The sequence below is a fragment of the Bradyrhizobium sp. SZCCHNPS1003 genome, assembly GCF_032381555.1.
Classification (GTDB): Bacteria; Pseudomonadota; Alphaproteobacteria; order Rhizobiales; family Xanthobacteraceae; genus Bradyrhizobium.
This window is the reverse complement of the sequence record NZ_JAUHIU010000007.1, coordinates 57672-288357: the sequence shown is the minus strand read 5'-3', so window position 1 is coordinate 288357 and position 230686 is coordinate 57672. Positions and strand designations below refer to the sequence as shown.

The window sequence follows — 230686 nt, the reverse complement described above, 5'->3', positions numbered from 1 at the left end:
AGAACTTGCGGTCGCCCGGGAGCACCTCGGTGCCGCCGTCGAGGAACGAGCGGCGGGTGATGTAGATGCGGGTGCGCGGGCCGGACTGGTAGGAATAGTTCGGATTGCCGTTGTTGGTGACGGCAACGGCACGGCGCTTGGTGGTGGCGGCATCCGCCGAGGTGGCGGCAAGAGACGTGACGGCAAGGCCCGTCGCGGCGATCACCGCCAAGGCCATGACCCGGGTCGCAGCAGGAAATTCGATCATCACGTCCTCTTCCTCGCGCCAAAAGGGGCGGGCGCTCGCCATGCGCATGATTTGGCCCGCACAATATCTGGGTCGGCTGTGGCATCACAAGGTCATTCCCGCGGCGACGGGCAAGATAAATCCCTGCTGTGGCGGGAAAGTTGCATCAATATCCGTCACTTGCCCGTGGGTTTGACGGGTCGAATAGGATGCGGTCACGCCCAGCAACATCCGGACGCAGGCAGACATTCACAAGGCGCCGCGCAGCCTCGGATTGGCGGTCGAAGTCACCCAATCGCCGCTGCCGCTGGCGACGGCGGGTTCGTCGCAGCCGCCGCGCCGCTGATCGGTCCCCATGAAAAGCTGGCTCAGGGCCCGGTTCTGGTCGGGCGCCAGCAGGGTCAGCCGGTTGAGCATGCAGCCGACCATGGCGCGGCGCGCCGGCATCGTCACGCCCTGGCACGACCAGCCGGATATCCGCAAGCTCGGCTCGGCGATGGTCTTGAGAAAGCCGAGGCAGGCTCCGGCACCCTCGGGAGCCCCAGCCCGGCGAACCAGACTGACGGGGCCGAACCGGCTGTCGATCACGCCGGCGGTCTCGAGCTCGGAGGCGGAGTTGCGCCCCATCCGGACTGCGAGATCGGCCCGGGGATCACGCCTTGCATCGCGCTCCGGTCCGAACCGGTAGACCTCGAGCTCGGCAGCGGGGCGATCGGCGGGTTCGCCCCAGCGCAACACGTCCTTGCGGCCGCCTTCGGGATGGATGAGCACGGTGTAGGTGGCGGTCCTGTCGGGCTGGTCGGCGAGACGGAGCGAGAACGCCGGCACTGCGCCGTCGGCCAAGGTCCAGCCGGCGCGGCCGGGCGACGTGTCATCGCCGCCGTCGAGATGGTTCCAGCCGGCCGCGCCGAGCATGGCGATCAGCGCCAGAGCCCCCACATAGGCGAACAAGCGCGCAAATGTGCCGCAGACCTCGTCCGCGAAGCTCTGGAGCCCCTGCAGGACGGACGCGGATCGGGGCGCTGCGGCTGTTCTGGCCGAATCGGACTGCATCGAATGCGAGACATCGTGGTAACGTTGTGTCAGGGACGTTTCTCGCATAGAAGCGCTGCCGCTTCCGTTTCCGCCTGGTTGCGCGATCGGCCATATTTCTTCGGAGAGTGAATGATGGGTTACAAAGTCGCAGTGGTCGGCGCGACCGGCAATGTCGGACGGGAAATGCTCAATATTCTCGATGAGCGCCAGTTTCCGGCGGACGAGGTCGTGGCGCTGGCGTCACGCCGCAGCGTCGGCGTCGAGGTGTCCTATGGCGACCGCACCCTGAAGGTCAAAGCGCTCGAGCACTACGATTTTGCCGATGTCGACATCTGCCTGATGTCGGCCGGTGGTTCGGTGTCGAAGGAGTGGTCGCCCAAGATCGGCGCCGCCGGCGCGGTCGTGATCGACAACTCGTCGGCCTGGCGCATGGATCCCGACGTGCCGCTGATCGTGCCGGAGGTGAATGCCGACGCCGCCGCCGGCTTCAACAAGAAGAACATCATCGCCAACCCGAACTGCTCGACGGCGCAGCTCGTCGTCGCGCTGAAGCCGCTGCACGACAAGGCGAAGATCACGCGCGTCGTGGTGTCGACCTATCAGTCGGTGTCCGGTGCCGGCAAGGATGCGATGGACGAATTGTTCTCGCAGACCAAGGCCGTCTACACCAATGACGAGCTGGTCAATAAGAAGTTCCCCAAGCGCATCGCCTTCAACGTCATTCCACAGATCGACGTCTTCATGGAAGACGGCTTCACCAAGGAAGAGTGGAAGATGATGATGGAGACCAAGAAGATCTTGGATCCGAAGATCAAGCTGACCGCGACCTGCGTTCGCGTGCCGGTGTTCGTCGGCCACTCCGAAGCCGTCAATGTCGAGTTCGAGAATCCGATCACGGCGGATGAGGCCCGCAACATCCTGCGCAACGCGCCGGGCTGCCTCGTCATCGACAAGCACGAGCCGGGCGGCTACGTGACGCCCTACGAGGCGGCCGGCGAGGACGCGACCTATATCAGCCGCATCCGCGAGGACGGCACGGTCGAGAACGGTCTCGCCTTCTGGTGCGTGTCCGACAACCTGCGCAAGGGCGCGGCGCTGAACGCGATCCAGATCGCCGAGGTGCTGATCAACCGCAAGCTGATCACCGCGAAGAAGAAGGCGGCGTAACGGACTCGGTCAACACGCAACGTCTTCGGGGCGGGGGCGCGGGACACGATGAGCGAGAAGACCACGCCGGAAGCCGCCAAGCACGTCCCGGGTCCGGTCGAGCGCGGCCTCGAAGGCTTCCTGTTCAAGAGCCGCTGGCTGATGGCGCCGTTCTATGTCGGCCTCGTCATCAGCCTCGCGGTGCTCTTGTTCAAGTTCGTGTTGCTGCTGTGGGAGAGCGTCATTCATCTGCCTACCGCCAAGGAAAGCGACATCATCCTCGGCGTGCTCAGCCTGATCGACGTCTGCCTGACCGGCAATCTCGTGCTGATCGTGGTGTTCTCGGGCTACGAGAACTTCGTCTCGCGCATCGATCCCGGCGGCCATCCGGACTGGCCGGAATGGATGACAAAGGTCGACTTCGCCGGGCTGAAGCAGAAGCTGCTCGCCTCGATCGTCGCGATCTCGGCGATCCAGCTGTTGAAGGCGTTCATGAATCTCGACGCCGGCTACGACTCGACCAAGCTCGCCTGGCTGGTCGGCGTGCACATGACCTTCGTGGTGTCGACGGTGATGCTCGCGCTGTCGGACCGCTGGTCGGGTGATCATTGAACAGGGACGAATGGCGAGGAGCGAATGGCGAATAGGGCCGATGAACTCCTCGCTACTTCCCATTCGCTATTCGCCAGCGCGCGCGCTCTTGAATTCCTTGGCCGCCTTGTCGAGCACGAACAGCGAGCCCTCGGCGACGCCGAAATAGGCCCCATGGAGCTGCAGGTCGCCGGCCTCGACCCGGCTGCGGACGAAGGGGAACGTCATCAGGTTCTCGAGGCTACGGAACACCGCGGCCTTCTCGATCCGGGTGACGAAGTCCTGGAAACTCTCATGCGTGCGCTGTTCGACGACCTCGCCGGGCTTGATGAACATCGACATCCAGCGGCCGATGAAATCGCCGGGCGACAGGGGCGCCGCCTTGTCGACGAAGGCGCGGATGCCGCCGCATTGGGCGTGGCCCAGGATGACGATGTGCTTCACCTTCAGCACGGTGACGGCATATTCCAGCGCCGCCGACACGCCGTGCGCGTTGGCGTCCGGCTGATAGATCGGCACCAGGTTGGCGATGTTGCGCAGCACGAACAATTCGCCGGGACCGACGTCGAAGATCACCTCGGGCGAGACACGCGAGTCGCAGCAGCCGATCACCATGACTTCGGGCGACTGGCCGCGCTCCGAGAGCTCGAGGTAACGGCTCTGTTCGGTCGGCAGGCGCTGGGTGCTGAAGGCGCGATAGCCTTCGAGCAGGCGTTGCGGAAACGAGATCATGGACCTTGCCTAAACACATGCGCCTTCCGGGAACAAGCCTTTCGGCCTGGCTCCCGAAATGGTATCGCGGGCCGCGTCGATAAACCAAGGGAAACGCCGAAATGATCCGCCCGCGCCGCAGTCTCCTGTTCATGCCCGGCTCCAATGCGCGTGCGTTGGAGAAGGGGCGGAACCTGCCGGCCGACGGGCTGATCCTCGATCTCGAGGATTCGGTGGCGCCGGATGCCAAGGCCGCCGCCCGCGACCAGATCGCCAAGGCGGTGGCGGCCGATGGCTACGGCAAGCGGGAACTGCTGATCCGTATCAACAGCCTGGATACGGCGTGGTGGAGCGACGACGTCGCCATGGCCGGACAAGCGGCGACCGACGGCATCCTCGTTCCCAAGGTGTCGACCGTCGAGGACCTTCGTCTGGTCACGGATCGTCTGGCCGAGGTCGGGGCAGATCCGGCGCTGAAGGTCTGGGCCATGATCGAGACGGCGCGCGCCGTGCTCGATGCCGATCTGCTCGCGGCCACGGTGCACGAGCCGGGCTCGCGGCTCGCCGGCTTCGTGTTCGGTCCCAATGACATCTCGCGCGAGACCCGCATCCGCATGCTGCCGGGCCGCTCCACGATGCTGCCGATGATCAGCCACTGCATCCTGGCGACGCGGGCCCATGGGCTGGAGATTCTGGACGGGCCTTACAGCGACTTCGCCAACACCGACGGCTTCGCGCAAGAATGCATCCAGGCCCGCGATCTCGGCTTCGACGGCAAGACGCTGATCCATCCCGGCCAGATCGATGCCTGCAACGCGATCTTCACGCCGCCGGCCGACGAGGTCGCTGCGGCACGCAAGATCATCGCTGCGTTCGAGCTGCCGGAGAATGCCTCGCGCGGCGCGATCCAGATCGACGGCCGCATGGTCGAGCGGCTGCATGCCGAGATGGCGCGGCGCACGATCGCGATCGCCGATGCGATCGCGGCTGTGGCGAAGTGAGGCGTCAGATGCGGCGGAGACTGAGGATGTAGTTGACCAAGTCGCCGCGCTGCTCGGCGGTCAGGATGACGTTGGGCATCGTCGGGTGGCTGCTCTGCAGGAACACCTTGAGCGACAGCTCGGTGGTCGAGGGCATGTTGGCGACGGCCACGAAGTCGGGGGCGGTCGTGGTCTGGCTTCGCGCGCCGCTCGTGTCGATGGCGTGGCAGGTGCTGCACCAGGCCTCCGCCAGCTTGCGGCCGGCCTGCACGCTGTCGGCCGCGGGCGTCACGCCGCCGGCATTGTGCAGCCGGATCAGCAGCATCGCGCCGAGCGCGAGCAGGATCGCGACGCCGACATGGAGCCAGGTGTTGCGGTACAGTTTGGGCAGGCTCATCGCGTTGCTTCGCTCAGTGGGAGGGAGACGGCGATCAGTGCTTGACCGCGGCGGTGCCCAGGCGGTCGATGGTCGGGGCGTTGAGGCAGTACTCCTCATAGTGCTCGGCGCTCGTGCCGGCGGCAAGATCGCGATGGCAGCGCGGCTTGTCCTTGCACATGGCGCAGACGCGCTCCATGTCGCGCAGCACCAGCGGCTCGGCGCGCCCCAGCGAGGCTTCGTCGATGCCGAGCGCCTTCAGCATCCGGGGCAGCTCGTCGGCGGCGTGCTCGCCGTGACGGACCAGCTCATCGAGATCCGCCGGTGTGACCTGCAGGTCCATCGCGATGCGCTCGAAATCGTCGCGGTCCAGCTGCCGGATCTCGCTCAGCTCACGCCGGTGCCGGAGCCATTGCGCGAACGTATCGATCAGGAACTGAACCCGCGGATAGGGCTTGGCGTCTACGGTCATGACACGTCTCCGATGATTGTTCGCAATCAATCACCGGGTGGACGCGCGGACGTTGCGGTAGATCAAGCAGCGAATCGGTCCTGCGCAGGCCGCAAAGCTGCGCGGCGATGGTCAGCGCGGGGCAAATCGCTCGGCCGCCCACGCATAGAGGCTGCCAGGGATCGGCGCCTCGCCGCCGCGGCCCTTCGGCGAGATGTGCAGGCCAATGATCGCGGGATCGCCGATCAGGCCGGAGAAGTCGGAGGGATCGAAGAACGCCTTCGGCTCGGCATGGACAGCGTAGAAGCTGCGCTTCGGCAGCGCGTGGCGCAGCGAGCCGTGGCGGCGGGCCAGCGCCGTCAGCGCGGCAGGGCCGAAGATGGCGACGCGGATGTCCGAGAGGCGGTCGGAGCCGCCGCGCAGGCGGCGCATCGCATAGGTGAGGCGATGACGCAGCGACAGCCAGTTCGGCGTCAGCTCGTCCTGCGCCATCAGCGCAGCGAACTCGGCGACGATCGGATCGTCCGGCGGCAGGTAGAGCACGGAGTTGCCGAGCTGCCGCGGACGCTCCCAGGCGAAGTAGGGCAGAGCCGGATCGATCTCGACCGGCCTGAGCAGCAGCACGTCGGCATCGAGCCAGAGGCCGGCGCGCTGTGCCATCAGCCGCATCCGGAAGAAGTCGCTGAACTGCAAGGTGGTCCAATCGCGCCAGCTGCCGTCGGGCTGCGGCGGCCTGAGACGTTCGGAGAATGCGTAAGGAAGGACCGCCTCGGCCTCGGCATTGCCGACGCCGTCGGGCAGGCCGGGCAGCGGATCGAAGCTGTAGACGGTGACCTTGTGGCCGGCGGCGAGCTGCGAGCGCAGGCAGGTCTGGCGCAGCCGGTCGAGCGGCCCGCGCCAGAAGGTGACGACCTCGGGCAATACACGCGTCAACGGCGGACCTGCTGGGCTGCTCTCGAAACAAGGCCCCGGACGAGGTCCGGGGCCCGCGAACTCTCTGCCTTCAAGCGGGGCTCAGGCCCAGGCGCGCTCGGCCAGCTTGGCCTCGTAGCTGTCGATCGAGGCCTTCTTCTCCAGCGTCAGCCCGATGTCGTCGAGCCCATTGAGCAGGCAGTGCTTGCGGAACGGATCGATGTCGAACTTGACGGTGCCGCCGTCGGGGCCGCGGATCTCCTGGTTGGCGAGATCAACCGTCAAGGTCGCGTTGGCACCGCGCTCGGCGTCGTCGAACAGCTTGTCGAGATCGGCCTGCGACACGCGGATCGGCAGAATGCCGTTCTTGAAGCAGTTATTGTAGAAGATGTCGCCGAACGAGGTCGAGATCACGCAGCGGATGCCGAAGTCGAGCAGCGCCCAGGGCGCGTGCTCACGGCTCGAGCCGCAGCCGAAATTGTCGCCGGCGACGAGGATCTTGGCGTTGCGATAGGCCGGCTGGTTGAGCACGAAATCCGGGTTCTCGCTGCCGTCGTCCTTGTAGCGCTGCTCCGAGAACAGGCCCTTGCCGAGGCCGGTGCGCTTGATGGTCTTCAGGTACTGCTTGGGGATGATCATGTCGGTGTCGACATTGATGATCTTCAGCGGCGCGGCGACGCCTTCCAGCGTGGTGAACTTGTCCATCGGGGCACCTTCGAGAATACGGGCAGGCCGCTGTTTAGCCCGAACGGCAGGGCGGATAAAGTCAAAATCCCGGTGCTATCGCCGGGTTGTCAGTCGACGGACGCCTCGATCGCCTCCATGTCGTCGTCGGACATTCCGAAATGATGGCCGATCTCGTGGATCAGGACGTGGCGGACGATGTGCCCAAGACTCTCGTCGTGCTCGGCCCAGTAATCCAGGATCGGACGGCGGTAGAGCCAGATCATGTTGGGCAGCCGGGGCAGGTCGTCATTGCTGCGAAACGGCAGTCCCGTGCCCTGGAACAGGCCGAGCAGGTCGAACTCGCTTTCGGCCTGCATCTCGTCGAGCACCTCCTCGGTCGGAAAGTCGTCGACCCGGATGATGACGCCCTCGCAAAGCCTGCGAAAATGCTCGGGCAGACGCTCGAACATCTCGTGCGCCATGACTTCCATGTCGGCGAGCGATGGGGCTTTCAGATCCGTCCACATTGCCGCCTTCTAGCCCGGCTTTGATCATCTTGCATCTTGGTTCTATGACATGTGGGGCGGCGCCGGTTGACGCAGGGGATGAAAACGGCGACCGTCTTGGCGCGCGAATTGGGGGTTGGGGACAGATGAGACAGATGTCGATGGTGCTGGCCGGGACGGCGCTGGCCGCGGCGGTCGTGATCTCGATCTCGGCGGGAGCGCAAGCGGAGCAGGCCGCGGGCGTACGCGGCGCCGTCCAGAGCGAGATGAGCACGGATCTCTCCGCGCAGCGTCGGCAACGACGGATCCAGATCTATCCGCGCTACGAGGGCCATTGGCAGCCCGATGTGGTGCCGCGCTTCAATCCGGGTCCGAACGCGGTTCGTGTATGCGATGCCACCTATGTTCCAGAGCATCGGCCGAGCGGCACCGTGATCGTCCCGCATATGAGTTGCGTCTGGCGGCGCGGCTGACCGCTGGTCCCGCGCACTGCGCTGCTTGGCGGCGCGGCGAGGCGCGGATCGAGCGCGGCGACGTCACCGTCCGGACACAGTGCCGATATGTCGCGCACTGCGGTGGAACCATGTGCGACATATCGGCATTCTGCTCTTGCGCAGGTCTTCATGTCCCATTCACGTCGCTCGTTCGAGACTGGTCTGCGTCGCGCTGCTGCGGCCGCCCTTCAGGCAACTGACAAGGCGGAATGTACGGTGCCGGACGTGATGTCAGGCGATCGAGGGAGAAGTTCATGACTGTGATGAAGCTGTTGGGCATCGCGGCGGTTGGCGCCGTTCTCGCGATGGCTGCCCCCGCCGAACGCGCGCAGGCGCTGTCGCTGATCAATCCGGGCGCCGCGACCGCGGTGCAGCAGGGCACGGTGCAGGAGACCACGCAGGTGCATTGGCACGGCCGCCACCATTGGCATCCCCGGCGCCACTACTATCCTCGGCATTACTATCATCCGCGGCATCACTGGCGGCCGCATCACTACGGATATCGCCATCACGGCCGCTGGTAAGCCGCGCTTTCCGGCCGATCGAGACAATGACCGAAATCAAACAGGCCCGCTTTGCGGGCCTGTACGTTGATGGGGGCTGGCAACGAGGTTCGCCATGAAACCATCAGTCAACAGAACCTGGCTCGGGATCGGCATCGTCACGGTGGCGATGCTGCTCGCGAGTTCCGCTGCCACCTCTCCTGTCGCCGCAGGCCCCGCCGTCACGCAGGCGCGTCAGATCGCAACGGATCCTGGCCCGCGCCGGGAGGGTCGCAGAGTGAAGCCCGTGGTGTCGACCGCGGAGGTGCCCCACTATCTTGACCGTCCCACGGACTACGCGCCGGCCTATCCGCCGGGCCCCTTGGTTCTATTCACGCCGTTCTACGATTGAGGCCATGTCAGCGCGTCGCGTTCGCGGAGCAAATGCCTGCGCGTGGTTAGTTGCGAAGTCCCCGCACGAGCAGCGCGTCAGCCCTTGCGTCGGCATCCGTGATCCTGAGTTGCAGGACGACCTAGAGGCTCACGTGCATCTCCTCTGCCGCGACGGCACGCCGCAGATGCGCGTGCACCGTGCATCACTGACGAGCATCATTCATGCCGCATTCACGTCGCTATCTCTACGTTCATGTTGGGGCGCGCCAATCCACCGATCGGACGACCAGCATCGGCGCTGCATGGGTCCATCGTTGCACGGCATTCAGGGAGAAGGGACCATGATGAGGATGAAGGACCAGCGCGCTGGTCTGGCTCGTCGCCTCAGTCTTGCGGCGGCGACATTGTTTCTCTTGGCCGGCGCGTCCGGCCGGCCGGCGCTTGCGATGTCGCCGGTGAGTCCCGGCGCCGGGCCTGCGACGCAGGCGCCCTCCGACGTGTTGGCCGTTCAGGTCCGAGGACCCGGCGGCCATGGCGGGGGTGGCGGCGGCGGACATCCCGGCGGTGGTGGATTTCACGGCGGGCCGGCCTTCCACGGCGGCGGCGGTGGCCCGGCGTTCCATGGCGGCGGCGGCCACGCCTTCGGAGGCGGTGGTCCGCGTCCCGTCTTCCACGGCGGCGGCCCGGCCTTTCACGGCGGATTCGGCCCGCGGCCGGTGTTCCATGGCGGCGGCTATCATTATCGTCCGCACTATGCCTACCGGCCGTACTTCCATCACCACCGCCGGCACTTCTACGGCTATCGCAGCTACTACACGCCGGTCTATACGTCCGGCTACTACTATCCTTATCGCCGCTGTCGCGTCGTCTGGACCTATTACGGGCCGCGCCGCATCTGCCACTATCGGCATTGGCGGGGTCATCACTGGCGTCCGCATCACCGGTGGCATCATCGCCACCACCGGCACCATTGGCGCTACTACTGACGGTGTCTGAAGTTCGAACGAGACAGGGAAGGACGCTCAACGGCGTCCTTCTCTCATTTCAAGGGGATGAGTGGGGCGCGGCGGTCAGAGCCAGTCCTTGAACTGCCAGTTCCTCACACTCAGCTTCCAGGGCACCAGCGTTTCCAGGCGCCATTTGGCAAAGCGGCCGGGCGGCCAGTTCGACAGCCGCCGCTCCTCCTTCGGAGCCTCGGGCTGGGCAATGATCTTGGCGGGCGGCGTCTTCCGGCGCTGGCGCGTCGCATCACGGATGAGGTCGACGTATTCCGGCTTGTCGGCCATGTCGGGCTCCTCGGCACGTTCCTCTGCAGACGCAGCGCGTCCGGCGGTAGGATTGTGCGCGCTGAGACTTAAGAAGCCATTGCCGAACTGTGTCGATGTTGAGGTGAAATGAAAAACGCGACGGCTTGGGGAAGCCATCGCGCTCGTTTGTAGACCGGCCGCCGTGCCGGATGTGAAGCAGCGAGATGACGTCAGCGCCAGTCGCGCACGTCGACGAAGTGTCCTGCGATCGCGGCCGCCGCAGCCATCGCCGGCGACACCAGGTGGGTGCGGCCCTTGAAGCCCTGGCGTCCCTCGAAATTTCGGTTCGAGGTCGAGGCGCAGCGCTCTTCGGGCGCCAGCTTGTCCGGGTTCATGGCGAGGCACATCGAGCAGCCTGGCTCGCGCCATTCGAAGCCGGCCTTGATGAAGATCTTGTCGAGGCCCTCGGCTTCCGCCTGCTCCTTGACGATGCCCGAGCCCGGGACGACCATCGCATTGACGTGGCCGCTGACGGTCTTGCCTTCGGCGATCTTGGCTGCGGCGCGCAGATCCTCGATGCGACCGTTGGTGCACGAGCCGATGAAGACGCGGTCGAGCTTGATGTCGGTGATCTTCGTGCCCGCGGTCAGGCCCATGTACTTCAGCGCGCGATGCTTGGAGATGCGCTTGGCCTCGTCGGCGATCTTGTCCGGATCGGGCACAACGCCGGTTACCGAGATCACGTCCTCGGGCGAGGTGCCCCAGGTCACGATCGGTGGCAGCTTGGCGGCGTCGAGCCGGAGCTCATGGTCGAAATGCGCGCCGTCGTCGGAGCGCAGCGTCTCCCAGTAGCGCATCGCCGCATCCCAGGCCGCGCCCTTCGGCGCCTTGGGACGGCCGCGCAGGAAGTCGAACGCCTTCTGGTCGGGCGCGACCAAGCCGGCTCGTGCGCCGCCCTCGATCGACATGTTGCAGACGGTCATGCGGCCTTCCATCGATAGCGCGCGGATCGCCTCGCCGGCATATTCCAGCACGTAGCCGGTACCACCCGCGGTGCCGATCTCGCCGATGATGGCGAGGATGATGTCCTTGCCCGTCACGCCGTCCGGAAGCACGCCGTCGACCGTGACGCGCATGTTCTTCGCTTTCTTCTGGATCAGCGTCTGTGTCGCCAGCACGTGCTCGACCTCGGAGGTGCCGATGCCGTGCGCCAGCGCGCCGAACGCGCCATGCGTCGAGGTGTGGCTGTCACCGCAGACGATCGTGGTGCCGGGCAGCGTAAAACCCTGCTCGGGGCCGATGACGTGGACGATGCCCTGGCGGCGATCGAACTCGTTGTAATATTCGATGCCGAATTCCTTGGCGTTCTCGGCCAGCGTCTTGATCTGCTCGATGCTCTCCGGATCCGGGTTCGGCTTGGAGCGGTCTGTGGTTGGCACGTTGTGATCGACCACGGCCAGCGTCTTTTCCGGCGCGTGCACCTTGCGGCCGGTCATGCGCAGGCCTTCGAAGGCCTGCGGCGAGGTCACCTCATGGACCAGATGGCGGTCGATGTAGAGCAGGCAGGTGCCGTCCTTGGCTTCGTGGACCAGATGGTCGTTCCAGATCTTGTCGTACAGGGTGGTCGGCTTCGACATGAGCGAATGCTCCCGGGAATTTAAGGTGTGAAACTGAGCGCGTGACGGGCACGCGCGAACAATCAGGAATGAGGCGCTGCGGCTTACAGCGCGCGCCTAAGCTCAGATGTCGCCGAGGTGGCGAAGCGTCCGAAGAACCGCCCGGGCAACCGGCGGCGATCGTCGATGACGACGCGGCGACAGGCCATGCTGGTGCGATCTAGAACCATTTCAGCGAAATATATAGCACGCACCGGCCGGAGTGCGAGATGCGTTTCTCTCCGGCCGTCATTGCGAGGAGCGAAGCGACGAAGCAATCCAGAGTCCTTGCTCGGCCCTGGATTGCTTCGCTTCGCTCGCAATGACGACGTGGCGAAACAAAAAAGCGCGGGGCCTGCCCGCGCTCTTCTTCAATCCAATGAAAGCAACGATTACTCGTTGACGGCGGTCTGCTGCCGGTCCTGCTTCTCGACGATGCGGGCCGACTTGCCGCGCAGCTGGCGCAGGTAATACAGCTTGGCGCGACGCACCTTGCCGCGGCGCACGACCTTGATCGAGTCGATCATGGGGGACAGGATCGGAAACACGCGCTCCACGCCCTCGCCATAGGAGATCTTGCGCACCGTGAAGCTCTCGTTGATGCCGCCGCCGGACCGGCCGATGCAGACGCCCTCATAGGCCTGCACGCGCGTGCGCTCGCCTTCGACCACCTTCACGTTGACGATCACGGTGTCGCCTGGGCCGAACTCCGGAATGGTCTTGTTGGCGGACAGCTTGTCGAACTGCTCTTTTTCGAGCTGCTGAATCAGGTTCACGGGTAAATCTCCATCGGCGGCGCGCCCAGCCGGGTCACGCGGGGGCTGCGCTTGTTCCTGCCGTCACTTGCGGAATTGGGCGCTCCTATAAGCCAAAGCGCGAGGCTTGTCACCCGTCTGTCGTGCTTTTTGGCTCTTTTTGGCCGGTCTCTCTTTGTTCTCGGCCGTCGCGCGCCTGCCATTCGGCCCACAAATCCGGCCTTCGCGCTTCAGTCAGCGCCTCGGCCTGGGCGCGGCGCCAAGCGGCGACCTTGGCGTGGTCACCCGAGGTGAGCACATCCGGAATGGTCCGGCCTTCGAATAGTTGGGGCCGGGTGTATTGCGGGTATTCAAGTAGGCCATCGGAAAAACTCTCGTCGGTGCCCGATTCGAGCTTGCCCATCACGCCTGGGAGCAGCCGGACGCAGGCGTCAATCAGCACCAGGGCGGCGATCTCGCCGCCCGACAGCACGTAGTCGCCGATCGAGACCTCGGTCAGCGAGCGGGCATCGATGACACGCTGGTCGATGCCTTCGAAGCGACCGCAGACGATCAGCGGGCCTGGGCCAGCGGCGAGGTCGCGGACGAAGGCCTGTGTCAGGGGCCGACCGCGCGGACTCATCAGCAGCCGCGGCCGCTCAGGCGCGATGGCAGCGGCGTCGATCGCAGCGGCCAGCACGTCGGCCCGCAGCACCATGCCGGGCCCGCCGCCGGCGGGGGTGTCATCGACGCTGCGGTGCTTGTCGGTGGCGGAAGCCCGGATGTCGCGGGCCTCCAGCGACCAGATGCCGGAGCTCAGCGCGCGCCCGGCCAGGCTCACGCCGAGCGGCCCGGGAAACATCTCCGGAAACAGGGTGAGCACGGTGGCGCGCCAAGGCGCGGCGGGATCGGGCGAAGTGGTCATAGATGCTCTGTTACGGCACTGGCGCGGGCAGATCGAGCCCCTCGATCAATGCTGCGTGTCCCCGGCGCGTGCGGCTCATTCACCGGTGTCGTCCCGGACAAGCCGTGACGCGCATCAGCGCGTCGCGGCGCCGATCCGGGATCCATACCGCGTGATGTCGAAACGCGGCACGCGGCCAGTCCCGCGCAAGCCAATCAGCTGCGGTGGTTATGGGTCCCCGCTTTCGCGGGGACGACGAGCGGGGGGTAGGGAGGCGGCGTCGCTCTCCTCATCACCGCCATCGCGCTGTTCGCCCTCGATCTCCGCCGGCAGCTCGATGATCACGCGGCCGCCGGCAAGATCGACCGTCGGCACCACCGCATTGGTGAACGGCAGCATCAATGTGCTGCCCGAGGGCGGGGCGATCTCGATGATGTCGCCGGCGCCGAAATTATGGATGGCGAGGACGCGGCCGAGCGGTGCGCCGGCCGTGGTCTCGGCGGCGAGGCCGATCAGGTCGGCGTGGTAGTATTCGTCGTCAGCCGTCTCGGGCAGGCGGTCTCTGGGCACGTAGAGCTCGAGCCCGTTGAGGCGCTCGGCCGCGTTGCGGTCGGTGACGCCCTTGATAGTTGCGACGAGATGGTCCTTGGCCTCCCGCGCTTTCGCGACTTCGAACGAGCGGCTGCCGTCCTTGGTCGTGAGCGGGCCGTAATGCAGCACGGCCAGCGGATCCTCGGTGAAAGTCCATAAGCGAACCTCGCCGCGCACGCCATGCGCGGCGCCGATTCTGGCGACACAGATGAGCTTGGACATCAGCGTGCCTCGTCCTTCGAGACGCGCTCAAACGCGCGCTCCTCAGGAGGAGGAGCCAGTTCCTCATGCTGAGGAGCACGGCGCAAGCCGTGCGTCTCGAAGCATGAGGCCGCGCTCGTCAACGACCTTAGCCCTTGGCGGCGGCTTCGGCCTGCGCCTTGCGCTCCTTGCGCGGCACGGCCTTGATCGGGTTCTGGCGGGCTTCGCGCTTCTTGACGCCGGCGGCGTCGAGGAAGCGGGCGACGCGGTCGGACGGCTGCGCGCCCTTGGCGAGCCAGCCCTTCACCTTCTCCATGTCGAGCTTGAGGCGCGCCTCGTTGTCCTTCGGCATCAGCGGATTGAAGTAGCCGAGACGCTCGATGAAGCGGCCGTCACGCGGGAAGCGCGAGTCGGCGACGACAACGTGATAGACCGGGCGCTTCTTGGTGCCGGCGCGGGCGAGACGGATGACGACGGACATGAAAGTTCTCCTTTGAGGTCGATGTATTGATGTGAACGGTGGATGTGATCGTCATTGCGAGCGAAGCGAAGCAATCCAGGGCGGCGTGTGCGACTCTGGATTGCTTCGCCGCTTCGCGCCTCGCAATGACGGGAGTGAGATCATTTCTTCTTCCCCGGAGGGAGGCCAAGACCAGGAAGCGTCGGCTTGCCGCTGAGACCGGTGAGGCCGGGGAGATTCGGCAGTCCGCCGCGAAGGCCGGCGGGCAGATCCTTCGGCAGGTTCGGCAGCCCGCCGCCGGGCAGGCCGCCCGGCATCTTCTCGGCGAGCGCCTTGAGCTGATCCGGTGACGGCATGCCGCCACCGCCGCCAAAACCCATCGCCTGGGCGATGCCAGCCAGCGGGCCGCGCTTGCCTGAGCCCATGGCCTTCATCACGTCGGCCATGTTCCGGTGCATCTTGAGCAGCTTGTTGACGTGCTCGACGCTCTGGCCGGAGCCGGCGGCGATGCGCTTCTTGCGGCTGGCCTTGAGCAGGTCGGGATGCTTGCGCTCCTCGCGCGTCATCGAATCGATGATCGCGACCTGGCGCTTGAGGATCTTGTCGTCGATCCCTGCGGCCGCGATCTGGTTCTTCATCTTCGAGATGCCGGGCATCATGCCCATCAGCCCGCCGATGCCGCCCATGCTCGCCATCTGCGAGAGCTGCTCGCGCATGTCGTTGAGGTCGAACTGGCCCTTGCGCATCCGCTCGGCGGCGCGCGCGGCCTTCTCGGCGTCGATGTTCGCCGCGGCCTTCTCGACCAGCGAGACGATGTCGCCCATGCCGAGGATGCGGCCGGCGATGCGCGACGGATAGAAATCCTCGAGCGCATCGGTCTTTTCGCCGGTGCCGAGCAGCTTGATCGGCTTACCGGTGACGGCGCGCATCGACAGCGCCGCACCGCCACGGCCGTCGCCGTCGATACGGGTCAGCGCGATGCCGGTGAGGCCGACGCGCTGGTCGAAGGCGCGGGCGAGATTGACCGCGTCCTGGCCGGTCAGCGAATCCGCGACCAGCAGCACCTCGTGCGGATTGGCGACCGCCTTGATCTCGGCGGCCTCCTTCATCATGTCCTCGTCCAGCGTGGTGCGGCCGGCGGTGTCGAGCAGCACCACGTCGTAGCCGCCGAGCTTGGCGGCCTCGATGGCGCGGCGCGCGATCTGCGGCGGCATCTGGCCGGCGACGATCGGCAGGGTCGGAATGTCGAGGTCGCGGCCGAGCACCGCGAGCTGCTCCATCGCCGCCGGACGATAGACGTCGAGCGAGGCCATCAGCACCTTGCGCTTGTCGCGCTGGACCATGCGGCGCGCGAGCTTGGCGGTGGTGGTGGTCTTGCCCGAGCCCTGCAGGCCGACCATCATGATCGGCACCGGCGGCACGGCGTTGAGGTCGATGGTCTGGCCGTCGTCGCCGAGCGTCTTGACCAGCTCGTCATGGACGATCTTCACGACCATCTGGCCGGGGGTGACGGACTTGACGACGGTGGCGCCGATCGCCTGCTCGCGCACGCGCTCGGTGAAGCTGCGGACAACTTCCAGCGCGACGTCGGCCTCGAGCAGCGCCCGGCGGACCTCGCGCATTGCGGCGTCGACATCGGCCTCCGACAGGGAGCCTCGCCCCGTCAGCCGATCGAGAATGCCGCCAAGCCTTTCCGACAGATTGTCGAACACTTGCTTCGTCCTTTGTCCTGCGGAACGCAGGCAGTTGAATGTCTCCGCCGTCATCACCCGCGAAGGCGGGTGATCCAGTGCTCCGAGGCAGCGCGGCTCGATTCGAGGCGCTGCGGCGTACTGGATGCCCCGCCTGCGCGGGGCATGACGATCATCTATGTTGCGGCAGTTCTGCCGAAACCCGATCGTCCAAACACGTTTACGCCCGAGGGCGCACAGCGCTGTCGGGCGTTGACCTCCGGCCTCGAGGACCGGGCGGTGGCTCGAAAAGTGATACTTTCCGAAATTCGGGCGGGTTAAACCCTCGCGGGCGGGAAAAGTCAAGGAAACTTGCTTCTCGCCGTCCCGTTGCCGGACCCTGTGGGGGCGCTTACCTCTTGCGCCAGTTCAGCTTTCCCTTGCGAGGACGACCTTGCTGCGCCGTTCCAGGACCTATTCCGGCCCCGTCACCGACCATTTCGACGGCAAGCGCTTCTACGATCCCGACGGCGTTCCGCCCAAATCCCTGTCCCAGGTGCTGCGCTGGCAGTTCGACCGCAACCGCAAGCGTTCCCGCTGGCCGTCCTGGGCGGCGAGCCCGCACGCCGACACGCCGCCGCACCGGATCGACGGCGAGACCGTGCGGCTGTCCTTCATCGGCCACGCCAGCTGGCTGGTCCAGACCGGCGGGCTCAACATCCTGGTCGATCCTGTCTGGTCGGAGCGGGTGTCGCCATTCGCGTTCGCCGGTCCCCGGCGGCACAATGATCCCGGCATCGCCTTTGAGGGGCTGCCGCATATCGACGTCGTGCTGGTGTCGCACGGGCACTACGATCATCTCGACCTCCGGACCTTGTCGAAGCTGACCGCGCGCTTTTCGCCGCGGGTCGTCACGCCGCTCGGCAACGACCTTACGATGATCGACGCTGACTCCAAGATCCGCGCCGAGGCCTATGACTGGCACGATCGCGTGACGCTGAACGAGGAGGTCGCCGTGACCCTGGTGCCGACGCGGCACTGGACGGCGCGCGGGCTCTTCGACCGCAACAAGGCGCTGTGGGCGAGCTTCGTGCTGGAGACGCCGCGCGGCAGGCTCTACATCGTCTGCGATTCCGGCTATGGCACCGGCGCGCATTTCCGCCGCGTCGCGGAGCAGCACGCGCCGATCAGGCTCGCCATCCTGCCGATCGGCGCCTACGAGCCGCGCTGGTTCATGCGCGACCAGCACATGAACCCAGAGGACGCCGTGCAGGCGCTGCAGGATTGCGGCGCGGAGGCCGCGCTGGCGCATCACCACGGCACGTTCCAACTGACGGACGAGGCGATCGACGCGCCGGTCCACGCGCTGCATGCCGCGCTCGACCAGGCCGGCATCCCGCGCGAGCGGTTCGGCGTGCTGAAGCCGGGGCAGGTGGTGGAGATCTGACTCGCTGTCGCAACCACAAGAGGTGTCGTCCCGGCCAACGCCGGGACCCATCACCACCGGATCAAGTTTTGCGAAGATCAGCAGCTCCATCTCGCACGACAACATCCGTCGCGGATTATGGGTCCCGGCGCGTTGGCCGGGACGACACCGAGTCTGTCGTCGCGCTGTGGGTTCACGACCGCGCGTGAATGGGCCGCGCCGAAGGGAGTGCGCCTCACTGCCCCTGTTTGATCGCCCAGGTCACGCTAACCGTGATCGCCAGCGTCTCCTCGCCCTGTGCCACCGGCGTCGGCGTCGCGGCCATCGGTGCGGCGAAGGTCTTGGCGCGGAACACCGGCGCCGGAGCGCCGTCCTCGGAGATGCTGAGCGGCTGGCCCAGCGTCACGCCGGCGGCCTTGGCGTAGATCTCGGCCTTGCGGCGGGCGTCTGCGACGGCCTTCTCGCGTGCCTGGTCGAGCAGCTTGGACGGCTCGGCGACGCTGAAATAGATGTTGCCGACATCGTTGGCGCCGGCCGCGACCAGCGTGTCGATCACGCTGGCGACCTTGGCGACGTCGCGCACCTTGATGGTGACGCGATTGCTGGCGCGATAGCCGGTCACGGCCGGCTGGGCCGGCCGGTTCTGCGCATATTGCGGCTGCAGCGACAGCCGCGAGGTCTGATAGTCCTTGTCGGCGATCCCCGCCTGCTTGAGCGCCTGCAGCACCTTGGCCATAGCGGCGTTATTGGCCTCGGCCGCCTCGCGCGCGGTCTTGGCGTCGGACGCCACGCCGGCGTCGATCTGCGCCAGATCCGGCGGCGCCGACACGCTGGCTTCGCCGCTGACGGTGATCGCCGGCGTGTCCTGCCGGGCGATGTCATCCGCGAGGGCGGGCATTGCGAAGCTGGTCGCGAGCGCGACCGCAAGGATGGGTCTGATGATCATGGTGCTCACTTCAGCGGCACGTAGACGTTGATGACGAGCTTGTCTTCGGCCGTCTTCAAGGGGTCGGTCAGGTACTCCTCGATGAAGGTGTCCTTGGCCTCCAGCCGGCGCTCATCAAGGTGGTTGGTGATCGCCTCGTAGGTGTTGTCCATGTTGTCGTAGGAGCCGCGATGGACGAACTTCAGCGCCTTGCCCTCGGGCGACTGGCCGATGCTCATGCCCTTGCCGAGCGTCTTCGGCTCCTGCTCGATCGGCATCTCGGCCAGGAAGGTGAAGCCGGTGTCGTCGGTCGAGGTGTAGACGATCATGCCGTTGCCGGCGGGCTTGATGCCCTGCTTGTCCAGCGTGGCCGACAGCGTTTTGAAGGAGTCGATCAGCGTTTCGAACGCATTGTCCCAATTGGCGGTGCCCTTGACGAGGACAACCTTCTTCGCCTCGAGCTTGATCTCGTCGCCGAAGGCGTCGGCCGCCTGGGCTGGCGCCGCGGCCGGCGGCGACGTGGCCGGGGACTGGGCTGCGGTCGGAGATGACGACGGCGAGGGGCTTGCGCTGGCGGCCGGCGTCGGGCTGGTCGCGGGCGCCGGACTGGCCGACGCGGCAGGCGCAGGAGAGGCCGGCACCGCCGGGGCCGGTAGCGCGCTCGGGGCCGGTGCGGGCGTGGCTGAGGCCGCCGGAGCCGGCGAGGCCGACGGCGCCTGGGCCCGGGCGAACGTGCCGCCGAGCAGAAGCGCGACCGAGCTCACGGCCAGAACGAGGCGGAAAGTGCTGAGATTCATTCGACTATTCTCCAGTGGCCGTGCTGCTTTGCCCGGTTCGTGCCGGCGAATGAACCGGTCCTAACATGCTCGGCGGCGCGGCGTCCCATGACAGATGCGTCATGTCGCTCTGCAGGCTGGTCAATGCCGCGCCATTCGCCATATAAGGCGGACACAATTTGGATATTTTCATGAGCGCGCTGGCCAACCACAGCTTCGTCAAGATGAACGGGATCGGCAACGAGATCGTCGTGGTCGATCTGCGCGACGTGAAGCATGTCGTCACGCCGGACGAGGCGCGCGCGGTGGCGGCCCGCGTCCCCTACGACCAGCTGATGGTGCTGCAGCCGCCGCGGCTCGACGGCACCGAGGCCTTCATCCGCATCTACAACAATGATGGGTCGGAGTCCGGCGCCTGCGGCAACGGCATGCGCTGCGTGGTACGGCAGGTGTTCGGCAAGACCGGCCAGACCAGCGCGACGTTCGAGACCCGCGCCGGATTGTTGAACTGCTGGCAGGGGCCGGCGCCCGACCTCTACACCGTCGACATGGGCGTGCCGAAGTTCGGCTGGCAGGAGATTCCGCTCGCCGAGGAGTTCCGCGACACCCGCTACATCGAGCTGCAGATCGGGCCGATCAATGCCCCGATCCTGCATTCGCCCTCGGTCGTCAACATGGGCAACCCGCACGCGGTGTTCTGGGTCGACGACGTCAATGCCTATGATCTGGAGCGCTTCGGGCCGCTGCTGGAGAACCATCCGATTTTCCCGGAGCGTGCGAACATCACGCTCGCCCACATCGTCGATCGCGACCACATCACGATGCGCACCTGGGAGCGCGGCGCGGGGCTGACCAAGGCCTGCGGCTCGGCGGCCTGCGCGACCGCGGTCGCGGCTGCCAGGCTGAAGCGCGCCAACCGGATCGTGCAGATGACGCTGCCCGGCGGCGACCTCACGATCGAGTGGCGCGAGCGCGACGATCACGTGCTGATGACGGGCACCGCCGCATTCGAGTTCGAGGGGCGGTTCGAGCCGTCGATGTTCGCCAGCGTCGCATGAGCGTCGACGTCGTCACCTTCGGCTGCCGCCTGAACGCGTTCGAATCCGAGCTGATCGCGAAACATGCCGAGGCGGCCGGCGCCGATGACACCATCGTCATCAATAGCTGCGCCGTCACCAACGAGGCCGTGGCGCAGGCGCGCCAATCCATCCGCAAGCTGAAGCGCGAGCGCCCGGCGGCGCGCATCGTCGTGACCGGCTGCGCCGCGCAGACGCAGGCCACCATGTTCGCTTCCATGCCCGAGGTCGACCGCGTCATCGGCAATGACGACAAGCTGCAGCCCGACGCGTGGCGTGCGACGACACAGGCGCTGGCCGTGCCACGCTTCGGCATCGATGCGTCCGAGAAGGTCGCCGTCTCCGACATCATGGCGGTGACGGAGATGGCGCCGCATCTGGTCGATGGCTTCCAGCGCGGCCTGCCGCGTGTCTTCGTCCAGGTGCAGAACGGCTGCGACCATCGCTGCACGTTCTGCATCATCCCGTTCGGCCGCGGCAATTCGCGCTCGGTGCCGATGGGCGCCGTGGTCGATCAGGTGCGCGCGCTGAGCGAGGGCGGCCATGCCGAGATCGTGCTGACCGGAATCGACCTCACGAGCTATGGCGCGGATCTGCCGGGCGCACCCAAGCTCGGCCGGCTGGTGAAGCAGATCCTGCGCCACGTGCCCGAGCTGAAGCGCCTGCGCATCTCCTCGATCGATTCGATCGAGGCGGATGCCGACCTGCTCGATGCCCTCGCTGATGATGCGAGGCTGATGCCGCATTTGCATCTGTCGCTGCAGGCGGGTGACGATCTGATCCTGAAGCGCATGAAGCGGCGGCATGCGCGCGCCGATGCCATCGCATTCTGTGCTCAGGTGCGCCGGCTGCGGCCGGACATCGCGCTTGGCGCCGATCTGATCGCGGGCTTCCCGACCGAGACCGAGGAGATGTACGCGCGCTCGCTCGATCTCGTCGAGGAATGCGGGCTGACCTTCCTGCACGTCTTTCCCTATTCGCCGCGGCCGGGCACGCCGGCCGCGCGCATGCCGCAGGTGGATGGCGCCGTCATCCGCGAGCGGGCGCGGCGGCTGCGGGCTGCGGGCGACGCGGCGCTGCGGCGGCGGTTGGAGCAGGAGATCGGCTGCCTGTGCGAGGTGCTGATCGAGAGCGAGACGCAGGGCCGGACGGAGCATTATCTGCCGGTGGCCGTAGCGGGTCACACGATGGGCACCGTGCAGCGCCTCACGATGTCAGGTCATGATGGGGGCAGGCTGTTAGTCCCGCCCCCGCCGTCATCGCCCGGTTCAACCGGGCGATGACGGCGGTAGGTGTGGTGCGAGCCCAGGTCTCGCTTGCGCCTGATGGCGGGCTCACTCCCCGTTCCACCCGCACATCCTGAGTCGCTCATGCATGTGCACCGGCGCCGGCGCCACCACGTGTACCGGCGGCTTGTTTTTCGACAGCGGGATCGAAATCTCGCGCGCGTGCAGATGCAGCCGCGGCTCGCCGAAGCGCGGGCCGTTGCCGTAGATGTTGTCGCCGACGATCGGCCAGCCCGACGCAGCCGAATGCACGCGCAGTTGATGGGTGCGGCCGGTCACTGGTTCCATGGCGAGCCAGGTGAGCCGCGGACCGCGAGTGGAGTGCACTGACTCTACACCTGGCAGCTGCGCTCCCTCCCCCCTTGTGGGGGAGGGCTGGGGAGGGGGGTGGCTCCAAGCGACACTGCCCGTGGGGACCCCCACCCCCGACCCCTCCCCGCCGGCAGGCGGAGGCGGGTCGTTGCCACGAGTGGGAGGGGAGTTCAGGGATTGCCTGGCAGGCGAATACGACCGCCCCAGCACCCGCCATTTCGTCACCGCCGGCTGCCCTTGCGGATCCGGCTTCTGCCACCAGCCGCGCTCGGCGTTGAGCTTGCCGAGCGGCAAATCGATCACGCCCTCGTCAGCGTCAGGCCCGCCCTCGACCACCGCCCAATAGGTCTTCGAAATCTTGCTGTGCTTGAACAAAAGCCCGAGCGAGGCCGTTGCCTTGCGATGACGGCCGAGCACCAGACAGCCCGAGGTTTCCTTGTCGAGCCGATGCGCCAGCACCGGCGGGCGCGGCAGGCCGAAGCGCAGTGCGTCGAACGAGGCTTCGAGATTCGGTCCGCCCTTTGGTCCCTTGTGCACGGGAATGCCGGCCGGCTTGTCGATCACCAGCATCAGCCCGTCGCGATGAAGCACGCGGGCGAGCATCTCCTCGTCGCTGGGTTGGTTAATGTCCATGGAAACCGTAACGCGGGTGTGAGCTTTCGTTTGCGAATGGAAAGGGCTAACACCACGCCATGAACGATACCACCTCCGAAACACCCAAGCTGTCGTGGTGGCGGCGGCTGTCCGCGGGCCTGAAGCGCACCTCCGGCGCGCTCGGCACGGCCGTGGCCGATCTCGTCACCAAGCGCAAGCTCGACCGCGCGATGCTGGACGACATCGAGGACGTGCTGCTGCGCGCCGATCTCGGTACCCAGGTCGCTGCGCGGATTGCGGAGGCCGTCGGGACCGGCCGCTACGACAAGGCGATCAGCGCCGACGAGGTGAAGGCGGTGGTCGCGACCGAGGTCGAGAAGGTGCTGTCGCCGGTGGCGAAGCCGCTCGAGATCGCGCCGGGCCACAAGCCGTTCGTCATTCTCGTCGTCGGCGTCAACGGCTCCGGCAAGACGACCACCATCGGCAAGCTGGCCGCGAAATTTGCGTCCGAGGGCAGGCAGGTGATGCTGGCGGCGGGCGACACGTTCCGCGCCGCCGCCATCGAGCAGCTCAAGGTCTGGGGCGAGCGCACCAAGGCGCCGGTCATCGCCGGCGCGCAGGGCTCGGACTCGGCCAGCCTTGCGTTCACCGCCATCACCGCGGCCAAGGAGCAGGGCCGCGACATTCTGCTGATCGACACCGCCGGTCGTTTGCAGAACAAGGCCGAGCTGATGAACGAGCTCGAAAAGGTGGTGCGTGTCATTCGCAAGGTCGACGCGTCGGCGCCGCATGCGGTGCTGCTCGTGCTCGATGCGACGGTGGGACAAAATGCGCTGTCGCAGGTCGAGGCGTTTCATCGTACGGCAGGCGTCACCGGTCTCGTGATGACCAAGCTGGATGGCACGGCGCGCGGCGGCATCCTGGTGGCGCTGTCGGAGAAGTTCAAGCTGCCGGTGCACTTCATCGGCGTCGGCGAGGGGGTCGACGATCTCTCCCCGTTCGCCGCCAAGGATTTCGCGCGGGCGATTGCGGGAATCGAGGATTGACGTCACGGTGCGGCGCGCCTGCGAGCCTTTCCGCTCGTTGCGCGCCTCCTCCGCCACGAGACATCAGAGGCTACTGGATCATCCGCGGCCGCGGATGATGACAGCCAACGGGACATGGAATGGACAAGACCCAGCCGCATCCGCTGTTCAAGCTCGCGACCGAACTCGGTCCGCTGATCGTGTTCTTCGTGGTCAACGCCAAGTTCAATCTGTTCGCTGCGACCGGCGCGTTCATGGTGGCGATCATCGCGGCGCTGATCGCGTCCTATGTGGTGACGCGGCACGTGCCGCTGATGGCGCTGGTGACCGCCGTCGTCGTCATCGTGTTCGGCACGCTGACCCTGGTGCTGCACGACGAGACCTTCATCAAGGTCAAGCCGACCATCATCTACTGCCTGTTCGCGGCCGTGCTCGGCGGCGGTCTGCTGTTCAACCGCTCCTTCATCGCGATCATGTTCGATCAGATGTTCAACCTGACGGCCGTGGGCTGGCGCATCCTCACCTTCCGCTGGGCGCTGTTCTTCGCGGCGATGGCGGTGCTGAACGAGATCATCTGGCGCACGCAGAGCACCGATTTCTGGGTCGGCTTCAAGGCTTTCGGGGTCGTGCCGCTGACCATGATCTTCGCCATCGCCCAGATGCCGCTGATCAAGCGCTACCACCAGGACCCGGCGTCGCTCGAAGCCAGCGATGCGGCCGAGGGGGATGTGAGCAAGGGGTAGCTCCGCCGTGCCCTCTTTGCGAGGAGCGTAGCGACGAAGCAATCCAGGGCTGCGCGAGGACTCTGGATTGCTTCCCCGACCCGTTGGCTAGCAACGACGCCTGAACTACGATCCCGCCTTCAACGCCTTCTCGATCTCCGGCTTCAACACCGCATCGATGTTCTGCGCCGTGATCGGGCCGACCAGCTTGTAGACGATGGTGCCCTCGCGTCCGACCACGAAGGTCTCGGGCACGCCGTAGACGCCCCATTCGATGCCGGCGCGGCCATTGCCGTCGACGCCGACGACGTCATAGGGATTGCCGTGCCGGCCGAGGAAGCGGCGGGCGTTGTCGGCGCCATCCTTGTAATTGATGCCGATGATCTGAAAGCGCTTGTCGCGGCCGAGCTCGACCAGCAGCGGCGCCTCGTCGTGGCAGGGCACGCACCACGATGCCCAGACGTTGACGATGCTGACCTTGCCCTTGAGCGCCGCCGGATCGAGTCCGGGCACTGGGGTGCCGTCTCTGGCCAGTTCCGGCAGCGGCGGCAGCAGTGTGGCCGGCGCTGGACGGCCGATCAGCGCCGACGGAATGCTTGACGGATCGCCGTTGCCGAGGCGCGACCAGAACAGCGCCGCCAGCCCGAGGAACACCACGAGCGGCAGCAGCATGAGGAATGAGCGGCGCCGCGGCGCCGGCTCCGTCGGTTCGGTCATTGGATGTCCGTCGCGGCACGGCCGGAGCGCCGGCTGATGCCGCTGTCTTCAAGCGCCCGCAGCCGCGCTTTCTGGGTGCGGTAGTCGATGGCGATCCAGCCGATCAGCACCACCACGACCAGCGCCGCCGCAAGATAGGAGGTGGCGATGAAGGAGGTATAGGGGCCGAGGTCCATATCAAGCCGCTCCCGCGATCTGGCCTGCCGGATCGTCGGCTGGTGCGGTCGTTGTGTAGGCGCGCGCCTGCATCATCTGCAGGCTGCGCACACGACGACGCAGGATCTCGTTGCGCATCGCCGCGACATGCAGCGTCACGAACAGGAACGTGAACCCGATTGCCATCACCAGCAGCGGGATCAGGAATGATTTGTCGAGCGCCGGACCGCCCATCCGCATCACCGACGCGGGTTGATGCAGCGTGTTCCACCAGTCGACTGAGAACTTGATGATCGGCAGGTTGATGGCGCCAACCAGCGTCAGCACGGCGGCGGCACGGGCGGCGCGGGAGGGATCCTCGACCGCGCGCCACAGCGCCATCAGGCCGAGATACATCAGGAACAGGATCAGCACCGAGGTCAGCCGGGCATCCCACTCCCAATAGGTGCCCCACATCGGCCGGCCCCACAGCGAGCCGGTGAGCAGCGCGAGGAACGTGAAGCTGGCGCCGATCGGGGCGGCGGCCTTGGCGGCGACGTCGGCGAGCGGATGCCGCCATACCAGGGTGCCGAGCGAGGCGATGCTCATGACGCCCCAGACGAACATCGACAGCCACGCATTGGGCACGTGGATGAACATGATCTTGACGGTCGCGCCCTGCTGATAGTCGTCGGGCGCCAGCGCCGAGAGGTACAGGCCGGCAGCCAGCAGCGCGGTCGTGACCAGCGCCAGCCACGGCAGCAACCGTGCGGCGAGGCCGAGGAACCGGGTAGGATTGGCAAGGTCGATCAGCGACATGAGACCCTTGTTAAAGGCGGAAGCGGTTGCAGGCAATCAGCACGGCGCCACCAGGTAAGAGTTGATCATGGTCAAACCTCGGCGGGCGGTGGGTCAATCCAGCCCGTTCCGCAAGCTTGTCGCAGCGGCGAACGGGCCGATCACGAAACTCACCAGCGACAATGCGCACAGGATCGAGAATGGCGCCCCGAACGGCAGCGGACCGACGATGGCCGCCTGCGACGCCGCGACGCCGAAGATCAGCACCGGGATCGATAGTGGCAGCACCAAGACCGCCAGCAGCAGCCCGCCGCGGTGCATGGTCACCGCCAGCGCCGCACCGATCATACCGATGAAGGTCAGGGCAGGCGTGCCCGCCAATAGCGTCAGCGCGACGGCGCCGGTGGCGGTGGCGTCGAGATTGAGAAGCAGTCCGAGCACGGGCGTCGCGATCACCAGCGGCAGGCCGGCGGCGAGCCAGTGCGCCAGCGCCTTGGCAGCGCAGGCCAGCTCCAGCGGTGTCCGGCTCATCACGACCAGGTCGAGCGAGCCGTCCTCGTGGTCGGCGGTGAACAGCCGGTCCAGGGTGAGCAGGCTGGAGAGCAGGGCACCGAGCCAGAGGATGGCGGGGCCGAGCCGGGTCAGGAGCGCCAGATCCGGCCCGACCGCGAATGGCATCAGCACCACGACGGTGAGGAAGAACAGCACGCCGATCAGCGCGCCGCCGCCGATGCGCAGCGCGATCCGGATGTCGCGGCGGATGAGGGCACCGAGCGCGGTCATGCGGGGAGGGCCTTGGCTGATTGCTTGATGGCAGATGGTGAGCCACGCTCCCTCCACCCGCAAACTGCGCTCCCTCCCCTCTTGTGGGGGAGGGCTGGGGAGGGGGGTGGCTCCGGGTGACGCTGCCGTTGTGGACGCCCACCCCCGACCCCTCCCCGCAAGGGGGAGGGGGGCGCGCGCCGATGGGACGTTGGTTGGTGCGACCGAGTCTCGTCAAACAAGTTAGAGCGCGTCGTGGGGCACCCCCCTCCCTGACCCTCCCCCAGAAGGGGGGAGGGAACGGAGAGAGCGGTGGGTGGGACTGCGAAGAGGCGAGAGGGAATCATCGAGCCTCCCCGATCCGCAGCTCACGCGTGGCGATGCCGAGCGGTCCATGTGTCGCGGCCACGATCAGCCCGCCGCTAGCGAGATGCTCGCGCATCAGGCCGGCGAACATCGCCTGTCCGGCGATGTCGAGCGCGGCGGTCGGCTCGTCCAGCAGCCACAGCAGGCGCGGCACCGCCAGCAGGCGCGCCAGCGACAGGCGGCGGCGCTGGCCGGCGGAGAGATAGGCGGCGGGCAGGTCGATGGCGTGCGCGATGCCCACCGCCGCCAAACAGTCGGGGATCGGTCGCGTGACGCCGCCGCCGAGGAATTCGGCCCAGAAGGTCAGATTTTCGCGGACGCTGAGCGCCGGCTTCAGCGCGTCGCGGTGGCCGAGATAGTGCGCCTGCTCGGGCACCGTCAACTCGCCTTCGCCGCCCTCGATGGCGATGGAGCCGCCCGCCGGCAGCAGTAGGCCGGCAATCAGCCGCAGCAGTGATGTCTTGCCCGCACCATTGTGTCCGGTCACCGCCAGCGCCTCGCCTGCGACCGCTTCGAACGCAAGTCCTGCGAACACCTCGCGGCCGCCGCGCACGCATCTGACGTCGCGGCCGAACAGTTTCGGCGACTGTGTTGGAGAAAGCTGCATGGCCCGTCGTGACAGCCCTTACGAAATTGATGGCTAGCGCGTGAGAATTTGTGGGTGATGCCACGTCGCGGCTTGCTTGTGGCTGTGGCGGCGCAGTTAGAAAGCTTCTATAAGCCCGACCTTGATGCAGCACACAATCGCCCGCTGCAAGCCATCCGGCGCCTCGCGCTGACGGTTCTTAAATACCCCCTCCGGGTATACAGATCAATTGGGATTTCCACGCATGACCTCGCTCGACAGCTTCAAGTGTCGCAAGACCCTCAAGGTCGGAACGAAGAGCTACATTTACTACAGCTTGCCCACAGCCGAGAAGAACGGTCTCAAGGACATCTCCAAGCTGCCCTATTCGATGAAGGTGCTGCTCGAGAATCTGCTGCGCAACGAGGACGGCCGCACCGTCACCAAGGACGACATTGTCGCGGTGTCGAAATGGCTGCGCAAGAAGTCGCTGGAGCACGAGATCGCCTTCCGTCCGGCGCGCGTGCTGATGCAGGATTTCACCGGCGTGCCTGCGGTGGTCGATCTCGCAGCGATGCGCAACGCGATGCAGAAGCTCGGCGGCGATGCCGAGAAGATCAACCCGCTGGTGCCGGTCGATCTCGTCATCGACCACTCGGTGATCGTGAACTACTTCGGTGACAACAAGGCGTTCGGCAAGAACGTCGCCGAGGAGTACAAGCAGAACCAGGAGCGCTACGAATTCCTGAAGTGGGGCCAGAAGGCGTTCTCGAACTTCTCCGTCGTGCCGCCCGGCACCGGCATCTGCCACCAGGTCAACCTCGAATACCTGGCGCAGACCGTCTGGACCAAGAAGGAGAAGATGACCGTCGGCCGCACCAAGGGCACCTTCGAGGTCGCCTATCCGGATTCGCTGGTCGGCACCGATTCGCACACCACGATGGTCAACGGTCTGGCCGTGCTCGGCTGGGGCGTCGGCGGCATCGAGGCTGAGGCCTGCATGCTCGGCCAGCCGCTGTCGATGCTGCTGCCCGACGTCGTCGGCTTCAAGCTGACCGGCGCGTTGAAGGAAGGTGTGACCGCGACCGACCTGGTGCTGACTGTCACCCAGATGCTGCGCAAGCTCGGCGTGGTCGGCAAGTTCGTCGAGTTCTTCGGCCCCGGCCTCGACCATCTCTCGGTCGCCGACAAGTCGACCATCGCCAACATGGCCCCCGAGTATGGCGCGACCTGCGGCTTCTTCCCGGTCGACGCCGCCACCATCGACTATCTCAAGACCTCGGGCCGCAAGGGCCCGCGCGTCGCGCTGGTCGAGGCCTATGCCAAGGCGCAGGGCCTGTTCCGCACCGCCAAGTCGGCGGACCCGGTGTTCACGCAGACACTGACCCTCGATCTCGCCGACGTCGTGCCGTCGATGGCTGGTCCGAAGCGTCCCGAGGGCCGCATCGCCCTGCCGGCGGTGGCCGAGGGCTTCGCCACCGCGCTGGCCGGCGAGTACAAGAAGAGCGATGCCGCGCAGCGCTTCACCGTTGAGGGCAAGGACTTCGACATCGGCCATGGCGATGTCGTCATCGCCGCCATCACCTCCTGCACCAACACCTCGAACCCGAGCGTGCTGATCGGCGCCGGCCTCTTGGCCCGCAACGCCGCCGCCAAGGGCCTCAAGGCCAAGCCGTGGGTGAAGACCTCGCTCGCCCCGGGCAGCCAGGTGGTCGCCGAGTACCTGGCTAACTCCGGCCTGCAGAAGGACCTCGACAAGGTCGGCTTCAACCTGGTCGGTTTCGGCTGCACCACCTGCATCGGCAATTCAGGTCCGCTGCCGGAGGAGATCTCGAAGTCGATCAACGACAACGGCGTCGTCGCGGCGGCCGTGCTGTCGGGCAACCGCAACTTCGAAGGCCGCGTCTCGCCGGACGTGCAGGCCAACTACCTGGCCTCGCCGCCGCTGGTCGTGGCCTACGCGCTGGCCGGCACCGTGACCAAGGATCTTTCGGTCGAGCCGATCGGCATCGGCAAGGACAAGAAGCCGGTCTACCTGAAAGACATCTGGCCGACGACCAAGGAGGTCAACGACTTCGTCAAGAAATTCGTCAAGGCGTCGATCTTCAAGAAGCGCTACGCCGACGTGTTCAAGGGCGACACCAACTGGCGCAAGATCAAGACGGTCGAGAGCGAGACCTATCGCTGGAACATGTCGTCGACCTACGTGCAGAACCCGCCGTATTTCGACGGCATGAAGAAGGAGCCCGAGCCGATCAAGGACATCGTCGAGGCCCGCGTGCTGGCGCTGTTTGGCGACAAGATCACGACCGACCACATCTCGCCGGCCGGTTCGATCAAGCTGACCTCGCCCGCCGGTAAATTCCTCAGCGAGCACCAGGTCCGCCCGGCCGACTTCAACCAGTACGGCACGCGCCGCGGCAACCACGAGATCATGATGCGCGGCACCTTCGCCAACATCCGCATCAAGAACTTCATGCTCAAAGGTGCCGACGGCAACATTCCGGAAGGCGGCCTGACCAAGCACTGGCCCGACGGCGAGCAGATGTCGATCTACGACGCCGCGATGAAGTACCAGGAAGAGGGCGTGCCGCTGGTGGTGTTCGCCGGCGCCGAATACGGCAACGGCTCGTCGCGCGACTGGGCTGCGAAAGGTACCCGGCTGCTCGGCGTCCGCGCCGTGATCTGCCAGAGCTTCGAGCGCATCCATCGTTCGAACCTGGTCGGCATGGGTGTGCTCCCGCTCACCTTCCAGGAAGGCACGTCCTGGTCCTCGCTCGGCCTGAAGGGCGACGAGAAGGTCACCATCAAGGGCCTGCAGGGCGACCTGAAGCCGCGTCAAACCCTGACCGCCGAGATCGTGTCGGCCGACGGGGCGGCGCAGCAGGTGCCGCTGCTCTGCCGGATCGATACGCTGGACGAGCTGGACTACTATCGCAACGGCGGCATCCTGCACTACGTGCTGCGCAAGCTTGCTGCTTAACCAAAGCGCGACGCGACAGTTTGGCTCACTCTGAAGTGAGTAGCGGGTGATGAAGGAGGCGGCCTATGACAAAGGCCGCCTCCTTTTCGTTTGCAATCTATTAACTACGAGGGCGGCTTCGCAGATCATTGACGCGGCAGGGCGCAGCGGACCATGTTCCAGACAGGACAGTGACGATGAGTGGACAGATGTCGTGGTGGTCGCGCGCGGCGCTGAGTGTCTGTGCGGTCATCGCTTTCGTCCGGCCGGCCGCGTCCGATCCGCGTGCGGTGATCGAACTCTTCACGTCCCAGGGCTGTTCATCCTGCCCGCCGGCCGACAAGATCCTCGGCGAGCTCGCCAGAGATCCCTCGGTCATCGCGCTGTCCCTGCCGATCGACTACTGGGACTACCTGGGCTGGAAGGACACGCTGGCCGACTCCCGCTTCACGGCCCGGCAGCGGGCCTATTCCAGGGCGCGTGGCGATCGCGAAGTCTATACGCCGCAGGCGGTGGTCAACGGCTCCGTGCATGTGATCGGCAGCGACCGCGAGGCGATCGAAGGCGCCATCGAGGAGACTGTCCAGGGTGGCAGCGTGATGTCGGTGCCGGTGAGGCTGTCGGTCGACGGCCAGGACCTCACTGTCTCCGTGGCCGCGGCCAACGACCAGATGCCGCGCAAGCACGGCGAGGTCTGGGTCTGCTCGATCTCGCGGGTGGTCCCGATCTCGGTCGGCCGCGGCGAGAACAGCGGCCGTGATCTGACCTATTACAACGTCGTTCGCGGTCTTCAGAAGCTGGGTGACTGGAATGGTTCGCCGGTCAGATGGAGCGTGCCGCTGGAGAAGATCGCCCGCGAGGGCGTCGATGGCACCGTCGTCTATGTGCAGGACGGCAGTCGCGACCGCCCCGGCGCGATGCTCGGGGCCGCCTTTTCCGAGTTGCCATTGGTCGGACGGGCTTCAGCAACGGCGCGTGCTCCCGAGCGCTGATCTTCGGTCGTCCTGATCTTCGTTTCCCTTGACCTGCGGTAAGGCGCGTCACGTCCATAGGACGGAGGCGCGCCATAACATGTTCCGTGCAGCTCACGCCAAAGAAGCAAAAGGACCAACTTGCGTTGGCCCTTTGCCTTACTTGTGAATGGACCCGATCCTGACGACCCCGGGGGGCTGGGGGCTGAGGAATCCGGAACCGAAAGGACCGGGCCAACGCACATGAATCTTATGCCTAAGGTCGGGGGCGGTCGGTGGGCGGAAAGACGGCGCGATTATGATTCTGCTAACGATCCCGTGACGCTTGCGTGTTCGCGGAGTTCGCGCGGTTGGCATGCACGGCCGAACTTCAACAATGAAAACGGCCCCTTGCGGCCTCCGGCGGTTGGCGCGATCATGTCACACAGATGACAGGAGGACGCTCATGAACCTCACTCCGGAGGATGCCGACCCCAGCGAGAACCGCGCGGCGGCGCGCAACGCGGCCGCAGCGCCCAACCGGGTGACGTTCGATCGCCTCGAGCTGAATCGTATCCTCAACCTCTACGGCCGCATGGTCGCCGACGGTGAGTGGCGCGACTATTCGATCGACTTCCTGCGTGACCGGGCCGTCTTCTCCGTGTTTCGCCGGGCGTCCGAGGTGCCGATCTACCGCATCGAGAAGGACCCGCGGCTGGCGCGCAAGCAGGGCATGTACAGCGTGATCTCGGCCACCGGCCTGATCCTGCGCCGCGGTCATGAGCTCGAGCGCGTGCTGCTGGTGATCGCGCCGAAGCCGGCGCTGGTCTGATCCCACGCGCTCCGGCTGATCATGACATTCCGACTGGCGTTGCTTACGCCGGGACGTCGCTGCTCCCGGCCCCGAGCGGGCGCTGCATCATCACAGTATCGAGCCAGCGGCCGAATTTCAGGCCGACGCTCGGGTGGGTGCCGATCATCTGGAAGCCGCAGGCGGTATGCAGCCGGACCGAGCCGGCATTGGCGGAGTCGCCGATGACGGCGATCATCTGGCGAAAGCCTCCCTCCTCACAGGCGTCGATCAGCCGCCGCATCAGTCGCATTCCGATGCCACGACGCTGGCTGGCGGGGGCGAGATAGATCGAGTTCTCCACCGTGAAGCGATAGGCCGGGCGAGGCCGGTAAGGCCCCGCATAGGCATAGCCAACCACCTCTCCGTCCAGCAGGGCGGCGAAATAGGGAAAGCCGTCGTCGGTGAGCGCCCGGAAGCGGCGCGTCATTTCCGTCAGATCCGGAGGGTCGAGCTCGAAGGTGGCCGTGCCCTCGCGGACGGCCTGGCCGTAGATGGCGGTGATGGTGGGAAGGTCGGCCTCCCGGGTGGGCCGGATCTCAATGTCGGACATGGTGGAAACATACCAAAGCGGACGCGGCGATCAATCCGGCCTCGCGGCATGGCTGCCGTCGCGCCCGCGCCGCGGTCGCAATTGGCTTGCGCAAACGAAAAGCCCCGGCGGTGAGGCCGGGGCTTCGAAGGTCGCTCGTGTGAGCCGCTGGCTCAGTCGCGCTGTCCGAGCAGCTGCAGCAGCAGCGTGAACAGGTTGATGAAGTTCAGGTACAGCGACAGGGCGCCGGTGATCGCTGCGCGCTCGGCAATGTCGCCGCCCGCGGAAGCGTAGCCGTAGATGTACTCGTTCTTCAGACGCTGCGTGTCCCAGGCGGTCAGGCCGGCGAACACGAACACGCCGATCACCGAGACGATGAACTGCAGCATCGAGCTCGCCAGGAACAGGTTCACGAGGCTCGCCAGCACGATGCCGACCAGGCCCATGAACAGGAACGAGCCCATGCCCGTCATGTCACGCTTGGTCGTGTAGCCGTACAGGCTGAGCGCGCCGAACGTCGCCGCGGTGATGAAGAACACCCGCACGATCGAGGTGTGGGTGTACACCAGGAAGATCGACGACAGCGAGATGCCCATCAAGGCCGAGAACACCCAGAACAGGATCTGCGCGGTCGACGGCGCCAGGCGGTTGATGCCGGCCGAGATCGCGAACACCATGACCAGTGGGGCCAGGATGAACAGCCACTTCAGCGGGCTCACGAACATCGCGTAGCCGAACTGCGTCAGGTACGCGTTGCCGAACTTGAATACGCCAGCAGCCGGATCGCCGGTCACCGACGCCATGTAGACGCCCAGCGCCGCGAGGCCGGTGATGGCCAGGCCGATGCTCATGTAATTGTAGATGCGCAGCATGTAGGCGCGCAGACCGGCGTCGACGGTCGCGGCATCGGCGCGCCCGGCCACCCGGCCAAAGGGTGAAGCATAATTGCGGTCTAGGTCCGACATGGTCGATTCCCGTTGGTTGCCCGGCAGTCCGGTCCTGGCAGGACCTTTAGCCGGTTCTCGAAAAACCCTATCTCATACCCACTGCCACAGATATTAAATTTGCGTCATCGGCAAAATCGCCATCTTTTGGCAGGTCTCTGAGCCCATTCCCTAGATGGGAAACTAGCATATCCGCCGCAAGCTTCCACGCGCGGCCGAATGTCGCTCCGCGCGCGTCCCAGCCGTATAAATCGCGTTAACCGTGCGGCATGAGCGCGCAAGCCGCTAGAGATTCCGAAGGACCGTCGCCGGCTTCTGGTTGAGCGCAAGCAGGGTGCCGGCCAGACCGAGGCCGACCGTCACGATCAGCGCGGTCAGGACGACCAGCGCGGCGCTGCCCGCCTGCCAGGCGAAGCTCAAGGTCATCAGCCGGGTCACGATCAGCCACGCGGCGACCGACCCCGCGACGACGCCGAAGGCGGCGGTGGCGAAGCCGATCATCAGATATTCCAGCGCGTAGGCGCCGAGCAGCCGCAGCCTGGTGGCGCCCAGCGTCTTCAGGATCACGGCATCGTAGACCCGGTGGCGGTGGCCGGCGGCCAGCGCGCCGCCCAGCACCAGGATGGCCGAGATCAGCGTCACCGCGCTGGCGCCGCGGATGGCGAGCGCAAGGTTGGAGACGACCGAGCCGACCGTCTCCATCACCTCGCGGACCCGCACGCTGGTCACCATCGGGAAGGCGTCGGCCACCTTGCGGATGACGCGCGCATCCTCGACGGCATCGGAGCGCGCCTCGGTCAGGGTGGCGACATGGGTGTGGGGCGCGCCCTTGAAGGCATTCGGGGAGAACACCAGCACGAAATTGATGCCGAGCCCCTGCCAGTCGATGGTGCGCATGTTGCCGATCCGCGCCGTGATGTCGCGTCCGAGCACGTTGACCACGATGTCGTCGCCGAGCTTGAGGCCGAGACCGTCGGCGATCCGCTTCTCGATCGAAACCAGCGGCGGGCCGCCGTAGTTCTCGCCCCACCACGCGCCCTCGACGACCTTGGATCCCTTGGGAATCTCGGCGGTATAGGTCAGGCCGCGGTCGCTCTGCAGCACCCATTCGGTGTCCGTCGTCGCCTTGAGGTCCTCGGCGCGCACGCCGCGGGCGGAGACGATGCGCCCGCGCAGCATCGGCACGTCTTCGACTGCCGATTGAGGGGCGAGGTCCTTGAGGAAGCCGCGGAAGCGGTCGGCCTCGCCCGAGGGGACGTCGATGAAGAAAAACGACGGCGCCTGCTCCGGCAGCTGTGCCAGGAACTGGCGTCGCAGATTGCCGTCGATCTGGGTGATGGTGACCAGCACGGCGAGCCCCAGCCCGAGCGACAGCACTACGGACGGTGTCAGCGCGCCTGGGCGATAGATATTGCTGACCGCCAGCCGCAGCATCGGGAAGCGGCTGCGCGGCAGGGCGCGCGCAATCGCCATCACCGCGGCGGCAATGCCGCGCAACAGCACGAACACCAGCGCGGCGGCCGCGACGAACACCGCGGCGATGCGCTTGTCGTAGGACAGGCCGATCACCACCGCGATCAGCAGCACGACCGTGCCCGCGATCAGCACCAGATAGCTCCAGCGCGGCCGGTGCCATTCGGCGATGACCGCCTCGCGGAACAACGCCGCCACCGGCACGTCACGCACGCGCCCGAGCGGCCACAGACCGAACGCGAGTGCGGTGAGCAGGCCATAGACGAAGGACAGCGCCAGCTCGTCCGGATGAATAGCCGGGATCACGGGCAGCGGCAGGATGTTGCCGAACAGTCCGACGATGGCAAACGGCAGGGCCGCGCCGGTGCAGAGTCCGATGATCGAACCAATCGTGGCGAGCACCATCACCTGCACGAGGTAGATGCCGAACACGTCGCGGCTGGTGGCGCCGAGCGCCTTGAACGCCGCGATCACCTCGGTGCGGCGGTCGACATGGCTCTTGACCGCATTGGCGACGCCGACGCCGCCGACCAGCAGGGCGGCGAGACCGACCAGGGTCAGGAACTGGGTGAAGCGGCCGATGGTCCGCTCCAGTTGCGGCGAGGCGTTGCTGCGGCTGCGGATCTCCCATCCGGCCGACGGCAGCGTCAGGCGGGTATCGGCGATGAAGGACGCCGCGGCGTGATCGTCCTTGGCATTGTCGGGCAGCCGGACCCGGTAGGTCCAGCGCACGAGACTGCCCGGCTGCAGCAGCGGCGTCGCCCGCAGACCCGCCTCGCTGACCAGGAAGCGCGGCCCGAGGCCGATGCCGCCGGACAATTTGTCGGGCTCGGCCTGCAGCGCGCTGCGAATCTGGAAGCGGACCGTGTCGATCGTGACGATGTCGCCGACCTTCAGGTCGAGCCGGGCCAGCAGCGCCGGATCGGCTGCAGCTCCGTAGACGCCGTCGCGCTCGGCCAGGATGTCGGCCATCGGCAGATCGGGCTGGAGCTCGGCGTTGCCGAGCAGCGGATAGGCGTTGTCGACGGCCTTCAGCTCGACCAGGGCCAGCTTGGCGTCGCTGGAGCGCACCATCGCGCGCAGGGTTGCCGCCAGCGACAGCTGTCCACGCGAGCGCAGGAAGTCGATCTCCTCCGGCTTGGCCTCGCGCTGAAACAGCGAAAAGGCAACGTCGCCGCCGAGCAGCGTGCGTCCTTCGCGAACCAGGCCGTCATTGAGGCTCGCGGCCACCGAGCCGACGCCAGCGATGGCGAGGACGCCGAGCGCGATGCAGGCGATGAAGACATAGAAGCCGCGCAAGCCGCCGCGCAGCTCGCGCAACGCGTAACGAACGGGCAGGAGGGCGATCCGGCCGCTCGCGACCGGTTCTGACATGGCGCTCATGCGTCAGCCGGCTCGCGGGCGTCGCTCTCGCTTTCGATCCGCCCCGAGCGCAGCCGCACGACGCGGTCGCACCGGTGCGCGAGGCTGCTGTCGTGGGTCACCAGCACCAAGGTCATGCCGCGCTCGGCGTGCTTGGTGAACAACAGATCGACGATCTGCCGTCCGGTGGTCTCGTCGAGATTGCCGGTCGGCTCGTCGGCCACGAGAATTGCAGGATCGGGAGCGAGGGCGCGGGCCAGCGCCACGCGCTGCTGCTCGCCACCCGACAGCTGGGTCGGATAGTGATGCAGCCGGTGGCCCAGCCCGACCGAGTCGAGCTCGCGGGCCGCGCGCTCGGCGGCGCCGGCGTGGCCGGCCAGCTCGAGCGGCACCGCGACGTTCTCCAGCGCCGTCATGGTCGGGATCAAATGAAAGGACTGGAAGACAATGCCGACCTGGCGGCCGCGGAACCGGGCCAGGGCGTCCTCGTCCAAGACATTGAAAGCGGTCCCGTTGACCACCACCTCACCGCTGTCAGGACGTTCCAACCCCGCCATCACCATCAGCAATGTGGACTTGCCAGAGCCCGACGGTCCGATCAGACCGATCGTCTCGCCCTGTCCGACCCGCAGGCTGACGTCCTTGAGGATATGGACCCGCGCCGCGCCGGTGCCGAGCGAGAGGTTGACGTTCGAGATGGTAATGGTGTCCGGCGCGAGGCCGGCCAAACGCGAGGTTTCGATGAGACTGTCCATGGCTCGGTCATATGGCAACTCCGCAAGCCGGGTCGAGAGGCGCGGACACATCTTCGTGCACATACTCGTGTTGATGCTCGCCTTGATGACAGTCGGGTCCGCGTTCGCCGCTGCCGAGGCCGTCAAGCCGATCAAGCTGGTCGTTCTCGGCGATTCCTTGAGCGCGGGACTCGGCCTGTCCGCTTCAGATGCGTTTCCAGCCAAGCTGCAGAAGGCCTTGCAGGCCCAGGGGCTGCCGATCGACCTCACCAACGCCGGCGTATCCGGGGACACCTCGTCCGGCGGCCGCGACCGGCTCGACTGGTCGGTGCCGGAGGGGACCGAAGCGGTCGTCGTCGAACTCGGCGCCAATGACGCGCTGCGCGGCATCGATCCCGCCGTGACGCGCAAGGCTTTGAGCGAGATCGTGACCCGGCTGAAAGCCAGGGGCATCGCCGTCATGCTCTGCGGCATGCTGGCGCCGCCGAACTACGGCAGCGACTATGCCGCGAAATTCAACGCGATCTATCCCGAGCTCGCCAAGGAATTCGGCGTGCCGCTGTATCCGTTCTTGCTCGACGGTGTCGCCGCCGACCCCAAGCTGAACCAGGCGGACGGCATTCACCCCACCGCAGCGGGCGTCGACATCATCGTGTCCAGGCTGTTGCCTACGGCGGAAGCATTCCTGCGTCCGCTTCGTGGGCAATAACGGAACGAAGCCCTGCGCCGACAATTTGCGATAGCCTTAAGGGCCGGGTTTTCCGCAGCTTTTACCGGCGTTAACCCACCTTCCGTCGCGGAGTCATATAAGTTCGGTAGGAATTATGCATTGGCGATTCGTCGTCGATCATTTCTCGAAGGCATGATCTCGTCAATTTTCGAGATCAGCCTCCAGCATCGGGAGTCCTGAAACGATGCCGCGTCTGTTTACTGGACTGGAAATCCCGGCCGAGGTTGGCCACACGCTTTCCGGTTTGCGGGGTGGCCTCCCCGGCGCCCGCTGGATCGATCCCGAAAATTACCATGTGACGTTGCGTTTCATCGGTGACATCGACGGCGCCTCCGCCAACGAGATCGCCTCGATGCTGTGGCGGGTGAACCGCAAGCCGTTCGAAGTGACGGTGCAAGGTCTCTCCAGCTTCGGCGGCCGCAAGCCGCGTGCCGTCGTTGCCAACATCGCGCCGAGCCGGCCGCTGATCGAGCTGCAGGCCGAGCTGGAGCGGCTCATGCAGCGGATCGGGCTCGATCCCGAGGGACGCAAATTCGTGCCGCACGTCACGCTGGCGCGGCTGCACGATGCATCGAGCCAGGACGTCGCCGACTATCTCTCCGTCCGCGGCTATTTCCCGAGCCGCGTGTTCATGGCCGAGCGCTTCGTGCTGTTTTCGTCGCGTGCCTCGACCGGCGGCGGGCCCTATGTGGTCGAGGACGCCTACGATCTCTCCCCGGGATGAGGTCTGCAGCGCGGTCGTTCAAGCCAGCCGTTCGCAGAGGCCAAGAGCGAAGACGAGCGTCGTTAGCCCCGGGCTAACGATCACGGCGGCGTTTGCGTGCCATATACCAAGACATCACGGCTCCGACGCATGGCGGCTTCCACCATTTGCGGATTGCATTTTACGTAAGTCTCGTGACCTAGAGTGGACTCATGCTGTCCACTCCCTCAGACGCGTTCCGCGCGCAATATCAGTCTTTGGTCGATACTGGTGCGATCGAGCCCGACCCCGCCCAGGCCGAGGTCGCCGACGCGCTGGCGGCGCTGGAGCGCCGGCTCTCCACCTACAAGCCCTCGCGCAAGCAGGGCTTGTTCGGTCGCCTTTTTGCCGACAAGAGCGAGCCGCCGAATGGCCTCTATGTCCATGGCGAGGTCGGCCGCGGCAAGACCATGCTGATGGACCTGTTCTTCCAGAACTGTCCGGTTGAGCTCAAGCGCCGCGCGCATTTCCACGAATTCATGGCCGAGGTGCATGAGCGCATCTACGGCTACCGCCAGAACATCGCGCGCGGCGAGCTCGCCGATGCCGATGTGATCGGGCTCACGGCGCAGGCGATCTTCGACCAGGCCTGGCTGCTCTGTTTCGACGAATTCCATGTCACCGACATCGCCGACGCGATGATCCTGGGCCGTCTGTTCGCCAGGCTGTTCGAGCTCGGCACGGTGGTGGTGGCGACCTCCAACGTCGCGCCTGAAGACCTCTACAAAGGCGGCCTCAACCGCTCGCTGTTCCTGCCTTTCATCAAGCAGATCGCCGACCACATGGACGTGATGCGGCTGGACGCGCGCACCGATTTCCGGCTGGAGAAGCTGGCCGGCGTGAAGATGTGGCTGGTGCCGGCCGATGTCGACGCGCGGGCGGCGCTCGACAAGGCCTGGGCGCGGCTCACGGGGCATGCCAAGTGCAAGCCGCGCGACATGACGATCAAGGGGCGCATCCTGCATGTCCCGTGCTCCGCCAACGGCGTCGCCCGCTTCGGCTTTGCCGATCTGTGCGGAAAGCCGCTGGCAGCCTCGGACTATCTGCGGCTCGCGCACGACTATCATACGATCCTGATCGATCATGTTCCGGTCATGGATCTGGCCGAGCGCAATGCCGCCAAGCGCTTCATCACCCTGATCGATACGCTCTACGACAACGCCGTGAAGCTGATCGCCTCCGCCGAGGCTGACCCGGTTTCGCTCTACATCGCGACCGAGGGCGTGGAGGCCATGGAGTTCAAGCGGACCACCTCGCGCCTGATCGAGATGGGCTCGGACTCCTATCTGGCCCTGCCGCACGGGCGGAAGGACTCGGCGGCATCTGGGACTTCCACGGGGTTGGTCGAAACCTGACAACCACCGGAGCTTTGGCGAGCGCCTGCCGCCGGGCACACAGCCGCGAAAAGGCCACGTCAATCATGCTGAAAGGATCATCAGCGCCCGTCGCCCGGTCCTGATCGAAATCAAGGCACGCCCGCCAATTGGCCATAGCGTGACTTGAACGGCCCGGGCGAAAGGGATAACCACCACTCGACTTTTCAACCTCCCTCACTCCTTCGGGTTCAAAGGAAAATTTGCCATGGCGCGCGACAAGATTGCTTTGATTGGCTCCGGTCAGATCGGCGGAACGCTGGCTCACCTCGTTGGCCTCAAGGAGCTCGGCGACGTCGTGATGTTCGACATTGCCGAAGGCGTCCCGCAGGGCAAGGCGCTCGACATCGCCCAGTCGTCGCCGGTCGACGGCTTCGACGCGCACTACACCGGCGCCAACTCCTATGAGGCGCTCGACAACGCCAAGGTGTGTATCGTTACCGCCGGCGTGCCGCGCAAGCCCGGCATGAGCCGCGACGATCTGCTGTCGATCAACCTCAAGGTGATGGAGCAGGTCGGCGCCGGCATCAAGAAGTACGCCCCGGACGCCTTCGTCATCTGCATCACCAACCCGCTCGACGCGATGGTCTGGGCGCTGCAGAAGGCCTCCGGTCTCCCGGCCAAGAAGGTCGTCGGCATGGCCGGCGTGCTCGACTCGGCGCGTTTCCGCTACTTCCTGGCCGATGAGTTCAACGTCTCGGTCGAGGACGTCACCGCCTTCGTGCTCGGCGGTCATGGCGACACCATGGTGCCGCTGACCAAGTACTCGACCGTTGCCGGCATTCCGCTGCCCGACCTGGTCAAGATGGGCTGGACGTCGCAGGCCCGCATCGACGAGATCGTCGACCGCACCCGCAACGGCGGCGCCGAGATCGTCAACCTGCTGAAGACCGGCTCGGCCTATTACGCGCCGGCGGCGTCGGCGATCGCGATGGCCGAGAGCTACCTGCGCGACAAGAAGCGCGTGCTGCCCTGCGCCGCGCATCTCAACGGCGAGTTCGGCGTCAAGGACATGTATGTCGGCGTGCCCGTCGTGATCGGCTCCAAGGGTGTCGAGCGCATCGTCGAGATCGAGCTCGCGGGCAAGGACCGCGAGGCGTTCGACAAGTCGGTCGCCGCCGTGCAGGGCCTCGTCGACGCCTGCAAGAAGATCGCGCCCGACCTGCTCGGCCGCTGATCAGGGGTCATTCACGGGGCGTAATCTCGCCCACATCGAGTTGCAGGATGTTTGGTATATGGTATACCAGACATCCTAACAACAATTCTGGTCGTCACCCCATCGCGGGTTCGGGGAGCAAGCGCTTATGAACATTCACGAATATCAGGCCAAGGCACTGCTGCACGAGTTCGGCGTGCCGATTTCCAAGGGCGTGCCAGTTCTCCGTCCGGAGGACGCGGATGCGGCGGCGAAGACGCTCGGCGGCCCGGTCTGGGTCGTGAAGAGCCAGATCCACGCCGGTGGCCGTGGCAAGGGCAAGTTCAAGGAGGCCTCGGCCGGCGACAAGGGCGGCGTCCGCCTCGCCAAGTCGATCGACGAGGTCAACACTTTCGCCAAGCAGATGCTGGGCGCGACGCTGGTGACGGTGCAGACCGGCCCCGACGGCAAGCAGGTCAACCGCCTCTACATCGAGGACGGCTCGGATATCGACAAGGAGTTCTATCTGTCACTGCTGGTCGACCGCGAGACCTCGAAGGTCGCCTTCGTCGTGTCGACCGAAGGCGGCGTGAACATCGAGGACGTGGCGCACAGCACGCCTGAGAAGATCATCACCTTCTCGGTCGACCCGGCCACCGGCGTCATGCCGCATCACGGCCGTGCCGTCGCCAAGGCGCTGAAGCTCTCCGGCGATCTCGCCAAGCAGGCCGAGAAGCTCACCACCCAGCTCTACAATGCGTTCGTCGCCAAGGACATGGCGATGCTCGAGATCAACCCGCTGGTCGTCACCAAGCAGGGCCAGCTCCGCGTGCTCGATGCCAAGGTGTCGTTCGACTCCAACGCGCTGTTCAAGCATCCCGAGGTCGTCGCGCTGCGCGACGAGACCGAGGAGGACGCCAAGGAGATCGAGGCCTCGAAGTACGACCTCAACTACGTCGCGCTCGACGGCACCATCGGCTGCATGGTCAACGGCGCCGGCCTTGCCATGGCGACGATGGACATCATCAAGCTCTACGGCATGGAGCCCGCCAACTTCCTCGACGTCGGCGGCGGCGCCAGCAAGGAGAAGGTCGCGGCGGCGTTCAAGATCATCACCGCCGACCCGAACGTGAAGGGCATCCTGGTCAACATCTTCGGCGGCATCATGAAGTGCGATGTCATCGCCGAAGGCGTGGTGGCCGCGGTCAAGGAAGTGGGTCTGAAGGTGCCGCTGGTGGTGCGCCTCGAAGGCACCAATGTCGATCTCGGCAAGAAGATCATCAGCGAGTCCGGTCTGAACGTGCTGCCCGCCGACAATCTCGACGACGCCGCGCAGAAGATCGTCAAGGCCGTCAAGGGAGGCTGAGCGCCGCTTCTGGCGCTCGCTTCGTCCTCACCGCAACGCTTTTAGAGAAAGCACGATGTCCATCCTCATCGACAAGAACACCAAGGTCATCTGCCAGGGCTTCACTGGCAAGAACGGCACCTTCCACTCCGAGGCGGCGATCGCCTACGGCACCAAGATGGTCGGCGGTACCTCGCCGGGCAAAGGCGGCTCGACCCATCTCGGCCTGCCGGTGTTCGACACCGTCAAGGAGGCCCGCGAGGCCACCGGCGCCGACGCCTCGGTGATCTACGTGCCGCCGCCCGGCGCAGCAGATGCGATCTGCGAAGCCATCGACGCCGAGGTCCCGCTGATCGTCTGCATCACCGAAGGCATCCCGGTGCTCGACATGGTCCGGGTGAAGCGCTCGCTGCAGGGTTCCAAGTCGCGCCTGATCGGACCGAACTGCCCGGGCGTCATGACCGCCGGCGAGTGCAAGATCGGCATCATGCCGGCCAACATCTTCAAGCCGGGTTCGGTCGGCATCGTATCGCGTTCGGGCACGCTGACCTACGAGGCGGTGTTCCAGACCACGTCGGAAGGTCTCGGCCAGACCACCGCGGTCGGCATCGGCGGCGACCCGGTCAAGGGCACCGAGTTCATCGACATGCTGGAGATGTTCCTGGCTGACCCGAAGACGACCTCGATCATCATGATCGGTGAGATCGGCGGCTCGGCCGAGGAGGACGCGGCGCAGTTCATCAAGGACGAAGCCAAGCGCGGCCGCAAGAAACCGATGGTGGGATTCATTGCCGGTGTCACCGCCCCTCCCGGCCGTCGCATGGGTCATGCCGGCGCGATCATCTCGGGCGGCAAGGGCGATGCCGGCTCGAAGACGGCCGCGATGGAAGCTGCTGGTATTACAGTGTCTCCGTCGCCCGCACGGCTCGGCAAGACGCTTGTCGAAAAGTTGAAATCCTGATTCAGGACTTAGTGCTTTTCGGCGCGAATATTTACAATAAATAAGGTAGACGGTCCTAACCGGAGCCTGATCCGCTTTGTCAGCGGGTCAGGCATTGCGCCGTTTTGATTGGGCGCATCGAAATTACCAGGACGCCACCATGTCTCGCCAAGACGCGAACGCCGCCTTCGCCCTGTCGTCTTTTCTGCAGGGCACCAATGCCACCTACATCGATGAGATCTACGCCCGCTACGAGAAGGATCCCGCCTCGGTCGATCCCGAGTGGCAGGAATTCTTCAAGAGCCTGAAGGATGCGCCGACCGACGTGCAGAAGAATGCGTCGGGTCCCTCCTGGGCGCGCAGCAACTGGCCGGTGGCCCCGCGCGACGAGCTGACCTCGGCGCTCGACGGCAACTGGGCGGTGGTCGAGAAGAAGGTCGGCGAGAAGATTGCGCAGAAGGCGCAGACCAAGGGCGTCGAACTGTCGCTGGCCGACGTCAACCAGGCCACCCGCGACTCCGTCCGTGCGTTGATGCTGATCCGCGCCTACCGCATGCGCGGCCACTTCCACGCCAAGCTCGATCCGCTCGGCATCGAGGCGCCGCGCAACCGCGAAGAGCTCGACCCGCGCTCCTACGGCTTCACCGAGGCCGATTTCGACCGCAAAATCTTCCTCGATCACGTGCTGGGCCTCGAATACGGCTCCCTGCGCGAGATCGTCGCGATCTGCGAGCGCACCTATTGCCAGACGCTCGGCGTCGAGTTCATGCACATCACGAATGCGGCGCAGAAGGCCTGGATCCAGGAGCGCATCGAGGGGCCGGACAAGGAGATCTCGTTCACCCGCGAGGGCCGTCGCGCCATCCTTCAGAAGCTGATCGAATCCGAAGGCTTCGAGAAGTTCTGCGACGTCAAGTTCACCGGCACCAAGCGCTTCGGTCTCGACGGCGGCGAGTCGCTGATCCCGGCGCTGGAGCAGATCATCAAGCGCGGCGGCAATCTCGGCGTGAAGGAGATCGTGCTCGGCATGCCGCATCGCGGCCGCCTGAACGTGCTGACCCAGGTCATGGGCAAGGCGCACCGGGCGTTGTTCCACGAATTCAAGGGCGGCTCGGCCAATCCCGACGCGGTCGAAGGCTCGGGCGACGTCAAGTATCACCTCGGCGCCTCCTCGGACCGCGAGTTCGACGGCAACCGGATCCATCTGTCGCTGACTGCCAACCCGTCGCATCTCGAGATCGTCGACCCCGTGGTGCTCGGCAAGGTCCGCGCCAAGCAGGATCAGCACGGCGATCCGCCGGACATGCGCATCTCGGTGCTGCCGCTGCTGATGCATGGCGACGCGGCGTTCGCCGGCCAGGGCGTGGTGGCGGAGTGCTTCGCGCTGTCGGATCTGAAGGGCTACCGGACCGGTGGCTCGATTCATTTCATCGTCAACAACCAGATCGGCTTCACGACCTATCCGCGCTATTCGCGCTCGTCGCCCTATCCGTCCGACGTCGCCAAGATGATCGACGCGCCGATCTTCCATGTGAACGGCGACGATCCGGAGGCGGTGGTGTTCGCGGCCAAGGTCGCCACCGAGTTCCGGCAGAAGTTCCACAAGCCGGTCGTCATCGACATGTTCTGCTACCGCAGGCATGGCCACAACGAGGGTGACGAGCCGGCTTTCACCCAGCCGGTGATGTACAAGAAGATCGCCGGTCATCCGTCGACCCTGGAGATCTACTCCAAGCGCCTGGTCGCCGAAGGCGTCATGACCGAGGGCGAGGTCGATAAGGCCAAGGCCGACTGGCGCGCCCGTCTCGACGCCGAGTTCGAGGCCGGCACCTCCTATCGTCCCAACAAGGCCGACTGGCTCGACGGCAAGTGGGCAGGGTTCAAGTCTGCCGACCAGGAAGAAGAAGCGCGCCGCGGCGTGACCGGCGTCGAGCTCGACCGTCTCAAGGAGATCGGCCGCAAGATCACCAAGGTGCCGGACGGCTTCCGCCTGCACCGCACGATCCAGCGCTTCCTCGAGAACCGCGCCAAGGCGATCGACAGCGGCATCGGGATCGACTGGGCGACCGGCGAGGCGCTGGCGTTCTGCTCGCTGCTCCTGGAAGGCCACAAGGTTCGTCTGTCCGGCCAGGACAGCGAACGCGGCACCTTCTCGCAACGTCACTCGGTCTTGATCGACCAGGAGGACGAGAGCCGCTACACGCCGTTCAACCATCTGGCGCCGGAGCAGGGCCATTTCGAGGTCATCAACTCGCTGCTCTCGGAAGAAGCCGTGCTCGGCTTCGAATACGGCTACTCGCTTGCCGAGCCCACTGCGCTGACGCTGTGGGAGGCGCAGTTCGGCGATTTCGCCAACGGCGCCCAGGTGCTGTTCGACCAGTTCATCTCGTCGGGTGAGCGCAAATGGCTGCGCATGTCCGGCCTCGTCTGCCTGCTGCCGCATGGCTATGAGGGCCAGGGCCCCGAACATTCGTCCGCCCGCCTCGAGCGCTATCTGCAGATGTGCGCCGAGGACAACATGCAGGTGGTCTATCCGACCACGCCGGCGAACTACTTCCATGTCATGCGTCGGCAGCTGCATCGCGAGATCCGCAAGCCGCTGATCGTGATGACGCCGAAGTCGCTGCTGCGCCACAAGCGCGCGGTGTCGCGGCTCGAGGAGCTGGCCAAGGGAACGACCTTCCACCGCATCCTGTACGATGACGCCCAGATGCAGGCGGACGACAAGACCAAGCTGGTGCCGGACGATCAGATCCGCCGCATCGTGCTGTGCTCGGGCAAGGTCTATTACGACCTGTACGACGAGCGCGAGAAGCGCGGGCTCAACGACGTCTATCTGATGCGCGTCGAGCAGCTTTACCCGGTGCCGCTCAAGGCGCTGGTCGCCGAGCTCAGCCGCTTCAAGAACGCCGAAGTGGTGTGGTGTCAGGAAGAGCCCCGCAACATGGGCGCCTGGCACTTCATCGAGCCCTACATCGAATGGGTGCTGAACCAGACCGGCGGCAAGAGCAAGCGTCCGCGCTATGCCGGCCGCGCCGCGTCGGCGGCCACCGCCACGGGCCTGATGTCGAAGCATCTTGCGCAACTGAAGGCGCTGCTCGACGAAGCCCTGAACTGAACCTGCCTATAGAGGCGCCCCGCAAGCCATGCGGGGCGCAAGTACATCGCGTTGATCGTCCGTCCCGCATCGCTTGCTCGCCGCAAGGCGATGGCGGACGGACTTTATGGCCGCACGGGTTATTGAGGATAAAAGACCATGACTGAAATTCGCGTTCCGACGCTGGGTGAATCCGTCACCGAAGCCACCATCGGCCGCTGGTTCAAGAAGGCTGGCGACGCGGTTGCCGTCGACGAGCCCCTCGTCGAGCTCGAGACCGACAAGGTCACGATCGAGGTGCCCGCGCCGTCGGCCGGCACCTTGGGCGAGATCATCGCCAAGGATGGTGAGACGGTCGCCGTCGGCGCGCTGCTCGGCCAGATCACCGATGGCGCCGCGGCTGCCAAGCCGGCCGCTGCTGCTCCGGCTTCGGCAAAGCCCGCTGCCTCCGCGCCGCCGGCTGCGGCACCTGCGCCGGCCAAGGCGCTGCCCGCCGATACGCCGCAAGCCCCGTCGGTGCGCAAGCTCTCGGCCGAGAGCGGCGTCGATGCCACCACCGTGCCCGGCTCGGGCAAGGACGGCCGCGTCACCAAGGGCGACATGCTGGCCGCGATCGAGCGCGCCGCATCGGCGCCGACTCCGGTCAATCAGCCGGCCGCCGCCGTGCAGGTGCGTGCGCCGTCGCCCGCTGACGATGCGGCGCGCGAGGAGCGCGTGAAGATGACCCGGCTGCGCCAGACCATCGCGCGCCGCCTCAAGGACGTCCAGAACACCGCGGCCATGCTCACGACCTTCAACGAGGTCGACATGACCAACGTGATGGCGCTTCGCAGCCAGTACAAGGACGTGTTCGAGAAGAAGCACGGCTCGAAGCTCGGCTTCATGGGCTTCTTCACCAAGGCGGTGGTGCAGGCGCTGAAGGACATTCCGGCGGTCAACGCCGAGATCGACGGCTCGGACCTGATCTACAAGAACTACTATCACATCGGCGTCGCCGTCGGCACCGACAAGGGCCTGGTCGTGCCGGTCGTGCGCGACTGTGACCACAAGTCGATCGCCGACATCGAGAAGGGCATCGCCGATTTCGGCCGCCGCGCCCGTGACGGCCAGCTCAAGATCGACGAGATGCAGGGCGGCACCTTCACGATCACCAATGGCGGCATCTACGGCTCGCTGATGTCGACCCCGATCCTGAACGCGCCGCAGTCCGGCATCCTCGGCATGCACAAGATCCAGGAGCGCCCCGTCGTGGTTGCCGGCAAGATCGAGGTCCGCCCGATGATGTATCTCGCGCTGTCCTACGATCACCGCGTCATCGACGGCAAGGAGGCGGTGACCTTCCTGGTGCGCGTCAAGGAGAGCCTGGAAGATCCGGCGCGGCTTGTGCTGGATCTCTGAGCGGAGGCGACGATGGAGGAGCCGTCACTGGTGCTGTCGTTGATGCCGTTTCTCCTTACGACGGTGATCTTCTTTGTTTTCACCATTCCGATCGCTCGGAGAAAGGGCAGGGGTCTCGGCTTCGCCGCTTTGAGCCTCATACCCTTCGTGACGCCCTTCATCCTGCTTTATCTAGTGAGTCTGACCGACAAGGCTGTTCTCGATCGCCTTGCAGAACTTGAAGCCAAGTCACAGTAGGAATCGGCCAAGTGGCCCGCGCAAGCAGTCCACTTGGCGCACTCAGCGGGGCTCCTCATGACCGACAGGGTTGCAGTAATCACCGGCGGTAGCCGCGGCATCGGCCGCGCCACCGCCATTGCGGCCGCATCGCGCGGCTTCAAGATCGTGGTCGGCTACGCCTCCAACGAGGCGGCGGCGCAGAGCACGGTGGCCGCGATCGAGGCCAAGAACGGCAAGGCCATCGCGGTCAAATGCGACGTCGGCAGCGAGCACGACATCCTCGCTCTGTTCAAGGCGGCCGACAAGTTCGGCACCCTCGGCGCTCTCATCAACAACGCTGGCATCGTCGGCCCCACCACGCGCGTCGACGAGATGAGCGCGGAGCGCATCGAGCGGTTGATGGCGGTCAACGTCACCGGCAGCATCCTGTGCGCACGTGAGGCCGTGAAGCGGATGTCGACGCGGCATGGTGGTCAGGGCGGCGTCATCATCAATTTGTCCTCGGTCGCGGCCAGGCTCGGCTCGCCCAACACCTATGTCGACTACGCCGCCTCGAAAGGCGCGATCGATTCCTTCACCGTCGGCCTCGGTCACGAGGTCGCGAACGAAGGCATCCGCGTCGCGGCGATCCGCCCGGGCCTGATCGACACCGAGATCCATGCCTCCGGCGGCGAGCCCGATCGCGCCCACCGCCTTGCCCCCATGGTGCCGATGAAGCGCGTTGGCACCGCGGAGGAAATCGCCAATGCCATCGTCTGGCTGCTGTCGGACGAGGCCTCCTATGTCACTTCGGCCATTCTCGACGTGTCGGGCGGACGCTGACGACCGTCGTCATCTTTGACTGCAAGCTTACGGAACATTCGATCATGGCATCTTACGATCTCGTCGTCATCGGCACCGGACCCGGTGGGTATGTCTGCGCCATCCGCGCGGCGCAGCTCGGCATGAAGGTGGCCGTGGTCGAGAAGAACGCGACCCTCGGCGGCACCTGCCTCAACGTCGGCTGCATGCCCTCGAAGGCGCTGCTGCATGCCTCCGAGCTGTTCGAGGAGGCCGGGCACTCCTTCGCCAAGATGGGCGTCAAGGTGTCGCAGCCCGAGCTCGATCTGCCGGCGATGATGAACTTCAAGCAGCAGGGCATCGACGGCAACGTCAAGGGCGTCGAGTTCCTGATGAAGAAGAACAAGATCGACGTGCTCGTGGGCAAGGGCAAGATCCTCGGCACCGGCAAGCTGCAGGTGACCGGCAATGACGGCGCGGTGCAGACCGTCGAGACCAAGAACATCGTGATCGCGACCGGCTCGGACATTGCGCGCCTGAAGGGCATCGAGATCGACGAAAAGCGCATCGTCTCGTCGACCGGCGCGCTGTCGCTGGAGAAAGTGCCTTCGAGGCTGCTGGTGGTCGGCGCCGGCGTGATCGGGCTCGAGCTCGGCTCGGTGTGGCGCCGCCTCGGCGCCAAGGTCACCGTGGTCGAATTCCTCGACCGCATCCTGCCCGGCATGGATGGCGAGATCGCAAAACAGTTTCAGCGCATTCTCGAGAAGCAGGGCTTTGCGTTCAAGCTCGGCGCCAAGGTCACCGGCGTCGATACGTCCGGGGCTACGCTCTCGGCGACCATCGAGCCCGCCGCGGGCGGAGCGGTTGAAAAGATCGAAGCCGATGTCGTGCTGGTTGCGATCGGCCGCGTGCCCTACACCGACGGTCTTGGCCTGCAGGAGGCCGGCGTGGTGCTCGACAATCGCGGCCGCGTCCAGATCGATCACCATTTCGCGACCAGCGTGCCGGGCGTCTATGCCATCGGCGATGTCGTCGCCGGGCCCATGCTCGCGCACAAGGCCGAGGACGAGGGTGTTGCGGTCGCCGAGATCATCGCCGGACAGGCCGGCCATGTGAACTACGACGTCATTCCCGGCGTTGTTTACACGACGCCGGAAGTCGCGTCCGTCGGCAAGACCGAGGACGAGCTGAAGCAGGCGGGCGTCGCCTATATCGTCGGCAAGTTTCCGTTTACCGCGAACGGTCGCTCCAAGGTCAATCAGACCACTGACGGCTTCGTGAAGATCCTTGCGGATGCGAAGACGGATCGCGTGCTTGGCGCCCATATCATCGGCCGCGAGGCCGGGGAAATCATTCACGAGGCCGCCGTATTGATGGAGTTCGGTGGCTCTGCCGAGGATCTCGCGCGCACCTGCCACGCGCATCCGACGCGGTCGGAGGCCGTCAAGGAAGCCGCGCTTGCGGTGGGCAAGCGGGCCATCCATATGTGATGGACGCCCGGAGACGTCTTCGGTGGGTGCGACAAAACGCCCGCTGGTGACGCTGAACCGAACGGCAAGGCGCGAGGTCGTATCGTCATAGCGGCCTCAACCCGCGGGGCCTGGCGGAGATGGAGTCCGATGCTGCGCCGCCTGCTTCAGCCGTTCTGGGTTCTGCTTGCGATCATCTTCCTGATCGAAGCCTGGCTGTGGGACCATCTCGAGCCGATCGTGGCGCGCATCGTCGCCGCGATACCACTGCGTAGCTTCAAGCACTGGCTGGCCGGGCGCATTGAGACGCTGTCGCCGGCGCTGACCCTGATCGTCTTCGTCGTGCCGGTCGTGCTGCTGTTTCCGCTCAAGCTGATCGGCATGTGGCTGCTGATGCACCAGCAGTGGAAGTTTGCGCTGGCCACGATCGTGTTCGGCAAGATCGTCGGTGTCGGCGTCACCGCCTTCATCTTCGATGTGACGCGCAGCAAGCTGCTGCAGATGTCCTGGTTCGCGTGGCTCTACGAGGCCGTGCTCGCGCTGCGCAGGAAAGCCGCGGCGCTGGTCGATCCGATCAAGCAGCGCATCCGCGAGATCATCCGCGGCAATGCCGATGGCTGGTCATCGCGCGTGCTGCGCGTGATCATGCGCTTCCGCAGGAGCGTGCAGCAGGCGCGGTAGTGGTGGTCGCCACGTCGCAAAGCCAGTTGCTGTCGCTGACCTCAGTGCAGATGCAAGAGATGTGGCTGGAACAGGCCGAGCAACGTCATGGCAATACCGATCAGCGCGAGCCCTCCGGACGCCCAGGCCAGCACGAGCATGCCCGTGATGATCGTCGCTGACGCCAGCACGATGCCGATTTGGAAGGCGGCCGACGCCAGCTCATAGTGGTGGTACTTTGCGGTGGCGAGGTCGCGCTCGTGCTCGGCATGCTTGGCGCGTTCGGCCAGCTGCTCGCTGCCTTCGCCGGTCTCCGGCTCCGAGCGATAGCGCGCGGCATTCTTCTGCCAATCGTCGATCTGCTTCTGCAACGCCGCCTTGGCTGCCTCGTCAGGCAGCGCCGGCAAGCTCAGCTTGCCCTGCTCGGCGGCGGTCTGCACCACGGTGCGGCGAACGGTCTTGGCCTGGAAGAAGGCCCAGAGATTCGAGGCCTCGACGTTCTTGCTGATCGATTCGGTCTGCGCGCCCTTGCCGAGCGTCTCCGAGAGCGCCAGGAACAGGGCTATGACGGCGATCAGCAGCGCGATCTTCTTGTTTTCGCCGGACGCATGCTCGGCATGCTCCGCATGCTCCATGCTCTCATGTGCGCTCATCTGTTCCCCTCCGGATCAAGCAGCCAAGACGATTGCCGGAACCGGGGGGACAGCGCAAGCGAAACGATATGAACGAAAGATGTCACCGCCGCGGATGCGCTGACGCGTACACCTGCAGCAGGCGCTCCGAATCAATGCCGGTATAGACCTGGGTCGTCGACAGCGAGGCGTGGCCGAGCAGCTCCTGGATCGCACGCAGGTCGCCGCCGCGCGACAGCAGATGCGTCGCGAAGGAATGGCGCAGCGCGTGCGGCGTGGCGCTGTCGGGCAGGCCGAGCGCGCCGCGCAGCCGCTCCATCGTCAGCTGGATGATGCGCGGGCTCAACGGGCCGCCCTTGGCGCCGAGGAACATCGGCCCGTCCGCAGACAGCGGATAAGGACAAAGCTTGGCGTACTCGTCGATCAGCTGCAGCACATTCTGCAGCACCGGCACCATGCGGGTCTTGTTGCCCTTGCCGGTCACGACCAGCACGTCGCCTTCGCCCGGCCGTGGCACCTCGCGGCGCTTGAGGCCGAGCGCTTCGGAGATGCGCAGGCCGGAGCCGTAGAGCAGGGCCATCACAGCGGCGTCGCGCGCCAGCACCCAGGTCTCCCGGGTCTCGCCGGCGCGCTCGTCGGCATCGGCGAGCCGCTTGGCGGCATCCATCGGCAGCGGCTTGGGCAGGCTCTTGGCGATCTTTGGCGCGCGGATTCCGGAGAGTGCGCCGACCTTGCCCTTGCCCTCGCGCTCGAGGAAGCGGCCGAACGAGCGCAGGCCCGCCAAGGTTCGCATCAGGGAGCGTCCGGCGATGTCGTCGGCGCGGCGCATCGCCATGAAAGCGCGGATATCGGCCGCCTCCAGCGCAGCGAAGCGCGCCAGCGTCACCGGCTCGCCCCAATGGGTGCAGAGGAATTGCAGGCATTGCCGCAGGTCGCGGGCATAGGCCTCGACCGTCTTCGGCGACAGCCGGCGCTCGCTGCGCAGATGCGCCAGCCACTGCATCATGACCTGGATGACGCCTTCGTCGGCGCCGAGGAGGTCGGTTTGCTCGGGCTTCTCCGCCGCTGATGTCGTGGTCGCAGCCATCGCGAACAGCTCGATCTCGTCTCGTCGAGTCATGTATATCGCACTGTCGTCCTTTATCGTTCGCTAACTTTGCCGGGCGGCTTTCGCTTCAGCCAGAGCAAGGCTATCTCCGGCCTCATGGACCGCCCGACCGATCTCTTTCCAGGTGCAGCCAGCGCGACCGGCGTGGTCGACGTGCTGGTTCCGGTCGCGCTGGACCACACCTATTCCTACCGTGTGCCGCGCGGCATGGACCTGAAGCCTGGCGATGTCGTCGGCGTGCCGCTGGGCCCGCGCGAGGTGCTGGCGGTGGTGTGGGCCGAGAATGCCAATCCCGATCCGCGCCTGCACAACCGGCTCAAGGACGTCAGCGAGAAGCTCGATGTGCCGCCGCTCAAGCCGGAGCTGCGGTCCCTGATCGACTGGGTCGCCAATTATACGCTGTCGCCCCGCGGCATGGTGCTGCGGATGTCCCTGCGCATGGGCGAGCATCTCGGCCCGGAGCGCGTTCGCCTCGGCGTCCGGCTGGTCGGCGAGCCGCCGAAGCGGCTGACGCCGTCACGCCGCCGCGTCATCGACGCCGTTTCCGACGGCCTGCTGCACGGCAAGTCGGATCTGGCGCGCGAGGTCGGCGTGTCCGGGGGCGTGATCGACGGCCTGGTCGACGAGGGCACCTTGACGGTGGAGGCGATGCCGCGGACGCTGGCGCCGCCGGCGCCCGATCCCGACTTCGCCCGGCCGGAGTTCTTCGACGCGCAGCAGGCCGGCGTCGAGGCGATGCGGGCGCTGGCCGCGAGCGGCACGTTCCAGGTTGCGCTGCTCGACGGCGTCACTGGGTCAGGCAAGACGGAAGTCTATTTCGAGGCGGTGGCCGAAACGGTCCGCCGCGGCCGGCAGTCGCTGATCCTGATGCCGGAGATCGCGCTGACCGGCCAATTCCTGGAGCGCTTCTCGCGCCGCTTCGGCGTCCGCCCGCTGGAATGGCATTCCGAGCTGACCCCGCGCAACCGTCAGCGCAACTGGGCTTCGATCGCCGCCGGCGAGGCGCCGGTGGTCGTCGGCGCCCGCTCGGCGCTGTTCCTGCCCTATGCCGATCTCGGCCTGATCATCGTCGACGAGGAGCACGACCAGGCCTACAAGCAGGACGAGGGCGCCCATTACCACGCCCGCGACATGGCCGTGGTGCGCGGCCACATCGCCAAGATCCCGGTGGTGCTGGCGTCAGCGACGCCCTCGGTGGAGACCGAGGTCAATGCCCGCAAGGGCCGCTACCAGCGCGTGGCGCTGCCGTCGCGCTTCGGCGGCCAGCACATGCCGCATATCGAGGCCATCGATCTCCGGCGCGAGCCGCCGCCGCGCGGCCGCTATATCTCGCCGCGGCTGGCCGGCGAGATCCGCACCGCGATCGAGCGCGGCGAGCAGGCGCTGCTGTTCCTGAACCGCCGCGGCTATGCGCCGCTCACCCTGTGCCGCGCCTGCGGTCACCGCTTCGCCTGCACCATCTGCGACGCCTGGCTGGTCGATCACCGCTTTCGCCAGCGGCTGGTCTGCCACCATTGCGGCTTCTCGATGCCGCGTCCGCCGACCTGTCCGCACTGCGCGGCCGAGGAATCGTTGGTCGCGGTGGGACCCGGTGTGGAGCGGTTGCAGGAGGAGGCGGCGGTGCTGTTTCCGGAGGCGCGCAGCATGGTGCTGTCGAGCGATCTGATCACCTCGATCGAGACCATGCGCGCCGAGCTGACGGAGATCGCGGAAGGCCGCGTCGATCTCATCATCGGCACCCAGCTCGTCGCCAAGGGGCATAACTTTCCGCGGCTCAATCTCGTCGGTGTGGTCGATGCCGATCTCGGCCTCGGCAATGGCGATCCGCGCGCCGCCGAGCGCACCTGGCAGCTCCTGAACCAGGTGATCGGCCGCGCCGGCCGTGAGCAGGGGCGAGGCCGAGGCTACCTGCAGACCCACCAGCCCGAGCACCCGGTCATGAAGGCGCTGGTCGCCTGCGACCGCGAGGCCTTCTACACCAGCGAGATCGACATCCGCGAGCGCACCGGCTATCCGCCGTTCGGGCGGCTCGCGAGCCTGATCATCTCGGCCGGAGACCGGCCCACCGCAGAAGGCTTTGCCCGCCGGCTGGTCGCGTCGGCGCCGCGCGAGGAGGGTGTGCTGCTGCTCGGCCCAGCCGAGGCGCCGCTCGCGGTGATAAAGGGCCGCTACCGCTTTCGGCTGCTGCTCAAGTCGGCACGCAATTTCGACCTGTCGGATTATCTGCGCCACTGGCTGGCGCATGCCGAGAAGCCCAAGGGCAATCTCAAGCTCGAGGTCGACGTCGACCCGCAGAGCTTCCTGTAGCGCTCGGCGCGCTCTCCACCGATATCGCGAGGAGCGACGCGACGAAGCAATCCAGAGTCCAGACCCGGCCCTGGATTGCTTCGCTGCGCCGCTGCGCTCGCAATGACGCGTAAATAGATTCTGGTGCCTTACGACACGACCTCAGCGGTGACGCGGCCGACGCCGGCGCGGGTCAGGCCGATGGCGCGGGCGGCGCCGGTCGAGAGGTCGAGCACACGGCCACGGATGAACGGGCCGCGGTCGTTGACGGTGACGATGACGCTGTTGCCGCCATGGGTCACGCGCAGCTTGGTGCCGAACGGCAGCGAGCGGTGCGCGCAGGTCATGGCGTTGGCGTTCATGCGCTGGCCGGAAGCAGTGCGGCTGCCGGACTCGTTGCCGTAGTACGACGCCATGCCGGAGAAGCTGCGGCCGGTGCCGGACGACGGCGTGACCGCTGCGTTGGAGTTCATCCACGAGGAGCCGTTGGACGACCATCCGTTCGAGAACGAGTCGGCCGCGGGCTGAGCAGCATGGCGCGACATGTGGTGATGGTGGTGGCGAGCGTGGTGCTGGTGGTGCCTGGATCGGGCCGAGGCTTCGGTGGCGCTGCCGCCGACGATCAGCGTCACGGCAACAGCGAGCGCGGTGCGCGAGCCGGCGATCTTGCCAGCCGAGATGTTCTTCAGTTTCAGCATCTATGTCCCTCGAACAGTATTGCCGCGTTCTGCGGCCAGTGAACCCCCGTCAGGTGTTGAGGCGGGCGCCGTTTGGTGGGGCAATGAGGCGTGAATGGGGCAGTAGAAATTGTTTCGCTCTGATCGAAACATCTTGCATCGCGGTCTACTCATCACGGAAAATTCCGTAATCCGTCGCTTTAACGCTTCATTAATGATCAAATACTTTCAAATACTGTTGAGTTAAGTTCTCGCTTAGGACGCCAAGATGTCAGCAAGTAATGTCGATGCGGGCCGGCCGGCGGCCGCCGGGCACCGCCAACGGGAGTCAAGGCCAAACCAGCATGGCGGCCATGCAGCAACAGCTGGAACCTTGTCCGAAGTGATTGGTATTGGGGTCGGGTCGCGTGTTGGGCGCGATCAGCGTGTCCGTTGGACGGGCGCTTACGCTCCGACCGCGGCGCGGCAACAAGGTGCCGAATAGCGGGCCACCGCTTGTTGCGGCTGCGCGTACGCTATGTTAGCAAAGCGCCGCTTTTCGTGATCAAGCTGCTCCCGCGGCGATCGAAAATCAAAGTCCTGCTTGAATTCCAAGGGCTTAACTGGTTTGCGCCGCAGCGGCGCGCCGGTGTCCCTCTTGTGGGTTGGGCACATATAAAAAGAGCACGTCTGTGGCTGCTGAAGATCCCTCCGTATCCGGTGTGTCCGGTCGTTACGCGACGGCCCTGTTTGAACTGGCCCGTGACGAAAAGTCCGTCGATGCGGTCAAGGCCGATCTCGACAGGTTCAATGCCCTCCTCGATGAGAGCGCCGATCTCAAGCGCCTCGTCCGCAGTCCGGTGTTCGGTGCGGACGTGCAACTCAAGGCGCTGAATGCCGTGCTGGACAAGGCTGGCATCGCCGGCGTCGCCGCCAACGTGCTGCGCGTGCTGACCGCCAACCGCCGCCTGTTCGCGGTGACCGACGTGATCCGCGCCTTCAACGCGCTGGTCGCCAAATACAAGGGAGAGGCCACGGCCGACGTCGTCGTCGCCGAGCCGCTCTCCGACAAGAATCTCGACGCCTTGAAGGCCTCACTGAAGACGGTGACCGGCAAGGACGTCGCGCTCAACGTGAAAGTCGATCCAGCGATTATCGGCGGGCTCGTCGTCAAGCTCGGCAGCCGCATGATCGATAGTTCGCTTCGCACCAAACTCAACTCGATCAAGCACGCGATGAAAGAGGCAGGCTGATGGACATCCGCGCCGCGGAAATTTCCGCGATCCTCAAGGACCAGATCAAGAATTTCGGGCAGGAAGCCGAAGTTACCGAAGTCGGACAGGTGCTGTCCGTCGGTGACGGTATCGCCCGCGTCTACGGTCTCGACAACGTCCAGGCCGGTGAGATGGTCGAGTTCGAGAACGGCACCCGCGGCATGGCGCTGAACCTCGAGACCGACAATGTCGGCGTCGTCATCTTCGGCGCCGACCGCGAGATCAAGGAAGGCCAGACCGTCAAGCGCACCCGCGCCATCGTCGACGCTCCGGTCGGCAAGGGTCTGCTCGGCCGCGTCGTCGACGCGCTCGGCAATCCGATCGACGGCAAGGGCCCGATCCAGGCCACCGAGCGCAAGCGCGTCGACGTCAAAGCCCCCGGCATCATTCCGCGCAAGTCGGTGAACGAGCCGATGTCGACCGGCCTCAAGGCGATCGACGCCCTGATCCCGGTCGGCCGTGGCCAGCGCGAGCTGATCATTGGTGACCGTCAGACCGGCAAGACCGCGATCGCGCTCGACACCATCCTGAACCAGAAGCCGCTCAACGTTGCCGGCGCCCCCGAGAGCCAGAAGCTGTATTGCGTCTACGTCGCGATCGGCCAGAAGCGCTCCACCGTTGCTCAGTTCGTCAAGGTGCTCGAAGAGCAGGGCGCGCTGGAATACTCGATCGTCATCGCCGCCACCGCGTCCGATCCGGCTCCGATGCAATATCTCGCCCCGTTCACCGGCTGCACCATGGGCGAGTACTTCCGTGACAACGGCATGCACGCCGTCATCATCTATGACGATCTGTCCAAGCAGGCCGTCGCCTATCGCCAGATGTCGCTGCTGCTGCGCCGCCCGCCGGGGCGCGAAGCCTATCCGGGCGACGTGTTCTATCTGCATTCGCGCCTGCTCGAGCGGGCCGCCAAGCTCAGCAAGGACCATGGTCTGGGGTCGCTCACCGCGCTGCCCGTCATCGAGACCCAGGCCAACGACGTGTCGGCCTACATTCCGACCAACGTCATTTCGATCACCGACGGCCAGATCTTCCTGGAGACCGATCTGTTCTTCCAGGGCATCCGTCCTGCCGTGAATGTCGGTCTGTCGGTGTCGCGCGTCGGCTCCTCGGCGCAGACCAAGGCGATGAAGAAGGTCGCCGGCAAGATCAAGGGCGAGCTCGCGCAGTACCGCGAAATGGCGGCGTTCGCGCAGTTCGGCTCCGACCTCGACGCATCGACGCAGCGCCTGCTCAACCGTGGCTCGCGCCTGACCGAGCTCCTGAAGCAGCCGCAGTTCTCGCCGCTGAAGATGGAAGAGCAGGTCTGCGTGATCTGGGCCGGCACCAACGGCTATCTCGATCCGCTGCCGCTCAACAAGGTGCGCGCCTTCGAGGACGGCCTGCTGTCGCTGCTGCGCGGCAAGAATGCCGACCTGCTGAACGCGATCCGTGACAGCAAGGATCTGTCCGACGACAGCGCCGCCAAGCTGAAGGCGGTGGTCGAAGGCTTCGCCAAGACCTTCGCCTGACGGCAAAGGATGGTCGGACTTCGCCCGGCCATCAACGTCGTAGACGTGGGACAACAAGACATCTCATGTCCGGCACCAGGCCGGGCATGACCAATCTCGAGGGTTGAACGGCAAGGTCCCAAGGGGATCCGGCCGCCGGGGTGAGATCGACGAACAATGGCGTCACTGAAAGACATGCGGGTCCGCATCGCCTCGACCAAGGCGACGCAGAAGATCACCAAGGCCATGCAGATGGTCGCGGCCTCCAAGCTGCGCCGTGCGCAGCTCGCGGCCGAGGCGGCGCGTCCCTATGCCGAGAAGATGGACGCTGTGATCTCCAACATCGCGAGCGCCACCATCGCCTCCGCCGGCGGGCCGAAGCTGCTCGCGGGTACCGGTCGCGACCATGTGCACCTGCTGCTGGTCTGCACCGGCGAGCGCGGCCTGTCCGGCGCGTTCAACTCCTCGATCGTCCGCCTGGCGCGCGAGCGTGCGCTCGCCCTGATGAACCAGGGCAAGGAGGTGAAGTTCTTCTGCGTCGGCCGCAAAGGTTATGAGCAGCTTCGCCGCCAGTTCGACAAGCAGATCGTCGAGCACATGGACCTGCGCTCGGTGCGCCAGATCGGCTTCGCCAATGCCGACGAGATCGCCAAGAAGGTCATCGCCCGTTTCGATGCCGGCGAGTTCGACGTCTGCACGCTGTTCTATTCGCGCTTCCGCTCGGTGATCGCGCAGATCCCGACCGCCCAGCAGATCATTCCGCTGGTGGTCGAGGCGCGGCCCGCCAACGCGGCGCCGCTGGCGCCTTACGAGTATGAGCCGGAGGAGGACGAGATCCTGGCCGGACTGCTGCCGCGCAATCTCGCGGTGCAGATCTTCCGCGCGCTGCTCGAAAACAACGCCTCGTTCTACGGGGCGCAGATGTCGGCCATGGACAACGCCACCCGCAACGCCGGCGAGATGATCCGCAAGCAGACGCTGATCTACAACCGCACGCGTCAGGCGATGATCACCAAGGAACTGATCGAAATCATTTCGGGCGCCGAGGCGGTCTAACCGGATCGCGTCGCGCCCCGTTGAAGCGCAACCCAAGGACATATCCCGGTCGAGCCGACCGTGGTTTCGTATACGGATCGTAAGGAGAGAAATCCAATGGCTACCGCAGCCAACCAGATCGGTCGCATCACCCAGGTCATCGGCGCCGTCGTCGACGTGCAGTTCGAAGGTCACCTGCCGGCCATTCTCAACTCGCTCGAAACCAAGAACGGCGGCAACCGCCTCGTGCTTGAGGTCGCCCAGCATCTCGGCGAGTCCACCGTGCGCACCATCGCGATGGACACCACCGAGGGCCTGGTTCGCGGCCAGGAAGTCAGCGACACCGGGTCGCCGATCCGGGTGCCGGTCGGCGTCGGCACGCTCGGCCGCATCATGAACGTGATCGGCGAGCCGATCGACGAGGCCGGCCCGGTCGAGGCCGAGGGCCTGCGCCCGATCCACGCGGACGCGCCGAGCTACACCGACCAGTCGACCGAAGCGGAAATCCTCGTCACCGGCATCAAGGTCGTCGACCTCCTGGCGCCCTACGCCAAGGGCGGCAAGATCGGCCTGTTCGGCGGCGCCGGCGTCGGAAAGACCGTGCTGATCCAGGAGCTGATCAACAACGTCGCCAAGGCGCACGGTGGTTATTCGGTGTTCGCCGGCGTCGGCGAGCGTACCCGTGAAGGCAACGACCTCTATCACGAGTTCATCGAATCCAAGGTCAACGCCGATCCGCACAATCCCGATCCGAGCGTCAAGTCGAAGTGCGCGCTGGTGTTCGGCCAGATGAACGAGCCGCCGGGCGCGCGCGCCCGCGTCGGCCTGACCGGCCTGACCGTCGCCGAGCACTTCCGTGACCAGGGCCAGGACGTGCTGTTCTTCGTCGACAACATCTTCCGCTTCACCCAGGCCGGCTCGGAAGTGTCGGCGCTGCTCGGCCGCATCCCCTCGGCGGTGGGTTATCAGCCGACGCTGGCCACCGACATGGGCGCGCTGCAGGAGCGCATCACCACCACCAACAAGGGCTCGATCACCTCGGTGCAGGCGATCTACGTGCCGGCCGACGACTTGACCGACCCGGCGCCGGCGACCTCGTTCGCCCACTTGGACGCCACCACCGTGCTCAACCGCGCGATCTCGGAAAAGGGCATCTACCCCGCCGTGGACCCGCTCGACTCGACCTCGCGCATGCTCTCCCCGCTGGTCGTCGGCGAGGAGCACTATCAGACCGCGCGTCAGGTCCAGCAGATCCTGCAGCGCTACAAGTCGCTGCAGGACATCATCGCCATCCTGGGCATGGACGAACTGTCGGAAGAGGACAAGCTGACCGTGGCCCGCGCCCGCAAGATCGAGCGCTTCCTGTCGCAGCCTTTCCACGTCGCCGAAATCTTCACGGGATCGCCGGGCAAGTTCGTGGACCTCGCCGACACCATCAAGGGCTTCAAGGGCCTGTGTGAAGGCAAGTACGACCACCTGCCGGAGGCCGCCTTCTACATGGTCGGCAACATCGACGAGGCGGTCGAGAAGGGCAAGAAGCTGGCCGCCGAGGCGGCCTAAGGGCGAATAGCGAATAGGGAGTAGCGAATAGACGAACTGTTCGCTGCTTCCTCCTTCACTACTCGCCATTCGCTATTCGCTATCAGCAGGTTCCCAATGGCAACTTTCCATTTCGATCTCGTCTCGCCGGAAAAGATCGCCTTCTCGGGCGAGGTCGACCAGGTCGACGTTCCCGGCCAGGAGGGTGATTTCGGCGTGCTCGCCGGCCATGCGCCATTCGTGGCGACGCTGCGGCCGGGTATCCTGACGGTGACCGCTGGCGGCTCGCAGCAGAAGATCATCGTGCTCGGCGGCCTCGCCGAGATCTCGGACAAGGGTCTGACGGTTCTGGCCGACGTCGCGACGTCGCTGAAGGAGCTCGACCAGACCGCTTTCGCGGCCGAGATCGCCGGCATGGAATCCAAGCTGAACGAGAAGCAGGGCAACGAGCTCGATCGCGCGATCGAGCGGCTCGATCACTTCAAGACGATCCAGCAGCAGCTCAACACGACCGCGCTGCATTGATCCAACAGCACGACGTATGAATGAACGTTCATGGCCGGGCTCTGCCCGGCCATTTTCGTCTTCCGGCTCGAACGTCCGGGGCCGGCGGATGACTACTAGCAAGGGATGCCGGTTGCGTGCTCGCCGATCTGACGGCATGCTCCCGGCCGTTCGACTGGGCGTGGTGACATGGCAGGGCAGATCGTGTTGAAGCGCAAGATCGCGGCGATTTTTGCCGCCGATATTGCCGGCTATTCCCGCCTCGTCGCCGAGGATGAAGAGGAGACGCTGCGGCGTCTGGCGGCCTATCGCGAAGTTGTCGACGACTTCATCGCGCGCGCCGGTGGCCGCATTTTCAACACCGCGGGCGATGCCGTACTCGCGGAGTTTCCCAGCGCGGTCGAAGCGGTGCGCTGCGCGATCGACATCCAGGAGAGCCTGCGCACGCGCAACATGGCCTATCCGCCGAACCGGCAGATGAGCTACCGCATCGGCATCACCATCGGCGACGTCGTCGAACGCGACGGCGATCTGCTCGGCGACGGCGTCAACATCGCAGCAAGGCTGGAGGGGCTCGCCGATGTCGGCGGCATCTGCATCTCGCGCGCGGTGCACGAGCAGGTCGCCAATAAGCTGTCGGTGCAGTTTGCCGACATGGGTGCGCGGGAGGTCAAGAACATCCCGACCCCGGTGCACGCCTATCGGGTCGCGATGCGCCGCGAGGACGGCACCTACGCGCCGCCGGAAGAAAAGAAAGTCGCCCGCGGCGGCGGGCTCCGCCTGATCTGGCGAATTGCGGCCGCCCTGGTTGCGCTCGGAGCCGTCGGGGTCGGGACTGAGCTCTATCTGGACTACCGCGATCCGCATCCTGTGCAGCGCGATGCCGCCAAGGCGGCGGCGGAAGCGCTGGCCCGGCTGTCGGCCACGCCGGCTTCGCCTTCCTCGGCCCCGTCTTCATCTCCGTCCCCCGCGGCGACGCAGTCATCCGTCGCCGTGCAGCCCGCTGCCTCGCCGCAGCCGTCACCGCAACCTTCGTCCGTTGTCGCCGCCGAGAAGTTCGCACCTGAAGCCGTGCCGTTCGTGAGCGAGCGGACCCGCATTGCGCTGGCGCGCGACTACGTGCTGGCACCGGATCACAAGGCGTTCGCGACAACGATCAACGGCGTCAGCGCCTATGTCACCGGACAGGCGAGCGATGAGGCCGCGAAATCGGCTGCGCTGGAGCAGTGCCAGCAGCGCGCGGAAAACGCGAACGGACCGCGCAAATGCGAGCTCTATGCCGTCGGCGACAGCGTCGTCTACGTGCACAGCAAGCCACCGTTGCCGCCGCAGCCCTGGGTGCGCCACGACCCGATGACCGAGCGCGCCTTCAGCGCTGCAGAGATGCCGCTGGTGCGTGATACAGGCCGAGCCCGGCTCGAGGCGAACTACGGCACGGCGCGACGGACCAAGGCCATCGCGCTCGGGCCCGGCGGGCAGTTCTTCTATAGCGTCGGCGGCGACCTCGTCGACGACGTGGTTCGCCGCAATCTCGAAGCCTGCGGTGCCCAGGCGGGGACCGCCTGCATCATCGTTGCGCTCGACGATGCCTTCGTGGTGCCGGTGCCGACGGTGATGAAAGCCACCGGCTTCTTCCGCGCGGTCAACCATCAGGCGATCGCCCCGGAGGCGCGCGAGGAGGTGGCGCGGCGCCTCGAGGCCGCGCCGTCGGGCTGGAACGCGATCGCGGTCGGAACGGCTGGCCGTCCCGGCTTCGGCCTCAACGGCGATCGCGAGGAGACCGCGATCGGCGGCGCGCTGGCCGATTGCGCCACGCGCGACAGCGATTGCCGGGTGATCGCGATCGGCCCGTTCACGGTCGAGGACAATTAAGCCGGCGAACTCTCTCGACCTCGTCTTTCCGAGGCGCGCGGAGCGCGAGGCCGGAATGACGGTGAGCCTCACTCTTCGTTGATCAGTCGCCAGCTTTGGCGAGATGCGCAAAGGCCTGCGCCACCGCGCGGTAGACCTCACGGCGGAACGGCACCACCAGATCGGGAATGCGCGCGAGCCGCTCCCAGCGCCAGGCGTCGAACTCGGCCGGCTGGCCGTTGCGCGGCGTCACCGGATCGATGTCGCCCTCGCGTCCGGTGAAACGCATCGCGAACCATTTCTGGCGCTGGCCGCGAAAGCGCGCGAGCCGGTGGTTCGGATCCTCGAATGGGGGAAATTCGTAAGTCAGCCAGTCGGTCTCGCCGAGGATGTCGGCGTCGCGAATGCCGGTCTCCTCCCACAGCTCGCGCCGCGCCGCCGCCTGCAGATCCTCGCCGGGGTCGACGCCGCCCTGCGGCATCTGCCATTCGAGGCCGGGCAGGACGATCTCCGGCCCGTCGTCGCGGAAGCGGCGCCCGAGGAAGACGAGGCCTTCGGCATTGAGCAGGGCGATGCCGACATTCGGCCGGTAGGGTCTGGTTTCGGTCATGCTCATATCCGTGGGGCTTCGTCTCGCATGGCAACGCATCGTGACGGCGTTGTCGCGACGGATCTGCAGAGATTCTTTGCAGTGCGAGCGTATGACACGGTTTCGGCCACGCGTCGCGGTCGGCCCGCGATCGCGAGTCAGCCGCCAGCCAGCGTGGCGAATTCCTTCACCACCCGCTCATAGACCGGCCGCTTGAACGGCACGATCAGCCCCGGCAGGTTCTTCATCGGCTCCCAGCGCCAGCTGACGAATTCCGCCTTGTGGTGGCCGCCGCCGGGCCGCTCGACGTTGATCTCGGCATCGGGCCCGGTGAAACGCAGCGCGAACCATTTCTGGCGCTGGCCGCGATAGCGGCCCTTCCAGGCGCGACCCGCGACCGTGCGCGGGATGTCGTAGGTCAGCCAGTCCCCGACCTCAGCCAGCTTCTCGACGGAGCGCACGCTGGTCTCTTCGTACAGCTCGCGTTTGGCCGCCTCCCAGGCATCCTCGCCGGGATCAACGCCGCCCTGCGGCATCTGCCAGACATGGGTGTCGTCGACATGCTCGATCCCGCCGGCGCGGCGACCGATGAAAACCAGCCCCTCCGAATTGATCAGCATGATGCCGACGCAGGTGCGGTAAGGCAGGTCCTCGTAGCGCGTCATTCCGGTCTCGGCCTTCCTGCGGGACCCTGCGCCTCGCTGCGCAGGCCTCCCGCTGTCACGTCGCCAGTCGGGCCGGCGCACGTTCGTTCAGTTCGATTTTGATTTCAGCATCGCGGTTGTCAATGGCACCAGCAGAATGCCCTTGCGGTCGAGCCCCTTGATCCAGGTGCCGATGCGGTCGATCGAGACCGGCAGCGCCGACGCGGTCCCGACGGCGACGCCACGCTCCTTGGCCAGGCTTTCGAGCTTGGCGAGCGCATTGTCGATCTCGACCGGGGTCGGCACCGCGTCGATGGCGACGTCGCCCTTCGCGAACGGCATCGCGCGTCCCGTGGCCAGCGAGGCCGCCACGCTGCGCGGGGCTGCGCCATCGTCGAACAAGGCCAGACCGCGCTTGGCGGCCTCGTTCACGATCGGCTGCATCGCCGCTTCCGTTGCGACGAAGCGCGCGCCCATGAAGTTGCCGATGCCGACGTAACCCTGCAGCCGGCTCATGTGCCAGAACAACCGGTCGATGTTCTGGTCCGGTGCGAGTGTAGCGAGCAGCGTCTGCGGACCCGGATCGTTGTCGGGATAGTCGTAGGGCTCCATCGGGACCTGGAGCAGGATCTCGTGGCGCTGCGCCCGGGCGCGCTCGGCGAGTTTGGTCGGATCGGAGCCATAGGGCGTGAAGGCCAGCGTGACCGCCGGCGGCAGCTTCATGATCGCGTCCACCGTCTTCGCGGCGCCGACGCCGAGACCACCGATCACGATCGCGACGGCCGGCATGCGCGCCGCCTTGGCGCGGTCAGCCTCGGCCGCATAGGCGGTGAACGGCTTCAGCCCGTCGGCCATCACCGGGATCATGCCGTAGCGCGACTTCTCCAGCAGCCGCGGGTCCACGCCGGGCATCTGGCTCGCCGGAGCGGCCGATCCAGGCTCCGCCGTCTCGCCACCGGCACCGATCGCGACCTCCTGGCGGGTGCCGCTGGAGCCGTCGATGATGGTGACCGTCTTGCGCTCGCCGCCCTCCTGCTTGGCCGCGGGGGCCGCGCCGTGATCGACCTTTGCCTCAGACTTGCCATCCGGCTTGGCGGCCTTGTCGTCGGCAGGCCTTGCGCCCTCGTTGATCGCGACGCGGGCGACCGGCTCGCCACCGAGCGGATTGTCGTTGAACATCGCAAAGCCGGCGAACACGACCAGGAACAGGCCGAGCAGCATCGCAAGGGCCTGCAGGGCCGTGAACGGAAGCCGAATGCGGCGCTTGCGACGCGCTTCCGTCTGTCCGAGCGGGGCGCTCAGCTCGTCGGCCGTCTCTGTCATCGAAATTCCCGAATCAATCGGGTCGACGATACCACGGCGAGGATTCGGACGCAGGGCCAGTCTCCCAAAGCCCGTAGATCGGCGGAGCGGGAAAGCAAGAAGCCAAAGAGAAAAGGAAAGGGCGGCCCGGAGGCCGCCCTTCAAACCCGATGCGCGTCTGTCGGCTGCCGCCTAGTTCGCAGCCTCTCAGTTCGCAGCCTTGGCCGGCTTGTCGGCCGCGGCCTTCTCGGTCGGCGCCGGCGTGTTGGCGCTGTTCTTGATGCCGTGGAGGAGGTCGGCGGCCATTTTGAGCGCCTTGTCGTCCTTGGCGTCCGGCGGCACGTAGGATTGCGAGCCGGTCTTCTCGTCGCCGTCGTTCTTCAGATGGCCGCGCAGCGAAGCCTCGCCCTTGGTGTCGGTGCGCGACTTCAGCTCATCCGGCACGTCCTGCAGCACCTCGATGTCGGGCACGATGCCCTTGGCCTGGATCGACTTGCCCGACGGCGTGTAGTAGCGCGCGGTGGTCAGCCGCAGCGCGCCATTGCCGGCGCCGAGCGGGATGATGGTCTGCACCGAGCCCTTGCCGAACGAGCGGGTGCCGACCAGGGTCGCGCGCTTGTGGTCCTGCAGCGCGCCGGCCACGATCTCCGACGCCGAAGCCGAGCCGCCATTGATCAGCACGATGACCGGCTTGCCCTTGGTGAGGTCGCCGGCATGCGCCGCGCGGCGCTGCGTCTCCTCGGCATTGCGGCCGCGGGTCGAGACGATCTCGCCGCGCTCCAGGAACGCGTCGGAGACGGTGACCGCCTCCTCGAGCAGGCCGCCCGGATTGTTGCGCAGGTCGATGATGTAGCCCTTCAGCTTGTCACCGATCTGGTTCTGCAGGTCGGCGATGCTCTTCTTCAGGCCCTCGGTGGTCTGCTCGTTGAAGGTGGTGATGCGGACATAGGCGATGTCGTCGCTCTCGGTGCGCGAGCGCACCGAGCGGACGCGGATGTTGTCGCGGGTCAGCGTCACGTCGAGCGGATTGTCGGCACCCTTGCGCACGACCTTCAGCTTGATCTTGGTGCCGACCGGGCCGCGCATCTTCTCGACCGCCTGGTTGAGGGTCAGGCCCTGCACGGCTTCGTCGTCGAGATTGGTGATGATGTCGTTGGCCTGGATGCCCGCCTTCGAGGCCGGCGTATCGTCGATCGGCGACACCACCTTGATCAGGCCGTCTTCCATCGTCACTTCGATGCCGAGGCCGCCGAACTCGCCGCGGGTCTGCACCTGCATGTCGCGGAAGCTCTTCGCATCCATGTAGCTCGAATGCGGATCAAGGCCCGAGAGCATGCCGCTGATCGCGGACTCGACCAGCTTCGAATCGTCGGGCTTCTCGACATAATCGCTGCGCACGCGCTCGAACACGTCGCCGAACAGATTGAGCTGGCGATAGGTATCGGCGGTCGCGGCGCGCGCCGTCGATCCCATCAACACCGCGCGCGGTTGCGAGACGAACAGGGTCAATGCCGCACCGGTGGCCGCGCTCAGGAGAATTACCGAAGTCTTACGCATCATCCGCGTACCTTTTCGCCTTCATTTGCGGCCCACCATGGGCCTGGATCGATTGGAGTGCCGTCCTTACGGAACTCGACATAGAGCACTGGTTGACTCGCGTTGGTAGCGAGAATGGAGGCGACCTGGGACGACTTACCCATGGTCGCGACCGGTTCTCCCGTCTGAACAAACTGCCCGATGTTGACGGAAATGCGCTCCATCCCGGCGATCAGGACATGATACCCGCCACCGGCGTTGAGGATCAAGAGTTGTCCGTAGCTGCGGAAGGGACCCGCATACACAACCCAGCCATCACACGGGGTTGTGACCTGGGCGCCCGGCCGGGCTGCCAAAGAAATGCCTTTATCGGAGCCCCCGGCGCCGTCCGACGCGCCAAATTCGCGAATCTTGGTGCCGTTGACGGGAAACGTCAGCATGCCCTTGGTCGAGGCGAACGCGATCGCGGGCGCCTTGCGGCCCGGGTTGCGCAGCGCATTCGCGTCCGGCTTGCTGTTGACCGGCACGCCCTGCAGGCTTGCCGTCGACGCGGCCTTGGCGGCGCTCTTGAGATCGAGCTCCATCGTCGTGATCAGCCCTTGCAGCGAGTCGATCTGCTGGGCCAGCACAGCCGCGCGCGCGCTTTCGGCTTCCATGTCTTTCTCGGCCGAGCTCTGCTTGCGCTGGCGTTCCTCCACCAGGGTCGCGAGACGGGTCTGATCGGTCCGCAGCCTGTCGCGGTCGCCGGCGAGCTTGTCGCGTTCGCTGGCGATCGTCTTGCGGATGGCGACGAGCTCGCCGAGATCGGTCGAGAGCTTTTCGGCGCGGCCACGCATCTCCGGGATCACAGCGCCCAGCAGCATCGCGGTCCGCAGCGACTGCAGCGCATCCTCGGGACGGACGAGCAGGGCCGGCGGCGTGCGGCGGCCGGCGCGCTGCAGCGCAGCCAGAACCTCGATGATCTCGGTGCGCCGCGCCTCCAGCGAGGTGCGCAGATCCTGCTCGCGGCCGTCGAGCCCGCGCAGTCGCGTTTCGGCCTCACCGACTCTCGTCTCGACGCTGCGCACCTGCGCGGCGACGTCGATCAGCTGCTGATTGAGCTTGCCGCGATCCTCGCCGAGCGCGGCGATGTCGGCCTTCAGGCGCTCCTGGGCCTCGGCGGCGGCCTTCTGGGCCGCGCGGGCGGCCTCGAGCTCCTGCTCGCGCTGCTTCAGTTGCTCAGGTGTCGCCGGTGTCGGTGAGGCGGTACCGGCGAGGGAAGGCCGAAGTCCGGTCTGCGCCGTCGCCGGCAGACCGGGAACGACGATCAGCAGCGCGACCAGCGACGCGCAGCACGACCGGCCGCTGCGGACGGTTCTTGAGGAACGGGAGAGGGGCCGCGCAGCGAACATCGAGGTCCTTATTGTGCTCCCATCGTCCCCTATTCAAGCGCGGTGATAGGGGTGACCGGCCAGGATCGTAGCAGTACGGTAAATCTGCTCGAGCAGCAGGACGCGGACGATCTGGTGCGGCCAGGTCGCAGCGCCGAACGCAACCCCAAGCTTGGCTCTGCGCCGTAATTCGGGCGAAAGTCCGTCGGCGCCGCCGATTGCGAAGACGGCTGCCGGAATGCCTTCGTCCCGCCAGCGTCCAAGATAACCCGCAAAGGTTGTGCTGTCGACGTTCTGGCCACGCTCGTCGAGACACACGAGTACGGACTTGTCCGGGATTGCCGCCGACATCGCGGCGGCCTCCTCGGCGATGCGCGTTGCCGCGTCGCGGGCGCGGCTTTCCGGAATCTCATGAATGTCGAGGCCGCGAAAGCCGAGCTTGCGGCCGATGTCATCAAAACGCCCGCGGTAGCGCTCCGCGAGCTCCCGCTCGGGACCCTGCTTCAACCGGCCGATGGCGACCACGATCAGGCGCATGCGCACGGACTAGCACGTGCGCCGCACGATTCGCATCCGGCGCGGCGTGGGACCGCCTAGACCGTCTTCGCCGGGTTCGGCCCTTGAGTCCACAATCGCTCGAGATTGTAGAACTCGCGAACCTCGGGTCTGAACACGTGCACGATCACGTCGCCGGAATCGATCAGCACCCAATCGCAATTGGGCAGGCCCTCGATGTGGAGTTTCTTGGTGCCGGCTTCCTTCAGGCCCTTGGCGACGTTTTCCGCGATCGACCCGACGTGCCGGTTCGAGCGGCCCGTGGTGATGACCATGTAGTCGGAATACGCCGATCTGCCGTGAAGATTGATCGTGACCGTCTCCTCCGCCTTCATGTCTTCGAGGCGGGAGAGGATGGTGCGCAGGGTCTTGTCGGCGTCGGGTTGCGCCTGCAAGGCCGCATCTCGGGTCGACGTCTTACGCGCTGACTTGGCAGTGGCCGACTTGGTCGTCGTTGCCTTCGTCTTGGGTAAGGCCGACTGGGACAATACAGATGTGGTCAGGGACCATTCCTTTCACTGTATCGCAGGCCGAATCCAACCCGGCCTGCTGACCATACTAGGCATGTGGGGTTAACGGTTTCAACAATCCAGTGCCCCGACTGCCCGGCCCGACATTCTCGACCGGCCGCCCCGCTTCGGACCGTAACGGGACGGCAAGTTCCATGCACATCCGATGCCGCGCGACAGCGAGCGCGGCCGTTCAGAACGACTTCCAACTGCCGTCCGGGTTCCTCAGGCCCGTCGACGACAGGCTGAGCTTGAGGCCGGTGAGGTAGACCCAGGCTGGCGCGGCGCTGTCGGCGAGACGGCTGGCCTGCGCTTCGGGAATGCGATACCGCGCGAGGGCGCGTGCGGCGGGTGCGTTCAGGGCGCGGAAGCTGCGCGGCGGGCGGTCGACCACGGCCATGGGAACCTGGGCCGCGATGTGCTGCCACTTCTGCCAGCGATGGAACTGCGCGAGATTGTCGGCGCCCATGATCCACACGAAGCGCAGGCGGGAGGCGCGCCGGCGCAGATAATCGATCGTGTCGGCAGTGTAGCGGGTGCCAATGACGGATTCGAGACAGCTGATCTCGATGCGCGGATCGGCGGCGACTTTGCGCGCCGCCTCGGCGCGCTCGGCCAGCGCATGCAGCCCGCCATTGTTCTTAAGCGGATTGCCCGGCGTCACCAGCCACCAGACACGGTCGAGCTGCAGCCGCTTCAGCGCGAACAGGCTGATCGCGCGATGCGCCTGGTGCGGCGGGTTGAACGAGCCGCCGAGCAGGCCGATGCGCATGCCGTCGCTGTAGGGCGGCAGCGCCTGGCGGATCGCAGGCCGCATGGCTGTGGCGTCGGTCACGGCGGCCCCCGCCTGCTGCTCGTGTAACTCAACCACAGGATGCGGCGGTCATGGCCGCGTCTGACCACTGCCGTGAATGCGGTATTTGAAGCTCGTCAGCTGCTCGACCCCGACCGGCCCGCGCGCATGGAACTTGCCCGTGGCGATGCCGATCTCGGCGCCAAAACCGAACTCGCCGCCGTCGGCGAACTGGGTCGAGGCATTGTGCAAGACGATGGCCGAGTCGACCTCGTTGAGGAACTTGTCGGCCGCGGCGTTATCGTCGGTGACGATCGCGTCGGTGTGGTGCGAGCCGTGCGCGTGGATGTGGGCGATCGCGCCCTCCACGCCGTCGACGACCTTGGCGGCGATGATCGCGTCGAGATATTCGGTGTCCCAATCCTCGTTGCTGGCCGGCTTCACCCGCGCATCGGCCGCCCGCACCACATCGTCGCCCCGCACCTCGCAGCCGGCGCCAATCAGCATGTCGACCAGCGGCTTGATCTTGTCGGCGCTGGCGCGATCGACCAGCAACGTCTCCGCCGCGCCGCAGACGCCGGTGCGGCGCATCTTCGCGTTCAGCACGATCGACTTGGCCATCTCGAGATCGGCGGCGCCGTCGACATAGACGTGGTTGACGCCTTCGAGATGCGCGAACACCGGCACGCGCGCCTCGGCCTCGACGCGGGCGACGAGGCTCTTGCCGCCGCGCGGCACGATGACGTCAACGCCGCCGTTCAGGCCGGACAGCAGCAGGCCGACTGCGGCGCGATCGCGCGTCGGCACCAGCGTGATCGCAGCCTCCGGCAGGCCCGCCTCGCGCAGGCCTTCGACCATACATTCATGGATGGCGCGGCAGGAGCGGAATGAGTCCGAGCCGCCGCGCAGGATCACCGCATTGCCGGACTTCAGGCACAGCACGCCGGCATCGGCCGCCACATTGGGACGACTTTCGAAGATCACGGCAATGACGCCGAGCGGCACCCGTACGCGCTCGATGGTCATCCCATTCGGCCGCTGCCAGCTCTCGGTCACGACGCCAACCGGATCGGCGACGCCGCGTACCACGGCGATGCCGTCGGCCATCGCGGCGACGCGGGCCGGGGTCAGGGTGAGGCGATCGAGGAAGGACGAGGTCATGCCGGCCGCCTTGGCCTCGGCAACGTCCTCGGCATTGGCGGCGATGATCGCTTCAGTGCGGGCGCGGATCCGCCGCTCCATCGCCTCCAGCGCGCGGTTCTTCTGCTCGGCCGGCGCCAGCGACAGCACGCGGGCGGCCGCACGGGCGCGCTTGGCGAGGTCGTTCATCAGGGCGGGCAGATCGGCGCTGCCGTCGATGGCTTTCAAAGGCGCGGTCATGGGCTTTTCAACCTTGAACTAAGGCTCTCCAGTAGCACGGAACGAGGCCGTTTGCGAACGCCGGTGCCTTGGCCTCAGGCTGGGCCGGCGCCCGCCGGGCCGATCACCAGGTCGTCGCGATGGATCATCTCGGCGCGGCCGGAGACGCCGAGGATGATGGCCACGTCCGGCGACGAGCGACCCTTGATCCGTTCGGCATCATCGGCGTCGTAGGCGACGAGGCCGCGGCCGATCTCATGGGTGTCGGGGCCGCGCACCACGACGGCATCGCCGCGGGCGAACTGGCCGTCGACACGGATGACGCCGGCCGGCAGCAGGCTCTTTCCGGCGCGCAGTGCGGTCACTGCGCCGGCATCGATCGTCAGCGTGCCCTTCGGCTCCAGCGAGCCCGCGATCCAGCGTTTTCGCGCGGTGACCGGGTTCGCTGGCGTCAGGAACCAGGTGCAGCGGCCGCCATCGGCGATCGCCCGCAGCGGATGCTCGATCTTGCCGGACGCAATCAGCATGTGGGTGCCGCCTGTGGTGGCGATCTTGGCGGCCTCGATCTTCGTGCGCATGCCGCCGCGCGAAAACTCCGAGGCGGCGCTGCCGGCCATGGCCTCGATGTCGGCGGTGATGCTCTCGACCACGGGGATCAGTCGCGCATTCGGATCCTGCGCGGGCGGCGCGGTGTAGAGGCCGTCGATATCGGACAGCAGCACCAGCAGATCGGCGCTCGCCATGGTCGCGACACGGGCGGCGAGGCGATCATTGTCGCCATAGCGGATCTCGGCCGTCGCAACCGTGTCGTTCTCGTTGATGACCGGTACCGCGCGCCATTCCAGCAGCTTGGCGATGGTCGAACGGGCGTTGAGATAGCGCCGGCGCTCCTCGGTGTCCTGCAGCGTCACCAGGATCTGGCCGGCATTGACGCCGTGGGCGCCGAGCACCTCCGACCAGGTCCGCGCCAGCGCGATCTGGCCGACCGCGGCGGCCGCCTGGCTTTCCTCCAGCTTCAGCGGTCCGCGCGGCAGTTTCAACCGGCTGCGGCCGAGCGCGATCGAGCCTGAGGACACGACCAGCAGCTCGCAGCCGCGGCTGTGCAGCCTGGCAATGTCGGCGGCCAGCGCTGTGAGCCAGGAGGCGCGCACCTCGCCGGCCTCGGAATCGACCAGCAGCGACGAGCCGACCTTGACGACGATGCGGCGGAAATTTTCGAGACGGGGTGCCATGGCGTGAACAGGGTCGGTTCGAGCCCTCGCATCGTGATGAGAGGTGCGTGGCTGACACGCGGTCCGCACGGGACGGGGCTCAAGTGTTGATGGATGGCGGCGAGTGTCGCAAGCGAGGGCCTGCGAGGCAAGGTTGGCTTCAGTTCAGCCCTGCGGTGACGTTGGGGCCGCCCACGGCTCCTCGGTCGCGGCGCTCTCGGTCGTGCTCTTGGCCTTGAGGGACACCGGCTGTTCGGCGACCACGTCGGCGAGCTTGCGCAGCGCTTCCTTGACGCCCTCGCCGGTGGCGCCGGAGATCAACAGCGGCGTCTTCTTGGCGGCGCGCTTCAGCCGGTCCCTCTGCTTCTTCAGCTCGTCCGGGTCGACCGCATCGATCTTGTTCAGCGCGACGATCTCCACCTTGTCGGTCAGCTCGCCGCCATAGGCTTCCAGCTCGTGCCGCACCGTCTTGTAGGCCTTGCCGGCATGCTCGCAGGTGGCGTCGACCAGGTGCAGCAGCACACGGCAGCGCTCGACATGGCCGAGGAAACGGTCGCCGAGGCCGGCGCCCTCATGCGCGCCCTCGATCAGGCCGGGAATGTCGGCCAGCACGAACTCGCGGCCGTCGGCGTTCACGACGCCGAGCTGTGGATGGAGCGTGGTGAACGGATAGTCGGCGATCTTCGGCTTGGCGGCCGAGACCTTGGACAGGAAGGTCGACTTGCCGGCATTGGGCAGGCCGACCAGGCCGGCGTCGGCGATCAGCTTCATGCGCAGCCAGATCCAGCGCTCCTCGCCGGGCTGGCCGGGATTGGCGTGGCGCGGCGCCCGGTTGGTCGGCGACTTGAAATGCGCGTTGCCAAAGCCGCCATTGCCGCCCTGGGCCAGCACGAAGCGCTCGCCGACCGCGGTAAAGTCGTGGATCAGCGTCTCCCGGTCCTCGTCGAAGATCTGGGTGCCGACGGGAACCTTGAGCACCACCGACTTGCCGCCTGCGCCATGACAGTCCTTGCCGGACCCGTTTCCACCCCTCTGGGCCTTGAAGTGCTGCTGGTAGCGGTAGTCGATCAGGGTGTTGAGGCCGTCGACGGCCTCAATGACGACGTCGCCGCCGCGGCCGCCATTGCCGCCGTTCGGGCCGCCGAACTCGATGAACTTCTCGCGCCGGAACGCAACGCAACCGTTGCCGCCGTCGCCGGAGCGCACATAGACCTTGGCTTCATCGAGGAATTTCATAGGGCTCTAGGTAGGCGAGGCGGGCCTCCGGGGCAACTCAAACCGCCGCGGATCGCGCGGAAAAGCGCAAGAATACCGCCCCGGTCAGGGCCGAAGGCCGCTCGCGCAGCACCGCGACGACCTGCCGCTACGGCGGCTCGAGATCGCCGCCGCCCCTCTTTGCGATCGCCGCGATGTCGTTCGGGGACGGGACGGCGGTGGGCTGAGGCAAAGCCAAGCCGCCGCGCAATCTCGCAAATTGGCGCGCGAGTTGCGGAGCCGCAGTGCTCGTCCCGATCAGGCGCAGGACGGCGCCGCTCCGGTTACCCCCGGCACGGATTCCGGTGAGGGCGTTGTCTTCGTCACAGGGCAGCGCGTAATCCGGACCGATGCGGTGGCCGCCGCGGGGCCGGCCCGCCGATGAATAAGGCGTCTTGCGGCCATCCGCCACCACGTACCCGCCTGCAACATGGACCCGGTGCTTCTTGCCGGTTGCGATCCCGTTCAGCGTCCCAAACCGATCCAACAGCGATCCGGTCCGATCGAACTCCCCGTCGATGCGCGTACAACTGGCCCCAGCCGACCGGGTTTGCTCCCAGTTGGAATCGACAAAATGCGAGCGTTTGGCCCCCGTGCGCGCGCCCATGTTCGGATCGGTGCGCGCCACATAGGCGTGCATTTCGGCGTTTTCGGGAATGCCGTCGACCTTGATGGTCCAGTCGCCGTGCTCGTTGCTGGCCTGATCTTCTGGCCTCACCACGGTCGGGCCGACTTCGAGCAGCCACATCCTGTCTTTGCCCCAGACGATCGGGCCGATCAGCTGAGGGGTGGTGCCGCCCGGCTTCGGAAGTGTTGTTCCGATGACAGCACAGCCTGATGTCAGCTGAACTTTGCCGCTCGGCGACGTCAAGGTGACGGTGACTCCCTGGGCCTCATCGTCCTCCATCCAGATCTCTGCAAAGACCAGCACGGTATTGTCCGGCGGCAAACGCCAGATCCATTCGACGTGCTCGGGCTGCTCGCTGTCGCTGGTGAAGACGACGTGACCGTCGCTGAGATAGGCGTTGCCGGCGGAGAGCACGATGTCGAGCTTCGGCTTGTTGTTCTTGCCGTTGTATTCAGCAACCAGAGCCGACAAGGCGCTCTCGAGTTCTGCCGTGCCGTCATGCGGTCCGGTGGTCGGACCGTAGCTGAGGTTGATGATCACGTTCCTGGTCTTGACCGGGTCTGCAAACGACAGAATGTACTGGATGCCCTGGACGACATAGGTCTTCAGCCACACGCCAGTCGCATCCCGGATACATTCATCGGAGAATTGCACGAACACGACGTCAGCGTCGCACGCAGGATCAGTCGAGGGGCGACCAGGTGTCCAACTCGGCGGATCGCGGCGGTCCTTGCCTGGTTTCGACGGGCCGATACGAGAGGAAATCGGAACAGGCCCCGCCAGGACGTCCATGACATGGCCCCCATGCGAGTCCCGGCGTGCGAGGGTCGTGAACCCGGCGGCTGCGTAACAGCCATCCTCGTCGACGCCATCGGTAGCTGTCGCGTGCAGCGAGATCCAATCGTCGAGTCCGATCTGCTGCGGCTCTATGCCGGCGGCGAAATCGCGTCGGTACTCGAGACCGTAGGCAAAGTCGGTGAGCTCCATTCCGAACTTGCGCGTTCCGATCGCGACCGGCTGCTTATTCTGGTTCTGATCCCAGATGGCTCGGACCCGCGTGCTCAGTGGGCCGCTGGTTCTTAGGAAGCGCGCCGCAGAAAACGGGCAGCCATCGTCCAGCATGCCGATCAGAAGCGGTCCTGGCGCCTCCTTACCTTCCTTGAAGCGGTGGCGGATGGGCGCACTCTTTTGGAATGACTTGGGAGATGACGGTTTGACCGGCAAGGATAACGCGACCCGGTTGACATAATTGCCCCAGACGGACTCGTGCAATGCGCTATCCAGCACCGCGCTCGCGCGGCAGCGCATCGTCAGGTACCGCGAGTCTGCCGCATAAGGCGCGAGTTCGATGCCGTACTTTGTCGTGGCGAACTCGGGCTGGGTTGGTTCCAGCTGGCCCGCCACTTTCGCGAAATCTGCGGCCGTTCCAGCCTCTTTCAGCTCGATCAGGAGCAGGAGCCTGTATTTGTCATCGTCGAAACGATCCCATTTTTCCTGGAGGTTTTCCTCGAAGTTCTTGAATTCCGTCGAGATCGCGTATCGGAGATAGGGATCGAAGCATCTCGGATAGTTCTTGGGCGCCCCGGGCTCGGCCATGGCTCGCTCTCCGCATGAATTATGGGTAGCTCGGAACGCCAAATCTGCCCTTCCACTCCGCTTGAGCCTCACACCAGACGTGATGCATCAGAGGGGACTGGGTGACGTTCACGCCGGCAGATTGCGAGAAGTAGAACGGACCCTGGTCGAGATCCTGGGCCGGGACGATCGTGGTGTTGAACGGATTGAAATCCGTCGTCGGGTATTGGTCGATTCCTGCCGCAAGGAAGGTCCGCTTCATGAAGGGCTGGCTCGTCTCGTTCCCATTGCAACGCCCGACAAAGTACTCGCCCAGGGCGACGCCCAGCATGCGTCCCGCCATGCTGTCAGCCGGAAAGTGGACGCCGGCGATGACGCGGTTGGTCGTGATCCGGGCACACACGCGATCGAGCTGATCGATGACCCATTTGTGCCGCGTCGGATCAAGCTTCAGCAACTGCTTCAACACGTAGGTGACCGCATAGGTCTGCGTCGCGTGCCCCATCGGGAAGCTTCCATGCCCCGGGGTCGTGATCATCGGCTGGACCTCGGCGTTGTATTCGACCGGACGGTAGCAGCCCAGCGCGTGCTTGACGCGCATCTCCACGTAGACGCAAAATTGCAGCACCATGTTGATGAGTTCGAATGTGCGCCGCGTCCGCTCGGCATGGAGGTAGACGATCGATGCCCAGAAAGCGAACTGCGGATCGATCTGCGCCAGGATTTCCGTGGCGCGCTCGTTGCGCAGTTCGGCCCAACTGAGGACCAGGGGGATCTGCTGTTCGAAAGTGGTTTGTGCCGGCCGCTGAATTTCGGCGATCAGCGATCTCTGTCCGGATACGGACGACCATATCTGGAAGGCGTCAGAGCTTGACGGTTGAGAGTTTGCCGTGATGCCCTGGAAGGTGATGCCTTGCAGCATCTCTCCGATAGCAACATAGGCGCGAACCCACGCCTCCCAGCGCTCCATTTGGGCGGGGTCATCGATGACCGGGAGCGCCGGCTCATAAAGCACGAGCGGTTTTTCGGTGACGATGCTGCCCTCGCGCACATGGATCAATGCATCGACCATCACCGGATTGGCATAGACATCGCCAAGCGTGCCGAGTACGGCACCGCCAGCGCCGCCGACGCCACCCGCGCCGCCTGCTCCGCCGGCGCCTCCAGCACCACCCGCGCCGCCTGCTCCGCCCGCTCCGCCGGCACCACCTGCGCCGCCCAGTTGGCCCATGTCCGCCTCCTATGATTGAGTCAGCTCACAATGGTAGGGTCGTCCTTTCAGTTGCAGTTCTCCGGGCGATACTCACTCAGCTGTCGACCAGTTCACACGCCCGGATCCTTTTCGTCCTCAATGCCGCTTGGAGTTGCCGTTACCGGATGGCAGGCCGGCTAACGCCAGACAGCGCGCCCATTCCCGACCGGTTTCGAGCTGAGCGTTCGGCATGCGGGCAAGATAGGTTTCGACCGTCAGCGTCGGGTCGACCTCCCGCACCTTCGCTAGTGTCGATCGGGCCTCCTCCATTCGGCCCTGCAGCACGAGCGCAATGGTCAAGGCTCGCCACGTCGAGGGGTGCATGCGGTTGAGTGCCAGCGATGAGCGCGCAAGTCTTTCAGCGGTGGCATAGTCATGAGCGGAAAGTGCAGCCGTCGCGCTGAGCGACTCGAAGTAATAGCGCATCGGATCAAGCGGCGAGAGCTCCATGGCGCGCTGGGTCTCGTGCACTGCAGCGGCACCGTCACCCTTGAATGCGTCGACCGTCCCAAGGAACAGCCAGCCGAGCGCGTGGCTGGGGTTTGCGAGGACGGCCGCCTCGCAACGCCTGCGCGCCATGTCGAGGTCCTTGAACAGATGACAGTAGACGAACCCCTCGGCTGCGAGCGCGAGCGCGTCGGACGGGTCGCGATCAAGCGCGGCATGGGTCGTCGCCAGGGCCTCGGCTGCGTCGCGGGTGCGGTCCTCGGACCAGCCTCGTGTCAGTCGCAGGATGTACCAGTGGCCGAGCCAGGCGCGCGGGGCCGCAATACGGCCGTGCCGGTTGATCAGCTCCTCGAGGATATTGCGTGTCTGGAGAAACTCTTCCCTGGTGGACCTGTGCATGAGCTTGATTGCGCCGAGCAGGAGCGAGTAGCTCTCGAGCGTCGGCAGCGGCTGGGTCAGGATATGGTCGACCTCGGCGTCGAACACGGCGAAGTGTACGGCTCGTGCGATGCGATCGGCCATCTCGCTTTCGGGCCGAAGCAAATCCTCGACGGATCCGCTGAGCCGATCCGTCCAGATCACCTGATCGTCGCGGGCGGCGGAGAGCTCAGCAGTCACCATGATCTGGCTGCCGTTGGCCACATAGGCTCCACTGAGGACGTAGGCCGCACCCAGATGCGCCGAGACCTGGCCAAGGTCGCTGGTCCGACCGCGGAACACGGCGGTCGAAAGCCGCGAGATCACCTTGAGATTCGCAGACTTCGACAGGCGCCAGATCACGCCGTCGGCGATCAGGTTGCCGACGTCCACGAGCCCAGGCGCCTCGGTTCGGGCTGCGAATGGAATCACGGCAATGCTCGGCTGCATCGCCGCTCCGTAGTCGCGCCTCCCGGCGATGGTCGGCTGCGGCCCCGGCGGACCGACGCGGTATGCTCGAACCGGCCTGTCAAAGTGCTTCAAAACGCAGTTGCCGAGATCTTCGCAGACCGCGTCGACGCCGTGCGTCAATTCGTCACGCGCGGCGGCGCTCCCGATCGTCTCGCCTGGGCTGGCGAGGCTAGCCAGAGCGGCAGCCAGCTCCTCCTGCGCCGATGCGCTTGCGATCGTCTCGCCGGGTCCGGCCAGAGTTGCCAGCCGTGCCGCAAGGTTGACGCCGGTCCCGTAGATGTCGACGCCATCGCTCCAAGCCATTGCGGCGTTGATGCCCGCACGCAAGTGAAGATGTCGATCCTCCGGGAGCCCGGCGTTCTGCGCAGCCGCCGCTCGATGCATCTCGGCAACGGCATTCACGGCATCCCTGACGGTCTCGAAACGAGCAAGCAAGCCGTCGCCAAGGCTTTTCACAAGAGTGCCCTGATGCCGGGGCAATATTTCCGACGCGATCAGGCGGATGAGTTCGGTCCAGCGCTGAACGGTAGCAGCCTCATGCGCGCTCATCAGGCGCACGGATTCGACCACATCGACCAACAGCACCACGGTCTGCTGCAGCACCAGACTTGCCGCAGCATTCCCCATCGCGGGCGGTTCCGCCCGGAGATCCAGCTCGTTCTTGCCCTCTGCATCACTGCTCATATCGGACTCGAAACGGGCGCACGCCCTGTTTCATGACGCGGCGGCCAGCCGAGATGTCGCGCGGGTGCAAGCGATGCGGTGCCGGCGCTGCCCTGCTGCCGACGAATGTGGGTATGGGGATATGCTGCGTTGGCATGACCAGATACTCGAACCGCTTCTAGAGCCGCCATCGCGCGTCAGATTCGGAGCGCCTCGTCCCAAATGCAACTGCATATGATGGGTTTTGCCGAGCGCCCGAATGGTTCAGCAAAATCGCAGGTTGAAGAACCGGATCGAAAAGAAGCTGCAGTATGAGGCCCGGGCGAGTGTGGTGCGCCGGAACCCCGGCTCGCTTAATCGTGATCTTGTGATCGGCGCCTGTGTTTGCGCATCTTCCCGCCAAGGGCTTGTCGCGCGCGCTCACGACTCCTAAACGAGCCGATGAAGAAGTGAAGGCCGGGATACCGCGACCATATCGCACCCGGGCTTCAGCCAGAACAACCAGCCCATTGCGCAATGACCCTCCTCTCCCGGATCTCCGTCCAAAACGATGTACGATCGGCGCGGCTGGCCGGCATCGGCCTGATGCTGCTGTCGATTTCGATGTTCTCGTTCGGCGATGCCTTGGGCAAGTTCCTGGTGTCGACCTATGCCGTCGGCCAACTGCTGTGGCTGCGCGCCTGTGCGGCGCTGCTGCTGCTCGCGCCGTTCATCTGGCGCAACCGAGCCGCCTTTCTGCAGCTCGAGCGTCCTTGGCTACAGCTGGTGCGCGTGATCCTGTCGACGCTCGAGGTCGCGGCGTTCTTTCTCGCCACCGTCTATCTGCCGCTTGCCGACGTCATCACCTACTATCTCGCAGGTCCCATCTTCGTCACCGCGCTGTCTGCGCTGGTGCTGCGCGAGCATGTCGGCTGGCGACGCTGGACCGCGATCCTGATCGGCTTCTGCGGCGTGCTGATCGCGCTGCGGCCCTCGGCGCAGACCTTCAGCCTGCCGGCGCTGATCGCGCTCGGCGGCAGTCTGTCGTTCGCGGTGCTGATGCTGATCACGCGCAGCCTGCGCGCAACGCCGGACATCGTGATGGCGTCGTCGCAATTCGTCGGGACCTTCCTGCTCGGCGCGGCGATGTCCTCGTTCGGCTGGGTGACGCCGACGCCCGGCAGCCTGGTGATGTTCGCGGCCGCCGGCATCATCTCGGTGACCGCGCTGTTCTGCGTCAACCGCTCGCTGAAGCTCGCGCCGGCCTCAGTGGTCGTGCCCTATCAGTACACGATGATCGTCTGGGCCGTGCTGTTCGGCTTCGTCGTGTTCGGCGACGTGCCGCATCCCGCGACGATCGTCGGCGCCACCATCATCATCGGCGCGGGGCTGTACATCTACTTGCGGGAACGAAGCCTGGGGCAGGGACAGGGTGCGGTGAATCCGCCGGCCTGAGATGCCACCCTCCCCCTCCAGGGGAGGGTGGCCCGGCCTAGTTCCGCCGTCCCGCGTTGGCCCAGGCCTTCAGCGATCCCCAGACACCGCGGGTGAGGCGGAAGGCGTCGACCGGGGCGGAGGAGCCGATCACCTCGAAGCGGTGCAGCTCGACGCCGGTCCATTGGAAGCCGCACTTTTCCAGGATGTTGCGCGAGGCTGGGTTGCTGACGCGGGCGTGCCCGATCAGCAAATTGTCCTCGCTCGTCTCGAAGAAATGGTCGATTGCGGCGCGCGCGGCTTCGGTGCCGAAGCCGCGGCCCCAATGATCGACGCCGAGCCAGTAGCCGAGCTCGGCCCGCCCTTGCGCAGGACGGTTAATGCCAACCATGCCGATCGGCGTGTCCAGGTGTTCGATCAGGAAGGCGGTCTCGCCTGCCTGCTCCGCCAGCGCGCGCACGAAACGGGCGGCATCGACCTCCGAATACGGGTGCGGCAGGCGGCGGGTGTTCTCGGCGATAACACGGTCGTCGGCGAGCCGGGCGATGGCAGTCACGTCCGCGAGCACCGGCGCACGCAGCGTCAGCCGGGGGGTCTCGAGGACGCAAGGTCTCGCCTCGCGCAAGGTGGGAGTCGTGATGTCCTGCAGCATGTCGGGCTCCATCGACGCTTCGGGATCAACTGATCAGCGAAAAAGAAAAGGGGAGGCCGGTTGTCCCGCCTCCCCTGGAGCCATCTGGCGCTCCGCCGGTTCATCAGGACCCGGCGGACGCATGTTGTTCCACCGTTATTCTATTCGGCAGCCTGGGCGGCTACCGGCCGCACCGAAATGAACGTGCGGTTGGCCCGGTCATGGAACTCGACGACGCCCTCGATCTTGGCGAACAGGGTGTGGTCCGTGCCCATGCCGACGTTGAGGCCGGGGTGCCAGGTCGTGCCGCGCTGACGCGCAATGATGTTGCCGGGAATCACGCGCTCGCCGCCGAACGCCTTGATGCCGAGGCGCTTGCCCTTGGAGTCGCGTCCGTTGCGGGATGAACCGCCTGCCTTTTTATGAGCCATCGCTCGTCTCCGATCTCGCGATCACCTTTAGCGCGATTCCGCCAAGGGATCATTCACATTTGCTGGGCGCGGACGAAAAATCCGCGCGATGAGGGTTCAAGCCAATGCGGCGCGGCAATCGCGCCGGCACGCTTACTCGGCGGCGTCGGCCGCCGGGGCTTCCGCCTTGGCCTTCTTCGGCCGCGGGCCCTTGGTCGGCTTGGCGTTGCCGGTCAGGATTTCGCTGACGCGGATCAGCGTCAGCTCGTCCCGGTAGCCGCGCTTGCGGCGCGAATTCTTGCGGCGGCGCTTCTTGAACGCGATGACCTTGGGGCCGCGCTTGTGGTCGAGCACCTCGACGGCCACGGACGCACCGGCCACGGCAGGCACGCCCAGCACCGGGGTGTCGCCACCGACCACCAGCACTTCGTTCAGCTGCACGATCGTACCGGGCTCACCGTCGATCTTGCCAATCTCGAGCACATCATCCGGGGCGACGCGGTATTGCTTGCCGCCGGTCTTGATGACTGCGAACATCGTTCTCATCCTTCGTGTTCGATCCCGGCCTCGAAGCACGATGGCCCCGGGTCGGCTTCTTGTTCAGTCGTTATGGTTCATGAAGTCCGGCCCGATCGGGACCGGCGTCGCGCCCTTGGGCTCAACACCCGCCGGATACGCGCAACGACAAACGGCGCGAGAACACCCGCGCCGGTCGATCGGGTGCTTATAGCCGGGTCGGCTGACGAGTCAAGGGAAAGGGGCGAATAGGGAGTAGCGAATAGCGAGTAGGGAAGGCAGGTGGCGGCCAACCTCGACCCCTATTCGCTTCTTCCTATTCGCCATTCGCCTCTCCCGCCGCAACCAAACTGTCGCCTGCGCCGTTGTCCGGGCCAACGCACAGCACGGCAGGGATCCGATGGCCGACGACATCATGACCACCACGGGCATCGCCCGCCACGGCGCGGCGCGGCTGCCGTCGGTCGAGATCGACAGCTTCAACATCGAACTCAAGGACGAGGATGGCTTCCTCGGCGATCGCGCCTCCAAGGGCGCGTTCCGCAAGATCCTCGAGCGCTGGCGCAAGCCGTTGCGCAAATCCGACAAGGACCCGTTCGGTGACGAGGACAGCGACACCATCAGCAAGAAGGCACTGGACGCAATCCTGGTCGGCGACGACACCGAGGCTTCGGCGGTGGTGCATTCGGCGATCGAGGAGTTCGCCCAGGAGCTCGCTTATGTGACCCGGCGCTTCCTGCGCACCAAGGCCTGGGCCAAGACCGAATGCATCGTGGTCGGCGGTGGCTTTCGGGATTCCCGGCTCGGCGAGCTCGCCATCGCGCGCACCGAGATCATCCTCAAGGACGAGGGCTTCGGCGTCGAGTTGGAGCCGATCCGCTACCATCCCGACGATGCCGGGCTGATCGGCGCGCTGCATCTGGCGCCGTCGTGGATCTTCGAGGCCCATGACAGCATCCTCGCGGTCGACATCGGCGGCACCAACATCCGCTGTGGCGTCGTCGAGACCGCCCGGAAGAAGGCGCCGGACCTGTCCAAGGCGTCGGTCTGGAAGTCCGATCTGTGGCGCCATGCCGACGACGAGCCGACGCGGGAAGGCGCCGTCAAGCGGCTCGCCAAGATGCTGAAGGGCCTAATCGAGGAGGCCGATACCGAGGGGCTCAGGCTCGCGCCGTTCATCGGCATTGCCTGTCCCGGCGTGATCAGCGAGGACGGCTCGATCGAGAAGGGTGCGCAGAACCTGCCGGGCAATTGGGAGAGCAGCAAGTTCAACCTTCCGGCCAGCCTGGTCGAGGCGATCCCGATGATCGGCGATCACGACACCGCGGTGCTGATGCACAATGACGGCGTCGTCCAGGGCCTGTCCGAGGTGCCGTTCATGCAGGAGTTCGAGCGCTGGGGCGTGCTGACCATCGGCACCGGGCTGGGTAATGCCCGCTTCACCAACCGTCGCAAGGAGAACGGTCGCAAGGACAAAGATGACAAGTCGAAGGACGAGAAGGGCGACGACAAGAAGGCGGCCAAGAAGAAGGATTGAGCGTCGGCGCGGCCGCGCCACTGTGTCTCTCGGCGGCCCGGAGGGAGCGATGCTGCGTTGCAGCGGGGGTGCCTCCCCGGTCCAAGACGTGCGGAAAACCGCCGTGCAACCAATCGGATGGCCTAAAACCCGGTAACCTTGACTGGTTAGGTTAAGGAACGGTTCACATTGCGATGCACGCGCAGATGGCCCAGGGTCGCCGGCGTCGCTCAGGCCGGCCGGATTGACCCCCGTCTCTTCCGTCGGTTTCCCCAAGATGTAGCGACACGGGACCGCCGGTATGTGTCAGCGTACGGCGGTCCCACCCTCTTGCTTGTCCTTTGTCCTTTTCGACCTCCGCCAGCCATCGCGGCCTGCAACGACCAAACAATCATCAGCACGGTGCCAGTCCATATTTACAAACCGTCTAGTCGGTTTTATAAGAAGGCATCCCAAATGGGGTGGGATTTTAACGGCGCGCTCGCGCCCAAACGGAGTATGAGCAGATGACGATCAGAGGCGCGAGATCTTGGCTGGCCGCCCTGGCGGTGACCGCGCTGGCCTGCGGCGGGGCGCAGGCGGCGGACCTGCCGGCGACCGCGTACAAGGCGCCGGCCTATGCGGCTGCGCCGGCGCCGTTCTCCTGGACCGGCTTCTATGCCGGCGCGAATGTCGGCGGTGCCTTCACCGGCAATGATGGGTTCGCCAATGCTGCGAGCGGCAATGGCGGCAAGCTGTCCGGGGTCATTGGCGGCCTGCAGGCCGGCTACAACTACCAGCTCTCGCCGCTCGTCGTAGTCGGCATCGAGAACGACCTCGGCTTCACCGGCCTGTCGCGCAAGGGCGACCTGGTCAATCCCGCCATCAGTGCGCCCTGGCTGACCTCCGGGCGCGCCCGCGCCGGCGTCACGCTGCTCGACCAGCGGCTGTTTCTGTACGGCACTGCGGGCCTCGCGGCCGGCGAGCTGAAGGACGGTCCGATCCACAAGGTGAAGATGGGATGGACCGCGGGCGGCGGTGCCGAATGGGCGTTCCTGCCGAAATGGTCGGCCAAGCTCGAATATCTCTACACCGACCTCAAGCACGACGGTCTGCCGGACTGGCGGGCAGCCAAGATCCACATGGTGCGGGCCGGCGTGAACTACCATTTCGACCTGTTCCGCTGACCGGAGCGCACCAGTATCTACGGTGTTCGAAGGGCCCACGCGTCAGTCTCGGGCCTTCGGGACGCGCGGGTCGGGCGGTATAGCCGACCGACCCGCGCGAGCGGTTCGCTTCCCCGAGCGGACCGCAACCGGCCTGCGCGCGCCGCGCGACGGTTCGGGGAAAAATTCGGCCGGCTGCCTTGTCACCCCCTGCATCGTGCCCTAGAACGACGCCCGACCCGGGGGCTCGCCCCTGATTTGCGCCTGGAGAGGTGGCAGAGTGGTTGAATGCACCGCACTCGAAATGCGGCATAGGTGCAAGCCTATCGGGGGTTCGAATCCCTCCCTCTCCGCCAGTTCCTCCCTCGGCCACCTCCCGGCGGGGCTTGTCATGGGCCTTGAGCGGTGAGCCAGACGTTCGATCCTGCCGCCTCCGATCCTGTTGCGCTCGACAAGCTGAAATCCCGCATTCAGGCTTTGCGCGCGAAGACAATCGCCAATGGCTGCACCGAGGACGAGGCGCTGTCCGCGGCCGCCAAAGTCGCCGAGCTGCTCGATCGCCACGACCTGTCGCTGTCGGACCTCGAGCTGCGGGCATCGGCGTGCGAGCGCAAGGTCTATGAGACCCATCGCAAGAAGCGCATTCCGCTCGACGACTGCATCGGCGCGATCGCGCATTTCTGCGATTGCCGGGTCTGGCGCGAGAAGAATCCGGCCGGCGAAGCGAGCTATGTGTTCTTCGGTCTCCCCGCGGATGTCGAGGTTGCGCACTACCTGGCGGAATTGATCGACAACGCCGTGCGCGCCGAACTCGGTCGCTTCAAGACCTCGGCCGAGTACCGCCGGTTCCGGCACCAGGACCGGCATCTCGCCAATGCCTCCTTCGCCCTCGGCATGGTGGTGTCGATCGCCGACCGCTTGGTGGCGATGAAGGCGGCCCGGGATCAGGTCAACCAAAGCAGCGGCCGCGGACTGGTCGTCCTCAAGACCTCGGTGGTCGATGCCGAGTTCGACAAGCTCGATCTGAAGCTGCGGTCGGCGCGCAGCACGAGCCGGATGGTGTCGACGGCGGCCTATGAAGCGGGAGGTGCCGCGGGCACCACGCTCGCGATCAGTCCGGGCGTCAGCGGAGCGCCGCAACGTAATGGACCGAAAGGGAACTGAACTCAGTCCCTAACGGTCGTTGCCGTTATCGCTGGCATGTCCGACCCGATCGGCCGCTGATGGCATTAGCAGGCCACCAGCGTTGGCTGCAGCAATCGTCGGTAGCGCATGCCCTCAGCTCTTCGCGCCCGGCCCCTTCAACGCATTCCAGGCCGCCTGGTTGGCCTGGTCGAACGCCTTGCGGGATTCGTTCAGGGCGGCGCTGAACACCGACCAGGATTCGCTGCCGGTCTGCTTCAGCTTCTCGAGATGGGCGCCGGCCTCCGCCGCGTCGGATTTGAGCTGCTTCAGCACGGCGTCGAGATCGGTGGTGCCGACCGTCGTCACCTTGGCCGCCGCCTCGCGAAACCTGTCGGCCGACTCCCGCCACGCCTTTGCCTGCGCGGCGGCGATGTCCTTGAAGGTCGCCTGCTGCTGCGCGGCCTGCTTGCCGGCGGCGTCGAAATAGGCCTTCATCTGCGCCTCGAATCCGGCCCAGTGCGCGTCCAGCTCGGTCTTCGCGCTGGCCATCGCGGCTTCGCCGGCTTCGGCTTGCGTCTTGAGCAGGGCCTCGAGATCGCCACGGCGCTTCTTCAGGTCCGCCATGATCTCCTGCGCCTTGGCCTTCGATGCCGCTTCGGCCTCGGTCGCCTTGATTTCGAGCGACGCCAGCGCGGCATCCATCTCGTGGAGGCGCTCCCTGGCCCAGTTCAGGTAGACCTGCATCGTGCTCTGTGCCGGCATGGCCGCTCTCCTCTGATCCATCCTGCGGCAAGCCATATAGAAACGGCGTCGTATAGTTTTGACATGCATCAAGGCCCCGGGGTGCCGGGCATCACGTTCGCGTGCAGGGCGGCAGTGCGCCCCGCATGGCGGACCGCCATGGCCGGTGCTAGTCATATGGTTCGAATATGATCGCACGAGGCGCGTCGAGATGACCGGTGACGAATTTCGTACGCTCGCTTTGTCGCTCGCCGGAACGACCGAGGCGCCTCACTTCGATCGCACTGCGTTCAAGCTGCACCGGACATTTGCGACCCTGGCCGCTGATGGCGCATCCGCCAACGTCCTGCTCACGCCCGACGAGCAGGAACACCATGCCGTCCTGCAGCCCGGCGTGTTTCGCCGGGTCCCGAACAAATGGGGTGATCAGGGCTGGACCACCGTGTCGCTGGCCGATGTCGACGCCGCTTGCCTGCGCCCCGTGCTCGAGAGCGCGTGGCGCGCCGCGCATCGTGCGCAGGGGTCACGCGGCCGCAACAGGCGCTGAGCCGCCCCCGCAACGAAATTCGCAGGCGGCGAAAGGGTTCTCACACCCTCCGCCCGACCATCAGCAGGATGCCGCCGATCTGCGGCAGCAGCGCCAGCAGGATCAGGCGGAGCATGATGAAGTCCTCGGCGGAGGGCTTGACCACGCCGCGCGACACCCAGGCCACCAACTTGATCGCGGCCTCGGTTTGCGGATCGGCGGTCTGGCTGACCGTGGACATCGCCGCGTCCAGCGCCAGCCGGCGCTCGGCGACGGCGGCCTCGCGCTCCCGACAGAACTTGCCGACGCCGCCCTTGCACTCGCGGTCGCGCGCAGTCATTGCATCCGCAAGCGCCGTCTGTGCGGCCTGCACCGCGGGCGTGACCCGGGAGGCGCGCGCCAAGGTGACATCGCTGATGTTGGTCGAGGCGAAGCCGATGCCGGCGGTGACCGCGAACACGAAGGTCATCAGCCACACCGTCCAGCCGGTCAGGGCCGAGGCGCGATGGCGCCCCTGCCATAGCCGCGCGGCGCAGGTCGGCATCACCAGCGCGACGAGGTCGGCGGTGACCCCGACCGCGAGAAACATCCAGCCGGCCGTGCTGTTCGAGCCGAGCGAATGCGCGAACCAGCCGTTCATCGCCATGCCGACCGCGGCGAGCGCCAGCGCGGCGAGTTGCAGCAGGATCGACGAGGCGGTGAGGCGTCCGCGTGCGACCTTGGCCGGAGTGACCGGCGCGGCGGCCGGAACGACCTCGCCCTCGATCACCGCGGGCGTTTCCCGTGGTGTCATTGTCGTCGGCGCGGTTGCTGCGGGGATCGCCGCGGCGGCCGCGCTCGCGGCGGCCTCCGTCCGTGCCGGCTCGGCCGCCGCCCGGCTCTTCGCCGGCTCGTTCACGAACTCCAGGAAGTCCGGCATGATCAGCGTCTCGGAGGCCAGCATCTCGTCGTCCAGCGCCGCCGTCTTGGCCTTCTCCGCCTTGTCGGCTCGGGGACGCGGACGCGGCTTGACCACCTTTGCCCGCTTCGGACGCGGCTTGGCCGTCTTCGGCTGCTGCCAGGGAATGATGGATGCGACTACGGACTCATCAGCCATCGGGGCTGCTCCAATCGGTGGTGATGGGCGCGACGCTGCGTTTGCACGCAGCGCGTCTCGCGCCGGCATCGGGTGCACGTTTGATCGGGAATCGAGCAGCGGCCCGCCTCGAAGCGGGCTTTCGTTGTTGCGGCCGGGCTGGCGTCGCGCGAAGAAATCGTTGGCGTCTCACGCGCCCTGATCCGCCGATGATGCGGAGGGCTTGCGGTCACAAGCGCCACGTAATGAGGCGGCGCCCGGAAGGTTCTGGTCCGCGCGGGGCCGGGCCGGTCAGCCGTGCGCCCAACACCCTTGTTCTTAACCAATGGTTAACACGGATTCGCCGGTTTCGAAACGGTGCCAGGTCCTCGTTCACATATCGGATGATCGCCAACCGAGAACTGCGTCTTTGCGGTCACAACCGCAAGTGACGCCCTTCTTGTTCAATGGGCGAACGCGCGGGTGCCTCGGCCTCGCGGCGCGCTATGGTAGGACCTCGAATGTGGAGCTCCGTCGTCGTCTCATGCAATGTCCCTGCGGCTCAGGCTTTCCCTACGATCGTTGTTGCGGTCGCTATCTCCAAGGTGATGATCGCCCGCCGACGGCCGAAGCTCTGATGCGCTCGCGCTATACGGCCTATACGCGCGGCGACATCGGCTACATCGAATCGACGCTCGCCGCCGACCGTCGCAGCGCGTTCGATGCCGCCGCGGCGAGAACCTGGGCGACGCGCGCGACATGGCTCGGCCTGCGTATCGTCTCGTCGGTCCGCGGCCAGCCCGGCGACGCCGACGGCGTCGTCAGCTTCGTCGCAACCTATCGCGAGGCCGGCAAGACCATCGAGCACCACGAGGTCTCACAGTTTCGCCGCGACGACGACGGCGCCTGGCGCTTCGTCGAGGGTGACGCGCGAGCCGTCGTCACTCAGCCGAAGCGGGCGGCCGCCACCGCGAAGGTCGGCCGCAATGATCCATGCCCGTGCGGTAGCGGCAAGAAATACAAATTCTGCTGCGGACGGTGAGCGCAGCTGTTGATAGGAGGGGGCGCGACTGCGGGCTCGTCAGGTGCTTCCGTGCCCCGCGAAGGCAGGCGCGCGGGCGCTCAAGCCGTTGGTGCCGGCGCCAACCTGGCAACGACGGTCCAGCGTCACCGGTCTTCCCGCGCCCGCTTAGTTGCGAGCGCGAATGAGATGCAAAGATCGGAGGTATGCGGCGCGAACGATCGCGGCGGCCTCAATGTGGCTGGCCGATGTCTGCTCGTTTCCGTCGCGCGTCAGAGCAGGGGCGCCACGATGCCAACAGAGCGCAGGACTTCTCTGCCGCCGCCTTGACTCCGCCCAACCGGGCTGGCCTAGAAGGACGTAGTTCCTAACAGGGGTGGTATCAGGTGGCGGAGTTGGACGAAGAGGTCCGGCAGGACGAACGCGAGCGGTCGCAGGTTGCCGCAACCCTGTCGTCGGCAACGAAGGCGCTGTCACCGCGCAAGGCGGCCATCCTCGACCATGCCAACGATTTCGCCGATGCGCGCGCCAGCTGGCGCGACAAGGCGGCGTTCTTTCACAGCGAGGACGCGTGCTATCTGCGCTTCCTGATCCCGCCGGGCAGCCGCGTGCTCGAGATCGGCTGCGGCCTCGGCGACACCCTGGCATCGCTCGCGCCGTCCTACGGCGTCGGCATCGACTTCAGCGAAAAGCAGATCAAGATCGCCCGCAGCCGGCATCCTGAGCTGACCTTCATTCTGGGCGACGCGGAGGATCCGGCCACGCTCGCCGCCGCCAGCGGCCCGTTCGATGTCATTCTGGTGCTCGACACCATCGGTTCGCTCGACGACTGCCAGCAGTTCATCGAGCAGTTGCACCCCTTGTGCACGCGCGAGACGCGCCTCGTCATCGGCTACTTCTCGCACCTCTGGTATCCGCTGCTGAAGGCTGCGGAGGCACTGGGCCTGCGGATGCCGCAGCCGGAGCAGAACGTGCTGTCGCCGGCCGACCTGCGCAATCTCGCGCAGCTTGCCGATTTCGATCCGGTGAAATCCGAGCAGCGCGTGCTGTCGCCGCTGCGGCTCTACGGCCTCGGCCGTTTCGCCAACCGCTTCCTCAGCGTGCTCCCGATTCTACGCGCCTTGTCGCTGCGGCACTATCTGGTGTCGCGCTCGCTCCGCTGCGTGAGCGACGACGTCCGCTCGGCGACCGTCGTGATCCCCGCGCGCAACGAGCGCGGCAACATCGAGCCCGCGGTGCGGCGCATCGCCGCGTTCTGCCCGGACATCGAGATCATCTTCATCGAGGGCCACAGCAGGGACGGCACCTATGAGGAGATGGAGCGGGTGCGCCAGGCGTTCCCGGACCACGACATCAAGCTGATGCGGCAGCCCGGCAAGGGCAAGGCCGACGCGGTGTTCACGGCCTTCGACGCGGCACGCGGCGACGTGCTGATGATTCTGGACGCCGACCTCACCATGCCGCCGGAGCAGTTGCCGAAGTTCTTCGAGGCGCTGCGCTCGGGCAAGGGCGAGTTCATCAACGGCTCGCGCCTGGTCTATCCGATGGACGAGGGCGCGATGCGCTTCCTCAACCTGATCGCCAACAAGACCTTCTCCTATCTGTTCTCGTGGCTCTTGAACCAGCGCTACACCGATACGCTCTGCGGCACCAAGGTGCTCCGCCGCAGCGACTATGTCAGGCTCAAGGCCGGCAAGGCCTATTTCGGCGATTTCGATCCGTTCGGCGATTTCGACCTGATCTTCGGCGCCTCCAAGCTGAACCTGAAATCGATCGACCTGCCGATCCGCTACGCCGCGCGCAGCTATGGCGAGACCCAGATCTCCCGCTTCCGCCACGGCTGGATGCTGCTCAAGATGGTCGTGTTCGCGTTCTTCAAGATCAAGGCGATCTGAGGATGACGGGAGTTCGCGGTGTCCAGCCTCAGAGGAGGCTGCGCCGATCGTTCGCCAATCGACCTACGTCGTCAAGGCCGGGCTTGACCCAGCCTTCCACGCCTTCGTTCGCCGAGGAAGGACGACGTGGATGCGCGGGACAAGCCCGCGCATGACGAAGAAAACGATTACGAAAACATCGAATCCGCCTCGTGACGCCTTCGATCGCCTGACGCGCTTCGGCTGGCACGGCGGCGTCGCGGTCGCGCTGCTGCTGTCGCTCGTGTCGTTCCTGGCCGTCGGCTATTTCACCGTCTATTGGCGCAATGCCGACATGGACTTCATGGTGATCTACAACGCGCTCGCCATCAACGATGGCGGCGCGCAGGCCTTCTTCGATCACCCGGCCTATCTCACCATCCTGTCGGTCGAGACCTGGTTCGCGTTGCTGCATCGGCTCGGCCTGCTCGACGCCTGGACATTGTCGGCGATCCCCGCCGATCACGCTGCCTTCGATGTCGCGATGACCGGCGCCGTCCATGCCGGACGCGTCGCCGCGCTGCTGACGGCGGCGGGCCTCATCCTGGCCTTTGCCTGGCTGGCGCGCCGGCTGGTGTCCGATTGGCGCATCGCCATGCTCGCCGTCACGGCCTTCGTATTTTCCGGCGGCGTGCAGATGCATCTGCGCATCCTGCGCAGCGAGATGATGGCGGCGTCGTTCTGCATTCTCGCGCTGATGATCCTGATCGTGGCGGCGCGCCGCGCCAGCCTCGCGCGTCCGCTTGCGATCGGGCTCGCCGCCACGCTCTGCACGCTCGGTCTGGAGAACAAGGTCCATGCGATCCTGTTGATCGCCGCGATCCCCGTGCTGGTGCTGCCGTTCGGCACGGCGACGAGCCGAAGCGTTGCGTTCTGGCAATCGCCGCGCGCCTGGGCGGCCGTGCTGGTCGCCGGGATCGCTGCGCTGCTCGCCATGAGCGCTGCCTGGCCCCTGATCGTCGCCGGCTTCGATCCTGTCAACGCAACGGCTGCCGGCCTCAAACCCATGCTGTTGGGCCGCTTCGGCGTCTATCAGCTCGCGCTGCTCGGCCTGATCGCGGCCTGCATGGTCGTCTTCGCGTGGCTGTGGCGCGTGAGCGCGGCCGAAACTGTTGCGGCGCTACTGGCGATGGTCGCCGGCGCCGCGATCGGCCTGCTCGCGCTGGATCTGAGCTACGACGTCAATGATGTCGTCGTGGTGCTCAATCCGCTGGAGAAGATGATCACCTTTGTCGACGCGCCAGATGCCGCCGGTAGCCTGAGCGGTGCAATCGGGCTGTTGTTGTCCGGGCTGTTCGGGGTCATCAGGCGCTACACCTTCGTGCTGCAAACATCGGCGCGGCCCACGGTGTTCCTGACCTGGCTGATCATCCCCGGCATCGTCACGGCCTGGCGCCGCGGTGAGCGGCAGGCGGCTATCCAGGCCATTCTCCTGATGCTCGCTGCTATCGGCATCGATACGCTCGGCGTCCGCCGCGGGCTGAAGGTCGAGTACTTCGTCTTCACCGATCCCCTGATCATCATCGCCGGCATGGTCCTGCTCGATCGTCTGTCGGACCTGCGCTTCTCCCGCTTCGCCTATCCGATCGGCACGGCGCTGCTCGCGCTCCATGTCGGCATCAGCCAGGCCGAGCCGGTCAAGATGGCCCTCAAGCGCAAGGGGCCTGAGGAGGTCTGCGCGTGGAGCGGCTACTACATGCCACGGATGGCGCTGCCCTGGTGCGCGCCGCCGAACACTCCGCCGAGGACGTGACGGCCGACGCTCAGGAGCGTCAAGACGATCCTGATCGCACCCTGCGGCGTGGCTTGACCGGCGCAAAGATCGCCGCGAGATCCGCGCCGTCGGGCGCCGGGGACTCGTCGAGACGCAGCCGGCCCTCGACATGCAGGAAGTGCTCGCGCGACAGCGCGATCGCCCGCATCAGGTCGCGGTCGCGCAGCGCCGCGACGATGGCGCCATGCTCGTCGACCGCGCAGATCGACTGCGCCGCCGGCTCGTACACCGACACCATCACCGAGGAGCGGCTGAGCAGGTCGCCGAGCATGCGCGACAATTCCGGATTGCCGATGGAATCGACGAGGTGGACGTGGAAGGCGCCGGACAGCCGCACCGAGGTCGCGCGATCGCCGCGCCGCGCCGCCGCGCGCTCCTCCGCCAGATGCGCGTCGAGCCGGGCGAGCAAACCATCGTCGATCCGCAGCACCAACTGGCTGAGCACGCCGGCCTCGAGCACGCGATGCGCCTCATAGACCCGTCTGATATCATCAAGCGTCGGCCGCGGCACCCGCGCGCCGCGGTTCGGAATCATCTCCAGCCGCCGCTCGGCGCCGAGCCGGTGCAGCACCTTGCGGATGCGCTCGCGCGACACGCCGAAGACCGCGGCCAGCGGCGTCTCGGCGAGCTTGGTGCCGGCCTTGAGCTTGCCTTCCAGCAGCGCGCGCAGAATGGCCTGATACACCGCCTCGTCCTCGGCGGGATTGGCCTTCCCGATTCGCTGCGCTCGCATCGCCATGCTCCGTAGCTAGGCCCAAAGCCGCGGCAGGTCACCTCCAAAAAATGTGCACATTATGCTCGCGGCCGGGGAGGAGGTCGGTCGAGAAGCGGATCGAGGAAGAGCTCAGAGCAATGATCTCGTTGATGAATCCAAAAATGTGCACATTTGGCACGGCGCTTGCTGATCCTCGTGACACGTCACGCGACAGCTCACACGGGATCCTCTCATGCACCCCTTCTCCCGCCGCAGCCTCCTGAAAACCGGTGCGGCCTTCGCCGCCACCCTTGCCGCGCCCGCGCTGGTGCGCGCCGCCCCCAAAGAGATCGTGATCGGCGGCCCCGCCGGTGCCGCCAAATATTTCAACGCCGATCTGTTTCCGGTGCTGGAGAAGAAGCTCGACTGCAAGGTGCTCTACGAGGGGACGAACTCGCTGACCAATCTGCAGAAGATGCAGGCCGACAAGGCCAGCCCGAAGATCTCGGTCGTGATCATGGACGATCCGGTGATGCTGCCGGCCGCGGCCGAAGGGCTGATCACCAGGATGTCGTCGTCGGCGATTCCCAATCTCGGCAAGCTCGTCGACGACGCCGTGCACCAGGACGGGATGTGGGCCAACTACCAGAAGCCGTGGGTGGGCATCGCCTATTCCACCAGGCGCATGAAGACGGCACCTAGCAGCTGGGCCGAGCTGTGGGATGCGAAGTACGACTCCAAGATCGTCGTGCCGTCGCTGTCCAACACCGAAGGCTTCTGGACGCTGCTCGCTGCCGCGCATCTCGAGACCGGCAAGCCCTACAAGGAAGCGCAATACGAGATCGACGCCGGATTCAAGAAGATCAAGAGCCTGAAGGCCAATCTTCTGAACATCTATACCAATGCGCCGCAGGCCATCAATCTGCTGGAGCAGGGCGAGGCCTGGATGATCGGCGGGCAATTCTCGGCCTACACGCTGATCCGGAAAGCCGACGGCTCGCCGGTCGATCTCGCGATTCCCAGGGATGGCGGCTTCTCGATGCCGTCGGGCATCGCCAAGGTGAGCGGCGCGCCGGCCGGCGATCTCGCCGACGCCGTGATCGACTTCTATCTCAGCCCGGAGGCGCAGACCATCCTGGCCAAGACGGCCTTCATCGCACCGACCAGCAAGGCGACGCCGCTGCCGGCCGGCTATCCGGATCCGGCCTCGCTGTTCGCGCCCGACTGGGCCTTCATCGCCAAGAACCGCGCCGGCTGGGTCGATCGCTGGAGCAAGGAGATGACATGACCGCCGCGCCGCATCTCGTCATCAGCGGAGTCTCCAAGCGCTTCGGTGCGGCGACCGTGCTCGATCGCGTCGATCTCACCATCCGGCGCGGCGAGCTGGTCACCCTGCTCGGCCCGTCCGGCTGCGGCAAGACCACCTTGCTGCGTGCCATCGCCGGCCTGGCGCCACCGGACACCGGCACGGTTTCGCTCGCCGGGCGCGACGTCACCCATGTGCCGCCGCATCGACGCAATGTCGGCGTCGTGTTCCAGAGCTACGCGCTGTTTCCGCATCTCACCGTCGCCGGCAACGTTGCTTTCGGCCTGAAGGTGCGCGGCACGCCGAAGGCCGAGATCGATCGCGCGGTGGAGCGCGCGCTTTCGCTGGTCAAGCTTGGCCATCTCGGCGGCCGCCGCATCTCGGCGCTGTCGGGCGGCCAGCAGCAGCGCGTGGCGCTGGCGCGCGCGATCGCGGTCGAGCCGGACGTGCTGCTGTTCGACGAGGCGCTGTCGGCGCTCGATCGCAAGCTGCGCGAGGAGATGCAGGTCGAGCTGCGCCGTCTGCTGCAGGAGGTCAAGGCGACCGCGATCTTCGTCACCCACGACCAGGACGAGGCGCTGACCATGTCGGACCGCGTCGCGGTCATGAACAGGGGCCGCATCGAGCAGCTCGCCGCGCCGCGCGAGCTCTATGCCCGGCCTGCGAGCTTGTTCGCGCTCAACTTCGTCGGACTGTCGACGCGCATCGCGGGCCAGGTGGTCGGCACGCATGACGGCACGGTGGACGTCGTGACGCCGGTCGGCCGTCTGTCGGCGCGCGGCGCGTTTCAGCCCGGCGCCTCGGTGATCGTCGCGACGCGGCCGGAGCAATTGCGTCTCGGCGCCGGAGACGGTGCCAACTCCGCGGCCGGACGGGTGCGCTCGGTCGTGTTCCAGGGCTCGCGGACGCTGGTCGACGTCGATGCCGGTGCCGGCGCCAATCTGCTCGCCGAGCTATCGGGACGCGAGGCCGAGGTGCCATGCGTCCATGACGAAGTCCGCTTCGCCTGGCCGGTGTCGGAGACCTTCGCCTTCGCCGCCGAGGCTTGACCATGACCGACGCCGTGTTGCCAGCACCGATTGTCAAGCCCGCGCCGGATCGCGAGCGGCTCGCCGCGTTCGGCTTCGTCGCGCCATCGGCGCTGATCATCGCGCTGGTGTTCGTGCTGCCCTTGGCGCTGCTGCTCGGCGTCAGCGTGCTCGATGGCAAAGGCGGCATCACGTCGGCGAACTACACGCGGCTGCTCGGTACGCCCTATTATCTCGGAATCATCTGGAATTCGCTGCGGCTCGGCCTGCTGACGACGCTGATCGCCTTCCTCATCTCCTATCCCGCAGCGTTCGCGCTCGCCCGCGCCCGCGGCGCGTTGCGCTCGGTCCTGCTGGCGACCCTGTTCCTGCCGCTCGCAGCCTCTGTCATCGTCAAGGCGTTCGCCTGGACCATCCTGTTGCGCAGCGACGGCCTCATCAACACAGTGCTGATCACGCTCGGGATCATCGAGGATCCGATCCGCATGATCTTCACCCAGACCGCGCTGATAACAGGTGCCGTCAACATCTTCCTGCCGTTCATGGTGCTGCCGATCTACGCGGTGGTGGCGCAGCTCGACGGCCGCTACGCGGAAGCCGCGGCGACGCTCGGTGCCTCGCCGCTCGTGGTGTTCTTCCGCGTCATCCTGCCGCTGACCCTGCCCGGCATCATCGCCGGCGTGGCGCTGGTGTTCTCGCTGGCGGTGTCGGCCTATGTGGTGCCGACGCTTCTGATCGGCGAGAAATATCCGACGCTCGCCACCACCATCGCCAAGGCCTATCTGCTGGCGCGCGAACCCGGCTTCGGCGCCGCCGCCGGCGTCGTGCTGTTGGCGATTGCGGTCATCGTCGTCGCGCTCAGCACGCTGCCGTCGCGCGAGCCGACATGATGACGCGCGTCGCCATCATCATCTGCTGGCTGCTCGCGATTGGCCTCGCGCTGTTCCTGGTGCTGCCGCTTGTGGTGATCGCGGCCGCGTCAATCTCGCCGACGCCCGTGTTCGACCTGCCGCTGTCGGGCGCCTCGCTGCGCTGGTATGGCCGCATCGGGCGGCTCGACGGTTTCTGGCCGTCGTTATTTCTGTCGCTGCAGATCGCCGTGCTGTCGACCGTGCTCTCGCTGGTCGCCGGCACGCTTGCCGCGATCGCGATCGCCCGGGGCAGACTGCCGGGTGCAACCGCGATCGGGACGCTGCTCGTATCGCCTTTGATGATGCCGGGTCTCGTGCTCGGCATCGCGCTGTTGCAGTATTTCCGCATGATCGGTTTCACCGCGACCTGGAGCGCGCTGCTGGTAGCCCATCTCGTGGTGACCTTGCCCTATGTCGCCCGCACGATGATCGCAGGCCTCTCGCGCTTCGACTTCACCCTCATCGAAGCCGCGCGCACGCTCGGCTGCACCTATTCCGGCAGCGTGCTGCGCGTGATGGTGCCGGCGCTGGCGCCGTCGTTCCTGATCTCCGGCCTGTTCAGCCTGTTGGCCTCGTTCGACAACTATCCCGTCTCGATCTTTCTCACCGACGTGCGCTCGAAAACGCTGCCGATCCGCATGCTGCAATATATCGAGGAGGCGCCCGATCCGACGCTCGCGGCGCTGTCCACCCTCATTCTCGCCGGCACCCTGGTGCTGCTGCTGATCAGCGACCGCCTGGTCGGCCTGCACCGCATGGCTGGAACCGCGGATTGACACGATGACCCCACAGCCTGCTTTCCGCCGCGATCTCACGGGCTATGCCGGCAGGCCGCCGCATCCGCGCTGGCCCGACGACGCACGCGTCGCGGTGTCGCTGGTGGTGAATTTCGAGGAGGGCTCGGAATTCTCGGTGTGCGACGGCGATCCGAGCAACGAGGCGATCTACGAGGTCGTGCATCGGCTGGACGGCCCCGACCCCTGTATCGACAGCCATTTCGAATACGGCACGCGCGCGGCGTGGTGGCGTATCATGGACCTGTTCGACGCCCACGGCGTCAAGGTCACCGTCAGCGCCTGCGGCCGCGCCGTCGAGCGCTCGCCGGAGCTGGCACGGGATGCCGTGGCGCGCGGCCACGAGGTGTCGGCGCATGGCTGGCGCTGGCAGAGCCACGCCGGCATGGGCGAGACCGAGGAGCGCCGGGTGATCGCGCGCACGGTGGAGACGATCCAGCGCGTCACCGGAAAGCGTCCGCTCGGCTGGCATACGCGCTCGGCGGCGTCAGCGAACACGCGCCGGCTGCTGGTCGAGCAGGGCGGCTTCCTCTATGACAGCGACGCCTACAATGACGACCTGCCGTACTATGTCGCCGTCGCCGGCCGGCCGCATCTGGTGCTGCCCTACGCCTTCGACAGCAACGACATGCAGTTCTTCAACGGCTCGCGCTTCCGCGGCGCCGACTTCGCCGACTACGTCATCGACGCCTTCGACTGGCTCGCGCGTGAGGGCGCGACGGCGCCGAAGATGCTGTCGATCGGTCTGCATCTGCGCATGATCGGCCGCCCCGGCCGGATCGGCGCGCTCGACCGCATCCTGTCCCACGTCACCGGCAGCGGCGTGGCCTGGATCGCGCCGCGCGCCGACATCGCCCGGCACTGGCTGGCGACCGTGCCGCCACCCGGCACGACCTGACGGACCTTGGCCTGGTGACGGACTGGCGCGGCCCGGCCTGGCCGCCTACATCTGCGCCATGATCGATCCTCTCGCGCTAAAATCCTTCATCGACAGCCACCACCGGATCGTCGTGCTCACCGGCGCCGGCTGCAGCACCAATTCGGGCATCCCCGATTATCGCGACAATGACGGGCAGTGGAAGCGCACCCCGCCGGTGACCTATCAGGCCTTCATGGGCAGCGACGAGACGCGCCGTCGCTACTGGGCGCGCAGCATGGTCGGCTGGCGGCGCTTCGGCCGCGCCCAGCCGAACGGCGCACACCACGCGCTGGCGCGGCTCGAGGCGCAGGGCCGCTGCGCGCTGCTGGTGACGCAGAATGTCGACCGGCTGCACCAGGCCGCAGGCACCAGCAATGTCATCGATCTGCACGGCCGGCTCGACCGCGTCCGCTGCATGGGCTGCGGCGCCACGCTGTCGCGGGCCGCGTTTCAGGACGAGCTGGCGGGCGCCAATCCGCGCTGGCTGGCGCATGATGCCGCCGCCGCGCCCGATGGCGATGCCGATCTCGACGGGGTCGATTTCGCCGGGTTCTCCGTTCCGGCCTGTCGCGCCTGCGGCGGCATCCTCAAGCCCGACGTCGTATTCTTCGGCGAGACCGTGCCGCGCGAGGTCGTCGCCACGGCGCGCGAACATGTCGATCAGGCCGACGCGATGCTCGTGGTCGGCACCTCGCTGATGGTCTATTCGGGTTTCCGCTTCGTCCGCGCCGCCGCCGACCGCGCCATCCCGATCGCGGCCGTCAATCTCGGCCGCACCCGCGCGGATGATCTGTTGTCGCTAAAGGTGGAAGCGCCTTGCGACGAGGCGCTGGCGTTCCTGCTCGAAGGATAGGGCGGACAGTCCTCTCTCCGCCGTCATGGCCGGGCTCGCCCCGGCCATCCAGCTGTTTTGGCGCGGTAGAAATGAATGCCCGGGTCAAGCCCGGGCATGACGAGAACCTAAAATGTTGTCCGCCTCACCGCGACTGCGGCTTCTCGCGGTTCTCGATGCGGTCCTTGTTGTTGACCTGCTCGTTCTCCGGCTTGCCGACCTCGACCGTCTTGCCGGCCTGGTTGCCTGGATTGTAGTGGAACTTGCCTTCGCGATGCTCGCCCGGTTGCTTCCGATCGGGATTGACATTGTCGGCCATGGAACTCTCCTGTCGCTGTGCCGGACAACGTCGCGGGCGTGATGCTTGTTCCGCGGCTGAGCGCCGCGGCCCCGTCCATGCGGTATCATCTCTCTCTGTGCGGACCGTCACGGAAGCAGCGCGCCCTGACCGTCATGATCCTCGCATGGGCTGCAGGGGCAGCCTCAAGCAACGAGGGACAAGGTCATGACGTCCAGCATTCGTCTTTTCGCCGCCGCCGCCATCGTCGCGGGCGCGGGCCTGCTCGCATCCGCATCGACATCGCCGGCGTCTGCCGGCTGGGAATGGCTGGGCAACAAGAACTACATCAACTGCCTGCAACTGTTTGCGAGCGGCAACTTCCTGATCCCGGCAAACGCCACCCCGGCCCAGCGCGCGGCCAAGCACGAAGCGGGCCGCCGCTACTGCAATCGCCAGTACTACGGCCACGACTGAGCATGGCGGCACATGCGCAAGGCCGAGGCCGATCGCGGCCTCGGCCTTCGCTTGCGAGGCTCACGCCCCCGTCACGCGCCAGATGCAGTTGCCGACGTCGTCGGCCACCAGCAACGATCTGTCCGGGCCGATGACGACGCCGACCGGGCGGCCATAAGAGAAGCTCTCGTCCGGCGCCAGGAAGCCGGAGAGAATGTCGCGCGCCGGACCCGACGGCTTGCCGTTCTCGAACGGAATGAACACGACCTTGTAGCCGGACAGCTTGCTGCGATTCCACGAGCCGTGCTGGCCGATCACCATGCCCTCGGGGAAGCCGGGCAAGGTGCCCGCCGGAAGCCAGCACAGGCCGAGCGAGGCGGTGTGGCCGCCGAGCGCGTAGTCCGGCGTCAGCGCGGTCGCGACCAGGGCCGGATCCTGCGGAACGCGGTCGTCGACCGTCCTGCCCCAGTAGCAATAGGGCCAGCCATAGAAGCCGCCCTCGCGCACCGAGGTGAGATAGTCCGGCGGCGTCTCGTCGCCGAGCCCGTCGCGCTCGTTGACGACGGTCCACAGCACCCGCGTCTGTGGCTCGAACGCCAGCCCCACCGCGTTGCGCAGGCCGGCTGCGAAGATGCGGCTCGCACCGCTGGCGATGTCCAGCTCATAGATGCAGGCGCGGCCCTCCTCGACCTCGAAGCCGAGCTCGGCAATGTTGGTGAGCGAGCCGACGCCGGCATAGAGCTTGGTGCCGTCAGGGCTGACCAAAAGGCTGCGCGTCCAGTGCCCGCCCGGCTTGAACGTCGTCAGCCGCTTGCCCGACGCGGTGATGCGCTCGGCGCCCGCAGAATAGGGGAAGGCTGTGATGCCGTCGGTGTTGCCGACATAGAAGGTGCTGCCGACCAGCGCCATGCCGAACGGCTGGCTGAGATTCTCCATGAAGGCACTGCGGCGTTCGGCGGTGCCGTCGCCATCGGCATCGACCAGCCGGGTGATGCGGTTGGCGCTGACGCCGAGCGCTGCGGCGCGGCGCATCGTCGCCTGCATCGCATAGCCGAACATGTTGCGCACCGGGCTCGGAATCTGCGTCGCCTCCGCGATCAGCACCGATCTGTCCGGCATCACGTAGATCCAGCGCGGATGGTCGAGCCCGGTGGCAAACGCATTCACCTTCAGCCCCGGCGCTGCCACCGGCTTCTCGCCATCGCGCCAGCCCCGCGCCGTCGGCATCTTCAGGGTCGGCAGCAGACCCTGCGGCTTCGCCACCGGGATCTGCGGCTGCGCCCCCCACGCCGGCTGCGGCGTCTCGCCCTGCAGCTTGCGCCACTGCAGCGCCGCATTGCCAACCAGCGCGACACCGCGCGCGACGATGGAGGAGAGGGTCATGAAACGTCCTGTGGGATGAGACAGAGGTAGGGTGTGATGGTCGAGATCCATAATACATCTCGCCGACGCGGCGGATGTGACGATTCTGCGGAGCGGGCGCGGTTGGCCTGCGTGCCCTGCATGCGCGGCGCTCCCCGCGTGGCTCAGGGCGCGCCGTCTGCATCGCTCCACGGGTTGAGGAGCGCGACGCCGGTGGCGACGAAATCGGCAGTGTTGCGGGTGACGACGGTCAGCCCGTGGACCAGCGCCGTCGCGGCGATCAGCGCGTCGCGCTCGGGCCGCGGGTCGGGCACATGCAGGCGCGCGCAGTGCTGCGCCACCGCGGTGTCGATGGCGAGAATACGGCCGTCGAAATGCGTCAGGATATGCTGGTCTATCCAGGCCCGCAGCGCAGCTCCCTGGGTCGGGTCTCTGCGCGCAACGCGCTGCGCGCCCAACTCGATCTCGAGGATCGAGATCGCCGAGAGGAAAACGCTCGCGGCGGGCCGCGCTGCGGCCCAGGCGACGACGTTGCGGTTCGCCTTGTCGCGGCGCCTGAGCTCGGAGACGACGTTGGTGTCGAGCAGGAACATCAGTCGAGGTCGGCGGGCCGGCCGATCGGCCCGGCGATGCGCGGCGGCTCGAAATCGAAATCGGTCCCCGGCTGCGCCAGCGCGTCGGCGAGGCTCATGCCGCCGCCGGCCAGGCGGAGATAGTCTTCGATGGTCAGCAGCACATGCGCCGGCCGCCCGCGGTCGGTGATGAACACCGGCCCGTTGGCCGCTTCTTTCTTAGCGCGGCCAGTGTCCTGGTTGAACTCGCGGCTGGTCAGCGTGGTCATGGCCGGCCTCCTGGCAGTGGTCGTTATCCCTCTGACGGCAGAGCATATGTAGAGACGTTACTACATTCAAGCGCGATGGTGACGGCGACTGGCGACGGGCGTGTTGCTCACGCTGCCCACCGCCGGTCGCACCCGGACATCCGCCGTCGGATTCGACCTCTCACCGCGAAGCCGATGCGCCCCCTCCCCCTTGCGGGGAGGGGTCGGGGGTGGGGGTAGCCCAGCCGTGCGCTGGTCATGATCGATCGAATGAATGCTCGCTCTTCATCGTGCAACATCGCATCGGTGATTGCGGCGGAGGGGGCGCGCTGAGAAAGCCGCCAACACGCACGACATCGCCGCAGCCGTGGCGCCGTCATTGAATTGCACTACAGTGGTGTCACATGCTGCCGGCGCGTCGGCTGCGGGCGACAACGGAAGTCAGGGGGATGCACGGCATGATGGGGGTGATCAATTCAGGCGCAGCGCAATCGTCTGCGTCAGGTGTCGCTCTCACGCGCGGACTCTCCCGATGACGTCGCTCGACAAGTCCGCCTTCACGCCGCACGCGCTGCGCGAGAGCGTGCTGAACGAGGTGCATGCGCGGCCGTTCACGCCGCTGACGCAGCCGGTGCTGGTGATCCGCTTCGCCTTCATGGCCAGGAAAGGCGTCGATGGCGACAGCGCGGCGACCGACCGCGCCAGCCTCGCCGCGTTCTGCGCGCAGCATGGTGCGCTGCCGCCGGAGCCGGGCGTGAAGCATCACCAGGTCGATCTCGGCCCGGTCAGGCTGCGCTTCGAGCAGCATTCGGAATTCGCCACGCTGACCTGGATCTGGAGCCCGCCCGCGGACTCAGGCCCGCGCCGCTTCGGCGCCATCGCGCCCGAGCTGCAGGCGCTGATCGCGGCGCTGCCGCAGGCCGGCGAACTGCTGGTCGCGGTCAAGCTCGAGGTCGAGAATGCGGCCGATCCGGTGGCGCGCGCCGAGGAGATCTTCGACAAGAGCAGCCTCGCCATCGTTGCGATCAAGGGCAGCGCCGGCGCGGTCGCCTCCGACTTCCGCCTCGACGACGACGGCTTCACCCGAATCCTGGTCTGCGCCGACGGCCCGACCCCGGAGCGGCTCGGGGCGCTGGTGCAGCGCGTGCTGGAGCTCGAGACCTACCGCACCTTGGCGCTGCTCGGCCTGCCGGCCGCGCTGGCGCTGGCGCCGGATGTCGACCGCATCGAGCGCCGTCTGGTCGAGGTGCTCGCGGAGATGCAGGGCGCGCAATCGTTCAAGCTCAACAACCACCTGCTCCGCGAGCTCACCGAGCTCGAAGCGCTGCTGGAGCGCGGCGCCACCGGCAGCCTGTTCCGGTTCGGCGCGAGCCGCGCCTATTACGACCTGGTGCAGGCGCGCCTGTCGGTGATCGAGGGCGAGCCGGTCGCGCCCTATTCGAGCTGGTCGTCATTCCTGGCGCGGCGCACTGCGCCGGCGATGCGCACCTGCAACGCGCTGGAGGGCCGGCAGTCGAACCTGTCGCTCAAGCTCGCGCGCGCCGCCGATCTGCTGCGCACCCGCGTCAATGTCGAGCTGGAGCAGCAGAACCGCGACCTCCTGCGCTCGATGAACGAGCGCACCAAGCTGCAGTTGCGCCTGCAGAGCACGGTCGAAGGCCTGTCGGTGGCCGCGATCGGCTATTACGTCGTCAGCCTGTTCGGCTATCTCGCCAAGGGCGCACATGACAGCGGCCTGCCGGTCGAACCGACGCTCGCCACCGCCGCCTTTGTGCCGGTCGCCATCGCGCTGATCTGGTTCACGACCCACCAGATCCGCAAGCGGCATCTGAAGGAGGACCACGAGGCGGAGAAGACCGAGCACGAGTGACGCGCGGCGCTTGCCAGCGCGCGGCGAGGCGGCTAAGCGGCGGTCTGACGGGACAGAGGCGATGAGACGATGAGCGGCACGACAATCGAATTCCTGGTTCACGCAGGCGGCGGGGCGACGCGGCAGCAGATCACGCTGAGCCGCCTTGTCATCGCCGGCTGGACCGGGCGCGATCCGGTCGCGCGCGACAAGCACATCGCCGAATTGGAAGAGCTCGGCATTCCCCGGCCGGCGACGACGCCGATCTATTACGAGGCCGCGGCCAGCCGGCTGACCACATCCGACAGCATCGAGGTCAGCGGCGGGGAGTCCTCCGGCGAGGTCGAGTTCGTGCTGGTGAAATCGCGCGGCAAACTGCTGGTCGGCGTCGGCTCCGATCATACCGATCGCAAGGTCGAGACCTACAACATCACCGTCTCCAAGCAGATGTGCGACAAGCCGGTGGCGCCGGAGCTGTGGCTGGTCGACGACGTCGCCGCGCATTGGGACCAGCTGATGCTGCGCGCCTACGCGACCATCGGTGGCGAGCGCGTGCTGTATCAGGAGGGCGCGCTGAGCGGCATGCTGGCGGCTTTCGACCTGATCGCGCGCCGCTATGGTGACGCCGACCTGCCCGAGGGCACCGCGATGTTCGGCGGCACCTTTGCCGCCAGGGGCGGCATCCGCCCCGCCGACCGTTTCGACTTCGAGCTGGTCGATCCCGTGCTGAACCGCGTGATCCGCCATGGTTATGCGATCGAGCAGCTCGTCATCGCCGGCTGATCGGGACGCGCGATCACGATCGTGTGCGGCGAGGCTGGACCGGGTGAGCGTCCGCTACGGCAAGGGCCTGTTAAGCAAGACGGCCTAGGGTGTCGGAGTGTGCCGAAGCGGGACCGCCGCGCATCAGGCGTTCGCATCCGGCACGATCCTGTCGCGACATGAGACGCGGAGCGGCTGGCAAATCCTTAACCGATCCCTACCTGATCACGGCTTATTCGACGGGTCGGAGGACAAGGGCGATTAACTAGAAGTTTAGGAATTGGTTGTGCGCGTGGATACCTCCCTTAAGGGTTTTATTAAATACCCCGGGAATTGGGAGAGTGCGATGCGCGTCGCGATCGTCCACGATTGGCTTTACGTTCTCGGCGGCGCCGAGAAGGTCCTGCAGGAGATCTTGCGCTGCTATCCCGGCGCCGATGTCTTCACGCTGTTCGACCTGCTGCGTCCCGAGGACCGCGCCAAGCTGGGATTCGAAACGTCGCACACCACCTTCCTGCAGAAGATGCCGCTTTTGCGGAAGTATCACCGCTCCTACCTGCCGCTGATGCCGCTCGCGATCGAGCAGCTCGACCTGTCGAGCTACGATCTCGTGATCTCCTCGAGCTGCGCGGTGGCGAAGGGCGTGCTGACCGGGCCGGAGCAGGTCCACATCGCCTATGTGCATTCGCCGATGCGCTATGCCTGGGACCTGCAGCACCAGTATCTTCAGGAGAGCGGCTACGCCACCGGCGTCAAGGGCCTCATCGCCCGCACGTTGCTGCACAAGATGCGGATCTGGGACGCCCGCACCGCGCACGGCCCCGACGCCATCTTCACGAATTCGCAGTTTGTCGCCCGCCGCATCAAGAAGATCTACGGCCGCGACGCCAAGGTGATCTATCCGCCGGTGACCATCGCGCAGCGCGATGCGATCCTGCCGGTCGGCAACCACTTCCTCGCCGCCAGCCGGCTCGTGCCCTACAAGCGCATCGAGCCGATCGTGCGCGCCTTCAATACCATGCCGGACCTCGAGCTGGTCGTGGCCGGCGACGGCCCGGAGGCGGCGCGTCTGAAGTCGATCGCAGGACCCAACGTTAAATTCGCCGGCTTCGTGCCGGACAAGCAATTGCGCGATCTGATGACCACCGCCCGTGCCTTCGTGTTCGCCGCGGAAGAGGATTTCGGCATCATCCCGGTCGAGGCGCAGTCGGAAGGCGCGCCGGTGCTGGCCTTGGGCCGCGGCGGTGCGCGCGAGTCGATCCTCACCACCGGGCCGCGCCCGACGGGCATGTTCTTTGAGTCGCCCGAGCCAGAGGCGATCGCGTCTTGCGTGCGTGCGTTCGTGGCCAAGGAGAAGTCGATCTCGCGGCTCGATTGCCGCCAGCGCGCCGGCTTCTTCTCGGCGGAGCGCTTCCGCAGCCAGTTCGTCGCGGCGGTCAACGAGGAGATCGAGCATTTCCGTGCGGGACATCAGGGCCGCGCGACACGGCTGATTGCGTAACGTTCATATGTGGTGTGGGTGCAGATCATGAGGCAGGCGGGTCTTACGGAAGCCTTGTCCGGTCTCGACGCGTTGGGGCGGATCTGGCGCCGTCGCGGCGTGTTCGCCATTGTGGCCGGTGCCGTCCTCGCGCTTGCCGTGGCCGCGCTTGTGCTGCTGCCGGTACGCTATCTCGCCACGGCCTCCGTGATCATCGCCGAGCAGGAGCCTGGTGCCAACACCTCGGCGGCGTGGGCGCAGAAGGTCGGCGACCCCGCCGACATGGAAAGCCAGCTGCTGGTGATCCGCTCGCCGCGCCTTCTGCGGCAGATCATTTCGTCGCCGGGTGTTGCCGGCGCGGTCGTCAGCGAATGCGAGCGCGGCCGCCTGCTCGGCTCGACGGATGCCTGCCAGCGTCTCAAGACGGATGTCGGCGCGTTCATCGACCACGTCGAGAGCCGTTTCAGCGTCGCCTCCGCCGGCCGCTCGCGCGTCATCAACATCTCCTATCAGTCGGGTCTCCCCGACGTCGCGCAGACGCTCGCCAACGCACTGACGCAGACGTTTCTCGAGGATCAGCGTACCGAAGGCGCCAACAGCCGCGAGGTCGCGAGCTCCTGGCTGTGGCAGGAGCTGAAGCAGCTCGATCAGCAGCTGCGCGAGGCCGACGACAAGATCCAGAAGTTCCGCCGCACCAAGGGGCTGATGCGCGGCGCCAACGCGCCGATCTCCTCGGAGCGGCTGACGAGCATCGGCCAGCAATTGTCGCAGGCGGAGGCCGCGCGGGCCGAGGCTGCGGCGCGGCTGCAGGAGATCAAGTCGGAGCAGGAGCGCGGCCCGACCGATGCGCCTTCGGTGCTGCAGAGCCGGACCATCGCCGACCTCAAGCAGCAGCTCACGACAGTGAGCGCGCAGCTCGCGAGCGCTGCCGGCGTGCTCGGTCCGAAACACCCGTCGATCCTGGCGCTGACCCGCGAGCAGGCGAGCATCCAGCAGCGTCTCGTCGAGGAGATGCAGTCGATCGCGGCCAGCGCGCAGAAGGCGTTCGATGCCAACACCGCGCTGGTCAATTCGCTCAAGAAGCAGATGGAGACCGCCAAGGCGGAGGCCGGCTCGGCCACGCTGGACGAGGCCTCCATCGAGAGCATGGTGCGCGACACCGAGATCAAGCGCCAGCAATATGCCGAGCTCTACAAGAAGGCGAGCGAGCTCGAAACCGAGCGGCGCGTCCTGCGCGGCAGCACGCGTCTCGTCAGCCTTGCCGAGCTGCCGAGCAAGCCGTTTTTCCCGAAGAAGATCCCGTTCCTCGCCGCCGGCATGACGCTCGCGTTGATCTTCGGCGTCGGCGCTGCGCTGCTCGCCGATCAGCTCGGCGCGCGCCTGATCAGCCCGCCCGTGCCCGTCACTCCGGAAGCGCCGGCCCAACAGGTCGAGGCGCCCGCTGCCGACGAAGCTCCGGCCATCGTCCCTGAATTGGCCGAGAGTGTGACCGCACCGGAGACGGCGACGCCACCGCCCGAACGAAGCTCTCATCTCCCGAGCGTCGCCGACGTTTCGATCCTGGCCTGCTTGCCGCGCCTGAAGAGCCTGCGCGAGATGTCGGCGCTCGGCGCGATCCTGCAAGGCCATCAACCGCTGGCGATCCCGCGCGTCTTGCGCCTCGCCTCCGAGGACACTGATTTTCAGCATGCGCTGCGTGATCTCGTCCACGAACTCGGTTTGAAGCGGTCCGCGCGATCGCAGCGCATCGTCGTGACCTCTCCCGATGCAGGAGATGGCAAGACGACCACGGCCTGTGCGCTGGCAGAGCACCTCGCGGCCGCAGGCCGGCGCGTGCTGGTCGTCGAGTGCGACGTCTCGCATCCCGCCTTTGCCGAGATCATGGCCCTGCCGGCAAGCCCCGGATGGCTCGGCGCGCTGGAGCGCGGGACGCCGCTCCGGGACATGATTCTGCCGACCGCGCATCCCTCGCTCGACGTGCTGCCGATTGGTGCGACGACCGGTCCGGTCGGCGACATTCTCGACGCGATCAGCCTCGACGGTCTCCTCGCTGGTCTCGATGGCTATGATGCCGTGATCGTCGACACACCGTTGCCGTCGCAACGGAACGACTTCCTTGCCGGTACGGACTGGGCGATCGTCTGCGTGCGCAGTGACCGGTCGTTGATCGAGCCGGCGGTCGTGACGGTGAACAGGAGCAGGGCACTCGGAGCCCGCGATGTCGGCATCGTCGTCACCATGACCGACGTCGAGCACCGCAGCCCGCCTGTCGTCCAGACCGCGCCCGTGGCAGCCTACGCCGGAGCCGGGTGATGCCGGCCGAGCGCGTCCTGTTCGTCGATCACACCGGCCAGATCGGCGGCGCCGAGTTGATCCTGCTCGATGTCGTCCAGGGCCGCAAGGATTCATCGGTGTTCCTGTTCGAGCCGGGCCCGCTCGGCCAAGTGCTGGCTGAGCGCGGCATGTCGGTCATCACGTCGCGCTGGGGCCGCGGCCTGGGGCAGTTCAGACGCGACAGTTCGTGGCTCGAGGCGCTGCCGCTGTTCGGCAGACTCGCGGCGATCACCGCGGAGCTCGCGCATGTCGCACGCAGGCATGACGTCCTCTATGCCAATTCGCAGAAGGCCTTTGTCCTGTCGGCCATCGCCAACATCGCGGCACGGCGGCCGTTGATCTGGCATCTGCACGACATCATCAGCCCGGCTCATTTCGGCGCGCTGCAGCGTCGCATGCAGATCTTTCTCGCCAACCGCTTCGCCGCGAAGGTCGTCGTCCCCTCCGAAGCCGCCGCAGCCGCCTTCATCGAGGCCGGAGGTCGACGCTCTCTCGTCGAGGTCGTGCCCAATGGCCTCGCCGTCGAACCCGTGCGCGCATCGCAGCAGGAGCTGCGGCAGCGACTCGGCCTGCCCTCCGCACCTCTGGTCGGCGTCTTCAGCCGGCTCGCCCAGTGGAAGGGCCAGCATGTTCTGATCGAAGCGCTGGCCAAACTGCCGGGTGTTCACGGCATCATCGTCGGAGATGCCCTGTTCGGCGAGCAGGACTACGCGGCTGAGCTGAGACGGCTGGTCGCGGAGCTTTGCCTCGGCGATCGCGTTCACTTCCTTGGGCATCGCAGCGACGTGCCGCTGCTGATGCAGGCGGTGGACGCGATGGTGCATCCGTCGATCGATCCCGAGCCGTTCGGCCGCACCCTGGTCGAAGCGATGCTCGCCGGCGTGCCGGTGATTGCCACCGATGCTGGCGCTGCGCCGGACATCCTCGACCATGGCCGGGCCGGCCTGCTCGTGCCGCCTGGTGATGCGCGTGCGCTGTCCGAGGCTTTGGACGCGGTGCTGGCTCAACCCGAGATCCTCGCGCCGCAGCTCGACTACGCGTCGCGCCGCGCGCGCACCCATTACAGTCTTGCACGCATGCTGGACTCGATCGGGCTTCTGATCCGCAATGTCGGTGCGGGAGCGGCGGTGTGAGCACGATCGTCACACCTGCCCCGTCCTCCGAGCGGCGTATGGTCGATCTCGTCGCGGACTACGATCCGCTCGGCCCGCTGTTCGCCATTCTCGCGCCGGTGCTGTCGTGGCCGAAACTGCTCGAGGACGGACAATTCTCTGCGCGATGGAAAGGGCCGCCGGCCGTGTCGGAGGAAGCCGCATGAGCGCCTCCGGTCCTTCGCTCAAGCGCTTCAGTGCGCTGCTGATCAGCGGTGCGCTGGCGAGCAAGATGCTCGGCTTCGGCCGCGAGGTGCTGATGGCGCATGTGCTGGGCGCCTCGCTCATCGCCGACGGCTTCCGGGCCGCGATGGCGGCCGTGCTCATCCCGCTTGCGTTCCTGCAGAACGAGAGCGTGCCGGCGATCATGATCCCGATGCATCGCGAGGCGCTGCAGCGGCCGGATGCCGCGCGCAGCCTCGGTGCGCTGACGATCGTCATTGCCACCGTGTCAAGCGCGGTGACCGCGATCATCCTGCTGCTGGGTGAGCTCTGGGTGAACGCCGTCGTCGGCGGCTTCTCGGCGGAGGGGCGTGAGCTCACTTTGCATTTCGTGCGCATGATGGCGTTCGGCATGCCGGCGTCCGCGGTCCTCAACGTGCTGGCGGCCGGCGAGATCGCGCTCGGGCGCACGCGGCTGACCAATGTCCGCGCCAGCCTGCTCAACGTCGCAGTGATCGGCGGAATCGGCCTGCTTGTGCTGACCGGCGACGCCTACATGCTCGCCTGCGCCTTCACCGTTGCTTTCAATGGCCTCGCCGCCTGGGGTCTGGTCTCGCTGTGGCGCGAGGGCGCGCTGAGCGTCTCCGGCCTGACCGCCGGCATGGTGATCGACAAGGGTGTCGAATTCTTCCGCCGGCTGCGCGTCCTGCTTGCGTTGCCGCTGGCCGAGCAGGGCAATGTCTGGATCGAGCGCTTCACGGCGTCGCGGCTGACGACGGGCGCCGTCGCCTCGCTGGACTACGCGCGCTCGCTGACCGAGAGCGCGCTGCTGCTGATCAGCCAGCCGCTCGGCATGGCAGTGCTGTCGCAGCATGCCCCGCACGATCCGCGCGCGCAGACCGAGGCGCTGCTGCGGCCGCTGCTCGCACTGATCTTGCCGGCCTCGGCGTTCCTGCTGGTCTTCTCGACCGACATCGTCCGCCTGATCTATTTCCGCGGCGCGTTCGGCGACGAGGCCCTGCTGCTGACCTCGCATGCGCTCAAGGGCATCGCCTGCGGCGTCTGGGCTGCGACCCTCGGCTGGATCCTGATCCGCCTGCTCAACGGCGCGGGGCGCAACGGCGTCGCCGCGCTGATCATCGTCTCTGCCTATCTCGCCAACATGGGTTTCAACCTGCTGATGCCGCTGTTCGATCCGTCGCCGGCGGCCGGCATGCAGTTGCTCGGAGTTGGCGAAGCGATCCGCAGCCTCGTGCTGCTGTCGGGCGTGGTGTTTGTGCTCGGCGATGCGCGAAAGCTCCTGCTCGTGATCGGCTTGGCCCTGCTGCCGACCGCACTGATGGCCGTGCTCGGCATGATGATTCAGACCTCCGTGCCGGGCCTGCTGCCGCGCCTGTTCGCCGGCGGATTGGCCTATCTGCTCTGCCTGGCCTTCGCGATCGGCATCCTGCTGCCGGCCGTGGTGGGCACGGCGCTCCGCCATGTTCGTCGTACGTTCAAGATGAAGGGAGAGCTGAGTTGACCCTGTTGGCCCTCGCTGCCGCCAAGGCCATGATGGCATCCGGTGCCTTCGTCCTTCCGCTCGCCAAGGCCGCCGATCGTGTGCTCGGCCCGCGCGGCTGTTGTTTGACGTTCCATCGCACCGCGCCGGCAGAGCACTGGGAGCGTCTGCCCAATCGCGACTTCTACGTCGATGCCGACTTTCTCGATCGCTTCCTCGGCTATGTCCTCGACCAGGGTTGGGATGTCGTCACGATCAGCGAGGCGCTGCGCCGGACGGCAAGCGCCGAGCCGTCCGGCCGCTACATCAACTTCTCGATCGATGATTGCTACCGCGATACGTGCGAGCTGCTGGTGCCGGTGTTCCGCAGGCACAAGGTGCCGGTGACGCTGTTCGTGACGACCGGCATTCCCGACGGCACCTTGCCGCTGTGGGCCGCTGGCTTGGAGGATGCGCTGCTGCACAGGGACCACGTCACGGTCGACGATGAGCGGACCGCGCTGTCGAGCGCCGAGCAGCGCCGCGCGGTGTTCACGCAGGTCGCCTCGCGCTGGGATGGCCCGCAGGCGGCGGATCGTTACGCCGCGTTCTGTGCCGCCAATGCCATCGACATCGATGCAATGCATTGGAAACATGCGATCTCCTGGGACATGCTGGAAGCGCTGGCGGGGGATCCCCTCATCGAGATCGGAGCCCACACCGTCTCGCATGCGCGGATCTCGTCGCTGCCTCCGGAAGCCGCCCTGCGCGAGCTGGCCGGCGCGCGGCTGCGATTGAACGAGCGGCTCGGCATCGACGTCCGGCACTTCGCGTTTCCTTACGGGCGCGCCGCCGATTGCGGGCCGCGGGACTTTGCGCTGGCGCGGCAGGCCGGATTCGCCAGTGCCGCGACCACGCGCAAGGGCCTTGTCAAAGCCGGGCAGGATGCGTTTTCGATTCCGCGCAACACCATGAACGGCGCGCATCGTACGCTGGCGGCGATGGAGCTGCATCTCACCGGCTTCAGCGGGACTGCAGCGAAGGTGATGGGCCGTGTCTAGCAGGGGGCGCTTGCGGATCGTCTCGATTGCGCATCCTGCCACCAGCAGCGAGGCCGGCCGGCTGCGCTACCGCCATCTCGCCTCCCGGCCCGACGTCGATCTGCATCTTGTGATGCCCGAAGTGTGGAAGGAATTCGGCCGCACCATTACCGCGCCTCACTCCAACGAAGGGTTTCTCGTCCATCGGCTTCCGATCCGGCTGCCGAACGCCGGGCCGATGAAATGGTACCTGCACTTCTATCCGGCGCTGCGTCGCCTGCTGCGCGAGCTCGATCCGGACGTGATTCATCTTTGGGAGGAGCCCTGGAGCATCGTCGCGCTGCAGGCGCAGATGCTGCGCGGTCGTGCGGCGCTCGTGCTCGAGGTCGACCAGAACATCCTGAAACGGCTGCCGCCGCCGTTTGAGGCGATCCGCAAATTCGTCCTCGGCCACACCGCTCACATCCTGTCGCGCAGTCCCGACGCGACTGAGGTCGTGAGGGCGCGTGGCTACACGGGTCCGGTGACCCCGATCGGCTATGGTGTCGATCTCGCGACCTTCATGCCGGCGGATGATCCGTCGAATGCGACGACCGGCTCGCCGCTGCGGCTCGGCTATGTCGGCCGGCTGGTGGTCGAGAAGGGTCTCGACGATGCGCTGGATGCGCTCGCACGGAGCAAGTCGGCGGCCACGCTGAGCATCATGGGTGAAGGTCCACACGAGCCGCATCTGCGCCGGCGCGTGGCCGAACTCGGCTTGAGCGGGCGCGTCACGATCCAGGGCTGGGCTTCACCCGCCGCGGTCGCGGCCTTCCTGCGCGGCCTGGATGCATTGCTGCTGCTGACGCGAACCACGGACGCGGTGCGCGAGCAGTTCGGCCGGGTGATCATCGAGGCCCAGGCCTGCGCCATTCCGGTGATCGGATCAACCTGCGGAGCGATTCCGGATGTCGTCGGCGACGGCGGCTGGATCGTGCCGGAGCAGGATCCCGGCAGCCTGTGTCGGCTCATCGATGAGCTCAGCGGCCAGTGGGCGGAGCTCGCCGTTCGCAGTGAGGCGGCCCGCGCAAACGTGCTCCGGCGCTTCACCTATGATGCGGTCGCGGCGGCGATTGAAACGGCATGCCGTGCGGCCCATCAGTCGACAACCGCATCCCGCCTCGCCCGCCCACAGCGGCTGCAGACGAATTAGCTAGGCCTTCAGCGGCAGTGCAATCGCTGCGTGGCCAGGCTGTCGCTTGGCGGCATCGATCTGCTTGAGCAGCTCGATGTATTGCAGCCCGATCTGGTCCCAGCCATAGGTCTGCGCGGTCGCATGGGCGCCGTCCTGCAGCCGGCGCATCAGTGCGGGATCGGCGAAGACCGCCGCGAGCTTGGCGGCGATGTCGTCGGCGTCGGCCGCGATGCGGAAGCCGCTGACGCCGTCGTGCAGATAATCCTCGATTCCGCCGACCGGCGTTGCGAACACCGGCACTGCGCAGGCCATGGCCTCCATGCAGACCAGCGAGAACGTCTCATAGCTCGTGGGGAGCACGAAGGCATCGGCCGCGGAGTACAGCGCCGGCATGTCCGAGCGTGGGCCGGCGAAGATCACGCGTTGCTGGGCGTTGCGCGTCAGTCTGCGGTAGGGCGCAGGATTGTCCGAGCCGACGACCAGGAGCCAGACGTCGTCGCCGAGCCGGTCGAGCGCACCGATCGCATGCGCCAGTCCCTTGCGGTTGAATTCGTGGCCGACGAACAGCAGCAGGCGCGCGTTGTCCGGGATGCCGAACTCGCGCCGGATCGCCTGGCCGCTGGTGGTATCGCGCTTGAAGCGCGCGAGATCGATGCCGTTGGAGATGACATGGATGCGGGCGGCCGGCACGCGGAAGAAGCGCTGCAGCTCCGCGGTGACGCGGGAGGACACCGCCACGAACGCCCGATACCGCAGGCCTCCGATCATGAACCGGTCGCGCAGCGCGACCCACAGATGCATCGGGTTGAGCATCCAGCGCCAGCTGCCGGCGGCGCGCTTCTCGGCCAGGCTCTGCGCATTGACGGCATGCACGATCAGCACGTCGCCCTTGAGACTATCGCCGTGGCTGACGACGACGGCATCGGGGTGCCGCGCCAGCGCCCGTGTCGCGGCGAGCGTGAACAGCGGCACGACCACGGCGCGGCCGATGTGCCGAAACAGTCCGCGAGTCGGAATCCGCGCCAGCCATGGCGCAACGCGCTCGACCCTTATCGTGTGTTCGAGATTGTCCGCGACGGCGCTCGCGAGCACGACGTTCGATAAACCATTCCGGCCGAAAACGCGCGCCAGCTCGATAGCAACGGTTTCCACGCCGCCGGCATTGCTTATCTCTTGAACGATCTGGACAATCTCAAACGTCATAACGGAAATCTACGGGATCAGACATTGCGACTTCGTTCCAATCTGCTGGTCATTAGCACAGCCCTGTTAACGTTTGTCACGTCGCCATGGTCGAGCGCCGTTCGCGCCAACGATACGAACGCCTCGGCGTTGCGGATCGACGAGCGCATCGGCGGCGGCAATCTGGTCACGCATCTGGCCGGCAAGAGCACGCAGATCTATCAGGCGCTGCACGGCGTCGGTGCCAGGATGGGACGAATGGACTCCTACGGCTGGCGGACGTTAGCGCGGGTGCCCACGCCGCACGACTTCGATGCCGCCATGCTGGAGGCGCACAAGAACAGTATCATGCCGCTGATCCTGCTGGAGTACGAAGGCAGCTATCAGAGGTTGGATCCGCCGCAGCCGATCGGATCCTATCAGGACTGGTTCGCCGCCGGGCAGGCGATGGCGAGACGTTTCCGTCCCGGTGGCGATTGGGGCCGCGAGAACGGCATTCCCGATTGGGGCGCAACCGTCTTCACCGCGATCAACGAGCCCGACGTGCAGGCCACGATCCCGCGCCAGGACTATCACGACGCGCTGGCTGGGCTTGCGGACGGTGTTCACAGCGTCGACCCCAAGCTGCGGGTCGTTCCCGGCGGCTTTGCCACCTGCAACTCGCATGGCGATGCGACGTTGCGCGGCTACGGTCCGGCGATCGCCGATCTGCTCGAGGACGGCCGTCTCGACGGCATCGACCTGCATACCTACTACAATGATAGATGGTATCCGATGACCCGCGGCCGCGAGTTCTCGGTGCAGACCTGCTTCGACCGCATCAAGCAGGCGATGGGCCTGAGCCGCGACATCAACTTCTACGCAACCGAGTTCAACGTCGCGCGCGCCGGCGCGTGGGACAGCGATCCGGACGCGGCGAGACTGTTTCTCAATGCGATCTGGGACCAGCTTGCGGTGGTCGGCAAGGATGGCACCTCGCCGGTGTCCATGCTGGCGTTTCCTTGGAATCTCGGCGACACGCCCGATGTCGACGGTCTGGCCTATGCGATGGCGGCGGGCAAGGATCCCTGGACCCCGGAAGCACGCGGCTTCGTGGTGAAGACGGTGCTGCAGCTCGCCGGTCACATGAGGATCGTGTCCATCGACCGCCGGCTGGCGCTCTACACGCTGCGCGGACCGGATGCCGACTTGATCGTGTGGCAGAACATTGCCGGCTGGACCGACCGGCCGGGCCGCGCGGTCGAGCTCGAGCTGCCCGCATGGACGCGCAGCCTTGAGGTCTGGGGCTGGGATGGGCTGCGACGCCGGATCGAGGCAAAGCCCGGACGTTTCTTCGTCGACGGCCTCAATGTCAACGAGACCTACATGTTTCGCGTGCCGCGGCCGTGAGCGACGACGCCAGTCGCGGGGGTTACCGTGAGGGGGGCGAGTGACAACATCTCGATGTGGTTCGCGAATCCCGTTAACTGAAAAGTAAGGCCAGCGCGACGTGGTTCACTGCCACCTGACCTTTTTACGATAATTGCAGCCACGACAATCCCGCCGCGCGACGGGTGACGCGCTGGACCTCTCTCGGGTGATGCTGGAATGCAGCCGATCAAAAAGGCCGAGATTGCGAACGACAGGCCGGTGCCGGCGCAGGCCGTGACCGGGGTTCGCATCCGAGAGATCCGCACGGCGGATCTGCCGGCGGTCGCTGCGCTGCTGACGCGCGGATTCGCCTTTCGCAGCGAGGCCTATTGGTTGCGCGGACTCGAACGTCACGCGGCGCGCCCGCGGCCGGCCGGCTTTCCGGCATTCGGCTATTGTCTCGACCATGGCGGCGTTCCCGTGGGCGTGATCCTGCTGCTGTTCTCCGAGCTCCACAGCGGCGGTAAGCCAATCGTCAGGGCCAATGTCTCGAGCTGGTATGTCGAGCCGGCGTTCCGTGCCTTCAGCTCGATGCTGGTGCGCGCGGCGACGCGCGACAAGACGGTGACCTATTTCAACATCACGCCAGCCCCGCACACTTGGCCGCAGGTCGAGGCTCAGGGCTTTTCGGTCTACTGCAAGGGACAGGTCTACGCCGCGCTGGCCCTGTCGCGATCGCGCTCGGATGTCCGTATCGAAGAATTCTCCGAGGACGATGTGCATGGGCTCTCTCCCGACGCGGCCGATCTGTTGCGGCAGCATGCGCAATGGGGGTGTCTCAGTCTCGTCGCGCGCGAGGCCGATGCGGCGTATCCGTTCGTGTTTCAGAAGCACCGGGTGATGAACGCGCTGCCGGTGTATCGCCTGCTGTATTGCCGGGATGTCGCCGACCTCGTGCGGCTGGCCGGCAACATTGGCCGGCTGCTGCTGCGGCGCGGCGGCCTGCTGGTGCGGCTCGATGCGAACGAGCCCGTTGCCGGGCTGGCCGGCTGGTACTCGGACAAGCGCGGACGCAAATATGCCAAGGGTCCACATCCACCCCATCTCGGCGATCTCGCTTTCACCGAGGCCGCGCTGTTCGACGGCTGAGGCAGTCGATTGGGTTCGGTTGCATGGTCCCGCTGCGGCGGCCGGGATACTGGCTCGCGTGGTCTATCGGACCGATGTGACGGCACGCACAGTCTGGGCTTCCGGCCTGCGCCATCCTCCTGGCAACGGAGGTGGTCATCCATGTCTTACGTTTTCGAACTCGCGCTGGCGGCGATGCTGCTGTTCTTCCTGTTCCTGCCGATCACCGATCGCAGGACTGTTGTGATGAAGCTCTGCATGATCGTGGCAGTCGCCATCCTGTTCACGGTTGCGCTTGCCGTCCCGCATGGCGCTACACCCTCCGCCCAGGCTCTGCGGCTGACGGCGAACTGACGTGGCGCGGGTGGGCTCGGGCCTTGCCGCTCCAGCATGAAGTTTGGACGGGGCGATCCGGACGGCACGGCTCGCGGATCGAACGGCCGGCGGTTGGCAGTCCGCCCCTCATCGTGTAGCACCGGCTGAACCTCACGCCACGCTCAGGGGATCCGGATGCCTGCTCTTGCCCATGCGCTGCTCGCCGCCCTGAAGGACCATGGCGCCCGCGAGATCTTTGGCATTCCCGGCGACTTCGTGCTGCCGCTGTTCAAGGTCATCGAGGAGAGCAACATCCTGCCGAGCGTCACGCTGAGCCATGAGCCGGCGGTCGGCTTCGCCGCGGATGCGGCCGCGCGCTATCATGGCGGCCTCGGCGTCGCCGTCGTCACCTATGGCGCCGGCGCCTTCAACGTCGTGAACGCGGTCGCCGGCGCCTATGCCGAACGCTCGCCGGTCGTGGTGATCGCGGGTGCGCCCGGCGCGCGTGAGCGCGTCTCCGGTTTTCTGCTGCACCACCAGGCCCGCACCGTCGACACGCAGCTCGCGGTGTTCAAGGAGATCACCTGCGATCAGGCGGTGCTGACCGATCCGGCCACCGCGCCGGCCCAGATTGCGCGCGTGCTGCGCAGCGCGAAGGAGATGTCGCTGCCGGTCTATCTCGAATTTCCGCGCGACATGGTCGATGCCGAGGTCGAGCCGGTGGTGCCGCTGCCGCCGCGGCGGGCCAGCCGCGAGGCGCTCGACGAATGCGTCGAGGAGATCCTCGCCCGCATCGCGCAGGCGGAGCGTCCCGTGATCGTCGTCGACGTCGAAATCCGGCGCTACGGCGTCGAGGACAGGATCGCGGCGCTCGCGCGCAAGCTCGGCCTGCCGCTGGTGACGACCTTCATGGGCCGCGGCCTGCTCGACAGGGCCGACGATGTCGTCGCCGGCACCTATCTCGGCGCCGCGGGCAACCCGGCGATCACGGAGCTGGTCGAGAATGCCGATCTCGTGCTGATGCTGGGCGTCATCCTGTCGGATACCAATTTCGCGCTGTCGAACCGGGCGCCGGATCCGCGCCGCATGATCCTGGCCGCCAGCCGTGAGGTCCAGATCGGTCATCACGCCTATCGCGACATGCCGCTTGGCGATCTGATCGATGCGCTGGACGAGCGCGCGGCACCGCGGGCCGCGGCGTCCGGCCTGCCGCGGCAGCGCTCGGCCTATCCGCGCGGTCTCGCGGCCGATGGCGCGCCGATCGCGCCTTCGGACATCGCGACCGCGATCAACGACATGTTCGATCGCCATGGCCGGATGCCGATGACCTCCGATATCGGCGACTGCCTGTTCACCGCGATGGAGATCGACAACACGGCGCTGGCCGCGCCGGGCTACTACGCCGGGATGGGCTTCGGCGTGCCGGCCGGCATCGGCGTGGCCGCGACCGGCCTTCGTCCGCTGATCCTGGTCGGCGACGGCGCATTCCAGATGACCGGATGGGAGCTCGGCAACTGTCGCCGCTACGGCCTCGATCCGATCGTCGTGCTGTTCAACAATTGCAGCTGGGAAATGCTGCGCGTGTTCCAGCCGGAGTCGCGGTTCAACGATCTCGATGACTGGCACTATGCCGACATCGCCAATTCCATCGGCGGCACCGGCGAGCGCGTCGCCACCCGGAGCGAGCTCGTCGCTGCGTTGGAGCGCGCGGTGCATCGGCGCGGACGCTTCTCGCTGATCGAAGTGATGCTGCCGCGCGGCAAGACCTCGGACACGCTGGCGCGCTTCGTGGCAGGATTCAAGTCGGCGCGCGAGCGCATGGCTCAGGGCTAGGATGGCCGGAAGGGCGCTCTGAACGCACGGCCGTCAACCGGTTGCCGACCGCAGCACCGTCTTGATCGCGTCACGGCCCTTCCAGGCGAAATAGGTGAGGCGGCCGCCGAACGAGCGATGGCTGCGCAGCCTGTTGGAGCCGAGCACGTGCCCAACTTCTGCGGGGAAGCGCTTGACCTCGGCCTGCACCATTCTGTCGGTATTGGCCATGATGGCGTTCAGGCGCGTGCCCCACTCGGACTCGTCGATGCGATCGATGCGGACCTGGATCGCATACTCGATGTCATAGATGCTGGTTAGGATTTCCTTGGCGGTCACGACGCGGTTGTTCTTCAACGCGACACGAAGCGCGAGCCGCTTGTCCTCGAGCTGATCGAGCACCATCGGCACGGTCATGGCGTAGGGCGCCGCGATGACATCCGCGACGTTCTTCGAGCGCGCCGCCTTGGTCGCCAGCCGCAACACCTGCCAGGGCTCCTTCAGACGCTTGGCGACCAGCGTCAACGCAAAGGGCACGGCTTCCGGCTGCCTCTTGCGCAGCGCATCGAGCAGCAGCACCATCTTCTTCACCTGCGGATCGTCGAACTCAACGATCCGGTCCGGCAGCGAATCGGCGAACTTAGCGAGTTCCTCGCGGGCGCGCAGCGCCTTCAACAGCTTGACGACGTCGTCGAACACCGACGGCGAGGCCGTATAGGCCTTCAGCTTGCTGCGGACCTGCTCGATGCCCTCGGCGCGCGCCAACGTGCCTTCCAGCGACTTCGTCACCTTGGTCTGGAACGCGCTCGCGACCTGGCGGATCTCGCGCTGCTTGTCCCCGGCGATCAGGTCCTTCATCTGCGCGTTGTAGTCTCGCGCCATGGTCGGCAGCAGATCGCGCGAGATCCATTCCCAGATCGGCGTGAGGGAGCCGCGGGCAATGCGGCCCTCATTGGCATGCTCCGGCGAACCGTCGATGAGAAGCTGCTCGACGGGCATGAAGAAGTAGCGCGAAGGATTGATGGTGCGGTGGCCGCCGGCGCCATTGTTGTTGCGGATCTCGGCGCGCAGCCGGGCCTGGAGGTCGGCGGATCCCGGCATGTCGACGCCGCTCAGCTCCAGCCGTTCGAGCTCGCTGAGCAGGCAGCTTCGTGTCAGCGGTGACAACCGCTGCAGGAATTCCCAGATCCGGTCGACCGGTCCCATTGGCGTCAGGCTGTCAGCTATATGTCAAGGTCGCTCGTCTCCACGGACGAGCACGGAGCTCATCGAAGCACGAAACAGTTGGTGCGAAATTAATGTCAGTAAACAATCGTAGCATTGCACGACATCGTGGACAGGCGTCGCGGCACGCGCCAGGGACGGGTCTCCCGAAGCACGGCATCACGCCCCGGCTTAACCATTTCAGATTGTAACTTTTGGGAAAATTAGCGGCGGTTGCGCGAGTTGCCGGGAAAAATCCCGTATTGCTACGGACGGTATAATTAACCATGTTAAAGCTGCCGCCGCGTCAGAATGAGGCATGGCACAGCTGAACAACAGCCTTTCCGACGCTCATGCCGCACCTGCTCCGGGCGGCCAAGGAGTTAACGACCCGGACCTCCTGGCGACCCGTTCCGGCACATCTGCGCCGCTCGCGATAGGACGTCACGACGACCAGGCCACGCTCACTTTGGCGCGTCAGCTGAACGGTTCGCTCACCGCCCTGATGCTCTACATGGAGGAAATCAAGCAGCGCAGCGACGAGATCGCCAGGACGCCCGGCGAGCGCCGGCATGTCCAGGTGGTCGTCGACAACGCGTTGCTGCAGACTGAGCGGATCTGCGCCCTGGTCAACCAGATGTCCGGCGCGCACGGGCAGTTAAGACCGCTGTCGCGGACGGTGCCGGCTCACGAGCAGGGCACGGCGCCCGCGCGACCACCCGGCCGGGCCAGCAAGTCGCTGACCCCGCGCGAACACGAGGTCCTCAAGCTGATCAGTGAGGGGCATTCGAACAAGGAGGGCGCCTTGCGCATGGGCATCAGCCCCCGCACCTTCGAGAGCCATCGCGCCGAGGCCATGCGCAAGGTTGGCGCGCGCAACACAGCCGAACTCGTTCGCGCAGCACTTCTCAACCAGATCGGATGACGGCGGACGAGCGCGAATGCCGCGCTCGCGCTTTCGACCCCCGCAGTGCCGCGCGCTGCAGGCAATGAAGATCGGCGTCCGACCGGCTCGGTCGAACGCGCTGAGCGGGACGCGGACGTCCGTGCTGTCAGAAATAATCCTCGGCGAAGGGGCGAACCCGGGAGGTCGGGCGCAGCGGCGCCTGCGCCTTGGGCGGTGCCGGCACGATCGTAATGGTCCAGCGCGGCGGTACGCTCGCTTCGTTCTCCATGACTGAACGGACGTGGCCGGTGATCGTCGATCCGCCGGATTTCACGGTCGCGGTCCGGCCGTTGAACTGCGCAATTCGGAAACGCCTGACTTCCTTCTGGTCGGCGGTTTCAAAAGTAAACATGGGACACATCTCCTATGTGACCCCGAGTCTCGCAGCTCATGATTAGTTGATTGTGAAAATCGTGAGCCGTAGAAGTACGGCGTCAACTTATTGTAAGGGAATATGAAGATCAGGTTCAGCGAATCCGCGTCGTGAAGGTCTCGTTTGCCATCTCGGTCGTCCGAGCCCGTCGCGGCGGTGCGGCGTGCGAGACGCCGCACAGATCGGATTGCGCCATGGAGGCCTGCGGCCTCCCTCGCTTCAATATTGCAGCTCCTGGGCGCGGGCGGCGGCGTAGGCGGCCTCGATGTTGTCGAGCAGCTCGGCATACTCCTTGGCGGACAGGCGTGGCGCGCTCTTCTCCAGCGCGAGCGCGTAGGCCGCAAGCCGGCGGTAGCCGAAGGTTCCGGCTGCGCTCTTCAGCGAATGCGCCTCGCGGCCGATCTTGATGCGCCCGCCGTCGAGCGTCAGCTGGCGGAGCTGCTTCAGCCGCGCATCCGTCTCGCTGAAGAACACGTCGCGGATCTCCTCCGCGGCCTCGTCTCCGATCTCGCCGACCAGCTCGGCATAGGCTTCGCGATCGAGCGCGGCTTCGGGAGCAATTTCGGTGTCGGCGGCAATGTCGGCGGCCCTGGCATCCGGCTGGGCCGGCACCAGCGGGGCGTCTGACGCCACGGTGTCCAGCACCGGCACGGGCAGGGGCAGCACGCGCAGGATGGCCTCCACGAGCGCTTTCTTGCGGGCCGGCTTGACGACGAAGTCGTTCATCCCGGCTTCCCGGCAGGCCCGAATATCCTCCATGAAGGCGTTCGCCGTGAAGGCGATGATCGGCACGTTGGAACGGCGCTCGCCTCGCGCGCGAATGGTCCGGGTTGCCTGGAAGCCGTCCATCTCCGGCATGCGGACGTCCATCAGGATCAGGTCGTAGTTGAAGCGGCTGGCGGCGGTGACGGCCTCGGCGCCGTCGCAGGCCGTGTCGGTCTGGATGTCGAAATCCTTGAGCATCTTGGTCGCGACCAGGCGATTGGTCGGATTGTCGTCGACCACGAGGACGCGCAGCGGCCGGCCGAACGCCGCGATCCGGTTCTGCAGCGAGGTGTAGATGCCGTCGTCGTTCTGCTCTGGCACCGCGATGGTCTCGGCAATCGGCAGCGTCAGGCGGAACGAGAAGGTGGATCCGCTGCCCAGCGTCGAGGTGACCTTGATGTCACCCCCCATCTGCTCGATCAGGCGCTTGCAGATCGCAAGCCCGAGTCCGGAGCCGCCGAACCGGCGGCTGATCGAATTGTCGGCCTGGACGAAGTTCGCGAACAGCGAGCCGATCTTGTCGGCGGCAATGCCGATGCCGGTGTCGGTCACCGTCCATTCCACCGTCGCCTTCTCGTCATCCTTCTCGATGCAGCGCGTCGTGACGACCACTTCGCCTGACGAGGTGAACTTGACCGCGTTGGACACCAGGTTGAGCAGGATCTGGCGAATGCGGCCGGCGTCGCCGACCAGCGCGGGCGGCACCGCCGGGTCGCTGACGCTCCTCAGCTTCAGGTCCTTGGCGGAAGCCCGCGGACCGATGATGCTCAGCGTGTTGTGGACCAGGGCCTCGGCGGAGAACGCGATGTCCTCGAGCGAGAGCTGGCCGGATTCGAGCTTGGAGAAGTCGAGAATGTCGTTGAGGATCCCGAGCAGATTGTCGCCGGCATTGTGGATCGCCACCACCGAGCGGCGCTGCTCGGGATCGAGATTGGTCTCCAGCAGCGTCGTGGCGAGGCCGAGCACCGCGTTCATCGGCGTGCGGATCTCGTGGCTCATCATCGCGACGAAAGTGGACTTCGCCGCGTTCGCGGCCTCGGCGGCCTCGATCAGGTGCTCGTGGCGTTCCCACCAGCGTGAGATCAGGACGGCGGCCGCGAACACGGCCATCGCGCTCACCAGGGACACGATGACCAGAAGCGTCGCCATGTCGCGCCAGGCCTTCAGGACGTCGTGCTCGAACACCGACACCACGATCATCGCGGGATAGTTCGGCAGCATCTTTGCCGCCCGCAGGCGCATCTCGCCGGTTCGTGCGGAGGGTTCGCGCAGCACGCCGCCGGCCGACAGTGCGCGCTGACCGAAGCCGGAGGTCGGCTTGCCGATCTCGCTCGTGGGCGGAAAATGCGCGAGCAGCGTACCGTCCTCGCGGATCAGCGACACCGCGGCATCAAGACCCTGCGCGGTGGAGCCGAAGAAGTTCTCCAGATAGGGCACGGACATGGCGCCGAGCATCATGCCCATGAACTCGCCATTGGGCTCGTCGAGCCGGCGGGCAAAATAGATGTTCCAAGTGCCGTCGCCGCGATTCTGAACCGGCGTGCTGAGGAAGGTCCGCAGTGCAGGGTCGGCCTTCAGCGCCTTGAAATAGTCGCGGTCGGCGATGTTGACGTCCGGGATCGGCCAGTAGCGCGAGAAGTTCAGGAGCCCGCCTTGTGCGTCGATCAGCGTCACCGCATCGATCTGCGGCAGTCCTGCGATTTTCTCCTTGAGCAGGAGGTGGGTCTGATGGTCTGACGCGACCTTGCGAAACGCCGCAGCGTCGATGGCGCCGCCGCGCACCAGGTAGTCGCGCACGCTCGTGAGCACGAGGTCGACCGATTTCACCGAGCGGTCGGCGTTCTCTGCAAGCGTGAGACTATGGCGGCTGAGATCTTCCTCGGCGTGCTGAAGCGCGTTCTCGCGCAGGTTGGTGAGGAAGAACAGGTTGCTGCCGGCAATGACGCAGATGAGGATCAGCGCGATCGCTGAAGGCGCTCCCAGAAAGCGTTTCTTGTTGCTCATCGCCTGCTACCAGCCCGCCGCTCTGACCAGCCGCCGGCAATCGGTCTCCTGCGCGATCTGCTTCAGAGTCTGCCGGAGCCGCATCAGATCGATCGGCTTCGAGAAGGGAGAATCTATGTTCAGCTCGAGAACCTCGGTGCCGGGGCGGTTGTCCAGCGAGAGGTCCGGCATGACGCAGTCCAAGTTCCTCTTCTGCAGGACGATCGAGGCTGCGTCGACCGGGCTCACGTCCGTCGTGTTGAAGCCGGCCTGTGCTGCGATCTTTCGCAAGATGGAAAGATGCACGGCGGCATCTTCGATCACGAGGAGTTCGTTGCGCATGAATTCCCTGTTCCGTTGCCACCCTGACGCGGTCATCGGCAAGCAGGATTATGCCTATCGGCCGGCTCTGACCCCCTCGTAAATTTTGGTTTCCGTACGACTACGGGAGGGCACGGCGATGTATGCGTCCTGCCGTCGTCAACCACGCGGAGTTCGCCCGCCAAAGAGAAAGCGGCCGAACACCGGTCCGGCCGCCGCGCAGGACATTCCCACGGAGCTCGGCTATTCGGCCGGGCCGAACACGGCTTCCATCTTGGTCTTGAGCGTCGCCGCGTTGAACGGCTTGACGATGTAGTTGCTCACGCCGGCCTTCTTGGCGGCGATGACGTTTTCGGTCTTCGACTCGGCTGTGATCATGATGAACGGGGTCTTCGACAGCTCCGGGCTGGCGCGCACCTCCCGCAGCAGGTCGTAGCCGGTCATCGGTTCCATGTTCCAGTCGGAGATCACCAGACCGTACTTCTTCGCCTGCATCTTCGAGAGCGCGGCCGATCCGTCGCTGGCGTCGTCGACGTTCTCAAATCCGAGCTGCTTCAGCAGGTTGCGGATGATCCGGATCATAGTGGCGTAGTCATCGACCACCAGGATCGGCATCGACAGATCAAAGGCCATGTCATTACTCCGCGCGTTTGGTCAAAAGCCGAACACGGGCGAGGTATATCAGCACGAAGATTATTCGACGCCTCTTGGAACTCGCGCTCGTCAGCACGTCGACAATTATCAGCGCCCGTTGAACAGCGCGTTAATTCCAGCGGTGCCGACGATGGGGATCATGCCACGGGCCGTAGTTGTACGGAGGCAAGGGCGCTCGGCGAGGCAACGGCGCGCGACGAGCGAGGGCCGGAACGACGCCTGCTCACGGCACGCTGCGTGGCCGGACCAGATTCTCGTAGTGGGCCTTCACCGTACCGTAGCACTCGCACGCCGTCTTCTTCAGCCCGTCCAGATCGATGATCTCGATATGGCCGCGGCTATAGTGGATGAAGTCCGCCTGCTGCAGCGTGCTCGCCACCAGCGAGACGCTGTTGCGCCGGGCGCCGATCATCTGCGCCAGGGCCTCCTGGGTGATGTAGAGCTTGTTGCCGCCTGAAAGGTCATGCGTCTGCAGCAGGCAACGGGCGAGACGCGACTCGACGGTGTGGGCGGCGTTGCAACCGGCGGTCTGCTGGCTCTGCACGTAGATGGCGAGTGCGTGGCGCAACATCAGCGCGCGAAACGAGGGGCTCTGTTCGGCGGCCGCCCGTACCTTGTCGATGTCGACGACCGATGCAGCACCGGGAACGAGGACCGCCGCGCTGTTCAGCACCACCGGATCGCCGCCCGCGAGCAGGGACATGCTTCCGAAGAGACTGTCGCGACCGATCATCGCCACCTGAACGCGCTCTCCGCGCGCGAGGTTCACGACCAGCGAGATGACGCCGCGATGAGGAAAGTAGATGCGCGAAAGCTTTTCGCCGACCTCGGCGAGAATGGAGTCTTGCACCAGATCCACGGTCCGCAGATAGGGTCGGATCAGCTCGAAGTCATCGTCGGTCAGTGACGACAGGAAGCCGTTCGGAGAACGCAAGCTGGGGTCCAAAGCCATCTCCTGCATTGCAGTAACGGAGCCTCGCAGATCTCAATGCACTCATGGTTCCATAGAACTGCGTCCTATCCGCTGACAAGAAGAATCACGGGTAATATTCCCAGTAAAGGCCATTCGTTCCTGTTGTGCTCGTTGTCGTGCAGACGGGCGCGGATGCGCGGTTGCGCATTTGGCCATCAACATGTGTGCGATGTGCTGATCTGATAGCGCGCTGTTGTATACAGTCGGCACGCATCGGCCTCGGCTGGTGAAAGCAGCGCAACGCGCTTGCGGCGGGCCTCCTTCTTGCTCCGGCCGCCGCAGCTCCGGCGGGCACGGACACCACGTAGCATGCGGCCGCATTGACAGCGGACATCTTGAAGCCAAAATCGCTAATAAGCGCGCTGATTCGTTGACGGATCTTTTTCTGTCGGATGCAACCCTCGTCGCGAGTGGAGGCATCGGCCGGTGCTTTGCGACTGGCGGTGACGAGGTTGTCGTCATTGCAGGAGCAGGAGTCCGCCTGATGCTGCATCCAGCTGGAGCGCGATCGATGGTCAGCGATGAGACTGAGCGCCAAGACGAAGCTGAACGTTGCAGCGGCGTCCGTTCGTTTGCGTCCCGATAGCCCCGCCGTCCTCCCCCCCCAACAGGTAATGCAGGATTCATGGCCTCTTCCACCTACCAGCGGTCCAACCAGTCGTTGCCGAGCGCGGGCGTAGACATTCCGGCCGCAGCGACGCCGGACATCCACCCAGGAATGGCGATCGTCGGTCAGGTTGCCGGTGGCCTGCTGCACGACTTCAACAACATTCTCACCGTGATCACGGGGACCATCGACATTCTCGCCGAAGCGGTCGAGGACAAGCCCGAACTGGCGGCCGTCGCGCGTCTGATCGACGAGGCTGCGACTCGTGGCGCTCGATTGACCTCGCAGCTTCTGTCGTTCGCAAGAGGCCGGCCGCCGCTGCCATGTGCGGTGGAGTTGAACGAGCTCCTGATCGACGTCGCTCGTCTGCTTCGTCCGACATTGGGCACCGAGGTCGAGGTGACGACATCGGTGGGCGCGGACGTGCCGGCCGTCTTCGCCGATCCGGGACAACTGATGGCGGCACTGCTGTGTCTTGCGATCGGGGCCCGACATCGATTGGAGCATGGCGGCTGCATCGACATCGAGGCAAGGCGCATGCGTGCGGACGCCTCGGGTGCCGACGGCATTTCCTCCGACGTGCTGATCGTGTTGACGGCGTCAGTGAGCGCGGCGGATGCCTCTCCAGCCGATCCCGCCTTCTCGGAGATCCGCATGGTCGAGGATTTCGTCAGGCGTTCGAACGGACGTCTGGAGCTCAAGGAGCCGCGCGGCCGGACCGCCGGCGTCGAGATCGTCCTCCCGCGCGCGGACCGCGTCCCCTCGTAGTCGGCCGCTCTTCCGCAAGCTCATAGTTAGCGCTGCCTTAACGGTCGCACCGCGCATCGGCGCGCGTCGACCGCGAGGCCGTGTCAGTGCGCCATTTTACCGCGAGTCCCTGCGGTCTGCGCGCATTTGATCGAACTGATTAGCGGCCAATTAGGATTAACGGCGGTGGCGGACGCCGCGCGCGGCCGTTCCGGGATCAATTTAACGAACGGGTAGGATTCCGCGGACCAGTCTGCGCCATCGCCGACAGAACGGTGCGGCGATGTTTACTCATGTTCATCCAGAAGGGAATGACAATGTCAGGTATCGTCCTCTCCGCGTCGGTTCGCCAGAACCTGCTCTCGCTCCAGTCGACGGCTCAGCTCCTCGCGACCACGCAGAACAACCTCTCCACGGGCAAGAAGGTCAACTCGGCGCTCGACAATCCGACCAACTTCTTCACCGCCCAGGGTCTCGACAACCGCGCTTCCGACATCTCCAATCTGCTCGACGGCATCGGCAACGGCGTGCAGGTGCTGCAGGCCGCCAACACCGGCATCACCTCGCTGCAGAAGCTCGTCGACAGCGCCAAGTCGATCGCCAACCAGGTGCTGCAGAGCTCCGTGGGCTATTCCACCAAGTCCAGCGTCACCTCGGCGGCTCTGACCGGCGCGACCGCCACCGACCTGCTCGGCTCCAGCTCGACGGCTGTGACCGGCTCGGTCGTGAACAACGACAATACCTCGAGCGCGGTGGCGATCACCGGCTCGACCAAGCTGTCGGGTACGGCGGGCACCGCGTCGAACAACCTCGCCACCGGCATCACCTCCGGTGAGACGCTGGTCGTCAACGGCACCACCTTCACCTTCGTCACCGGCACGTCCTCGTCCGGCACCAACATCGGCATCGGCGACAGCGTCAGCAACCTGCTGTCGGCGATCCAGACCCAGACCGGCGTGACCGCGTCGATCACCGCGGGTGCGATCACCCTGACGCCTCCGGCGGCGGGATTGACGCTCTCGGGCAGCACCGGCACCTTAGGCAAGCTCGGGCTGACTGCCGTCGGCGATGGCTTGTCAGGTCAGACCTTGACGGTCGGCGCCACAGGAGGTGGCACCGCGACCAGCATCACGTTCGGTCTAGGGACAGGACAGGTCAAGTCGCTGAACGATCTCAACGCCAAGCTCGCAGCCAACAACCTGCAGGCCACGGTCGACTCGTCCACCGGCAAGATCTCGATCACCACGACCAACGACGCGGCTTCGGCCACGATCGGCGCGATCGGTGGTACGTCGGCTGCGGCCAGCCAGGCCTTCAATGGTCTGACGGCGGCGGCTCCGGTGGCGGATGCGACCGCGCAGACGCAGCGCGCAAGCTTGGTCTCGCAGTACAACAACGTGCTGGCGCAGATCAACACGACCGCTGCTGACGCTTCGTTCAACGGCATCAACCTGCTGAACGGCGACACGCTGAAGCTGACCTTCAACGAAACCGGCAAGTCGACGCTGTCGATCACTGGTGTCACGTTCAACTCGGCGGGCCTCGGCCTCTCGACGTTGACCTCGGGCACCGACTTCCTCGACAACAGCTCGGCGAACAAGGTCATCGGCGTGCTCACCACCGCGAGCTCCACGCTGCGCAACGAGGCCTCGACGCTGGGTTCGAACCTCTCGGTCGTGCAGGTTCGTCAGGACTTCAACAAGAACCTGATCAACGTGCTGCAGACCGGCTCGTCGAACCTGACGCTGGCCGACACCAACGAGGAAGCGGCCAACAGCCAGGCGCTGTCGACCCGCCAGTCGATCGCGGTGTCCGCGCTGTCGCTCGCCAACCAGTCGCAGGCGAGCGTGCTGCAGCTCCTGCGCTAAGGCGCGGGCGGCACCCACGAACATCGGAGGCGGCGGGGCTTGCCCCGCCGTTTTCGGCTCTAGAATATTCGAAGATTGACGTCGCTCGGCTTCGGCGTCTGCGGCGTCTGCGGCGCCGGATCAGCCGGACAGCGAGCACGAGAGCAACGTCGTGTCGACGCGAATGCAGCCTGCCGACGACGCCGCTCCCGAGAGGAGACTCCCGAGAGGAGCCTTCTGAGAGGAGAGTTGGGCCATGCCCCTGCGGGTCGAGCTGAAGCCTTTCGAGCGCATCGTGATCGGCGACAGCGTCATCGTGAATTCGAACACGCGCGCCCGCTTCATCGTCGAAGGCGACGCGCCTATACTCCGCGAACGTGACACCGTCACCGCCGAGACCGCCGATACGCCGGCCAAGCGCCTCTATCTCTGCGTCCAGACAATGTACCTGAAGAACGACGCGATCCGCTATCGCGCGTCCTATCTCGCCTGCATGAACGAGTTGCGCAGGGCGATTCCGGAAGCCGCCGGCCAAGCCGAGACGGTGGATCGCCATGTCACGGAAGGGGCGCTGTACAAGGCGCTGAAGGAGATCAGGGCGCTGATCGAGCGAGAGGATCGCGCAGTCGCGCCGGCCGAAGCGATGCCTTGACATTCCGGCCGCCGAAGGGGCCGGGCTCGCCGCAGCCTGAGAGGTTGATGCTACGTCCGTATTAGCACGGACAATAAAATTAACGGGACGGATAAAAGCCCCACCTAACGATGGCACGGACAGAAAGTCTGTTCAGCCCAGTCAGCGAGGGCCGGGTATCGATCCGCGCGGCTGGTGAAGGCTGGGACCGACCGTTGCTCTGACAGGGATCAGCGGTCGCCCCGTGACCGCGGCGCCAATTCTTGGAAGGCCAGTTTCATGGATGACCTGTTGCGTGAGTTTCTGACGGAGACCAGCGAGAGCCTGGACACCGTCGATAATCAATTGGTGCGGTTCGAGCAGGAGCCGAACAACGCCAAGATCCTCGATAACATCTTCCGGCTGGTGCACACGATCAAGGGGACCTGCGGCTTCCTCGGCCTGCCGCGGCTCGAAGCGCTGGCGCATGCCGCCGAGACCCTGATGGGCAAGTTCCGCGACGGCATGCCGGTCACCGGCGAGGCCGTGACGCTGATCCTCACCACCATCGACCGCATCAAGGACATCCTCGGACAGCTCGAGGCCAACGAGGCCGAGCCCGAGGGCGAGGACCGCGACCTCATCAGCGAGCTCGAAGCCATGGTCGAGCGCGGCATGGCGGCAATGGCCGCGTCGGCGGAGCCGATCGCGATGGCCGGCGAGACCGCGCCACCGCTTGCGCCTGCAGCGCCGGCCGCGCCCGCGGTCACGCACGGCTCGCTGATCGACCAGACGCTGGAGCGTCCGCTGCGTCCGGGCGAAGTGTCGCTCGACGAGCTCGAGCGCGCCTTCCGCGAGACCGCGATCGAGTTGCCGCCCGCGCATGAGAAGGCGCCTGAGCCCAAAGCCGCTGCCCCGGCGCCGGTCGCCAAGGCCGGGCCTGCCAAGGCGGAAGCAGAGGCCAAGGCCGAGGCGCCGAAGAAGGCGGCGCGCGCCAAGGCCAATGCCGATGGCGAGGTGCACGAGAACGACAAGGTCGCCAACCAGTCGATCCGCGTCAACGTCGACACGCTCGAACATCTGATGACGATGGTCTCGGAGCTGGTGCTGACGCGCAACCAGCTGCTCGAGATCGCCCGCCGCAACGAGGACACCGAGTTCAAGGTGCCGCTGCAGCGGCTGTCCAACGTCACCGCCGAGCTGCAGGAGGGCGTCATGAAGACGCGCATGCAGCCGATCGGCAATGCCTGGCAGAAGCTGCCGCGCATCGTCCGCGACCTCGCCACCGAGCTCGGCAAGCAGATCGAGCTCGAGATGCACGGCGCCGACACCGAGCTCGACCGCCAGGTGCTCGACCTGATCAAGGACCCGCTCACCCACATGGTGCGCAACTCCGCCGATCACGGCCTGGAGACGATGGCCGAGCGTGCCGCGGCCGGCAAGGCCGAGCAGGGCACCATCCGGCTGTCCGCCTATCATGAAGGCGGCCACATCATCATCTGCATCGCCGACAACGGCCGCGGCCTCAACACCGAGCGCATCAAGGCCAAGGCCTTGGCGAACGGCCTCGTCACCGAGGCCGAGCTCGAGAAGATGACGGAAGCGCAGATCCACAAGTTCATCTTCGAGCCGGGCTTCTCGACCGCGGCCGCCGTCACCTCGGTCTCGGGCCGCGGCGTCGGCATGGACGTGGTGCGCACCAACATCGACCAGATCGGCGGCACCATCGACATCAAGTCGGTGCTCGGCGAGGGCACCTCGGTCACCATCAAGATCCCGCTGACGCTCGCGATCGTCTCGGCGCTGATCGTCGAAGCCGGCGGCGACCGCTTCGCGATCCCGCAATTGTCGGTCGTCGAGCTGGTGCGCGCGCGCGCCAACTCCGAGCACCGCATCGAGCGCATCAAGGACACCGCGGTGCTGCGCTTGCGCAACAAGCTGCTGCCGCTGATGCATCTGAAGAAGCTCTTGAAGATCGACGACGGCTCGTCGACCGATCCGGAGAACGGCTTCATCGTGGTGACGCAGGTCGGCAACCAGACCTTCGGCATCGTGGTCGACTGCGTGTTCCACACCGAGGAAATCGTGGTCAAGCCGATGTCGACCAAGCTGCGTCACATCGACATGTTCTCGGGCAACACCATCCTGGGCGACGGCGCCGTGATCATGATCATCGATCCGAACGGCATTGCGAAAGCGCTCGGCGCCGCCGGCTCGGCCTCGCAGGCGGTATCCGACGAACACGCCGCGCATCACGCGATCGGCGGCGAGCAGCTCACCTCGCTCCTGGTGTTCCGCGCCGGCACGGCGCAGCCCAAGGCGGTGCCGCTGGCGCTGGTCACGCGCCTGGAGGAGATCGCGGCCGACAAGATCGAGATCTCCAACGGCCGCTACATGGTGCAGTACCGCGACCAGCTGATGCCCTTGGTGCAGATGGAAGGCGTGTCGGTGCAGACGTCGGGCTCGCAGCCGATCCTGGTGTTCGCCGACGAGACCCGGGCGATGGGCCTCGTGGTCGACGAGATCATCGACATCGTCGAGGAGCGGCTCAACATCCAGGTATCCGGCGCCAAGGACGGCATCCTCGGCTCGGCGGTGATCAAGGGCCAGGCGACGGAAGTGATCGACGTCGGCCACTTCCTGCCGATGGCGTTCGCCGACTGGTTCATCCGCAAGGAGATGGCGACCGAGTCGCAGACGCAGTCGGTGCTCTTGGTCGACGACTCGCCGTTCTTCCGCAACATGCTGGCGCCGGTGTTGAAGTCGGCCGGCTACAAGGTGCGCACGGCGGCGTCGGCGATCGAGGGCCTCGCCACGCTGCGTTCCGGGCACAGCTTCGACATCGTCGTCACCGACATCGAGATGCCGGAGATGAACGGCTTCGAGTTCACCGAGGCGATCCGCGCCGACCAGAACCTGAACCAGATGCCGGTCATCGCGGTGTCGTCGCTGGTGTCGCCGGCGGCGATCGAGCGCGGCCGCCAGGCCGGGCTCTACGACTACATCGCCAAGTTCGACCGTCCCGGCCTGATCGCGGCGCTGAAGGAACAGATCGAGGAACGGGCGCGCGCCGAAGCCAACCGGCGGGCCGCGTGACAGCAAGCGGACAGGAGCAGCGTGCGATGAGCAGCAAGATCGAAACCACCGAAGGCGCCGCCGTCGAATACGTCACTGCGATGATCGGCGGTCAGCTGTTCGGCCTGCCCATCTCGCGGGTGCAGGACGTGTTCATGCCGGAGCGGGTGACGCGGGTGCCGCTGTCGTCGGCGGAGATCGCCGGCGTCCTCAACCTGCGCGGCCGCATCGTGACCGTCGTCGACATGCGGGCGCGGCTCGGCCTCGCCCGCGCCGAGGACGGCAAGCCGCCGATGGCGGTCGGCGTCGATCTGCGTGGCGAGTCCTATGGTCTCCTGATCGATCAGATCGGCGAGGTGCTGCGGCTGCCCGAGGAGAGCCGGGAGGAGAACCCGGTCAATCTCGACCCGCGCATGGCGAAGCTCGCCGGCGGCGTGCACCGCCTCGACGGTCAGCTGATGGTCATCCTCGATGTCGATCGCGTGCTCGAGCTCCTGCCGAAGGCAGCAATCGCCGCCTAGTCCGTCAACCGTCCCATAGGGGAGACAACAATGAAGAGCTGTCTGGTCGTGGATGACTCCAGCGTCGTGCGCAAGATCGCACGCCGTATCCTGGAGGAGCTGGGCTTCTCCGTCGTCGAGGCGGAGGATGGCGAGCGGGCGCTCGGGATCTGCACCAAGAGCCTGCCGGACGCCATTCTGCTCGACTGGAACATGCCCGTCATGGACGGCTATGATTTCCTCGGGCGCCTGCGCCGGCTGCCGGGCGGCGAAGGCCCGAAGGTGGTGTTCTGCACCACGGAGAACGACATCGATCATATTTCGCGCGCGCTGAACGCTGGCGCCAACGAATACATCATGAAGCCGTTCGACAAAGAGATTGTCGCCGCCAAATTCCAGGAAGTCGGTCTCATCCAGGCGCTGTCAGCCGAATCCGCCTGATCCCTTCGTCTGCCCAGAAGAGGCCGTCCGTGAACCAGCCTGATTATGAGTTCCTGCGCAAGCTGCTTCGAGACAAATCGGGTCTCGATCTGTCTGCCGACAAGCAATATCTGATCGAGAGCCGCCTGCTTCCGCTCGCGCGCAAGGCCGGTCTCGCCAGCATCAGCGATCTCGTCCAGAAGCTGAAGGACGGGTCGAGCGCCCTGATAAGTCAGGTCGTCGAAGCGATGACGACCAACGAGACGTTCTTCTTCCGCGACAAGGTCCCGTTCGATCACTTCCGTGACGTGATCATGCCGGAGCTCCTCAAGGCCCGCGCCAATCGCAAGTCGATCCGGATCTGGTGCGCCGCGTGCTCGACCGGCCAGGAGCCGTATTCGCTGGCGATGTCGCTCAAGGAGATGGGATCTGCGCTCAGTGGATGGCGCATCGAGATCATCGCCACCGATCTCTCCCAGGAAGTGCTCGAGAAGTCGAAAGCGGGTCTCTACAGCCAGTTCGAGGTGCAGCGCGGGCTGCCGATCCAGCTTCTGGTCAAATATTTCAAGCAGGCAGGCGAGCTCTGGCAGATCAATTCCGACGTGCGCGGCATGGTCCAGCATCGGCAGCTCAATCTGCTGCACGACTTCTCCCAGCTCGGCACGTTCGACGTCGTGTTCTGCCGCAACGTGCTGATCTATTTCGATCAGGACACCAAGATCAACATTTTCGGCCGGCTCGCCAAGCAGATGGAGCCGGACGGCTTCCTCGTACTCGGTGCTGCGGAGACCGTCGTCGGCCTCACCGACGTGTTCAAGCCGCTCGCGGACCGGCGTGGCCTGTATCGCCCGAGCGGGATCGCTTCCGCGGCGAAGGCGCCCGCTCCGGGAATGCCCAGGATCGCGGCCGCGGGCAACTAGATGTTCCCGCAGCCCAACAGAGCAGGACGCGAAGATGTCTGACGAGAACAAAGGTACGGAGCGCGTCACCTTCAGCCGCGGCTACGATGTTTGCATCATGGGCATCGACGGGACCTGGCGCAGGGACTGCCAGCTCAACGCCATCTCGGACAACGACGCGGTGCTGACGGTCGAAGGATCGATCCAGGGATTGAACCTGAAGGAGTTCTTTCTGCTGCTGTCCTCGACGGGGCTCGCCTACCGCCGCTGCGAGTTGGTCCGGGTCAACGGCTCCGAGATGGACATCCAGTTCATCAAGGGAAAGAACAAGAAGAAGCGTGGCAACGCTTCCGCCGGCCAGGAAACGACCGTCAACTAATTCGCCTTCCGGCAGCGCGGCGCATTGCTCGCCCACCGCTCGGGAAGCTTCCGCGCGCGAAGCGACGAGGAGACGCGCCGCCCCGGATCCCGCGCAAGTCCTAAGGCCGGGAGCCAGTTTTCGGAGAACCGCTTTACGCCGCCGCAGGGTCGGACGTGTATGACAATGACCTCGGTCAAATTTTCCAGGAACGACCAATGCCGGTCATGAGTTCGGAACTTGCACCCAGCCGGCCGGAGCGCGCGGACGATGGCGAACGGCGCGCGTTGCAGCTCTTGGTCGTCGACGACGACGCCGCGCAGCGGACGCTGATCGCGCTGGCGGCCAAGCAGGCCGGCCATGCCGTGACGGTCGCGGCCACCTGCAGCGACGCGATCCGCGAGGTGCGCAACAAGCGCTTCGACTGCGTGACGCTCGATCTCATGTTCGAGGATGGCGACGGGACCGAGGTCCTCAAGGTCATCGCAGATACCCGCTTCGCCGGTTCCGTGATCGTGATCAGCGGCATGGATGCGGCGAAGCGAATTGAGGCCCGGCTGCTCGCGCGCTCGCTCGGGATCGACCTGCAGAGTCTGCCGAAGCCGGTCGATCTGGCGGCGCTGCGCATCTGCCTTGCCAATCTCGGCAAGACTGCGCTCGGCCTGCCCGTGGTTCACACCTGGGGCGGCGTCGCAGCCGAAAGTGTTGCCGCGAAGCATCGGTCCTGAGAGACCTGCATCGGCACAAGCCGCGGTCCAGAGTGCACATCCTGTGCAACGTCCAAATCCCGCCGATCTCTGATCAAGACGAGGGCAAGGCTGGCTGAGGACTGCACGTCTTGTGTCAAATGCCGTGCAGATTTTCGTGGCAAGAGCCGTGCAATGGTCTGGCACCGAGCATGCCCGTTCGGCGTGGTGCAAGCCGGCAACGCCGATGCGATCAGAGCTTGATGTCGATCATGACGCTGTCGACGTTGATGTGTTTTGCAAAGCAGCATGCCGCTCACGACGGCTGCCTTGAGATCGTGTCCAGATCGTGGTCTCGTGAAGGCGGTCACCGATCTGCAGCTACTACTTGTGGGTTAGGATCATAAACCGTACAAATACGGGTGCCCAAAGCACCCGACGAGTATGGTATCATAAGACGCGCTTTCATTGTTTCTTCTCCTTTGCAAGAGCAATCGCCCATGGCCGAACAAACAACTTCCCGCGGTGAGATCTTTGTCGTCGATGACGATCCAGCCGTGCGTGACACCCTCTCGATGGTCTTGTCGGCGGGTGGGTATGAAGTGATCTGTTTTGCGGACGGCGCCGCGCTCCTGGCGGTGGCGCGGAGCAGGACACCGGCCTGTATCCTGCTCGACGTGCACATCCCCGGAAAGTCGGGTCTCGACATTCTCAGGGAACTGCACGGCGAGGACTATCCGGCTCCGATCTTCATGATCTCGGGCCAGGGCGACATCCCGATGGCCGTGAACGCGATCAAGAACGGGGCGCTCGACTTCATCGAGAAGCCGTTCCGCGGCAGTGAGATCGTGGCCCGTCTGAACGAGGCGATCGGCGCGTTCGCGCGGCGGCAGAAGGAGAACGCCTCGCCGAAGATCGGCTCGCTGCATTTCCCCGGCCGCGAGCCGCTGACGCGGCGCGAGCGCGAGGTCCTGGAACAGTTCACGGCGGGGGCCTCGAACAAGGAGGCGGGGCGCACGCTGGGCATCAGCCCGCGCACGATCGAGGATCACCGCGCCAACATCATGAAGAAGCTCGGCGCGCGCAACGCGGCCGATCTGATCCGCATCGTGATGACGGCGTCGCGCGCCAATTGAGCCGATGGCCGGGCCGCCCGCACGTGGCCTCGCTCTGGAGCAGCGGCAATCGCAAGCGCCAGGCCGCGTTGGTCAGGCCGCATGGTCAAGCCGCATTGCTCAAGCCTCGGTGGCGGCGAGCGCCTTGCGGATCATCTTGGCGAGCTCGGATTTGCGGTACGGTTTCGGCAGCAGAAGAATTCCCTCGTCGAGCCGACCGTGATGCACCACGGCATTTTCGGTGTAGCCGGAGGTGAATAGGACCCGCTGCGCCGGGCGAATCCGCTGGATCTCGGATGCGAGCTGGCGGCCGTTCATCGTCCCCGGCATGATGATGTCGGTGAAGAGCAGATCGAACGGCTCTCCGGCATTGGTGATCGCCAGCGCTTCGGCGGCATTGGCCGCCTCCAGCGTCGCATAGCCCAGCGCATGGAGCTGGGCGAGAACGTAGCCGCGCACCAGCCGATCGTCCTCCACCACCAGGATCGTCTCCTGGCCGCCCTGGATCGCCGGCGCGGCGCCCGATGGCTCCGTGACCGCCTCTTCGCTGCCCGGCGGCAGGTACATCCGGATCGTGGTGCCGTGGCCTTCTTCGCTGTAGATCCTGATGTGTCCGGCCGATTGCTTCACGAAGCCGTACACCATCGACAATCCGAGGCCCGTCCCCTTGCCCGGCCCCTTCGAGGTGAAGAACGGATTGAACACCTTGTCGATGATGGCGGCCGGAATGCCGCTGCCACTGTCGCTCACCGCGATCATCGCGTAGCGACCGGGCCGCACGTCGTCGTAGAGACTTGCGTAGTTCTCGTCGAGGTCGGCCCAGCCGGTCTCCAGGATGAGCTTGCCGCCATTCAGCATCGCGTCGCGGGCATTGAGCGCGAGGTTGATGACCGCCGTGGCGAGCTGGTTCGGATCGACATGCGCCACGCAGGTCTCGTCCTGGAAGACGGACTCGATCTCGATCTGCTCTCCGAGCGTCGGCCGCAGCAGCTTGGCCGTGTCGATCATCAGCGTGTTGACGTCGACCTCGCGCGGCTGCAGCGGCTGCCGGCGCGCAAAGGCGAGCAGATGCTGGGTGAGATCGGCACCGCGCGCGGCGGCCTCGTCGATCATCCTGGTGATCGCGGCGAGCTGCGGCTCCTTGGCCACGGCCGCGGCGAGAATCTCGATCGTGCCGGTGATCACGGTGAGGATGTTGTTGAAGTCGTGCGCGATGCCGCCGGTGAGCTGGCCGATCGCCTCCATCTTCTCGGACTGGCGGATCCGCTCCTCGGTCGCGATCTTGTCGGTGAGGTCGCGGAAGAAGCCGTTCAGCACGAAGCCGTTGCGGGTCTTCAGCGCGGTCACGCTGAGCTCGGCCTTGAACTCGCGGCCGTCGCGCCGCTTCACCATGACCTCGCGCCGACGGCCGACCCCGAGCGCGCTCGCTTGTCCGGTCATCAGGATGCGGCCGAGCGCCTCGCGCAGCTCCTCGCCGACGTCCCCGACCGTGATCACGTCGAACACGTCCTTGCCGATGATCTCGGCGCGCGACCAGCCGAAGATCTTCTCGGCCTGGGAGTTCCAGTTGAGAATGGCGCCGTTGTCGTCGACCTGGACGAAGGCATCGAGCGCGGTCTCGATGATGTTGCGGGCGAGCTGCTCGCTCTCCCGCAGCGTCTCCTGCGCCAGCCGGCTCTCGGTCATGTCGCGCCCGATGAAGAAGTGGCGCTGCACCGGCTCCGACCAGTTCGAGGTCCAAGACAGAGTCACCACGCGGCCGTCCTTGTGGACGTAGCGGCAGTCGGAGGTGCGTGCGCGCAGGCCGAGGCGCGAGGCACGAAGCTCCTCGCGTGCTTTGAGCAGATCGCCGGAGTGGATGAAATCCGCGCCGCTGCGGCCGATCATCTCGGCCGGCGTATAGCCGAGAATCGTCTCCACGCTCGGTGAGACCTGGACCAGGATGCCATTGCGGTCGGTGATGAGGATCAGGTCCCGCGACGTCTCGAAGATGCGCCGCCGCTCCTCGGTCTGCTGGCGCAGCGCCAGCTCGGTCCGGCGGCTCTCGGTGACGTCGCGTGCGATCTTGGAGGCGCCGATGATCTGGCCCGTCGGTGATTTGATCGGCGAGACGCTGAGCGAGACCTGGACCAGCTCACCGTCCTTGCGGATCCGCACCGTCTCGAAGTGCTGGATCCGCTCGCCGCGGGCCATGCGCGCCAGAATGTCCTGGGCCTCGGCCATGCGCTCTGGCGGCACGAGGAAATCCGCACGGCGGCCCACGGCCTCCTCGGCGGAGTAGCCCAGCATGGCCTCGGCTGCCGGATTCCACGCAGTGATGGTGCCGTCCAGCGACAGCGTCACGATCGCGTCGTTCGACGATTCCACCGCTGCACTGTAGAGGCGTTCGCGGGCGGCGAAATGGTCGCGCGCCGCTTCGGTCAGGTAATGCTCCTGGACTTCGCGCTCGAGCTCGGCGGTCTTGGTGCGAACCTCGTCCAGCACGCGGGCAAAGGCGCGCGCCAGCACGCCGGTCTCGCCGACCGCCTCGAGCGGAATGTTCACCGCCTCGCCGCGGCCCACGCCCTCGACGGCCTGGGTCAGCTGGTTGATCGGCCGCGTCAGCGAGCGCGCGACCACGAAGGCGAGCGCGGCTGCGCACAGCATCGCGATCAGGCCGACCTCGATCGCCGTCTTGCGGATGGCGAGGGCGGGCGCCATGAAGGCGGTGTTCGGGATCGTCTCGATCACCGCCACCCATTCCTGTCCCGCGAGCAGCGCCGGAGCGAAGGCGACGCCGCCGGGACGATCGGCCTCGTCGTGCAGGATCTGCGCGAAACCTTCGGCGCTGCCCGTCGCGCCGGCGAGCGTCGGAAAATCGTCCTGCCATCGCGTCGATCGGCCGCGCTTGGAGGCGAATTCCCGGTCGGATTCGGGATGGAAGAGATAGTCGCCGCGGGCGTTCACCAGGTAGAGCTGGGCGCCCGGCCGGGCCGCGGCGCGCAGATGCGCGAAGATCGGGCGCATGTCGAGATCGATCATCAGGATCGCGTACGGCTTGCCGTCCGGCGCGAACACCGGCGTGCCGACGCACAGCATCGGCACGCCTGTCTTGGGATCCGTCGTGTTGCCGTCGAGAATGATCGGCGAGAGTCGGATGCCGCCGGGCGGCAGGCTCAGCGTCTCCTTGATGTAGTTGCGTTCGCCGCGCGTGATCAGCTCGTTCTCCGGAACGATCCGCACCGTGTTGCCCGGCCCGAGCCGGTCGACCCGGAGCAGCTCGCGATAATTGTTCTCGATCCCGACAAGGCGGATCATCGCGTAGGTCTGCTTGGCCTGCAGCTCAGCGAAGTAGCGCATTGCGACCCGCTCGCGCCACGACTGCGCCGGCAGCCCTTCGCGGGGATCGGGAGCCCCCGTCTTCAGCGTGCGTATCAACGTTGCCAGATTTGGCGAGGCGCGATAGCCGTTGATGTCGTTGCGGGCACCGCCGACATAGTTTTCGAGCTCGGTCGCCATCAGGCGCGAATGCGACTCGATTCGATCGAGCGCGCGCGGCAGCAGCGCCCGCTCGAGGCTGCGGTAGCCGAGCCAGCCGACGGCGAACACCGCGATCGCGACCAGCAGGATCATCGCGACAGCCAGTCGCGTCGTCAGCGTGATGCGGCCGCCGAGCCGCGGACCCTCGCTCGCGGGCTGCGCGCCGCTCAGCAGGGGCTCTTTGCTTCGGCTGTCAGGAGTTCGGAACAGCATCGTGGCCTGGCCTGGGTCGAGTAGCCTGATCGCCTGCCGATGCCAGGCAATCGGAAACCATCGTCAGGAGGGCTGCCGGCTTGAACGGCTTGGGCAATGCGGAAACCGCTCCCAGCTTGGTAGCCATGGCAAGATAGTCGGGCTCTGACATCGAGGTCGGGGTGTGGGGACGTCCCGAGGTCATGATGATCGGAACACCCGGCGTTTGCTTGAGGATCATGCGCATCGCCTCCAGCCCGTCCATGCCCGGCATGAAGATGTCCAGGATCACCAGGTCGAAGCTCTCGCTTTTGAAGCGGACGAGCGCCTTCTGGCCGTCACCGGCGATTCCGACGACGTGACCGGCGCGTTCGAGCACGCGCTGAATTGTCAGCTGCATGAGCGGATCGTCGTCCACGACCAGAATCTTCGCCACGCTCCGCATCTCCCGATTGGCTGGCAGCAAGACCAACGGTCAGTTGCAAAGGTTTTGCCCAATTCGCGGCGCGCCGCAAGCGCTTCGCCGCGCAAGTCACATGCAGGATGGGACGCGGTGATCGATGTCCCGTGCGGGCGAAGGGTGGACCATCCGGGCGCCGTGCCTGCATTCGAGGCGCTCGCGCCGTAGTTGCAGGGCGCGGAGCGCTTCATAATCGCCTCGTTCCGGCGAGGGCAGTCCCGCTGAATGCACAATATTTAAGCATATGTCTAAGGTCGACGATCCCGGGCGGCGCGACGGGTGGAGACAATGCGGACCTGCACGGGACGGAGTGGCCACAGGAGCGACGTGCCGGGGTGCGGCGTGACACCGCTTATGTCCTCCGATTGGGCAGGCCGCTAGCCGCTGAGATAGTCCGGCCAGCGGCCGCGAATGGTCGCGAGGTCGCTCAGCGTGCCGGTCAGGTGCTCGCGCAGATGCGTCTGCGCCTCGTCCGGCCGGCCCGCGGCGATCGCGTCGACGATCTGCTTGTGGTGGCGCAGGATGGTCTGCGCCTTGCCGGGCGAAGGCAGATGCAGCCGGCGCAGCCGGTCGATGTGACCGCTGCGGCTGCGGACCAGACTCCACAGCTCGTGCTTGTCCGCGGCGGTGTAGAGCCGCTCGTGGAATGCGTTGTCGACGATCGTGAACGAGGTGAAGTTGCCGTCCTTGGCGAACCGTCTCTGCTGGGCGATCAGGGCATGCAGCTCGTCGATCGGGGCCGCCGCCGGTGTCAGCGCGAGCAGCCGCACGATCTCGAGCTCCAGCGCCAGGCGCAGGAACTGCGCCTGCTGCGCGCGAGCCACGTCGATGCGGCTGACCAGGGTCGCATGCTGCGGGAAGACGTCGACCAGGCCCTCTTCGGCCAGCCGCATCAGCGCGTCCCGGATCGGTGTCGAGCTGAGGCCGAACTCGGCTTGCAGCGCCGGCCGCGACAATGGCGCTCCCGGCGGCAGCGCCAGCGCGATGATCTGGTCGCGCAACCGCTCGAAGACCTGCGGTGCCGCACGCCGGCTCGGATCGAGCCGTTCGGGCGGGAGAACCGCAGCAGGCGTCGCGGGCAATACCATTTGGTCGGACGTCCGGCTCGAATGTCGCAGGGCAGAACAGCCCTTGTCAGAGATGCACTAATGCATTAGTGCATCTCTCCGCCGGCCGTCAAGAAGGAGCCGGCACGCGAGGAGGGATGTCCCATGTTCGAGAAGTTCGGGCGCTCGGCCGCACGAGCCGCCGGCCTGCTGGCCGCGCTGCTGGTCGCGGCGGCCTGGAATGACGCCGCACAGGCCCAGCAGAAGACCGAGGTCTCGCTGTCGCGCCAGCCCGGCATCTTCTACATGCCGAGCCACATCATCGAGAAGAACAAGCTGATCGAGAAGCATGCCGCCGCGCTTGGCGTGCCCGGCGTCACCACCAAATGGCTGACCTTCTCCGGCGGCGGCGCGCAGACCGATGCGCTGCTGTCGGGCAGCGTCGAGATTCTCAACACCGGCACCGGCAATCTGCTGTTGTTGTGGGACCGTACCCGCGGCGGCGTGAAGGGTATCGTCGCGACCTCGGCACAGCCGATGACCCTGATCAGCCGCGATCCCAACATCAAGTCGATCAAGGACTTCGGCCCCACCGACAAGATCGCCGTGCCGACCGTCAAGGTCTCGACCCAGGCCATCGTGCTGCAGATCGCGGCCGCCGAGGCGTTCGGCGCCGATCAGTGGAACAAGCTCGACGCCAACACCGTGCAACTCGGCCATCCCGACGCCTATACCGCGCTTTCGAACCCGCAGCACGAGGTACACAACCATTTCTCGATTCCGCCCTATACGTTCCTCGAATTGAAGAACGTCCCCGGCGCGCACGTCGTGATGAATTCGCCCGACGTGATGGGTGGACCGCTCAGCCAGGCGCAGTTCTTCACCACGGCGAAGTTCGCGGACGCCAACCCGAAGATCATCCAGGCGGTCCGCGACGCCACCAAGGAGGCGCAAGACCTGATCCGCAGCGATACCCGGACGGCGGTGGAGATCTACAAGGAGATCACCGGCGACAAGACCTCGGTCGAGGATCTGCTCGCTTGGCTCAAGGAGCCCGGCATGATGGAGTGGAACCTGGAGCCGCAGGGCACGATGAAGTTCGCCGCGCATCTCGCCAAGATCGGCACCATCAAGACCCAGCCCAAGGCCTGGACCGACTACTACCTGCCGGTCGCCCATGATCTGAAGGGCAACTGATGTCTGCGCTGCTCGATGTCGATGGCGTCACTTTGCGCTACAAGACCTCCAGCGCCGTGATCACGGCAACCGAACGCGTCGGCTTCTCCGTCGACCGCTCCGATCGCTTCGTCCTGCTCGGACCGTCCGGCTGCGGCAAGTCGACCCTGCTGAAGGCGGTCGGTGGTTACATCAAGCCGAGCGAAGGACGGATGCGCATCAACGGCCGCGAGATCACCGGTCCCGGCGCCGACCGCATGATGATCTTCCAGGAGTTCGATCAACTGCTGCCGTGGAAGACCGTGCTCGCCAACGTGATGTTCCCGCTGCTGACGGCGCGGCGCATGCCGCGCAAGGAGGCCGAGAGCCGCGCCCGCGCCTATATCGAGAAGGTCGGGCTGACGCGCGTCGTCGATGCCTATCCGCATACGCTGTCAGGCGGCATGAAGCAGCGCGTCGCGATTGCCAGGGGCATGGCGATGGAGCCGGACATTCTCTTGATGGACGAGCCATTCGCGGCGCTCGATGCGCTGACGCGGCGCACCTGCCAGGACGAGCTGTTGCAGCTCTGGAACGAGACCAAGTTCACGGTGCTGTTCGTGACGCATTCGATCGCGGAAGCCATCAAGATCGGCAACCGCATCCTGCTGCTGTCGCCGCATCCGGGGCGGGTCAAGGCCGAGGTCATCGACGTTGACAAGGTCTCGGCCGAGGATGGCAGTGCCGCACGCCTGGAGAAGCAGATCCATGACCTGCTGTTTTCTGAACCCGCAACGGCACATTGAGGGCCGCTCCCATGGCTGACGCAAAGATCATCCTGCGCGACACGGCTGCGGTGAGCGCGTCCCCGGCCGAGGTCGAGCGCAAGCTCAGCATGCTCGAGCTGCTGTGGAACGACGGCTTCGTGCGCAAGACCCTGATCATCGTCGTGCTCGCCGCGATCTGGCAGGCCTACGGCAGCTATCTCGACAATCCGCTGTTGTTCCCGCCCTTCTCCGACACCATCGCTGCGCTCTGGGAGAAGGTGCGCGACGGCACCATTCCGATGCGCGCCTGGACCTCGCTGAAGGTGCTGTTCATGGGCTATGCCGCCGGCATTACGCTGGCGGCCATCCTGACCGTGCTCGCGATATCGACCCGCATCGGCACCGATTTCCTCGAGACCGTCACGGCGATGTTCAACCCGCTGCCGGCGATTGCGCTGCTGCCGCTGGCGCTGATCTGGTTTGGGCTCGGCAGCGGCAGCCTCGTCTTCGTGCTGATCCATTCGGTGCTGTGGCCGGTCGCGCTCAACACCCATTCCGGCTTCAAGAGCGTCTCCAACACGCTGCGCATGGTCGGACGCAATTACGGCCTCAATGGCTTCTCCTACGTGATCCGCATCCTGATCCCCGCGGCGTTCGGCGCCATCCTCACCGGCCTCAAGATCGGCTGGGCGTTTGCGTGGCGCACCCTGATCGCGGCCGAGCTGGTGTTCGGCGTGTCCTCGGGTCAGGGCGGCCTCGGCTGGTTCATCTTCGAGAATCGCAACCTGCTGGAGATTCCGGCCGTGTTCGCCGGCCTCTTGACCGTGATCGTGATCGGCCTCGTGGTCGAGAACCTGGTCTTCCGCACCATCGAGCGCAAGACCGTGCTGACCTGGGGGACCCAATCATGAGCGAGCGCAAGCAACCCGATCAGCTGCGCAGCGCGCGCTGGTTCGCGCCCGACGATCTCCGCTCCTTCGGCCATCGCTCGCGCGTGATGCAGATGGGCTATGCCCAGGAGGAGTGGAAGGGCCGCCCGGTCATCGCCATCGTCAACACCTGGTCCGACGCCCAGCCCTGCCACATGCACTTCAAGCAGCGGGTCGACGACGTCAAGCGCGGCGTGCTGATGGCCGGTGGCTTCCCGATCGAGCTGCCGGCGCTGTCGCTGTCGGAGTCGCTGTTGAAGCCGACCACGATGCTCTATCGCAACATGCTGGCGATGGACGTCGAGGAACTGCTGCGCAGCCATCCTGTCGACGGCGTCGTGCTGATGGGCGGTTGCGACAAGACCACGCCGGCGCTGCTGCTCGGCGCCACCAGCATGAACCTGCCGGCGATCTATCTCCCCGCAGGACCGATGCTGCGCGGCAATTGGAAGGGCAAGACGCTCGGCTCGGGCTCAGACGCCTGGAAGTATTGGGACGAGCGGCGCGCCGGAAAACTGTCGGATACCGATTGGAACGCGATGGAGGCCGGCATCGCGCGCAGCCATGGCACCTGCATGACCATGGGCACGGCCTCGACCATGACCGCGATTGCCGAGGCCATCGGCATGACCTTGCCCGGCGCCTCGTCGATTCCCGCCGCCGATGCCGAGCACATCCGCATGAGCTCGGAGTGCGGCCGCCGCGTCGTCGAGATGGTGTGGGAGGACCTGACGCCGTCGAAGATTCAGACGCGGCCAGCGTTCGAGAATGCGATCGCGGTCGCGATGGCGATGGGCTGCTCGACCAACGCGATCATTCATGTGATCGCGCAGGCACGCCGTGCGGGCGCCGATATCGGCCTCAACGATTTCGAGGCGGCCAGCCGCAAGGTGCCGGTGCTCGCCAATGTCCGGCCGAGCGGCGACACCTACCTGATGGAGGACTTCTACTACGCCGGCGGGCTGCCTGGCCTGATGAGCCGGATGAAGGAGCATCTCCATCTCGACTGCCTTACCGTCAACGGCCGCACGCTGGGCGACAACATCGCGAGCGCCGGCGTCTACAATGACGATGTGATCCGTCCGCAATCCAACCCGATCTACCGCGAGGGCGCGCTCGCCGTGCTCAAGGGCAACCTCGCGCCGGACGGCTGCGTCATCAAGCCCTCCGCCTGCGAGCCGCGCTTCCTCAGGCACACCGGCCCGGCACTGGTGTTCGACGACTATCCCTCGATGAAGAAGGCGATCGACGATCCCGAGCTCGACGTCACTGCCGACCACGTGCTGATCCTGCGCAATGCCGGGCCGCAGGGCGGGCCGGGCATGCCCGAATGGGGCATGCTGCCGATCCCGACCAAGCTGGTGAAGCAGGGCGTGCGCGACATGGTGCGGCTGTCGGACGCACGCATGAGCGGCACCAGCTATGGCGCCTGCATCCTGCACGTCGCGCCGGAGGCCTATGTCGGCGGTCCCCTGGCGCTGGTGAAGAACGGCGACCGCATCACGCTCGACGTCGCCGCGCGCACAATCAATCTTGATGTGCCTGAGGACGAATTGGCGCGCCGTCGCGCCGCCTGGACACCGCCAACGCCGCGCTTCGAGCGTGGCTATGGCTGGATGTTCGCCCGCCATATCAAGCAGGCCAATGACGGCTGTGATTTCGACTTCCTCGAGACCGGCTTCGGTGCGCCCGTGGGCGAGCCGGTGATCTACTAACTCCACAGTCGTTCTGGGGCGGGCGAAGCCTGACCCCGGAACCTCGAGATTTGCGACTCTGACTATCACCGCGACAAAGGTGCGCTCCCTCCCCCCTTGCGGGGGAGGGTCGGGGAGGGGGGTACCCCAAGCGACACCGTTGATGAGGACCCCCACCCCCTACCCCTCCCCGCAAGGGGGAGGGGAGAACGACGAGCACCGCATGACCAAACTCAGCGACACCACCCGCAACAAGCTCAAGACCGTCTCGACCGCGACCGTCGCCACCGCGCTGTTCAAGCGCGGCCTGCGCATCCAATGCATCCAGAACGTCCACCCGCTCAATCCGGACGCGCCGACCATGGTCGGCGAGGCCTTCACCCTGCGCTATATCCCGGCGCGCGAGGACCTCAACACCATCGAGGTGTTTCGCGACCGTGCCCATCCGCAGCGCAAGGCCGTGGAGGAATGCCCGCCCGGTGCGGTGCTGGTGATGGATAGCCGCAAGGACGCGCGGGCTGCCTCGGCCGGCGCGATCCTGGTCAGCCGCCTGCAGCAGCGCGGCGTCGCCGGTGTCGTCACCGATGGCGGGTTTCGCGATGCGGCCGAGATCGCCAAGCTCGGCATTCCCGCCTTCCACCAGCGCCCGAGCGCGCCGACCAATCTCACCCTGCATCATGCGATCGAGATCAACGGCCCGATCGCCTGCGGCGACGCGCCGGTGTTTCCCGGTGACGTCATCCTCGGCGATTCCGACGGCGTCATCGTCATCCCCGCCCATCTCGCCGACGAGATCGCCGAGGAGACGTTCGAGATGACCGCGTTCGAGGATTTCGTCGCCGAGCAGGTCGCCCAGGGACGCTCGATCCTCGGCCTCTATCCGGCCACTGATCCGCAGACCCCCGCCGATTTCGCGGCGTGGCGCGCGAAGAACGGCAGGTAGCCGGCCACACACTCCGCTGTCGTCCCGGCCTCGAGCCGGGACCCATAAACACAGGCGGATGTGACTACGAAGAAAGTAGCTCCAGCCTGCCCAACAACCGGGGACGGTGGTTATGGGTCCCTGCGTTCGCAGGGACGGCACTGTTGGTCGGGCGAGATCCCGCTACACATCTCGCTGTTGCTGTCAGTCGCCGCGCTCACGCGCTTCTATCCGCCAAGCCCACCGCCCACAGCGCGAACGCATAGACGATCGCGACTTCGTCGAGGCGGTTGAAGCGGCCGGAGGCGCCGCCGTGGCCGGCGCCCATGTTGGTGCGCAGCACGACAGGGCCGCCACCGGTCATCGTCGCGCGCAGCCGGGCGATCCACTTCGCCGGCTCCCAATAGGTGACGCGCGGGTCGGTGAGACCGGCCATCGCGAGGATCGCGGGATACTCCTTGGCGGCGACGTTGTCGTAGGGCGAGTAGGACAGGATGGTGCGGAAGTCCGTCTCGCTCTCGATCGGGTTGCCCCATTCGGGCCATTCCGGCGGCGTCAGCGGCAGGCTGTCGTCGAGCATGGTATTGAGCACGTCGACGAACGGCACCTCGGCGACGATGCCGGCGAACAGCTCGCCCGCGCGGTTGGCGACCGCGCCCATCAGCATGCCGCCGGCGCTGCCGCCATGGCCGACGATGCGTTTCGCGCTGGTGTAGTTGGCCGCGATCAGCGCCCGCGCACAGGCTGAGAAATCGTCAAAGCTGTTGGTCTTCTTCTCGCGCTTGCCGTCGAGGTACCAGCCCCAGCCCTTGTCGGTGCCGCCGCGGATATGGGCGATGGCATAGACGAAGCCGCGGTCGACCAGCGACAGCCGGTTGGCCGAGAACGACGCCGGCATCGCATGGCCGTAGGAGCCGTAGCCGTAGAGCAGCAGCGGCGCTGACCCGTCGGCCTTGAAGTCGCGCCGGTGCAGCAGCGACACCGGCACCTCGGCGCCATCCTGGGCCTTGGCCATGATGCGCGTGGTGACGTAGTCGGCCGGATTGTGCCCTGACGGAATCTCCTGGCGCTTGCGCAAGGTTTTCGCGCGCGTCACCATGTCGTAGTCCCACACTTCCGACGGCGTCGTCATCGACGAATAGGCAAAGCGCAGGTTGGTGGTGTCGAACTCGTAGGAGCCCATCGCATCGAGCGAATAGGCGCCCTCGTCGAAGGCGATCGCGTGTTCCTCGCCGGATTTCAGGTCTCTGATCACGATCGACGGCAGCGCATTGGCGCGCTCCAGCCGCACCAGATGGCCGGCATAGAGATCGTGGTCGAGCACATAGATGCCGGCGCGATGCGGAATGAGGTCGCGCCAGTTGGTGCGCTCGGGCGCGGCCAGCGGCGCGGTCGCGATCTTGAAGTCGATCGCGCCGTCGGCATTGGTGAGAATGAACAGCTCGTCGCCGCGATCGGCGATCGAATATTGCACGCCGTTCTCGCGCGCGGCGACCAGACGCGGCGGCGCATCGGGATCATCGAGATCGATCAGCCGCTGCTCCGAGGTCTCATGGTCGCCCCCGGCAATCACGCAGAACCGGCCGGAGGTCGACTCGTGCACATGGGTGAACCAGCCGGTGTCCTTCTCCTCATAGACCAGCAAATCGTCTGATTGGTTGGTGCCGAGCTTGTGCCGCCACACCTGCATCGGGCGGTGATTGTCGTCGAGCTTGACGTAGAAGAAGCTCTTGCAGTCACGCGACCACACCACGCCGCCGTCGGTCTCCTCGACGAGATCGACGAGATCGTTTCCACCGTCCCAGTCGCGGACGCGGATCGTGAAATATTCCGAGCCCTTGGTGTCGGCGCTCCAGGCGGCCAGCTTGTGGTCGTGCGAATGCCGGCTGCCGCCGAACTTGAAATACTCATGCCCGCGCGCCAGCGCATCGCCGTCGAGCCCGATGGTCTCCGCCCCGCCGTTGCGCGGCGTGCGGCAGAACAGCTCGTGCTGGCCGCCCTCGCGGTACTTTCGGAAGTAGGCGTAGGGCCCGTCCGGCGATGGCACCGAGGAATCGTCCTCCTTGATGCGGCCGCGCATCTCCGCGACGAGCTTCTTCTGCAGCGGTGCGGTGTGGCCGAGCACGGATTCCGCATAGGCGTTCTCGGCCTCGAGATAGGCGCGGATGTCGGCGTCGAGCAGCGACGGATCGTGCAGCACCTCCTGCCATCGCGCATCCTTCAGCCAAGCATAATCGTCGCTCACGGTGATGCCGTGGCGGGTGAAGGAATAAGGGCGGCGCGGCGCCACCGGCGCACTTGTGCTGCTGTCGGTCATGTCGTCCTTTACGGGGTCACGCTCTCGCCGAGCCATTGGATCGCGGCGTCGAGGCCGCCGCGGCCATGCGGAATCTTCAACGCCACCAGCGCCATTTCGATCACACCGAGCGTGCCCAGCACCATCGGCGCGTTGACATGGCCCATATGGGCGATGCGGAACGCCTGGCCCTGGAGGTCGCCGATCCCGGTGCCGAGCACGACGCCGCACTGCTCCTTGCAGTAGGTCTGCAGTACGGCCGGATCATAGCCGCCGCCGACCAGCACCGTGGTCACGGTGTTGGAACGCTCCGCGGCGTCTGCGATATTGAAGCCGATCACCTGGCCCTCGCTCCACTTCGCCACCGCGCGGCGCACGGCCTCGCCGAGCAGGGCATGGCGGCGGAACGCATGCGGCAGCCCTTCCGCGAACAGCATGTCCATGGCCTGGCGCAGCGCGAACAGCAGATGCACCGGCGCGGTGCCGCCATATTTGCGATAGTGCTCGGCGCCCTCCCGCTCACTCCAGTCCCAATAGGGCGTGCGCATGTTGGCGCGCTTATGCGCCTCGAGCGCGCGGTCGTTGGCCGCGACGAAGCCGAGGCCGGGCGGCGTCATCAGGCCCTTCTGCGAGCCGGACATCGCGACGTCGATGCCCCAGACATCCATCTCGAACGGCATGCAGCCGAGCGAGGCGACGGTGTCGACCATATAGAGCGCCGGATGGCCCGCGGCCTTGATGGCGCGGCCGATCGCCTCGACATCGTTGACGACGCCCGAGGCGGTGTCGATCTGCGCCACCACGATGGCCTTGATGGTGTGCTCCTTGTCGGCGCGCAGCCGCGCCTCGACCTCGGCCGGGCGCACCGCGCGGCGCCAGTCGCCCCTGAGAACCTCGACCTCGGCGCCCATCGCGCGCGCCGCATGGCCCCAGCCGATCGCGAAGCGGCCGCTCTCCAGCACCAGCAGCTTGTCGCCGCGCGACAGCACGTTGGAGAGCACGGCCTCCCAGGCGCCATGGCCGTTGGCGATGTAGATGTAGGTCTTGCCCTTGGTCGCGAACAGGCGGCCGAGATCGGACATGATGCCGTCGGTCAGCTCGACCATCTGCTTGGAGTAGATGTCGAGCGCCGGGCGGTGCATCGCCTGCAGCACCTCGTCGGGCATCGTGGTGGGTCCCGGGATGGCCAGAAACTCCCGGCCCGCGCGAACGGTCATTGTCAGTGTCCTCGGCGATGTGGTTTGGCGGTTGAGGGTGGTGGCGGGCTCTCGCACACGGCTGGCCCATGGTCGTTTTACGTGGCGCGGCGCATTAAGAAAAGCCGGAGAAGCCGGGGGGCTGGCATGCCCCGGCGGGCCGGCGCGTCAGGCCGTCAGCGCCTCGTCTCGCGGCAGCCGGCGGCCTCGGCCTCCTCGACCGAGCAGAACCAGCGCGTGCCCTTGGCGACGTGCATCTTGATCTGAGCGTACCAACGGCTCTTCGGCGTGTGATAGATGCACTCGCCGGCGCCGTTGACGTTGCCCTTGATGGTGCAGTCGGGCGACGGCGCGACCGGTCCCGAGGCCGAGGCGAGCAGGATGGCTTTCGCGCTGTCCGGTGGCTTGGTGGCGCCGAGGATCGTGGTCTTCTTGTTGCGCACGCGCCAGTCCCACGGCGCGATGAATGCGCCCTGCCACATGCCGGCCTTGGCGGCCCGCGCCTCGGCCTCGTCGGGCTCGTAATCGTGCGAGATGGTGCGATAGGCCAGCGCCCAACCGCTGCGCACCAGCCATTTCTGGATGTCCTCGCCGTCGACGTCGCAGCGCGCGACCTGGCGACCGCGGCGATCGATCGAACGCGGATGACAGGTCCAGCTCTTGCCGTCGGCGTGCTTGATCAGTTCGTCACGCGCCGCCACGCCGCAGGTCCAGCGCTCGCCGTTCTTGTTCAGGCAGAGCTGATCGACGGCGGGCGCGTCGATGCCGCCGAGCCGGATGCGCGTCGTGCCGATCAGCACGCTGTCGGCCTCGCGGACCTTGGCGGGACCGGTGATGTCGGCGGCATGGACGAGCGCCGGGGCGAGCGTGAGCAGGAGAAGAAGTGCTGGCTTCATCGACATGAACGGGCGCGGATCGTCCTTGGGGAGGGCTGGGGCAATTGTGCGGCGGATCGCCCGGTTGTTCCAGCGCCGTGATTGCCTGACCTGCTCAACTTCACGCGATGGTGGGGACGTTTCGACTCGAGCTATCACAACAACGGTGGTGCGCTCCCCTCCCCCTTGCGGGGAGGGGTCGGGAGTGGGGGTCCGCGGGCGCTGAACTCAGCTGTTGTGCGAGATCGTGCCAAGGCTTTCGGCTACGGTCCTTGCGAAGGGGAGTGAAACACACAGATCCTCAGCGGCACACGCTGGCATCAGTCAGAGCGCGACTCGCTGACCGGTATGAACCGGGCTGAGTCCTGACAATTCAGACCGGGTTGATTCCTGACAGGCAAGCTTCGTCCGATTCGAAGGAGGATCGGTCGATGCCTTTCAGGGAGAGCAGTCCTGTGGAGCAGCGTATCGGGTTGTTTCGGGAGTACGACACGGGAGCTTTTTCGGTGACGGAGCTGTGCGCGCGGCACGGCATCAGCCGGGAGACGTTCTACGTTTGGGAGCGCCGCCGCGCGAGCGGGGATCCGCAGTGGTTCGAGGAGAAGAGCCACGCCGTGCAGAACTGCCCGCACGCCACAGCGGACCGGCTGGCACGGCGCATCATCGCAACACGACGACGGTTTCCGCATTTTGGCCCCAAGAAGATCAAGGCCTGGCTCGCGCGCGAGCGGCCGGAGGTCGACTGGCCGGCGGCCTCGACGATCGGCGACCTCCTGAAGCGTGAAGGCCTGGTCGAAGCGCGGCCACGCCGACGTCGGGCGATCGCGCAAGGCGAGCTGATCACGCCGGCGGAGGGCCCCAATGACGAGTGGGCGATCGACTTCAAAGGCTGGTTCCGCACTGGCGATGGCACGCGCTGCGATCCGCTCACCATCACCGATGCGGCGAGCCGCTATCTCATCGAGGTGCGCATTGTCGATCCGACCTGGGCTGGCGTGAAGGGCGCTCTGGAGCGCGTTTTCAAGGATATCGGCCTTCCCGACGCGATCCGCTCCGACAATGGAGTACCGTTCGGATCGACGGGAGCTGGCGGCCTTTCGGCGCTCTCGGTGTGGTGGCTCAAGCTCGGCATCGAGCCACGCTACATCCCACCAGCGAGCCCGCAGGACAACGGCCGGCACGAGCGCATGCACCGCACGCTGAAGGCCGAGACGTCGAAGCCACCGGCAGACACGGCCGCCGAGCAGCAGCGACGCTTCGACGCCTTTCGCCGCCACTTCAACGAGGAGCGGCCGCACGAGGCGCTCGACCAGGTGGCCCCCGTCAAGCTCTGGCGCAGGCCGGTGCGCTTCATGCCAGACCGTCTCGATGATCCCTGGTACGACGCCGATCACGAGGTCCGCCGCGTGCGTCCCACCGGGGACATCAAATGGCAAGGCGAGCACGTCTTCGTTGGCGAAGCGCTCGCCGGCGAACTCATCGGCCTCGCCAAGCACGATACCGGCGGCCACATCGTCCGCTTCTGGGGCCGAGACCTCGGGCTGATCGACCGCGACCGCCGTTTCCTGCGCTTTGCTCCGCCGCGTGCGCGGCTCCGCGTCGCGCAGGAAACGGCGGAGACAACACAGCAGTGATCGAATAGTGTCAGGGATCAGCCCGGTCCAAAATGTCAGGGATCAACCCGGTCGGTCAACCCCCACCCCCACCCCCGACCCCTCCCCGCAAGGGGGAGGGGAGTGGACCGACATCGGCGACACAGCTTCGGCCTCACCGCACCACGACCCTTCGCGCCAGCGCCAGGCCCATCAGCACGAAGGCGGATGTCACCTCGGGGCCGCCGACCAGGATGCGGGTCGGGGTCTTCATCTTGTTCCATTCATAGGCGCGGTACGGATGCCGCCGGCCGCCCTCGCCGAACGACGTCACGATGCAATGCACCGCGGGCGCGAAGCTCGCCGCAGCGCCGCCGAGATGTCCAAGCGCGATCAGCGCCAGCGCGGCGTCGAACGGGTTCATCTCGCGGCCGATCAGCTCGTCCTCGACATAGCCGAGCACGCGCAGACGAATGAGCTCGAACGCGCCGTCGGGATCGATCGCCCGCCGCGCGGCGGGCGGCAGTGCCATGAAGGCGTGGTAGCAGCGGCCGAAATAGGCGCAATACAGCTCCGGCAGATAATAGATGTGCGCGCGCGGGTCGGCGAACGCGCCGCTCAGAACCAGCCGCTGCTGGAAGCCGACGATTCGCCTGACGACGTCGAGCCGGGCTTGCGTCTCCAGGACCTGCCAGCGCCCGAGATTGCGGAACGACACTTCGAGCACGTCGAGATTCAGCGTCGGATCGAGATCATTGCCGTAGGGCCGCTCGCCGGCCAGACTGTCGATCCAGGTCGCGACGCCGCCTTCATAGTCGATGTTGTCGTTGATCGGCACCGTCACGCGCGGCTCGTTGCCGCCGGCGCGCACCTGGTAGCCGGCATAGAAATCCAGCAGCGGCTGGCTCAGCATCGGATCGTCCGAGCCGGCCTGCGTCGCCGCCGAGAACGAGCACGCCGTGGTGTCGCAATCCGGCACGTAGACGCCGAAGCCGAGGTCCTGCTTGATCTGGGTGAAGAAGCGCGAGAAGCGCGGATGCGGCGGCGGCGCCAGCGCGGTGACGACGTCGTAGCTCTTGCCGTCGGCGCCGCGCACCTCCTCGCGGCTGACGGTCAGGCAGAACTCGACCATGGCCGAAATCGCCGTGCGCGCCGCGGTCGTCTGCTCCGACGAGGCGAGGCCCGTCTCCAGATAGCTCAGCAGCGCCTCGGTGAAGAACGCGTCGTAATAGGCCGAGCGGTGGCGGATCTGCACCGGCTCCCACATCGGCTCGGCGATGCCGCGCCACGGCGGATTGATGACGGCCGCCGCCGGCGAGCGCGCGATGAAGACGCGGGCGAGGTTGAACAGCAATGTCGAGTTCTTGTAGCCGCGCGCGTCCAGCCCCTGCAGCGCCATCAGCACCTCGCGGCCCTTCATGTCGGGATCGCCGATCAGGTTGAAGGCGGCATAGGTCGGGATGAAGCCATTGCGGCTGAACGAGCCGAGCAGGTCGGCGCCACAGGCCCGGATCACGCGGTCGATCTCGCCTTCCGGCGGCATGGCCGCCGCCGCGGTCCGGCGCGGCGGGGCAGGGTGATGCAAGGCGACGCTGTCGACCAGATCGGCGATCGGGCGGCCGACCTGCTCCCAGTCCGGCGTCGGATTGTCGCGGGCGAGAACCAGCGCGTCCCGCAGCGCATTGAGAACAGCGGGATCGTTCAACTCGGGCAGGCCGGCACGGCGCAGCAATGCGCGCAGCGCGGGGTTCCCCAGCGCGGTCCGGTAGAATTTCGACAGATGCGGGTCGCCGCTGCCGGGCCGGCGCAGGATGGGATCGCAGACCTCGTACAGCGAGGGCCCATCCTTCCGGGCCGTCAGTGCGCGGCAGGCCGCGCCGGCGAAATACTGGAAACTCAAGCGAGGACTCGCGGGTTGTCGGAGGCGGGACGAACGGCATGCGCTGCTCGAAACGCCCGGCAACGGCGCGTCACGCGCATGCATGGGTCAAACTGACACGCTGGACGGCCAAAGACAACGTGACGGCGGTCACGGCGCGAGGCGGATTGGGCGGCAATATGGCTTCCCGGCGGCCCGCCCAGGGCTCTTTGGAGATCGGCGCCATGGTTAAATTTGCGTTTCTCTTCAAGTGCTTGAAAAGTCAAGGCTGTTCCGGTGTTGCTTGGGATGCGGGTTCGGGTTAAGCCTTTCCTCGTTGCGGTGCCGCAAATTGCGCGCAATTCGACGACACATCGTCTCGCAACCCCTCAAACCTCAGAGGCGCCAGCGCGACCAAAGGGTGCGCCCCTTTGGTCACGCTTGGGCAGGCTCGGACCAGGATTGACGTGATGACCGCAAGGCAGCCTTCTCTCTCCCGCCGGTCGGCCGTGATCGCCGCCGCGCTTCTCTGCACGGTGTCGCTCGCCATCGGTGCGCATGCTGCCCTCAACAAGCGTTCGCTCGAGGCGCCCAAGGCGGCAGCCTCCGAGCAGAGCAGCGTGGCGACCGCCAACGGCGCGCGCCTCGCGCTGGTCATCGGCAATGGTCATTACCCCGATGCGAATGCGCCGCTCGTCCAGCCGATCAACGATGCCCGGGCGCTGACTGGCGCGCTGCGCCGCGACGGCTTCGACGTCGATGTCGTCGAGGATGCCAACAAGGACGACATGATCCGCGCGGTCGAGCGCCTCAAGGCCAGGATCAAGCCCGACTCGGTCGTGATGCTGTTCTTCGGCGGCTACGCCATCCAGGCGGGACGCGAGAGCTACATGATCCCGGTCGATGCCAAGATCTGGAAGGAGGCCGACGTGCGCCGCGACGGCACCAGCATCGAGGGCCTGCTCGATACGGTCCGCGAGCAGGGTGCGCGCGCCAAGCTGGTCGTGATCGACGCCGCGCGTCGCAATCCCTATGAGCGCCGCTTCCGCGCCTATTCGCACGGCCTGGCGCCGATCAATGCGCCTGCCAATGCGCTGATCCTGTCGTCGGCGACGCCCGGCAAGGTGCTGGACGATCCGAAGGGCCAGAACAGCGTGCTGGTCGGCGAGCTGCTCAATCAGCTCGGCAAGAGCCCGAGCGCCGAGGCCGTGTTCAACAAGACCCGCAACGCCATCGCGCGCAGCTCCGACGGCGAGCAGGTGCCGACCGTGTCGTCCTCGCTGGTCGAGGACATCCGCTTCAGCGCCGACGTCGCGAACGCCGGCAGCTGAGGCGGCGGTTTTCCATCTCTCGTCCAACGCATCTGACGCTCGGAGCGTCTGCCCCGCTCTCACCAAGCTGACGGTCAGCTCCCCTCCCCCTTGCGGGGAGGGGTTGGGGGTGGGGGTTCGCAGGCGCCGCGCGTCGTTGGCTTGAGCCTTCCCTACAAGGCCGCTTTGGCAGGGATAGCGATTCCCCGCATGGCCCTTGTCCTAGATCGCTGAAGATTTCCCTGGAGCTCGCGCGCTCATCACGTCGAGTGCGACTCGGAGAACCCCCACCCCCGACCCCTCCCCGCAAGGGCTACGGGATGCCCGAAAGCGATTCCAAGCGATTTCTGGATGTGATTCAAAGTTTTCGACCGGTTCGGTGGAGAGCTTTGAATGTCATTTGGCGATATTCGAGTTGCGGAGCGGGCTGACTGGCTGATCGAACGGGTGGCGACAGCAGGCACGCTGGTCTTGCGGAAGTTGGGGGAGACGCGAGCCGGCGAGAAGGCCATTCACCGATTTCTGTCCTCGCACCACGTCTCGGTCGATCGGATCGTCGAGACGCTGGCGGCTCGGACTGCGGCTCAATGCGTGGGACGGCGTATTCTGGCGATCCAGGACACGAGCGAGATCAATTTCTCCGGCCGTGACAAGAAGCGGCGCGGCTTCGGTCCTGGCGGGGACGGAAAAACACCCGGCTTCTTCATCCATCCCGTGATTGCCCTCGACGTCGAGAGCGAGGCGGTGTTGGGACTTGTCGACGCGGAAATCTGGACGCGCTCAGCCGGACGAGTTCCGGCTCGCCGCAAGCGAGCGATCGAGGATAAGGAGTCGATACGCTGGCTGTATGGCTGTCAGGCGGCTGCCGGCGTCTTATCGGAGGCGGCCAGCGTCACGATGGTCGCCGATCGCGAAAGCGACATCTACCCGTTGTTTACGCGTAAGCCGGAAGGGCTCGATCTGATCGTGCGTGCTGCGCAAGATCGCTGCCTGTCCGATGGCAAAATGCTGTTTGCAGCGCTTGCCGAGACGAAGGTGCTGAAAACAAGCCTCGTCAAGGTGGCGCCGCGCGGCCCCGGCGATAAAGGGCGCGGGGCGACCGTCGAGCTTCGCGCCGGAAGCGTGTCTCTTGCCCGGCCACAGAGCCTGAAACGATCAGAGGCCTGCGATGCCATCGAAATGACTTTGATACAGGCGCGTGAGATCGATGCGCCCGCCGGCAAAACACCGTTGTTGTGGCATCTGCTCACGACCCATTCCGTTGCCAGCGCGGCAGATGCCGAACAGATCGTGCAACTCTATCGATTGCGCTGGCGCATCGAACAGGTCTTCCGTGCTCTCAAGAGCGATGGCTTGGCTCTCGACGACAGTCAGGTCATCGATGCCGATCGCATGTTCAATCTCGCGGCGATCGGGCTTGCTGGCGCTATCCGGACCATCCAGCTTGTCGACGCCAGAGACGGCAGTCCCCGTCCCATGAGCGACGTGATCGACCCGGCCTTCAGACCAGCTCTGGGGCACCTATCAAAAACGCTCGAAGGCAAGACCGCGCGGCAGCAGAACCCACATCCTCCCGATTCCCTCGCGTTCGTCGCATGGATCGCGGCACGCCTCGGCGGCTGGAATTGCTACGGTAAACCACCAGGGCCAAAGACAATGCGAGACGGCTGGGATCGTCTCGCTGCAATGCTTGAAGGCTATCTACTTGCAACCCAAAGCATAAAACCGGGAATCCCGTAGCCCGCAAGGGGGAGGGGAGCGGACCGCGTCTGGCGCGGTCTCCCCGCTATGTCCCGCAGGACTCGGCCGTGTCCGTCAATTGCTCGCCATCACCGGCCGCACCGGGTCGCCTTCGCGCAGCAGCGCGCCGGCGCGGGTGACCACGACGTCGCCCTCGGCCAGGCCGTCGCGGATCTCGACCTGGCCGCCGGCCATCAGGCCGATCTCGACCCGCTTGGTCTCGATGCGCTGGGCGCGGACCACCTGCACCACCGTGCCGTCCGGGTCGTACAGCACGGCGGTCAGCGGCACCGCGACGCCGCAGCTCTGGCCGATCTTGATCACGGCGCGCCCGAACGAATTCACCAGCAGCCGCGCCGTGCCGTTGATGCCGATGAAGGCCTGGCCGAGCTGGCTGTTCGGCTCGACGGTCGGCGCGACCCTTCGAATCTTGCCTTCGACCTCGCCGGCCCCGACGATGCGGATCCGCGCCGTCTGGTTGACCGCGAGCTTGGCGAGCTGCGCGCTCGGCACCAGGCCGACGAGATCATATTCGTTGCGGGCGAGAATGGAGAACAGCGCCTCGCCGCGACCGGAGGCAAACGCGCCGATGGTGGCGCTCGACGACAGGATGGTGCCCGCCACCGGCGCCTGGATCATGATCGTGCCGCCCTCCGGCGGCGTCAGCCGCGCCAGGTTCTGTCCGGCCGTGACGGTGTCGCCGGCATCGACCAGCACCTCCGCGACCTTCAGTCCGGGACGGTCGGGCCTGACCGCGGTCTCGTCGCGCGCCAGCACCATGCCGGACACCTCGACGGTGTTGTCGAAGCAGGCCTTGGTCGCCTTGAGCACGCTGACCGCGGCGCCCCTCGGCGCGGTGTCCTCGGCCGCCGCCGCAGCCTGGATCATCGCCAGCAGGCCGGCGGCGGCGAGCATCGGCATCCGGCGCATCGTGGCGGCAATTGCGGCATGTCCCATGCGAAACCGATCCTCGCGAAAACCCATTCATTCAACGGCCGTGGTCGAGATAGCAGACGCGCCGCCGCCGGGCCAGCCGACCCGCGTCCCTGGTAGTCGCGCCAGGACGCCGCGACGTTCAGCCGACGCCCCCCGAACTTCTCGGCAGCGTCCACGTTGACGCTGCCGATGTCAGCCATCTCCACTTGAGACTCACGCTCATGCTTCGGCCCTGGATACCGCTTCTGCTCTGCGCCGTCGTCGTCACGCCTGCGGTCTCCGCCGAGCTCACCGCCGACGCCGTCAACGGTGCCGAGCTGCGCAAGCGGCCGCCGGCCGAGGAGAAGATGGACCCAGTGGCGATCCGCGCCCAGGTGCTGCTCGATCGCGCGCGCGTCTCGCCGGGCGAGATCGACGGCCGCTTCGGCGACAATGCGCGCAAGGCGCTCGCCGCGTTCGCGCGCGCCAAGGGGCTTGCGGGCGATCAGGGCCTTGCCGGTGATGCGAAGCTGACGCCCGAGCTGTGGGATGCGTTGCTGCGCGGCGACCAGGCGCCTGCCATCGTCTCCTACACGATCACCCGCGACGATGTGAAAGGGCCGTTCCTGAAGAAGCTGCCGCATCACATGGAGGACATGAAGGACCTGCCGGCGCTCGGCTACACCTCGCCGCGCGAGGCGCTGGCCGAGAAATTCCACATGAGCGAAGCGCTGCTGTCGGCGCTCAATCCGAAGGCCGGCTTCGACAAGGAGGGCGAGCAGATCTCCGTCGCCAATGTGATGAAGCCGGACGACGCCGCGCCGAAAATCATGCGGCTCGACATCAGCAAGGACGCCGGCACCGTGCAGGCGTTCGACCGGGACGGCAAGCTGGTGGCGGTATTTCCCGCCACGGTCGGCAGCGAAGAGAAGCCGACGCCGGTCGGCAGCTTCAAGGTGATCTCGATCGATGCCAACCCGAACTACCGCTATAACCCCGACTACAAGTTCAAGGGTGTGAAGGCGCGCAAGCCGTTCACCATCAAGCCCGGCCCCAACAACCCGGTCGGCGCCTATTGGATCGGCCTGTCGGTCGGCATCGGCTACGGCATCCACGGCACCGCCGAGCCGTCCAAGGTCGGCAAGTCGGAGTCGCATGGCTGCGTGCGGCTGACCAATTGGGACGTGCGATTCCTTGGCGACCACCTGGCGAAGAAGGCGAAGGTGGAGCTGCATTGAATGTTCACAATCATTCCGGGGCGGTTGGATTGCTTCGTCGCTTCGCTCCTCGCAATGACGGAGCACGTCAATCTGCATCTGCGCGTAGCGGCCGATTTATCCAGTCATCTCAACTTGATCTGCCCTGTCCAGATGTTCGGTAAAAAAGAAATCGCTTGCGCCGTCGGGCAAATCGGGTGGAGATTTACGCCCGTCCCGCCTCGTTGAAGAGGGGCGCTTTCGCGAACGTCACGACGCGTTGGGGTGGGATGCGATGGCCGCGATGTGGTGCAGCGTGCTCGGCACGCCGACGTACGCCATGCCGCGGACGGTGAAGTCGCAGGGTCCTGGCCTCCCGACGCTGAGGTCCGCGCAATGCGCGTCATGCGCGCGTTGTCGCCACGGTGGCAAACAAGCCGGTCACCGAGGAGACTGCGTATAAATCGTAAAGCCATCGCGCAGGGAGGGCCGGGTCATTCCGGCTGTACCTGTGGTTCTGCCGCCTGCATTTTTTCTCGCAGGCGGACCGCAGGCCTCAGCCGAGGCCTGGCTCTCCCTGCGCCCTCTGCTTCAAGAGGGTGTCCCGATGATCACAGCTCGGACGCGAAACGCGCCGCGAGAACGCTGGTGCTCAGCCGCGTGGGCTGTTTGACAATCACATCAGAACTACAGGCTCGGCGCCACTATCTCGCAAACGGCCGCGACGGCGCCACATGCAGCGCATAGGCATCGGCCGCCTCGCTCACGCGCGGATAGAGTTCGGTCACCAGCGGATCGTGGCCCGGAATGAATCGATCCGGATGCCCGGCGAGGCGCTCGATGATCTCCCAGCCCTGGATCATGTCGCCGATATTGAGCACGATCGGAAACGGGCTGCGGCGCTGCAGGTTGGCGTAGTAATGCGCGGCGTCGGAGGCGAGCACGACCGGGCCGCGCGCGGTCTCGACGCGCACCACCTGCAGCCCGTCGGAATGGCCGCCGACCCGGTGCACGGTGACGCCGGGCGCGACCTCGCCGTCGCCGTTGTGGAAGGTGACGCGGTCGCCATAGACGTGGCGCACCATGGTGGTGACGTGCTCGACGGTGAACGGGTAGCGCAGCATGCCGTTGCACATGCAGCGGCCCGTGGCATAGGCCATCTCGCGCTCCTGCAGGTGAAAGCGCGCGTTCGGGAAGCGGTCGAGATTGCCGGCGTGATCGTAGTGCAGATGGGTCACGATGATGTCGCGGATGCCGGCCGCCGCGACGCCGAAGGAAGCGAGCGCGTCGATCGGATCGCGCGTCAGGGTGCGGTGGCGGATCTCGGCCTCCGCGGCGTTGAAGCCGGTATCGACCAGGATGTCGCGCCCGTCACGGCGGATCAGCCACACGAAATAGTCGAGGTCTTGCGCCATGCTGTCGTGCGGATCGGGCTGCAGGAAGTTCATGTGCGGCGTGCGCGGCGACATCGTCGCATAGCGCAGCGCGTAGATCTCGGCAGCGTTCCCCATGATGGCCTTCTCGTTGGTTGGGCACGGCCGCCATCGAGCCATCGGCAGGGATCGAGGTCAATCGCATCGAGGTCAATCGCGGTGCGCGTCGAACCGGACGGTGCGCTGCCGCGACACAGCGTGAGGCATCTCACATTTCAAGCCATTGGGATCGTTGCATGGTCCGCTCGTGTCATGACCCGCAGCTCGCAAGAGGCTCCTGCGGGCGGTCGCCGCCTCAGACGATTCTTCAACCTCTGCAAGCGGTTGACGTGCCGTCACGGCGATTTGATAATGCCTGACGCGTGGGATATGGTCGCCGCGGCGCAAGCTGGACGGCGCCTGATTGCTGACCGCTGGACCGCCATCGTGATGACTTTCCGCCTGCTGTTGCCGCTCGGCCTGATGTTCTCCGTCGCGTTCTCGGCCGTGGTCTCCTGGCCCGCGCGCGCGGCCGGCGACCGTTTCGCGCTGGTGATCGGCAATGCAAAATATCCGGATGCCGAGGCGCCGCTCAAGGAGCCGGTCAACGATGCCCGCGATCTCACCGACGAGTTGAAGCGCGACGGTTTCAGCGTCGAGACCCTGGAAAATGCCGGCGGCGACGCGATGCGCCGCGGCCTCGATCGGCTTTATGGCAAGATCAAGCCAGGCTCGGTGGCGCTGCTGTTCTTCTCCGGCTACGGCATCCAGTCGAGCCGGCAGAGCTACATGATCCCGGTCGACGCGCAGATCTGGCAGGAGGCCGACGTGCGGCGCGACGGCATCGGCCTCGAGCAGGTGCTGCAGGAGATCAACAGCCGCGGCGCCGGCGTGAAGATCGCGCTGCTCGATGCCTCCCGGCGCAATCCCTATGAGCGCAGGTTCCGCACCGCCTCGGCCGGCCTCGCGCCGGTCATCGCACCGAGCGGTACTTTGGTGATGTACTCGGCGGCGCTGTCCGCTGTCGTGACGGATGGCGGGCGCGATCGCAGCCTGTTCGTGCAGGAGCTGCTGAAGGAGATCCGCGTTCCCGACCTCACCGCCGAGGAGACGCTGAATCGCACCCGCGTCGGCGTCACCCGCGCGTCGCGCAGCGAGCAGGTGCCGTGGATCTCGTCGTCGTTGGCGGAGGATTTCTCCTTCGTGCCGGGCAATGGCGGCGTCAGGCCGCCGCCGGCCGAGAGCAGTGTCGCACCTGCACCTGCACCTGCACCTGCGCCTGCGCCGACCCCGACACAGGTCGTGGTGGCGCCGCCGGTGCCGTCACCGCTGCCGCCGGCTCCGCCCGCGCCGCAGCCGACGCCGGTGCAGAAGGTGGATACCCCGCCGCCCCCGCCGCCGGTTGCTCCAGCGCCGCCGGTGTCCGCGCCATCTCCTGTGATCGCGAACGTGGCGCCCGCCGCTCCGGCTGTGCCCGCGGCCCCCGCCGCTCCGGCAGCGCCTGCGCAGGATCCGTTCGCCGACGATCCGACGATCAAGAGCCTGAGCGCCAAGATCGCGGCCAATCCGGAGGATGCCGGCGCGCTGTACCGGCGCGGCCAAGTGTATGCGAGCAAGGGCGCCTACGCGCAGGCGATCCGCGATTTCGACGACACCATCCGGATCAATCCGAAGGACGTCGAGGCGCTCAACAACCGCTGCTGGGCCCGCACCGTCGTCGGCGAGCTGCAGCCTGCGCTGCGCGATTGCAACGAGGCGCTGAGGCTGCGGCCGAATTTCGTCGACGCGCTCGACAGCCGCGGGCTGGTCAATCTCAAGAGCGGCGCGGTCAAGAACGCCATCGCCGATTTCGATGCGGCGCTGAAGATCAATCCGCGGCTGACGTCGTCATTGTACGGCCGGGGCCTCGCCAAGCAGCGCAACGGCGCCGCGCAGGAGGGCGCGCTCGACATCGCCAACGCCAAGGCGATGGACCCCAACATCGTCCGCGAGTTCGAAGCTTACGGCGTGCGCTGATTTCTTGCGCGCGTCGGCCGGCCGGCTCGAACCATGCGGCAGGCCGGACCGACATAACAGCGGACAGCCGGGTGTCGCGAGCGGGCCTTCGCGACGGACACCGGGATCATCAGTTCGCGTGAGGAGGGATGGCAATGACCGCACCGAAAACGAATTCGACCAGGACCGCCGGCCTGACGGCTCTCCTGGCCGTGACAGTTCTGAGCGCAGCCGCGTCGCTGAGCGCGATGCCGGCCTTCGCCGCCGATGATGTCAGCGAGGATCAGATCGTCCGCGCGTTGGCCGGACCGAAGAGGCCGCTGACCCGCGGACTGTCGATGTCGCCGCCGTCCGAGGCCGCGCCTGCGATCGCGCCGGAACAGGACAAGTTCCTGCAGAGCATCCGCGGCCGCTCGACGCGGTCGTTGTCATCAGCCGAGCGCGAGGAGATCGCGGCGGTCGCCAAGACCAAGCCGAACATCGATCTCGAGATCACCTTCGACTACAACTCCGCCAACATCAGCCAGAAGTCGCTGCCGTCGGTGCAGGCGCTCGGCCGGGCGCTGACGAACGCTGAGCTGAAGGGGGCGACCTTCGTCGTCGCCGGTCATACCGATGCCGCCGGTGGCGAGGCCTACAATCAGGACCTCTCCGAGCGCCGCGCCGATTCGATCAAGCGCTATCTGGTCGAGAAGTTCGGCATCGCCGGCGCCGACCTGGTGACAGTGGGCTACGGCAAGAGCAAGCTGAAGGATCCGAGCCAGCCGCTCGCCGAGGTGAACCGCCGCGTTCAGGTCGTCAACATGCAGAGCAAGACGGCGGCGGCCAAGTAGCGTCGCGTCCATCAAGCGCCGTCGGGGGTCGCGTGGCCGGAGATCGAAGTGAACGGATGCGTCCCGCAGGATTGTGGGGCGCATCGCCTTGTCGGGGCGCCCCGCGCCAAATTCGCAGCATCCACAACCCGCATCTCGCGCCGACCGGATCCACCTGCCGATGAAGCTGCCAAAATCCCTCAAAACTGCGGCCAGCGCGGTCGTCTTCGTGGCTCTGTTCGCCGGCTATTACTGGTACGAGCATCGTTCCCATCACGCTGCCGAGGAGCCGCCGATGCAGGCCCAGGTGCTGGTGACCAAGGCGGTGAAGGCCTGCTTCTCCGATCTCGTGCGCGTCACCGGCTTCGTCATGGCCCGCCGCGAGGCGGTGGTCGGCGCCGACCAGGAAGGCTCGCGGGTCATCGACGTCCTGGTCAAGGAGGGCGACACCGTCACCGAGAACCAGGAGCTGGCGCGCCTGACGCCGTCACCGCCGCAGCCGGGAGCGCCGGCGGCGGCCGCGAACCGGCCGGTGTCGCTGCGTGCGCCGGCGGCAGGACTCGTCACCGAGGTCCGCACGATCGCCGGTGCGCCGGCCTCGCCGCAGGCCGGTCCGATGTTCCGTATCGCCGTCAACAACGAGCTGGAGCTCGACGCCGAAGTTCCGAGCATTCATCTCCTGAAGCTCGGCGCGGGCGCGCCGGTGCGCATCACCCGTGACAACCTTCCCGACATTGTCGGCCGCCTGCGCGTGGTGGCACCGCAGGTCGACCGGACCACCCAGCTGGGCCACGTCCGCATCGCATTGACCAGCAGTCCGTCGCTCAAGCCTGGCATGTTCGCGCGCGCCAATATCGATGCCCGGCGGAGCTGCGGCGTCGCCGTGCCCAACACGGCGATCGATCATCTCACCATCCAGGTCGTGAAGGGCAACACGATCGAGACCCGCCGGGTGCGGGTCGGCCTGGTGTCGGATACATCGAGCGAAATCCTCGACGGTCTGACAGAGGGTGAAATCGTGGTGGCCGACGCCGGCAGCTCGCTGCACGACGGCGACCAGATCAAGACCATGTTTGCCGAAGACATCGATCGCACGCGGGTACGCTGATGGCACTGAATATTTCGGCATGGTCGATCCGGAACCCGCTGCCGTCGATCCTCTTCTCCATCATCCTGCTGATCCTGGGCTGGATGAGCTTCACCAAGCTCGCGGTCACGCGGCTGCCGAACGCCGACATTCCGGTGATCTCGGTCGCGGTGGCGCAATTCGGCGCGGCGCCCTCGGAGCTTGAATCCCAGGTCACCAAGATCATCGAGGACGGCGTCTCCGGCGTCGAGGGCGCGCGCCACATCCAGTCGCTGATCACCGACGGCCTGTCGGTGACGACGATTACGTTCGCGCTCGAGACCAACACCGATCGCGCCATCAACGACGTCAAGGACGCCGTGACCCGGGTGCGCTCCGATCTGCCGCAGAACGTCACCGAGCCGCTGATCTCGCGCGTCGACAAGATCGGCCTGCCGATCGTCACCTATGCGGCGATCTCGCCGGGCAAGACGCCGGAGCAGCTGTCGTTCTTCGTGGACGATGTGGTCAAGCGCGAGCTGCAGGGCGTGCGCGGCGTCAGCCAGGTCGAGCGCATCGGCGGTGTCGAGCGCGAGATCCTGGTCTCGCTCGATCCCGACCGGCTGCAGGCCATGGGGCTCACCGCGGTCAATGTCAGCCAGAGCCTGCGCGGCACCAATGTCGACGTCGCCGGCGGCCGCGCCGAGATCGGCAAGAACGACCAGGCGATCCGCACGCTTGCCGGCGCGAAAACGCTGAACGAGCTGTCCAACACGATGATTCCCTTGTTCGGCGGCGGCGAGGTCCGGCTCGCCGATCTCGGGACGGTCACCGACACGATCGCCGATCGCCGTACCTTTGCGCGCTTCAACGGCGAGCCGGTGGTCGCGCTCGGCATCAAGCGCTCCAAGGGAGCCAGCGACGTGGTCGTCGCGGCCGCCGTGCAGAAGCGCATCGACCAGGTGAAGGCCGCCCATCCCGACGTCGATCTGAAGCTGATCGACACCTCGGTCGAGTTCACCAAAGGCAACTACGAGGCCGCGATCTCGACCCTGTTCGAGGGCGCGATCCTGGCCGTCATCATCGTGCTCCTCTTCCTGCGCGACTTCAGGGCCACGGTGATCGCGGCGATATCGCTGCCGCTGTCGATCTTCCCCGCCTTCTGGGCGATGGACATCCTCGGCTTCTCGCTGAACATGGTCTCGTTCCTGGCGATCACGCTGTCGACCGGCATTCTCGTCGACGACGCCATCGTCGAGATCGAGAACATCGTGCGCCACATGCGGATGGGGAAGTCGCCCTATCGCGCGGCGCTCGATGCCGCGGACGAGATCGGGCTGGCGGTCATCGCGATCAGCCTCACCATCATCGCAATCTTTGCGCCGGCCAGCTTCATGTCCGGCATTGCCGGCCAGTTCTTCAAGCAGTTCGGCATCACCGTCTCGGTGCAGGTGTTCTTCTCGCTGCTGGCGGCGCGCTTCGTCACACCGATGCTGGCGGCCTACTTCCTCAAGCATCACGACCATGACGATCCGCCGCCGGGGTTCATCCTGCGTGCCTATCAGCGCATCGTGACCTGGTCGGTAAAGCACTACTTTGTCACGGTGCTGCTCGGCATCGGGATCTTCGCTGCCTCGATCTGGAGTACGACGCTGCTGTCGCAAGGGTTCTTGCCGGCGCAGGACGCGGCGCGATCGCTGCTCGCGATCGAGCTGCCGCCAGGCGCGCAGCTCGCCTACACCGAGAAGGTCACCGAGGACATCGTCGCGCGCCTGCGCAAGCGGCCAGAGGTTCGCAGCGTGTTCGTCGACGGCGGCCGGCTCCAGGGCGCGATGGAGGTTCGCCGCGCCGGAATGATCGTCAACTACACGCCGAAGACCGAGCGCAAGATCACCCAGAAAGAGCTCGAACTCGAGATCACCAAGGATCTCGAAACCATTCCGGACATCCGTTTCTGGTTCACCGACGAAAACGGTCTGCGCCCGATCAAGCTGGTGCTGACGGGCTCGGATCCCAAGCTGGTCGACAACGTTGCGAGCGAGCTCGCCTCGCAGATGAAGCGGATTCCGATCATCTCCAACGTGGTGTCGGACACTTCGCTCGACCGGCCGGAACTGCGGGTGCAGCCGCGCGCCGACCTGGCCGCTCGTCTGGGCGTGTCCACCGAAAGCCTGTCGCAGACGATCCGCGTCGCCACGATCGGAGATGTCGGACCGGCGCTGGCGAAGTATGACGCCGGCGGCCGGCTGGTCCCGATCCGGGTGCAGCTCGAGGATGCAGCGCGCAGCGACGTGAAGATCCTCGAACAGTTGCGGGTGCCGCTCGGCCAGTACGGCGAAAAGGGCGGCGTGCCGCTGGCGGTGGTCGCCGACATCAAGCTCGACCAGGGCCCGACCAGCATCAGCCGCTACGATCGTGGGCGGCAGGCCACCGTCGCCGCCGACCTCGTCGGACTTGCAGCGCTCGGCGATGCAACGAAGCAGATCGACGAGCTGCCGGTCAGAAAGAGCATGCCGGCCAGCGTCAAGCTGATCCCGTCCGATGACGCCGAAAGCCTGAACGAGCTGGCCTCCGGCTTCATCACGGCGATCACGGCGGGCCTGATGATCGTCTACGCCGTGCTGGTGCTGCTGTTCGGCACCTTCCTGCAGCCAATCACGATCCTGTTCTCGCTGCCGCTGTCGATCGGCGGTGCGATCGGCGCGCTGATGCTCACGGGCAAGCAGCTCACGATCCCGGTCTATATCGGCATGATGATGCTGATGGGCATCGTCACCAAGAACGCGATCATGCTGGTGGAGTTCGCGGTCGAGGCGATCCATGCCGGGATCAGGCGCGACGAGGCGATCATCGATGCCGGCATGAAGCGGGCGCGTCCGATCGTGATGACCACGATCGCGATGGTCGCCGGCATGATGCCGAGCGCGCTCGCGGTCGGTGCCGGCGGCGAGTTCCGCTCGCCGATGGCGCTGGCGGTGATCGGCGGGCTGGTGTTCTCGACCGTGCTGTCGCTGTTGTTCGTGCCGGCGATGTTCCTGGTGATGGACGATGTCGGCGCGTTGTTCGCCCGGCTCGGCCGCAAGCTGATCGTCTCCTCCGGCGAGGCCGCCGACGAGGCGCAGTCCGGCCATGAACCGGAGGTGGGGCATCAGCCAAAGCCGCCGCCGTCGGCGATGTCGCCGGCCGCGGAATGAGATGACGTGCCGGAACGAGCTGTTTCAGTTCGCGGTCGAGGGCATGCGGCGGCGTGCGCTGAGATCGTGGGCCTCGCTCGGCGTGCTCTCGAGCGGCGCGGCGGTCTCAGGCGGAACGATCAGGGCAACGAAGCCCTGGCTCGCGCCCTCCAGGCCGAACAGCTTGGTCCGGAGCGTGAAGTCGGCCCGCACCGAACGTCGCGCCTGCGCCGCCGCAGCTTGCATGCCCGAGATGCAGGAGATGTCGGAGTCGTAGCACAGCGCCGCCCAGCCCTGCGCGGTCAGCACTTTGGACGGAGGCTGCAGCTCGTGCGGGTGCACCAGCGCCATTTCATAGCGCGGATGGTCGGGACTGTAGAACGCGGCGGCAAAAGCAAGGCCGTCGTCGCCGCCGACAGCGGGAAGGACGCCGTTCGACGCCGTCCGCCACAGGCGGTCGAGCTCGGTCACGGCCGGCTCATAGAAGTTGCGGCCCTCGTTCAACGGAACGTAGTTCCGGTACAATGCATGGAGGGGCGCCACGACGGTGGCCGCGAATGCCGCGATCGCGATCGTCGCCGCGGCGAGATTGATCGTGATGTCGCGGGGAGCGTGATAGCTCGCGCCGCACACGATCACGATGACGAACAGGAAGACGCCCTGCAGGCCCCACAGCGGCGGCATGTCGGTGCCGAACACGACCGAGACCAGTGTGGGGAACACAACGGTCCCGATGCTGATTGTCGCCAGCAGCCGGAGCCCGGGTTCGAGGCTGAGCGCATCGTTCAGCACGCGGGTGGGGCGAGGCCGCGTCATGGCGAGCCATATGAGGCCGGGGATACCGGCGATGCCGGCCATCGCCAGCAGGAAACCGCTGCCCTCGACCAGGGCGGCCCCAGCGGTCTTGCCGACGTGATGCTCGATCGCATGCGAGAACGGCTGGGCGCCGGTCGTGGCCAGCCAATAGATGTGAGGTGCGAGCGCGGCCAAGCCGGACAGCGCCGCGATCCAGGGCGCGGACGAGGTGAAATAGGCGCGACGCTCGCCGTGACACAACGCTGCGACCGCGAAGCCCGCGATCAGGAAGACCGCGTAGTACTTGCCGAGCATGGCGAGCGCCGCGGTCAGGCCGGCCGCGATGGCCCAGCCGACGTGACGCGTCTCGAAGGAGCGCAGGAAGCACCACGTCGCCAGCGGCCAACTCGACAGCAGCACGGCGTTGGCGTTGAAGCGCTGCGCATGCAGTTGATAGACCGGCAGCAGCATGAGCAGCAGCAGTACGACCAGACGTTTGTCACCGCGCGCGAAACGCCGGGTGATGAGGTCGACGGCCCAGAGGCCGACCGCCGCGTTGGTCAGCGCCAGCAGGTTGAACGACCAGTTGGTCAGCGGAAACACGGTGGTCCAGGCCCGCGCGGCCCAGCCCATCAGCGGCGGATGCTTGGTCGAGCCCCAGTCGAAGCTGCGTCCGAGCGACCAGGTTTCGATCACGTCCTGGTGGAGATCGCCCCCCAGATAGGCGATCGAGAAATACACCATCCAGACCGCGACGAACCCGACGATCAAGGCCGGAACGGCCCAACCATCCTCCACGGCGTCGATCCAGACCGCGAGAGCTTTGCGCCAACGGCCAACCGAACCACTGGCCTCGATCGCGATGGCCGGCAACGCAAGACTCATGATGTTACTTCCAACCACGCTCGTCTGGCGCGCAAAGCTCCACCCCGCGCGCCGCCGTGCGCGAGCAAATGGAACTCTCCGCTGCCGGATTGAACCCTGTTAGAATTGTTAAAAAGAGTTCATGTCGCAAATTGTGAGGCGTGGTGGCCCAATTGCGATCATGTTTGGCCGATGCTGATACCAAACGATGCACGACGGGCGGTTCCCGCCATGGACCGGACCCGCAATCGACAAATTCGCGGTGAACGAAGCTGGGCGCCCGGCTTGCTACTCGTTGCGTGCGATCGTGTTCAGCTTCGTCAGGTCATGCAGCAGGATGCGGCCGCGTTGCAGATCCAGGATCTTGTCCTTGCGCCAGGCCTGCAACTGGCGGTTCACGCTTTCACGCGCCGCGCCGACGAAGACGCCGAGCTGTTCCTGCGAGATATGAACCTCGGAGCCGAAATCCTCCGCCAGCGCGCACAGCCGGCGTGCCAGCCGGACCGGCAGCGGCTGCAGCACCGATTCCTCCATTCGCTCGCTCTGCCAGCGGATGCGCTGGCACAGCAGCTGAATGATCCTGATCGCCACCTTGGGCTCGCGTTCCAGGAAGCTGAGGAAATCCTCGCGGCGAAGCACGAACAGCTCGGACGCTTCACCGGCCGTGGCGTCCGCCGTGCGCTCCTGCCCGTCGAGCACGGCGACCTCGCCGAACAGATCGCCGGGCCCCATGAAGTTGAGGGTCAGCCGGCTGCCGTCGGTGGCGCCGGTCTCGATGCGAATTTGGCCGCGCCGCACCCCGAACAGGGCATTGCCGGGGTCGCCCTTCTGGAACAGCACCTCGCCCGACGACAGATGCTGGGTGTGGCAGAGGCTCGAGATTCGCTGCAGCTCGTCCGCGCCGAGGTCGGCGAACATCGGGTTCATCTTCAGAATGACCGCAAATTCGGCCTGCTTGCTCATCACTATACCTTCGGCAGTGGTTCAAAGCCCGAGTTACAGAATCCGCCCGGGCGGAAGTGTGTCATAAGTCACATAATGGCGCACGTGCTCACGACTATGTTGGTCGCTCTCGGAGCGGTCTTCGTTCCGAGAAAAATTCGGATTGAACCGGGTCGGCGTTGCCGCACGCTAACCCGTGGAGACCGCTCGCGCCTTGCGCTTGGGACATCGACATGAAGGCATTGAAGATCGCAGGCGGTTTGATTGGCGCCGTCATCGTCGTGCTCGCTCTGGCGCTCGCTTTTGGACTTCCGGCGAGCTTCCTCACGGTCGCCATCCAGGACCGCGTCGAGCGTGACACCGGCTATCGCCTGAGCATCGCCGGCTCGGCAAGCGTCAGCCTGTGGCCGTCGCTGCATGCGACCCTGACGGACATCACCCTGCAGGATCCGAAGGAGAGGGACGGCAACAATCGGCTGACGATCGGCAAGCTGCAGGCCGACGTGGCGCTGTCGAGCCTGTGGTCCGGCCGGCCCGACATCGGCGAGATCATCGTCGACAAGCCCACACTTTATCTGCCGCTGCTGCGCGAACGGCTGCGGGACAACGCGCCGCGTAGCCGTGCCTCGGCGAAGTCGGAAGCGGCGCCTGCGGTCCGGATCGAACGGGTCACCGTCAGGGACGGCGCCGTCATCCTTTCCAACCCGCGCGACCGCGTCGAGAATCGGCTCGAGGGCATCGGCGCGACGGCGTCTCTGTCCGACGGCAAGGTCAAGATCACGGGCGCGGCCCGTGCCGGCGGCCGCCCGGTGACGTTCGACGTCACGGCGGCGGCGCCTGCGCTGCCAATTGACCGCCAGACGCTGCCGGTCGACTTCAAGATCGACGTGGCCAATGCATTTCGCGGAGTCCTTGCTGGCCGCGCCGACGTTCGGCTGAATGGCCCGGTGGTGTTGATCAACGGCCTCAGCGGTACGCTTGGCGATGGCGATTTCAACGGCTGGGCCTCGGTCGATCTCGCGAGCAAGCCGCTGGTGAAGGTCGATCTCGACGTTCGCCGGCTCGACTTGGGAGCGCTTGCGGGGCAGGGCTCTGCCGGCGCGTCGGGATGGAGCACGGCGGCAATCGACTTGCGCGGTCTCAACTACGTCGATGCGCGCGTGAAGTTGTCGGCGACGGATGTCGTTCTCTCCGGGGCTCGCCTCGGTCCGCTCGATCTCGAAGCCTCGCTGGCCGGCGGCCTGCTGAAGGCGACCGTCGCCAATCTCGGCGCCTATGACGGGCAGGCCAGCGGCGAGGTCGTGATCGACGCCTCCACGGGCAATCCGGCCTATGCGATGCACTGCGATCTCGTCGGCATCCGCGCGCTGCCGCTGCTCTCGAGCGTCGCCGGATTCGACAAGCTCGATGCGCGGATGCAGGGCAAGCTGGCCTTGCGCTCCAGCGGCGCCAGCCAGCAGGCTCTCATGAGCAACCTGAGCGGCTCGGCGTTCCTGCTGTTCCAGGACGGCGCTATCCGCGGCATCAACGTCGCGCAGATGATCCGCTCATTGACGGCCAATCCGCTGTCGGGATGGCAGGATTCGAAGGAGCTGACGACCGATCTCACGCAGCTCTCGGCCTCGTTCCAGGTCGAGCGCGGGCAGGCCGCCACCAGTGACCTCAACCTGGTCGGACCGCTGGTCAAGGTCACCGGTGCGGGGACGATCGATCTGGGCAATCGGGCGCTGGCGATGCGCGTCGAGCCGAAGCTCGTGATGACGACCGAGGGGCAGGGCCGCACCTCGGAGCCGGTTGGTCTCGGGATTCCCATCGTCATCGACGGCCCCTGGAGTCAGCCGCGCTTCTACCCCGACATGGCCGGCATCCTCGACAATCCGGATGCTGCCTACGCCAGGCTCAAGCAGATGGGCCAGGGCCTGTTCGGCAAGGACGGAGCCGGGCTGAACAATCTGATCAACGGCATCGGGGGCCTCATCGGAAATGCTGCGCCCAACGCCGGTTCGAACGGCGCGCCATCGACGGTGGCTCCGAACGCGCAGGCCCCGGCGGCCGGCCAATCCGACCTGCTCGGCGGCGATCTCGGATCGGCGATCGGCAATCTGATTCAGCAAGGGCTGCAGCAGGGCGCGCAGCCGCAGGCCAAGGGCCGCGGCCGTACGCTGGTTGCGCCCCAGGGCGGCGCTGTTCCGCCGTCTTCGGGCGATGCCGGCCAGGGCCCGGCGGAGGCCGCCCCCGCCGAGCCTCGGCAGGACGGCGCGCAGGACAGTCAGCCGATGAACGATGTACTGAAGCGAATCTTCAATAGGTAATATAGAACCGTGTGGGTAATCGAAGCCACGGTGATCTCATCCGCACGGCGGAGCGGGTGAGGGCCAACCGCGCAAACAACGGGCGGCGCGGGTGCGCACTGCACGCGCGGCTCTGCTTGTCATTATGTGCTAAACGGATGCCGGCGACGGACCGTCTCGCACCCGCACGGTCCCGTCTCCGAGGTGTCGCTGCCGCGAGGACGGCAGCGGACGCGCTTGTCCGAGGCTGACCTCGGCGATGACGCGCGTGAGGGGTCCGGATGAACGAGGTCGAGAACAGAGGCTGGTCGTTGCGGCAGGGCCTGTTCGCCAAATACGTCGTGTCGCTGGTCGGGCTCGTCGTGTTCGTCCTGGCCGTGAATGGCGCGACCGAAACTTGGATCAGCTATCAGTCCACCAAAGCGAGCCTGACCGCCGCCATGGCCGAAAAGGCCGACGCCAGCGCCCGGCGGATCGATCAGGCGCTCTCGGATCTGCAGCGACAGATCAGCTGGGTGACGCGGGCGAGCGCCAATACGCTGGAGCTCCGCCGCGCCGACTATGTGCAACTGCTGAGTCAGGCGCCGGCTGTGCGGCAGCTGTATCAGCTCGACGGCCAGGGTCGCGAGCAGCTCCGGGTGTCACGCACCTCGATCGCGTTCTCCTCGGGCAACGATCTGTCGCGCGACCTGCGCTTCACCGACACCGTCACGCACGGCAGCAATTTCTCCGCTGTGACCTTCAAGGGTGCGCAGCCGACGATGTCGATCTCGGTCGCGCATTCCGGCTTCAATGCCGGTGTGACCGTGGCCGACATCGACCTCGACTTTCTCGAAGACTTCATGACCGAGGCGCAGATCGGCAAGGTCGGCACCGCCTACGTGGTGGATCCGCGCGGCCAGGTGCTGGCGAGCTCGGCGAGGGGGCCGGCGGTCGGTCAGGACCTCTCCAAGCTGCCGCAGGTCGCGGCGGTGCTCACGCCGGATGGCCAGCCGCTGGCCTCCGGTACGGACAGCGCCGGCCACGCCGTGCTCTCGGCGGTCGCGACGCTCCCCAAGCTCGGCTGGTCCGTGTTCTTCGAACAGTCTACCGCGCACGCATTGGCGCCGATCCGCGATCAGCTGTTGCGCGGTGCGCTGTTGATCGCGCTCGGTCTTGCCGTTGCGATCCTCGCGGGCTCGCTGCTGGCGCGACGCATGCTCGTCCCGATCACCGCGTTGCGCGCTGGCGCGCGCAAGCTCGGCGCCGGAGATTTCGCCCAGCGCATCGAGGTGAAGACGCATGACGAGCTGGAGGAGCTCGCCGATCAGTTCAACAGCATGGCCGGCCAGCTCGCGCAGTCCTATGCCGTGCTGGAAGCCAAGGTCGAGGAGCGTACGCGCGATCTGGCTCAGTCGATCAATGAGCTGAAGGTGCTCGAGGAGGTTGGCCGCGCGGTGGCCTCTTCGCTCGATCTCAATGCGGTGCTGCCGACGGTGGCGGCCCGGGCGCTGGAGATCACCAAGACCGACGCCGTGCTGATCTATTCCTATGAGGCCGCCGAACGCCGCTTCAGGCTGGTGGAGGCCAAGGGCGTCGACCGGGACGGCCCGCACAATGTGCTGGACGAGCGGACGAGCCTGCTCTCCGACTCCGTGCGTAGCGGCGAGCCGATCGCGATCGCCGAGCTCGAAAGCGCACCCGATCACCCGCTGCGTGACGTCGCGGTCGCCGCCGGCTTTCACGCCGTGCTGTTCACGCCGCTGGTCGATCAGCAGGGTGTGCTCGGCGCGCTCGTGGTGCTCCGCCGGTCGGCCGGCACGTTCCCGCCGAACCTGATCGGACTGATGCGGACATTTGCCAACCAGGCCGTGCTGGCGATGCGCAACGCACGACTGTTCACCGAGGTCGATCAGAAGGGCCGGGAGCTCGCGCTGACCCACGCGACGGTGCAGCAGCAGGCCGAAAAGCTCACCGAGCAGACCGAGCAGCTGCGCGAATGGAACAGGTCGCTCGAGGAGCGGGTCGAGAAGCAACTGGCGGAGATCGAGCGGATCAGGCGGCTGGAGCGCTTCCTGGCGCCGCAGGTGGCGCAGATCATCGCGTCGTCGGACGGCCATGATGCGCTGCTGGAAAGCCACCGCCGCGAGGTCACGGTGGTGTTCTGCGATCTGCGCGGCTTCACCGCGTTTACCGAAACGACCGAGCCCGAAGAGGCGATGAACGTGCTGCGTGAATATCACGCCGCGCTCGGCAAGCTCATCTTCAAATATGAGGGCACGCTCGATCGCTATGCCGGCGACGGCGTGATGATCCTGTTCAACGCGCCGATCCCGTTCGAGGACCACACCACGTGCGCGGTGAAGATGGCGCTCGAAATGCGCGACGAGATCGGCCAATTGACGGAGCGCTGGAAAAATCGCGGCCACAGCCTGGGGTTCGGCGTCGGCATCGCACTGGGATATGCGACGCTCGGCCAGGTCGGCTTCGAGCACCGGCTCGAATACGCCGCGATCGGCAGCGTCACCAATCTCGCCTCGCGGCTATGCGACGAGGCCAAGGCCGGACAAGTGATCGTGTCGCGCCGGGTGTTCGGCGTGGTCGAACAGTCGGTCGACGCCAGGCCGATCGACGACCTTCATCTCAAGGGCTTCAATCACCCGGTGCTGGCGATGGAGATTCTGCGCTGGCGCGGGGAGGGCGCCGACGTGGTCGAAGTCGAGAAGCGGCGGCGATCGTCGGCGACTAACAAGTAGGGCGGGCAAAGGCGCGCGGCGCCTTGCTCGTCGTCGACGGCAGTCTCGCGCGCCCCCGTGCCCATCGCTGTCGTTTGACGAAGGATGTGGGCACCGGTCGCCTTCGGCGCTTTGCCCACCCGACGAAGCGCGGCTCAATAGGCCTGCTTCGCATCGGCCTCCTCGCTGGTCTGGATCAGATCGAGGCTCGCCTCGATCTTGCCGATCAGGCGGTCGAACGTCTTGCGCTCGTCGGCGGACAGGCACGCCATGATTTCGCGCTCGCGCTGCTGCAAACGCGGGATCAGCTCCTCATAAAGCGTCTTGCCCTTACGTGTCAGGCGCAGACGGAACTCGCGGCGATCCTCGGCGTTCTCGACGCGCTCGATCAGCCGCCGCTCCAGCAACGACGTCACGGCCCGGCTGATGGTCGATTTGTGCGTGCGGGTGCACGCCGCGACATATTGCGCGCTGCAGGCCTCGCGGCGGAAGCCGAGCGTCGCCAGCACGCGCCATTCCGGAATGTCGAGCCCATAGCGCTCCCGATATTCGATGGCGAGCGCCGCGCTGACCTCGGCGGCCAGACGGTTGAGCCGGAATGGTGCGAACTTGAACAGGTCGAGCCGCTCGTCTTCCTGCGGCACTGCCGCATTTCGGTCATCCTCGACCGGCTTCGCCTGCCGCCTGGACGCCGCGGTAGATGGCTTCGCCAAGATCGCGCTCCGATTTTTGAGTTGACGCGGCCGAAGCCGTCGGCTTTAGAATAGTTGCAGGTGAGACTATCTGGCAAGACGGCCGAATGGCCTCGCCCGAGGAAATGTTGGTCGCTTCGAAAGTCGTCGTTTCGAAAGTCCAAGAAAACCACAAGGCGAGCAAGCCATGGTGCAGGCCAATCCGGGGCAGGGCGCGAGCCAGGCGAAGGTTCAGTTCGGCTATCGTCGGCACGACGACCAGGATCAGGCCACGCCGGCCGCGCATCCGGTCGTCGTCGTGGGTGCGGGTCCCGTCGGGCTGTCGTTCGCGATCGATCTTGCGCAGCGCGGCCATGCCGTCGTGGTGCTCGATGATGCCGACCGTATCGGCGAGGGCTCGCGCGCGATCTGCTTCTCCAAGCGCTCCCTGGAATATTGGGATCGCCTCGGCGTCGGCGACCGGATGGTCGACAAGGGCGTGGTGTGGAACGTCGGCCGCATCTTTCACGGTCCGTCCGAGCTCTATCAGTTCAATCTGCTGCCGGAGCCCGGGCACAAGCGGCCGGCCTTCATCAACCTGCAGCAGTTCTACGCCGAGGCCTATCTGGTCGATCGCGTCAACGCGCTGCCGGAGATCTCGCTGCGCTGGCGCAACAAGGTGACGGCGCTGGAGCAGCGCAACGATCATGTCGTGCTGACGATCGAGACGCCGGATGGCGCCTATCGGCTATCGGCGCAATACGTGATCGCCTGCGATGGCGCGCGCTCCTCGCTGCGCCAGATGGTCGGCGCGGGTTTTTCCGGCAAGGTGTTCGAGGATCAGTTCCTGATCGCCGACGTCAGGATGACGGCTGAATTCCCCACCGAGCGCTGGTTCTGGTTCGATCCGCCATTCCATGCCGGGCGCTCGGCGCTGTTGCACCGGCAGCCGGACAATGTCTGGCGCATCGACCTGCAGCTCAGTCGGTATGCCGATCCCAACGTCGAGAAGCAGCCGGAGAATGTGCGGCCACGGATCGCGCGCATGCTCGGCCATGATCAGTTCGAATTCGAATGGATCTCGCTCTACAAATTCCAGTGCCGGCGCATGGAGCGCTTCATTCATGGTCGCGTCGTTTTTGCCGGCGATTCCGCCCATCAGGTCTCGCCGTTCGGCGCGCGCGGTGCCAATTCGGGGCTGGAGGATGCCGAGAACTTGGCCTGGAAGCTCGATCGCGTGCTGCGCGGTACCTCGCCCGCGGCGCTGCTCGAAACCTATCATCTGGAGCGAAGCGCAGCGGCCGACGAAAACATTCGCGAGTCCACGCGGGCGACGGATTTCATGGCGCCGAATTCGCACCAGGAGGCGCGGCTACGCAAGGTGGTGCTCGCGCTCGCCAGGGACACCGAATTCGGCAAGCGCATGGTCAATGGCGGCCGGCTGTCGGTTCCCTCGGTCTACCAGACGCCGCTGTCGACCGAAGACGACGAGGCTTGGCACAGTGGCCCTTGTCCGGGAACATCGATGCCGGATGCTCCGCTCGAGACGGCAGACGGACGGCACCTTCATCTCACCGATGCATTCAATGCTCAGGGCCGGCGTTTCACCCTGCTGTCCTTTGCCAATGGTGAGGCGATCGATGTGCCCGACGATGTCGGTGTCGTCAGCATCGGCGGTCCGAATGGACTTGCCGATGGCGAGGGTTTCGCGGGCAAGCGTTACGGGGCCGAACCCGGCACATCCTATCTGCTGCGTCCGGACGGCTATGTCGCGGCGCGCTTCCGGCATCCGCGCCGCGCCGCGATCGCGGCGGCGGTCGCACGCGCCTCCGGCCTGAGCTGAGGAGCCGCAACGATGACACTCTCGACCGCTTCCAATTTCGCCAAGCCCGACGATGCCTTTCGCGCCATCGTCGAAGCCCATCGGGGCCTCTCGGACCTCGAAAGCGCCGACCTCGATGCGGCATTGGTCCTGATCCTCGCCAATCACATCGGTGACATCGGTGTGCTGCGCGAGGCGGTCACGCTGGCGAAACGCAGCATGGCTGATACCGGTCAACAGCAACAACAACAGCAGCAGCAATAGCCTGCTGCGCAGACAGGGAATGAACTGATGGCGAAGGGTTTCGCATCCACCACCGATCTCGCCGAGAAGAAAATCACTTTCTCCGAGATCGGCCCGGATCTCTATGCATTCACTGCAGAGGGCGATCCGAATTCGGCGGTCATCGTCGGCGACGACGGCTGCATCGTGTTCGATGCCCAGGCGACGCCGGCGATGGCGAACAAGGTGATCGAGCGGGTCAGGACCGTGACCGACAAGCCGATCAAATATGTCGTGCTGTCGCACTACCACGCGGTGCGCGTGCTCGGCGCCTCGGCCTATCACGCGCAGGGCATTGTTGCGTCGCAGGAGACACGCCGGCTGATCGTGGAGCGGGGACAGCAGGACTGGGACTCCGAATACGGCCGCTTCCCGCGCCTGTTCCAGGATGCCGAGAGCATTCCTGGCCTGACCTGGCCGACGCTCACCTTCGAAGGCGAGATGACGATCCATCTCGGCAAGCGCGAGGTGCAACTGATCCAGCTCGGTGCGGGCCATACGTCCGGTGACATCGTCGCCTGGGTGCCGGACGCCGAGGTGATGTTCTCCGGCGATCTCATCGAATATCACTCGGCCTGTTATTGCGGCGACGCCTATTTGCGCGAATGGCCGTCGACCCTGAACGAGATCCGCGACTTCAATCCCAAGGCGATCGCGCCCGGCCGCGGCGACGCGCTGAAGGGCGAGACCACGGTGCGCGAGGCGATCGCGATGACGCGCGACTTCGTCTCGTCGCTGTATGGCGCGGCGGAGATGTCGGTCGCCAAGGGACGCAGCCTCAAGGAGTCCATGGCCGCCACGCGCGAAGTGATGGATCCGAAATTCTCGAGCTTCGCCATCTACGAGCACTGCCTGCCGTTCAACGTGTCGCGCGCCTATGACGAAGCCAGCGGCATCGACGATCCCGTGATCTGGACCGCCGAGCGCGACCGCGAGATGTGGGCCCGCCTGCAAGGAGAAGGATGATGAACATCAACACATCGCCTGACCAGTTGCACCGCGCATCGGGACAGGTCACGCCGGGCTACATGTCCGGCTTCGGCAATTCGTTCGAGACCGAGGCGCTGCCCGGCGCGCTGCCGATCGGGCGCAACTCGCCGCAGCGCTGCGCCTACGGGCTCTATGCCGAGCAGCTCTCGGGCTCGCCGTTCACCGCGCCGCGCGGCTCCAACGAGCGCTCCTGGCTGTACCGCATCCGGCCCTCGGTGAAACACTACGGCCGATTCGCGAAGGTCGATGCCGGGTTGTGGCGCACCGCGCCGTGTCACGAGCAGGAGATCACGGTGCAGCAGCTGCGCTGGGATCCGACACCGTTGCCGTCGGGCGATGTGACGTTCCTGCAGGGTGTGCAGACCATGACCACGGCCGGCGATGCCACGACCCAGGCCGGCATGGCGGCGCATGTCTACGTCATCACCAAGTCGATGGTCGACCAGCACTTCTACGATGCCGACGGCGAGCTGATGTTCGTGCTGCAGCAGGGCCGTTTGCTGTTCGTCACCGAGTTCGGCCGCATCGACGCCGAGCCTGGCGAGATCGTCGTGATCCCGCGCGGCGTCAAGTTCCGGGTGGAGATTCCGGAGGGACCGGCACGTGGCTATCTCTGCGAGAATTATGGCGGTGCCTTCACCTTGCCGGAGCGCGGCCCGATCGGCGCGAATTGTCTTGCCAATGCGCGCGACTTCCTGACCCCGGTGGCCTCGTATGAGGACAAGGACACGCCGACCGAACTCTACGTGAAATGGGGCGGCGCGCTGTTCAAGACCGAGCTCAGGCACTCGCCGATCGACGTCGTTGCCTGGCACGGCAACTACGCGCCGTATAAATATGACCTGCGCACCTTCTCGCCGGTCGGCGCCATCGGCTTCGATCATCCCGATCCGTCGATCTTTACCGTGCTGACATCGCCGTCGGAAACCGCCGGCACGGCCAACATCGATTTCGTGATCTTCCCCGAGCGCTGGATGGTGGCCGACAACACCTTCCGCCCGCCGTGGTACCACATGAACATCATGTCGGAGTTCATGGGCCTGATCTACGGCGTCTATGACGCCAAGCCGCAGGGCTTCGTGCCCGGCGGCATGAGCCTGCACAATTGCATGCTGCCGCACGGGCCAGATCGCGAGGCGTTCGATCACGCCAGCAATGGCGAGTTGAAGCCGGTGAAGCTCACGGGCACGATGGCCTTCATGTTCGAGACGCGCTTCCCGCAGCGGATCACCAAGCACGCCGCGGAGTCCGGCACCATGCAGAGCGACTACGCCGATTGCTGGAACGGACTGGAGAAGCGTTTCGATCCGAACAGGCCTTGAACTGTGAGAATGCCGTCATGGCCGGGCTTGACCCGGCCATCCACGACATTCTCTGTGCGGTGAGAGATGGATGCCCGGGTCAAGCCCGGGCATGACGACGTAGTCCGGAGAAGCATTTTGACTCATCCCAACGATCCCTCGCTCCGCTCCTTCATCCCGGTCGATCCAGCCTCCGACTTCCCGATCCAGAACCTGCCCTACGGTGTGTTCTCCGCCGCCGATTCGCCAAAGCCACGCGTCGGTGTCGCCATCGGCGAGTTCGTGCTCGACCTCGCCGTGCTCGAGGACGAAGGCCTGCTCGATCTGGCGCCGGCCTATGAGGTGTTCGCGCAATCCTCGCTGAATGCCTTCATGGCGCTCGGCCCCGCCGTGTGGTCGAAGACGCGGGCTGCGATCAGCGCACTGCTGCGCCACGACAATCCGCGGCTGCGTGACGACAAGCCGCTGCGCAGCCGGGCGCTGCTGCCGCGCCAGGACGTCACGTTGCATCTGCCGTTCGACGTGGCCGGCTACACCGATTTCTATTCGTCGAAGGAGCACGCCACCAATGTCGGCGTCATGTTCCGCGGCAAGGACAATGCGCTGCAGCCGAACTGGCTGCACATGCCGATCGGCTATAATGGGCGCGCCTCGACCGTGATCGTCTCCGGCACCAAGGTGCGCCGGCCGCGCGGGCAATTGAAGCCGCCGAGCGCCGAGGTGCCGAGCTTCAGGCCGTGCAAGCGGCTCGATTTCGAGCTGGAGATGGGCGTCGTCATCGGCCAGTCGTCGCCGCTCGGCGAGATGCTGAGCGAGGCGCAGGCGGAGGCGATGATCTTCGGCTTCGTGCTGCTCAACGACTGGAGCGCACGCGATATCCAGCAATGGGAATATGTGCCCCTCGGCCCGTTCCAAGCCAAGGCGTTTGCGACGTCGATCAGCCCGTGGGTGGTGACGCGGGAGGCGCTGGAGCCGTTCCGCGTGTCGGGGCCAACGCAGGATCCAACGCCGCTGCCCTACCTGCAGCAGAAGGCCGCGCAGAACTACGATCTCTCCCTCGACGTGGCCTTGCGTGCCTCCGGCAGCAACGCCGCGCAGACCATCGCGCAGACCAATTTCAGGTACATGTACTGGTCGAGCGTGCAGCAGCTGATGCACCATGCCTCGTCCGGCTGTGCCATGAGTGTCGGCGATCTCCTCGGGTCCGGCACGATCTCCGGCCCGGAGAAGCATCAGCGCGGCAGCCTGCTGGAGATCAGTTGGAATGGCACCGAGCCGGTCGAGCTCGCCGGCGGCGTGAAGCGCACGTTTCTCGAGGACGGCGACTCTCTGGTGATGCGCGGCTGGTGCCAGGGCGACGGCTATCGCGTCGGCTTCGGCGAAGTCGAAGGCACGATCGTAGCGGCCGTGTGATGCGAGCTGCCCTTGGCTGAGCTTTCGATGCACGATGTCACGTCGTGGTTATCGATTCCGGGCTCGCGCTGCGCGCGCCCCGGAATGACGAGGAGAGAGGTCAGCGCTCTTCCGGCGCGACGTTCTTCACGCCTCCGACGAACGCCGCGACCTCCTCCGCCGCATATTTCAGATGCACGCGCTTGTCCGACGGCAGCTGTTTTGTGACGCAGGCCCCTGGCCGCCACTCGCGCGACGGGCGGATCGGCCGTGGCGCAAAGCCGCCGCCGCAGTTCGGGCAGACGTTGAACAGCTTAGTCTCGACGCAGTCGGTGCAGAAGGTGCATTCGTAGGAGCAGATGCGCGCGTCCGTTGCTGCCGGTGGCAGGTCTTTGTCGCAATATTCGCAATTCGGGCGAAGCTGCAGCGCCATGTTCGTCTCGCAGATGTTGGAATGATGTGACTGTCGCAAAAGCCGCGACGGTGTTGAATGGCGCAATTCCCTCGATTTGCGCCACGTCGTCAGCCAGCAGACAGCGACGCCAGCGGCAGCTTCGCGCTCTCCTTCAGCCGGTCGAGCACGATCGACGACCGCACATGCGCCACGCTCTGGTGTGGCATCAGCACATTGTTGACGATGTCGGACAGGCTCTTGAGGTCGCGCAGCACGACCTTGAGCAGATAATCGGAGTCGCCGGTCAGCGCGTAGGCCTCCTGGATGTCGTCGACGCGGTTCACCAGCGCACGGAATTTCTGCGCGTTGTCGGGCGAATGCGTCGCCAGGGTGATCTGGATGAAGGCGATCAGCTCGAAGCCCAGGGACGTGCCGGATAGCTGCGCGCGATAGCCCGCGATGACGCCGTCCTCCTCCAGCCGCATCCGCCGTCGCGAGCATTGCGAGGCCGAGAGCCCGGCGAGGTCGGCCAGCTCCTGGTTGGTGAGCCGGCCGTCGTCCTGCAGCGCGGCCAGGATACGGAGATCGAAGCTATCGACCGAAATCATGCGTCATTTCCTCTGAATGTGCATGGATCGTGCATACTCGGGCGAAAATGACAATGGTTTGCATGCCCCGTGCGCGGAATTCGGGAGATGATCCGCCCATCAAGCTGAAGGAGCTTCCCCCATGGGTCCATTTCCGCACGATGCGCCTCCTGCCACCATCTCCGCCGACAACCCGATGGGCACGGACGGCTTCGAGTTCGTCGAATATGCGCACCCCGAAGCAAGCGAGCTGCACGCGCTGTTCAAGCTGATGGGCTTCGCCGCGGTCGCGCGCCACAGGACCAAGGCGATCACGCTGTACCGCCAGGGTGACATCAACTACCTCGTGAACGAGGAGCCCGGCAGCCACGGCCACGAGTTCGTCGCCGCGCACGGGCCGTGTGCGCCGTCGATGGCGTTTAGGGTGGTCGACGCGAAGAAGGCCTATGCGCGGGCGATCGCGCTCGGCGCCGAGCCGGCCGACCTGCCGCCGGCCCAGAAGACGCTGGACGTGCCCGCACTCAAGGGCATCGGCGGCAGCCTGCTCTATCTCGTCGATCGCTACGGTGCCAAGGGCTCGGCCTACGATCTCGAATTCGGGTGGATCGGCGAGCGCGACCCGCGCCCCATCGGCTCCGGCCTCTACTACATCGATCACCTGACCCACAACGTGCACCGCGGCCGCATGGATGTGTGGACCGGCTTCTACGAGAAGCTGTTCAACTTCCGCCAGATCCGCTTCTTCGACATCGAAGGCCGCGCCTCCGGATTGTTCTCGCGCGCGCTGACCAGCCCCGACGGCAAGATTCGGATTCCGATCAACGAGGATGCCGGCGAGTCCGGGCAGATCGAGGAGTATCTCAAGATCTATCGCGGCGAAGGCATCCAGCACGTCGCCTGCGGCGCCCGCGACATCTACGCCACCGTCGAGGGCCTGCGCGCATCAGGCCTGCCGTTCATGCCGTCGCCGCCCGAGACCTATTTCGAGCGCATCGAAGCGCGCCTGCCCGAGCATGGCGAGGACGTCACCCGCCTCAAGCGCAACGGCATCCTGATCGACGGCGAGGGCGTGGTCGATGGCGGCCACACCAAGGTGCTGCTGCAGATCTTCTCGGCCAATGCGATCGGCCCGATCTTCTTCGAGTTCATCCAGCGCAAGGGCGACGACGGTTTTGGCGAAGGCAACTTCAAGGCGCTGTTCGAATCGATCGAAGAGGATCAGATCCGCCGCGGCGTGCTGAAGGTGGAGGCGGCGGAGTAAACGAAGCAGAGGGCGTCATTGCGAGGAGCGCAGCGACGAGGCAATTCAGACTTCCGTCGGCGTCCCGGATTGCTTCGCTTCGCTCGCAATGACGGCGTGATTGGAGGCAGGATGTCTCCAAACCCTCAACTGTCGTCCCGGGCAAGCCCGACGACGCGCCAGCGGCGTCGGGCGCCGACCCGGGACCCATACCGCGTGATCTATCGATAGGGCATAGTCGCAGACGATTTTCGCCAAACTGCGGCCGGTGGTTATGGGTCCCCGCGTTCGCGGGGACGACACCGAGGGTGAGGCGCGGGCGTCGTCAACTCACTGGCATCGGGATTGTCGCGCAGCGTTGATCGGCGCGACCGCGCCGCAATCGCTTACCCGCCAGCCTTCCACGCACTCACGACAGCCCCAATCTCCACCACCTCCGGCTCCCGTATCGTCGACGGCGTGCGCGAGAAGCGCGGCGCCGGGGCCGGCTGCGTGATGCCATGCCGCTGGACGAACACGCCGCGCGCCGCCATGTGCGCGTGCTTCGGTGCCTCCGACATCGTCAGCACCGGCGCGAAACAGATGTCGGTGCCCTCCATGATCGCGCACCATTCCTCGCGCGTCTTGCTCTTGAACACCGCGACCAGCTTCTCCTTCAGCGCCGGCCAGGCGCGCGGGTCCATCTGCGCGTCGAAGGCGGGATCGGACAGGTCGGCATGCTGGCGCAGCAGCGCGTAGAACTGCGGCTCGATCGAGCCGATGGAGATGAAGTTGCCACAGGCGCATTCGTAGACGCCGTAGAAGTGCGCGCCGCCGTCGAGGAAGTTGCGCTCGCGCCCCTCGGTCCAGCGGCCCATCGCGGTGAGGTCGAAGAACATCGCGAGCAGCGAGGCCGCGCCGTCGCACATCGCGGTATCCACCACCTGCCCCTTGCCGGACTTCGAGGCTTCGAGCAGTGCGGCGAGCACGCCGACGACGAGATAGAGCGCACCGCCGCCGAAATCGCCGACCAGGTTGAGTGGCGGCACCGGCCGCTCCCTGGGTCCGATCGCGGCCAGCGCGCCGGTGATCGAGATGTAGTTGATGTCGTGGCCGGCCGCCTGCGCCAACGGTCCCTGCTGGCCCCAGCCGGTCATGCGGCCATAGACCAGCTTGGGATTGCGCGCGAGCACGACGTCGGGGCCGAGGCCAAGGCGTTCCATCACGGCGGGACGAAAGCCTTCGATCAGCGCGTCGGCACCGGCGAGCAGGTCGAGCACCTCGGCAATGACGGCCTTGTCCTTGAGGTCGAGCTCGATGACCTTGCGGCCGCGACCGGCGACCGACTTCATGGTCTTGCGCGCGCCGACGCGATCGAGCGTCACCACCTCCGCGCCCATGTCGGCCAGCAGCATGCAGGCGAACGGTCCCGGTCCGATGCCGGCGAACTCGACGATGCGAAAGCCCGCGAGCGGTCCGGTGGCGCGGGTCTCGGTCTGTGGGGCGGTCTTGTCGAGCACGTTGTCTTGTCCCTGCGGTGCTTCGGCGTGTGATGAGGTCGATCGGACAAAGATGGTCGCCGCGACCTTCACCCTCCCTCTCCAGGGGAGGTGGGTGTGCTTGGCTGCTGTCCGCATCAACCAGACATCATCACGCGCGATGCGTTTCCTGATCCGCGATTGTCCCGCGTGTATCCGGCCAACGCAAGCGCGCCGTATGCCGCAAAGCAAAACGGCGCGCATCGCTGCGCGCCGTGTGGAATTTGTTGTGCCGTTGCGCGGAATGATCCGCGTTGTGAGGTCAGCCCGCGGCTTGCACCGCGCGCTGCGCCATCACCTTCACCAGATTGGCGCGGTAATCAGCCGAGCCGTGGATGTCGCTGAGCAGGCCGCTCGCCGGGATGCTGACGCCGTCGATCGCCGAGGCCGACCAGTTCGACTTCAGCGCCGCCTCGATCGCGGGCACGCGCATCACGCCGCTCTGCGAGGCGCCGGTGGCCGCGACGCGGACGTCGCCGCCCTTCGTCTTGGTCACGAACACGCCGGTCAGCGCGAAGCGCGACGCCGGATGGCGCATCTTGGCATAGCCCGCCTTCTCCGGCACCGGGAACGACACCTCGGTGATGATCTCGCCGTCCTCGAGCGCCGTGGTGAACAGGCCCTTGAAGAAATCATCCGCCGAGATCGTGCGCTTGTTGGTCTTCACGGTCGCGCCGAGCGAGATCAGTGCCGCCGGGAAATCCGCGGCCGGATCGTTGTTGGCGATCGAGCCGCCGATGGTGCCGCGGTGACGCACGGCGGGATCGCCGAGCACCGAGGTGAGGTAGGAGATCGCGGGGATCGCCTTCTTCACGTCGGCATTGGTCATGATGTCGTAATAGGTCGTCGCCGCCTTGATCACGAGCGTGTCGCCCGACAGCTGCACGCCGATCAGGTCCTTGATCTTGCCGATATCGATGACATCGGACGGGCTGGCGAGGCGCTGCTTCATGACCGGAAGCAGGGTGTGGCCTCCGGCCAGGAACTTGGCCTCGCTGCCCTTGGCGAACAGCGCCGCCGCTTCGTCGACCGAGGAGGCGCGATGGTAGGTCGTCTCGTACATGGGAATCTCCCTGAATTTTTCATCGAGATCATTCCGGGGCCGCGCCTGCGCGCGCCCCGGAGCGATGATCAACCGTGGATCGCGTGCCAGACGCGGTCGGGCGTCGCCGGCATTTCCAGCTTGTTGTTGCCGATCGCATCCGTGATCGCATTGATCACGGCGGCGGATGCGCCGATCGCGCCGGCCTCGCCGCAGCCCTTCACGCCGAGCGGATTGCCCGGGCACAGGGTCGTGGTGTGGCTCAGCTTGAACGACGGCACGTCGTCGGCGCGCGGCATCGCGTAGTCCATGAAGGACGCGGTGACCGGCTGGCCGTTGCTGTCGTAGATCGCGTGCTCGAGCAGTGCCTGGCCGATGCCCTGGACCAGACCGCCATGAACCTGGCCCTCGACGATCATCGGGTTGATCAGCCGGCCGAAATCGTCCGCCGCGACGAAGTTGACGAACGACGTCTTGCCGGTGGCCTCATCGACCTCCAGCTCGCAGATATAGGTGCCGGCCGGGAAGGTGAAGTTGGTCGGATCGTAGAAAGCAGTCTCCTTCAATCCGGGCTCCATGCCGTCCGGCAGGTTGTGCGCGGTGTAGGCGGCGAGCGCGACCATCGGCAGCGCGATCGACTTGTCGGTGCCGGTCACCTTGAACTCGCCGTTCTCGATGACGATGTCGCCTTCCGACGCTTCGAGTGCGTGGGCTGCGATCTTCTTCGCCTTGGCCTCGACCTTCTCCATCGCCTTCAGGATCGCCGTGAGACCGACGGCGGCCGAGCGCGAGCCGTAGGTGCCCATGCCGAACTGCACCTTGTCGGTGTCGCCATGGACGATCGAGACCTGGCTGATCGGCACGCCCAGGCGTTCGGCGATCAGCTGGCAGAAGGTGGTCTCGTGGCCCTGGCCGTGGCTGTGCGATCCCGTGAGGACCTCGATGGTGCCGACCGGGTTGACGCGGATCTCCGCGGACTCCCACAGGCCGACGCCGGCGCCGAGGCTGCCGACCGCCTTCGACGGCGCGATGCCGCAGGCTTCGATGTAGCAGGACAGGCCGAGGCCGCGCAGCTTGCCCTGCGCCTTCGCCGCCGCCTTGCGGGCCGGGAAACCGGCATAGTCGATCGCCTTCATCGCCGCGTCGAGCGAGGCGTTGAAGTCACCGGTGTCGTAGGCCATGATCACCGGGGTCTGGTGCGGGAACTGGGTGATGAAGTTCTTCCGCCGGAGATCGGCCGAATCGACCTTCAACTGGCGCGCCGCCGTCTCGATCAGCCGCTCCAACAGATAGCTCGCCTCCGGGCGTCCGGCGCCACGATAGGCGTCGACCGGCGTGGTGTTGGTGTAGACGCCCATCACCTCGGCATAGATCGCCGGAATGTTGTACTGGCCCGACAGCAGGGTCGCGTACAGATAGGTCGGCACCGACGACGAGAACAGCGACATGTAGGCGCCGAAATTGGCGTGGGTCTTGACCCGCAGGCCAAGGATCTTGTTGTCGGCATCGAACGCCATCTCGGCCTTGGAGATGTGGTCGCGGCCGTGCGCGTCGGTCAGGAACGCCTCGGTGCGGTCGCCGGTCCATTTCACCGGACGGCCGACCTTCTTGGAGGCCCACAGCGCCACCATCTCCTCCGGGTAGATGAAGATCTTGGAGCCGAAGCCGCCGCCGACGTCGGGCGCGATGACGCGGAGCTTGTGTTCTGGTGCGATGTTGTAGAACGCCGACAGCACCAGGCGAGCGACGTGCGGGTTCTGCGACGTCGTATAGAGCGTGAAATGCTCCTCGGCCGCATCGTACTCGGCGATCGCCGCGCGCGGCTCCATCGCGTTCGGTGCCAGCCGGTTGTTGGTCAATTCCAGGGTGACGACGTTGGCGGCCTTGGCGAAGGCGGCGTTGACCGCGGCCTCGTCGCCGATCGACCAGTCGTAGACGACGTTGCCGGGGGCTTCCGGGTGAAGCTGCGGCGCGCCGGGCTTCAGCGCGGAGGGCATGTCGGCGACGGCCTGCAGCTCCTCGTACTCCACCACGACTGCCTCGGCGGCGTCACGTGCGAGGTTCTTGCTTTCGGCGATCACCACGGCCACGGCCTGGCCGACGAAGCGCACGGTCTCCGGCGCCATCGCCGGCCATGCGCCCATCTTCATCGGCGAGCCGTCCTTGGAGGTGATGGCCCAGCCGCAGATCAGGTTGCCGACCTTGTCGTCGACGATCTGGCGGCCGGTGAGCACCGCGACCACGCCAGGCATCGCCTCGGCGGCCGAGGAGTCGATGCTCTTGACCTTGGCGTGCGCGTGCGGGCTGCGGATGAAATGGGCAAAGGTCATGCCCAACAGCTTGACGTCGTCGACGTAACGGCCCTTGCCGGTGATGAAACGCTTGTCCTCCTTGCGGACGACGCTGGCGCCAATGCCTTCCATACCCATGCGAATCTCTCCCCTACCGGAGTTCTGTTGTCCCGCCGCGGCCATCGCGCGCAGCGGTCGTGGTCTCGGTATTGCGGTAAACGGCGGCTCTCGCCGGCCTCATTCGGCAGCTTGCGCGACCTTCATCCGTCCGGCAGCGTCGAGCACGGCCTTGACGATGTTGTGATAGCCGGTGCAGCGGCAGATGTTGCCTTCCAGCTCCTCACGCACCGTGCTCTCGTCGAGCTCGCCTCCGTGGCGGTGCACAATATCGATGGCCGACATGATCATCCCCGGCGTGCAATAGCCGCATTGCAGGCCGTGATTGTCGCGGAAGGCCGCCTGCATCGGGTGCAGCTCGTCGCCCTTGGCGATGCCTTCGATGGTGGTGACGTTGGCGCCGGCGGCCTGGCCGGCCAGCACGGTGCAGGATTTCACGGCACGGCCGTCGATATGGACGACGCAGGCGCCGCATTGGCTGGTGTCACAGCCGACATGGGTGCCGGTGAGGTTCAGATGATCCCGCAGGAGGTGAACGAGCAGGGTGCGATCCTCGGCCTCGACCGAGACCGCCTTGCCGTTCACCGTCAGTTTGACTGTCGACACGAGTAACCTCCCGATGAATTATTCTTATTCTGATTAGAAACAGCGCCCTCAGGACTTTGCAACTCGAATTTTCGTCTCCGATGTCATTGCGACGTCTTGCGCGCGGCATCGGCGATCCGGTCGCATGTGGCGCGCCACGCGAGGCCGGCACCGGCGCAGGTGAAGCGCAGGCCGCAGGCCGATGCCGTCCATTTACCGCCCCTTAGCCATTGTGACGTAGTTTTGATCACGCTCTGGTGCGTTGCCGCCGGGCGGTTTGGTTTCTGGCCAATATAAAGAATGGCGTGTCGGGGGTGGGAATGTCTGCGCAGCTTGCGCCGCAGTCGCGGCGTGCCAATTTTCTGACCCTGCGTTTTCGCGGCAAGATCGTCCTTGGCTTCGCCGTTGTGCTGGCGATCTCTGCTGCCAGCATCGGCTTCTCCTATCTGGGATTCGAGCGGGTCGCCGCAGCGGTGGCAGCCTATCGCGGCAGCGTTGCCGAAGCCGACACCACCCGCACCATCGATCGCGAGCTGGTCTCGTACCAGGCGCTCGCCCGCTATTATGCTCTGACCGGTAAAGCCGACGACGAGGCGGCGGCCACCGCTGCCCAGCAGGCACTCCAGGCCGCGATCGACAAATCCATGGCGGCGACCGGCGCCGAGCGGCGGGCGCAGGTCGGCAAGCTGCAGGCGCAGTTTCAGGCCTTCGCCAAGACATTCTCGAGCATCGTTGCTCTGACCCGCGAGAACGCGAAGCTGGCGACCGACCAGATCGGCCTCATCGGCAACAAGATCCGCTTCAAGTTCGATGATCTGGCAGACACCGCCGCGCTGGCCGGCCTGCCGTCGGTGCAGACCACGGCCAAGGACCTCACCGGCCAGTATCTGACCGTGTCCGCGCTGGTCGGGACCTACATCGCCAAGCCCGATGCCAAGACGGCCGACGGCGCCATCGCGCGCACGCGCTTCCTGGAAACCTCGCTGGTGACGATCTATGCCAATGACGAGAAGATCACCCAGCGCGTCGCCGAGCTCGGCGACCTGATCAAGCAGTACCGCGCCGCCTTCATCAAACTGTCGGAGAACATGAAGGCGCTCGGCAAGCTCGAACAGGAGATGAGCGTCGTCGGCACCGAGATCATCGCGCTGTCGAACGGGCTGAAATCCGAGGTCGCCTCCGACCAGCAGCGCATCGAGGCCGCCACCAACGCCACCATCGCGGACATCGAGCGGCTGATCGCAATGCTGGCGATCGGCGGGCTGACGCTCGGCGCCGTGCTGGCGCTGATGCTCGGCAACGGCATCTCCAAGCCGATGATCACGATGTGCAAGGCGATGCGCGAGCTCGCCTCGGGCAATTTCGACGTCCGTCTGCCCGGCCTCGGGCGCGCCGATGAGATCGGCGAGATGGCGGCCGCCGTCGAGGAGTTCAAGGTCCAGGCGGTGGCCAAGGCCGAGCGCGATGCCGCGACGCAGGACGCCCAGAACAGGGCTGCGGGCGCCGCGCGCCGGGCCGAGCTCATCCGCTTCGCCGACGAGTTCGAGACCGCCGTCGGCTCGATCGTGTCCAACGTCTCGACCTCGGCCGAGCACCTCGAGCAGGCGGCCTCGACCCTGACGCGCACCGCGGAGACCACGCAGTCGCTGGCGAGCCGCGTCAGCGGCACCTCCGACCAGGCCACGGGCCGCATCCACTCGGTGGCGAGCGCGACCGACGAGCTGTCGGCCTCGGTCAACGAGATCGGCCGCCAGGTCCGCGAGTCCAGCCGCATCGCGGAGTCCGCCGTGGCCCAGGCCGAGGAGACCGACGGGCGCATCGGCAAGCTGTCGCGTGCGGCGCAGGAGATCGGCGACGTCGTCAAGCTGATCACCGCGATCGCCGAGCAGACCAACCTGCTGGCCCTGAACGCGACCATCGAGGCGGCCCGCGCCGGCGATGCCGGCCGCGGGTTTGCGGTGGTGGCTTCCGAGGTCAAGTCGCTGGCCGAGCAGACCGCCAAGGCGACCGACGACATCTCCAACCACATCTCCGGCATGCAGGCGGCGACCCAGGAGTCGGTGACGGCGATCAAGCAGATCGGCGGCACGATCCGCCAGATCTCGACCATCGCCGCGTCGATCGCCACCGCGGTCGAGCAGCAGGGCGGCGCGACCCAGGAGATCGCCAGGAACGTGCAGAGCGTCGCGGCAGGCACGCAGGCCGCCGCCACCGACATCACGCAGGTCAATCGCGGCGCGACCCAGACCGGCGAAGCCTCGGAGGAGGTGCTGCGCTCGGCCCAGTCGCTCTCCTCGGAGAGCGCGCGGCTGCGCGCGGAGCTCAACCGCTTCATGGCCAACATCCGCGCGGCGTGAGTTTTGCGGCGACAGGCTGGTCTTCACGCCGCTCGCAAGTGCGTTGGCGAGCCCGCGGCCAAACCCTCCGCTGTCATCCCGGCGAACGCCGGTATCTATACGCCGCGGCAGATGTGTGGCGGGCGGTATTGATCGCGTGCCCCAATCTTGCATCACGCGGTATGGATGCCGGGTCGCGCTCGCTTCGCTCGCTTGCCCGGGACGACAGCTGAAATGAGGCGCGCCTGGGCCTCACCCAGGAAACGCTGCGGCCCCAGGCGGGTCGAGCGCCGAACCCCGCCCCACTCCGGGAACCCTGCGCGCGACGAGACGTTGAGTCGCAGCGGCAGGCATTCGCTGCCGCATTTGCTTCATCCTCTCGGTCGAGCATGCGGTGCGACCCGCGCCGTCGCATTGGGATTCCATGGCACCCCGACAGGCATCCTTTCCCAACCTCCGCGTCGTCACGTCAGCGCCGCAATCCGGCGCTCCGCCGGGCGACATGGCAGGCCGGGATCGCGTCATCGAAACCAACATCCCCGCCCGGCTCGACGATCTCCGCTGGAGCGCCTTTCACACCCGCGTCGTGCTGGCGCTCGGCATCACCTGGGTGCTCGACGGGCTCGAGGTGACGCTGGCAGGCGCCTTGTCGGGCGCGCTCAAGCAGAGCCCGGCGCTGCATTTCTCCAACCTCGACATCGGGCTTGCCAACAGCGCCTATCTCGCCGGCGCCGTGCTCGGCGCGCTCGGCTTCGGCTGGCTGACCGACCGCATCGGCCGCCGAAAGCTGTTCTTCGTCACGCTTGCGCTCTATCTGTCCGCGACGGCCGCCACCGCCTTGTCCTGGAACATCGCGACCTACGCGCTGTTTCGCTTCCTGACCGGCGCCGGCATCGGCGGCGAGTACACCGCGATCAACTCGACGATCCAGGAGCTGGTGCCGGCGCGCTATCGCGGCTGGACCGATCTCATGATCAACGGCAGCTTCTGGCTGGGTGCCGCGCTCGGCGCGGTCGGCGCCATCGTGCTGCTCGATCCCGACGTCACCGGCCCGGATGTCGGCTGGCGGCTGGCCTACGGCATCGGCGCCTGTCTCGGCCTCGTCGTGCTGGTCATGCGGATGTGGATTCCGGAAAGTCCGCGTTGGCTGATGATTCACGGCCATCCCGAAGAGGCGCATCGGATCGTCGCGGAGATCGAACGCGACGTCACCGGCCACGATCGCGAGGCGCGCGCCAAGGAATTGCCGAGGATGCGGCTGCGGATGCGCAGCCACACGCCGTTACGAGAGGTCGCGCATACGCTGTTCTCAGTTTATCGCCAGCGCTCCCTGGTCGGGCTCACCTTGATGATCGCCCAGGCGTTCTTCTACAACGCGATCTTCTTCACCTTCGCGCTGGTGCTGACCGACTTCTACGGCATCAAGTCCGACCATGTCGGCTGGTACATCCTGCCCTTCGCGGCCGGCAACGTGCTCGGGCCGCTGCTGCTCGGCCGCCTGTTCGATACGCTCGGGCGCCGCGCCATGATCACCTTCACCTATGGCGTCTCCGGCGTGCTGCTTGCGCTCACCGGCTATCTGTTCTCGATCGGTGTGCTGAGCGCCGCGACGCAGACTGCGGCCTGGATGGTGATCTTCTTCTTCGCGTCACCGGCGGCGAGCGCCGCCTATCTCACCGTGTCGGAGAATTTTCCGCTGGAAGTGCGCGCGCTCGCGATCGCGCTGTTCTACGCCATCGGCACCGGGATCGGCGGCGTCGCGGGACCCGCGCTGTTCGGCGCGCTGCTCGACAGCGGGGCGCGCGGCGCGGTGTTCGGCGGCTATCTGTTCGGTGCCGCGCTGATGCTGGTGGCGGCGCTCGTCGCTTGGCGCTATGCCATCGCGGCCGAGCGCAAATCGCTCGAACAGGTGGCGCGTCCGCTCGCTGTCATGGAGTAGTTGATGATGTCCGAAAACTCCGATCTGATCGCTTCTCCTGCGTCGGAGCCCGCCGAGATCGTTCCGGCGCCCACCAGTCTCGTGCCGCATCTTCGCGAGGTGGCGATCCTGCTCGATATCGACGGCACCCTGCTCGATCTCGCGCCGACGCCGCGCGAGGTGTGGGTGCCGCCGGGCCTGGCCGAGACCCTGAACGCATTGCTGCAACGAACCTCCGGCGCGCTGGCGCTGGTCTCGGGCCGCTCTCTCAACGACATCGATCTCATCTTCGCGCCGGAGGTCTATCCCGCCGTCGGCGGCCATGGCGCGGAGATGCGGCTCGGCGGCGGCGGCGAGGCGGACGCCATCAAGGCGCCGCCGCTGGACAAGGAGCTGAAGCGCAGGCTCGCTGCGATCGCCAGGCTCAGCCCCGGCATTCTGCTCGAGGACAAGGGCTACTCGCTGGCGCTGCATTATCGCCTCGCGCCGCAGGCTGAGAAGGCGATCTACGAAGAAGTGTCGCGCATCCGCGCCGAGTTGCCGGGGGCGCCGATCGAGGTGCTGCCCGGCAAGTGTGTGTGCGAGATCAAGCATGCCGGCTTCACCAAGGCGAGCGGCGTGCGCGAGCTGATGCGGAACGCACCGTTCAAGGGGCGCAAGCCGTTCTTCATCGGCGACGACGTCACGGATGAGACGGTGTTCGCGATCATGCCGGATTTCGCCGGCCTCTCGTTCTCCGTCGGGCGCCGTGCGCTCGGCGTCGACGGACATTTCGACGCACCGGACGACGTGCGCGCATTCCTGGCGCGCCTCGCGGGCGGTGGAACTAATTCATCGACTTAGCGATCCGTGCAGAGGTTCCGCATCGCTACGTTGTTAGTTCCATTCGCCATGCGGTCGCATGTTGAATGCGCCGCTGTTGATTAGAACAGTTCTGACTTGATTTGACGCTGTGATTACACCGCGCGAATGCCCGAATTTGGTTTCAATTGGTTGAAAGGGTGGCCCGGAACCATATTGATGAACAGCTGTTAACCGACATGACCAACAGGAGGGAGCTGTGAACCTCGTCGTGGTTTCGAATCGGGTGGCCCGTGGCAAAGCCAATGAGCCAATGACCGGCGGACTTGCGGCAGCATTGCTGCCCGTTGTGGAGAAATCGGGGGCAGTATGGGTGGGTTCCTCGGGTCGTGTGCGCGACGGCGCGCAGACGGAACCGATCGCGGAGATCGAGCAGATCGGTGAAGGCGCGCTCGCGCTGCTGGATCTGCCGGCTGCGCATTATGCCGGCTACTACGAAGGCTTCGCCAATTCGGCGCTATGGCCGGCGCTGCATTCACGCAGCGATCTGATCAGCGTCTCGCATGATGACTATCGCTCCTATCGCGAGGTCAACGCCTTCGTGGCGCGCGCGCTGCTCCGGTTCCAGAAGCCGGACACCTTGTTCTGGATCCAGGACTATCACTTCCTGTCGCTCGGCGCGGAGTTGCGCACGCTGGGCGTGAAGAGCCCGATCGGTTTCTTCCTGCATACGCCGTGGCCCGCGCGCAGCGTCATCGACAGCGTGCCGAATCACCGCGATCTCGTCACCGCGATGCTCGCCTATGATCTGATCGGCTTCCAGACCGAGGATGATCGCGAGAATTTCACCGCCTGCATCCGCGCCGATCTCGGCTTGCAGGTGCGTGACGGCGTGGTCAGGTCGCTGCACGGCCGCACACGTCTGGCCGTGTTCCCGATCGGCATCGACGCCGACAAGTTTGCGCAGCAGGCGGCAAAGGCGGTGGCGCATCCGGATGTGTCGCGGCTGCGCCGCAGCCTGAATGGCGAGAAGCTCGCCATCGGCGTCGACCGGCTCGATTACTCCAAGGGTCTGGTCAACCGCATCAACGCCTTCGACCGGATGTGGACGATGCACCCGAGCCTGCTGCGCGCCGCGTCGCTGCTGCAGATCGCAACGCCGTCGCGCGAATCGATCGAGGCCTATGGCAATCTGCAGAGCGAGGTCGCGCGCCTCGTCAGCGAGGTCAATGGCCGCCATGGCGAGGTCGACTGGACGCCGATCCGCTACCTCAACAAGGGCTATGGTCAGGGCGTGCTGGCCGGCCTCTATCGCAGCGCCCAGGTCGGCGTCGTCACGCCGCTGCAAGACGGCATGAATCTCGTGGCGAAGGAGTATGTCGCGGCGCAGAGCCCGGTCGATCCCGGCGTATTGGTGCTGTCGAAATTCGCCGGCGCCGCCAACGAGCTCGATGCGGCGCTGATCGTCAATCCGCATGACATCGACGGCATGGCGCGGACGATCGCGATGGCGCTGTCGATGCCGCTCAACGAGCGCCGCATGCGCTATGAGATCATGATGACGAAGCTGCGCCGCCATTCGATCCAGCAATGGTTTGCCGACTTCGTCGAGGCGCTGCAGGACGGTGACGCTGCCGAGGTCGAGATCGAACCCCTGCCTGCCACTCCGGCAGGTTTTCTGGCCGGCCGCATGCTGTCGCCTGGCGCGCGCTATCACTGAACCGGACTTGCTCCTCGTCGCTCCGTCCGGCGAGGCTCAATGGCAGTAGGAGACGCCGTCGAGCACGGCGCAGCGCAGCTTGTTCGGCGAGCTCGGATTGTCCATCGGCACCATCCCGTTGCTCTGTCCGACGAACACGCCGGGTCCCACCACCACCGATGCCTTGTTGCCGACGATGACGGACGGGTGCGGCTTCAGGCTCGACTTCGTCCCGTCCGGCCACAGGATCGCATCGCCCTGCCAGATCCCCTTGCGGCCGTCGTCGCAGGTCACGTCGACGCCCTGCTTGGTGCATTGATCGGCGCGGGCCGGGCTGGCGGCGAGACTGAGCACCGCCGTCAGCAGGATGGCGAGACGGGCAGGGGAGGATGACGGCATCGCGAATCCCTCAGTCGGCAGCCGGACCGACGGGCTGCAAAACAGTGGTCGTGCCGCCCGGCCGGCCGGTTCATGATGGGCCGGCCGGGCGGCACGGCCTCCCGATCGAGCCCGCGACCAGGGCGGATTGATGATTTTTATCAGCGATTTGGGGGAAATTTAGCCCATGAGCCCCCGCCCGGCTTGCAAAACGCCGCCGACCCCGCCAAGAGAGGGCCGCTGGAGAGATGGCCGAGTGGCTTAAGGCGCACGCTTGGAAAGCGTGTGTGCGGGAAACCGTACCGTGGGTTCGAATCCCACTCTCTCCGCCAGCCGGCCATCCCAGCCATTCCGTTCAGTTGCGAGAAGATGAAATCGCTGCGGGCTGTCAGCCCTCCGGCTTCTTCCGCGCGAGCGTGCGCGGGGGCACGCCGTATCGACGGCGGAAGAGGCGGCTAAAATGCGAGGGGTCGTTGAAGCCCCAGCGCAGGGCGATGTCGGTGATGCTCTCGGTTCGGCGCGCGGCTTCGAGGTCGCGGCGGCAGCGGTCGAGGCGGCGCTGGCGGATGCATTCCGAGGGCGTGGTGCCGTGCTCGGCGAACAACAATTGTACGGAGCGGACGGATAGTCCGAAGTGGGCGGCGATCTCGGCGCTGTCGAGATCGGGGTCGTGCAGTTGTGCGTCGATGTAGCTCATGATGCGCGCGAACTGTGCGGATGTGCGTCGCGGTGCAGCGTCGCGGCGCATCAGGCGGGCCGCCTTGGCGACGATCTCGAGCCCGGCATCGACAGCGGCATGGACCTCGCTGTCGTCCATCTCGGCCAGTGTGCCGGCGAAGCCCTCGAAGTAACCGGACACGGCGGCGCCGAAGCCGTGTCGGCCGGGCAGATGCAGGCGGCCGCGTCCGATCAGGTCGGGGTGAAAATTCCGGATCACCGCTTCAGGGCAGGCGATCATCATCTTGCGCAGCGGACTGAGCGTGGCGAAGGCGAGCGTCTCGCGCGTGTTCCAGACGATCACGTCGCCGGGTTCGAACAGCACCGTGCCGGTGGAGTCCTCGCCGCGCTCCCGGCCTTCGATCACAGTCATCACGACCACCAGACCGGCATCGGAGGCGCGGCGCGTCCCGGCGCAGCCCTGCGCGACCTGCGCTTCGATCACGAGAGCATCGCCTAGCCGCCTCAACTGCTGACGGTGTGATTTGGCCGCGTGAATGCTCCAGCCGAGCAGTGGGTCGAGGGAGGTCGTGGGCGCGGCAAACCCTTGCACGTTCGGCATCTGCAACGCTCTCCCTTGGTCGCCCGAGACCCTCGCTTGCGGCGGCTGCGTCCGCCCACGTTTCGCTGTCGTCCGGGTTCGCCTTCGCTGCCGTCCGGGACGTCGGTGCCGCGCTTGGCCTAGAGCCTAGGCTGAGACCGCCGTGCAGACAAGGCGGAGAGGCGAGAGCACAGGGAGGTTGCAATGGTCGGTTCGGATCTGCGGGCTGGGTTCGAGAAGGTGGCCTTCAAGGCCGACGATGGTACGGTGCTGCGCGGCTGGCACGTGCCGCCGCAGGGGGACGCGCCGACGGCGCCCATCGTCGTGCTTCATCACGGCTTCAGCGCGCTCAAGGACAGCTATCTCGACAAATATGCGGCCGCGTTCAGCGCAGCCGGTCTCGGCGCGCTGGTCTATGATCCCCGCAATTTCGGCGAGAGCGAAGGACGCGTCCGGCAGGAGATCGACCCGATGCAGCAGCTGGCCGACTACCGCGATGCCATCACCTTCGCAATGACCCTGCCGCGCGTCGATCCCACCAGGATCGGCGCCTGGGGCTCCAGCTATGGCGGCGGCGTCGCCATCCAGGCGGCGGCGATCGATCAGCGCATCCGCTGCGTGGCAGTGCAGGTCTCGTTCCTCAGCGGCGGCGCGATCTGGAGCCACATTCCGGCGGAGACAAAGGCGCAGCTGTCGCAGCTGTTCGTCGGCGAGCGATTGGCCCGTGCCGCGGGCGAGCCGCCGATGACCATGCAGGTGGTGGCGCAGGATCCGGCGACGACGCCGTGCATCCTCGGGACGTCGGACGCCTACGACTGGTGCATGGAGGCGGCGAAGATCTCGCCGCTGTGGCGCAACGAGGTTACCGTGCGCAGCCTGGAGCTCACCTTCAGCTTCGAGCCGGCCGCCTTTTTGCATCGCATCGCGCCGCGGCCGCTGATGTGGATCGCGGCCGAGGGCGACATGCTGATGCCGATCGAGGCGTCCCGGGAGGCGTTCGCACGCGCCGGCGAGCCAAAGCAGTTTGTCAGTCTGCCTTGCGGGCATTTCGCGCCCTATGTCCAGCACTTCGAACAATCATCCTCGGCTGCGCGTGACTGGTTCCTATCACACCTCCTGTAGGCGCGCGAAGCTCGAGCTCCGGAGGTAGGGTAGGGCGATCGCAGATGAGGCAACAAGCTGTGGCGAGCGCTCGTTTCGCGGCCATCCTCCGCGACGGCCGCCTACGGCGGCCTCGCATGGTTTTTTTCGGCCAAAATCTAACCCCTCCATCGTGAGGAGCACCGCTCCGCGGCACGTTAGGCGATGCTCTTGCATCGACTTGAGACCCATGGGGGCTGACGATCGGCTGCTCCCGTGCGGCGCTGCTCCTGCTCCGGGGCCGGCGGCCCGTGCGTGCAGTTGCCGGCACCTGGCACGAGCACCCCGCCGGTGGCGGGGCGGCAATTCCCAAACAGCGGGGCTGATTCGGCGCGAATGCTCTAAAATCATGGTTGCAACGCGCGTCGCGCGTCACCTCCGTGCAGTGCCCCCGCCCGAAATGCCCCCCGTCATCGCCGACCCCTCCCTCCTGCGCGTCCTGATCGTCCTGGCCATCACCCAGCTCATCGCCTGGGGCACGCTCAGCCTGCCGGCGGTGATCGGCCGGGCCATGGCGGCGGATCTGGAGATGGATCTGACGGCCATCTTCGCCAGCACCTCGGTGCTGTACATGTCGATGGGGCTGTGCTCGCCGCTGCTGGCGCGGCCGTTCGTCAAGCATGGCGGGCGGCGGGTGATGATCGCGGGCACCCTGCTGGCCGCGCCGGGCTATGCGCTGCTGTCGGCCGCGCAGGGCGCGCTCTCTTACTATGCCGCATGGCTGCTGCTCGGCGTGGCCGGCAGCGCCACGCTCTCGACCGCCTCCTACATCGTGCTCAACGAGATCGCCGGCCTGCGCGCGCGCAGCGCCATCGGCGCGCTGATGCTGGTCACGGGGCTGTCGAGCAGCATCTTCTGGCCGGTCACCTCGGCCCTCTCGGCGCATATCGGCTGGCGCAGCACCTGTCTCGTCTACGCCGGCCTGCTGCTGCTGGTCTCGCTGCCGCTGTTCGTGTTTCTGCTGCCGCGGCGCGTCCATGATCATCTGCCGCCGTCATCATCGGATGCGGCGGCGTCCGTCCCCGCAGCGACGCCGTCGCGCGGCACGTTCTATCTGCTGGTCGGCGCCTCCGGCCTCAACGCCTTCGTCGCGTTCGGGATGGGGGCCGTGCTGATCGAGCTCCTGAAGGCCGAAGGCCTGTCGGCTGCCGAGGCGGTCGGCTTCGGCTCGATGCTGGGGGTGATCCAGATCAGCGCCCGCGCCATCGATTTTCTCGGCGGCGGCCGCTGGGACGGCATCACCACCGCGATCGTCGCCGGCCTGGCGCTGCCGGTGGCGATGCTGCTGCTGATGCTGAGCGACGGCTCGCATGCCGCGATCGGCGCCTTCATCCTGATCTACGGCCTCGGCAGCGGCGCGCTCGCCGTGGCGCGGGCCACCATGCCGCTGGTGTTCTACGACAAGGCGGCCTTCGCCAAGGCGTCCGCCCAGATCGGACTGCCGCTCAACCTGTTGTCGGCGGTGTCGGCGCCCATCCTCGTCGAGCTCTTGACCCGCTACGGCAGCAACGCGCCGCTGGCGCTGAGCCTGGCATGCTCGTGCGCGGCCGTGGTCACCCTGTTGCTGCTGCGGCAGCGCCGGCCGGCGCGCGCGGCGGTCTCGTCCTGAGACGTCCGACCGAGTCGCCCGTCGGGGCGGACCTGCGCCCGCCGGAAGCGCCGGGACATGCCGCATTCGCCCTGCGCCGAAACACGAAGTTCATTCGCCGTCTCAACGACATCGCCGCAGCCGCGCCCGCCTGCGCAAATTTTGTTCTTTCGTTTTATCGGAATTCGTGCTTCTCTATCGCTGTCCCGCCTCATCGACGAGGGGCGCTGCGCATCGTCAGGAGCGTTGGGGTGGGATGTGATGGACGGGCAGGCGCCGACTGACGAGCAGCGCCGGCACGGACGGTCAAGTCGCATGGTCCTGGCATCCCGATGCTGATGCCTGCGTGGCGTGCCCTTTGGCGCGTTGTCGCAAACGGGGGCAAGAACGCCGGTCCCCGGGGAGAGTGCGAAGCAGCCGTAACACCATTGCGCAGGGAAGGCCGGGCAGACCCGGCTGAACCTGTGGTTCCTGCCCCGTGCATTCCTTTCCGCACGGGGGCCGCAGGAATCAGCCGATGCCTGGTCTTCCCTGCGCCCTCGATGACGTGAGGGCTTCGCTGCACAAAGCTCGGGCGCCTGACGCGTCGCGACAACGCAACTCCGTGGGACTCGACACCCAATCGGGTGGAACTGGTGCGAACCGGCCCTTTCAATTATCGCATGTTAATTCGAGCGATCGTCGCACAATGCCGCGCTGGTTGTTCTCTGGCATAAGTTCGCGTGAACGGACGTTTCCAGTCCAAAGACTAATTAGTTCGCCAGTGTTCGGGCGGCACGGATAGCAAACCATTAATGTAGGGTTGGTATCGTGCATACAGTCCACGCAACGAGAACCAGAAAATGCGACACCTGACTGTCTATCAGCGTCTCGCGGCGATCATCGCCGTGATGTCGATCGCACTGTTCGCCGTCTCCGCCATGCAGATCCTGATGCTGCGCGGAACCGTTCTCGAGGAGCGGCAGACCATGGTCCGCAACCTCGTCGAGTCCGCCGTCAAGGTGCTGAGCTATTATGACGCCGCGGCGACCGCCGGCAAGGTCGCGCCGGAGCAGGCGCGGCAGCAGGCCTACGCCGCGATCGGCGCAATGCGCTGGGGCCAGTACAACGACTATCTCGGCGTCTACGGAACCGGATCGTCGGATGCGGGCGTGACCTATGTCCATGCCAACCCGAAATACATCAACGTCAACCGCTGGGACTTCAAGGATTCCACCGGCAAGCTCCTGATCCAGGACATCGTGCGCACGGCGCGCGCCGGCGGCGGCTTCGTCGAGTACAAGGTGCCGCGCGCCGGGGGGACGACCGAGCTGCCGAAGATGTCCTACGTCGGCGCCTATGGCAGCGGCGACAAGATGCTGGCGATCCAGGCCGGCGTGTATGTCGACGACATCGACGCAGTCGTCTATCAGCGTGCGATGTGGGCCGGCTTCGGCGCGCTTGCCGGTCTGCTGGTCGCCGCGGTCGTCGCCTTCTGGCTCGGACGCAGCGTCGTCGTTCCGCTCGACCGCACCTGCGTCGTGATGGACGAGCTGACCAAGGGCAATCTGGGCCTCGAGGTGCCGTTCACCGATCGCAGGAACGAGATCGGCCGCATGGCGCGCAGCCTGCAGATCTTCAAGGACCATCTCGCCGAGAGCGAGCGCCTCCGGGCCGAGCAGGAGCAGTCCAAGCAGCAGGCCGCCGAGGAGCGCCGCACGGTGCTGGTGCGGATCGCCGACGAGTTCGAGCGCTCGATCGGCGGCGTGATCCAGACCACCGCGACCGCCGCCGGCGAGCTGCAGACCTCCGCGCAATCGATGTCGAGCATCGTCGCCGGCACCACCGACCAGAGCGCGAAGGTGGCCGCGGCCGCCGAGCAGACCGCCAAGAACGTGCAGACGGTGTCGGCCTCCGCCGAGCAGTTGTCGTCATCGATCCAGGAGATCGCCAAGCAGGTCACGCAGTCGTCGTCGATCGCCCAGAACGCGGTCGGGCAGGCGACGCGGACGGAGGCGATGGTAGACAGGCTGGTCCACGCGTCGCAGAAGATCGGCGAGGTGATGGCGCTGATCCAGACCATCGCGGGGCAGACAAACCTGCTGGCGCTGAACGCCACCATCGAATCGGCGCGTGCCGGCGAGGCCGGCAAGGGCTTCGCGGTCGTCGCCAACGAGGTCAAGGCGCTGTCGGCGCAGACCGCCAAGGCGACCGAGGAGATCACCAGCCAGATCGAAGCCATCCGCGACGCCACCGGCTCGACGGTCAACGCCATCCGTGAGATCGGCGCGACCATCGGCCAGATGAACGAGATCACCGACGCGATCGCAGCCGCGGTCGAGGAGCAGGGCGCTGCGACCAAGGAAATCGCCCGCAGCGTGCAGCAGGCGGCGCAGGGCACGCAGGGGGTCATGCAGCACATTGTCGGCGTGCGCGAGGCGTCCGGCCAGGTCGGCGCCGCGGCGGCACAGGTGTTGAGTGCGGCCTCGCAGCTCGGCAGCCAGTCGGATCAGCTCAAGACCCAGACCGGGCGATTCCTCGGCAACGTCCGCGCGGCGTGATGTCGGCGGCGGATGGTGACAGCTCACCCTCCGCCGATCTCCACGAGACGGTCGAGCAGCGCGGCCTGCGCCGGATTGATCCGGACCCTCGCCTCGGCGAGGTCGAACCAGGCGGCGCGGTCCACCTCGGGAAAGCGCTGGATACGGCCGCTGCGCGGCGGCCATTCGAGCTCGAACGCGTTGCTGGTGATGCTGCCGGCATCGAGGTCGGTCTCGGCGGCGAACGCCTCGACCACCTTGCCGCCGCGCTGTTTGATCTCGCCGAGCGGAACGAGCGGCGCCGTCAGCGTCGTGCCGAGCTCTTCGGCGAATTCGCGCCGCGCCACCGCCTCGGCCGCCTCGCCGGCGCCGAACTCGCCCTTCGGGATCGACCAGGCGCCGAGATCCTTGTTGCGCCAGAACGGGCCGCCGGGATGCACCAGCAGCACCTCGAGTCCATCGGCGGTGCGGCGAAAGGCGAGCACGCCCGCGCTGCGCGCCGGCATGCCGCTACGCCTCGCCGGTGCGCTGGATGAGGTCGCGCTCCCAGCCGAACACCGAACGGCCGTCGAGCTCGGGCGAGGCGGCGCGCTCTGTCGCGATGTAGGCCTTGAGCGAGGGGCCGGTCGCGCTGCGCTCCAGCCGGCGGGCCTGGTCGTCGAGCCGCTTCAGCGCCGACAGCGCCTCGTCGCGGCCGAGCTTGGCGTTGCCGACGGCCGATTTGAGCACGCGGATGGTCTCGTCATAGACCTTGATCGGCACCGGATAGGGATGCCGGTCCTTGCCGCCATGCGCCAGCGAGAACCGTGCCGGGTCGCTGAATCGATACGGCGCGCCATGCACGACCTCGGCGACCATGGCGAGCGAGCGCACGGTGCGGGCGCCGACGCCCGGCGTCAGCAGCAGGTCGGGGAAGTCGACCGGGCCGCGCTCGGCAGCAGCCGCCAGCGTGCCGTGGAGGCGGCGGGCGAATACGTCCTTCGGCCTGACGTCGTGATGCGCCGGCATGACCAGATGCGGCAGCAGGCCCTGGGCGGGCTCCGGCGTGCTCAGCCGTTCGAACTCCGTGACGACGCGGTCGGGGCCGAGCTCGGTGAGCAGCTCGAGCTGGGCGTCGCGCGACGGCGCGGCGCGCTTGTCGGTGAGGTTGACGATCTCGCCCTGGACGGGACCATCGATGGCGCTGTGCGGCGCGTCGACGAAGCTCGCAAGCTGCTGCGAATGCCAATGGTAGCGCCGGGCCTGGCGCGCGTCGCCATTCATGCCCTGCTGCACCACGGTCCATTTGCCGTCCGATGTGACGAAGAAGCCGTGCAGATAGAGGTCGAAGCCGTCCTGCACCGCGGCGCTGTCGACCTTGGCGACGAGCTTGCTGGTCCGGACCAGCTCCTCGCCGTCGAGGCCGAGCCGGTCGCTGAGCAGGCGCAGCTCGTCGGGCGTCTTGCGCGAATGCTCACCGCGGCCGCCGCAGACGTAGATGCCGAGCTCGCCGGACAGCGGCTTCAGCCCGCGCTTCAGCGCGCCGATCACGCTCGTGGTGATGCCGGAGGAATGCCAGTCCATGCCCATGACGGCGCCGAACGACTGGAACCAGAACGGATGCGACATCCGCGCCAGGAATTCGTCGCGGCCGTAATGATGCACGATCGCCTGGGTGATGATGGCGCCGAGCGAGGCCATGCGCGTGCCGAGCCAGGCCGGGACGCGTCCGGAATGGAGCGGAAGATCGGCGCTGCCGGTGCGTCGGGCCATCGGAACCTTGCAAGCGAAGTGTGTCGTGCCAATCTAACAGATAGCGCGCGATTGCGCGATCGCCCCCGATGAAAGGCGGGCTGTGGCGCTATCCGGTTTGCCCGAGATGGCCGATCCAGTTGCTGAACAGCGTCTGGGCGGCGCTTTCTGCGGCGAGATCGGGCCGCAGCGTCAATCCAGGGAGCTCGGCCGCCAGCGTCGGGTCGCGCCTTTCCTTGGCCCGCCACTCGAACGCGTTGAGCACCGCCTCGGTCTCGGCGCTGAAATAGGATTTCGGCAGCCGCGGGTAGTCGTCGCGCTGCCCGGCGAGAAAGCGCGCGATGTCACGCATGTATTCGCGCTGCAGGGAGAGCGCATCATACTCGGGATGGCCCTGGAAGAACACGAACCGGCTCGGCATCGAGCGCGCGAAAATGTCGACGCCGACTTCGTCCGAGCGGGTCAGGATGTCGTAGCCGCGCTCCGCCAGCAGCGGCTCGTTGACGGCGTTGAGGCGGGAGTGCGGCACCTGAAGCGGCAAATGGATGCCGTGCGTGAGCCAGTCGTCCTGGACCTTCACGCAGTCGAAGATGCCGGAGCATTTGCTCGCCAGCCGCTGCCGCTCGATGTCGTCCAGGTGCAGCACGGCCGCGTGGGCCGCGAGACACGACCAGATGGTCGAGCGCGTGTTGGTTCTGGCCCAGTCGATCACGGAGGTGAGGTCCGACCAATAAGGTTCGTCGCGCAATGTCGCGGCGACAGGCTCCGCGCCGGTCACGATCAGGCCGTCGATGCCGAGCCGATCGAGCGACCCGATGTCCGCGTAGGACTGGGCGACGTGGCTCCTGGCCGCTTGCGAGCGCAAGATGGAGGGCAGCGAGAAGCAGTGCAGGCGGATGCGGACGTGCCGCGGCGCGCACTGCTGCAGCAGGCGGGCGATCTGGAGATCGGTCGCCTTCAGGGCGCTGTCCGGCATGTTGTTGACGAGGCCGATCGAAAGCTCGATCGGGCGCCCTCCGCGGTCGTCGAACTCGGCGGGCGCGAGGGCAGGGCTCGCGATCCTGCGATGTCGGTCGAACAGCAGGGTCATCGGCTGATCGCTCTACTCCGCCGCATCCAACTGACGCGGACGAGGGCAGGCCTGGGCGAGAGCCTGGTCGAGATCCTCGATGATGTCGCTGACATGCTCGATGCCGATCGACAGCCGGATCGTCTCGGGAAGGACGCCCGCCTTGCGCTGGTCGTCCGGCGGCATCTGCCGATGTGTGGTCGATGCGGGATGGCAGGCCAGCGACTTCGCATCGCCGATATTGACCAGCCGCGTGACGAGCTTCAGGGCGTCGTAGAACGCCTTGCCCGCCTCCATGCCGCCCTTGATCCCGAACGTGAACAGCGACGACGCCCGGCCGTCGAGATATTTCTGGACCAGGGGGTAATAGCGGCTGTCGGCGAAGCCGGCGTAGTTGACCCACGCCACGCGCGGATCGTTGCGCAGGAATTCGGCGACCTTGCGTGCATTCTCGACGTGGCGCTCCATGCGCAGCGCGACCGTCTCGATGCCCTGCAGCAGCAGGAAGGCATTGAACGGCGACAGCACCGCACCCATGGTCCGCTGATAGACGCTGCGCGCGCGCTGGATGTAGGCGCTGCGGCCGAAATGATCGGTGTAGACCATCCCGTGATAGGACGCGTCGGGCTGGGTGAAGGCGGGAAAACGGTCGGCATGATCCTTCCAGGGGAAGTTGCCGCTGTCGACCAGCATGCCGCCCAGCGTCGTGCCATGACCGCCGAGAAACTTGGTCAGCGAATGCACCGCGATGTCGGCGCCGTAATCGAACGGCCGCAGCAGGATCGGTGTTGCGACGGTGTTGTCGACGATCAGCGGCACGCCGTTGCGATGCGCAACCTTCGCCAGCGCCTCGATGTCGCAGACATTACCGGCAGGATTGCCGATCGTCTCGGCGAACACGGCCTTGGTGTTTTCGTCGATGAGACGCTCGATGGCATCGGGCGCATCGCTTTCGGCAAAGCGCCCGGTGATGCCCTGGCGCGGCAGGATGTGCCCGAGCAGCGTGTACGTGGTGCCATAGAGCTGCGGCACCGAGACGATGTTGCCGCCGCTGTCGGCCAGATTGACGAATGCGAAGTGAAGCGCGGCCTGCCCGGTGCCGACGGCGAGCGCGCCGACGCCGCCCTCAAGCTCGGTGACGCGCTTCTCGAGCACCGCCGTGGTCGGATTGGAGATACGGCTGTAGCGGTAGCCCTCGGCTTCGAGATTGAACAGCGCGGCGCCGTGATCGGCGCTGTCGAAGGCGTAGGCGGCGGTCTGATAGATCGGAACCGCCACGGCCTTGGTGGTCGCCTCCGGTTCATAGCCGGCGTGGATTGCAATCGTCTCATTGCGCATCGGCGATCTCCACTCCCGCATCCGTCCACAATGCAGGTTGCACGTATTCCGCGAGGGGTGTCGTTGTAGGAGCGCAGGCGTAAAGCGGGCAATAATTCGCGACAAGAACGACGAAATAACCCTAACGATGTGTGGCCGATAAGCTTCGAATTAGCGTGCGGTTGGGACCGGGAGGAGGGACCGAATTTGCTGTCCGACCAGATCCAGTGCTGCTTTGGCCTGCGGCAGGATCGCGCCAAGCGCGTGAAAATTGTGGACCATGCCGTTGTGACAGACATGCGCGACCGTGACACCAGCTTCCGCGAGCCGTGCCGCGTAGGCATTGCCCTCGTCACGCATCGCGTCGAATTCCGCGGTGTGGATCACGGCGGGGGGAAGCCCAGCCAGCGTCTCACGGCACAACGGCGATATCAGTGGATTGGCGACATCGACCTCGCCAACCAGATAGTCGGCGAGGTCGGCCTGCCAGGTCGCCCTGTCGATCAGGTGGCCGGTCCCGAACAGCTCGCGCGACGGCCAGAAATTGGAGAAATCGAGCACCGGACAGATCAGGCACTGCAGCGCGATCCTGAGATCGGTGCTGCCGACGGCCTGCTGACAAACGGCGGCGGCGAGCGTGGCGCCCGCGGAATCGCCGCCGATCACAATCCGACCGCCGTCGATGCCGAGCGCGGCCGCGCGATCGATGGCGAAGTGAACCGCCGCGATCGCATCCTCGATCGCTGCGGGGAACTTGTGCTCAGGCGCGAGGCGGTAGTCGATCGAGAGCAGCCGGCAGCCGGAGGCGGCGGCAAGCGCGGCGGCGACCTTGTCGTGCGTGTCGATGCTGCCTGCCACGAGACCGCCGCCGTGAAAGTAGACGAAGCCGGGGAGGGGCGCCCCAGTATCATCCGGGCCTGCTGCAGGCGTATACAGGCGATAACGAAGCAGCCCGGAGGGCCCGGAGAAATTGCCGTCCCGCGTGATGACGGCACCGCAGTCGTTGCGGGCGAATTGCATCAGCTTGGCGAGCGACTGCCGCCGCTGCGCGGGGCCCGGACGCTCCTGGCTTTCCGGCACAGCGGCAGCCACCATCGAAAGCAGGCGCTGGGCGCGAGGGTCGAGCGGCATGACAGCTCCAATTAACCAAGGCATCGGGCATTGTGCCCATCAGCAGTGAATCGATCGTGAGCAGCAGGTCGCGACAGGGAAATCCTTAAAATGTTCACGCCAGAAGTGCAGACACGATCGATGCCGAACGGGAGCGCCGCCATGACCCACATCGTCAAGCCTGTCAGCTACTCGCAGACCTGGACCTTCTTCGACGGCGAATGGCGCGAGGGCAATGCGCCGATCATGGGCGTCCGGACCCACGCGACATGGCTCGCGTCGACCGTGTTCGACGGGGCACGCGCATTCGAAGGCGTGACGCCAGATCTCGATCGCCACTGCGCGCGCGTGAATCAGTCCGCGATCAATTTCCGGCTCAAGCCGGTTGTGGACGTCGAGACCTGGATGGGGTTGGCGCGGGAGGGGATCGCGCGGTTCGGAGCGAGAGCCGAGCTCTACATCCGCCCGATGTACTGGGCGCAGCATGGCGCCGGCGGCGGTGTCCTGTTCGATCCCGAGACCACCAATTGGTGCCTTTGCATCTATGAAGCGCCGATGCCGCAGCCGACGGGCAACGCCATCACGCTGTCGCCGTTCCGGCGGCCGACCGCCGAGTGCGCGCCGGTCGATGCCAAGGCGGCCTGCCTCTATCCGAACAATTCGCGCGCGCTGATCGAGGCGGCCTCGCGCGGCTTCAACAATTGCCTGATGCTCGATCTGCTCGGCAACGTCGCCGAGTTCGGCAATGCCAACGTGTTCATGGTCAAGGACGGCGTGGTGTTCACGCCGGTGCCGAACGGCACGTTTCTCAACGGGATCACCCGCCAGCGCGTGGCCGAGCTGCTGCGAGCCGACGGCGTCAGCGTGGTCGAGACCACGCTGCGCTATGCGGACTTCCTGGCCGCCGACGAGATCTTCTCGTCGGGCAATTTCGCCAAGGTCGCACCGGTCATTCGCATCGATGACCGGGCCCTGCCGATCGGTCCGGTGTTCAGCCGTGCGCGACGGCTGTATTGGGACTATGCGCATGAGGTCAGGGCAGCCGCCTGAGCTAGGGGCCGTACAGCGGCAGCTCGGTGTCGCTGAGATCGCCGAGGCGCGGCGGCTGCGGTCCCTTGATGTACTTCCGGCCGCGCCGCTCGGTGTAGATGCCGACGAGACCGTCAATCGGCCCGTTAGCGTCGATGATGACAGAAACGGCGGCGCGACGCAGCAGCAGGCGGCCGACGGTACCGGCGCAGGAAACGTAGTCGGAGATGCTGCGGCAGTAGATCAGCTGCATCGCAGGCAATGCGAAGCGTCCCTGCCGGATGCGGACCTTCTGCAGCACCAGCGGAACGGGGCCCGCCGTCGATCGCACCACCACGCTGAGGCAGCCATGGCGCGCGTGGCGTATCAGCAATTCGGCCTCATCCGACGGAACGCCATCCACGGTGCGGGCGTCTGCCCTGACCTTCTCAACCGTCGAACTGAGGCCAGCCAGCGACAGCGCGGGCATCGAAAAGAACAGGCCGCTGCAATAGGCGCGAAATCCTTGCGCCTCAATGATCGGCCAGGTCTGCCTTGCGGCGCTGATATTGACGTAAGTGACCTCCGGCCGACGCTGCGCGATTCTCGTCAGCATCGTCGCGTAGTTGCGAAAGGCAGGTTCGACATACCAGCTCGACAGATTGCACCAGATCTGCGGCTCCGCAGGCGTGCCGCGATCGCTGTAGATAGCGAGCAGGACGCCGACCGCATTGCCGTCTTGCTCGAGCAGATAGCCGTAGCGTGGATAGCCGTCGGGCGTCGGGCGCGCGGCTTGCCGCTGCAGGCCGCTCGACCAATAGCCGCGGGGCCGCCGGGGGAAGCCGCGTGTCAAGAGATCGGTGATCGCGTCCAGATCGGAGTCTCCGATCTCGCGGCACCGGATCGGCGGCTTGGGCGCGCCCATGAGATGTTCTGCCGATCCCTCGACGGCGGCTTCGTGGCGTCAGCCGACGGTGCTTGCCTGGCGCTCGAACTGCAGCGCTTCCCGTACGCGCGACGGCCAGCGCGTCGGATCGATGCCGTGGGTGTGGAATAGCGCGACCGCGAGGCGATCCATGCCGAAGGCCACGCAACCGGTGTGCGCCGGTGCACGATCGGCGTCGACGATGCCCCAGGTGGTGCCGAAATGCTCGCGGTGATAGTTGAAGCTCATGCAGGCGGTCGGCTGCTCTTCCGAGCGCAGCGGCACCAGCAGCTCGAATTTCAACGCCTGCTGCTTCTGGCTGACCGCCTTCATCTGGCCGACGCGGCCGAAGAACGGGTCGCTGGCGTGATCGACCCGGAACGACAGGCCGAGATCGCGGGCGATCGCCTGCGCCTTCACCATCCAGCGGTCACGGAATGCCGAGACGTCGTCGGGCGTGCCGATGCAGACATATTCGCGCATCCGGAACGACTGCAGGCGGTCGAGATGACGCGACGGCTCGCGGCGGAAGCAATCGGCCGCGACGTCGAAGCGCAGGCCGCCGACCGGCAGGGCGCCGCGGCTCGCCGCGATCGGATAGACCGGATAGCAGGCCGCGGGGGACAGCACGAGGTCGGCTGGTGACAATGAGGTGGTCCAGTCGCCGCCCTTGTCGAAACGTGCCACGGCCTCGTGGATGTCCCGCTCGGTGCCGTGCAAGCCGCAGACGCAGCCCAGCAGGTTGGGAAAGCTCTTGAGATAGCCCGACTTCTCGAGCTGGGCGCGACTCATGACCGGTGGGAAGCGCATGACCTCCGTGCCGGGCTCGCGATGCCGCGTGATGAGCGTCGCGAGCCGCTCCACCACGCCTTCATACAGCGCGGTCCGCGCATAGACGCCATCCGCGCCCATGCGATGGAACAGCGCGCCGGTCAGATGATCGAGCGCGTCGGCCGGCTGGGGCGCAATCTCGGGCGACTGCGGGAGAACGGGAATCGTCATTCTGCAAATCCTGAGTGGAGGCAATGGCTGCGATCGGCGTGATCATTCATGGAGCGAGGTCGGTACCGTGCTCATCAAGTTGGCCGTGGCAATGCTTGTGAGAATACGGTCGTTGTTGATCATGATCGGCGCCGACAGAACGTCGCGCAGGTGGCGGCCGATCGAGAACTCGCCGTCGTTGCGATAACCCGAGAGGCCGCAGGCGCGCATGGCATGCATCACGGTCTCGACGGCAAGTTCAGAGGCCTGAACCTTCAACAGCGTGATCGAGGATTGGAAGTCGAGCGAGCTCAGCGCCCGCTCGTCATATTCGTGGGCGACGAAGGCATCCATGTTGGTGACGATCATTGCGCGCAGCCGGGCCAGCGCCATCTTCGCCGCGGTGTAATGCGCAGCTGCCGGCGGCATCTGTCCGCCGGCGCCGCGTGCGGCCTTGCGCAGGAAGCGCTGGGCGCGCTCCACGGCAGCCGCAGCGATGCCGGCCCAGGCCGACGACCAGCACAGATGTGCGAACGGCGTCATCGTCTGGCCGTGGATGCGATCATAGGATTCGGTGAACATGCGGTCGGAGGGACAGCTCACCTCGAGCGCGAATCCGGTCGAGCAGGTGCCGCGCATGCCCAGCGTTTCCCAGTCGAGCGTGCGCGCGATCGTGTAGTCGTCCCTCGTCAGCGCCAGCAGCACCTGATCGGACGCGGCAGCGCCATCGGCCCGGCGGGCGATCGTGACGAGGCCATCGGCTTCAGCGCCATAGGAAATGACCGTGGCATCGCGGTTGAGCGTGATTCGCTCGCCCTCGTGGCCGACTGCCGCGGCGCTCGCGCGGATATTTCCGCCGTTCTGGCCTTCGGTGGTGGAGGAGGCCATCAGCAGCTGCTCGGCGGCGATCCGGCGCATCAGCGATTCCATATAGGGATTGCCGCGGCCGTGACGAACCAGGCAGGCGACCTTGGTCTGGTGCATGGCGAAGATCATGGCGCTGGAGGCGCAGGCGCGGCCGAGCACATAGCAGACGTCGGCAATGTCGTGGATCGAGGCGCCGAAGCCACCGAACTCGACGGGTATCTGCATCCCGAGCAGCTTGTGCTCGCGTGCCGCATCGATCGCGGCCTTCGGGAAGCGGCCGTCACGGTCGACCTCTTCGGCTTCCGCCGCGGCCTGTGTCGCAACAGCGGCGGTCCGCTGGACGAATAAGGAGCTGCGATCGAGCAGGAGGCTGTCGCCGTCGTCGGGGATCGGGTTGCGAAGCGCGGTTCCCTGGAGAGTCATGGTCGATCGATACTCCGGATCTTGTCTCTTTGAGAGAGCGGCACGCCCATCCGCGTAGCAGGCCGATGCGCTGCGCCTTCTTTGGGCTGCAACGCAGGGTATGGATTTGATTCAAATGCGTCGACGAAATTCAGGGTAAACGCCGCGCAATCGACGGGTGGGGGTTAATTTCCGGTTGGTTCGATCCGAGAATTTTGGACCAAGCCGTTAGCGTTAAGACGAGTTCAGACTGGAATGGGGATGCGGCGTAACTCTTTCGACGCCGAATTGCGTTATCTCCCCTGCGCGTGCGTCGATCAGATCCGACGCGCCGGAACAAGTCGCGAGTGAAGAGGACCCCATGCCGAGTTTCGATGTCGATGTCAGTCGCAGGATCGTGGCGCTCGTGCGTGATATCCTCGCGCAGAATTCTACGGCCGCCGACGTGGCGGCGGATGCCAAGCTCGTCGATGTCGGGCTGACCTCGATGGACATGGTCAACCTGATGCTGGCGATCGAGGCGGAGTTCGATTTCACCATTCCGCAAGAGCTGATCACGCCGGAGAACTTCCAGTCGGTCGCAACGCTGGAGCGGCTGGTGAGCGGTCAGTTGGCGGCAGCGAAGGCCGCCTGACCCAGTTGCCATGCCCCGCGGATCACCGCGTCGCTGTTTTCAATTCGCCGCAAAGCTGGCATTCTCGTCTCCGCTGGAGATGGGGACGTCATGACGAAGGCTGTGCTTGGCATTATCGGCGGCTCGGGCATCTATGATCTGCCGGGATTGGAAGATGCGCGCGAAGAGGTGATCGCGAGTCCCTGGGGTGAGCCGTCGGCGCCGGTACGCCGGGGGACGATCGCGGGCCTGCCGATCGTGTTCCTTCCGCGCCATGACAAGGGACACCGACTGTCCCCGTCCGACATCAATTACCGCGCCAATATCGACGTGCTGAAGCGTGCGGGCGTCACCGACCTGGTGTCGCTGTCGGCCTGCGGCTCGTTCAAGGAAGAGCTCCCGCCGGGCACCTTCGTGCTGGTCGATCAGTTCGTCGATCGCACCTACAAGCGCGAGAGCTCGTTCTTCGGCAGGGGGTGTGTCGCCCACGTCTCGATGGCGCATCCGGTTTCACCGCGGTTGCGGATTCATCTCGCGGCTGCGGCCGAGGCCGAGGGCATCGCGATCGCGCGCGGCGGCACCTATGTCTGCATGGAGGGGCCGCAATTCTCGACCTATGCCGAAAGCATGACCTACAAGGCGTCAGGCTATTCGGTCATCGGCATGACCAACATGCCGGAGGCGAAGCTCGCCCGCGAGGCCGAGATCTGCTACGCGACGGTCGCGATGGTGACCGACTTCGACTGCTGGCATCCGGATCACGACGCCGTCACCGTGCAGGATATCATTCGCGTGCTCACCACCAACGCCGACAAGGCGAAATCGCTGGTGGCGCGGCTCGCCCAGGAGTTTCCGCGCGAGCATGAACCGTGCCCGATCGGCTCCGACCGAGCGCTCGACACCGCCTTGATCACTGCGCCGGAGGCGCGCGATCCCGAGCTTCTGAAGAAGCTCGATGCGATCGCAGGCCGTATCTTGCGTGGTTGAGGGGAGATCGAACATGAAGGTGGACGGCAGGCACTATCGCAGCATCTGGCTCGACTCCGACGGCTGGTCGGTCTGCGCGATCGATCAACGCCGATTGCCGCACGAGTTCGTGGTGGCGAAGATCACGACATGCGAGGAGGCGGCGGACGCGATCCGCGGCATGCTGGTCCGCGGTGCGCCGCTGATCGGCGCCACCGCCGCGTTCGGCATGGCGCTGGCGATGCGCGACGACCGCTCCGATCCTGGCATCGACCGCGCCTACGAGATGCTGATCGCGACGCGGCCGACGGCGATCAACCTGAAATGGGCGCTCGACACGATGAGCACGATGCTGCGCCGGCTGGCACCGTCGGAGCGGCGCGATGCGGCCTATTCGCGCGCCGTCGACATTGCCGGCGAGGACGTCACGATCAACCAGGGCATCGCCGCGCACGGTTTCGCGCTGATCGAGGCGGCCGCGGCGCGCAAGAAGCCGGGCGAAGTCGTGAACGTGCTGACCCACTGCAATGCCGGCTGGCTTGCGACCGTCGATTGGGGCACGGCGACCGCGCCGATCTATCTTGCGCACGATCGCGGCATTCCGATCCATGTCTGGGTCGACGAGACACGGCCGCGCAATCAAGGCGCCTCGCTGACCGCTTGGGAACTCGGGCATCACGGCGTGGCGCATACCGTCATCCCGGATAACACCGGCGGCCATCTCATGCAGCATGGGATGGTCGATCTCGCCATCGTCGGCACCGACCGCGTCGCCGCCAATGGCGACGTCTGCAACAAGATCGGCACCTATCTCAAGGCACTGGCCGCGCACGACAATGGCGTGCCGTTCTATGTCGCGCTGCCGTCGCCGACGATCGACTTCGCCGTCGCCGAAGGACGGCAGATCCCGATCGAGCAGCGCAGCGCCCAGGAAGTGACAGAGATGACCGGCCGCACCGCCGACGGTCGCATCGAGACCGTGCGCATCGTTCCGCCGGGCTCGCCAGTCGCGAACTACGGCTTCGACGTCACCCCGGCACGGCTGGTGACGGGGTTGATCACGGAGCGCGGCGTGCTGCAGGCTGACGGAGCGGCGCTGGCGGCCGCATTTCCCGAGCGGGCGAAACAAACGAACTATTGAGATCCTCGTCATTGCGAGCGCAGCGACGTGTCCGCCGAAGCCCAAAGGGCGAAGGCGGAAGCAATCCAGAATCCCGCGAAGCCTCCGGCTCGCTTCGGCGCAAAAGCGCCGCGCAATGACGATCAGCGCAGGCGCAGTCCCGTCGCGGCTTCCAGCTCCGTAATCGCCTGCGATGCGCTCACGACCTTGATCGTCGTCATGCCCATCTCGCGCGCCGGCTTCAGGTTGACGCCGAGATCGTCGAGGTAGACGCAGTCCGCGGGGCTGACGCCGAGCGTCTCGGTCATCATCCGGTAGATCCGCGGATCGGGCTTGCGCAGGCCGATCTTGGCGGATTCGATCACGTGATCGAACAGCGCCATCACCTCCGCAACGTAGAACGAGCGGCCGCCCTGGCTGCCGATTGCGTTCGCTGGCAGATTGTTGGTGATGCAGCCGGTCTTGCACTCCGCCTTGATGCGGCGGAGCGCCTCGACCATGCCGGGCCGGAGATCGCCGGCGAGCAGCGGCAGCACCTCGCGCCCGCTGACCGCTGCGCCGCCGAGCGCCAGCGACTCCTCCGCAAACAGCCGGTCGAAAGTGTCGAGGTCGATCTCGGCGCGCTCGAATTTCGCCCAGGCGTTCTCGAGATGATTGGCAGCATTGGTGTTGCGGATGATGTCGACGGGATAGCCGCGCTCCTTCTCGAACCGCGCGAAGGCCTCGAACGGCGATGTCGTCATGACGCCACCGAAATCAAAGATCACCGCCTCGACCATGTCAGTCCCATCCTCGTTCGATCCCCGGATGATCGCTAGCATGGGACGCCGCACTTGGCGATATCGGCCGCAGCCGCTATTGCTGCCGCGATGAAGCCGTCTCACGCAATCATTGCAGCCGCCGTCCTGCTGGCGCCATCGCCAATCCTTGCCATCGTCGGCAACGCGCCGGCGCTGAATGACGGCATCGGCCGCTCCGTGGTCACGATCGTCGGCTCGCGCGGCAATTTTTGCAGCGGCGCACTGATTGCCCCGAAACTCGTGCTGACCGCCGGACATTGCGTGCAGCCGGGGCTCGATTACCGCATCGTGGAATACGATCGTGACCGCAAGCCGGTTCTCAAGACGGTCCGACGGGTGGCGGTGCATCCGAGCTTCAGCGTGCAGGCCATCGTGGCGCATCGCGCCACCGCCGATGTCGCGCTGCTGGAATTGGAGGTGCCCGTGAAAGAGCGCGTGCCAGCGGCGCTTGGCGTGCCGCAGCCGCCGCTTGCCGCCGGCAACGCGTTCACGGTCGCAGGGATCGGTGTCGCTGTCCCAGGCGACGGAAAGAGCGGCGGCATGGTGCGCGGGGCGGCGTTGGTTGCGACGGGCAAACCGGGCACGCTGCAGATCCGGCTCGTCGATCCGGCGACGCAAGGCGTGCGGCCCGGATTGGGCGGCTGCACCGGCGACTCCGGCGGGCCTGCTTTCGAGACGCAGCCGCAAGGTCAGGTGCTGATCGGCGTCATCTCATGGTCGACCGGACCGAATCTCGGCGACGGCTGCGGCGGCATGACCGGCGTCACGCCGCTCACGCTATATCGCGATTGGGTCGCACAGACCGCGCGGCAATGGGGCATGCCGCTCAGCGGAAATTGAGATCGTTCAGGGCTGGGTTGCGGCTCGCGGTCGCGGGTTGACCATCGTCGTGATCGGGTTCAGCCTGTCGCGCGAGGAAACAACATCAAGACCAAAGCCCAGGGACTCCCATGAACGTCATCGCGCCCATCCGGGAGGCCGCGTCCTCTCACGCGACCGAACATTTCGACGTGCTCATCGTCGGAGCCGGCATTTCCGGTGTCGGCAGCGCCTATCAGTTGGCCAAGCAGATGCCTGACAAGCGCTTCGTGATCCTGGAGAGCCAGGACAGCTTCGGCGGCACCTGGCGGACGCACCGCTATCCCGGCATCCGATCCGACAGTGACCTGCATACGTTCGGCTACAGCTTCAAGCCATGGGTCGGGCCGCCGATCGCGACTGCGGAAGAAATCCTCAACTACATGGGCGACGTGATCGAGGAGAACGACCTCGGCCGCCACATTCGCTATGGCCACCGCATCCTGTCCGCGAACTGGTCGAGCGCGACCAATCTCTGGACGGTTCATGCGGTGAAGGGCAGGGATCAGCAGCCCGTCACCTTTACAACGAATTTTCTCTGGATGTGCCAGGGCTACTACCGACACTCCAAGGGCTACACGCCGGAGTGGCCGGACATGGTGAAGTTCAAGGGCCGCATCGTCCATCCGCAGCTGTGGCCCGAGGATCTCGATCTCACGGGCAAGCAGGTCGTGGTGATCGGCTCCGGTGCGACGGCCGCGACCATCCTGCCCTCGATCGCCGGCCAATGCGCGCATGTGACGATGCTGCAGCGGTCGCCGACCTACTTCCGCGTCGGTCGCAATGCGATCGAGCTGGCCGAGGAGCTGCGGAGACTGCAGGTGAAGGAGGAATGGATCCATGAGATCGTCAGGCGCAAGATCCTGTTCGAACAGGATTGGTTCACCAAGCGCTGCCTGACCGAGCCCGACCAGGTGAAGAAGGAGCTGATCGGCCAGATCAGCGCCATCCTCGGACCCGACTACACCGCCAAGCACTTCACCCCGAGCTACCGTCCGTGGCGGCAGCGTATCGCCTTCGTGCCGGATGCCGACCTGTTCGAGGGCATCAAGAGCGGCAAGGCCTCGGTCGTGACCGACGAGATCGAGCGGTTCACCGAGACAGGCATCAAGCTCAAGTCTGGCGACGAGCTGCACGCCGACATCGTCGTCACCGCGACCGGCTTCGATCTCTGCGTGCTCGGCGACATCGCGTTTACGATCGACGGCAAGCCGCTCGACTTCGCTGACACCGTGACCTATCGCGGCATGATGTTCACCGGCGTGCCGAACCTGGCCTGGGTGTTCGGCTATTTCCGCGCCAGTTGGACGTTGCGCACGGACCTTGTCGCGGATTTCGTGTGCCGCCTGCTCGCGCACATGAAAGAAAAAGGTGTGAGCAAGGTCGTGCCGGCGCTGCGCCCGGAGGATCACAACATGCCGCTGCTGCCATGGATCGACCCGGAGAACTTCAACCCCGGCTACATGATGCGCAACATGCATCTGCTGCCTAAGCGCGGCGACAAGCCGGAGTGGCAGCACAGCCAGGACTACTGGAGCGAGAAGGATCAGATCCCGGCGATCGATCTGGATGATCCGGCGTTCGTGTACGGGTGAGCTGTTAACGGCCGGTGTGCCGCTCCAAAGACGGCGTCGTCCCCGCGAAAGCGGGGATCCATAGGTGTGCTGGGCACAACGTCAACTTTCGCCCTGCCTCAAGCGACATCACGCGGTATGGGTCCCGGGTCGGCGCCCGCCGGCGCTTCGCGCCGCAGGGCTTGCCCGGGACGACAGTGATGGTTGGGGCCCGCTGGTCGGCTCGCCTCAATTCTCCCGCCGCGCCACACCGGTCGCGACAGCCGCGGCGGCGGTGCGGTTCTCGACGCCGAGCTTGGCGTAGATCTGCTCGAGATGCTTGTCGACCGTGCGCGGACTCAGTCCCAGGATCTGCGCGATGTCGCGGTTGGTCTTGCCCTTGGACAGCCAGGACAGCACCTCGCCCTCGCGCGTGGTGAGACCAAACGCGCTGGAGAACTGCTTGGGCAGCTCACCGGAGGACTCCTTGGCGAGCCGCAGCAGGAACTCGTTGGATCCGGCTCCGCCCATGTAGTAGAGGCGCAGTTCGGGATGATCCGGGATCGAAGCGGCGGCCTTCGCACCGCCCTTGCCGTTCTGCGCCTGATCCAGCCACAGCCGCAGCGCCTCCGGCAGCACGAGGTCGTCGGCGGTGCCAAGACTGTCCGACAGCAGCTTCTGCGCCTGCGGCGTTGCCCACATCAGCCGTCCCTCACGGTTGACGGCAAGCAGGAAGCGACCGGAGACGTCGAGCGCGGCGCGCGCGCTCTGCGTCATCCGGGCGTTGGCGAGATGCACGCGGATGCGCGCCAGCATCTCCGAGACGGCGATCGGCTTCGTGACGTAGTCGACTCCGCCGGCCTCCAGTCCCTGCACGATGTGCTCGGTGTCGGCGAGCCCGGTCATGAAGATCACGGGGACGTTGGAGAGGCCTGTCTCGCGCTTGAGCTTGCGGCAGGTCTCGAAGCCGTCCATGCCGGGCATGACCGCATCGAGCAGGATGATGTCCGGCGTGATCTGGTCGATAATGCGCATGGCCGCGGCGCCATCGAGCGCAACCATGACGGTCATGCCGGCCCCATCCAGCGCGTCGGTGAGCAGCCGAAGCGTCTCCGGCGAGTCGTCGACGACAAGCGCGACGTCGCGCTTCTTGCTGTCAATGCTCATAGGCGTGCAAGGTCTTCAGAGTTGCCATGTACTGATCGAGATCGAAGCGGTCGATGAGCGTGCGCATCTGGGCGACGAAGTCGGCATGCTCGGGATGCGCGTTGCGGATCTCGTCGAGCTTGAGCTGAATGGCCCTGATGTAGCCGATCTGGCCGAGGCTCATCAGCTCTTCGACATATTTGAGCGGGGGCCGGGATCCGGTGTCCGGCCGCCAGCGTGGCGGGGCCACGGGCGTGTCGGTCTGGTAGCTCCATTCGAGCTTCAGCAATTGACGTATCGCCTCCAGCAGCCTTGGGATGTCGATCGGCTTCATCAGGTAGCTGTCGTGAAAGGGTTGCGCCAACGGCCGGCCGTGCGCTTCGAGCGCGCTCGCAGATGTCATCAGGATCCGGGCCTGATGATGACCGCTGTTGCGCAAGGTCTCGGCCACTGTCCAGCCGTCCATGCCGGGCATCGAGATGTCCAGAATGAACAGATCCGGCTGGCAGTGTTGTGCGAGCGCGAGGCAGGCGGGACCGTCGGGCGCGCTCAGCAGGATGAAGCCGAGCGGCGTCAGCACTTCGCGTAGGAGGTCGCGATGCACAGGATCATCGTCGGTGATCAGGATCGTCCTGCGCGGCCCGCGATAGCCGGCCACCGGCGCCTTCACAGGCGCATGCCGCGTCGGGTTTGTCACCTCGGACAGCAGGATCTTGACCTTGAAGGTGCTGCCGGCGCCGACGCTGCTCTCGACCTTGATGTCGCCGCCCATGACGCCGGCGAGCAGACGGCTGATCGTCAGGCCCAGTCCCGTGCCGGTCTGCGGCTGCGCGGCCCCGAGCGCGCCGCGCTCGAAGGGCGCGAAGATGCGCTCCAGATCGTCGGGCTGGATGCCCGGGCCGGTGTCGATCACCTCGAACTCGGCTACCGGGCTCCGATAATGCACGACGAACTGGACGCTGCCTTCCCCGGTGAACTTGATCGCGTTCGACAGCAGGTTGATCAGGATCTGGCGCAGCCGCTTCTCGTCGGCATAGACGACCAGCGGCAGGACCGCCGGCCGCTTGAATACGAAGTCGACGCCCTTCGCCGCAGCCTGCAATCGGAACATGCCCACGAGCTGATCCAGGAATTCGCTGAGACGGACCTCGTCGCGCGACAGATACAGCCGCCCGGCTTCGATCTTGGAAATGTCGAGAATGCCGTCGATCAGGCCGGACAGATGATCGGCGCTGCGGCGGACGACGCGAACCTGGTCCCGCGGCTTCGGTGCGAGGCTCGTGTCCTGCTCGAGCAGTTGCGCATAGCCGGAGATCGCGTTCAGCGGCGAGCGCAGCTCATGGCTGAGGCCAACCACATAGCGGCTCTTGGCGAGATTGGCTGATTCCGCAACTTCCTTGGCGCGCTGCAACTCTGCATCGGTGCGCTTGTGCGCCTCGATCTCCTGAATCAACAGCTGGGTCTGCCGCCGCGTCTCGTCTTCGGCCGCACGGCGGCTCTGCTGGGCCAGTACGAACAGCCACGTCACGACACCGATGATGATGGAGAGGGCGAAGAACACCTTCCACAGCACATCGGAGATGATGCCCTTGAAGCCCGGCAGCGCCGCCGACGTCTCCAGATAGATCATGCCGAGCGTCAGCGCGACGAGCCCGGCCGATGTCAGAAATACACCGACATAATGACTGAGCTGCGAGTTGAACTTGGCCAGCAACGACTCCGGCAGCATGCCGCTGAGCGCCGCTGCGACCTGAGCCTGGGCCCGCGCGTGCGGCTTGCACAGATCGTGGCAGCGCGCATCGAGCGAGCAGCACAGCGAGCAGATCGGACCGGCATAGGCCGGGCAGGAGGCGGTATCCTCCGGTTCGAAGTGATGCTCACAGATGCAGCATTGGATCTGCTCGATGTTCTGCCAGCTCCGCTTTGGCTTGCGTGCCAGATAGTATTTGCCGTCGGTCAGATAGGCGATCGCAGGCGCGGTGACGAGCGCGACGCCGAGCGCGACGAAGGTCGACAGCGCCTTTCCGGTCGGCCCGAACAGGCCATAGAAGGCGCTGATCGAGACGATCGTCGCGATCGTCATCGCGCCGACCCCGACCGGGTTGATGTCGTAGAGATGGGCGCGCTTGAACTCCATCTGCGGCGGGCGCAGGCCCAGCGGCTTGTTGATCACGAGGTCGGCCACCAGCGCGCCCACCCAGGAGATCGCGATGTTGGAGTACAGCGCCAGCGTCTGCTCCAGCGCCTTGTAGACGCCGATCTCCATCAGCAGCAGCGCGACGACGACGTTGAACACGAGCCAAACCACGCGGCCGGGGTGGCTGTGGGTCAGGCGCGAGAAGAAGTTCGACCAGGCGATCGAGCCGGCATAGGCGTTGGTGACGTTGATCTTGATCTGGGAGACGATCACGAAGGTGCCGGTCAACGCAAGCGCCAAATCCGGCCGGGCCAACACGTAGCGGAACGCCTCCAGATACATGTGCGCCGGTTCGGCGGCGTGGTCGGCGGAGACGCCGTGGCTCAGCGCGAAGAAGGCGAGGAACGAGCCTGCCAGCAGCTTCAGTGCCCCGAGCACGATCCAGCCGGGGCCAGCCGACAACAACGCGATCCACCACGACCGTTTGGACGTGCGGCGGTCACGCGGCAGGAAGCGCAGGAAGTCGACCTGCTCGCCGATTTGGGCGACCAGCGAGAACACGACCGCCGCGGCGGTCCCGAACAGCGCCAGATCGAGATGGCCCATGGGATCGCCGTGCTCGCCGGGAAACTGCTGCCATTCGACGAAGGAGTGCGGGCTGGCATAGGCGATCGCGGCAAAGGGCAGGATGTGCAGCACGACCCATAGCGGTTGCGTCCATAGCTGGAAGCGACTGATCAGGGTGATGCCATAGGTGACGAGCGGAATGATGACGACGGCGCTGATGAGATAGCCGATCGGCCGGGGAATGCCGAAGCACATCTCCAGCGCCGAAGCCAGGATGACCGCCTCGATGGCGAAGAAGATGAAGGTGAACGACGCGTAGATCAGCGAGGTGATGGTCGAGCCGATATAACCGAAGCCGGCGCCGCGGGTCAGCAGGTCGATGTCGATGCCGCATTTGGCCGCATGATAGGCAATCGGCAGGCCGCAGCAGAAGATGATCACACTGGCGACCAGGATCGCGGCGGTCGCGTTGGTGACGCCATAGTTCAAGGTGATGGTGCCGCCGATCGCCTCAAGTGCGAGGAACGAGATCGCGCCCAGCGCCGTGTTGGCGACGCGGGCGGCGGACCAGCGCCGCGCGCTCTTGGCCGTAAAGCGGAGTGCATAGTCCTCCAACGTCTGGTTGGCGACCCACTGGTTGTATTGGCGCCTGACGCGGTCGATCCGCTGCCGCCCTGCCACTCTCGAACTCCTCACGCGAAGCGGTTCGCCCGCACGCTTTGTCCTGCCGCTCGCAAGACCTACGCAGAGCCTACGTCGCGCTTTTGCGGTGCAGTATACGCAATCTTGCGTATCCGTGCGTTGCACAAAGCGCGCCATCCTTCGTCCGACGCCAACGCGTGTCCTCGAACCAATGAATGGGGTGCTCATGTCAGACGAAACCAAAATGGGCCTGAAGTCGCCACTTCGGCGCCAATTGCTGATGGGAATGGCCGCGATCCCGGCGCTCGCCATGATGCCGCGGCCGTCCTTCGGCGCCGGCCCTGCAACCTCTGCAGTCAACACCACCGGCCTTGCAGTCACGGATAGCGAAGTCACCGTCGGCATTCTGCATTCGGTCACCGGCACGATGGCGATCTCGGAGACCGGCTCGGTGCAGGCCGAGAAGCTCGCCATCGAGCAGATCAATGCCGCCGGCGGCGTGCTCGGCCGCAAAATCAAGTATATCCAGGAGGACGGCGCTTCCGACTGGCCGACCTTCGCCGAGAAGGCCAAGAAGCTGCTGGTCAACGACAAATGCGCCGCCGTCATGGGCTGCTGGACCTCGGCCTCGCGCAAGGCGGTGCTGCCGGTGTTCGAACAGTACAACGGTATGCTGTACTACCCGACCTTCTACGAAGGCCTCGAGCAGTCGAAGAACGTCATCTACACCGGCCAGGAGGCCACGCAGCAGATCATCGCCGGCCTCGACTGGGTCAACAAGACCAAGGGCGCGAAGACCTTCTACCTGCTCGGCTCCGACTACATCTGGCCGCGCACCTCGAACAAGATCGCGCGCAAGCACATCGAGGGCCATCTGCAGGGCGCCAAGGTCGTCGGCGAGGAATATTTCCCGCTCGGCCACACCCAGTTCAACTCGGTCATCAACAAGATCAAGCTGACCAAGCCGGACGTGATCTACGCGATCATCGTCGGCGGCTCGAACGTCGCGTTCTACAAGCAGCTCAAGGCCGCCGGCATCGACATGTCGAAGCAGACACTGCTCACCATCTCCGTGACCGAGGACGAGATCGACGGCATCGGCGGTGAGAACATCGCGGGCGCGTACGCCTGCATGAAATATTTCCAGTCGCTCGACAATCCGAACAACAAGGCCTTCGTCGCCGATTTCAAGAAGATGTGGGGCGAGAAGACCGTCATTGGCGACGTGACGCAAGCCGCTTATCTCGGTCCGTGGCTGTGGAAGCTGACGGTGGAAAAGGCCGGCAGCTTCGACATCGACAAGGTCGCGGCGGCCTCGCCCGGCATCGAGTTCAAGGGCGCGCCGGAAGGCTACGTGCGGATCCACGAGAACCACCATCTCTGGTCCAAGACCCGCGTCGGCCGCGCCAAGGCGGACGGTCAGTACGAGCTGATCTACGAGACCGCCGACCTGGTCGAGCCCGATCCGTTCCCGAAGGGCTATCAGTAAGCCTGCGTCTCTGGCGCGCCGTTGACGGTGCGCTCCCTCCCCCCTTGTGGGGGAGGGTTGGGGAGGGGGGTACCCCACCCGCAGCTCGGCGCGGAGGCCCCCCTCCCTAGCCCTCCCCCACAAGGGGGGAGGGAACGATCTTGGCCGCGGACACGCTGTGCCGCACGCCGATCCATTTCCTGCAGGGCATCACGAGAGGACGGATCATGTTCGGTGACTATTCCATCGGCGACCTCGGGGCCATCTTCGCGATGCAGGGCTTCGCGGGCCTCATCCTGTTTTCGGTCTACGTGCTGATGGCGCTGGGGCTCGCCATCATCTTCGGCCAGATGGGCGTCATCAACATGGCGCATGGTGAGTTCATGATCCTCGGCGCTTACGTCACCTGGATGACGTCGAACGCCTTCCAGCATTTCCTCCCCTCGCTGTTTCCCGGCTACTTCTTCGTCGCGATGATATTCGCCTTCATCGCCTCCGGATCGCTCGGCATGCTGGTCGAATGGGCGATGATACGCCGACTCTACAAGCGGCCGCTCGATACGCTGCTCGCGACCTGGGGCCTCAGCCTCATCCTGCAGCAGGCCTACCGCTCGGTGTTCGGCGCCCGCGAGGTCGGCGTCGAGCTCCCCGAGTGGATGATGGGCTCCTGGCAGGCGACCGACGCCATCCAGATCCCGATCAACGGCATGTTCGTGATGTGCCTGACCATCCTGATCACGCTCGTGGTGGCCTACGTCCTGTTCCTGTCGCGCTGGGGCAAGCAGGTTCGCGCCGTGGTGCAGAACCGCGTGATGGCCGGCGCCGTCGGCATCAACACCGAGAAGGTCGACCGCTACACCTTCGGCCTCGGCTGCGGCATTGCCGGCGTCGCGGGCTCGGCCTTCACCATGATCGGCTCGACGGGTCCGACGGCCGGACAGCTCTACATCGTCGACACCTTCCTGGTCGTCGTGTTCGGCGGCGCCGCCAGCCTGATCGGCACCATCGCCTCCGCCTTCACCATCTCCCAGGCGCAGTCGACCATGGAGTTCTTCATGTCCGGCTCGATGGCCAAGGTGCTCACGCTGCTTGCGATCGTCGCCATCCTGATGATGCGGCCGCAGGGCCTGTTCGCCCTCAAGGTCCGCAAGTGAGCCAGCTCCGACAGCCCAACAAGAAAGCACGGTCATGATCATCAACTCGCGCTTTTTCAACCGATCAGAACTCATCGGCTTCGTCTCGCTGCTGCTCCTGCTCGTCGTCATCCTGCCCTTGGCGCTCGATGTGTTCCGCCTCAACCTGGTCGCGAAATATCTGACCTACGCCTTCGTTGCGATCGGCCTGGTGCTGTGCTGGGGCTATGGCGGCATCCTGAGCCTCGGCCAGGGCGTGTTCTTCGGCCTCGGCGGCTACTGCATGGCGATGTTCCTGAAGCTGGAGGCCTCCAGCGTCGCCAACACCAAGATCCAGTCGACGCCGGGCATCCCCGACTTCATGGACTGGAATCAGCTGACGCAGCTGCCGTTCTTCTGGAAGCCATTCCAGAGCTTCCCGTTCGCGCTGGCGGCGATCATCCTGGTGCCGGCGATCTTCGCCTTCATCATCGGCGCCGCGATGTTCAAGCGGCGCGTCGGCGGTGTCTACTTCGCGATCATCACCCAGGCGATCGCGGCCATCCTGACCATCCTGATCGTGGGACAGCAGGGTTATACCGGCGGCATCAATGGCATCACCGATCTGCGCACCCTGCACGGCTGGGACATCCGCACCGATCACGCCAAACTCATCCTCTACTTCGTCGAAGTGTTCCTGCTGTTCGTCGCCATCCTGGTGGCGCAGTTCATCCGCCTGACCAAGCTCGGCCGCATTCTGGTGGCGATGCGTGAGCAGGAGGATCGGGTCCGCTTCTCCGGCTACAGCGTCGCCAACTTCAAGATCTTTGCCTTCTGCGCTGCCGCAGTGTTCGCCGCGGTCGGCGGTGCCCTGTTCACTTTGGAAGTCGGATTCATGTCGCCGTCCTTCGTCGGCATTGTGCCGTCGATCGAAATGGTGATCTACACCGCGGTCGGCGGCCGGCTGTCGATCTTCGGCGCGGTCTACGGCACGATCCTGGTCAACTTCGCCAAGACCAGCCTGTCGGAAACCTTCCCGCAGCTCTGGCTGTTCGGCCTCGGCGCGCTCTTCATTGCGGTGGTCCTTGCCTTCCCGAACGGGCTGGCCGGGATCTGGGGCGATCACGTGCAGCCGCGCATCGATCGCCTGCTGGCGTCCCGCACCAAGAAATCCGGCAATGGCGGGCTCGTCGCCAACGGCGCCCCCGCAGAGTGAGGAGACAGCGATGCTCATCGGTCATCAGCCCAAGGACTTCCTGCTCGCGGTCGAAGCGCTCACGGTTTCCTTCGACGGCTTCAAGGCGGTCAACGATCTCTCCTTCTATGTCGAGGAGAACGAGATTCGCGTGATCATCGGCCCGAACGGCGCAGGCAAGACCACGGTGCTCGACCTGATCTGCGGAAAGACCAAGGCGACCTCGGGCTCGATCCAGTTCCGCGGCAAGGAGCTGACGAAGCTGCGCGAGAACGAGATCGTCAAGGCGGGTGTCGGTCGCAAGTTCCAGACGCCGTCGGTGTTCGAGGATCTCAGCGTGTTCGAGAATCTCGAGATCTCGTTTCCGCGCGGCCGCACCGTGTTCGGCTCGCTCACCTTCCAGCGCGACGCGGTCGTCAAGGACCGCGTCGAGGAGGTCGCCGAGATGATCTTCCTCAA

203 protein-coding genes and 2 tRNA genes (2 of these 205 only partly in view) are annotated in these 230686 nt (G+C 66.1%); 113 read left to right on the top strand and 92 right to left on the bottom strand.

Features of this window, described 5'->3' with window-relative positions:
* Together QX126_RS14005 and QX126_RS14000 are read right to left on the bottom strand one after the other, a co-directional pair.
* Positions 1 to 247, bottom strand: the 5' portion of a protein-coding gene (locus tag QX126_RS14005) for a hypothetical protein (RefSeq protein WP_315740669.1). 137 nt of this gene lie to the left of the window's left edge; the window shows 247 of its 384 coding nt (coding positions 1-247); the start codon lies at positions 245 to 247; its stop codon lies beyond the left edge, outside the window.
* 228 nt (positions 248 to 475) lie between these two features.
* Positions 476 to 1279 (bottom strand): hypothetical protein, encoded by an 804-nt coding sequence (locus tag QX126_RS14000; protein ID WP_315781695.1) that lies wholly within the window; start codon positions 1277 to 1279, stop codon positions 476 to 478.
* A gap of 114 nt (positions 1280 to 1393) precedes the next feature.
* Here QX126_RS14000 and QX126_RS13995 point away from each other — a divergent pair, with 114 nt between their 5' ends.
* Both QX126_RS13995 and QX126_RS13990 read left to right on the top strand, forming a co-directional pair.
* Positions 1394 to 2428 (top strand): aspartate-semialdehyde dehydrogenase, encoded by a 1035-nt coding sequence (locus QX126_RS13995; protein ID WP_315740740.1) that lies wholly within the window; start codon positions 1394 to 1396, stop codon positions 2426 to 2428.
* A gap of 48 nt (positions 2429 to 2476) precedes the next feature.
* A complete protein-coding gene (locus QX126_RS13990) occupies positions 2477 to 3019 on the top strand; it encodes a TIGR00645 family protein (protein WP_315740671.1) in 543 nt (180 codons plus the stop codon).
* 66 nt (positions 3020 to 3085) lie between these two features.
* Here QX126_RS13990 and QX126_RS13985 read toward each other — a convergent pair whose 3' ends face one another.
* Entirely contained in the window at positions 3086 to 3730 is a 645-nt protein-coding gene (locus QX126_RS13985; protein ID WP_315757117.1) for a carbonic anhydrase, read from the bottom strand.
* 101 nt (positions 3731 to 3831) lie between these two features.
* Between QX126_RS13985 and QX126_RS13980 the strand changes: the two genes are divergently transcribed.
* Entirely contained in the window at positions 3832 to 4710 is an 879-nt protein-coding gene (locus QX126_RS13980) for a CoA ester lyase (protein WP_315740673.1), read from the top strand.
* Positions 4711 to 4714: 4 nt separating this feature from the next.
* Here the strand turns inward: QX126_RS13980 and QX126_RS13975 are convergent, their stop codons facing one another.
* The 5 genes from QX126_RS13975 to QX126_RS13955 form a co-directional block, all read right to left on the bottom strand.
* Complete coding sequence (locus QX126_RS13975) at positions 4715 to 5086, bottom strand: cytochrome c (RefSeq protein WP_315781693.1); 372 nt, start codon at positions 5084 to 5086, stop codon at positions 4715 to 4717.
* A gap of 34 nt (positions 5087 to 5120) precedes the next feature.
* Complete coding sequence (locus tag QX126_RS13970; RefSeq protein WP_315740675.1) at positions 5121 to 5537, bottom strand: DUF6455 family protein; 417 nt, start codon at positions 5535 to 5537, stop codon at positions 5121 to 5123.
* A gap of 111 nt (positions 5538 to 5648) precedes the next feature.
* The gene (locus QX126_RS13965; protein WP_315740676.1) at positions 5649 to 6449 is read right to left on the bottom strand and encodes a hypothetical protein; all 801 of its coding nucleotides are present in this window, start codon (positions 6447 to 6449) and stop codon (positions 5649 to 5651) included.
* A gap of 81 nt (positions 6450 to 6530) precedes the next feature.
* Positions 6531 to 7133 (bottom strand): 3-isopropylmalate dehydratase small subunit, encoded by a 603-nt coding sequence (gene leuD, locus QX126_RS13960; protein WP_315715892.1) that lies wholly within the window; start codon positions 7131 to 7133, stop codon positions 6531 to 6533.
* An 89-nt stretch (positions 7134 to 7222) separates the two neighbouring features.
* Positions 7223 to 7621 carry a metallopeptidase family protein gene (locus QX126_RS13955; protein WP_315740677.1) on the bottom strand — a complete coding sequence of 133 codons (399 nt, stop codon included), beginning with the start codon at positions 7619 to 7621 and terminating at the stop codon, positions 7223 to 7225.
* Between the two features lie 143 nt (positions 7622 to 7764).
* Between QX126_RS13955 and QX126_RS13950 the strand changes: the two genes are divergently transcribed.
* The 4 genes from QX126_RS13950 to QX126_RS13935 all read left to right on the top strand — a co-directional run bounded on the left by QX126_RS13950 (position 7765) and on the right by QX126_RS13935 (position 9955).
* Positions 7765 to 8073, top strand: coding sequence for a hypothetical protein (locus QX126_RS13950; RefSeq protein WP_409997714.1), 309 nt, complete (start codon positions 7765 to 7767; stop codon positions 8071 to 8073).
* 275 nt (positions 8074 to 8348) lie between these two features.
* On the top strand, positions 8349 to 8618 hold the full coding sequence (locus QX126_RS13945) for a hypothetical protein (RefSeq protein ID WP_315740679.1): 270 nt from the start codon (positions 8349 to 8351) through the stop codon (positions 8616 to 8618).
* Between the two features lie 94 nt (positions 8619 to 8712).
* Entirely contained in the window at positions 8713 to 8988 is a 276-nt protein-coding gene (locus tag QX126_RS13940; RefSeq protein WP_315781691.1) for a hypothetical protein, read from the top strand.
* A 322-nt stretch (positions 8989 to 9310) separates the two neighbouring features.
* On the top strand, positions 9311 to 9955 hold the full coding sequence (locus tag QX126_RS13935; RefSeq protein ID WP_315770560.1) for a hypothetical protein: 645 nt from the start codon (positions 9311 to 9313) through the stop codon (positions 9953 to 9955).
* 84 nt (positions 9956 to 10039) lie between these two features.
* Here QX126_RS13935 and QX126_RS13930 read toward each other — a convergent pair whose 3' ends face one another.
* From QX126_RS13930 to ffh, 7 genes are all read right to left on the bottom strand, one after another.
* The gene (locus QX126_RS13930; RefSeq protein WP_315715897.1) at positions 10040 to 10255 is read right to left on the bottom strand and encodes a hypothetical protein; all 216 of its coding nucleotides are present in this window, start codon (positions 10253 to 10255) and stop codon (positions 10040 to 10042) included.
* A gap of 191 nt (positions 10256 to 10446) precedes the next feature.
* Positions 10447 to 11853, bottom strand: a complete 1407-nt coding sequence (gene leuC, locus QX126_RS13925) for a 3-isopropylmalate dehydratase large subunit (protein ID WP_315781689.1) — start codon at positions 11851 to 11853, stop codon at positions 10447 to 10449.
* A gap of 410 nt (positions 11854 to 12263) precedes the next feature.
* Positions 12264 to 12647, bottom strand: coding sequence for a 50S ribosomal protein L19 (gene rplS, locus QX126_RS13920; protein ID WP_015663536.1), 384 nt, complete (start codon positions 12645 to 12647; stop codon positions 12264 to 12266).
* Between the two features lie 109 nt (positions 12648 to 12756).
* Positions 12757 to 13530 carry a tRNA (guanosine(37)-N1)-methyltransferase TrmD gene (gene trmD / locus QX126_RS13915; protein WP_315781688.1) on the bottom strand — a complete coding sequence of 258 codons (774 nt, stop codon included), beginning with the start codon at positions 13528 to 13530 and terminating at the stop codon, positions 12757 to 12759.
* A gap of 207 nt (positions 13531 to 13737) precedes the next feature.
* Positions 13738 to 14322: a ribosome maturation factor RimM gene (rimM, locus tag QX126_RS13910; protein ID WP_315781686.1), complete on the bottom strand. Its 585-nt coding sequence runs from the start codon at positions 14320 to 14322 to the stop codon at positions 13738 to 13740.
* 127 nt (positions 14323 to 14449) lie between these two features.
* Positions 14450 to 14782 carry a 30S ribosomal protein S16 gene (gene rpsP / locus QX126_RS13905; RefSeq protein ID WP_008964221.1) on the bottom strand — a complete coding sequence of 111 codons (333 nt, stop codon included), beginning with the start codon at positions 14780 to 14782 and terminating at the stop codon, positions 14450 to 14452.
* A gap of 140 nt (positions 14783 to 14922) precedes the next feature.
* Complete coding sequence (ffh, locus tag QX126_RS13900; protein ID WP_315781683.1) at positions 14923 to 16473, bottom strand: signal recognition particle protein; 1551 nt, start codon at positions 16471 to 16473, stop codon at positions 14923 to 14925.
* A gap of 412 nt (positions 16474 to 16885) precedes the next feature.
* Here ffh and QX126_RS13895 point away from each other — a divergent pair, with 412 nt between their 5' ends.
* Positions 16886 to 17878 carry an MBL fold metallo-hydrolase gene (locus tag QX126_RS13895; protein ID WP_315781680.1) on the top strand — a complete coding sequence of 331 codons (993 nt, stop codon included), beginning with the start codon at positions 16886 to 16888 and terminating at the stop codon, positions 17876 to 17878.
* Between the two features lie 214 nt (positions 17879 to 18092).
* Here the strand turns inward: QX126_RS13895 and QX126_RS13890 are convergent, their stop codons facing one another.
* Positions 18093 to 18803, bottom strand: coding sequence for an SIMPL domain-containing protein (locus QX126_RS13890; protein ID WP_315781677.1), 711 nt, complete (start codon positions 18801 to 18803; stop codon positions 18093 to 18095).
* A 5-nt stretch (positions 18804 to 18808) separates the two neighbouring features.
* Positions 18809 to 19579 (bottom strand): GyrI-like domain-containing protein, encoded by a 771-nt coding sequence (locus QX126_RS13885; RefSeq protein ID WP_315781673.1) that lies wholly within the window; start codon positions 19577 to 19579, stop codon positions 18809 to 18811.
* Between the two features lie 170 nt (positions 19580 to 19749).
* Between QX126_RS13885 and dapF the strand changes: the two genes are divergently transcribed.
* Positions 19750 to 20616 carry a diaminopimelate epimerase gene (dapF, locus tag QX126_RS13880; RefSeq protein WP_315781670.1) on the top strand — a complete coding sequence of 289 codons (867 nt, stop codon included), beginning with the start codon at positions 19750 to 19752 and terminating at the stop codon, positions 20614 to 20616.
* Complete coding sequence (gene mtaB, locus QX126_RS13875; protein WP_315781666.1) at positions 20613 to 21917, top strand: tRNA (N(6)-L-threonylcarbamoyladenosine(37)-C(2))-methylthiotransferase MtaB; 1305 nt, start codon at positions 20613 to 20615, stop codon at positions 21915 to 21917. Before dapF ends, mtaB begins: the two co-directional genes overlap by 4 nt.
* Positions 21918 to 21968: 51 nt before the next feature.
* On the opposite strand, the gene QX126_RS13870 is transcribed toward mtaB, so the two are convergent.
* Complete coding sequence (locus QX126_RS13870; RefSeq protein WP_315781663.1) at positions 21969 to 22865, bottom strand: RNA pseudouridine synthase; 897 nt, start codon at positions 22863 to 22865, stop codon at positions 21969 to 21971.
* A 59-nt stretch (positions 22866 to 22924) separates the two neighbouring features.
* On the opposite strand from QX126_RS13870, the gene ftsY reads away from it, so the two are divergent.
* Entirely contained in the window at positions 22925 to 23872 is a 948-nt protein-coding gene (gene ftsY, locus QX126_RS13865) for a signal recognition particle-docking protein FtsY (RefSeq protein WP_315757133.1), read from the top strand.
* A 119-nt stretch (positions 23873 to 23991) separates the two neighbouring features.
* Positions 23992 to 24594: a septation protein A gene (locus QX126_RS13860; RefSeq protein WP_315740693.1), complete on the top strand. Its 603-nt coding sequence runs from the start codon at positions 23992 to 23994 to the stop codon at positions 24592 to 24594.
* A gap of 105 nt (positions 24595 to 24699) precedes the next feature.
* Here the strand turns inward: QX126_RS13860 and QX126_RS13855 are convergent, their stop codons facing one another.
* The 5 genes from QX126_RS13855 to ccmA form a co-directional block, all read right to left on the bottom strand.
* Positions 24700 to 25290: a DsbE family thiol:disulfide interchange protein gene (locus QX126_RS13855; RefSeq protein WP_315781660.1), complete on the bottom strand. Its 591-nt coding sequence runs from the start codon at positions 25288 to 25290 to the stop codon at positions 24700 to 24702.
* On the bottom strand, positions 25287 to 25466 hold the full coding sequence (ccmD, locus tag QX126_RS13850; RefSeq protein WP_315740695.1) for a heme exporter protein CcmD: 180 nt from the start codon (positions 25464 to 25466) through the stop codon (positions 25287 to 25289). Before ccmD ends, QX126_RS13855 begins: the two co-directional genes overlap by 4 nt.
* 1 nt (position 25467) lies before the next feature.
* Positions 25468 to 26244 (bottom strand): heme ABC transporter permease, encoded by a 777-nt coding sequence (locus tag QX126_RS13845; protein WP_315781657.1) that lies wholly within the window; start codon positions 26242 to 26244, stop codon positions 25468 to 25470.
* 93 nt (positions 26245 to 26337) lie between these two features.
* Positions 26338 to 27006 (bottom strand): heme exporter protein CcmB, encoded by a 669-nt coding sequence (gene ccmB, locus QX126_RS13840; RefSeq protein WP_315740697.1) that lies wholly within the window; start codon positions 27004 to 27006, stop codon positions 26338 to 26340.
* 322 nt (positions 27007 to 27328) lie between these two features.
* Positions 27329 to 27958, bottom strand: a complete 630-nt coding sequence (gene ccmA, locus QX126_RS13835; RefSeq protein WP_315781654.1) for a heme ABC exporter ATP-binding protein CcmA — start codon at positions 27956 to 27958, stop codon at positions 27329 to 27331.
* Between the two features lie 223 nt (positions 27959 to 28181).
* Here ccmA and acnA point away from each other — a divergent pair, with 223 nt between their 5' ends.
* The 3 genes from acnA to QX126_RS13820 all read left to right on the top strand — a co-directional run bounded on the left by acnA (position 28182) and on the right by QX126_RS13820 (position 32660).
* Positions 28182 to 30899 carry an aconitate hydratase AcnA gene (gene acnA, locus QX126_RS13830; protein ID WP_315781651.1) on the top strand — a complete coding sequence of 906 codons (2718 nt, stop codon included), beginning with the start codon at positions 28182 to 28184 and terminating at the stop codon, positions 30897 to 30899.
* A 188-nt stretch (positions 30900 to 31087) separates the two neighbouring features.
* Entirely contained in the window at positions 31088 to 31870 is a 783-nt protein-coding gene (locus tag QX126_RS13825) for a DUF1223 domain-containing protein (RefSeq protein ID WP_315777347.1), read from the top strand.
* Between the two features lie 424 nt (positions 31871 to 32294).
* Entirely contained in the window at positions 32295 to 32660 is a 366-nt protein-coding gene (locus QX126_RS13820; protein WP_315757137.1) for a DUF2794 domain-containing protein, read from the top strand.
* Positions 32661 to 32703: 43 nt separating this feature from the next.
* Here QX126_RS13820 and QX126_RS13815 read toward each other — a convergent pair whose 3' ends face one another.
* The 4 genes from QX126_RS13815 to QX126_RS13800 form a co-directional block, all read right to left on the bottom strand.
* Complete coding sequence (locus tag QX126_RS13815) at positions 32704 to 33231, bottom strand: GNAT family N-acetyltransferase (protein WP_315740701.1); 528 nt, start codon at positions 33229 to 33231, stop codon at positions 32704 to 32706.
* A gap of 152 nt (positions 33232 to 33383) precedes the next feature.
* Positions 33384 to 34175, bottom strand: a complete 792-nt coding sequence (locus tag QX126_RS13810; RefSeq protein ID WP_315740702.1) for a Bax inhibitor-1/YccA family protein — start codon at positions 34173 to 34175, stop codon at positions 33384 to 33386.
* A 264-nt stretch (positions 34176 to 34439) separates the two neighbouring features.
* Positions 34440 to 37010 carry an ABC transporter permease gene (locus QX126_RS13805; RefSeq protein WP_315781648.1) on the bottom strand — a complete coding sequence of 857 codons (2571 nt, stop codon included), beginning with the start codon at positions 37008 to 37010 and terminating at the stop codon, positions 34440 to 34442.
* Positions 37007 to 37744, bottom strand: a complete 738-nt coding sequence (locus QX126_RS13800) for an ABC transporter ATP-binding protein (protein ID WP_315757140.1) — start codon at positions 37742 to 37744, stop codon at positions 37007 to 37009. Before QX126_RS13800 ends, QX126_RS13805 begins: the two co-directional genes overlap by 4 nt.
* Positions 37745 to 37799: 55 nt before the next feature.
* Here QX126_RS13800 and QX126_RS13795 point away from each other — a divergent pair, with 55 nt between their 5' ends.
* The 12 genes from QX126_RS13795 (at position 37800) to QX126_RS13740 (ending at position 51632) form a co-directional block, all read left to right on the top strand.
* Positions 37800 to 38432 carry an arylesterase gene (locus QX126_RS13795; RefSeq protein ID WP_315781752.1) on the top strand — a complete coding sequence of 211 codons (633 nt, stop codon included), beginning with the start codon at positions 37800 to 37802 and terminating at the stop codon, positions 38430 to 38432.
* A 205-nt stretch (positions 38433 to 38637) separates the two neighbouring features.
* Positions 38638 to 39177 carry an RNA 2',3'-cyclic phosphodiesterase gene (gene thpR, locus QX126_RS13790; RefSeq protein ID WP_315740705.1) on the top strand — a complete coding sequence of 180 codons (540 nt, stop codon included), beginning with the start codon at positions 38638 to 38640 and terminating at the stop codon, positions 39175 to 39177.
* A 191-nt stretch (positions 39178 to 39368) separates the two neighbouring features.
* Positions 39369 to 40550 (top strand): cell division protein ZapE, encoded by a 1182-nt coding sequence (zapE, locus tag QX126_RS13785; protein ID WP_315757141.1) that lies wholly within the window; start codon positions 39369 to 39371, stop codon positions 40548 to 40550.
* Between the two features lie 226 nt (positions 40551 to 40776).
* Positions 40777 to 41745, top strand: a complete 969-nt coding sequence (gene mdh, locus QX126_RS13780; protein WP_009031546.1) for a malate dehydrogenase — start codon at positions 40777 to 40779, stop codon at positions 41743 to 41745.
* A 127-nt stretch (positions 41746 to 41872) separates the two neighbouring features.
* On the top strand, positions 41873 to 43069 hold the full coding sequence (gene sucC, locus QX126_RS13775; protein ID WP_315781645.1) for an ADP-forming succinate--CoA ligase subunit beta: 1197 nt from the start codon (positions 41873 to 41875) through the stop codon (positions 43067 to 43069).
* Between the two features lie 55 nt (positions 43070 to 43124).
* Positions 43125 to 44009 (top strand): succinate--CoA ligase subunit alpha, encoded by an 885-nt coding sequence (sucD, locus tag QX126_RS13770; RefSeq protein WP_172184319.1) that lies wholly within the window; start codon positions 43125 to 43127, stop codon positions 44007 to 44009.
* 139 nt (positions 44010 to 44148) lie between these two features.
* Positions 44149 to 47106 (top strand): 2-oxoglutarate dehydrogenase E1 component, encoded by a 2958-nt coding sequence (locus tag QX126_RS13765; protein ID WP_315770551.1) that lies wholly within the window; start codon positions 44149 to 44151, stop codon positions 47104 to 47106.
* 138 nt (positions 47107 to 47244) lie between these two features.
* Positions 47245 to 48483, top strand: coding sequence for a 2-oxoglutarate dehydrogenase complex dihydrolipoyllysine-residue succinyltransferase (odhB, locus tag QX126_RS13760; protein ID WP_315781640.1), 1239 nt, complete (start codon positions 47245 to 47247; stop codon positions 48481 to 48483).
* A gap of 12 nt (positions 48484 to 48495) precedes the next feature.
* Positions 48496 to 48720 carry a hypothetical protein gene (locus QX126_RS13755; RefSeq protein WP_315740711.1) on the top strand — a complete coding sequence of 75 codons (225 nt, stop codon included), beginning with the start codon at positions 48496 to 48498 and terminating at the stop codon, positions 48718 to 48720.
* A 57-nt stretch (positions 48721 to 48777) separates the two neighbouring features.
* Complete coding sequence (locus tag QX126_RS13750; RefSeq protein WP_315781637.1) at positions 48778 to 49524, top strand: SDR family oxidoreductase; 747 nt, start codon at positions 48778 to 48780, stop codon at positions 49522 to 49524.
* Between the two features lie 44 nt (positions 49525 to 49568).
* Positions 49569 to 50972, top strand: coding sequence for a dihydrolipoyl dehydrogenase (gene lpdA, locus QX126_RS13745; RefSeq protein ID WP_315781635.1), 1404 nt, complete (start codon positions 49569 to 49571; stop codon positions 50970 to 50972).
* A 129-nt stretch (positions 50973 to 51101) separates the two neighbouring features.
* Entirely contained in the window at positions 51102 to 51632 is a 531-nt protein-coding gene (locus QX126_RS13740) for a hypothetical protein (RefSeq protein WP_315740714.1), read from the top strand.
* Between the two features lie 41 nt (positions 51633 to 51673).
* On the opposite strand, the gene QX126_RS13735 is transcribed toward QX126_RS13740, so the two are convergent.
* Positions 51674 to 52264, bottom strand: coding sequence for a DUF4337 domain-containing protein (locus QX126_RS13735; RefSeq protein WP_315740715.1), 591 nt, complete (start codon positions 52262 to 52264; stop codon positions 51674 to 51676).
* 82 nt (positions 52265 to 52346) lie between these two features.
* Positions 52347 to 53330, bottom strand: coding sequence for a tyrosine recombinase XerC (locus QX126_RS13730; RefSeq protein ID WP_315781751.1), 984 nt, complete (start codon positions 53328 to 53330; stop codon positions 52347 to 52349).
* A gap of 117 nt (positions 53331 to 53447) precedes the next feature.
* Between QX126_RS13730 and QX126_RS13725 the strand changes: the two genes are divergently transcribed.
* On the top strand, positions 53448 to 55658 hold the full coding sequence (locus QX126_RS13725) for a primosomal protein N' (RefSeq protein WP_315781632.1): 2211 nt from the start codon (positions 53448 to 53450) through the stop codon (positions 55656 to 55658).
* A 128-nt stretch (positions 55659 to 55786) separates the two neighbouring features.
* On the opposite strand, the gene QX126_RS13720 is transcribed toward QX126_RS13725, so the two are convergent.
* The gene (locus tag QX126_RS13720) at positions 55787 to 56335 is read right to left on the bottom strand and encodes a septal ring lytic transglycosylase RlpA family protein (RefSeq protein ID WP_315740717.1); all 549 of its coding nucleotides are present in this window, start codon (positions 56333 to 56335) and stop codon (positions 55787 to 55789) included.
* A gap of 650 nt (positions 56336 to 56985) precedes the next feature.
* Between QX126_RS13720 and QX126_RS13715 the strand changes: the two genes are divergently transcribed.
* The 6 genes from QX126_RS13715 to QX126_RS13690 all read left to right on the top strand — a co-directional run bounded on the left by QX126_RS13715 (position 56986) and on the right by QX126_RS13690 (position 64007).
* Complete coding sequence (locus QX126_RS13715; RefSeq protein ID WP_315715934.1) at positions 56986 to 57546, top strand: F0F1 ATP synthase subunit delta; 561 nt, start codon at positions 56986 to 56988, stop codon at positions 57544 to 57546.
* The gene (gene atpA, locus QX126_RS13710) at positions 57546 to 59078 is read left to right on the top strand and encodes a F0F1 ATP synthase subunit alpha (protein ID WP_315781629.1); all 1533 of its coding nucleotides are present in this window, start codon (positions 57546 to 57548) and stop codon (positions 59076 to 59078) included. Before QX126_RS13715 ends, atpA begins: the two co-directional genes overlap by 1 nt.
* Before the next feature lie 156 nt (positions 59079 to 59234).
* Positions 59235 to 60113, top strand: a complete 879-nt coding sequence (locus QX126_RS13705) for a F0F1 ATP synthase subunit gamma (RefSeq protein WP_315781626.1) — start codon at positions 59235 to 59237, stop codon at positions 60111 to 60113.
* 96 nt (positions 60114 to 60209) lie between these two features.
* Positions 60210 to 61652 (top strand): F0F1 ATP synthase subunit beta, encoded by a 1443-nt coding sequence (gene atpD, locus QX126_RS13700; RefSeq protein ID WP_315740720.1) that lies wholly within the window; start codon positions 60210 to 60212, stop codon positions 61650 to 61652.
* A gap of 96 nt (positions 61653 to 61748) precedes the next feature.
* Positions 61749 to 62156, top strand: a complete 408-nt coding sequence (locus QX126_RS13695; protein WP_315740721.1) for a F0F1 ATP synthase subunit epsilon — start codon at positions 61749 to 61751, stop codon at positions 62154 to 62156.
* Positions 62157 to 62324: 168 nt separating this feature from the next.
* Positions 62325 to 64007, top strand: coding sequence for an adenylate/guanylate cyclase domain-containing protein (locus QX126_RS13690; RefSeq protein ID WP_315781623.1), 1683 nt, complete (start codon positions 62325 to 62327; stop codon positions 64005 to 64007).
* Between the two features lie 82 nt (positions 64008 to 64089).
* Here the strand turns inward: QX126_RS13690 and QX126_RS13685 are convergent, their stop codons facing one another.
* The 14 genes from QX126_RS13685 to QX126_RS13620 form a co-directional block, all read right to left on the bottom strand.
* Entirely contained in the window at positions 64090 to 64596 is a 507-nt protein-coding gene (locus tag QX126_RS13685; protein ID WP_315781620.1) for an RNA pyrophosphohydrolase, read from the bottom strand.
* 137 nt (positions 64597 to 64733) lie between these two features.
* The gene (locus QX126_RS13680; protein WP_315740724.1) at positions 64734 to 65240 is read right to left on the bottom strand and encodes an RNA pyrophosphohydrolase; all 507 of its coding nucleotides are present in this window, start codon (positions 65238 to 65240) and stop codon (positions 64734 to 64736) included.
* A gap of 87 nt (positions 65241 to 65327) precedes the next feature.
* Positions 65328 to 66542, bottom strand: coding sequence for a divergent polysaccharide deacetylase family protein (locus tag QX126_RS13675; protein WP_315781617.1), 1215 nt, complete (start codon positions 66540 to 66542; stop codon positions 65328 to 65330).
* 186 nt (positions 66543 to 66728) lie between these two features.
* Positions 66729 to 68081, bottom strand: coding sequence for a S41 family peptidase (locus QX126_RS13670; RefSeq protein ID WP_315740726.1), 1353 nt, complete (start codon positions 68079 to 68081; stop codon positions 66729 to 66731).
* Positions 68078 to 69448 (bottom strand): murein hydrolase activator EnvC family protein, encoded by a 1371-nt coding sequence (locus tag QX126_RS13665; RefSeq protein WP_315781614.1) that lies wholly within the window; start codon positions 69446 to 69448, stop codon positions 68078 to 68080. The genes QX126_RS13670 and QX126_RS13665 overlap by 4 nt, the downstream gene beginning before the upstream one ends.
* Before the next feature lie 33 nt (positions 69449 to 69481).
* On the bottom strand, positions 69482 to 69964 hold the full coding sequence (gene rlmH, locus QX126_RS13660; protein WP_315740728.1) for a 23S rRNA (pseudouridine(1915)-N(3))-methyltransferase RlmH: 483 nt from the start codon (positions 69962 to 69964) through the stop codon (positions 69482 to 69484).
* A gap of 56 nt (positions 69965 to 70020) precedes the next feature.
* A complete protein-coding gene (gene rsfS, locus QX126_RS13655; RefSeq protein ID WP_315781612.1) occupies positions 70021 to 70377 on the bottom strand; it encodes a ribosome silencing factor in 357 nt (118 codons plus the stop codon).
* Between the two features lie 307 nt (positions 70378 to 70684).
* Complete coding sequence (locus tag QX126_RS13650; protein ID WP_315757270.1) at positions 70685 to 71308, bottom strand: nicotinate-nucleotide adenylyltransferase; 624 nt, start codon at positions 71306 to 71308, stop codon at positions 70685 to 70687.
* 66 nt (positions 71309 to 71374) lie between these two features.
* Entirely contained in the window at positions 71375 to 72664 is a 1290-nt protein-coding gene (locus QX126_RS13645; protein WP_315781609.1) for a glutamate-5-semialdehyde dehydrogenase, read from the bottom strand.
* Between the two features lie 74 nt (positions 72665 to 72738).
* Positions 72739 to 73875, bottom strand: a complete 1137-nt coding sequence (gene proB, locus QX126_RS13640) for a glutamate 5-kinase (RefSeq protein WP_315777275.1) — start codon at positions 73873 to 73875, stop codon at positions 72739 to 72741.
* Positions 73876 to 74019: 144 nt separating this feature from the next.
* Positions 74020 to 75090 (bottom strand): GTPase ObgE, encoded by a 1071-nt coding sequence (gene obgE / locus QX126_RS13635; RefSeq protein ID WP_315781607.1) that lies wholly within the window; start codon positions 75088 to 75090, stop codon positions 74020 to 74022.
* 127 nt (positions 75091 to 75217) lie between these two features.
* Positions 75218 to 77332 (bottom strand): hypothetical protein, encoded by a 2115-nt coding sequence (locus QX126_RS13630; protein ID WP_315781604.1) that lies wholly within the window; start codon positions 77330 to 77332, stop codon positions 75218 to 75220.
* A gap of 19 nt (positions 77333 to 77351) precedes the next feature.
* Entirely contained in the window at positions 77352 to 78542 is a 1191-nt protein-coding gene (locus tag QX126_RS13625; RefSeq protein WP_315781602.1) for a phosphatase PAP2 family protein, read from the bottom strand.
* A gap of 117 nt (positions 78543 to 78659) precedes the next feature.
* A complete protein-coding gene (locus QX126_RS13620) occupies positions 78660 to 80582 on the bottom strand; it encodes an adenylate/guanylate cyclase domain-containing protein (RefSeq protein WP_315757165.1) in 1923 nt (640 codons plus the stop codon).
* 495 nt (positions 80583 to 81077) lie between these two features.
* On the opposite strand from QX126_RS13620, the gene QX126_RS13615 reads away from it, so the two are divergent.
* Complete coding sequence (locus QX126_RS13615) at positions 81078 to 81995, top strand: DMT family transporter (protein ID WP_315757166.1); 918 nt, start codon at positions 81078 to 81080, stop codon at positions 81993 to 81995.
* Positions 81996 to 82032: 37 nt separating this feature from the next.
* Here QX126_RS13615 and QX126_RS13610 read toward each other — a convergent pair whose 3' ends face one another.
* From QX126_RS13610 to rplU, 3 genes are all read right to left on the bottom strand, one after another.
* On the bottom strand, positions 82033 to 82626 hold the full coding sequence (locus tag QX126_RS13610; RefSeq protein WP_315781600.1) for a GNAT family N-acetyltransferase: 594 nt from the start codon (positions 82624 to 82626) through the stop codon (positions 82033 to 82035).
* A 140-nt stretch (positions 82627 to 82766) separates the two neighbouring features.
* Entirely contained in the window at positions 82767 to 83036 is a 270-nt protein-coding gene (gene rpmA, locus QX126_RS13605) for a 50S ribosomal protein L27 (protein WP_008961804.1), read from the bottom strand.
* A 132-nt stretch (positions 83037 to 83168) separates the two neighbouring features.
* Positions 83169 to 83552 carry a 50S ribosomal protein L21 gene (gene rplU, locus QX126_RS13600; protein ID WP_315757168.1) on the bottom strand — a complete coding sequence of 128 codons (384 nt, stop codon included), beginning with the start codon at positions 83550 to 83552 and terminating at the stop codon, positions 83169 to 83171.
* Positions 83553 to 83931: 379 nt separating this feature from the next.
* Here rplU and QX126_RS13595 point away from each other — a divergent pair, with 379 nt between their 5' ends.
* From QX126_RS13595 to QX126_RS13580, 4 genes are all read left to right on the top strand, one after another.
* Complete coding sequence (locus QX126_RS13595) at positions 83932 to 85068, top strand: ROK family protein (protein ID WP_315781597.1); 1137 nt, start codon at positions 83932 to 83934, stop codon at positions 85066 to 85068.
* Between the two features lie 485 nt (positions 85069 to 85553).
* On the top strand, positions 85554 to 86213 hold the full coding sequence (locus QX126_RS13590; RefSeq protein ID WP_315781594.1) for an outer membrane protein: 660 nt from the start codon (positions 85554 to 85556) through the stop codon (positions 86211 to 86213).
* A gap of 245 nt (positions 86214 to 86458) precedes the next feature.
* Positions 86459 to 86548: transfer RNA gene (locus QX126_RS13585), tRNA-Ser, on the top strand.
* A 49-nt stretch (positions 86549 to 86597) separates the two neighbouring features.
* Positions 86598 to 87356 (top strand): DUF2786 domain-containing protein, encoded by a 759-nt coding sequence (locus QX126_RS13580; protein ID WP_315781591.1) that lies wholly within the window; start codon positions 86598 to 86600, stop codon positions 87354 to 87356.
* Positions 87357 to 87470: 114 nt separating this feature from the next.
* Here the strand turns inward: QX126_RS13580 and QX126_RS13575 are convergent, their stop codons facing one another.
* Positions 87471 to 88079, bottom strand: coding sequence for a hypothetical protein (locus QX126_RS13575; protein WP_315777267.1), 609 nt, complete (start codon positions 88077 to 88079; stop codon positions 87471 to 87473).
* A 190-nt stretch (positions 88080 to 88269) separates the two neighbouring features.
* On the opposite strand from QX126_RS13575, the gene QX126_RS13570 reads away from it, so the two are divergent.
* A complete protein-coding gene (locus tag QX126_RS13570; RefSeq protein WP_315781588.1) occupies positions 88270 to 88605 on the top strand; it encodes an MmcQ/YjbR family DNA-binding protein in 336 nt (111 codons plus the stop codon).
* Between the two features lie 40 nt (positions 88606 to 88645).
* Here the strand turns inward: QX126_RS13570 and QX126_RS13565 are convergent, their stop codons facing one another.
* Positions 88646 to 89680 (bottom strand): hypothetical protein, encoded by a 1035-nt coding sequence (locus tag QX126_RS13565; protein ID WP_315777265.1) that lies wholly within the window; start codon positions 89678 to 89680, stop codon positions 88646 to 88648.
* Between the two features lie 502 nt (positions 89681 to 90182).
* Between QX126_RS13565 and QX126_RS13560 the strand changes: the two genes are divergently transcribed.
* The 3 genes from QX126_RS13560 to QX126_RS13550 all read left to right on the top strand — a co-directional run bounded on the left by QX126_RS13560 (position 90183) and on the right by QX126_RS13550 (position 94325).
* Complete coding sequence (locus QX126_RS13560; RefSeq protein WP_315770675.1) at positions 90183 to 90680, top strand: YchJ family protein; 498 nt, start codon at positions 90183 to 90185, stop codon at positions 90678 to 90680.
* Positions 90681 to 91045: 365 nt separating this feature from the next.
* Positions 91046 to 92554: a bifunctional class I SAM-dependent methyltransferase/glycosyltransferase family 2 protein gene (locus QX126_RS13555; protein WP_315781586.1), complete on the top strand. Its 1509-nt coding sequence runs from the start codon at positions 91046 to 91048 to the stop codon at positions 92552 to 92554.
* Between the two features lie 151 nt (positions 92555 to 92705).
* Positions 92706 to 94325: a hypothetical protein gene (locus QX126_RS13550; RefSeq protein WP_315781583.1), complete on the top strand. Its 1620-nt coding sequence runs from the start codon at positions 92706 to 92708 to the stop codon at positions 94323 to 94325.
* Between the two features lie 19 nt (positions 94326 to 94344).
* On the opposite strand, the gene QX126_RS13545 is transcribed toward QX126_RS13550, so the two are convergent.
* A complete protein-coding gene (locus QX126_RS13545; RefSeq protein ID WP_315781581.1) occupies positions 94345 to 95085 on the bottom strand; it encodes a GntR family transcriptional regulator in 741 nt (246 codons plus the stop codon).
* 208 nt (positions 95086 to 95293) lie between these two features.
* Here QX126_RS13545 and QX126_RS13540 point away from each other — a divergent pair, with 208 nt between their 5' ends.
* Genes QX126_RS13540 through QX126_RS13515 form a run of 6 tightly spaced genes read left to right on the top strand, consistent with a single transcriptional unit; the run spans position 95294 to position 100851 of the window.
* Positions 95294 to 96328 (top strand): extracellular solute-binding protein, encoded by a 1035-nt coding sequence (locus QX126_RS13540; RefSeq protein ID WP_315781578.1) that lies wholly within the window; start codon positions 95294 to 95296, stop codon positions 96326 to 96328.
* Positions 96325 to 97395: an ABC transporter ATP-binding protein gene (locus tag QX126_RS13535; RefSeq protein WP_315781575.1), complete on the top strand. Its 1071-nt coding sequence runs from the start codon at positions 96325 to 96327 to the stop codon at positions 97393 to 97395. The genes QX126_RS13540 and QX126_RS13535 overlap by 4 nt, the downstream gene beginning before the upstream one ends.
* Positions 97396 to 97397: 2 nt before the next feature.
* Positions 97398 to 98264 carry an ABC transporter permease gene (locus tag QX126_RS13530; protein ID WP_315781573.1) on the top strand — a complete coding sequence of 289 codons (867 nt, stop codon included), beginning with the start codon at positions 97398 to 97400 and terminating at the stop codon, positions 98262 to 98264.
* Positions 98261 to 99061, top strand: coding sequence for an ABC transporter permease (locus tag QX126_RS13525; RefSeq protein ID WP_315781570.1), 801 nt, complete (start codon positions 98261 to 98263; stop codon positions 99059 to 99061). The genes QX126_RS13530 and QX126_RS13525 overlap by 4 nt, the downstream gene beginning before the upstream one ends.
* 4 nt (positions 99062 to 99065) lie before the next feature.
* Entirely contained in the window at positions 99066 to 99977 is a 912-nt protein-coding gene (locus QX126_RS13520) for a polysaccharide deacetylase family protein (RefSeq protein ID WP_315781566.1), read from the top strand.
* 58 nt (positions 99978 to 100035) lie between these two features.
* Positions 100036 to 100851, top strand: a complete 816-nt coding sequence (locus QX126_RS13515) for an NAD-dependent protein deacetylase (protein ID WP_315740816.1) — start codon at positions 100036 to 100038, stop codon at positions 100849 to 100851.
* A gap of 124 nt (positions 100852 to 100975) precedes the next feature.
* Here the strand turns inward: QX126_RS13515 and QX126_RS13510 are convergent, their stop codons facing one another.
* Positions 100976 to 101149 carry a hypothetical protein gene (locus tag QX126_RS13510; protein WP_315740815.1) on the bottom strand — a complete coding sequence of 58 codons (174 nt, stop codon included), beginning with the start codon at positions 101147 to 101149 and terminating at the stop codon, positions 100976 to 100978.
* A 186-nt stretch (positions 101150 to 101335) separates the two neighbouring features.
* Here QX126_RS13510 and QX126_RS13505 point away from each other — a divergent pair, with 186 nt between their 5' ends.
* Positions 101336 to 101584 (top strand): hypothetical protein, encoded by a 249-nt coding sequence (locus QX126_RS13505; protein ID WP_315740814.1) that lies wholly within the window; start codon positions 101336 to 101338, stop codon positions 101582 to 101584.
* Between the two features lie 60 nt (positions 101585 to 101644).
* Here the strand turns inward: QX126_RS13505 and QX126_RS13500 are convergent, their stop codons facing one another.
* The 3 genes from QX126_RS13500 to QX126_RS13490 form a co-directional block, all read right to left on the bottom strand.
* Positions 101645 to 102946 carry a sorbosone dehydrogenase family protein gene (locus QX126_RS13500; protein ID WP_315781563.1) on the bottom strand — a complete coding sequence of 434 codons (1302 nt, stop codon included), beginning with the start codon at positions 102944 to 102946 and terminating at the stop codon, positions 101645 to 101647.
* A gap of 143 nt (positions 102947 to 103089) precedes the next feature.
* Positions 103090 to 103518 carry a type II toxin-antitoxin system VapC family toxin gene (locus QX126_RS13495; RefSeq protein ID WP_315777254.1) on the bottom strand — a complete coding sequence of 143 codons (429 nt, stop codon included), beginning with the start codon at positions 103516 to 103518 and terminating at the stop codon, positions 103090 to 103092.
* A complete protein-coding gene (locus tag QX126_RS13490; protein WP_315770518.1) occupies positions 103518 to 103766 on the bottom strand; it encodes a type II toxin-antitoxin system Phd/YefM family antitoxin in 249 nt (82 codons plus the stop codon). Before QX126_RS13490 ends, QX126_RS13495 begins: the two co-directional genes overlap by 1 nt.
* 511 nt (positions 103767 to 104277) lie before the next feature.
* Here QX126_RS13490 and QX126_RS13485 point away from each other — a divergent pair.
* The 9 genes from QX126_RS13485 (at position 104278) to QX126_RS13445 (ending at position 115195) form a co-directional block, all read left to right on the top strand.
* Positions 104278 to 105615 carry a DUF3422 domain-containing protein gene (locus QX126_RS13485; protein ID WP_315781560.1) on the top strand — a complete coding sequence of 446 codons (1338 nt, stop codon included), beginning with the start codon at positions 104278 to 104280 and terminating at the stop codon, positions 105613 to 105615.
* A 69-nt stretch (positions 105616 to 105684) separates the two neighbouring features.
* Positions 105685 to 106377 (top strand): DUF2848 domain-containing protein, encoded by a 693-nt coding sequence (locus QX126_RS13480; RefSeq protein WP_315781557.1) that lies wholly within the window; start codon positions 105685 to 105687, stop codon positions 106375 to 106377.
* A gap of 325 nt (positions 106378 to 106702) precedes the next feature.
* Positions 106703 to 107857 carry a glycosyltransferase gene (locus tag QX126_RS13475; protein ID WP_315781554.1) on the top strand — a complete coding sequence of 385 codons (1155 nt, stop codon included), beginning with the start codon at positions 106703 to 106705 and terminating at the stop codon, positions 107855 to 107857.
* A gap of 27 nt (positions 107858 to 107884) precedes the next feature.
* A complete protein-coding gene (locus QX126_RS13470; RefSeq protein ID WP_315781551.1) occupies positions 107885 to 110149 on the top strand; it encodes an exopolysaccharide transport family protein in 2265 nt (754 codons plus the stop codon).
* The gene (locus QX126_RS13465; RefSeq protein WP_315781548.1) at positions 110146 to 111303 is read left to right on the top strand and encodes a glycosyltransferase family 4 protein; all 1158 of its coding nucleotides are present in this window, start codon (positions 110146 to 110148) and stop codon (positions 111301 to 111303) included. The genes QX126_RS13470 and QX126_RS13465 overlap by 4 nt, the downstream gene beginning before the upstream one ends.
* Positions 111300 to 111488 carry a hypothetical protein gene (locus tag QX126_RS13460; protein WP_315781545.1) on the top strand — a complete coding sequence of 63 codons (189 nt, stop codon included), beginning with the start codon at positions 111300 to 111302 and terminating at the stop codon, positions 111486 to 111488. Before QX126_RS13465 ends, QX126_RS13460 begins: the two co-directional genes overlap by 4 nt.
* On the top strand, positions 111485 to 113005 hold the full coding sequence (locus QX126_RS13455; protein ID WP_315781542.1) for a lipid II flippase MurJ: 1521 nt from the start codon (positions 111485 to 111487) through the stop codon (positions 113003 to 113005). The genes QX126_RS13460 and QX126_RS13455 overlap by 4 nt, the downstream gene beginning before the upstream one ends.
* A complete protein-coding gene (locus tag QX126_RS13450; protein ID WP_315781539.1) occupies positions 113002 to 114024 on the top strand; it encodes a polysaccharide deacetylase family protein in 1023 nt (340 codons plus the stop codon). Before QX126_RS13455 ends, QX126_RS13450 begins: the two co-directional genes overlap by 4 nt.
* Complete coding sequence (locus tag QX126_RS13445; RefSeq protein ID WP_315781536.1) at positions 114017 to 115195, top strand: glycosyltransferase; 1179 nt, start codon at positions 114017 to 114019, stop codon at positions 115193 to 115195. The genes QX126_RS13450 and QX126_RS13445 overlap by 8 nt, the downstream gene beginning before the upstream one ends.
* On the opposite strand, the gene QX126_RS13440 is transcribed toward QX126_RS13445, so the two are convergent.
* The gene (locus QX126_RS13440; RefSeq protein WP_315781533.1) at positions 115196 to 116380 is read right to left on the bottom strand and encodes a glycosyltransferase family 4 protein; all 1185 of its coding nucleotides are present in this window, start codon (positions 116378 to 116380) and stop codon (positions 115196 to 115198) included.
* A gap of 147 nt (positions 116381 to 116527) precedes the next feature.
* Between QX126_RS13440 and QX126_RS13435 the strand changes: the two genes are divergently transcribed.
* From QX126_RS13435 to ipdC, 4 genes are all read left to right on the top strand, one after another.
* Positions 116528 to 117748, top strand: a complete 1221-nt coding sequence (locus tag QX126_RS13435; protein ID WP_315781749.1) for a hypothetical protein — start codon at positions 116528 to 116530, stop codon at positions 117746 to 117748.
* A 198-nt stretch (positions 117749 to 117946) separates the two neighbouring features.
* A complete protein-coding gene (locus QX126_RS13430) occupies positions 117947 to 118858 on the top strand; it encodes an acyl-CoA acyltransferase (protein WP_315781530.1) in 912 nt (303 codons plus the stop codon).
* Between the two features lie 141 nt (positions 118859 to 118999).
* Positions 119000 to 119191, top strand: coding sequence for a hypothetical protein (locus QX126_RS13425; RefSeq protein ID WP_315781527.1), 192 nt, complete (start codon positions 119000 to 119002; stop codon positions 119189 to 119191).
* A gap of 156 nt (positions 119192 to 119347) precedes the next feature.
* Positions 119348 to 120985: an indolepyruvate/phenylpyruvate decarboxylase gene (gene ipdC, locus QX126_RS13420; protein WP_315781524.1), complete on the top strand. Its 1638-nt coding sequence runs from the start codon at positions 119348 to 119350 to the stop codon at positions 120983 to 120985.
* A 33-nt stretch (positions 120986 to 121018) separates the two neighbouring features.
* Here the strand turns inward: ipdC and QX126_RS13415 are convergent, their stop codons facing one another.
* The gene (locus QX126_RS13415) at positions 121019 to 122170 is read right to left on the bottom strand and encodes a hypothetical protein (RefSeq protein WP_315740797.1); all 1152 of its coding nucleotides are present in this window, start codon (positions 122168 to 122170) and stop codon (positions 121019 to 121021) included.
* A gap of 316 nt (positions 122171 to 122486) precedes the next feature.
* On the opposite strand from QX126_RS13415, the gene QX126_RS13410 reads away from it, so the two are divergent.
* Positions 122487 to 123092 (top strand): LuxR C-terminal-related transcriptional regulator, encoded by a 606-nt coding sequence (locus QX126_RS13410; protein ID WP_315781521.1) that lies wholly within the window; start codon positions 122487 to 122489, stop codon positions 123090 to 123092.
* 127 nt (positions 123093 to 123219) lie between these two features.
* Here QX126_RS13410 and QX126_RS13405 read toward each other — a convergent pair whose 3' ends face one another.
* The 5 genes from QX126_RS13405 to QX126_RS13385 all read right to left on the bottom strand — a co-directional run bounded on the left by QX126_RS13405 (position 123220) and on the right by QX126_RS13385 (position 128155).
* The gene (locus tag QX126_RS13405) at positions 123220 to 123465 is read right to left on the bottom strand and encodes a hypothetical protein (protein WP_315740795.1); all 246 of its coding nucleotides are present in this window, start codon (positions 123463 to 123465) and stop codon (positions 123220 to 123222) included.
* A gap of 240 nt (positions 123466 to 123705) precedes the next feature.
* Positions 123706 to 126255: a hybrid sensor histidine kinase/response regulator gene (locus QX126_RS13400; RefSeq protein WP_315781518.1), complete on the bottom strand. Its 2550-nt coding sequence runs from the start codon at positions 126253 to 126255 to the stop codon at positions 123706 to 123708.
* Positions 126256 to 126261: 6 nt separating this feature from the next.
* On the bottom strand, positions 126262 to 126576 hold the full coding sequence (locus QX126_RS13395) for a response regulator (protein WP_315781747.1): 315 nt from the start codon (positions 126574 to 126576) through the stop codon (positions 126262 to 126264).
* 222 nt (positions 126577 to 126798) lie between these two features.
* Positions 126799 to 127188, bottom strand: coding sequence for a response regulator (locus tag QX126_RS13390; RefSeq protein ID WP_008968243.1), 390 nt, complete (start codon positions 127186 to 127188; stop codon positions 126799 to 126801).
* 244 nt (positions 127189 to 127432) lie between these two features.
* Positions 127433 to 128155, bottom strand: a complete 723-nt coding sequence (locus tag QX126_RS13385) for a Crp/Fnr family transcriptional regulator (protein ID WP_315740838.1) — start codon at positions 128153 to 128155, stop codon at positions 127433 to 127435.
* Between the two features lie 652 nt (positions 128156 to 128807).
* Here QX126_RS13385 and QX126_RS13380 point away from each other — a divergent pair.
* From QX126_RS13380 to QX126_RS13335, 10 genes are all read left to right on the top strand, one after another.
* Positions 128808 to 129557 carry a histidine kinase dimerization/phospho-acceptor domain-containing protein gene (locus QX126_RS13380; RefSeq protein WP_315781514.1) on the top strand — a complete coding sequence of 250 codons (750 nt, stop codon included), beginning with the start codon at positions 128808 to 128810 and terminating at the stop codon, positions 129555 to 129557.
* 296 nt (positions 129558 to 129853) lie between these two features.
* Entirely contained in the window at positions 129854 to 131404 is a 1551-nt protein-coding gene (locus QX126_RS13375; protein ID WP_315777235.1) for a flagellin, read from the top strand.
* A 235-nt stretch (positions 131405 to 131639) separates the two neighbouring features.
* Positions 131640 to 132035, top strand: a complete 396-nt coding sequence (gene flbT, locus QX126_RS13370) for a flagellar biosynthesis repressor FlbT (protein ID WP_315740791.1) — start codon at positions 131640 to 131642, stop codon at positions 132033 to 132035.
* Between the two features lie 258 nt (positions 132036 to 132293).
* Positions 132294 to 135089, top strand: a complete 2796-nt coding sequence (locus tag QX126_RS13365) for a hybrid sensor histidine kinase/response regulator (RefSeq protein ID WP_315757213.1) — start codon at positions 132294 to 132296, stop codon at positions 135087 to 135089.
* A gap of 26 nt (positions 135090 to 135115) precedes the next feature.
* The gene (locus tag QX126_RS13360) at positions 135116 to 135589 is read left to right on the top strand and encodes a chemotaxis protein CheW (protein WP_315740790.1); all 474 of its coding nucleotides are present in this window, start codon (positions 135116 to 135118) and stop codon (positions 135587 to 135589) included.
* Positions 135590 to 135619: 30 nt separating this feature from the next.
* Positions 135620 to 136009, top strand: a complete 390-nt coding sequence (locus QX126_RS13355) for a response regulator (RefSeq protein WP_315781511.1) — start codon at positions 135620 to 135622, stop codon at positions 136007 to 136009.
* Positions 136010 to 136038: 29 nt separating this feature from the next.
* Complete coding sequence (locus tag QX126_RS13350; protein WP_315716972.1) at positions 136039 to 136908, top strand: protein-glutamate O-methyltransferase CheR; 870 nt, start codon at positions 136039 to 136041, stop codon at positions 136906 to 136908.
* A gap of 34 nt (positions 136909 to 136942) precedes the next feature.
* Positions 136943 to 137266 (top strand): PilZ domain-containing protein, encoded by a 324-nt coding sequence (locus tag QX126_RS13345; protein ID WP_315740788.1) that lies wholly within the window; start codon positions 136943 to 136945, stop codon positions 137264 to 137266.
* Positions 137267 to 137463: 197 nt separating this feature from the next.
* Positions 137464 to 137973 carry a response regulator gene (locus QX126_RS13340; protein ID WP_315781508.1) on the top strand — a complete coding sequence of 170 codons (510 nt, stop codon included), beginning with the start codon at positions 137464 to 137466 and terminating at the stop codon, positions 137971 to 137973.
* 458 nt (positions 137974 to 138431) lie between these two features.
* Positions 138432 to 139067 (top strand): response regulator transcription factor, encoded by a 636-nt coding sequence (locus tag QX126_RS13335; RefSeq protein ID WP_315717165.1) that lies wholly within the window; start codon positions 138432 to 138434, stop codon positions 139065 to 139067.
* A gap of 99 nt (positions 139068 to 139166) precedes the next feature.
* Here QX126_RS13335 and QX126_RS13330 read toward each other — a convergent pair whose 3' ends face one another.
* The 3 genes from QX126_RS13330 to QX126_RS13320 form a co-directional block, all read right to left on the bottom strand.
* Entirely contained in the window at positions 139167 to 142778 is a 3612-nt protein-coding gene (locus QX126_RS13330; RefSeq protein ID WP_315781505.1) for a PAS domain S-box protein, read from the bottom strand.
* Complete coding sequence (locus QX126_RS13325; protein ID WP_315777231.1) at positions 142759 to 143193, bottom strand: response regulator; 435 nt, start codon at positions 143191 to 143193, stop codon at positions 142759 to 142761. Before QX126_RS13325 ends, QX126_RS13330 begins: the two co-directional genes overlap by 20 nt.
* Before the next feature lie 401 nt (positions 143194 to 143594).
* Positions 143595 to 144305 (bottom strand): GntR family transcriptional regulator, encoded by a 711-nt coding sequence (locus QX126_RS13320; protein WP_315781502.1) that lies wholly within the window; start codon positions 144303 to 144305, stop codon positions 143595 to 143597.
* Between the two features lie 123 nt (positions 144306 to 144428).
* On the opposite strand from QX126_RS13320, the gene QX126_RS13315 reads away from it, so the two are divergent.
* The 5 genes from QX126_RS13315 (at position 144429) to QX126_RS13295 (ending at position 149751) form a co-directional block, all read left to right on the top strand.
* Positions 144429 to 145460, top strand: a complete 1032-nt coding sequence (locus QX126_RS13315) for an ABC transporter substrate-binding protein (RefSeq protein WP_315781499.1) — start codon at positions 144429 to 144431, stop codon at positions 145458 to 145460.
* Positions 145460 to 146224, top strand: coding sequence for an ABC transporter ATP-binding protein (locus tag QX126_RS13310; RefSeq protein WP_015663656.1), 765 nt, complete (start codon positions 145460 to 145462; stop codon positions 146222 to 146224). The genes QX126_RS13315 and QX126_RS13310 overlap by 1 nt, the downstream gene beginning before the upstream one ends.
* Positions 146225 to 146235: 11 nt before the next feature.
* Positions 146236 to 147096, top strand: coding sequence for an ABC transporter permease (locus QX126_RS13305; protein ID WP_315781496.1), 861 nt, complete (start codon positions 146236 to 146238; stop codon positions 147094 to 147096).
* The gene (gene araD, locus QX126_RS13300) at positions 147093 to 148829 is read left to right on the top strand and encodes an L-arabinonate dehydratase (protein ID WP_315781493.1); all 1737 of its coding nucleotides are present in this window, start codon (positions 147093 to 147095) and stop codon (positions 148827 to 148829) included. Before QX126_RS13305 ends, araD begins: the two co-directional genes overlap by 4 nt.
* A 202-nt stretch (positions 148830 to 149031) precedes the next feature.
* Positions 149032 to 149751, top strand: coding sequence for a ribonuclease activity regulator RraA (locus tag QX126_RS13295; RefSeq protein WP_315781490.1), 720 nt, complete (start codon positions 149032 to 149034; stop codon positions 149749 to 149751).
* A gap of 196 nt (positions 149752 to 149947) precedes the next feature.
* Here the strand turns inward: QX126_RS13295 and QX126_RS13290 are convergent, their stop codons facing one another.
* From QX126_RS13290 to QX126_RS13280, 3 genes are all read right to left on the bottom strand, one after another.
* Positions 149948 to 152047, bottom strand: a complete 2100-nt coding sequence (locus QX126_RS13290; protein WP_315781486.1) for a S9 family peptidase — start codon at positions 152045 to 152047, stop codon at positions 149948 to 149950.
* Between the two features lie 8 nt (positions 152048 to 152055).
* Positions 152056 to 153243, bottom strand: a complete 1188-nt coding sequence (locus QX126_RS13285) for a pyridoxal-phosphate-dependent aminotransferase family protein (protein WP_315781483.1) — start codon at positions 153241 to 153243, stop codon at positions 152056 to 152058.
* A gap of 155 nt (positions 153244 to 153398) precedes the next feature.
* Complete coding sequence (locus tag QX126_RS13280) at positions 153399 to 154124, bottom strand: thermonuclease family protein (protein ID WP_315781480.1); 726 nt, start codon at positions 154122 to 154124, stop codon at positions 153399 to 153401.
* 479 nt (positions 154125 to 154603) lie between these two features.
* Here QX126_RS13280 and QX126_RS13275 point away from each other — a divergent pair, with 479 nt between their 5' ends.
* Complete coding sequence (locus QX126_RS13275) at positions 154604 to 155731, top strand: integrase core domain-containing protein (protein WP_409998081.1); 1128 nt, start codon at positions 154604 to 154606, stop codon at positions 155729 to 155731.
* 133 nt (positions 155732 to 155864) lie between these two features.
* On the opposite strand, the gene QX126_RS13270 is transcribed toward QX126_RS13275, so the two are convergent.
* Positions 155865 to 157589, bottom strand: a complete 1725-nt coding sequence (locus tag QX126_RS13270) for a hypothetical protein (RefSeq protein ID WP_315781478.1) — start codon at positions 157587 to 157589, stop codon at positions 155865 to 155867.
* A 428-nt stretch (positions 157590 to 158017) separates the two neighbouring features.
* Here QX126_RS13270 and QX126_RS13265 point away from each other — a divergent pair, with 428 nt between their 5' ends.
* Together QX126_RS13265 and QX126_RS13260 are read left to right on the top strand one after the other, a co-directional pair.
* Positions 158018 to 158878 carry a caspase family protein gene (locus QX126_RS13265; protein ID WP_315781475.1) on the top strand — a complete coding sequence of 287 codons (861 nt, stop codon included), beginning with the start codon at positions 158018 to 158020 and terminating at the stop codon, positions 158876 to 158878.
* Positions 158879 to 159250: 372 nt separating this feature from the next.
* Positions 159251 to 160597 (top strand): IS4 family transposase, encoded by a 1347-nt coding sequence (locus tag QX126_RS13260; RefSeq protein ID WP_315781472.1) that lies wholly within the window; start codon positions 159251 to 159253, stop codon positions 160595 to 160597.
* Positions 160598 to 160672: 75 nt separating this feature from the next.
* Here QX126_RS13260 and QX126_RS13255 read toward each other — a convergent pair whose 3' ends face one another.
* A complete protein-coding gene (locus QX126_RS13255; RefSeq protein WP_315740774.1) occupies positions 160673 to 161554 on the bottom strand; it encodes an efflux RND transporter periplasmic adaptor subunit in 882 nt (293 codons plus the stop codon).
* Between the two features lie 200 nt (positions 161555 to 161754).
* Between QX126_RS13255 and QX126_RS13250 the strand changes: the two genes are divergently transcribed.
* Positions 161755 to 162750, top strand: a complete 996-nt coding sequence (locus QX126_RS13250; protein WP_315781469.1) for a L,D-transpeptidase family protein — start codon at positions 161755 to 161757, stop codon at positions 162748 to 162750.
* A 662-nt stretch (positions 162751 to 163412) separates the two neighbouring features.
* Here the strand turns inward: QX126_RS13250 and QX126_RS13245 are convergent.
* Positions 163413 to 164219 (bottom strand): N-acyl homoserine lactonase family protein, encoded by an 807-nt coding sequence (locus QX126_RS13245; protein ID WP_315781466.1) that lies wholly within the window; start codon positions 164217 to 164219, stop codon positions 163413 to 163415.
* 351 nt (positions 164220 to 164570) lie between these two features.
* Between QX126_RS13245 and QX126_RS13240 the strand changes: the two genes are divergently transcribed.
* The 4 genes from QX126_RS13240 (at position 164571) to QX126_RS13225 (ending at position 171187) form a co-directional block, all read left to right on the top strand.
* A complete protein-coding gene (locus tag QX126_RS13240) occupies positions 164571 to 166136 on the top strand; it encodes a caspase family protein (protein ID WP_409999097.1) in 1566 nt (521 codons plus the stop codon).
* A gap of 134 nt (positions 166137 to 166270) precedes the next feature.
* On the top strand, positions 166271 to 166948 hold the full coding sequence (locus tag QX126_RS13235; RefSeq protein WP_315781460.1) for an OmpA family protein: 678 nt from the start codon (positions 166271 to 166273) through the stop codon (positions 166946 to 166948).
* 160 nt (positions 166949 to 167108) lie between these two features.
* The gene (locus QX126_RS13230) at positions 167109 to 168035 is read left to right on the top strand and encodes an efflux RND transporter periplasmic adaptor subunit (protein ID WP_315777217.1); all 927 of its coding nucleotides are present in this window, start codon (positions 167109 to 167111) and stop codon (positions 168033 to 168035) included.
* Positions 168035 to 171187 carry an efflux RND transporter permease subunit gene (locus QX126_RS13225; protein ID WP_315781457.1) on the top strand — a complete coding sequence of 1051 codons (3153 nt, stop codon included), beginning with the start codon at positions 168035 to 168037 and terminating at the stop codon, positions 171185 to 171187. Before QX126_RS13230 ends, QX126_RS13225 begins: the two co-directional genes overlap by 1 nt.
* A gap of 24 nt (positions 171188 to 171211) precedes the next feature.
* On the opposite strand, the gene QX126_RS13220 is transcribed toward QX126_RS13225, so the two are convergent.
* Positions 171212 to 172846, bottom strand: a complete 1635-nt coding sequence (locus QX126_RS13220) for a glycosyltransferase family 39 protein (RefSeq protein WP_315781454.1) — start codon at positions 172844 to 172846, stop codon at positions 171212 to 171214.
* Between the two features lie 267 nt (positions 172847 to 173113).
* Positions 173114 to 173788: a Crp/Fnr family transcriptional regulator gene (locus QX126_RS13215; RefSeq protein WP_315740764.1), complete on the bottom strand. Its 675-nt coding sequence runs from the start codon at positions 173786 to 173788 to the stop codon at positions 173114 to 173116.
* A 212-nt stretch (positions 173789 to 174000) separates the two neighbouring features.
* On the opposite strand from QX126_RS13215, the gene QX126_RS13210 reads away from it, so the two are divergent.
* The gene (locus tag QX126_RS13210) at positions 174001 to 176079 is read left to right on the top strand and encodes an AsmA family protein (protein WP_315781452.1); all 2079 of its coding nucleotides are present in this window, start codon (positions 174001 to 174003) and stop codon (positions 176077 to 176079) included.
* A 260-nt stretch (positions 176080 to 176339) separates the two neighbouring features.
* The gene (locus QX126_RS13205) at positions 176340 to 178793 is read left to right on the top strand and encodes an adenylate/guanylate cyclase domain-containing protein (RefSeq protein ID WP_315781449.1); all 2454 of its coding nucleotides are present in this window, start codon (positions 176340 to 176342) and stop codon (positions 178791 to 178793) included.
* Between the two features lie 134 nt (positions 178794 to 178927).
* Here the strand turns inward: QX126_RS13205 and QX126_RS13200 are convergent, their stop codons facing one another.
* The gene (locus QX126_RS13200) at positions 178928 to 179485 is read right to left on the bottom strand and encodes a MarR family winged helix-turn-helix transcriptional regulator (protein WP_315781446.1); all 558 of its coding nucleotides are present in this window, start codon (positions 179483 to 179485) and stop codon (positions 178928 to 178930) included.
* Between the two features lie 166 nt (positions 179486 to 179651).
* On the opposite strand from QX126_RS13200, the gene QX126_RS13195 reads away from it, so the two are divergent.
* The 5 genes from QX126_RS13195 to fahA all read left to right on the top strand — a co-directional run bounded on the left by QX126_RS13195 (position 179652) and on the right by fahA (position 185251).
* Positions 179652 to 181286 carry an FAD-dependent oxidoreductase gene (locus QX126_RS13195; protein ID WP_315781443.1) on the top strand — a complete coding sequence of 545 codons (1635 nt, stop codon included), beginning with the start codon at positions 179652 to 179654 and terminating at the stop codon, positions 181284 to 181286.
* A 12-nt stretch (positions 181287 to 181298) separates the two neighbouring features.
* Positions 181299 to 181529 (top strand): DUF2783 domain-containing protein, encoded by a 231-nt coding sequence (locus tag QX126_RS13190; RefSeq protein ID WP_315781440.1) that lies wholly within the window; start codon positions 181299 to 181301, stop codon positions 181527 to 181529.
* Positions 181530 to 181556: 27 nt separating this feature from the next.
* A complete protein-coding gene (locus QX126_RS13185; protein WP_315781438.1) occupies positions 181557 to 182513 on the top strand; it encodes an MBL fold metallo-hydrolase in 957 nt (318 codons plus the stop codon).
* Positions 182513 to 183859, top strand: a complete 1347-nt coding sequence (hmgA, locus tag QX126_RS13180) for a homogentisate 1,2-dioxygenase (protein ID WP_315781436.1) — start codon at positions 182513 to 182515, stop codon at positions 183857 to 183859. The genes QX126_RS13185 and hmgA overlap by 1 nt, the downstream gene beginning before the upstream one ends.
* A 117-nt stretch (positions 183860 to 183976) precedes the next feature.
* The gene (gene fahA / locus QX126_RS13175) at positions 183977 to 185251 is read left to right on the top strand and encodes a fumarylacetoacetase (protein ID WP_315781434.1); all 1275 of its coding nucleotides are present in this window, start codon (positions 183977 to 183979) and stop codon (positions 185249 to 185251) included.
* A gap of 100 nt (positions 185252 to 185351) precedes the next feature.
* Here fahA and QX126_RS13170 read toward each other — a convergent pair whose 3' ends face one another.
* Both QX126_RS13170 and QX126_RS13165 read right to left on the bottom strand, forming a co-directional pair.
* Entirely contained in the window at positions 185352 to 185663 is a 312-nt protein-coding gene (locus tag QX126_RS13170) for a DUF1272 domain-containing protein (protein ID WP_315781432.1), read from the bottom strand.
* 89 nt (positions 185664 to 185752) lie between these two features.
* Positions 185753 to 186232, bottom strand: coding sequence for an Lrp/AsnC family transcriptional regulator (locus tag QX126_RS13165; protein ID WP_315777206.1), 480 nt, complete (start codon positions 186230 to 186232; stop codon positions 185753 to 185755).
* Between the two features lie 121 nt (positions 186233 to 186353).
* Between QX126_RS13165 and hppD the strand changes: the two genes are divergently transcribed.
* Positions 186354 to 187472: a 4-hydroxyphenylpyruvate dioxygenase gene (gene hppD, locus QX126_RS13160; protein WP_315781430.1), complete on the top strand. Its 1119-nt coding sequence runs from the start codon at positions 186354 to 186356 to the stop codon at positions 187470 to 187472.
* A gap of 365 nt (positions 187473 to 187837) precedes the next feature.
* On the opposite strand, the gene QX126_RS13155 is transcribed toward hppD, so the two are convergent.
* The 4 genes from QX126_RS13155 to QX126_RS13140 form a co-directional block, all read right to left on the bottom strand.
* Positions 187838 to 188950: a CaiB/BaiF CoA-transferase family protein gene (locus QX126_RS13155; RefSeq protein WP_315781745.1), complete on the bottom strand. Its 1113-nt coding sequence runs from the start codon at positions 188948 to 188950 to the stop codon at positions 187838 to 187840.
* Positions 188951 to 189230: 280 nt separating this feature from the next.
* Entirely contained in the window at positions 189231 to 190031 is an 801-nt protein-coding gene (locus QX126_RS13150; protein WP_315773906.1) for a xanthine dehydrogenase family protein subunit M, read from the bottom strand.
* Positions 190032 to 190099: 68 nt separating this feature from the next.
* Entirely contained in the window at positions 190100 to 192439 is a 2340-nt protein-coding gene (locus QX126_RS13145) for a xanthine dehydrogenase family protein molybdopterin-binding subunit (RefSeq protein WP_315740751.1), read from the bottom strand.
* Between the two features lie 99 nt (positions 192440 to 192538).
* Positions 192539 to 193024 carry a (2Fe-2S)-binding protein gene (locus QX126_RS13140; protein WP_315717018.1) on the bottom strand — a complete coding sequence of 162 codons (486 nt, stop codon included), beginning with the start codon at positions 193022 to 193024 and terminating at the stop codon, positions 192539 to 192541.
* Between the two features lie 299 nt (positions 193025 to 193323).
* Between QX126_RS13140 and QX126_RS13135 the strand changes: the two genes are divergently transcribed.
* The 4 genes from QX126_RS13135 (at position 193324) to QX126_RS13120 (ending at position 199778) form a co-directional block, all read left to right on the top strand.
* The gene (locus tag QX126_RS13135; RefSeq protein ID WP_315781427.1) at positions 193324 to 195360 is read left to right on the top strand and encodes a HAMP domain-containing methyl-accepting chemotaxis protein; all 2037 of its coding nucleotides are present in this window, start codon (positions 193324 to 193326) and stop codon (positions 195358 to 195360) included.
* Between the two features lie 403 nt (positions 195361 to 195763).
* Positions 195764 to 197278 (top strand): MFS transporter, encoded by a 1515-nt coding sequence (locus tag QX126_RS13130; RefSeq protein WP_315773902.1) that lies wholly within the window; start codon positions 195764 to 195766, stop codon positions 197276 to 197278.
* 3 nt (positions 197279 to 197281) lie between these two features.
* Positions 197282 to 198100, top strand: a complete 819-nt coding sequence (gene otsB, locus QX126_RS13125) for a trehalose-phosphatase (RefSeq protein WP_315740748.1) — start codon at positions 197282 to 197284, stop codon at positions 198098 to 198100.
* Between the two features lie 217 nt (positions 198101 to 198317).
* Complete coding sequence (locus tag QX126_RS13120; RefSeq protein ID WP_315757256.1) at positions 198318 to 199778, top strand: trehalose-6-phosphate synthase; 1461 nt, start codon at positions 198318 to 198320, stop codon at positions 199776 to 199778.
* A 36-nt stretch (positions 199779 to 199814) separates the two neighbouring features.
* Here QX126_RS13120 and QX126_RS13115 read toward each other — a convergent pair whose 3' ends face one another.
* Positions 199815 to 200156 carry a hypothetical protein gene (locus QX126_RS13115; protein ID WP_315781424.1) on the bottom strand — a complete coding sequence of 114 codons (342 nt, stop codon included), beginning with the start codon at positions 200154 to 200156 and terminating at the stop codon, positions 199815 to 199817.
* A gap of 221 nt (positions 200157 to 200377) precedes the next feature.
* On the opposite strand from QX126_RS13115, the gene QX126_RS13110 reads away from it, so the two are divergent.
* A tRNA-Ser gene (locus tag QX126_RS13110) sits at positions 200378 to 200467 on the top strand.
* Positions 200468 to 200523: 56 nt separating this feature from the next.
* On the opposite strand, the gene QX126_RS13105 is transcribed toward QX126_RS13110, so the two are convergent.
* Positions 200524 to 201297, bottom strand: coding sequence for a helix-turn-helix domain-containing protein (locus tag QX126_RS13105; protein WP_315781421.1), 774 nt, complete (start codon positions 201295 to 201297; stop codon positions 200524 to 200526).
* Positions 201298 to 201597: 300 nt separating this feature from the next.
* Between QX126_RS13105 and QX126_RS13100 the strand changes: the two genes are divergently transcribed.
* The 3 genes from QX126_RS13100 (at position 201598) to QX126_RS13090 (ending at position 206661) form a co-directional block, all read left to right on the top strand.
* Complete coding sequence (locus QX126_RS13100) at positions 201598 to 202515, top strand: alpha/beta hydrolase (RefSeq protein WP_315781418.1); 918 nt, start codon at positions 201598 to 201600, stop codon at positions 202513 to 202515.
* 418 nt (positions 202516 to 202933) lie between these two features.
* On the top strand, positions 202934 to 204142 hold the full coding sequence (locus QX126_RS13095) for an MFS transporter (protein WP_315781415.1): 1209 nt from the start codon (positions 202934 to 202936) through the stop codon (positions 204140 to 204142).
* Between the two features lie 821 nt (positions 204143 to 204963).
* A complete protein-coding gene (locus QX126_RS13090) occupies positions 204964 to 206661 on the top strand; it encodes a methyl-accepting chemotaxis protein (RefSeq protein ID WP_315740622.1) in 1698 nt (565 codons plus the stop codon).
* A gap of 23 nt (positions 206662 to 206684) precedes the next feature.
* Here QX126_RS13090 and QX126_RS13085 read toward each other — a convergent pair whose 3' ends face one another.
* From QX126_RS13085 to QX126_RS13065, 5 genes are all read right to left on the bottom strand, one after another.
* Positions 206685 to 207146 carry an NUDIX domain-containing protein gene (locus QX126_RS13085; RefSeq protein WP_315781412.1) on the bottom strand — a complete coding sequence of 154 codons (462 nt, stop codon included), beginning with the start codon at positions 207144 to 207146 and terminating at the stop codon, positions 206685 to 206687.
* Between the two features lie 4 nt (positions 207147 to 207150).
* Entirely contained in the window at positions 207151 to 208392 is a 1242-nt protein-coding gene (locus QX126_RS13080; protein ID WP_315781409.1) for a DUF763 domain-containing protein, read from the bottom strand.
* Positions 208393 to 208480: 88 nt separating this feature from the next.
* A complete protein-coding gene (locus QX126_RS13075) occupies positions 208481 to 209461 on the bottom strand; it encodes a homoserine O-succinyltransferase (protein WP_315781407.1) in 981 nt (326 codons plus the stop codon).
* Between the two features lie 12 nt (positions 209462 to 209473).
* Positions 209474 to 210778: an O-acetylhomoserine aminocarboxypropyltransferase/cysteine synthase family protein gene (locus QX126_RS13070; protein ID WP_315781404.1), complete on the bottom strand. Its 1305-nt coding sequence runs from the start codon at positions 210776 to 210778 to the stop codon at positions 209474 to 209476.
* A 150-nt stretch (positions 210779 to 210928) separates the two neighbouring features.
* The gene (locus QX126_RS13065; protein WP_315781401.1) at positions 210929 to 211888 is read right to left on the bottom strand and encodes an alpha/beta hydrolase; all 960 of its coding nucleotides are present in this window, start codon (positions 211886 to 211888) and stop codon (positions 210929 to 210931) included.
* A 141-nt stretch (positions 211889 to 212029) separates the two neighbouring features.
* On the opposite strand from QX126_RS13065, the gene QX126_RS13060 reads away from it, so the two are divergent.
* On the top strand, positions 212030 to 212917 hold the full coding sequence (locus tag QX126_RS13060; protein WP_315778511.1) for a branched-chain amino acid aminotransferase: 888 nt from the start codon (positions 212030 to 212032) through the stop codon (positions 212915 to 212917).
* A 1-nt stretch (position 212918) separates the two neighbouring features.
* Here QX126_RS13060 and QX126_RS13055 read toward each other — a convergent pair whose 3' ends face one another.
* The 3 genes from QX126_RS13055 to QX126_RS13045 are packed head-to-tail and all read right to left on the bottom strand — an operon-like array spanning position 212919 to position 216071.
* Complete coding sequence (locus QX126_RS13055) at positions 212919 to 213800, bottom strand: acyl-CoA acyltransferase (protein WP_315781398.1); 882 nt, start codon at positions 213798 to 213800, stop codon at positions 212919 to 212921.
* A 39-nt stretch (positions 213801 to 213839) separates the two neighbouring features.
* Positions 213840 to 214802 carry an amino acid--[acyl-carrier-protein] ligase gene (locus QX126_RS13050; RefSeq protein WP_315781395.1) on the bottom strand — a complete coding sequence of 321 codons (963 nt, stop codon included), beginning with the start codon at positions 214800 to 214802 and terminating at the stop codon, positions 213840 to 213842.
* A gap of 42 nt (positions 214803 to 214844) precedes the next feature.
* The gene (locus tag QX126_RS13045; protein ID WP_315781392.1) at positions 214845 to 216071 is read right to left on the bottom strand and encodes an acyl-CoA dehydrogenase family protein; all 1227 of its coding nucleotides are present in this window, start codon (positions 216069 to 216071) and stop codon (positions 214845 to 214847) included.
* A gap of 340 nt (positions 216072 to 216411) precedes the next feature.
* Between QX126_RS13045 and QX126_RS13040 the strand changes: the two genes are divergently transcribed.
* From QX126_RS13040 to mtnA, 3 genes are all read left to right on the top strand, one after another.
* On the top strand, positions 216412 to 216684 hold the full coding sequence (locus QX126_RS13040) for a phosphopantetheine-binding protein (protein ID WP_315740612.1): 273 nt from the start codon (positions 216412 to 216414) through the stop codon (positions 216682 to 216684).
* Between the two features lie 90 nt (positions 216685 to 216774).
* Positions 216775 to 217650 (top strand): S-methyl-5'-thioadenosine phosphorylase, encoded by an 876-nt coding sequence (locus QX126_RS13035; protein ID WP_315778504.1) that lies wholly within the window; start codon positions 216775 to 216777, stop codon positions 217648 to 217650.
* Between the two features lie 13 nt (positions 217651 to 217663).
* The gene (gene mtnA / locus QX126_RS13030) at positions 217664 to 218770 is read left to right on the top strand and encodes an S-methyl-5-thioribose-1-phosphate isomerase (RefSeq protein WP_315778503.1); all 1107 of its coding nucleotides are present in this window, start codon (positions 217664 to 217666) and stop codon (positions 218768 to 218770) included.
* A 122-nt stretch (positions 218771 to 218892) separates the two neighbouring features.
* On the opposite strand, the gene QX126_RS13025 is transcribed toward mtnA, so the two are convergent.
* Positions 218893 to 219528, bottom strand: a complete 636-nt coding sequence (locus QX126_RS13025) for an HAD-IA family hydrolase (RefSeq protein WP_315781390.1) — start codon at positions 219526 to 219528, stop codon at positions 218893 to 218895.
* Positions 219529 to 219618: 90 nt separating this feature from the next.
* Here QX126_RS13025 and QX126_RS13020 point away from each other — a divergent pair, with 90 nt between their 5' ends.
* Together QX126_RS13020 and QX126_RS13015 are read left to right on the top strand one after the other, a co-directional pair.
* The gene (locus QX126_RS13020) at positions 219619 to 220389 is read left to right on the top strand and encodes a S1 family peptidase (protein WP_316227616.1); all 771 of its coding nucleotides are present in this window, start codon (positions 219619 to 219621) and stop codon (positions 220387 to 220389) included.
* A 110-nt stretch (positions 220390 to 220499) separates the two neighbouring features.
* The gene (locus QX126_RS13015) at positions 220500 to 222002 is read left to right on the top strand and encodes an NAD(P)/FAD-dependent oxidoreductase (RefSeq protein WP_315778499.1); all 1503 of its coding nucleotides are present in this window, start codon (positions 220500 to 220502) and stop codon (positions 222000 to 222002) included.
* 207 nt (positions 222003 to 222209) lie between these two features.
* Here the strand turns inward: QX126_RS13015 and QX126_RS13010 are convergent, their stop codons facing one another.
* Complete coding sequence (locus tag QX126_RS13010; RefSeq protein WP_315781388.1) at positions 222210 to 223127, bottom strand: response regulator transcription factor; 918 nt, start codon at positions 223125 to 223127, stop codon at positions 222210 to 222212.
* Positions 223117 to 226491 carry an ATP-binding protein gene (locus tag QX126_RS13005; RefSeq protein WP_315781386.1) on the bottom strand — a complete coding sequence of 1125 codons (3375 nt, stop codon included), beginning with the start codon at positions 226489 to 226491 and terminating at the stop codon, positions 223117 to 223119. The genes QX126_RS13010 and QX126_RS13005 overlap by 11 nt, the downstream gene beginning before the upstream one ends.
* 187 nt (positions 226492 to 226678) lie before the next feature.
* Between QX126_RS13005 and urtA the strand changes: the two genes are divergently transcribed.
* The 4 genes from urtA to urtD all read left to right on the top strand — a co-directional run.
* Positions 226679 to 227941, top strand: a complete 1263-nt coding sequence (gene urtA / locus QX126_RS13000; protein WP_315781384.1) for an urea ABC transporter substrate-binding protein — start codon at positions 226679 to 226681, stop codon at positions 227939 to 227941.
* 206 nt (positions 227942 to 228147) lie between these two features.
* Positions 228148 to 229074, top strand: a complete 927-nt coding sequence (gene urtB, locus QX126_RS12995) for an urea ABC transporter permease subunit UrtB (protein WP_315740603.1) — start codon at positions 228148 to 228150, stop codon at positions 229072 to 229074.
* A 34-nt stretch (positions 229075 to 229108) separates the two neighbouring features.
* Positions 229109 to 230248: an urea ABC transporter permease subunit UrtC gene (gene urtC, locus QX126_RS12990; RefSeq protein WP_315740602.1), complete on the top strand. Its 1140-nt coding sequence runs from the start codon at positions 229109 to 229111 to the stop codon at positions 230246 to 230248.
* Positions 230249 to 230258: 10 nt separating this feature from the next.
* Positions 230259 to 230686: the 5' portion of an urea ABC transporter ATP-binding protein UrtD gene (urtD, locus tag QX126_RS12985; protein WP_315759547.1), read on the top strand. The gene runs 328 nt beyond the window's last position; only the first 428 of its 756 coding nucleotides appear in the window; its start codon is at positions 230259 to 230261; its stop codon lies beyond the right edge, outside the window.

Coding starts and splice junctions, on each gene's coding strand:
- QX126_RS14000 (WP_315781695.1), bottom strand. CDS start 1,279: ATGCAGTCCGATTCGGCCAGAACAGCCGCAGCGCCCCGATCCGCGTCC.
- QX126_RS13995 (WP_315740740.1), top strand. CDS start 1,394: ATGGGTTACAAAGTCGCAGTGGTCGGCGCGACCGGCAATGTCGGACGG.
- QX126_RS13990 (WP_315740671.1), top strand. CDS start 2,477: ATGAGCGAGAAGACCACGCCGGAAGCCGCCAAGCACGTCCCGGGTCCG.
- QX126_RS13985 (WP_315757117.1), bottom strand. CDS start 3,730: ATGATCTCGTTTCCGCAACGCCTGCTCGAAGGCTATCGCGCCTTCAGC.
- QX126_RS13980 (WP_315740673.1), top strand. CDS start 3,832: ATGATCCGCCCGCGCCGCAGTCTCCTGTTCATGCCCGGCTCCAATGCG.
- QX126_RS13975 (WP_315781693.1), bottom strand. CDS start 5,086: ATGAGCCTGCCCAAACTGTACCGCAACACCTGGCTCCATGTCGGCGTC.
- QX126_RS13970 (WP_315740675.1), bottom strand. CDS start 5,537: ATGACCGTAGACGCCAAGCCCTATCCGCGGGTTCAGTTCCTGATCGAT.
- leuD (WP_315715892.1), bottom strand. CDS start 7,133: ATGGACAAGTTCACCACGCTGGAAGGCGTCGCCGCGCCGCTGAAGATC.
- QX126_RS13955 (WP_315740677.1), bottom strand. CDS start 7,621: ATGTGGACGGATCTGAAAGCCCCATCGCTCGCCGACATGGAAGTCATG.
- QX126_RS13945 (WP_315740679.1), top strand. CDS start 8,349: ATGACTGTGATGAAGCTGTTGGGCATCGCGGCGGTTGGCGCCGTTCTC.
- QX126_RS13940 (WP_315781691.1), top strand. CDS start 8,713: ATGAAACCATCAGTCAACAGAACCTGGCTCGGGATCGGCATCGTCACG.
- QX126_RS13935 (WP_315770560.1), top strand. CDS start 9,311: ATGATGAGGATGAAGGACCAGCGCGCTGGTCTGGCTCGTCGCCTCAGT.
- QX126_RS13930 (WP_315715897.1), bottom strand. CDS start 10,255: ATGGCCGACAAGCCGGAATACGTCGACCTCATCCGTGATGCGACGCGC.
- leuC (WP_315781689.1), bottom strand. CDS start 11,853: ATGTCGAAGCCGACCACCCTGTACGACAAGATCTGGAACGACCATCTG.
- trmD (WP_315781688.1), bottom strand. CDS start 13,530: ATGACCACTTCGCCCGATCCCGCCGCGCCTTGGCGCGCCACCGTGCTC.
- rimM (WP_315781686.1), bottom strand. CDS start 14,322: ATGTCCAAGCTCATCTGTGTCGCCAGAATCGGCGCCGCGCATGGCGTG.
- rpsP (WP_008964221.1), bottom strand. CDS start 14,782: ATGTCCGTCGTCATCCGTCTCGCCCGCGCCGGCACCAAGAAGCGCCCG.
- QX126_RS13890 (WP_315781677.1), bottom strand. CDS start 18,803: ATGATCATCAGACCCATCCTTGCGGTCGCGCTCGCGACCAGCTTCGCA.
- QX126_RS13885 (WP_315781673.1), bottom strand. CDS start 19,579: ATGAATCTCAGCACTTTCCGCCTCGTTCTGGCCGTGAGCTCGGTCGCG.
- dapF (WP_315781670.1), top strand. CDS start 19,750: ATGAGCGCGCTGGCCAACCACAGCTTCGTCAAGATGAACGGGATCGGC.
- mtaB (WP_315781666.1), top strand. CDS start 20,613: ATGAGCGTCGACGTCGTCACCTTCGGCTGCCGCCTGAACGCGTTCGAA.
- QX126_RS13870 (WP_315781663.1), bottom strand. CDS start 22,865: ATGGACATTAACCAACCCAGCGACGAGGAGATGCTCGCCCGCGTGCTT.
- ftsY (WP_315757133.1), top strand. CDS start 22,925: ATGAACGATACCACCTCCGAAACACCCAAGCTGTCGTGGTGGCGGCGG.
- QX126_RS13860 (WP_315740693.1), top strand. CDS start 23,992: ATGGACAAGACCCAGCCGCATCCGCTGTTCAAGCTCGCGACCGAACTC.
- QX126_RS13855 (WP_315781660.1), bottom strand. CDS start 25,290: ATGACCGAACCGACGGAGCCGGCGCCGCGGCGCCGCTCATTCCTCATG.
- ccmD (WP_315740695.1), bottom strand. CDS start 25,466: ATGGACCTCGGCCCCTATACCTCCTTCATCGCCACCTCCTATCTTGCG.
- QX126_RS13845 (WP_315781657.1), bottom strand. CDS start 26,244: ATGTCGCTGATCGACCTTGCCAATCCTACCCGGTTCCTCGGCCTCGCC.
- ccmB (WP_315740697.1), bottom strand. CDS start 27,006: ATGACCGCGCTCGGTGCCCTCATCCGCCGCGACATCCGGATCGCGCTG.
- ccmA (WP_315781654.1), bottom strand. CDS start 27,958: ATGCAGCTTTCTCCAACACAGTCGCCGAAACTGTTCGGCCGCGACGTC.
- acnA (WP_315781651.1), top strand. CDS start 28,182: ATGACCTCGCTCGACAGCTTCAAGTGTCGCAAGACCCTCAAGGTCGGA.
- QX126_RS13825 (WP_315777347.1), top strand. CDS start 31,088: ATGTCGTGGTGGTCGCGCGCGGCGCTGAGTGTCTGTGCGGTCATCGCT.
- QX126_RS13820 (WP_315757137.1), top strand. CDS start 32,295: ATGAACCTCACTCCGGAGGATGCCGACCCCAGCGAGAACCGCGCGGCG.
- QX126_RS13815 (WP_315740701.1), bottom strand. CDS start 33,231: ATGTCCGACATTGAGATCCGGCCCACCCGGGAGGCCGACCTTCCCACC.
- QX126_RS13810 (WP_315740702.1), bottom strand. CDS start 34,175: ATGTCGGACCTAGACCGCAATTATGCTTCACCCTTTGGCCGGGTGGCC.
- QX126_RS13805 (WP_315781648.1), bottom strand. CDS start 37,010: ATGAGCGCCATGTCAGAACCGGTCGCGAGCGGCCGGATCGCCCTCCTG.
- QX126_RS13800 (WP_315757140.1), bottom strand. CDS start 37,744: ATGGACAGTCTCATCGAAACCTCGCGTTTGGCCGGCCTCGCGCCGGAC.
- thpR (WP_315740705.1), top strand. CDS start 38,638: ATGCCGCGTCTGTTTACTGGACTGGAAATCCCGGCCGAGGTTGGCCAC.
- zapE (WP_315757141.1), top strand. CDS start 39,369: ATGCTGTCCACTCCCTCAGACGCGTTCCGCGCGCAATATCAGTCTTTG.
- mdh (WP_009031546.1), top strand. CDS start 40,777: ATGGCGCGCGACAAGATTGCTTTGATTGGCTCCGGTCAGATCGGCGGA.
- sucC (WP_315781645.1), top strand. CDS start 41,873: ATGAACATTCACGAATATCAGGCCAAGGCACTGCTGCACGAGTTCGGC.
- sucD (WP_172184319.1), top strand. CDS start 43,125: ATGTCCATCCTCATCGACAAGAACACCAAGGTCATCTGCCAGGGCTTC.
- QX126_RS13765 (WP_315770551.1), top strand. CDS start 44,149: ATGTCTCGCCAAGACGCGAACGCCGCCTTCGCCCTGTCGTCTTTTCTG.
- odhB (WP_315781640.1), top strand. CDS start 47,245: ATGACTGAAATTCGCGTTCCGACGCTGGGTGAATCCGTCACCGAAGCC.
- QX126_RS13755 (WP_315740711.1), top strand. CDS start 48,496: ATGGAGGAGCCGTCACTGGTGCTGTCGTTGATGCCGTTTCTCCTTACG.
- QX126_RS13750 (WP_315781637.1), top strand. CDS start 48,778: ATGACCGACAGGGTTGCAGTAATCACCGGCGGTAGCCGCGGCATCGGC.
- lpdA (WP_315781635.1), top strand. CDS start 49,569: ATGGCATCTTACGATCTCGTCGTCATCGGCACCGGACCCGGTGGGTAT.
- QX126_RS13740 (WP_315740714.1), top strand. CDS start 51,102: ATGCTGCGCCGCCTGCTTCAGCCGTTCTGGGTTCTGCTTGCGATCATC.
- QX126_RS13735 (WP_315740715.1), bottom strand. CDS start 52,264: ATGAGCGCACATGAGAGCATGGAGCATGCGGAGCATGCCGAGCATGCG.
- QX126_RS13730 (WP_315781751.1), bottom strand. CDS start 53,330: ATGGCTGCGACCACGACATCAGCGGCGGAGAAGCCCGAGCAAACCGAC.
- QX126_RS13725 (WP_315781632.1), top strand. CDS start 53,448: ATGGACCGCCCGACCGATCTCTTTCCAGGTGCAGCCAGCGCGACCGGC.
- QX126_RS13720 (WP_315740717.1), bottom strand. CDS start 56,335: ATGCTGAAACTGAAGAACATCTCGGCTGGCAAGATCGCCGGCTCGCGC.
- atpA (WP_315781629.1), top strand. CDS start 57,546: ATGGACATCCGCGCCGCGGAAATTTCCGCGATCCTCAAGGACCAGATC.
- QX126_RS13705 (WP_315781626.1), top strand. CDS start 59,235: ATGGCGTCACTGAAAGACATGCGGGTCCGCATCGCCTCGACCAAGGCG.
- atpD (WP_315740720.1), top strand. CDS start 60,210: ATGGCTACCGCAGCCAACCAGATCGGTCGCATCACCCAGGTCATCGGC.
- QX126_RS13695 (WP_315740721.1), top strand. CDS start 61,749: ATGGCAACTTTCCATTTCGATCTCGTCTCGCCGGAAAAGATCGCCTTC.
- QX126_RS13690 (WP_315781623.1), top strand. CDS start 62,325: ATGGCAGGGCAGATCGTGTTGAAGCGCAAGATCGCGGCGATTTTTGCC.
- QX126_RS13685 (WP_315781620.1), bottom strand. CDS start 64,596: ATGACCGAAACCAGACCCTACCGGCCGAATGTCGGCATCGCCCTGCTC.
- QX126_RS13680 (WP_315740724.1), bottom strand. CDS start 65,240: ATGACGCGCTACGAGGACCTGCCTTACCGCACCTGCGTCGGCATCATG.
- QX126_RS13675 (WP_315781617.1), bottom strand. CDS start 66,542: ATGACAGAGACGGCCGACGAGCTGAGCGCCCCGCTCGGACAGACGGAA.
- QX126_RS13670 (WP_315740726.1), bottom strand. CDS start 68,081: ATGATGCGTAAGACTTCGGTAATTCTCCTGAGCGCGGCCACCGGTGCG.
- QX126_RS13665 (WP_315781614.1), bottom strand. CDS start 69,448: ATGTTCGCTGCGCGGCCCCTCTCCCGTTCCTCAAGAACCGTCCGCAGC.
- rlmH (WP_315740728.1), bottom strand. CDS start 69,964: ATGCGCCTGATCGTGGTCGCCATCGGCCGGTTGAAGCAGGGTCCCGAG.
- QX126_RS13650 (WP_315757270.1), bottom strand. CDS start 71,308: ATGCGGCCTGCGATCCGCCAGGCGCTGCCGCCCTACAGCGACGGCATG.
- QX126_RS13645 (WP_315781609.1), bottom strand. CDS start 72,664: ATGACCGCGCCTTTGAAAGCCATCGACGGCAGCGCCGATCTGCCCGCC.
- proB (WP_315777275.1), bottom strand. CDS start 73,875: ATGGCACCCCGTCTCGAAAATTTCCGCCGCATCGTCGTCAAGGTCGGC.
- obgE (WP_315781607.1), bottom strand. CDS start 75,090: ATGAAATTCCTCGATGAAGCCAAGGTCTATGTGCGCTCCGGCGACGGC.
- QX126_RS13630 (WP_315781604.1), bottom strand. CDS start 77,332: ATGGCCGAGCCCGGGGCGCCCAAGAACTATCCGAGATGCTTCGATCCC.
- QX126_RS13625 (WP_315781602.1), bottom strand. CDS start 78,542: ATGGGCCAACTGGGCGGCGCAGGTGGTGCCGGCGGAGCGGGCGGAGCA.
- QX126_RS13620 (WP_315757165.1), bottom strand. CDS start 80,582: ATGAGCAGTGATGCAGAGGGCAAGAACGAGCTGGATCTCCGGGCGGAA.
- QX126_RS13615 (WP_315757166.1), top strand. CDS start 81,078: ATGACCCTCCTCTCCCGGATCTCCGTCCAAAACGATGTACGATCGGCG.
- QX126_RS13610 (WP_315781600.1), bottom strand. CDS start 82,626: ATGCTGCAGGACATCACGACTCCCACCTTGCGCGAGGCGAGACCTTGC.
- rpmA (WP_008961804.1), bottom strand. CDS start 83,036: ATGGCTCATAAAAAGGCAGGCGGTTCATCCCGCAACGGACGCGACTCC.
- rplU (WP_315757168.1), bottom strand. CDS start 83,552: ATGTTCGCAGTCATCAAGACCGGCGGCAAGCAATACCGCGTCGCCCCG.
- QX126_RS13595 (WP_315781597.1), top strand. CDS start 83,932: ATGGCCGACGACATCATGACCACCACGGGCATCGCCCGCCACGGCGCG.
- QX126_RS13590 (WP_315781594.1), top strand. CDS start 85,554: ATGACGATCAGAGGCGCGAGATCTTGGCTGGCCGCCCTGGCGGTGACC.
- QX126_RS13575 (WP_315777267.1), bottom strand. CDS start 88,079: ATGCCGGCACAGAGCACGATGCAGGTCTACCTGAACTGGGCCAGGGAG.
- QX126_RS13570 (WP_315781588.1), top strand. CDS start 88,270: ATGACCGGTGACGAATTTCGTACGCTCGCTTTGTCGCTCGCCGGAACG.
- QX126_RS13565 (WP_315777265.1), bottom strand. CDS start 89,680: ATGGCTGATGAGTCCGTAGTCGCATCCATCATTCCCTGGCAGCAGCCG.
- QX126_RS13560 (WP_315770675.1), top strand. CDS start 90,183: ATGCAATGTCCCTGCGGCTCAGGCTTTCCCTACGATCGTTGTTGCGGT.
- QX126_RS13550 (WP_315781583.1), top strand. CDS start 92,706: ATGACGAAGAAAACGATTACGAAAACATCGAATCCGCCTCGTGACGCC.
- QX126_RS13545 (WP_315781581.1), bottom strand. CDS start 95,085: ATGGCGATGCGAGCGCAGCGAATCGGGAAGGCCAATCCCGCCGAGGAC.
- QX126_RS13540 (WP_315781578.1), top strand. CDS start 95,294: ATGCACCCCTTCTCCCGCCGCAGCCTCCTGAAAACCGGTGCGGCCTTC.
- QX126_RS13535 (WP_315781575.1), top strand. CDS start 96,325: ATGACCGCCGCGCCGCATCTCGTCATCAGCGGAGTCTCCAAGCGCTTC.
- QX126_RS13530 (WP_315781573.1), top strand. CDS start 97,398: ATGACCGACGCCGTGTTGCCAGCACCGATTGTCAAGCCCGCGCCGGAT.
- QX126_RS13525 (WP_315781570.1), top strand. CDS start 98,261: ATGATGACGCGCGTCGCCATCATCATCTGCTGGCTGCTCGCGATTGGC.
- QX126_RS13520 (WP_315781566.1), top strand. CDS start 99,066: ATGACCCCACAGCCTGCTTTCCGCCGCGATCTCACGGGCTATGCCGGC.
- QX126_RS13515 (WP_315740816.1), top strand. CDS start 100,036: ATGATCGATCCTCTCGCGCTAAAATCCTTCATCGACAGCCACCACCGG.
- QX126_RS13510 (WP_315740815.1), bottom strand. CDS start 101,149: ATGGCCGACAATGTCAATCCCGATCGGAAGCAACCGGGCGAGCATCGC.
- QX126_RS13505 (WP_315740814.1), top strand. CDS start 101,336: ATGACGTCCAGCATTCGTCTTTTCGCCGCCGCCGCCATCGTCGCGGGC.
- QX126_RS13500 (WP_315781563.1), bottom strand. CDS start 102,946: ATGACCCTCTCCTCCATCGTCGCGCGCGGTGTCGCGCTGGTTGGCAAT.
- QX126_RS13495 (WP_315777254.1), bottom strand. CDS start 103,518: ATGTTCCTGCTCGACACCAACGTCGTCTCCGAGCTCAGGCGCCGCGAC.
- QX126_RS13490 (WP_315770518.1), bottom strand. CDS start 103,766: ATGACCACGCTGACCAGCCGCGAGTTCAACCAGGACACTGGCCGCGCT.
- QX126_RS13485 (WP_315781560.1), top strand. CDS start 104,278: ATGACGTCGCTCGACAAGTCCGCCTTCACGCCGCACGCGCTGCGCGAG.
- QX126_RS13480 (WP_315781557.1), top strand. CDS start 105,685: ATGAGCGGCACGACAATCGAATTCCTGGTTCACGCAGGCGGCGGGGCG.
- QX126_RS13475 (WP_315781554.1), top strand. CDS start 106,703: ATGCGCGTCGCGATCGTCCACGATTGGCTTTACGTTCTCGGCGGCGCC.
- QX126_RS13470 (WP_315781551.1), top strand. CDS start 107,885: ATGAGGCAGGCGGGTCTTACGGAAGCCTTGTCCGGTCTCGACGCGTTG.
- QX126_RS13455 (WP_315781542.1), top strand. CDS start 111,485: ATGAGCGCCTCCGGTCCTTCGCTCAAGCGCTTCAGTGCGCTGCTGATC.
- QX126_RS13440 (WP_315781533.1), bottom strand. CDS start 116,380: ATGACGTTTGAGATTGTCCAGATCGTTCAAGAGATAAGCAATGCCGGC.
- QX126_RS13430 (WP_315781530.1), top strand. CDS start 117,947: ATGCAGCCGATCAAAAAGGCCGAGATTGCGAACGACAGGCCGGTGCCG.
- QX126_RS13425 (WP_315781527.1), top strand. CDS start 119,000: ATGTCTTACGTTTTCGAACTCGCGCTGGCGGCGATGCTGCTGTTCTTC.
- ipdC (WP_315781524.1), top strand. CDS start 119,348: ATGCCTGCTCTTGCCCATGCGCTGCTCGCCGCCCTGAAGGACCATGGC.
- QX126_RS13415 (WP_315740797.1), bottom strand. CDS start 122,170: ATGGGACCGGTCGACCGGATCTGGGAATTCCTGCAGCGGTTGTCACCG.
- QX126_RS13410 (WP_315781521.1), top strand. CDS start 122,487: ATGGCACAGCTGAACAACAGCCTTTCCGACGCTCATGCCGCACCTGCT.
- QX126_RS13405 (WP_315740795.1), bottom strand. CDS start 123,465: ATGTTTACTTTTGAAACCGCCGACCAGAAGGAAGTCAGGCGTTTCCGA.
- QX126_RS13400 (WP_315781518.1), bottom strand. CDS start 126,255: ATGAGCAACAAGAAACGCTTTCTGGGAGCGCCTTCAGCGATCGCGCTG.
- QX126_RS13395 (WP_315781747.1), bottom strand. CDS start 126,576: ATGCGCAACGAACTCCTCGTGATCGAAGATGCCGCCGTGCATCTTTCC.
- QX126_RS13390 (WP_008968243.1), bottom strand. CDS start 127,188: ATGGCCTTTGATCTGTCGATGCCGATCCTGGTGGTCGATGACTACGCC.
- QX126_RS13380 (WP_315781514.1), top strand. CDS start 128,808: ATGGCCTCTTCCACCTACCAGCGGTCCAACCAGTCGTTGCCGAGCGCG.
- QX126_RS13375 (WP_315777235.1), top strand. CDS start 129,854: ATGTCAGGTATCGTCCTCTCCGCGTCGGTTCGCCAGAACCTGCTCTCG.
- flbT (WP_315740791.1), top strand. CDS start 131,640: ATGCCCCTGCGGGTCGAGCTGAAGCCTTTCGAGCGCATCGTGATCGGC.
- QX126_RS13365 (WP_315757213.1), top strand. CDS start 132,294: ATGGATGACCTGTTGCGTGAGTTTCTGACGGAGACCAGCGAGAGCCTG.
- QX126_RS13360 (WP_315740790.1), top strand. CDS start 135,116: ATGAGCAGCAAGATCGAAACCACCGAAGGCGCCGCCGTCGAATACGTC.
- QX126_RS13355 (WP_315781511.1), top strand. CDS start 135,620: ATGAAGAGCTGTCTGGTCGTGGATGACTCCAGCGTCGTGCGCAAGATC.
- QX126_RS13345 (WP_315740788.1), top strand. CDS start 136,943: ATGTCTGACGAGAACAAAGGTACGGAGCGCGTCACCTTCAGCCGCGGC.
- QX126_RS13340 (WP_315781508.1), top strand. CDS start 137,464: ATGCCGGTCATGAGTTCGGAACTTGCACCCAGCCGGCCGGAGCGCGCG.
- QX126_RS13335 (WP_315717165.1), top strand. CDS start 138,432: ATGGCCGAACAAACAACTTCCCGCGGTGAGATCTTTGTCGTCGATGAC.
- QX126_RS13330 (WP_315781505.1), bottom strand. CDS start 142,778: ATGCTGTTCCGAACTCCTGACAGCCGAAGCAAAGAGCCCCTGCTGAGC.
- QX126_RS13320 (WP_315781502.1), bottom strand. CDS start 144,305: ATGGTATTGCCCGCGACGCCTGCTGCGGTTCTCCCGCCCGAACGGCTC.
- QX126_RS13315 (WP_315781499.1), top strand. CDS start 144,429: ATGTTCGAGAAGTTCGGGCGCTCGGCCGCACGAGCCGCCGGCCTGCTG.
- QX126_RS13310 (WP_015663656.1), top strand. CDS start 145,460: ATGTCTGCGCTGCTCGATGTCGATGGCGTCACTTTGCGCTACAAGACC.
- QX126_RS13305 (WP_315781496.1), top strand. CDS start 146,236: ATGGCTGACGCAAAGATCATCCTGCGCGACACGGCTGCGGTGAGCGCG.
- araD (WP_315781493.1), top strand. CDS start 147,093: ATGAGCGAGCGCAAGCAACCCGATCAGCTGCGCAGCGCGCGCTGGTTC.
- QX126_RS13295 (WP_315781490.1), top strand. CDS start 149,032: ATGACCAAACTCAGCGACACCACCCGCAACAAGCTCAAGACCGTCTCG.
- QX126_RS13290 (WP_315781486.1), bottom strand. CDS start 152,047: ATGACCGACAGCAGCACAAGTGCGCCGGTGGCGCCGCGCCGCCCTTAT.
- QX126_RS13285 (WP_315781483.1), bottom strand. CDS start 153,243: ATGACCGTTCGCGCGGGCCGGGAGTTTCTGGCCATCCCGGGACCCACC.
- QX126_RS13280 (WP_315781480.1), bottom strand. CDS start 154,124: ATGTCGATGAAGCCAGCACTTCTTCTCCTGCTCACGCTCGCCCCGGCG.
- QX126_RS13265 (WP_315781475.1), top strand. CDS start 158,018: ATGACCGCAAGGCAGCCTTCTCTCTCCCGCCGGTCGGCCGTGATCGCC.
- QX126_RS13260 (WP_315781472.1), top strand. CDS start 159,251: ATGTCATTTGGCGATATTCGAGTTGCGGAGCGGGCTGACTGGCTGATC.
- QX126_RS13255 (WP_315740774.1), bottom strand. CDS start 161,554: ATGGGACATGCCGCAATTGCCGCCACGATGCGCCGGATGCCGATGCTC.
- QX126_RS13250 (WP_315781469.1), top strand. CDS start 161,755: ATGCTTCGGCCCTGGATACCGCTTCTGCTCTGCGCCGTCGTCGTCACG.
- QX126_RS13245 (WP_315781466.1), bottom strand. CDS start 164,219: ATGGGGAACGCTGCCGAGATCTACGCGCTGCGCTATGCGACGATGTCG.
- QX126_RS13240 (WP_409999097.1), top strand. CDS start 164,571: ATGACTTTCCGCCTGCTGTTGCCGCTCGGCCTGATGTTCTCCGTCGCG.
- QX126_RS13235 (WP_315781460.1), top strand. CDS start 166,271: ATGACCGCACCGAAAACGAATTCGACCAGGACCGCCGGCCTGACGGCT.
- QX126_RS13230 (WP_315777217.1), top strand. CDS start 167,109: ATGAAGCTGCCAAAATCCCTCAAAACTGCGGCCAGCGCGGTCGTCTTC.
- QX126_RS13225 (WP_315781457.1), top strand. CDS start 168,035: ATGGCACTGAATATTTCGGCATGGTCGATCCGGAACCCGCTGCCGTCG.
- QX126_RS13220 (WP_315781454.1), bottom strand. CDS start 172,846: ATGAGTCTTGCGTTGCCGGCCATCGCGATCGAGGCCAGTGGTTCGGTT.
- QX126_RS13215 (WP_315740764.1), bottom strand. CDS start 173,788: ATGAGCAAGCAGGCCGAATTTGCGGTCATTCTGAAGATGAACCCGATG.
- QX126_RS13210 (WP_315781452.1), top strand. CDS start 174,001: ATGAAGGCATTGAAGATCGCAGGCGGTTTGATTGGCGCCGTCATCGTC.
- QX126_RS13205 (WP_315781449.1), top strand. CDS start 176,340: ATGAACGAGGTCGAGAACAGAGGCTGGTCGTTGCGGCAGGGCCTGTTC.
- QX126_RS13195 (WP_315781443.1), top strand. CDS start 179,652: ATGGTGCAGGCCAATCCGGGGCAGGGCGCGAGCCAGGCGAAGGTTCAG.
- QX126_RS13190 (WP_315781440.1), top strand. CDS start 181,299: ATGACACTCTCGACCGCTTCCAATTTCGCCAAGCCCGACGATGCCTTT.
- QX126_RS13185 (WP_315781438.1), top strand. CDS start 181,557: ATGGCGAAGGGTTTCGCATCCACCACCGATCTCGCCGAGAAGAAAATC.
- hmgA (WP_315781436.1), top strand. CDS start 182,513: ATGAACATCAACACATCGCCTGACCAGTTGCACCGCGCATCGGGACAG.
- QX126_RS13170 (WP_315781432.1), bottom strand. CDS start 185,663: ATGGCGCTGCAGCTTCGCCCGAATTGCGAATATTGCGACAAAGACCTG.
- QX126_RS13165 (WP_315777206.1), bottom strand. CDS start 186,232: ATGATTTCGGTCGATAGCTTCGATCTCCGTATCCTGGCCGCGCTGCAG.
- hppD (WP_315781430.1), top strand. CDS start 186,354: ATGGGTCCATTTCCGCACGATGCGCCTCCTGCCACCATCTCCGCCGAC.
- QX126_RS13150 (WP_315773906.1), bottom strand. CDS start 190,031: ATGTACGAGACGACCTACCATCGCGCCTCCTCGGTCGACGAAGCGGCG.
- QX126_RS13145 (WP_315740751.1), bottom strand. CDS start 192,439: ATGGGTATGGAAGGCATTGGCGCCAGCGTCGTCCGCAAGGAGGACAAG.
- QX126_RS13135 (WP_315781427.1), top strand. CDS start 193,324: ATGTCTGCGCAGCTTGCGCCGCAGTCGCGGCGTGCCAATTTTCTGACC.
- QX126_RS13130 (WP_315773902.1), top strand. CDS start 195,764: ATGGCACCCCGACAGGCATCCTTTCCCAACCTCCGCGTCGTCACGTCA.
- otsB (WP_315740748.1), top strand. CDS start 197,282: ATGATGTCCGAAAACTCCGATCTGATCGCTTCTCCTGCGTCGGAGCCC.
- QX126_RS13115 (WP_315781424.1), bottom strand. CDS start 200,156: ATGCCGTCATCCTCCCCTGCCCGTCTCGCCATCCTGCTGACGGCGGTG.
- QX126_RS13100 (WP_315781418.1), top strand. CDS start 201,598: ATGGTCGGTTCGGATCTGCGGGCTGGGTTCGAGAAGGTGGCCTTCAAG.
- QX126_RS13095 (WP_315781415.1), top strand. CDS start 202,934: ATGCCCCCCGTCATCGCCGACCCCTCCCTCCTGCGCGTCCTGATCGTC.
- QX126_RS13090 (WP_315740622.1), top strand. CDS start 204,964: ATGCGACACCTGACTGTCTATCAGCGTCTCGCGGCGATCATCGCCGTG.
- QX126_RS13085 (WP_315781412.1), bottom strand. CDS start 207,146: ATGCCGGCGCGCAGCGCGGGCGTGCTCGCCTTTCGCCGCACCGCCGAT.
- QX126_RS13080 (WP_315781409.1), bottom strand. CDS start 208,392: ATGGCCCGACGCACCGGCAGCGCCGATCTTCCGCTCCATTCCGGACGC.
- QX126_RS13075 (WP_315781407.1), bottom strand. CDS start 209,461: ATGACCCTGCTGTTCGACCGACATCGCAGGATCGCGAGCCCTGCCCTC.
- QX126_RS13070 (WP_315781404.1), bottom strand. CDS start 210,778: ATGCGCAATGAGACGATTGCAATCCACGCCGGCTATGAACCGGAGGCG.
- QX126_RS13065 (WP_315781401.1), bottom strand. CDS start 211,888: ATGCCGCTCGACCCTCGCGCCCAGCGCCTGCTTTCGATGGTGGCTGCC.
- QX126_RS13060 (WP_315778511.1), top strand. CDS start 212,030: ATGACCCACATCGTCAAGCCTGTCAGCTACTCGCAGACCTGGACCTTC.
- QX126_RS13055 (WP_315781398.1), bottom strand. CDS start 213,800: ATGGGCGCGCCCAAGCCGCCGATCCGGTGCCGCGAGATCGGAGACTCC.
- QX126_RS13050 (WP_315781395.1), bottom strand. CDS start 214,802: ATGACGATTCCCGTTCTCCCGCAGTCGCCCGAGATTGCGCCCCAGCCG.
- QX126_RS13045 (WP_315781392.1), bottom strand. CDS start 216,071: ATGACTCTCCAGGGAACCGCGCTTCGCAACCCGATCCCCGACGACGGC.
- QX126_RS13040 (WP_315740612.1), top strand. CDS start 216,412: ATGCCGAGTTTCGATGTCGATGTCAGTCGCAGGATCGTGGCGCTCGTG.
- QX126_RS13035 (WP_315778504.1), top strand. CDS start 216,775: ATGACGAAGGCTGTGCTTGGCATTATCGGCGGCTCGGGCATCTATGAT.
- mtnA (WP_315778503.1), top strand. CDS start 217,664: ATGAAGGTGGACGGCAGGCACTATCGCAGCATCTGGCTCGACTCCGAC.
- QX126_RS13025 (WP_315781390.1), bottom strand. CDS start 219,528: ATGGTCGAGGCGGTGATCTTTGATTTCGGTGGCGTCATGACGACATCG.
- QX126_RS13020 (WP_316227616.1), top strand. CDS start 219,619: ATGAAGCCGTCTCACGCAATCATTGCAGCCGCCGTCCTGCTGGCGCCA.
- QX126_RS13015 (WP_315778499.1), top strand. CDS start 220,500: ATGAACGTCATCGCGCCCATCCGGGAGGCCGCGTCCTCTCACGCGACC.
- QX126_RS13010 (WP_315781388.1), bottom strand. CDS start 223,127: ATGAGCATTGACAGCAAGAAGCGCGACGTCGCGCTTGTCGTCGACGAC.
- urtA (WP_315781384.1), top strand. CDS start 226,679: ATGTCAGACGAAACCAAAATGGGCCTGAAGTCGCCACTTCGGCGCCAA.
- urtB (WP_315740603.1), top strand. CDS start 228,148: ATGTTCGGTGACTATTCCATCGGCGACCTCGGGGCCATCTTCGCGATG.
- urtC (WP_315740602.1), top strand. CDS start 229,109: ATGATCATCAACTCGCGCTTTTTCAACCGATCAGAACTCATCGGCTTC.